Source organism: Idiomarina sp. A28L (assembly GCF_000218785.1).
Lineage (GTDB): Bacteria > Pseudomonadota > Gammaproteobacteria > Enterobacterales > Alteromonadaceae > Aliidiomarina.
On record NZ_AFPO01000011.1, the window covers coordinates 115,343 to 325,516 of the forward strand.

Genomic DNA, 210,174 nt, shown 5'->3' on the forward strand with positions numbered 1-210,174 from the left:
CGTTTTACCGTTACATGTACAGTTGAACCACTTGCTGAACCAGTAGTTGCTGCTGGTACCAGCCGACGAAAAGCAGAGCAAAACGCTGCTGCAAAAGTGATTGAGCTTTTGGCGGAACTGCCGGAAGGCAAGGAATTAAGATGAATTTAGATGATTTTTTCGCGGCTGAAGCTGGCGAAACAACTGCGGGCCCAACCTTTAATGGCTTTGTTGCCATAGTAGGGCGCCCGAATGTGGGTAAATCAACGCTTCTGAACCAATTACTTGGGCAGAAAGTGAGTATTACCTCGAAAAAAGCGCAAACCACACGTCATCGAATTTTAGGGATTGATACCGAAGGCCCGTGTCAAACTATTTATGTTGATACGCCTGGCTTACATAAAGATGAAAAGCGTGCGATTAACCGTTTAATGAACCGAGCCGCGAGCTCTTCAATTGGCGATGTTGATTTGGTGCTGTTTATTGTTGAAGGCACACACTGGACCGAAGATGATGAAATGGTTCTGGGTAAAATTATGCGCGCTAATCGCCCAGCTATGTTGATTATTAATAAAATTGATCAGGTAAAAGATAAAGGTTCGTTATTGCCACATATCCAGAAAATATCGGCGAATTTTGAATTTAAAGAAATTATTCCAATTTCTGCACTTTCACCAGAACACATGCCAAAAATTAAAGAACTCGTGCGCCCCTATTTACGTGAGGGCGTGCATTTCTATCCAGCTGACCATGTTACTGATCGTTCGGTACGTTTTATGGCGGCGGAAACGGTACGTGAAAAGCTAATGCGTTTCACCGGTGAAGAGCTACCTTATTCAACTACCGTAGAAATAGAGAAATATGAAACAGCCGATAATGGCATGGTGCATATTCACGCGCTTATTCTTGTGGAACGAGAAGGGCAAAAGCGAATGGTAATCGGCAATAAAGGTAGTAAACTGAAAACCATCGGTGCCGAAGCACGTAGAGATATCGAGCACATGCTGGATGCGCGTGTAAACCTGCAATTGTGGGTGAAAGTGAAATCAGGTTGGGCTGATGATGAACGGGCTCTGCGTAGCTTAGGTTACGGAGAAGAATAATGGCTCGGGCCGTGGTTTTACACCGTTGGCCCTGGCAAGAACATGGCCTGTTACTCGATTTATTTACTGAGGATTCAGGCCGAGTTCGGGCTATTTCAAAGTATGCGCGTAGCCGCCGTTCATCATTACGCGCAACCCTCGAACCTTTTACCCTCATTGATATTGATCTCAAAGGCCGTGGCGAGGTGAAAACCTTATCCCGAGCCGAGAGCATACAAAACTTCCCTTTGCGCCATGTTCATTTATACAGCGGCCTTTACTTGAACGAGCTTCTGCAGCGTTTGCTTCCTGAACTTACCGATTTACCAGGTTTGTTTTCAGATTATGTAAAAAGCCTTACACTTTTATCAGAAACTCAAGTTATTGAACCGGTATTACGCCAATTTGAATATCGATTACTCAGCCACCTTGATCTCGATTTCTCTTTTACGCATGATGCCGATAACGGCAGCGTTATTGAGCCCCATGGGCTTTATCGATTTGTTGCGGGGAATGGTTTTATTCCTGCTAATAGCGACAATGAATCGCTGCATGTTGCTGAGGACGTTGTTACAGCATCATCGCAGCAATGGCTTCTAAGTGGCGAAGAAATCACCGTTCTCGGGCAGTTTCAGCTGGAAAATCCACAAGTTTTAAAACAATTTAAGCAACTTATGCGTAATGCTTATGCCCCATTATTGGGCAGCAAACCATTGCGAAGCCGGGAGTTATTACTCGCCGCGGTGCAAAACAAATAATGTATTATTAGCTAAATCTAAAAAATGAATTTAGGAGAAACCATGGCAGCGGCCTTACTTGGGGTGAATATTGATCACATAGCAACACTGCGCAATGCGCGCGGTGTAGCGTATCCAGAGCCTGTACAAGCGGCAGCTATTGCAGAACAGGCGGGAGCCGATGGTATTACTGTGCATTTGCGCGAAGATCGTCGACATATTACTGACCGTGATGTTCGGCTGTTGGCGGAAACAATTCAAACGCGCATGAACTTAGAAATGGCGATGACCGATGAAATGGTGGCTATCGCAATCGCTACAAAGCCCGCCTACGTGTGTTTGGTTCCGGAAAAACGAGAAGAGCTCACCACCGAAGGTGGCTTAGATGTTGCCGGGCAAATTGAACGAAGCCGCGATGTAGTAGCTAAGTTAAATGATGCAGGAATTCTAGTATCGCTTTTTATTGATGCAGATGAACGGCAAATTGAGGCAGCTAGGGAAGTGAATGCACCTTACATTGAATTACACACGGGGCATTATGCGGAAACTCAAGGCCATGCTCAGAATCAAGCGTTGCAACAGTTGCAGCAGGCGGCAACCTTTGCTGATAAATTGGGTTTGGTGGTTAACGCCGGGCATGGCCTGCACTACCATAATACTCAAGCGATTGCCGCGATTCCGGAAATTTATGAGTTAAATATTGGCCATGCGATTATTGGTCGCGCCGTGTTTAGTGGGTTGCATAATGCAGTTGCAGAAATGAAACAAATCATTGAGCGAGCTCGTGGCTGATGGCTATTGTTGGTATTGGCACAGATATTGTTGAGATTGAGCGTATTCGTAGGGCTTTACAACGCCAGCCAGGCTTAGCAAAACGTTTATTAACCCCTACTGAGCACAAAGAATTTATCGCAGCGAGCGAGCCGGAACGCTATTTAGCAAAACGCTTTGCTGCCAAAGAGGCTGCCTTAAAAGCGCTCGGTACGGGGTTACAAAACGGTATGAGTTGGCAACATATTGAAATAGGGCACACCTCTCTAGGGCAACCTTTACTTGTATTTATGCAGGTAGCCGATACATTAGCTAAAGAGCTGTTAATAAGCCATCATCATCTTTCGCTTAGCGATGAGGCGCATTATGCGCAAGCAATGGTTGTTCTCGAGTGCCGCTAATAACTGAGGCGTAGAAATTGATATGGTGCCTGGATATGGCAGTGCCGCGGTAAACTGAGGAGTAAGTATGGTTAAGGTTCGGAATGTTCACGCAGAAGAACACCAAACTAGCAATGATAGCTGGCTGAACCACGTGCACCATAAAGCCGAGCAAAGCAGCCTGCAAGAACTCGCAATTGCGCTTGAGCACCAAGCTAACCAGCCGCCAGTAAGTAAAAATAAATCAGCTACTGAATCTCCCAACTCAATTTCAACCGGCAAAGATCTTGTGCTTAAAGGCCAAGAAATGGTTGAGATCTTATCGAGTTTGAAACTTGACCAACAAAGCTTGCAAGCCGCGCTTTGTGTGCCTTTTTACGAAGCTAACCTAATCAATCAAGAATGGATATCTGAGCGCTTAAATAAAAGTACAGCTGCGCTTGTTGAAACAGTGCAACAAATGAATAGCATCAGTGATTTGCAACATTTTCGCCACGGTAAACCGGGTGAAGCGCAAGTTGATGCGGTGCGGCGTATGTTACTCGCGATGGTAGAGGATGTGCGGGCGGTTTTAATAAAGCTTGCCGAACGCATCTGTTTCTTGCGTGAAGTTAAAAATGCCGATGAAGAAAGTAGAGTTTTGGCGGCTAAAGAGTGTAGTGAAATTTATGGGCCGTTAGCGAATCGTTTAGGTGTTGGGCAAATAAAGTGGGAATTGGAAGATCTTTCTTTTCGTTATTTAAACCCTGATATTTACATGTCGATTGCTCGCCAGCTACACGAAAAACGGCGCCAACGGGAAACCTACATTGAAGCGTTTGTGCAAGGCTTGCGCGATGATCTAGCTGAGCAGCATGTTGATGCTCAGGTAGATGGCAGGCCTAAGCATATTTTTAGTATCTGGAAAAAAATGCAGAAAAAAAATCTGCAGTTTGATGAGCTGTTCGATATTCGTGCCGTTCGAATTGTTACCAAAAACCTGAAAGATTGTTATGCAGCTTTAGGTATTGTGCACAGCCGTTGGCGCCATTTGGCTAGTGAATTTGATGATTATGTGGCTACCCCAAAAGCTAATGGCTATCAATCAATACATACTGTAGTAATTGGCCCTGAGCAAAAAAACGTAGAAATTCAGATTCGTTCGGAACAAATGCACGATGATGCTGAGCTTGGTGTTGCGGCGCACTGGGTATACAAAGAAGGCCCAAGTAGTGGGCGTTCGCAGGGTTACGAAGATAAAATATCGTGGCTGCGCAAGTTATTGGCTTGGCATGAAGACATGGCGGAAAACGATGAGTTGGTGCAAGAGATACGTAGCCAAGTTTTTGAAGATCGAGTTTATGTATTCACCCCGAAAGGCGATGTTATTGATTTGCCCTATGGTTCTACTCCGCTTGATTTCGCCTACTATATTCATTCTCAGATAGGCCACCGTTGTATCGGTGTCAAGGCCGATGGCCGTATTGTGCCGTTCACCTATGTATTACAAAACGGTGAACGGGTGGAAGTGCTCACGCAAAAAGAAGAAAACCCCAAACGCGATTGGTTGAACCCAGCTCTAGGTTATCTTAAATCTGCCCGCGCTCGCGGAAAGGTGCATGCCTATTTTAAAAAGTTAGATCGAGAAGAAAATTTAATAGCTGGCCGTGAGTTGCTGGAAACCGAGTTAGCGAAATATAAACTTACGCTAAACGATACTGGGCCGGCTATTGAGCGCTTTAATATGAATCATTTGGATGATCTATTAGCGGCGATCGGTGCAGGTGATGTTCGCCTAAATCAAATTGTGAACTTTATTCGCGGGCCCCAAGAAGATGAAGTGGCAGAGCTCGAGAAACTCACTAGCAAACGCCGTGGTGGCAAGAATGGCAAGCAGCATGAGGGTGTAAAAGTAGGCGGGATTGGTAATCTACTGATGAATTTTGCTCGCTGTTGCCAACCGTTACCAGGTGATCCGATTATGGGCTATGTTACTCAGGGCCGCGGGGTATCGGTGCACCACCAAGAATGTGAACAATTGCAACAGTTATTAGAAAAGCATCCGGAGCGAACTATTGATGTGGCTTGGGAGCGAGAACAGCAACAGCGCTATGCAACCCGTATTTTGATTACGGCCGAAGATCGTTCAGGTTTATTGCACGATATCACGAGTATTTTGAGCCATGAGAAAGTAAACGTGAATAACGTGGCTGCGCGCCATGATCATGACCGCCAGCAAGTTGTTATTGAACTAGAAATTATGGTGCAGCATAACAACGAAATTCAGCGTTTATTAAGCCGAATTCAGCAAGTAAGCCATGTGCGGCGAGCCACTCGAAAATAGCATTGAGCTTAAAATAAAAACAACGAAATTAAGGTTATAGTGAATGAATAATAACGGCACAGATTTGCCGCAGGTAAATCGGTTACTCGATATTATGGCCGCATTGCGGAACCCTGATGGCGGTTGCCCTTGGGATCTAAAACAAACAATGGAATCTTTGATTCCTTACACCATTGAAGAAGCGTATGAAGTGGCGGCGGCTATCACCGAAGGAAACAAGGATGATATCCGTGATGAGCTTGGCGATTTAATGTTCCAAGTAGTTTTCTACGCTCAATTAGCGAAAGAACAGGGTGATTTCGATTTTGATGGCATAGCTGAAGCGATTGCGGATAAGCTTGTGCGCCGCCATCCGCATGTATTTGCTGATGGCGCGGTAACCGATGCAGAAGATGTAAAGCGACAGTGGGAACAAATAAAGAAGCAAGAACGAGATAACAAAGCAGTTGATAGCAGTGTTTTCGCTGATATTCCCACTAATCTTCCAGCGATTCTACAAGCAATGAAAATTCAAAAACGCTGCTCGGCGGTTGGCTTTGATTGGGATGAGCCGGAGCAAGTATTGGCAAAAATAGCGGAAGAAACGCAAGAAGTGGCGGAAGAACTTGCAGCAACACCGCGAGAGCAAGAAAAGGTTCAGGAAGAGATCGGCGATTTATTGTTCGCAACGGTGAATTTGGCAAGGCACTGCAAAGTTAACCCGGAAACAGCGTTACGGCAGGCAAATGCAAAATTTATGCGCCGTTTCCGCGAGGTTGAAAAGCTTGCAAGCGAGCAAGAGTTAGCGCTTGATACGGCAGGTTTAGAACGCTTAGAAGCCTTGTGGCAAGAAGCTAAGAAAATTCTCCGAGCACCCGTAAAATAGCAACATTTTGATATGCTGTGATTAAATTAACAGATGAATTAGGTAAAATACGCTTAATTCGTTGTTGCCGAGGCAATGCTAGAGTATACTATTTTCCCGTCTTTACATCCTTTTCCTTGATCCATTTACCCTAATGCAGCAGGTTTTGCATGGCGACTAAATATATTTTTGTAACCGGCGGCGTAGTTTCTTCGCTGGGGAAAGGTATTGCGGCGGCTTCGTTAGCTTCTATACTGGAAGCACGCGGACTCAAAGTAACTATCATGAAGCTGGATCCATACATAAACGTGGATCCAGGAACGATGAGCCCCATCCAACATGGCGAAGTATTTGTTACTTGCGATGGCGCTGAAACTGACCTCGATCTTGGCCACTACGAACGCTTTATTCGTACTCGCATGACCAAGAAAAACAACTTTACCACTGGCCGCGTATACGAAGATGTTATTCGTAAAGAACGCCGTGGCGATTTCTTGGGTGCTACTATCCAAGTTATTCCGCATATTACCAATGAGATCAAGCGCCGTATTATTGAAGGTGCCGAGGGCTATGATATTGCCCTGATCGAGATTGGTGGCACCGTGGGTGATATTGAATCGCAACCATTCTTAGAAGCTATACGCCAACTTTCGGCAGAAATTGGCCGTCAGCGCACGTTATTCATCCACCTTACCTTAGTACCGTTTTTAGGTGCCGCAGGCGAGGTTAAAACTAAGCCAACACAGCATTCGGTTAAAGAACTGCGTTCATTGGGTATTCAGCCCGATATTTTAATCTGCCGTTCAGACCGTATTGTGCCGGCAAACGAGCGGGCAAAAATTGCGCTATTCACTAATGTGCCTGAGCGTGCGGTTATTTCTCTAAAAGATGTGCCTAGCATTTATAAAATCCCCGCTATTTTGAAATCTCAAGGCCTTGATGAGTTTGTGCTCGAGCGTTTTGCGATTGAAGCACCAGAGGCTGATTTAGCTGAGTGGGAAAAGGTTTTATATTTGGAATCTAACCCCGGTGGCGAAGTAACCATTGGCTTTGTGGGTAAGTATGTTGAGTTACCCGATGCTTACAAATCAGTAAACGAAGCGCTTGCGCATGCAGGTTTGCATAATCGCCTAACGGTGAATATTCGTTACATCGATTCGCAAGATGTGGAAACACGCGGTGTGGTGAAGCTTGAGGGTGTTGATGCGATATTAGTGCCGGGTGGTTTTGGCGGCCGTGGCATTGAGGGCAAGATTATCGCGGCCCAATACGCTCGCGAAAATAAGATTCCTTATTTAGGTATCTGTTTAGGTATGCAAGTTGCTCTGATTGAGTATGCGCGAAATGTTGCTGGTTTGGCGGGTGCGAATAGTACTGAGTTTGATGAGCATGGCCCGTATCCAGTGGTTGGTTTGATTACTGAGTGGATGGATGAAAGCGGCCAGCAAGAGATTCGTGATTCTGGCTCAGATTTGGGCGGTACGATGCGCCTCGGTGCGCAGCAGTGTCATTTGCTGGAAAATACCAAAGCACGAGAAATCTATGGCCACGAAACTATTGAAGAACGCCATCGCCATCGGTATGAAGTGAATAATAATTATCGCGATCAATTAGAAAAAGCAGGTTTGCGCTTTAGTGGCTTATCAGCCGATAAGCGCTTGGTAGAAGTAATTGAAATACCAGATCATCCTTGGTTTGTAGCGGCGCAATTCCATCCGGAATTCACTTCTACACCTCGTGATGGCCATCCTCTTTTTGAAAGCTTTGTAGCGGCAGCGCAGGAATACCAGCAAAGCCATCGCGATAAAAAAATTAAGGTTTAAGGATTAGTTATGAGCACGATTGTAAAAATTATTGGCCGCGAAATTATGGATTCTCGCGGCAATCCAACAATTGAAGCCGATGTTTATTTAGAAGATGGCAGCATGGGTAGAGCTGCGGCACCGAGTGGCGCTTCAACGGGCAGCCGTGAAGCATTAGAGCTGCGTGATGGTGATAACAGCCGTTACCTTGGCAAGGGTGTATTAACGGCGGTTGGCCATGTAAATGGCGAAATAGCCAAAACTTTGCAGGGCATGAATGCGCTTGATCAACAAGCAATAGATCAAGCCATGCTGAAACTAGATGGCACTGAGAATAAAGAAAAACTTGGTGCCAATTCAATTTTAGCAGTTTCATTGGCAGTAGCGAAAGCTGCGGCTATTAGCAAAGGCGTGGCCTTGTTTGAACATATTGCTGATTTGAATGGTACCAGTGGAAAATACAGCATGCCGCTACCGATGATGAATATCTTAAACGGCGGCGAACACGCAGATAATAACGTAGATATCCAAGAATTCATGGTTCAGCCGGTTGGTGCGAAGAGCTTTGCCGAAGGTTTGCGTGTAGGTGCTGAAATTTTTCATGCGTTGAAAGCGGTTCTGAAAGCTCGTGGTTTAAGCACTGCGGTGGGCGATGAAGGTGGGTTTGCTCCTAATTTGGCTTCAAATGAGGAAGCTTTGGCGGTTATTTCTGAGGCTGTAGCGAACGCAGGCTATACGTTGGGAACTGACGTTACTTTAGCACTTGATTGCGCCGCTTCGGAATTCTATAAGAACGGCAAATATCATTTGAGCGGTGAGGGCAAGAGCTTTACTTCATCAGAGTTTGCTGATTACTTGGCAGATTTGAGTGCGCGGTATCCGATTGTTTCTATCGAAGATGGTTTAGATGAGAGCGATTGGGAAGGCTGGAAAATATTAACCGATAAAATTGGTGATAAAGTGCAATTGGTGGGTGACGACCTATTCGTTACCAACACGCGAATCTTAAAGCGCGGAATCGATGAAGGTATCGGCAATTCAATTTTGATTAAATTTAATCAAATTGGCAGCTTAACCGAAACATTAGCGGCTATCCGTATGGCGCAAAATGCTGGTTTTACTGCGGTTATTTCGCATCGTTCGGGTGAAACAGAAGATGCTACTATTGCAGACTTAGCCGTAGGTACAGCTGCTGGTCAGATTAAAACCGGTAGCTTATGCCGCTCCGACCGTGTTGCGAAGTATAACCAGTTATTGCGGATTGAAGAGCAACTGGGTAATGCAGCATACAACGGCCGTGCGGAAATTAAAGCAGCACATTAGGCCTATATCGGTATGGTAAATAAAACGGGGCAATCGGAAATATTTAATCCGGTTGGATTTGATAGCCAGTTCGCTGAGTTATGCAACGCACTTTATGCGTCAGAGCTATTGCAGCTTAGTGAATTGGACCGAAATCACCCACAGGGTGGAGATATCCGTTTATTACGCCGCCGTTTAGGAAGCATGAGTTATTATGTGCAAAGGGCGGCACACGCGCTTTTAGTGAGTGCCGCTAATCCGAATCAGATTCTTCAGCTTGATGTTCACAGCGGCCACTGGTTAATAAAACAAAAACCGCAACCTCCAAAATTATCCCTTGCGCATACAACCACCGCAGACGCTAAAAATCAAAAGCTTGCTGATTGGTTAAAGGTAAATGCAAAGCTTGCGCTGCCGCTTCCTGTCTATGTAGAATCTTCTGATGTTGTTCGTATCTCTCTCGATTCTATTGATGAGGTGGATTTAGAGAACCGCAAATTGCACCTGAATCAGTGGGGTTGGTTTGATTTCGAAGGTGTAAGTAAAGAAGATTCGCAACTACGCTTGTTGATACCTGATAGGGCAACCATGAGTGCCGCTTGTTGTGGACACCAGTGGAACGCAAAAGGGCGTATTCAGCCTTATTCGCTTAGTTTGCGTACGAAATTGCTCAGCGCAACGGTTGTTTGGCCTAAGTTTACTTCGGTTGGCAAGTTGCCCTTTTAACCACTTCGTGTCGGTGGTAGATTAAAGTTATAGAATGTTTTGGTGTGTTGTAATCATACTTCTATTCAGGCGATTTAGTACCAGAAGTATAATTGCTCATTACCTGAGGGTGCCATGCGCTTACTAACAGTTATTATTATTGGGTTAGTGTTAGCTTTACAATACCGAATTTGGTTCGGTGATTACGGTATGAAAGATTACCGAGAGCTGCAACGAGATGTTGCGCGCCAAGAACTAACCAATGAAACCTTGAACCAACGAAATCAGCTTATCGCTGCCGATATTGATGATTTACGCAATGCCATGGAAGCAGTAGAAGAGCGTGCTCGTAATGAGCTTGGATTAGTTCGCCCAGAAGAAACCTTCTTTCGCTTAATCAGTGTTGAAGAACAGGAACCAGATGCATGATCGCAGTAATCCCGGCCGCGGGAATTGGCCAGCGGATGGGAGCCGCCCTTCCTAAGCAGTATCTTCAATGCTTAGGCTCCACATTACTCGACCACACGATTTGTGCACTGCTTGCAGAAGCGCGAATAAGCAAAATCTATATTGCCCTCCAAAGCGATGATTTATGGTTCGAAGATAGCCGTTATGCCCATGCTGAGAAAATAGAACGGGTTACGGGTGGCAGTACTCGCTCGGAATCAGTTTTAAGCGCGTTATCGGTGGCTTTAGAAACATTTCCCAAAACCTGCTTGGTTGCGGTTCATGATGCCGCTCGGCCATGCTTACCGCCAACTTTATTTAGCCAGCTATTAGATGTAGCGCAAGAGCACCCAGAACAGGGCGCTCTGCTGGCGTTGCCTGTGCGTGATACTGTTAAGTATGTGGAGCAACCTAATACGGATGATGTAAATAGCACTACTGCGCCACTATCGGTAATATCGAAAACGCTCGATCGAGAAAATATTTGGCTAGCGCAAACGCCGCAAGTATTTCGATTGGGCGATCTTCAGCGAGCGCTTACATTAGCAACGCAACAAGGCGTGAGTATTACAGATGAGGCTTCAGCTATGGAAGCTCAGGGCGTGCAACCCATTTTAGTGAGGGGAAGCCAAATGGTGATGAAAGTAACTGAGCCTGAAGATTTAGCATTAATTGAATTCTATCTAGCAAAAACTGTACAGAAGATTTAAAGGGGTAGCCACGGTGCGAATAGGGCAAGGTTTTGATGTACATAAATTTGGTGGTGAGGGCCCGGTTGTTCTTGCTGGGGTTCCTATTGCGTGTGATCAGGGCCTAATTGCGCATTCTGATGGTGATGTGGTGTTGCACGCCGTGTGTGATGCGTTACTCGGGGCGATAGGCCAGGGCGATATTGGGGTTTGGTTTCCTGATACCGACGAAGAATTTGCTGGTGCTGATAGTGCCCTGTTACTAAAAAAGATTTGGGCCGCAGTAGATAAAGAAGGTTACCAATTGGGTAATTTAGATATAACTGTTATTTGCCAGAAGCCAAAGATAAACCCACATCGAGAAGCAATGCGCACACGTGTTGCTGAAATTCTAGGTGTGCAACAAGCAAACGTAAATATTAAAGCCACAACTACTGAAGGGCTTGGTTTTACTGGCCGTAGTGAAGGAATAGCAAGTATGGCGGTGGTATTGTTAGTTCCTATTAATGAATTGAATAAGCAGTAAGGAAGTATTAAATGAGCCAATCGGCGCAAGCAACAAACTCAACTAATAATGCGCAAGAATGGCATGGTGAATGGCAACGTAAATATTCAGGTGCGGTACCGAAAGGGGTGTTCAAACACCAGCATAGTGATTTTATTGTTCATGAAACTTTAGGTTTCACACCTGAACCGGTAGAGAAAGGCCAACACCATTGGCTATTCCTTGAAAAAGAAGGCGTGAACACTGCGCAAGTAGCAAAAAATATAGCGCGCTATGTGGGTATCTCGGCGCGTGATGTTAGTTTTTCCGGTATGAAAGATCGCTTCGGTATTACTCGCCAATGGTTCTCTGTAGAGCTTCCAGCATTAGCGGAGCCAGATTGGCAAACCTGCATTACGGAAAGTTTTCCTTCTGGCTCAGTGCGGCTAATTGAGCATATTCGTAGCCATCGAAAGCTGCGAAGAGGTGTGCATAAAGCAAATGAGTTTCGTGTTGTTTTACGTGATATCGATGATATGGAATTGTTAGAGCAGCGCTTAGCTTTGATTGCTAACGGTGTGCCGAATTATTTTGGAGAGCAGCGATTTGGTATAGAGCGGCAGAATTTAACTCAAGTTTTAGCTATGTTTGCGGGTAAACGCATCAAAAATCGTGATTTGCGTGGTATCTTGCTATCTTCAGCACGCTCTTGGTTATTTAATCATTATTTGAGCGCACGCATGATTGAACATAGCGATACATTGCTTACCGGTGATGTATTCATGCTTAGTGGCAGCCATTCCTTTTTTACTGCGGCAGAAATTGATGCAGAAATTGAAGGTCGTGTAACAAGTGCAGATATCCAGATTACTGGGCCTTTGTATGGTGATGGTGAGATTTTAGCTACAGGTGTTTCAGCAGCATTCGAGCAAGCAGTAATGGTTAAGTGGCCAGAATTTACTGATGGGTTGCGCAAAGCACGTTTGAAGCAAGAACGCCGAGTTTTATTTTTGCAGCCTGAGAAATTCGTATGGGAGTTGCAAGAAGAGGGTGTTGTGGCGTTAAGCTTCACATTACCTACGGGTACTTTTGCCACCGCTTTATTAGCGGAACTCGGTGATTTTGTTAGCGGTGAACGTAAAGAATTTAATGAGGCGAAAGATGAGAATTCTACTCAGTAACGACGATGGTGTGCGCGCTCCAGGTTTGGCGGCGTTGTATCAAGCATTAAAAGATATTGCTGATGTTACCGTTATAGCACCTGATCGAAACTGTTCAGGTGCAAGTAATTCGCTAACCTTGCACAGCCCACTTCGTGTTGAACAGTTAGAAAATGGCTTTTTTTCGGTAAATGGAACGCCCACCGATTGCGTGCATATTGGTACTAATTCGCCTTTGGGTGAAGCGCCGGATTTAGTGGTTTCAGGCATCAATGACGCACCGAATATGGGTGATGATGTAATTTACTCTGGCACTGTGGCTGCGGCTACTGAGGGGCGCTTTGTTGGGTTGCCGGCAATTGCGGTTTCTATGGGTGAACACGGCCATGATTATTACGAAACTGCGGCACAGGTAGTAGCTGATCTAATCAAAAAACTACAAAAAGAGCCGTTACAATCGGATTTTGTGCTGAATGTGAATGTACCTTATGTGCCATTTAGCGAAATTAAAGGCACTCAGCTTACTCGCTTAGGGCGTCGTCATCGTGCTGAAAATATGGTGCGCGATAGCGACCCGTGGGGCCGCGAGATTTTTTGGTATGGTTTGGTGGGGCCACAGCGAGATGATGGGCCGGGTACCGATTTCGCCGCTGTACGTGAAGGCTATGTATCGATTACACCATTAACAGTTGATATGACAGCACGTGATGATGAAGAACGTGTGCAAAAGTGGTTAGATAAAACAAAATGAGAGTAAACAACCATCAGGGAATGGCTCGCAAGCTGGTAAAGAAGCTTAGAGATCTTGGTATTGATGATGAGCAGGTGCTGGCGGTAATGGAGCAGTTACCGAGGCATGAATTTATGCCCGAATCACTTGCGCATCAAGCTTACGATAACAATGCGTTACCGATTGGCAACGGCCAAACTATTTCTCAACCGTTTATGGTTGCGAAGATGACCAGCTTGATAATGAAAAATGCACCGAGAAAAGTGCTCGAGATTGGCACCGGTTCGGGTTATCAAACAGCGGTACTTGCTAAATTGGTTGCTCATGTGTATTCGGTTGAGCGAATAAGCACATTACAGTATCAGGCGAACCGACGGTTGCAGCGCATGGATCTACATAATATATCCATGCGCCACGGAGATGGTTGGCAGGGCTGGCCGAGCAAAGCACCTTTCGATGCCATTATTGTTACTGCGGCAGCCGCTCATGTGCCAGAAGATTTAATTACGCAGCTCAGTGAAGATGGCGGTAGGCTGGTAATTCCGGTAGGCGAGCATACACAAGAATTGTTATTAGTGGAGCGCAATGGTGATGAATTTCAACAAAAGAGCGAAGGTTCGGTTCGCTTTGTGCCCTTATTAAAAGGTGATTTAGCTTGAAGGCCGATGCATGGTATTTACACCATGCGTGATTCCGGTGGCTTTTCTAGTGGGGGCTGCTACGGTTATTTTGGTAGATTTCATTCAATAAAATGCTAATAATTAGTTAAAATTCAGGGAGCAAGGCCGCTATGCTAAGGATACTGCGAAGGCTACAACCCACAATGCATTTTTCATGTAGGATACCGGTATTTGTAGCTTTTGCTTTTCTACTCACCCTCGTTGGCTGTAGTTCACCGCACACACCCGCTCCGGTAGAATCAGTTTACCGAGGTTCAACCTTTCATGATTATCAACGTGCATCTCTTTCCAGCGATGTATATACAGTTCAACGCGGTGAAACTTTGTACGCGATTGCGTTTCGTGCAAATATGGATCTGCGTGATATAGCACGCTTAAACAACCTTAGCGAACCTTACACAATCTATGTTGGCCAAGAGCTCCGCTTGCGAGCGGAAACGAGCAGAACGGCTGTAGCTAGAAATAATCGGAATAACAATTCCGCTACATCCGATACAAATGTTATAACCACACCTGTTGCCACTAATTCTTCTAGAGAGTATGGTAGTACGATATCACCCACGGAAAATGATACAAAACAACCACCTGCTGTAGCAGCTAGCGTTCCCCGTCAGCGAACCGTTGCAACAGCTGATATCCGATGGCGCTGGCCCTCACAAGCAAGGGTTACAAGGCGTTTTTCCACCCATGAAACGGGTGGGCAAGGTATGGAGTTTAGTGGGCGGAGAGGCGATTCTGTAATTGCAGCAGCGCCTGGTAGGGTGGTTTATGTTGGTACTGCATTACGGGGTTATGGGCAGTTAATAATTTTGAAACATAATGATGATTATATCACTGCTTATGGGCACAACGATCAACTTATGGTAGCAGAACAACAGTGGGTTGAAGCTGGGCAGCAAATAGCAACCATGGGCAGTAGCGGAAGAGACGATGTTCGCTTGAGGTTTGAGCTTCGCTTCCGCGGTAATTCGGTAAACCCGGAGAATTATTTACCACGCCGGTGATGGTAAAAAGGAAGTGTTTAGGAGTAGAGAGCATGCGCGACAAGGAAAAAAGTGATCAAGATAATGATGAAACTGAAGTTGCTGATGATTTGGAATTTTCAGTTGATGAGAGTAGCTTAGTAGATAAAGATGGCGAAGAAATTGATGCTGAGCTTGAAGAAGCGTTAGCTTCAAAAGCCAAATATCAGCGTAAACTTGATGCCACTCAAATGTATTTGAGCGAAATTGGTTTTTCTCCGCTGCTTACCGCGGAAGAAGAGGTTTTCTTCTCGCGTAAAGCTTTAAAAGGTGATGCCAAAGCTCGTCAGCGAATGATTGAAAGTAACTTGCGCTTAGTAGTTAAGATTGCTCGCCGTTACCATAATAGAGGTTTAGCACTGCTTGATTTAATCGAAGAGGGCAACCTTGGATTGATTAGAGCAGTAGAAAAGTTTGATCCTGAGCGAGGCTTTCGCTTCTCAACCTACGCAACTTGGTGGATTCGGCAAACCATAGAACGCGCTATTATGAATCAAACACGCACTATTCGCCTGCCTATTCATGTTGTTAAAGAACTAAATATCTACCTACGAGCAGCTCGTGAATTAGCGCAAAAGCTCGAACACGAGCCTACTGCCGAAGATATAGCCTTCAGTTTGAACTTACCTGTGGAAGATGTGAACAAGATGCTACGCTTGAACGAGCGCATTGCATCTGTTGATACGCCATTAGCCGGTGATGGCGAAAAAGGTTTATTAGATATTATTGCCGATGAAGTTTCCGGTAGCCCAGAAGGTATTCTGCAAGATGATGATTTACGCGAACGCTTGATGGTGTGGCTAGAAGCGCTAAATACGAAACAAAAAGAAGTGCTCGCGCGCCGATTTGGGCTCTTAGGCTATGAACCTGCAACGCTTGAAGAAGTTGGCAAAGAAATAGGCCTTACCCGCGAACGGGTTAGGCAGATACAAGTTGAAGCATTGCGGCGCTTGAAAGAAGTGATGATACAGCAGGGGCTTTCAAACGATTCTGTTTTCTCTGATGATTAATTACTCGTAGGTTTCAGTTGTTTTAAATCATAGAGCAATTCAAGCGCTTGCTTGGGTGTTAGCTCATCGGGATTGTGGGTATCAAGCATCGCTATTCTGGGATCGGGCTCACTGCGGTGTTCAATTTCTGGCTCAAATGCGAGCTTACCCTGTTCTTCATTATTGCTAATGCGTTGGCGTGCATTTGTCGGCAGTTGTACCGCTTCCTCGGTTAGTACCGCCTTTTCATTAATTTGCGAAATAGTTTTATCAGGGCCATTTTCATCCGCTCTTTCTAGCGAAGCCAACCTTAATTTTGCCCTTTGTAACACAGGTTCAGGAACCCCTGCTAAACGCGCAACCTGCAAGCCGAAACTGCGGCTGGCTGGCCCTTGGCGCATATGATACTGGAAAGCTACAGTATCGCCATGCTCGGTGGCATCAACATGAATGTTAGCGGTAAAAGGTAATAGCTCTGCCAGTTGGGTAAGCTCGAAATAGTGTGTTGCAAATAGCGTCATTGCCTCTTTTTCAGCGAGAGCCTCCGCACTCGCCCAAGCTAATGCAAGGCCATCGTAAGTAGATGTTCCACGGCCAATTTCGTCCATTAATACTAATGAATTCGCACTTGCATTGTGCAGTATATTTGCGGTTTCTGTCATTTCCACCATAAATGTAGAACGGCCCGATGCTAGTTCGTCGGCGGCACCAATGCGGGTAAAAATTCTATCTATAGGCCCCATTGTTGCTGATTTTGCTGGTACAAATGACCCGGTATGAGCGAGCAACGCAATAATCGCTGTTTGCCGCATGTAGGTAGATTTTCCACCCATGTTTGGACCGGTAATTATCTTTAAGCGTTTTGTTTTATCAAAGTGTACATCGTTTGCAATAAAGGGAGTTTCTGAAAATGCTTCAACCACTGGGTGACGGCCAGCGTCGATATGGAGCTCATTTGCTGAGGTAAATTTTGGCTGAACATAATTTAAAGTAGTAGCCCGCTCACTGAAGCACGCGAATACATCAAGTTCGGCTAAGCGGTAAGACGTTGCTTGTAGCTCACCAAGAGGTTTTTGCAGCTCGTTGAGAATGCTTTGGTACAACTGCTTTTCAAGTGCTAACGAGCGGCTTTGGCTTTGTAACACCTGTTCTTCAAATTCTTTCAGCTCAGGAATAATATAACGCTCGGCATTTTTAAGAGTTTGCCTGCGTTGGTACTCTGGTGGAACCCGATCTGCGGCTAAGCGGCTCAATTCGATATAAAAACCGTGTACTTTGTTGTAGCCGATTTTTAAATTTTGAATACCGGTGCGCACTCGTTCTCGTTGTGCTAATTGTTCTAATTCTGCGTTTCCGCCAGCACTTAGCTCTCGATAATGATCGAGATCAGAATGATAGCCTTCGCGAATAACCCCGCCATCACGAATTAGCACTGGTGGATTATCATTAATTGATTGCGCCAAAAGATGGTGAATTGATTCAAAGATATTAAATTCAGGGCACACATTGGCAAGATTATATTCACGAATATGCTGGTTTATTGTTGGTAGCAAAGAAAGGGCATTACGTAAACGTGTTAAATCTCTAGGGCGAGCTGTTTGCAGCGCTACCCGCGCCAAAATCCGCTCAAGATCGCCGATATCACGCAAGCATAGCTGTAGCGCTTGCCATGCACCTGTTTCTTTTAAAGCGGCTACAACCTGCAAGCGTTGTTGCAAGCGATCAATATTACGTAAAGGACGGTGCAACCAACGTTGTAACAAACGGCTTCCCATGGGGGTTTTGGTTTGATCGATCACTGAAGCTAGGGTATGGGTACTCGTACCTTGCAGGTTTTTGGTGAGCTCTAAATTACGGCGGGTAACGCTATCAAGATGAATGGCATCACGCGCAAATTCTTGCTGAATTTTTTGCAAGTGTGGCAATGCAGAGCGCTGGGTATCTTTTATGTACTGTAAAACACATCCTGCTGCACCAATACCAGCATGATTAGCATCTAAGCCAAAGCCAGATAAATCGTGGGTGCCGAACTGTCGAAGTAGGGCTTGCTCGGCGCTATCAGCAGAAAACTCCCAATCAGGCCTACGCCGCAGGCCGTTCATAACTTTGATACTAGCGGGTAAACTTAAGCTTTCAGGATAAAGCAATTCTGCCGGCTGTAAGCGTTCGAGCTCACTAATTAGAGCATCTGTATTGGTGTGGCTTGATAGAAAAAAGCGGCCGCTGGTGATATCAACAGCTGATAGCCCCCAACTTTTGTTGCTTAGCTCAGCAATTGCTACTAATAGATTTTCTTGGAAGGGCTCTAATAAAGCTTCATCACTAACAGTACCTGGCGTTACGATGCGCATTACTTTTCGTTCTACAGGGCCTTTGCTAGTAGCAGGATCACCAACCTGCTCGCAAATTGCCACCGATTCGCCAAGCTTTATTAAACGCGCAAGATATCCTTCTACTGCATGGTAAGGAACGCCGGCCATAGGAATGGCATTGCCGCCTGATTGCCCGCGTTGGGTAAGCGTAATATCAAGTAGATCTGCAGCACGCTGGGCATCGTCAAAAAATAACTCATAAAAATCGCCCATTCGATAAAATAGCAAGATATCTGGATGCTCGGCTTTAATCGCGAGATACTGCTGCATCATCGGAGTATGTTTGGATGCTGAATCAGCCATAAATGCCTATAATTTTTTGTACAAATGTGTGAATGTTAATTCTATGCGCTTATCCGTTAATTTTCAGTAATAAATATGAATAGAATCAGAGATAAGCTTCACTCTAAGGTAGCCAATGATAACAAAATACCAAGCAAAATCATTTGATAACGAAATAATGAAAGCATTAAGCGAAAGCTTACAAAAACGTGGCTGGATGTTAGCTACAGCCGAATCCTGCACTGGCGGTGGTATTGCTGCAGCTTGTACTGATTTATCGGGTAGTTCCGGTTGGTTTGAGGGCGGTATAGTTAGTTACAGTAACGCAATGAAATCTAACCTTTTAGGCGTTTCAGATAACCTCCTAAGCAACTTTGGAGCGGTATCACCTGAGTGCGCCGCTGCAATGGCGAAAGGCGTTTGTAAGTTATTGGGCGTAGCCGTTGGCGTAAGCACTACGGGTATTGCCGGGCCATCGGGCGGGAGTGCTGAGAAACCGGTTGGTATGGTTTGTTTTGGTTTTTCGGTTGCTGAAAATACATGGACCGATATCCAGTACTTTAACGGCGATCGTGATCAGATTAGGCAACAAACAGTGGCTTATGCGCTAAAAACGATAACCGATTATATTGTTAATTAACAATATGATAGCTATAAAAAAAGAAATTTTTTGTAAGAAATAAGCGATCAAGCTTGATACTGTATGTATACACAGTATACTACTAGATATCTTATGCAGCGAACTTGGAGCTCAGCATGGCAACTAACGAAAATAAACAAAAAGCACTCACGGCAGCCTTAGGTCAAATCGAACGTCAATTCGGTAAGGGCGCAATTATGCGTCTTGGTGATAACCGCGCTATGGACGTTGAAGCTATTTCAACGGGATCGTTGAGTTTAGATATTGCATTAGGAATTGGTGGTTTGCCATGTGGCCGTGTTGTTGAAATTTTTGGTCCAGAATCAAGTGGTAAAACAACGCTTACATTACAAGTGATTGCTGAAGCACAAAAACAAGGTAAAACATGTGCATTCGTTGATGCTGAGCATGCGTTAGATCCAATTTATGCAGAGAATCTTGGCGTAAATATTAATGAGTTGTTGGTTTCGCAACCGGATACTGGCGAGCAGGCATTAGAAATCTGCGATATGTTAGTGCGCTCTGCCGCAGTTGATGTAGTAATTGTCGATTCAGTAGCAGCATTAACACCGAAAGCTGAAATTGAAGGCGAGATGGGTGATTCCCATATGGGCTTACAAGCGCGCTTAATGTCGCAAGCTCTTCGGAAGCTTACCGCAAATATTAAAAAATCAAACACCATGGTTATCTTCATCAACCAAATTCGAATGAAAATTGGCGTTATGTTTGGTAACCCTGAAACCACTACAGGTGGTAATGCACTGAAGTTTTACGCCTCTGTACGTTTAGATATTCGCCGTACCGGCGCGTTGAAAGAAGGTGATGAGATTGTTGGTAACGAAACTCGAGTGAAAGTGGTTAAAAACAAAGTAGCGCCACCATTTAAGCAAGCTGATTTCCAAATCATGTACGGTAAAGGAATCTCGAAAGAAGGCGAGCTGATAGATTTGGGTGTGAAGCATAAACTCGTTGAGAAAGCGGGTGCTTGGTATAGTTATAAAGGCGATAAGATTGGTCAAGGTAAAGCTAACTCAATGAAATTCTTATCTGATAACAGCAAAATAGCGGTTGAAATTGAACAGCAACTACGTGATATGTTATTGCTCAAGCCAACTGAATCGGCTGAAGATCCGGCTTTAATGGCAGTGGAAGAAGAATTGAAAGATTAAATTACGGATAAATAATTTAAAGTTAACAGGAAAAGGGTAGAGCATTGGCTTTATCCTTTTTTTTATTGTTGTTTTTAAGGGAACTGTATAGATGAAAAACACGCTTTGTGTCATTCTGATAGTTGAGAATAATAAACGTAAATACCAGTTTGGATAAGTATCATATGATCAGCAAATCTCGATTAATCATAATCGCAACTTGTTCTTCCGTGCTGTTGGCCTTAACAGCCTGTAGCCCAGAGCCTCAGAAGCCCACACAAACACAAGTAAATGATTCGGTGGCACAATTAAACGCGCTTTATGATGAGTATTTTGCAGCTGCGATAGAGCTAGAGCCTTTGCGTGCAACAGCTTTAGGTGAGTATCAATATAATAACTTATTACCTGATACATTGAGCTCTGAACATATTGAACGCAAGCGTATGTTGGAGGACGAATATTTAAATTCAGTAAAGCGTTTTAATATCGATCTGTTACCAGAGCAGGCTAAACTGAGTTACCAAATATTTGTACGAGATCGGGAGATGTCAATAGAAGCCCTTAAGCATCCCTCGCATTTAATGCCCCTAAACCAGTTTTATAATATCGCGAATCAGTTAGCGATGCTTGGCTCTGGTACATCATCGCAACCATTCAATACTCGCCATGATTATGAAATGTGGGCCGAGAGAATGCGCGCGATCCCAGGTGTATTGAATGGTGTGATAAGAAACATGCGCGAAGGCATGAATCAAGATATTACTCAGCCACGGATACTTATGGAGCGCGCGTTAGACCAAATTGATGCTCACTTGGTTGATGATGTTGCCAATAGTTTGTTTTTTCAACCGATTAATAACCTTCCGGAAAGTTTTTCTGAACAGGATTCGCTTGAATTAAGCCAGCTGTACAGCGATCTTATTACCGAGGAAGTGTTACCTGCTTATCAACAACTCCGTGATTTCGTCGAAAATGAATACTTACCGGAAGCGCGTACCGAAAGTTATGGCCTGAGCGGGGTTCCAGGTGGTAACGATTGGTATGCCTATAATGTTCGTTGGCGAACCACAACAGATTTAACTCCTGATGAAATACACAACATTGGGCTTGCCGAGGTAGCACGAATTCACGGGGAAATAAACGGTGTGATGAATGATGTTGGCTTCAACGGAAGCTTGCATGAATTCTTTGCTTTCACTCGTGATGATGCACAATTCCATTATGGCAGCCGCGAGGAGATGCTTGCTGATTACCAAGCATTTGCGGCGTCTGTTGAAGAGCGAAGTGAACGCCTATTTTTTGCTGATATGTTACCGAAAGCTGGATATGAAATTCGTAAAATAGAAGAGTTTCGCGAGCGCAGTGCCAGTTCAGGTAGTTACTCAGTTCCTTCTGAAGATGGTTCCCGGCCGGGTGTATTCTATTTGAATACATATAATCTGCCAGCACGGCCAACCTGGGCGAAGGCTGCTCTAACTTTGCACGAGGCTATTCCTGGGCATCATTATCAGCTTGCGCTGCAGCGAGAAATGGAAAACCTCCCAGATTTTCGACGCTTTGGCGGTGAAACAGCTTTTATCGAAGGATGGGGCTTGTATGCAGAATCGCTTGGCGATGAATTAGGAGTTTACACACCTTACGATCGTTACGGAGCGTATATAGCAGAGCTTTGGCGTGCTATTCGATTAGTAGTTGATACTGGTATTCACAGTAAAGGCTGGAGTCGTCAACAAGTTCTAGATTACATGTATGCTAATGCTCCGGTTGCCGAAGCGCGAGCAGTATCTGAGGCCGAACGTTTTATGGCGCTACCGGGCCAAGCGCTTGCTTATAAAATTGGTCAGTTAAAGATTCATGAGCTACGTACTTTCGTAGAAACTGAACTCGGTAGTGAGTTCGATGTACGGGAGTTTCATCGTCAGGTTTTACGCAACGGTGCGTTACCGTTATCAGTATTAGAGGTGCAAATTGAACAGTGGGTTGCTCAGCAACAATAGAGGAACAGCAGATATGAATGAGGTAGTAGTTGGCGTTGCGCTTGGTTCTGGCGCTGCACGTGGTTGGGCGCACATTGGTGTTTTACGTGCACTCGATGATATGGGCATAAACGTACAGGTGGTTACAGGAACATCTATAGGCTCATTGGTAGGTGGTGCATATGCTGCTGGAAAATTAACGGAAGTAGAGCAATGGGTTCGTGATATGGACCGCTGGGCTGTATTTAACTTGCTTGATTTTGGCTTTAATAGCGGTGGTATGGTTTCTGGGGAGCGGGTGTTTAATCATGCTCGAGAGCGTTTCGGTACTTTGAATATCGAGAATTTGAAATGCCGTTATGGTGCCGTAGCAACCGATCTCTACACAGGCAAAGAAATCTGGCTGCGAAAAGGTGATCTGTTTTCAGTGGCACGGGCAAGTTGTGCAATGCCGGGTTTGTTATCGCCGAAATCTTTCAACGGCCGATGGTTGGTTGATGGTGCCTTGGTAAATCCAGTTCCGGTGTCGCTGGCTCGTGCACTCGAGGCAGATTTTGTGATTGCTGTACATTTGAATTCCCAAGTACATGTAGATAATGAGGAACCTGCACATAATTTATCGCCTGATAGCTCAGGTGATCAAGCGGCAACAGATGCTAAAAATGAAGTTGATGACCCAGACGACCCAGGAATGTTTCAAGGTTTCTTAGCGAAAAGCCAACTTTACATGGACCAAATACGCACTAAGTTCAATCGGCAACCACGTTCACCTGGCATGCTTGGCGTTATGGCTGGTTCTATCGATATCATGCAAGAGCGTATTACCAAAGCTCGGATGGCTGGTGACCCACCGGATATCCTCGTGCAACCAAAATTAGGCGAGATAGGTTTACTTGAGTTTGATCATGGTGCTCATGCTATTGATTTAGGCTATGAAACAACAATGAAAATGAAACCGTTAATCATGGAAGAGTTACGGATTATGCAAAAGCGCCGCAACGAGGGGCCAAACCCTGCATAAACAGCCAATACTATCCGTAACGTAGTACCTAGTTCTAATAAACAAAGCCACGCTACATGCGTGGCTTTGTTGGTTTATGCTCCAGCTAAATTAAGTTAATCAGGGTTTTTCCCCATCTCAACTTTCATATCATCAAACTGGCTTTGAATTGCACTACTTGGATCTTGGGTTAATCGAGAAACGATTACTATAGCAAGGGTAGCAAGAATAACACCCGGAACCATTTCATACAGATGGCTGCTTAACGGAGCACCAGCAACAGGTACATAAATCCAGAATAAAACGGTTATTGCACCTACTACCATACCCGCAAGCGCACCCCAGCGGTTCATTTTCTTCCAGTACAGGCTGAGAATGATCAGCGGGCCGAATGCGGCACCAAAGCCAGCCCACGCGTTACCGACTAAGCCTAAGATAGTATCGCGAGGCACCCAAGATAACCCAATAGCTACAACAGCTACGGCAAATACCGATATCCGACCGACGGCAACCTGCATTTTATCGCTGGCATCTTTTTGCAAGAAACTCTTATAGAAATCCTGAGTTAGCGCGCTTGACGTTACCAATAACTGTGAAGAGATAGTACTCATAATCGCTGCTAAAATAGCCGCAAGTAGGAAGCCACCTACAAGTGGATGGAACAGTATTTGCGAAAGTACAATAAAGATAGTTTCAGGGTTAGATAGGCTACCATCGGCGTTCATGTATGGGTTTCCTACTAAACTACCGCCCTCTATTTGCACATAGGCGGCACCGGCAAGGCCGGTAAGCATTGCACCTATAATCGCAACGGTCATCCACGTCATACCGATTCGGCGTGCTACCTTGAAATCACGAACTGATCTAATCGCCATAAAACGCACAATAATATGGGGCTGGCCAAAGTAGCCTAAACCCCAAGCTAGTAGCGATATAATACCTAAGAATGTAGCACCATAGAATGGGTCAAGCATAGCGGGGCTCAACTTGGCCACTTCAGTTGTTACCGGCTCTGTTCCACCCAAAATCATAAAGGCAGCCACAGGAACCATAATCAAGGCAATGAACATTATGCAGCCTTGCACGAAATCGGTCATGCTTACGGCAAGGAACCCACCGATCAAGGTATAAGCAACCACAACACCAGCAGTTAAGATAAGGCCCCAGTGGTAATCCATACCAAAGGCGTTCTCAAATAAGGTACCGCCGGCTACTAGCCCAGAAGATGTGTATAACGTGAAGAAAACAATAATTACCACAGCCGATACTAAACGTAGCAGGCGTGAGGAATCGGCAAAGCGATTTTCAAAGAAATCTGGGATAGTAATGGAATCTTTTGCCATGTAGGTATACATGCGCAAGCGAGGTGCTACAACGCGATAATTAACGTAGGCACCAACAACTAAACCAATGGCCAACCATACTTCAGAAAAACCAGCTACATAGAATGCGCCAGGTAAACCCATTAACATCCAACCACTCATATCTGAGGCGCCTGCCGATAAGGCCGTTACACCTGGACCTAATCGCCGTCCACCAAGCATATAATCAGATAAATCGCTGGTTGATTTGAAATAACCATAAACACCAATGCCAAGCATAGCGGCTAGGTATATGGCTAAAGATATTAGCGTTCCCGTTTCCACAATAAGACTCCTATTTATATTCGCGTTCTAGTTATTATTGGTTTCATATCAGATGAAATGTCGCGTGAAAATGTCGTGTGAAAATACTGAATTATTAGTTTTACTTATCGTTATCAGAGCACCTAAAACTGCAAACAGTGCTCAGGTAGGGCTCGGAAAGCATCACACGCTAACAAATTCTTTACTCTTTCTCAAGGGAAGCGGTGTCCACGCCAGTTCCAGTTGGCGCATTGCTGAGCTCTGACCGTAACAGTTTTTGTGTATAATTTTGTTGAGGGTTATTGAATACATCCATAACGGTGCCGCGCTCAATAATTTCGCCTTCGTGCATCACTAGAACTTCATCGGCTAAATGTTTTACGATTTCGGGGCTTTGCGATATGAAGATGTAGGCAATTCCTAGTTTATCCTGTAAATCTAATAACAGATTTATTATCTGTGCGCGTACAGATGAATCAAGTGTAGCTAGAGCTTCATCAGCAACTAATACATCGGGTTTTAAGATGATTGCGCGGGCAATACTTGCTCTTTGTTTTTGCCCTGTAGACATCATCTGCGGATAAAACACCATATGTTCGCCAAGAAGCCCTACCTGCTGCAGGGTTTCGATAATGCGTTCGCGGCGTTGCCCGGCGGTTAAACCACTGTTAAATATCAGCGGCTCTTCCAATTGTTTGCCCAGTGTGAGGTGGGGATTTAATGAAGCTTCGGCATCTTGAAATACCATGCGTATGTGTTTTGAGCGTTGCTGGTAATCGCCGGGTATAAGGCGTTCCCCAGCGAAATAGACGTCTCCAGATGTGGGTGTTGCGGCACCACTAATGAGTGCCGCCAGTGTTGATTTTCCGGAACCATTTGAACCCATGATGGCGAGCGTTTTCCCCTTTTCCAAGGTGAAGTTAGTTGCTTTAACCGCATGAAAGCTCCGCGATTTAAAGATTCCAGTGCGTTCAATATAAGTTTTGGTTATATCTTTCACTTCGAGGAGTGTGCTCATTCTTTTTCCTCCTCCACATGTAAGGGGTAGTGGCATGCTATTTGCCGCTCCCGTTGTTTTTCCAATACAGGCGTTTTCACGCACATTGGGCGTGCATACTGGCAGCGTGGTCCTAGCCTGCAGCCTATGGGTAAATGCTGCAGTGTGGGTTCTGCACCTGCAAGTGTAGGCAAACGCGTACGTGGTTCCATTTCAGCATGGCGATACAATGAAGTATTCAATAATGCTTCGGTATATGGATGCGCTGGCTTAGCTAATAGTGCTTTCGCTTCACCTGTTTCCATAATTTGGCCGCTGTAAATCATACTTAAGCGTTGAGTTTGCTGCATTATTGCGCCGAGATCTTGGCTTATCATCAGAATCGACATCCCGTAACGGGCGTGTAATTGCGCTAATAGCCGATAAATTTGTTGGCGTGTCGACGGTTCCATTGTGCTGGTTGGCTCATCAGCAATTAATAGAAGGGGCCGATGAGCGATAGCGCTGGCGATCATTATTTTTTGTGCCGCGCCCTCAGATAGCTGATGGGCGTAGCTGTTCATCATTACATCATGTTCTTTAATGCCAACACGGTGCAGCAAAGATATCACTTTCTCTTTACGCTCTGCCTTGCGTTTAAAAAATGAGGTTGTTAGGTCTTGGTCGAGTATGGCTTCATTCAGTTGCGCACCAATAGTAAGATTTGGATCGAGATAGCTTTTTGCATCTTGGAAAATCATGGCAATATCAACACCGATAATTTCACGGCGTTGCTTGGCACTTAAATTCAGCAAATCGATATCTTGAAACCAAAGCCTATCGGCTTGTAATTCCCAGCGAGAGCTAAGAAACCCCATTATTGCGCGCGCAATTAAACTTTTACCGGAACCTGATTCTCCCACAAGGGTATGAATTTCACCTTCATTAACTTGCAGATTTACTTTTTCTAAAACGTTCACGCGGCCATTAGCAGTGTTGGTTGATATAGTGAGATTTCGAATATCCAATAGCATAATTAACGCTCCAACTGCTTTTGAATGGCTATTCGTAAAGTTTCACCCACCAAATTTACGCTTACTAAGGTGAGAAACAATGCAATACCGGGTAAAGCCATTACCCAAGGCGAGATATAAGCAACTTCTAAACTTTGTGCCAGCATAGAGCCCCATTCTGGGGTAGGTGATTGCGCACCAAGGCGAAGAAAGCCTAACGCTGCAATATCAAGAATCGCAATCGATAAACCGATAGTAAGTTGAATAACCAAAACTTTTACAATATTGGGAAAAAATACCATTGCCAATAGATATAAATCACTTACGCCATTCAAACGGCTAGCTGTTACGTAGGGCTTTTGCCGTTCATCGTGGATTGCGTTGCGCGTTACATGAAGAAATTGCGGAATGAGTACTAAACCTATTGCAAGAAGTGCATTACTCAAGCCGGGGCCTGTTATAGCAATAATAATAAGAGCAAGTAGTAAAGATGGAATCGACATTAAAACATCAAGCAAATGCTTTAACGTAGAGCTTTTCACTCCCACTGTCATTGCCGCAATGGCACCAAGAGAAATGCCAATAGCTGCCGATGCGATCACCACTAAAAATGGATAGCCAAAGGTATACCGCGCACCATAAATAATACGTGTAACCATATCGCGGCCAAGCTCATCAGTGCCGAGCAGAAAGCGAATATCGCCCGCCTCCGACCAAGCTGGGGGTAATGAAATCGCATCGAGTATTTGTTCGTTTGGGCCGTAAGGCGTTAGCAAAGGCCCGAAAACGCACAAGAACATTATCAAAATAATGATATATAGCGCGGAGCGCGCGAGCGGATTACGATTAAACTCATGCCATACCCGCTCTAAAGGGGAGGGCGTGCGCTCTTCATAGTAGAGGTTAGGACGAGGCATTAAGATCCTTCCTTACTTGCGGGTAACGCCAAGCGTGAAATAGGTTAAGTGCCACGTGAACGCATAATATAAGCGCAGCAATGAGCAATAAACCGCCTTGAATCACTGGGTAATCGCGTTCATAAATGCTGCGAATTAACCAGCTGCCAATGCCCGGCCAAGAGAATATCACCTCGATAATCATAGTATTTGTAATCAATAGGCTTAACAAGCTACCCAGCTCTCGGATAACGTTTTGCATAGCATTTGGAATTGCATGGCTCCAAATTACACTGCGTGTTGAAAGCCCTTTTGCATAAGCTGAGGTGATGTAATTTTTATCCAACACATCGAGCATACTACTTCGGGTTAGGCGAATGAGGAGCATCATGGGCATCACCGATAATACCAACACAGGAAGGGTTATATGCCGAACAGCGCTGCGCAGCGCTAAGCTCATGTTATCTGGCTGGCTAATGAAAATATCGAGTAAAATAGAGCCGGTAATAGGTTCAATGTTAAACAGCGGGTTGATTTGCCCCGCAATGGGAAGCATTTCCCAGCGCACAGCCACTAACAATATGGCTATTTGAGCAAACCAAAACACTGGGATTGAATAACCCGATAAGCTCATACTCAAAATAGTGTGATCGATGGGTTTACGAAAATTTAAAGCAGCCAGCACGCCAAGTGCGATTCCGGGCACTAGGGCGATAAGCATGGCTAATACCGCTATTTCTAAAGTAGCCCCAAACCGCAGCTGTAATTGCTCAAACACGGGATCTGCATCTAGCAGTGATATTCCCCAATCACCCCGGAATAAATGACCTAAATAATGCCAATATTGAACAAATATATTAGCGTCATAACCCCGAGCTGCGGCTGCTTCAGCGAAACGCACAGTATCATCGCTGAAAATACCACTACTGTTCGTTATAGGATTACCGGGGAACCAATAACTTAAACAAAAAGCAAAAATAGTTAGCAAAAATAAGGTAATAATGAGCAGCGCAAGTTGGCGTAAAAGGTAAATTCGCATTATTGCTCCTCATTCGCTGGTTTTTGCCGCGAAACCTTACGCAATTGAATACCACCGAATGGCTCAAGCTCCAAGCCAATGATGTTATCGCGTGCTGCTTGAAAACGCACTGAGTGGGCAATGGGAAGGAGCGGCACTTCAAGAGCTAGATGCTCTTGTGCTTGCCGATAATAAGCTTTTCTTACCTCTGGATCATTGCTCGATATGGCGGCACTTAACAGCTCATCAAACATAGGATCGCACCATTGCGCACGATTATTACCCGATTGTTTGGCTGCGCAACTTAGCAGTGGGCGAAAAAAGTTATCAGGATCTGCGTGATCGGCAGACCAACCGATTAGAACACTATCGTGCTCACCGTCAGCTAAACGCCGCCGGAATGTACTCCACTCGTAAGAGACTATACCCGCTTGTACACCGACAGCCGATAAATCGGCTTGAATACGTTCTGCCATTAATCGTGCATTTGGGTTATAAGCACGTTGAACCGGTAACGCCCATATCTGCATGCTGAAACCGTTGGGGTATCCTGCTTCGCGCAGTAATTCTCGTGCTTTTTCCGGATCGTAGCGATACGCACTTGGTGTGCCGTGGTGAGCCCAGGATGTATTTGGCAGTATTGAATCGGCTCTCACTGCGTGATCAAAATAAACGGTATTTAAAATAGCGTTACGGTTAACAGCATGAGCAAGGGCTTGGCGAACAAGAGGATCATCAAAAGGAGGCCGATCAGTATTAAAGGCCCAGAACGCGGTGTTGGGACTAATGGTATCTTGTAGGTTAATGTCGGGCTTATCACGTAGCCATTGAATATCTTTAGCTGGCGGATACGGCGAAATATCACAATCTTGAGTGAGCAACATTAACATTCTTTTGTGATCACTCTGGGCAATACGAAACACTAACTGCTCACTTGCAGCAATTTCCCGCCAATAATTGGGGTGCCGCAGGTAACGTACTAAAACATCTTTGCGGAACTGGCTAAATTGAAAGGGGCCGGTGCCGATAGGTTGCGTATCGATAAGCTCAGCTTGGTTATTCGTTAATAACTGCTGGCCATATTCAGCTGATAAAATAATGGCGAAATCGGAAGCTAAATTCGCCAAAAATGAACTATCTTGTTTGTAAATCCGGATTTCAACGAGATATTCATCAATTGCCCGCACGGATTGTATTAATTGCGTTAAACCGGAAGCACTAAAAAACGGATAACCTCGGCCCGATACATGGTGATACGGGTGCTCACTGTTGAGCCATCGCTCAAAAGAAAACACCACATCTGCTGCATTCATTACCCGAGAAGGCTGAAACCAATCGGTGCTGTGGAATTGTACGTCGTCGCGGAGTTGAAAACGGTAGCTTAAACCATCATTACTTATTTCCCAGGAGGTGGCCAAAGCAGCTGTAAATTGTTGGTTATCAGCATCAAACTCAATTAGCCTGTCATAGAGTTGCGCCGCGGTCATGTCTAAAGTAGTGCCGGAGGTAACCAGTTGAGGGTTAAATGACTCGGGGTTCCCCTCAGCACAATATAATAGCCCATTTAAACTTTGCTCAGTTTCGGGCGCTGGGCTGCATGCACTAACGGTTAAAAGCGCAATACTGGCGGATAGATACTTAATCAACTTATTCATCGCGACCAGCTCCATCGAGAAGTTGGTATTTTTTAAGGTAACCTCGTAATTGGTGATAGGTTAGGCCGAGTAAATCTGCGGTTTTCTTTTGATTAAAATGGCAGTTAGCAAGTGCATCGTTAAGTAATTTAATTTCAAAGTCTTGCGATATCTCTTTGAAATCAAATGCCTTAGTCATATCGGGGATACTAAACATCGAACTACCTTGAGGTGATGCTTCCTCGTTATTGAACCGCGATTCATCTGCGCTTTCTTGTATTTTGGTACTTTCCGGCAATTTTGTACCATTCAATTTGCGCATGCTTTGTTTCGGTTGCCAGGGGCTGGCAAACGGGTCAAAAATAATATCATGCAGGGGTAATGCTGCATTATTAAGGCGATATAAGCTTCTTTCTACTACGTTCTTTAATTCTCGTACATTCCCCGGCCATGGATAAGCCAGTAAACTTTCTGTGGCTTGCCGAGTGAAACCTTGAAAGCAATCGAGCTCTAATTCCCGCGCCATTTGAATAGCAAAATGTTCTGCCAATAATAATATATCGTCGCGGCGCTCTCGCAAAGGTGGCAGGGTGATAACATCAAACGCCAAGCGATCGAGCAAATCTGCGCGGAATTCATTGCGCGCAGCGAGTTCAGGTAAGTTTTCATTGGTAGCGGCAATCAATCGAACATCTACTTTTACCGGGCGAGTACCACCAACGCGCTCAAATTCGCCATACTCAATAACGCGTAGAAGCTTTTCTTGAACCAAAGGTGAGGTATTTGCCAGCTCATCCAGAAACAAAGTGCCTTTATCAGCTCGTTCAAATCGGCCTTCATGGCGCTTGCTAGCGCCAGTAAACGCACCAGTTTCGTGGCCAAAGAGTTCACTATCCAGTAAGTTTTCGTTGAGTGCTGCACAGTTTAATTTGAGATAAGCTTGTTCCCAGCGGGACGATAGATAGTGTAGGCGTGCGGCAATAAGCTCTTTACCAGTTCCGCGCTCACCTATGATGAGTACTGGTTTATCAAGAGGTGCTGCACGTGATACGTGTTCGAGCACTTCTAAGAAATTGTTTGATTGACCGATTAGATTGTCGTTGTCACGAAACCTAGACATGGAGAGGTTTCCTAGTTTTTGTTATTGATTGGCTAATTTCACTATTTATTAGTCTAATTATTTAACTTTAACAATGGTCATTTACATTAATTTTTTTATTACAGCACAAAAATCACATTTATTCATAGGTTTATCAATAAATAAAAAGTTGGCACGAGTTTTGTATGTTTAATAGTCGACGCTACTGTTTGCAATTTGCCTGCGGGGCTCAATTCGGTTCTTGAAGTGAATTAAACTTCTCGAGCCACTCAGGAAGAATACATTGCTTAAGAGGTAATTGTTATGGGTATTTTTTCACGCTTTACTGATATCGTAAATGCGAATCTAAACTCGCTTCTCGATAAGGCTGAAGATCCACAAAAAATGGTACGCCTGATTATTCAGGAAATGGAAGATACGTTAGTTGAAGTGCGCTCAGTTTCTGCGAAAACACTATCGGAAAAGAAAGAGCTAAACCGCCAACTTACGCGTTTAGAAAATGAAGTAGTGGAGTGGGAAAAGCGCGCTGAACTTGCATTAAGTAAAGATCGTGAAGATCTGGCTCGCCAAGCTTTGCTTGAAAAGAGCAAGTTGCAAGAAACAGTTGATTCCATTCACGCCGAAGTTGCTCGTGTTGATGAGCATATTGAGCGTTTATCGGGTGAAATTGGCCAACTACAAGAAAAGTTATCAGATGCGAAGGCGCGGCAAAAATCGATTTTAATGCGCGAACGCACGGTAAGTTCACGTTTAACCGTGAAGAAAACGTTAGATAGCTCTAAGATTGAAGATGCGATGTATAAATTCGATCGCTATGAAGCGAAAATTGATGGTTTAGAATCACAAGTTGAAGCTTACGATCTTGGCCAGAAAACATTGGCAGATGAATTTCGGGCGTTAGAAAACGAATCGCATGTAGATGCCGAACTTGCTGCATTGAAAGCACGCGTTAAAGGTGCCGACACAGCAAGTAAAAAGAAAGCGGAAAGTTCAGCCAAGAAAGGTGCGTAAGGCATAGCCGGAGTGGGAAAATGCCCATTCCGGTCGCTTTTAGTCAGATATAATAAAAATGGTTTTTTAAATGATTGATGGCAGTGATTTCTATTTTTCAGAGGTGGGACAATATATGGATGTTGCAGTGATTTCGATGTTGATTGCACCGCTAATTTTATTTGTGATTTTTGTAGCCCCAATTTGGGTTATTTTACACTATCGCAGCCGTAATAAGATTAGTGAGGGTATGAGCCAAGAGGATGCGGAGCGAGTTCGTGATTTAGCACAACAAGCCGAGCGTATGCGCGATCGCATTCGCACTTTGGAAAACTTGCTTGATGCAGAGCATAGTAACTGGCGCCAGAACGACCGCGGCTAGGGAGAATATTATGGCTGAGCGAAAAAAAGAACTACGCCGAGATGATAAGCGGGGCAAAGTAGGTGGCGTTTGTGCCGGTATCGCCAACTATTTCGGTTGGGAACTTTGGGTTATTCGAATTATTGCGGTAACGGCTCTAATTCTGGCTAGTAAAGTAACGCTAGTTGCCTATGTTATTGCGTGGGTTGTTTTAGATAAAGAATCGAAGAAAGCTAAAGGCAAAAATTCGAATGAATTTTCAGAGCAAACCGTTCGTGAAGAAACACGAGTAGAAAGAACTGCTGATGGCCGCACGATTGAGGTTAAAACGAAAGTGTGGGAAGCCGGTAAACTGCCGCACTATGCACTTGGTGACATTGAAAGTGAGTTTGCAGCAATGGAGAAATCGCTTCGTTCTATTGAGAGCTATGTTACTTCTTCTGAATTCCGCGTACGCCACGAAATTAATCGTCTCTAATGCTCGATGATGCCTCTGCCAATTTTGGCGGGGCATTACTCCCTCTTGAAAAACTCCTTTTTTAATCGAATATTGCAGAACGTCAGTGCATCTGGAAAGTTTACCTTACACCGCTAAGTGGTATAAGCAGTTGCTGATGATTGCCGTGGTATCGCTCTCTCCGTAAGCTATTAGCCATACATAATAATAACAATAATTAGAGATCTTATATGGCAGACACAAGTAGTATGCATCCGGAAACGATGGTGATTCACGGCGGTAATGCGCCAGCAGACGAACATGGGGCTCTTGTTGCACCACTTTATCAATCATCCACTTTTGTATTCCCTGATGCTGAAACCGGTGGGCGGAGATTTGCCGGCGAAGAAGCCGGATATATTTATTCACGGTTAGGGAACCCAACAGTGAATATGCTCGAACAACGCGTGGCCGCATTGGAAAATATGCCAGCAGGGGCGGCAACGGCTACTGGAATGGGTGCTGTATCGGCAGCTACTATGGCTTTTCTACGAGCGGGCGATCACATCATTGTTTCCGATTGTATTTATGGCTGTAGTTTTGCCTTATTTAGCCATTTGTTTGACCGATTCGGCGTGAGCGTTAGTTTCGTAGATATGACCCATTCAGAAAATCTAGAGGCGGCATTTCGCGATAATACTCGGTTAGTATTTTTAGAAACGCCAGCAAACCCACATTTGAAGCTTATTGACTTAGCGATGGTGGGCGCGGTGTGTAAGCGACATGAAAATGTGCGGATAATAGTTGATAACACGTTTATGACGCCCTTGTTGCAACGCCCAGTGGATTTTGGCGCTGATATCGTGGTTCACAGCGCAACCAAGTATTTGAATGGACACGGCGACGTGGTAGCGGGTGTTATAACTGGCAGCGAGGAAGATATCCAGCTGATAAAGATGACCAGCCTTAAAGATATGGGCGCGACTATTTCTCCTCATGATGCTTGGCTTATTACCCGTGGTCTAAAAACTTTGGCTATCCGTATGGAAAGACATTGTAAAAATGCAGAAATGGTGGCGGAATTTTTAGCGCGACACCCAAGCATTGCAGACATTTATTACCCAGGATTTAAACAACATCCGCAGCACAACCTTATTGGTTCGCAGATGAAGCATGCCGGAGCGGTGATTGCATTTGAACTTCACGCAGGCTATCAAGCAGCAGTTGATTTTTTGAATAGATTAACCATGATCAAAGTAGCGGTGAGCTTAGGCGACGCAGAAACACTGATTCAGCATCCGGCATCAATGACACATTCACCGTTGAGCCCAGAAGTTCGGGCACAGGCAGGAATTACCGATGGCCTTATTCGAATTTCGGTAGGGTTAGAGCACATTGATGACATTATTCGCGATTTATCGCAAAGCTTAGCGCAAAGTTAACAATAAACGAGGAGCTAACCATGGCAAAGAAAGCGAGCCAATACGTTTCCAAGCAATCAGATAAAGATGGTCATATTGCATGGACCGACGAAGAGAACAAGATTTGGCACGATTTAGTTGCCCGCCAGCTCGATATTATTCCGGGCAAGGCATGTGATGAGTATATCGAGGGCATGCGTTTATTGGATATGCCAACTGATCGTATTCCACAGTTATACGAGATTAATAAAGTGCTTGCTGCAACAACTGGTTGGCAAGTTGCTGAAGTACCTGCATTAATCCCCTTCGATGAGTTTTTCCGATTACTTGCTAATAAGCAATTCCCAGTGGCTACTTTCATTCGTACTCGGGAAGAATTTGATTATTTGCAAGAGCCTGATATTTTCCATGAAATCTTTGGCCATTGCCCACTGTTGACGAATCCTGCCTTCGCTCATTTTACCCATCAATATGGCAGGTTGGGATATGCAGCAACGCCGAAAGAGCGAGTTTACTTGGCTCGCCTATACTGGTTTACCGTTGAATTCGGTTTATTGAAAACCAAAGAAGGGCTGCGTATTTATGGCGGCGGTATTTTGTCATCACCGGGCGAAACTCGCTATGCGTTGGAAAGTGATGTTCCCGAGCGCGAGCCGCTAAAAGCGATTGATGCACTGCGCACACCATATAGAATTGATATTATGCAGCCGATTTATTACACCATTGAAGATGTGAATGAATTGTTTGAAATCGCCGATATGGATATTATGGCAATGGTGCATGAGGCTATGGAGTTGGGCTTGTTTGAGCCGAAATTTCCACCGAAAAATGCTGCATAAGAATTGAGTATTAAATTTTAGTAATCCGCGATTTACCATTACGCAATAGCAAAGTAACTACAGGAAATAGTGATGTCTGAATTAAAAGAAATGAAATGCGAAGCGTGCCACGCAGACGCACCAAAAGTATCGGATCAAGAACTTGCCGAATTGATACGAGAAATTCCGGATTGGGCACCTATTGTGCGTGATAACGTAATGCAGCTTGAACGCGTTTATAAATTCAAGAATTTTAAACTTGCATTGGCATTTACTAACAAACTCGCTGAGCTTGCGGAAGCTGAATTCCATCACCCAGGCATATTTTTGGAGTGGGGCAAGGTAACGGTTACTTGGTGGAGCCATGCTATTGGCGGCTTACATAAAAATGATTTCATTATGGCTGCGAAAACGGATCAGCTTCTCAACGATTAACGGCCAGTTATACGCGATGATTATCAGCACTCTCGAGCTTCGGGAGTGCTGATTTTTTTTGTAATATCTGTATAATTTGCTTTACATACTCTTTGAGGTGGCTTCGCCAAATTACATGCGCCTGGAAATTATTTGTAACGATCGCTTGGGCCTTTGCCAAGATGTACTTGGTATTCTGCGCGAAAATGAAATTGATTTGAAAGGGATAGAAGTAGACCCAGTAGGGAAAATATTCCTGAATTTCCCATCGTTGGAATTTGCCGAATTCCAACTTTTAATGTCGAAAATTCGCCGTATTCCGAATGTTCAAGATGTAAAAACCATATCTTACATGCCTACTGAGCGTGAGCATTACGAATTCAACTTACTCTTGAGTACGCTTCCAAATCCTGTTATTTCGGTTGATTCAAAAGGCCGCGTTGATGTTATTAATAGCGCGGCGGCGGCGTTACTTGATGCCGATAAAGCCGAGTTGAAGGGTTTGCAGATCAATGATTTGGTGGGCGGCCTGAACATACAACGTTGGCTTGACCGGCAGCCGGAAGAAACAAAAACTGATTATCTACAGCTCGGTTCAGCAAATTACCGCGCCAATATCTTACCGATTTGGGTAAACGATGCTGAGGGCGAACCAAGCTTCGCTGGCGCGGTTATTCACTGCCAATCAGAACCGGTACCTATTCAACCTGGCAACAGCGATGCTAATTCACCTTTTACTCAGCTGTTAACTCAGCACGCGGGCATTAAGCGGTTACTTAAAGATGCGGAGCGCATGGCACAGCTTGATGTGCCACTGTTAATCGAAGGTGAAACAGGTGTTGGCAAAGAATTATTTGCTCGAGCGTGTCATCAGGCCGGAAATCGCAGTCAGAACCTGTTTTTAGCGGTAAATTGTGGTGCTTTGCCCGATAACGTGGCAGAGAGTGAGCTGTTTGGCTACGGTTCAGATGTATTTAGCCATCATCCACAAGGTAAGAAAGGTATATTTGAACAAGCGAACGGTGGCACGGTATTGCTCGATTCGGTGGGTGATATGTCACAAGAGCTGCAAGCGAAGCTTCTGCGTTTTCTTGAAGATGGCCGTTTTCGCCGTATCGGCGAAGAACAAATGGTTAAAGTTGATGTGCGTTTGGTATGTTTAGCGCGCGGCGATTTGTTTGAGCGGGTGGAAGCGGGAAGCTTTCGTGAAGATTTGTATTATCGGTTAAATGTTCTTTCGTTGCAGTTACCGCCGTTGCGTGAGCGTAAAGGGGATGTTGCGCTGTTAGCGGATCACTTTGTTTATAAGTTTTGCCAACAGTTGCAGCGTGCGCCTGTGCGTATTGCGCCTGCTACTCGTGAATACTTAAATCAATATAGCTGGCCGGGTAACGTGCGGCAGTTGGAAAATACTTTGTTTCGTTCACTATCGATGCTGGAAAAATCAGTGTTAGAGCCGAGTGATATTCATTTACCTGAAATGCCGGCTATGCCTGATCAGTTAAATATCGATCTTGATGAGGGCTCGTTGGAAGATGCTGTGAAGCGCTTTGAGAGCACATTACTGCGCCGTTTATACCCGAGCTACCCAAGTACTCGGCTATTGGCGCGCAAACTTGGCTTGAGCCACACGGCTATCGCCAACAAACTCCGCGATTACGGCATTGGCAAGCAACGCCGCCGCTGAGTGTGCGCGAGATAGCTGAGTGCGTGTGAGATAGCTTAGTGCGCGGAAGATAGCTTAGTTTACGGGGGCTGATTTAGTGGCTCAGGGACGCCGTGAACCCATCCTTGGGGGCTTGGCTGCCGCATCCCTGCGGCAGACACCCTGAACCACTAAATCAGCCCCCACAAACGCTATCTCCCGCGCACAAAGCTCCCGATAAACGTTATCTCTATCTCCTCTCGAGAGTAGGTTGGAAAGTTTATGAGACAGTTAATTGGTTTTTTGTAAACTAAAGTGTACAGTTGCGGTGAGTATTCGGGGTTGTGGCGCGCATGTAAACTTAATCTTACAGGTGGGTGAAATGTGTACTGGGGGTGTTTCGCAAGCCCTTGCTAGCCTTTGTATAGGGAAACGGGTTACAACAAGGTTGGACTATTTTTTTCACCGCAGCGTATTTACGCGATGGGGTGGCCACTATTGGATTTAAACCGCGAATCACAGAGGCGGTAAATGCATTAGTGTTACAACGATAATGAGGAATGCGAAATATGAGTAATATTAATCCGTTAGGTACTGATGGTTTTGAATTTGTTGAATATACTGCTGCTGATAGCAAAGGTATTGAGGCTCTTAAAGAGTTATTCATTCAACTGGGTTTCACTGAAGTAGCAAAGCATCGTCGCAAAGATGTTTGGTTGTTTAAACAGAATGATATTAACTTTATCGTGAATGGCCAGCCTTCTTCGCAAGCTGAAGAATTTGCTCGTGAACACGGCCCGAGTGTTTGTGGTATGGCGTTCCGCGTGGCCGATGCAGATTTAGCGATGCAGCATGCGTTGGCAAATGGCGCGAAAGAATTTAAAGCTGATGTGGGTGCGATGGAATTAAATATTCCGGCTATCTATGGCATTGGTGAGAGCGCGTTATATTTTGTCGATCGCTACGGTAGCCAATCAATTTATGATGTTGATTTCCGCTTCTACGAGAACTGGGAAGCGAAAATGAAAGATTTTGCTGTGGGTATGGATTATGTAGATCACCTTACGCACAACGTATTCCGTGGCAACATGGATTTATGGGCTGGGTTTTACGAGCGCATTGGTAACTTCCGCGAAGTTCGCTACTTTGATATCGAAGGGAAACTTACGGGCTTGTTGAGCCGTGCAATGACATCGCCATGTGGAAAAATCCGGATTCCAATTAACGAATCGCATGATGATAAATCACAAATTGAAGAATACCTGAAAGATTATAACGGCGAAGGCATTCAGCATATTGCGATGAGCTCAGATAACATTTACCGCACTGTGCGCACACTTCGTGAGCGTGGTATGGAATTTATGACAACGCCAGATACATACTACGATAAAGTAAACGAGCGCGTTGAAGGCCATGATGAAAGCTTAGATGATTTGCGTGATCTGCGAATTCTGATTGATGGCGCACCGATGAAAGATGGAATCTTGCTGCAAATTTTCACTAAAACTGTAATTGGCCCAGTGTTTTTTGAAATTATTCAGCGTAAAGGTAACGAAGGTTTCGGTGAGGGGAACTTTAAAGCGTTATTTGAATCGATTGAAGAAGATCAAATTCGCCGGGGAGTATTAAGCGATGCGTAAACCGATTTCTTTCCCGAAGCAGGTAGGGAAGGCTTCACGCCAGGCTCATGCTGATTTTCCGGAAGAAGCGATTTATGAGCGCGAAGCTGGCCGCAGTGGCTTTTTTGGCCCTGCTACTCACTTTCACCACACGCACGCCCCAACGGGGTGGAGCGAGTGGGAAGGCCCGCTTCGCCCTAGGTGTTTCGATTTCAATAAGCTTACTGGCTTAGATACGGCTTCGCCGTGGTTGGCTGAAAATTTATTGTTTAACGCGAGCTGTAAATTCCGAATTTGGCATTTAGATTCGGCAATGAAAAAGCTAGCGCGAAACGCTGATGGCGATGATTTGTTGTTCGTGCACGAAGGTGGTGGCGAACTGTATTGTGATTATGGGCATTTAACGTTGCGTGATGGCGATTACGTGGTAATACCGCGTTCAACCAATTGGCGTATCGAACCTTCTTCGCCGATGCAGTTGTTGATGATTGAGGCCACCAACGGTTCATATCAACTTCCTGATAAGGGTTTAGTGGGCAACCACGCAATTTTTGACCCTGCATGTTTAGATGTTCCAGATATTGATGAAGCATTTAAAGCACAATACAGCGAAGAGAGTTGGCAAGTGGAAGTGAAGCGCCATGGCGAAGTTTCGGTGGTTACGTTTCCACATAACCCACTCGATGCGATAGGTTGGCATGGTGATTTATCGCCGGTGCGGGTTAATTGGCGCGATTTTCGGCCACTAATGAGCCATCGCTATCATTTACCGCCTTCAGCACATACTACCTTTGTAGCAGAGCGTTTTGTGGTCTGTACTTTTGTGCCACGGCCGATAGAAAGCGACCCAGGCGCATTGAAAGTACCGTTTTATCATAATAATGATGACTATGATGAAGTGTTGTTTTATCACGCGGGTGATTTCTTTAGCCGTGATAATATTGATCGCGGTATGGTAACCTTTCACCCAGCGGGCTTTACGCATGGGCCGCACCCGAAAGCATTTCAGGCCGGGCGTGAGCACAAAAAGAAATTCACTGATGAAGTAGCTGTTATGTTAGATACTCGGGATTCACTTGAGGTGGGCGAAGCATCTCACTCTGTTGAAAATCCTGATTACGTAATGAGCTGGCAGGAGAAGAAATAATGAAATTAGCGACGTATCGCGATGGTACCCGTGATGGCAAACTTGTTGTGGTAAGCCGAGATCTTGCCCGTGCCGTTGCGGTTCCAGAAATTGCTGGAACCATGCAATTTGCAATTGATAATTGGAAAGAAGTAGAAGCAAAGCTGAAAGAAGTTTATATCGCATTAAATAACGATAAGTTCAGTGATGATTTCGCCTTTGATGAAAAGCAGTGTGAAAGCCCTCTGCCTCGAGCATTTCAGTGGGCTGATGGTAGTGCGTATGTGAACCACGTAGAGCTTGTGCGTAAAGCTCGTGGCGCCGAAATGCCGCCGAGCTTCTGGGAAGATCCGCTCATGTATCAAGGTGGTTCCGATGCCTTTATCGGGCCCCGCCAAGATATTGAACTTGGTTCTGAGAGCTGGGGTATCGATTTCGAAGGTGAAGTAGCGATTATTACCGATGATGTACCGATGGGTATTGAAGCGAAAAATGCACGTGAGCATATTCGCTTGTTAATGTTGGTAAATGACGTTTCTTTACGCGGTTTGATTCCAAATGAATTGGGAAAAGGCTTTGGCTTTTTCAACTCGAAACCAAGCTCAGTGTTTTCACCGGTTGCGGTAACGCCTGATGAATTAGGTGATGCATGGCAAGGTGGTAAAGTTCACCTACCGTTGCGCTCTACCTATAACGGCGAGTTGTTTGGTTATCCGAATGCTGGTGAAGATATGACATTCAATTTTGATCGCTTAGTGCAACATGCAGCAATGACGCGGCCATTAAGTGCTGGCACGGTTATTGGTTCTGGCACGGTTTCAAACAAGCAGGGCACTGATCACGGTAGTGCGGTTTCAGAGGGCGGTGTAGGTTATAGCTGTATCGCTGAAGTTCGCATGATCGAAACGATTCGAGATGGTAAGCCAGCTACTGAGTTTATGAAGTTTGGCGATACCATTCGCATTGAAATGAATGATCATGAAGGTAACAGCATTTTTGGTGCTATCGATCAAAAAGTTGTTGAATACAAAGGCCCACAGTAATGAAATTACACGGTTACTGGCGCTCATCTGCTAGCTACCGAGTGCGTATCGCTTTGGCATTGAAGGGCTTGGAGTATGAATATAGCTCAATTCATTTGTTGAAATCGGGTGGCGAACAGAAAAGTGCAGAATATAGCCGATTGAACCCAGCAAAGCTTGTGCCTACGTTGGAAGTAACGGATCCAAACACAGGCGAGCATCTAACGCTCAATCAATCGTTAGCGATTATTGAATATTTAGATGCGAGTTTTCCTGGACCACGGCTGGTGCCTGAATCACCAGTTGATGCGGCAGTAGTAAGAACATTGGCGCTCGATATGGCGGCTGATTTGCAACCAATTGCGAACTTGAGGGTACTTCAATATCTTACCGGCGAGTTAGAGCAGCCAGATGAGCAAAAACAAGCGTGGATTGCTCATTGGGTTACCCAAGCGTTTCAAGCGTTTGAAACCCGCTTGCAGAAAACTGCCGGTAAATACTGTGTTGGTGATAATGTAACGCTTGCGGATGTTTGTTTAATTCCACAAGTTTACAACGCAAAACGGTTCAACGTTGATTTAACACCATACCCGCGGTTGCTTAGTGTGGTAGAGGCACTTGAGGTTCTGCCTGCGTTTGTTGCAGCTCGGCCCGAGAATCAAATTGATGCGAATACTTGAGGTTCAACGCAAGATTCGGTTCAGATAGCTTATATAAGCTCGGAATGACTTATCATTTCCGGGCTTTTTTGTTTTAATAGTTTATTGCTTTGGTGATTACATCGAGTTTAAAAAGATTGCACCCAGATGCAGGTGATTTTCACAATAAGGAAAACGGAATGAAGAGAAAACTTACGGTAGCCATTAGCGCAGCGCTGTTAAGCGTGGCGTGTTCAAGTTCAGGCACGGTTCAGCAAAACTCGGCCACGAGTGCAGTTGCAGAACAGCGAACTGAACAAACAACTGGGCAAACCCAGTATTCGCAGCCACGAAATTTTGAACAGCGTGAATCTGTATTCAGCATGACGCAAATTATGGCCGACCCGGATTGGATTGGTCGCTCTCCTGAAGGTGCTTACTGGTCGTGGGATAGCAGAAGTGTACTCTTTAGCCGTAAACGTGAAGGTAGCCCGCAGCGAGATCTGTTTCAACGGCCGTTATCAGCTGGTGGTAATGGTACGCAAGTAGCGTTAAATTCTTTGCATACACAGGCTTATCAAAACGCAGTTCCTAATGCTGATCGTTCACTAAAAGCCTATCTTTTTGAACGTAATATTTATGTGCTCAACACTAGCAACGGCGAAGTACGCCAACTTACCCGCGATACTCAAAACAAATCGGGTTTACAGTTTTTGCATGATGGCCGCTTGAGCTATCGCGTAGCCAATGATTTCTATGCAATAAACCTTAACAGCGGTTTTACGGAGCTGGTTCTCTCGTTGCAAACGCAAGAGGCTCCGAAAGCTTTAGAGGAGCCAGCTGATATTCTGGCTTCTGAAGAAATTGATTTAATCGAATATAACCGAGTCCAGCGGCGTCAGCGGCAAGAGCGGTTCGACGATCAACAAACGTTAGCAGCTAGTAACGCATCATTAGCACCGCAGCCAATTTATTTAGGAAATAATGTGCAAGTGGTGGAAGCCAGCCTAGCACCTTCAGCTGATCACGCCATTATTGCTGTTACCGAGCCACAAAGCTGGCGAGGCGATAGCGATTTAATGCCACGTTACGTAACAGAAACAGGCCGCGTTGAAAATCAAAACGTACGCCGGCGTGTTGCGGATGCTAAGCCTATTCACCACACATTGTATTTGGTGGATATCAGCAGTGGCGAGAAAACTGAGTTAAGTTATGAATCTTTGCCTGGTTTTGATGAAGATGTGCTTGCCGCAGTTCGTGAGGAAAATTACGCTGCCGAAGGCAAAACTTATGAAAGTAAGCGAACGCCTCGTGCAATTGGAGTTATGCCCGGTTGGTCGGCGCCAGAAGGCAATATTGTTTGGAATTCTAGCGGCGATGCGGTAGCTGTAATGTTACGTGCGTGGGATAACAAAGATCGTTGGATTACCACCGTTGATCTTGATGCAGCGCGGTTAGATAACCAACACCGTTTACACGATGAAGCATGGATCAACCGTGATTTTAATGCCTTCAACTGGATGCCTGAAAGCCATTCACTTTGGTATCTTTCAGAAGAAAGTAATTATTCGCATCTGTATATTAAGAATCTTAATAACGGCAATGTGCAGCAAATTACTAGTGGCCGTTATTTAGTGGATAACGTAACCTTAAATCGAGCCGGTGATACCTTCTATTTCCAAGCAAACGCTGGTCATCCTGGTATTTATGAGGTGTTCCGGGTGCCTGCGAGTGGTGGCGACATTGAACAACTCACTAGCTTAAATGGCATGACAAATTACAGCTTGAGCCCAGATGAAACGCGTTTACTGTTAACCCACTCAAGCCCTTTGCAGCCGAATGAACTTTACGTGCAAGAAGTGCGCAGTGGCAGCCAAGCTACACGATTAACGGAAACGGTTACAGCTGAATTCCAAAACATGCCGTGGGCACAACCTGAAATTGTGGAAGTACCTTCTTCACATGTGGAAGATCCAATCTACAGCCGCGTGTATTTGCCAAAAGATTATGATGCAAACCGCGCTGAAGGTTATCCGGCAGTAGTGTTTATTCATGGTGCTGGTTATCTACAAAACGCGCATGGCGGTTGGTCGGGCTATTTCCGTGAGTTTATGTATCACAGCAAACTTACCGATCTTGGTTATGTGGTTCTCGATTTGGATTTCCGCGGTTCAGCTGGGTATGGCCGCGATTGGCGTACAGCGGTTTATCGCCAAATGGGTACGCCCGAAGTTGAAGATTTAGTGGATGTGGTGAATTGGATGGGCGCGCATCGCAACGTTGATGTTGAGCGCGTAGGTACTTATGGTGGCTCTTATGGTGGCTTCTTAACCTTTATGGCGTTGTTTAACGAGCCTGGTTTGTTTAAAGCCGGTGCGGCGCTTCGCCCAGTAACGGATTGGGCACACTACAATACGGGTTACACCTCAAATATTTTGAATCTACCGCAAGACGATATGATCGCGTATCGCCGCAGCTCGCCAATCTACTTCGCTGAAGGGCTAGAAGATGCATTGCTGATTAACGCACCGATGGTTGATGATAATGTGTTTTTCCAAGATTCAGTGCGGTTAGTGCAGCGGTTGATTGAGTTGGAGAAAGAGAATTTTGAAACCGCTATATTCCCAGTTGAGCCGCACGGGTTTGTGCAGCCCTCGAGCTGGTTAGATGAATATCGCCGTATTCACAAATTGTTTGAAACCAATTTGCAATAACTTATTGAAATAGAATAACTAAAAAAGCGACCATAGAGGTCGCTTTTTTATTACCCGCTGACAAGAGCTGCTACTCTTTCGGTTTTACGATCTCGATGGGTTTGCGGCGCAAGCCCGGAACGGCGAGAGCACCACCCACAGCGCCACCGATATGGCAAAGATATGCAACTTGAGCACCGAGCCAGAGTGATTCATCAACGGCTAAAATTAAATCAACAGCCAGCTTTATAACCACAATCATTAAGATGGTAACACCCAACGCACGTTGCGTTCGTAATAGGGAAACACCAACGTACACGAAAACGCCATGGAGAACCCCAGAAAGGCCCACGAAGTTATAATCTTGGGCTAATAAAATAGGAATTAAAGAAGCACCGAGTGCGCTAATCATCATTACATTCATAAGTAAACGACCACGAATGTAACTTCTGAATAAAATTGAAATTAGAATAAGAGCGGCAACATTAACCCATAGGTGTTGATCGTTGAGGTGTACTAAATGAGTGGTGAAAATCCGCCATGGTTGGCTTAGCAGGTTTTCCTCTGAAAGCACTAACCAGCTTTGTACGTTGGTGTTCATGTGTATGGCAACTAAAACAATAGCCAATATAACGGGTGCCAATAGAAAACCGATGCGCGTTCTTAAGGAATTAACTGCTGGAATTTTGTTCGTTGAATTCGATAAACTCATAGTTCTAACTCGTCTCTACATTGCGATACTGGGTTTGGACGCTTATGATAGCCTTAATTGAACGATAACAGCAAAAAAGGGCGCTATTAATGCTATTCAAATCAAAGCCGAAGGAAATCTTTTCGAACTTAACAAACATTGCCGGGGTTAAAGTATTCGCTATTGGGTTGGTGTCATTAGCATTCTTATCGGCTTGTGCGCCGCAAAACAGCGAACGGGAAGCGTTCGAGCCTGAAGCCGCCACTGGGCTAGCTGATAATAAAGTGGTTTACGCCGATAGTTATATGATTTCTGCGGCTAATCCACATGCGGTTGATGCTGGGCTTGCTGTGTTACGAGAGGGCGGCACAGCAATGGATGCAGCTGTTGCTGTACAAGCAATGCTTACTTTAGTAGAACCGCAATCGTCGGGTATCGGTGGTGGTGCTTTTATGCTGTATTGGGACAATGAAGCGAAAGAGCTGCATAATCTAGATGCGCGCGAAACTGCGCCAATGGCTGCCACAGCTGATTTATTTCTAGATTCTGAAGGAAATGCTCCGCGTTGGATTGAAGCCGTTGTGGGAGGCCGATCAGTAGGCACTCCGGGCGTATTACGTGGCTTAGAAGCGGCTCACCAACGTTGGGGCAAGTTAGCCTGGCAGCGTTTGTTTGCAGAAAGTATCCAACTCTCGGAGCAAGGATTTGAGGTTTCGCCACGATTAGCACAACTATTGGAAATGGAAATTAATCCTGGGGTATCACAAACACCCATTACCAAAGAATACTTTTTTCCAAATGGCAGGCCGTTACAAGCGGGTACGCTAAAAACAAACCCCGAGCTTGCCAATACGTTCCGTGCTATTGCAGAACAAGGTGCAGATGCGCTTTATCACGGAGCGATTGCAGAAGATATTGTTAATGCCGTGCAAACTAACCCGATTGCACCGGGCTTATTAGCGTTAGAAGATCTTGCCGGTTACGAGCCAGTGTGGCGCAATCCAGTTTGCGGGCCATATCGTGTATTTGAGATTTGCAGTATGGGGCCGCCAAGCTCAGGTGGAATTACGATGCTGCAAACTATGGCATTGCTAGCACCATTTGAGCTTCATGAACTAGAGGTGAATGGCGAAGAAGCACTACACTTTTTCACTCAAGCTTCACGTTTAGCGTTTGCCGATCGCAATCGTTACATTGCAGATGCTGATTATGTTGATGTTCCGCTCGAAGCCCTGTTGCATCCTGAATATATTGAAGATCGCATTACCCTGATAGGTGGAACCGATATGGGTAAGGCGTTACCGGGAACGCTTGATGAACTACTGCGGGCTGATGATCAATCGCCTGAGTATCCAAATACCAGCCATATCAGTATTGTTGATCAATATGGAAACGCGGTATCGATGACAACCACAATTGAAATGGGCTTCGGCTCCAGTGTGATGACTCGCGGGTTTCTGTTAAATAATCAGCTCACTGATTTTTCTTTGGTTCCGGAAGTAAATGGCGTGCTTGTTGCCAATCGAGTTGAGCCAGGTAAGCGCCCGCGCAGCTCAATGTCTCCTGCCGTTGTATTCAATGAGGATGGTGAACTATTGCATATTGTTGGTTCGCCGGGCGGGCCACGGATCATCAATTATGTAACGCAAACCTTAATTGGGTTACTCGATTGGAACTTAAATATGCAAGAAGCGATCGATTTGCCGAAAATAACGAATATGAACGGGGTAACTTCACTCGAGGCTGAAACTATACTGATAGATCTACAAGGGGTTTTAGAGGCTCGTGGACATGAGGTGGAAATAAGAGCCTTAAATAGCGGTTTGCATGGTATTAGCGTGCGTTCTGACGGTTTAGAGGGTGGCGCTGACCCGCGTCGTGAAGGCGTGGCAAAAGGGCTGTAACCTTACTTTCAACAGATAGGTTCAAAAGGAAGGGAAGACGATGAGTGATACTATTTTTGATAAGATAATTAATCGCGAAATTCCAGCAGATATCGTTTATGAAGACGACGTTGCGTTGGCGTTTAAAGATATTAATCCGCAAGCACCGGTGCATTTACTCATTATACCAAAGCAACAAATTGCCACGGTGAATGATATTGATAAGAGCGATCGCGAGATTGTTGGGCATTTATTCTGGGTGGCTGGCGAAATTGCCCGTAAACAAGGATTTGCAGAAGAAGGTTTCCGTACCGTAATGAACTGCAATGAGTTTGGAGGCCAAACCGTTTACCATATTCACGTTCACCTTCTGGCTGGTAAGCCGTTTGGATGGCCTCCATATCAAGATCGGGTGAAGAAAAACCCGATGGAAGCCTGATGTATAGCGCTAATTGCGAGTAACTTATTAGCAGAAAAAAGCCGTAACTGATTCAGTTACGGCTTTCGCGTTTATTTTGCTCTAATAATTAATCTATTTTGCGGTTTTTGGGTTAATCCATGGCTCGCAAAATTAAGCCTTTCAGATACCAACCTTCAGGGTAGTGAATATGAACTGGATGATCAGCAGCTTGGCTAGTGCGAGCAATTATTTGCAGATCGCGGTTTGCATCTAAGCATGCATCCGCAACTACTTTTTGGAATAGCTCAGAGCTTAATAATCCAGAGCATGAGAAGGTAAATAGAATTCCGCCTGGGTTGAGTAATTTCGCGGCGATACGGTTGATATCTTTATAACCTCGGCAAGCGCGATTTAGGCTAGCTTTAGAATCAACAAACTTAGGTGGGTCAAGCACGATTACATCGAATGTTTCGCCACTTTCTGCGTAGGTGCGCAACTGCGTGAACACATCAGCTTTAATATGTTTTACTTTGCTAGCATCAAGGCCGTTCAAGGCTAAGTTCTGTATTGAAGCATCTAACGATGGCTGCGACATATCCACATTAACTACTTCTTTGGCTCCCGCAGCCGCTGCATACAAACCAAAACCTCCGGTGTAGGAAAAACAGTTCAATACTGTTTTATCTTTCACGTAAGGGCGAATGGCAGCACGGGCATCACGTTGATCGAGGTAATAACCGGTTTTGTGGCCAGCGATTACATCAACGTTGATTTTTAAACCATTTTCTTCAATTTCTATCGGCCCTGTTGGTGCATCGCCATGGCGGGCACCGGTTACCAGTTTTAAGCCTTCTTTTTGGCGGACATCCACATCAGAGCGCTCATAAATTTTGCAATCAGGATAAAGCTCATGGAGAACCGCCGTAATTGTTTCTTGGTGGTAGGAAGCGCCCGCGCTGAGCAGCTGCAAAACCAAAACATCTGCGTAGCGATCGATAGTTACCCCAGGAAGTCCATCAGATTCACCGGCGATTATGCGATAAGCATTGGTAATCGGTTCTACCAGTGTTTCACGAAGCGCTTGTGCTGCCAAAATGCGCTTGCGGAAAAATGCATGGTTAATTTCAGTGCCTTCGGTGAAGCTCCATATCCGCGCACGAATTTGCGAATGCGGTGAATATGCGGCTACGCCAAGAAACTCACCTTTATCAGTAACTACATTGATCGTAGCTCCAAGCTCGGGTTTGCCTTGTATCTTGTGAATAGCACCGCTAAACACCCAAGGATGACGACGGCGAAGCGATTTCTCGCGGCCACTTTTAATAATAATTTGTTCTGCCATTACATTACTCGCTGGCCTGGTTGTGCGCCATCATGTGGGTTAAGGATATATATCTCTTTGCCGCCGGGGCCTGCGGCTAAAACCATGCCCTCGCTCATGCCAAAGCGCATTTTTCGCGGCTTCAGATTGGCTACCATTACAGTGAGCTGGCCAATTAATTGCTCGGGGGTATAAGCTGATTTTATGCCAGCAAATACTTGCCGTTGCTCGCTACCAATATCAAGCGTTAGCTTCATTAGTTTATCGGCACCTTCAACGTGTTCTGCGTTCACAATTTTCGCTACACGCAAATCTACTTTGGCAAAATCATCAAACTCAATTTCTGCCGCTACCGGCTCAAATTCAGATTTATTGCTAACTGCTGGTTGCGCAGCCGAGGCTACTTTTGCCGGCGCAGTAGCGGCTGTGTTGTTATCTTTTGAGGCATCTAACATACTTTCAATTTTCTCGATTGGAACTCTTTGCATGAGTGCCTTAAATTTACTGATTTTATGACCAGTTAATGTAGTAGTTATGCTTTCCCAGCTAAAAGTATCATTCAAGAATGCTTGCGAATCTTCGGAAAGCTTTGGCACTACAGGTGTTAGGTAAATCATCAGCAAACGGAACAAATGAATACCCATAGAGCATACATCTTGCACTTCTTGTTCTTTGCCTTCTTGCTTTGCTAACTGCCAAGGCTCTTTCACGGCAATATATTCATTAGCACGATCGGCAAGCTTCATAATCTCCCGCATGGCCTTAGAAAACTCGCGCTCTTCATAAGCTTGCGCTATATCTTTGGCTGCGGCTTGGAAATCAGCAAGCATTGCTGGATCGTCGATTTGATCAGAAAGAATACCATCGTATTTTTTACTGATGAAGCCTGCACATCGGCTAGCAATGTTTACAACTTTGCCAACCAAATCAGAATTAACCCGTTGCGCAAAATCAGTTAAATTAAGATCAAGATCGTCGATTCGGCTACTTAATTTAGCAGCAAAATAATAACGCAAATATTCTGGATCTAGGTGATCTAGGTAAGTGCGCGCCATAATGAAGGTGCCTTTAGATTTCGACATCTTGGTACCATTAACGGTAATAAAACCGTGAGCCCAAACACTAGTGGGTTGGCGGAATTTCGCACCGCTAAGCATCGCTGGCCAGAACAAGCTGTGGAAATAGATAATATCTTTGCCGATAAAATGATAAACCTCAGCAGAACTATCTTTCTCCCAGAAATCGGCGAAACTTAAATCGCCACGTTTATCACAGTAGTTTTTAAAGCTGCTCATATAGCCGATTGGAGCATCGAGCCAAACGTAAAAATATTTACCAGGAGCATCTGGAATTTCAAAGCCAAAATAGGGCTTATCACGGCTAATATCCCACTGTTGCAAGCCTTGTTCAAACCATTCACTAAGTTTGTTAGCCATTTCTGATTGTAACGAACCCGAACGTGTCCAAGCTTTCAACATATCGCCAAACGCTGGTAAATCGAAAAAGTAATGTTCTGATTCGCGTAGTTCTGGAACAGCACCGGAAACTGCAGAGCGCGGGTTCTTTAAATCGGTTGGCGAGTAGGTGGCACCACATACATCACAGTTATCACCGTATTGATCTTCTGCGCCACAATCAGGGCACTCACCTTTTACGAAACGATCGGGCAAGAACATTTCTTTCTCTGGGTCGAACAGTTGCTCGATAGTGCGAGTGTGAATGTGGCCAGCTTCACGTAGGCGAGTATATATAAGGTTCGCTAATTCTTGGTTTTCTGGGCTATGCGTTGAATGATAGTTATCAAAGGATACTGAAAAATCGGAAAAATCACGTTGATGCGCCGTATTCATATCAGCAATCATATCTTCCGGAGCTACGCCGAGCTGCTGAGCCTTAAGCATAATGGGCGTACCGTGAGCATCATCGGCACAGACAAAATGGCATTCGTTGCCATACAAACGTTGAAAACGCACCCAAATATCAGCTTGAATGTAGCCGAGTAAATGGCCGATATGAATTGGCCCGTTCGCATAAGGAAGGGCGTTGGTCACTAAAATGCGGCGGTTATTCTCTTGGGTGCTTGCTGCCATATAAGTTCTCTATCAACCATGTTTATAAAAGAGCTTCATATTAGCTGAAAAGCGCGTTGTTTTCATCAACTGCTGTGGCTTCTGTAGGGATAAATCTCTATCATCGAAAATATAAACAACTTAATACATTTATAACACCGGTTATAAACACGGTTTTAAGGAGTAGGCAGCGATGGCTAACCATATTCAGGCACTTTGTGCTGAATTGAGAAGCAGTATATTTCCATTCGGGTTTGCGGCAGATTGGCTGCAAATCAAGGGCCAAAAAATCACGCTATCGTTGCCTTTTGCTGCTAAATCAGGTGCTAAGGAATTGATCGCATCTGCGCCTGAGCTCCACGAATATGATTGGGACATTAAACTGAGTATCAAGGCTTTGCCTGCAAAACCTGGTAAAGCGCCTCAGGGAGCGGTATTTCCCAATATTAAAAATATTATTGCGGTTGCTTCCGGCAAGGGTGGTGTGGGTAAATCGGCGGTAACGCTGAGTTTGGCAAAAGCATTACAAGCTGAGGGTGCAAGGGTAGGTATTCTAGACGGCGATATCTACGGGCCTTCGTTGCCTACGATGTTTGGCAACCAAGGCGAGCAATTAACCTTTACTCCGAATCGAAAAATGTTGCCGGTAAATGCTTGGGGCATAGAAGGCAATTCGTTGGGTTACCTTGTTGATGCCGCCGATGCTGCTATTTGGCGGGGCCCAATGGCGAGCCGAGCGGTAGAACAACTGTTCTTCGATACTCAGTGGGCAAATCTTGATTATTTGCTGGTTGATCTACCGCCAGGAACAGGCGATATTCAGCTAACGTTATCACAAAACTTTCCCCTAACTGCGGCAATTGTGGTAACTACCCCACAGAACATTGCATTAGCCGATGCGCAAAAAGGTATTGCCATGTTTCAGAAAGTTGATGTTCCGGTGATTGGGCTTATCGAAAACATGAGCTATTTTGAATGTTCTCAGTGTGGGCATCAGGAACCGATATTTGGTAGCCATGGTGGGTCTCAACTGGCGAATAAACATCAGGTTCCCTTGCTTGGGCAATGGCCACTTACTACCGCATTACGTGAAAGCTTAGATAAGGGTAAACCTTTACAAGTAAGCGACCCAGAAAATTCACTGAATAGAATTATGAGTGAAACGGCTCAGAAATTAGTGGCGAATGCTTGGGAACTGATTGTTGAGAACTGACTGTTGGCGAATAGTAAATAATAAACGGTAAATAAAATTGATGAAGTTTAATAACTTGAGGGTAGTTTAAATGCGCCTAACCGATGCACAAATTGAGCAGTATCTGGCCGACGGAATAATTGCAATCGAACCGGCACCTCTTTCAAAAGATATTAGCGGCGTTACGGTTGATATACATTTGGGTGAAAGTTTTCGTGTTTTGCAAGATCATGCTGCACCCTACATTGATATAAGTGGCCCGCGAGATGAAATTGATGCCGCGATAAAACGGGTAATGAGCGACGAAATTCGCCTCGCTGAAGGTGATGCGTTTTTTATTCATCCGGGTGAGTTCGCGCTTGCGGTAACGCACGAATCAGTAACACTGCCGCCACATGTTGTTGGCTGGCTTGATGGCCGTTCTTCATTGGCTCGTTTAGGTTTAATGGTGCACGTTACCGCACATCGAATAGACCCAGGTTGGTCGGGGCAGATTGTTCTCGAGTTTTTCAACAGTGGTAAATTACCCCTAGCGCTAAGGCCGTTAATGAAAATTGGCGCCTTGAGTTTTGAGCTACTCAGCGAACCTTGTGCTCGCCCCTATAGCCGCCGCGAAGACGCAAAGTATAGAAATCAGAAAGGTGCAGTTGCAAGCCGTATTGGTAATGATGATGAGCGTGTAAAAGTTGATCAAACCAAAAACTAAAAAGTAATATTGAAAACTAGACAACCCAACAACTGCTGTCTACCTTTACTTATGAAGGTTTGCTCAGAGGGATCTATCCTTACTGACGTCGCCGCAAGTAAATAGTGAGGGATCATGAGTAGTAAAGGGGTGGTTCAATATTACTTCGCCTATCGCAAACGAATCCAAACGTATGGTGGGTTTGCGATCATAATAGCAATCGCTTTAGTTACGTACTTGGTTTGGCAAACCGGTGGCATAAAGTTTGTGTACTCGCACTCGATGTATCTTCCCGTTTTAGCCGCAGGCCTTATTTTTGGTTTGCCTGGAGGAGTACTATTTGCGGCACTCGCGGGTGTTGCATTGGGCCCCTGGATGCCTATAGATACCAGTACCGGTGAATTGCAAGAACCTGTTAACTGGATGTATCGTACGGCCTACTTCGTTCTTATTGGTGGCCTAAGCGGCTTAGTAAACGATAGTTTCATACGATATATTGAGTACCTACGTTGGCTTGGTAGGCACGATTTAAAAACGAAACTACCGAATCGAAAATTATTATTTGAAGATATCGATGCTCTTAACAGTAATGGTTTTCGGCATCGCACAAGAGGTAATCGTTGTTTATTGATGGTAGTTAGTATCGATAACGTAAAACAACTACAGGGCGCATTTGGCTTTCGAGTTATTGATCAGATCATTAAGGTTTACAGTAAATTGTTGCAGCAGCACTTTGGAAAAACGGCAACGCTTTATCGAACGGATAGCAATCAAATAGCGGTTTTGAAAAACTCCTGCGCAGAAGATAGCTATACCGCTCAAAAAGACGTAATAGTGCTTTTAAAATCTACAGTTAGCTTTGGTTCGTACGCGGTGTACGTTTCTACTCATGCTGGTGCGATTACTATTTCTTCAGCACATGAAACACCAGAAACTTACTTGCAGCAGGCAGAAATTGCATTAGCTCATGCCTATGCAACGCAGCAAGACTGTGTGCGTTATTCATCCGCAATAGAGCTAACCGCACAGCGGAGTATTACCTTATTGGGCGATTTACAAGATGCATTGCGAGCAAAACACCTTACCATGCACTACCAACCAAAAATTGATTTGAAGTCAAATTCGGTGTGTGGGGTAGAAGCCTTAATTCGTTGGAAACACCCAATGTATGGCGATATTCCACCCTCGGATTTTATTCCACAAGCTGAACAAAGCACACTCATTTTGCAGGTTACAGAGTATGTAATTTCCCAAGTTACCCAGCAAATCATGGATTGGAAAGCGCAAGGTGTTGAGGTGCCAGTGGCAATTAATATTTCATCTCATGATCTCATGGCAAAAGGTTTTGGCGCTAAATTATTGGCGGAACTTGAGCGTTGTGAGATTGCAGGCAAAATGATTGAAATAGAGCTAACTGAAGGTTCGTTGATTAATGATTTTACTCATACTCAAATTGAGCTTTTACGTTTGAGTAAAGCAAAAATAATAATCTCTGTGGATGATTTTGGTACCGGTTATTCATCTTTACAATACCTACACCGTTTACCCATCTCTGTTATTAAAATTGATCGTAGTTTCATCCGGAATCTACCCAACGGAAATGGCGGCCGTTACATTGTTGATGCGGCCGTAACGCTAGCGAAGAATATGGGTATTGAAACGCTCGCCGAAGGCGTTGAAACGCCAGAGGCTAATGCGTATTTACGGAAAATAGGTTGTGATTCGGTGCAAGGTTTTTACTATTCTGAGGCGTTACCGGCAGATAAATTTGTGGAGTGGTATCGAAATTATGAGCCGGTTGCGGCGCACTAAGTTGTAAACGAAAACTTCATTAAAAGCTTTATGTAAAACTTAGTGCGCTAAATGCATAATATTCTATTCGTTGTAGCGATCAAACCAGTTAATAATTCGATTTAAACGTTCAACTAAATTAATTGGCTTACCAGCACGGCTCAAGCCGTGGCCCTCATTGGCGAAAACTACAAGCTCAACAGGCACATCGTTAGCTTTTAACGCGTAAAACCACTCTTCGCCTTGGCCAATTGGTGTTATGTGATCACCGTTACTGTGAATAATTAGAGTAGGGGTAACCACTTTATTTGCGTATTTAAGTGGCGAACGATCCCAATAATAATCATAGTTTTCCCAAATTGAGCCACCAAATTCGCGGATCATGGAAAGAGGAGGGAAGGCTTGAGTGCCAGCTTCTGATATCCAGTTGCTCACGCTACGCTGAGTTACCGCAGCGCGGAAACGGTCGGTTTGCGTAGTGGCCCAGTTGGTAAGAAAGCCACCGTGGCTACCACCAGTAATAAACAACCGTTCTTCGTTTAACCAACTGTAGCGGGCTAGTGTTGCATCGAGCGCAACGATATTATCGCGATAATCAGCACCACCGTAATCTAAGCGAACTTGATCGGCAAAATCTTGCCCATAGCCACTGCTGCCTCGGTAATTGGTAAATACCACGGCATAACCTCGGGCGCGCATAAGTTGCATTTCTTGAAACCATTGATGCCCCCACATACCGCCTGGGCCACCCTTAATATTGAGAATTAACGGATACGACTGGCCTTGCTGAACGCTGATTGGGCGTAAAAAGAATACATCGAGAATATCGCCGCGTTCATTTTCAGTTTGGAATACTTCAAATTCAGCTAAATCCAGTTGCGCTTGTAAGCCATCATTGAAGTTGCTTAAAACAACTGTGTTTTTGGCTTCCAAATCGTTAATTGATTGCGCTTTAACTAATCGGGGCAGGGTTGCTTCATTGTGCTCAACCCACGCCAACGAACCCGCCGGCGATATAGCAACATCAGATACTGAAACACCACGACCAGCAACATAGCGATAGCCACCTTGATTCAAATCTACTGTTTGCAGCGTTCTGCTGCCGCGATCATCAGTGGTAAACCAAAGTGCATTAGCCGCATATTGGAGGCCGCTAGGGCCATGATCCATCGATTGCGCTAACATTTGATAAGCATCGATAGTTAAATCGTAGTGTTGTAAATCCGGAGCCGCATCGGCATCAGCCCGATACACATACGCAATACTGTGATTGCCTGTCCATACTGGGCTCGAAGCATGGCCAACTGGAGTTGCTAGCTCGCGTTCATTCTCGCCACAGCGAACAAATATGGAGGAGCTAAAGTAACCGTCATTCGCTTGTGGGTGACGGTTACTCGCGTAGGTAATGCAATCACCATTTGGGGAAAAGCTTGCGCTGCCCTCATGCCATTCGGAATTTCCGGTAATTGAGGTTAGTGATTTGCTTTCTAGGTTATAGCGCCATAAACCACTTTGATCGGCACTTAAATACCCGCCTTGGCGCTTGTAAACAGCGTTGGTAATTACTGTTACATCAGGTGAAGCATTTGCTTCGTCCGCTTTTTCTAGTGGATTTTCTACACTTGGGTCGATTCGTAAGTTCAACAGTAATTCGGTACCGTTTGGGTGTATTGCAACGCTACTGATACTGCCTTGTTCAAGACGCAGTAATTCTTGTGCTTCACCACCGGAGGTAGATATTTGATACAGGGCAGTGCCGTTATCACGCCCGGAAAGAAACAGCATAGATTGGCCATCTGGGCTAAATACTGGGCTGAAATCACTCTTTTCGCGGGTGAATTGTATTGGGCTATTGCCATTTCGGCTCAGCCAAATATTACTATCACGGCTACGCTTATTTTCGCCTACTGTAGTTTTTACGAATGCGATTAAATCGCCACTATGGTTAATCTGAGTGCCGCTTAAAGATACCACATCATAATAATCTTCTGCTGTGATTGGCCGCGCTTCATCTTCAGCGTAAGCCGAAACGGAGGCACTGGCGCAAAGCACACTTAGTAATGTAAACGCAGATAACTGCTGTGAGCGATACGGCTTCAGTTTGCTCAATACTTTCATTAAATCAGATCCTTATTTTGCACGCACCGTTTATAACAGCACGTGTTTAAAGTTGTTTTATCGTTTAGCGCAAAGGCCGCGCATGCGCAGCACCGCGGAAAATGGCATTCATAAACAACACATTAATGCCATCAAGATAGGCACGAAAATTGGGCTCTTGAGTGAAACTAATCACCAACCCATTGCCTTCTGGTTGAACCATTAATAACGGTTTATAGGCAATTTGTTGCTGATTCTCAGCCCAGATATAACCACTGGCGAGCACTTCTTCAGGGCCCACATAGTTTACTACGTTGCGGCCGTGGTTGATTCTTAGCGGCGTGTAGATATCGTTACCGATGAACATAGCGTGCAGCTGTTCGTGCACGCCAGCAGTTAACCAGTGTTCTTGATCTACAGCAGTACGCGCGATAACGCCAGAAACCCAATCAGGTTGTGCATTTGGGTTACGAATATGGCGCTGATGTTCATCATCGCTATCAATTAAAATACCGTTGGCACGGCCTTGTTCAGCAATATCAGCAAGCCCATCTACCTGTGCTTTTTGCTCTAATGAACTGTTTAGTAATGGGCTATCGCCAGAAACTGCAAAACGCGTTGCGTTGCCTAAGGTAATCAAAACACCACCACGTTGTACCCACTGCCGTAAATTCTCACGGCCAGCATCACCAAGCGCTTGTTCATAATTACCACCAGCCGTAGCCGGTAGAATAAGAACTTGATAATTGGCTAAATCAGCACCGCGTAGTTGTGCTGGGCGAATGGCGGTAACCGGGTAATTAAATTCACGCTCAATAATAAAGCGTGTACTACCGGCACTTAATACACTTGCTGGCTGATCCCATAGCAATGCAATATTTGGCGCATGCATTTGTTTCATATTCGCCGAGCCTACGTTAGGCCCATCGCGCATCCAGCTCTTTGCAAGCCCAGTAACTTGCGCTCCACTTGCGTTTGCTAAATTTTGTACAACCGCAGTGAGATTCTCGGCGTTCCCCGATCGCGGTACAATTAAGCTACCAGCCGGATACTCGGTACCATTTGCATGCGTAAATGGTAAATCTGAACTACGAACCAGTAAGCCTTCGCGCAAAGCTGCGGTTAGGAACCGGCCACTATTCATATCGCCCCATGGTATTACATAACCAAAATCAGCGTCGGCATTGCTTACTTCGCCGGCTACCACACGATCGGTGCTTACTGGAGTAGTAGCTACTCGTGGCTGCTGTTGGCAAACTTCCATATCAAGGTTAAACATTAGAGGCAGCGACCAAGCGGTTACATCGTAAATCTGATCGGGTAGATTATTAGCGCGTAAACGTTCTTGTTCAGCTAAGAAATCCTCATCCATAGGCACGTTCGTATCTAGCAAGGTGCGAATGAGGTGGTAGGCAGGTTGTGAAGCCTGCACAACATAGGCACCTTGTTCGTAGCTTTCACCACAGGCTCGAAAGCTATCGTTAGCTTGGCCAACTTCAATACCCTGTTCCGAGAGTAACGCCATTAACTTGCGATTACCGGCGATATCGCGCGTATTGGGGAAAAGATAACTGCGCACCGATCCGCGGCTTCCCTGTTCTATACCTTGTTGGCGGTAATTAAAGAAACGTTGTAGTAAATCTTGCCGGCGCTCGGAAGCGGTTTCAATGGTTGCCATAAAAGCAACAAAATTACGCTGTACACCATCTGCATAGGTTAATATTTCACCATCACGCGTGCGGAACTCATGCCCACGAGCAGAACCCATTTCATAGGTCATGGCTAAGCTACCGTGATAGAGCGGCCAGCTTGCGCCGTATCCCGGATAAAAGGCATCGAATATTTCACGAGTGAAATAGTCAAATCCGAAGCTATCGAACCAAAGGGCGTTGTTTTCACCAACCCAGCTTAACCCCTCTCGTTGTTCTGTTGTGATAAAGGGGTTGTAAGGGTGCGCTTCAGGGGTAAAGTAATAACTGAGATCTCCGCCCATTTCATGAGAATCAATAAAGATTAGCGGGTAGGTTTGTAATAAGGCAGCTACTCGGCCCCGTGTTTCTGGTTGTGTAAGCGCCAGCCAATCTCGATTCATATCGAAAAGATAGTGGTTGGTTCGGCCGTTTGGCCATGGCTCATTGTGCTCTGCTGATAAGCGATCAGCCGAAGGCTCTAGGCCAACTGTTGCGTAATAGCGGCTTACAAAACGTGCTCGGCCATCGGGGTTTTGCAACGGATCAAAATACACAATCGTGTTTTCAAGCATGCTTTGCGTGCGTTCATCGTTGCTGCTGAGCAAGTGATAAGCAGTAACCATAGCCGCTTCAGCGGGTGAGATTTCGTTGCCGTGAACACTGTTCGCAATCCATACCGAGGCAGGTAATGATTCAATCAACTCGCGAGCTTGCCGGGCATTAACGGTTCGAGGATCGGCTAAGCTACGCATGCCAGCAGTGATATCTTGAAAACGATTCATGTTTTCTGCAGAACCAATAGCCGCATAAAATAGTGGCCGCCCTTGCCACGTTTGGCCGTAATCAAACAACGTTACCTGTTCAGGATGAGCTTGCGCTAACGCTTGAAAATATTGTTGAATTTGTTCTGGGCTAGAAATTCTTGAACCCGCGGGATATCCGAGTACATCCTCAATCGTAGGGGTGTTTTGGTAACGCGCTTGCGGCCATTCTGGTATCGCTTGCTCTGCTGATACTTGCCCAGAATAGGAAAAACTGCCGAGAGCTAATGCCACTGCAGATAATGCAAAGGATAATGATTTCATAACAAACACCTGTATTATTTCTTATTATTTAAATGAATGTAAATCCGTAACGGTTTCCGTAAACATATGCGGTAGCAAATGCTGTGCGGATTGTGCTAATGCGGTCAACAGTCCGTCCGTGTCGTGTCGATGGATCAATTCTTGATCGGAGGCTACACAAGAAACGATTGGGATGTTTGTGTGTAGTGGTGAAACGTTACTAATAGCTAAATCTATTGGTTGATAGCCAATTTGCTGCTCAAGCCATGCAAATTTTTGTAAAAGCGTGAGATTACCCGCCGGGCTCAATTCAGGCACAAGATTATCCACGAAAATAACTTTCGCGGGCGATTTTTTAATAGCTTGCGCAATATCTGTTACAAGTAAAGGCGGCATTACTGAAGTAAGGAAACTACCGGGGCCTAAAATGATTAAATCACTGCGTTTTAAATGCTGTAATGCTTCAGGCGTACTATTCACTTGCGGCGATAAACTCAAACGTTGAGGCATAGTGCCTAATTCATCGATGCGAATTTCGCCAAAACATTGCAGGTTATTATCCAATTCCGCGAGCAAATCTGTGGGCATTTCCGACATTGGTAAAATACGATTATTTACTTTTAACAACCGGCTAAGGAGCTGAATACCATCGATAGGCCGCGCAGAGAGAGCATCTAGGCTGTATAGCAGTAGATTACCCAAATTGTGGCCATCTAGGTTGGAATCACTATTAAAACGATAATTTAATACTTCCTTGGCTAGTGGTTGATTGGCTAATTGCGACATACAGTTACGGATATCACCCCAAGCGATGCATTGATGATGTTTGCGCAGCATACCAGTAGAACCACCGTTATCGGTGGTGGTTACAATACCTACCAATCGGCGATCTAGAAAAGACAAGGTAGACATAACTCTACCTAGGCCGTGGCCACCGCCTATAGCGGTGATCCGTAATGATGATAGCGCCTGTTTATCACTAGCGGTTTGCGAATGAATAACCATAGAACCTTTAATTTTTGCTTTTGGTTTTACCAACTATATAACTTGCGAGCCGAAGTGTGAATAAAAACGATGCGGAACATAGCCAAAGTAGCGTAAATTCTGGCAAGATAGCAGCGCTTTGATAGAGGATTAGTAATATGCCTAGCAATAAAAACACCGGTGCTCGCTATTTTGGCGTTCGTCTATACAGCGTGCTCTTGTATGTAATGATGCCACTTATACTGCTTTATTTATGGTGGCATGGCCGCAATAACCTCGCTTATCGGCATCGAATGAAAGAACGATTTTGTAGCCAGCAGATCGATAAAAAATGGCGCGGAGCCATTGTTTTTCATTGCGTTTCGGTAGGTGAATTTATAGCCGCTAGGCCTTTAATTGATATATTTGTAAATGATGAAAGTGGCCGGCCCGTGGCGATTACCTGCATGACACCCACTGCATCTGAGCTTATTCAGAAGGTGTACGGCGATCGGGTATATCATTGCTACATTCCGTTTGATACGCCGCGAGCAATTAAGCGGTTTTACGCACGATTACAGCCAAGTGCTTTGGTTATATTAGAAACAGAGTTATGGCCGAATCTTGTGTTATATGGTCGACAACAAAACATTCCAGTGGCAGTAGTAAACGGCCGAATGTCGGCGCAATCAGCGCGCGGTTATACCCGAATGGAATGGCTATTTAAACCCGTTTGGGGCGCTTTGAATTACTGTGGTGCACAATCCCAAACTGCCGCTGAGCGCTTTTTAGATATCGGCGTGACAGAACATGCTTTAGAAGTTTCTGGCAATCTTAAGTTCGATATTAGTATTTCCGATAATGTTCTGGCAGATATTGATAGTTACCGCGAGTTGTTTGGCGATCGGCCAATTATTACAGCAGGTAGCACGCACGATGGCGAAGAAACTGAGATATTGGCTGCATTTGAAAAAGTGTTACAAGTAAAGCCAAAAGCATTGTTAATTATGGTGCCTCGGCACCAAGAAAGGTTTGCAGCCGTTGCAGGGCTTATCAAGCAAAGAAACCTGAGGATGGTGCAGCGCAGCAGTGGCCGGCCAATAACCGCCGATACTCAAGTGTTACTCGCGGATACGATGGGGGAACTATTGCTTTGGTACGGGGTATGTAAAGTTGCTTTTGTGGGCGGTAGTTTAATTGAACGTGGAGGCCACAACCCATTAGAGGTAATCGCATTTGCGAAACCATTGATTAGCGGGCGGCATACCTTTAATTTTAGCGAAATTTACAATCAATTAGATAGCCGGCAGGCAGTACGCTGGGTTCATTCAGCCGATTCGTTAGCCGATACTCTTATCGGTTTACTTACCACTATTGAAACGGCCGAACGCATCAGCCGCGATGCGCAACGGGTTTTCGCCGAGCATAGTGGTGCAGGCCAACGCATATATGTGCGCATTCAGCAACTTCTGAGTGCCTCATAATTTGGGAGTGGGGTGATGAGCCGCGGATTGAATAAGGCTATTGAAAACAGAGAGCACCAAGGTAACTATACTCGTGTTGTTAACCCTCCACAGTTGGGAACAGCCGAAGAGTGGCTTGAGCCAAGCTTTTGGCAAAAACAAAATGCAGTTGTTGGCCAATCGAAAGGAAGAAATGTTGTTTGGTTTGTTACTGATGGTGCCCGAGAATTTGTTTTACGGCACTATTATCGAGGTGGTTTACCGGGAAAACTGATTACCGATCAATTTATCTATACTGGCGTGGAAAATACGCGCAGTATGGCTGAGTTCAATCTATTATTACATTTGGCTGATCAAGGCCTACCGGTGCCAAGGCCCGTTGCAGCGAGAGTAGAACGCAGGGGGTTGATATATAGAGCGAGTTTGTTAATTGAGCGCATTGCTGGTGCCCGTGATATTTTCCAATTAGTTTGTGCCGCACCATTGCCAATGAAAACGTGGGAGCACATCGGTTCTATGCTGGCGGCCTTCCATCATGCTGGTGTTTACCACAGTGATTTGAATTGCCATAACATTCTGTGGCAAGACCAGAATGATATTGCTAAACCTTGGTTGATTGATTTTGACCGCTGTGAGCTTCGCCGAAGCGGTGTCTGGAAGGCGGCAAATATTGCAAGATTAAGGCGCTCTTTTGAAAAGGAATTACGCTTACAACCAAGCTTCTATTGGCAAGAAGGAGATTGGCAAGCTTTACTCAAGGGATATGAGCAGGGGTAATTGCCAAGAGGTAAAAAAATATGACAACGTTAAAGATTCGAAATTTGATAGGTGTTGCTGGGCTCGTAATCGGTACTGTTGGTGTTAGCTATACAGCAAGCGCGGAAGATGCAAACTTATGCCTGAGCACTGATACCGGAACTCATAAAGTTGCTGCTGAATTTGCCATCACCGCAGAAACTCGGGCGCAAGGCCTGATGATGCGAGAATCACTGGCAGAAAATGCGGCAATGTTGTTTGTGTATGAACGAACCGGCCAGCGAAGTTTTTGGATGTACCGAACTTTGATACCGTTAGATATCGCTTATATTAGCAGCGAAGGCGAGATTCTAGATATTCAACAGATGCAACCATGCCGCAGCTATTGGAGCAATCGTTGCCCTAGTTACCCGGCTGGCGCCCCATTTAAATATGCACTTGAAGTGAATTTAGGTAAATTCAATGAATGGGGCGTTGCCGTAGGCGATCGCTTATTCAATAGCGATTGCGAAACAACTATAGAGGAAGTGCAACCATGGCGTTCTTAATTCGAATGATAGCGGTAGGTATGTTGGCATTTCTGCTTACAGCTTGTGCTAGTACAGATAGCGCTAGCTCAGCAAGTAAATCGCAACCGCCGCCCGGCGTACAAGATCTAAGTAGTGAAATTCTCAACCAATATTTAATCCAGGGGCGCACGCAAGTACACGATATTCAACGTTGGTGGGGCCGGCCGCAAGCACAAGGCGTAAGCGGGGATTTTCAGTGGTATAACTATACTTATGTAGGTGCTGCTGGCACGCTTCCGCAAAATGCTGGTGATACGAAGATGGTTACCCTTACCGTTTACTTTATGGTGGATACAGGCTTATTAGCCGATTATGATTTGCAAGTGCGTGTGTTTCCGGCACATACACTGAATCGTTGATATTTAGGCAACCTTTTCGGTTTTGTTGAGTTTCACCTTGCCAATCTAGCGCCGCAATGGAAGATATTATGGATTACGCAGTACACATTTTTGGTGCCTTGGCACTTATTATTAATTTTATCGGTTACCGCCAAGAAACCGTTAATGGCTATCGTTTAATATCAGCTTTTGCGTTGGCCTGTTTAAGTATTCATTTCTTTATGCTCGGCGCTTCAGCTGCGGGTATTGGCTTAGCCATTGGCGCGGTTCGAAATATCGTAGCTATTCGCTATCAAAGCATTTCCGTATTGCTCGTTTTTGTTTTACTTAATATCGTTTTCTGCCTTTGGGAATGGTTCGTTTTGCAAAACTCAGTGGTGCTTTTCATTGCGTACACTGCTTCGCTGATTTTTACCGTTGGCTCTATCATTTTGAAAAGTGCCCATGCCATTAGGCGTTGGTTTATTCTTGCTGAATCACTGATGCTGATTTATTCAATTTTGGTGCTTAGCCCATTTGGTGTGTTGTTTAATGTTTCAAATTTAATTAGCATTTTCCTCAAGTTACGCAGCGAGAAAAGATTAGCTGCGGCCGCCGAAGTGGGTGTTGCGAAGGGCATGCAGGAATAAAAGAATAACTATTAATTAAAACAGCGGTTCTACCGAGGTTTACATATTGCGAAAACTAACAAAACAATAGGAATAAAGGTATGCGGAAAGTTTCATCATTGGCATTCGGAATTGCCTTAGCGCTTGGTTTAGCAGCGTGTTCAGAAGCACCATCAGAGAATACTGAGGGCAATACAAGTAGCGTTAACCAAACGCAATTAAGCTCTGGTGTACAAACTGAAAACTTAGATACTTCAGTGCGTGCGCAAGATAATTTCTTTCGCTACGTAAATGGCCAATGGCTGGCGCGTACTGAAATACCAAGTGATCGTGCGCGCTGGGGAAGCTTCGATGAATTGCGTGAGCGTGCTGAGGAGCACGTACTGGAAATTGTTCGAGAAGCGGCAAATGGCAGCGGTGCTGCTGGCAGTAACCAACAAAAAATCGGTGATTTGTTTCGCTCATATATGGATGAAGAGCGCATTGAAGAACTTGGCCTAAGCCCGTTAGCTGAAGATTTTGCTACAATTGATGCGTTGGATTCTCATGCTGCTTTAGCCACTTATTGGGGAGAACAGCAGCGCTACCGTGCTGGTACACCTATCGCTCTGAGCGTTGGCCAAGATCAAATGAGTTCTGATCAGTACGTTACCTCGTTAAGCCAATCCGGTTTGGGGTTACCCGACCGTGATTATTATTTAAGCGATGATGAACGCAATCAAATATTGCGCAGGCAATATGCCGAATTCATCCAAGAGCTTTGGAATGAGGCAGGTTGGGCGAATGCCGAAACAGCAGCGGAAACCATACTTGCAATTGAAACTCAGATTGCAGCAGAGCATTGGAGCAGAATTCAAAATCGTGATCGTGTTGCCTCATATAACAAAATGAGTATCGAAGAACTTACCGAGGCAGCGCCAGATTTTGATTGGCAGGCCTTTATTGCTGCGGCTGATTTAGATATAGCGGAAATCGTTGTTCGGCAACCTGATTACATGGCTGCATTTGCTCGCATGCAAAATAATATTGCCGTAGCTGATTGGCAAACGTATCTAAAATTCCATGCTTTGCGTTCATCAGCTAGCATGTTAAGTAGTAATTTTGCCGCTGTTAGTTTTGATTTCTATGGCCGAATTCTACAAGGCCTTGAGGAAGATCGTTCACGTGAGCGCCGGGCGGTAAGTGCAGTGGAGAGCGTACTGGGCTTCATGGTTGGCGAAGAATACGTAGCGCGCCATTTTAAACCTGAAGCACAAGAGCGAATGGCCGAGATGGTTGATAATATTTTAATCGCGTTTGGTGAAGCGATCGACCAACTTGATTGGATGACAGCAGAAACAAAAACACAAGCACATGAAAAACTGGCTACTTTCACTACGAAAATCGGGTATCCAGAAAAATGGCGTAATTATGATTGCGTTACTATCGAAGCAGATGATTTGTTTGGAAACATGCGCCGCTCAGCTGATTGTGAATACGATCGCATGATAAGTCGTTTAGGTGAGCCTGTTGATGCTTATGATTGGGGTATGACACCGCAAACGGTTAATGCATATTATCGCTCTACTATGAATGAAATCGTTTTTCCTGCTGCCATTCTACAGCCACCATTTTTTGATGTTAACGCCGATGATGCAGTAAATTATGGTGCAATTGGTGCAGTAATCGGCCACGAAATAACCCATGGCTTTGATGACCAAGGCCGGCGTTCAGATGGTGATGGTAATTTACGTGATTGGTGGAGCCCGGTTGATGAAGAACAGTTCAGAACGCGCGCGCAACAGGTAGTTGATCAATTTAGCGCGTTTAATCCAATAGACGATTTATACCTACAAGGTGCATTGAGCTTGGGTGAAAATATCGCAGATTTAGGTGGCCTAAACGTAGCGCTTCGCGGTTATCGGAATTCACTGGCGGGTAATGAGGCACCAGTGATAGATGGTTTCACCGGCGAACAACGTTTCTTTGTTGGCTGGGGGCAAATTTGGCGCATTAAGTTCCGTGATGAAGCGTTGCGCCGGCAAGTAGTGGTGGGCCCACACTCACCTGGTAAGTATCGCGTTCTTGGGCCGTTATCTAACATGCCAGAGTTTTACCAAGCGTTTGATGTGGAGCCAGGCGATGAAATGTATCGCGGCGATGATATTCGCGTGAAAATTTGGTAGTTCAGGCACTCAGTTAGGAATCATTGAGTGGTACTAAACGCCGGTAATTACCGGCGTTTTTAATACGGTTTTTTGAAGCAATTCGAACCGGTTTGTTAAGGAATTATGTGAGTGATTATAGCCAATAAAACAATTGATTTACGCAGCGATACGGTTACTCAGCCAAGCGCTGCAATGCGTGAATATATGCTAGCTGCGCAAACAGGCGATGATGTGTACGGGGAAGATCCCACAATAAATTTGCTTGAACAGCGGGTTGCAAAACTTTTTGCTAAAGAATCAGCACTTTTGTGTACTAGTGGTACGCAAAGTAATTTAATTGCGCTTCTGAGCCATTGTCAGCGCGGCGAAGAATATATTGTAGGTGAGGAATATCACACTTATCGTTATGAAGCGGGCGGTGCTGCGGTGTTGGGCGGAATAGTGCCACAAACTGTGCCAGTACAAGCCGATGGTAGTCTGAGTGTTGATGTATTGGCGAGCAAAATCAAAGTTGATGATCCTCATTTTCCAATTACACGCCTTATTGCACTGGAAAACACCCACTGTGGCAAAATAGTGTCACCAGAATTTATTTCTGCAACAAGAATACTTTGCGATAAACATAATCTGCAACTACATCTAGACGGGGCACGATTATTTAACGCTCAGGTAGCAAGTAATACGCCATTGGTAGAGATGGTAGCGCCATTTGATAGTGTGTCGGTGTGCTTTTCAAAAGGGCTCGGAACACCGATCGGTTCTGTTTTAGTAGGTTCAGAAGCATTGATCAAGCGCGCTCGCCGCTGGCGAAAAATGCTCGGTGGCGGCATGCGGCAAGCAGGTATTATAGCTGCATCGCTTGATTATGCCCTTGATAACAATATAGAGCGCCTTGCTGCCGATCATGAAAATGCACACTTGTTGGCTTCTAAATTACAGGCTCTAAACAGCTCTACTTTTAGTGTTGAGCCGGTGCAAACTAATATGGTTTATTTACACTTTGAGAGCGCAGATATCGCTAAAAAGGTGAGCAATATATTACAGCAAGAGGGCATTAAAGCGCCAAGTAGCAAAAAAATGCGATTGGTTACGCATTTGGATATTCAAACTGAAGATGTTGAGCGAATCGTTCAAGGTTTTCGCCGAGCCCTTGTGTGAGGTTCGGTTAATCTGATTTATTAATTACTTCCGCATCAAAAACGCGGCCTTGTTGAGGCTGGTTTTGGTGCGCATTTTGCTGCTCAGCTTGTTGTTGAGCGGCTTTGTTTTGAAACCCTGCCATTCTTCGTTTTCCGCGCCAAATCATAATCGGGATAAGCAACCAACTTAAAAGCAGCATAAATACGAACACGGCAATACCTACCACAAGCAGCATCCCTAGCACTATCCAAGCAATTATCCTCGCGAAAACGCCACTATTATTGGCCTCTTTAAGTTTATTTTGCATGGCGGCAGTGTAGGCCTTAAATCGAGAACGATACATCATAGAGTTTGCCTTGTAGAAATAACCAGACATCATTATACCGAAATTTCCAGAAATATTCAGAGAGAGCATGCTAGAGCAGTGTATTCTTTAATCAGAATTTGCAGAAGAAGAGAATTGGTCGGCGTGAGAGGATTTGAACCTCCGACCCCTGACACCCCATGACAGTGCGCTACCAAGCTGCGCCACACGCCGACCGAGTTGGCTATAATACGGTTTCGTGCAGAAATGGCAAGCTTCATAGTGGATTGAATCCGTTAACTGCTGTTATTTTAAGCATCAGCAATGGGGTAAGGTAAGGAATAACATTTCTCACCGTATAACATTTTACACAGTGGTATTTTCAAGATTTCGTGGTAGTTTTGAAATATTACTAATCAGAATAATAAACATAGGTTTAGTTATGAAGAAAGCACTCCTGTTAGTTACTGCCATGCTTACAGTTGGTTTCAGTGTTCATGCGAATGATACCGCACCAATTAGCTTGCAAGATTATGCGCGTCATGCCCAATTCATCGATGTGAAGATATCGCCACAGGGTAAATATTTAGCAGCCACAAGCCGTAATGAAGAGGGAGGCATTCGCCTCACCGTGTTAGATATTAATTCTCGCGCTGTACTTTCAGCTACTGAGTTACGCGGCAATGAATCGGTTAATACTTTCAATTGGGTAAGCGATGATCGTTTACTCATGACCATGGCTCGCGAAGTAGGAGCGCTCGATGCGCCAATTCCTACCGGGGAATTGTTTGCTATGGATGCGAATGGCTCACGCCGCGTTATATTAACTGGCCCTCGTTCTCGAGATGGCGAGCGAGTCATTTCATCAGTGGTAGATTGGCTACCAGATAACCCGCGTGAAGTATTGATTTCAAGTTATTCTATGACCTCACAAGAACCCTGGTTAGATATCTATAAGATGCGCGTTGATTCCGGCCGCAAGCGCAGTGAAGGGCGTATTCCACTTCGGGCTCGCCGTGGCACATCGGTACAGGTTATTACAGATAGTGGCGGAGAGCCGCGCGTTGCTGTAGGTGTGGATCCCGAACGAAATAATCAAATTATTACTATGGTTCGGGAAGGGCGTTCGAATAATTGGTCGGAATTAATGCGCCATAATGAAAATGAAGGTGGTTTTAGCCCGTTGGCGTTTACCGCAAGCCAAAATTTGTTGATGGGTTTAAGCGATCGCGATTCCGATACTAGAGCAATTTCACTACTCAATATTGAAACCGGAGAAGAAGAGATATTAGCGGTTCATCCTGGTACTGATTTGATGCCGATTTTCAGTATTAACAAAGGTCGGCCGTATGAAGTAATTGGCGCTGCTTATGAATATGAAGGCATCGATGCGGTATTTTTTGATGGTTTACAAGATGAATCGTTTAGCCGTGTAGTACAAAGTTTGATGGCTACCTTTCCCGGGCGTTCGGTAGGCGTAAACTCTGCAACTCACGACAACAAACAAATGATTCTTACGGTGAGCGGTGCGAATCACCCTCGCCAGTTCTTTTTGTTTGATACAGAAAAAACGCAACTTACCGAACTCGCTGCAGCAACCCCTTGGCTGAATAATCCGAGCTTGCCAGAAACGCAAACGATAGTGTACAAGAGCCGCGATGGCCTTGATATTCATGCGTTGTTAACGTTACCAAAAGGGCAGACTGCCGAAAATTTACCATTGATTATGCTGCCGCATGGTGGCCCGCATGGTATTCGTGATTCCGTTACTTATATGGATCCAGATGCAAAAGTATTGGCACAAAACGGTTATGCGGTTTTGCAACCTAACTTCCGTGGTTCAGGAGGATTTGGACGTGAATTCTTGGAGGCTGGTTACCGTAACTGGGGTACTACAATGATCAATGATATGACCGATGGTGTTCTGCACTTAGCCGAGCAAGGCATTATTAATAAAAGCCGCGTGTGCGCCTATGGGGCTTCTTATGGCGGGTATGCTGCATTGATGAGCGCGGTTCGCGAACCCGATTTGTATAAATGTACCGTTGGATTCGTGGGTGTATATGATCTTGATTTAATGTTTACTGATGGAGATATTCCTCAAGGGCAGGCCGGTGTAAATTTCTTAAACACTGTGCTGCCACAAGATTCTGCTGGGCGTAGAGCACAATCACCACTTCATAATCTCGATAAGTTGAAAGCGCCTGTGTTTATTATTCATGGTGGCCGTGATGTTCGTGTTCCGGTTGTTCAAGCGGAACGTTTACGCGAAGCACTTGAAGAGCGGGAACACCCTTATGAGTGGATGCTTAAGGAAAATGAAGGCCACGGCTTTTACAAGCCTGAAAATAACGTTGAACGTTGGCAAAAGATGTTAGCGTTCTTCAATAAACATATTGGTGAAGCCAACTAAAGTTTAGCATCGAGTTGTACTAATGGCGCAAGTGTTGCGTTGAAACTAAAGCAACGCTTGCGCCGGATTCGAAAAATAACAAAAAGGGGGCTTCTATCTTAAGATAGCAGCCCCCTTTCTTATCAATAATCGGCCATTAACGTTGGTAATACAGTACTATCATGTAAACCTAACCTCCAAAGCGCTGGAGTTCTCGCAAGCTCTGAATGAATACGGGGGTAGGCGGCACAGCACCTGGTACAATTTCACCATCTGCATTAAATAGCTGCATATCACCGTTCTCATCTATTACCGTAGTTTGGCTATTTTCAAAAATATAAATATATGGCCGAACACTCATAACTCTTGGCAGATTACGGCTTTCTTGACGCATATCTTGGCCGTTAGTAAAGCTGCGGAAGCCATCAGCACACGACATAAAATTGCTCAGCGCAGTGGGTACTATATCTTCTAATGTCGATAATTGTCGGTTGTTTAGCTGCATGTTAAGCGTGTAGAGAGGAACCGCTAAACTTTGTGGATCAGCATTTACCATACTCCCGGTAAGTTGACGATTAGTAAGTGCCGTTATGATAATTTGTTGTGTACTCGGCTGCTGTGCTAAAAATTCAATAATGTTCGCGGTATCTAAATTAGCTGCGAGAACGATATCAAGAGTAAAGTTATAATTTACCTGGCCAGAAAAAAGCGTGAAGCTACTTTCTAAAGCGGCTGGGAGGGCATGCTCTGGAAATTCTTCAGTACTAAATAGCCGTACTGGCGTGGCGAAATCATTCATGATCTGCAAATAAGCTGGATCCACATTTTGTTGTTTAAGGCTTTCTGTATATAAATCGGGCATTCCGTACAACAAATTGTATACCGCTGTAGGCACTTGGCGTTGGCCTAAATGGCGGTGCTGATGAAGCTGCAGCGTAGGTATTGCTTGAGTTAATTCGGTTTGTTGAGCACTAGAAAGTGAATCAAACGCAATAATCGTAACCCCTTGATTACTTGAAAACTTGCTACAAAGCATAGGTGTATGAGGGTATCGTGCAACTAAACGCTGATTCCCAGTTAGCCTATCACTTTGTGATTGAAAGCCTTCTACCGTAATCCAACCGTGCCGCGCCATAAGCGATTTTGCTGTTGTTGGATAAGATAATGGAAACAAATCATCTTGTTGAGTAATGGGGGTATAGATATTCGCATCAGCCCAAATGTGCGTGCTATGGCTAATGAGGAAAGAACCAATAAATACAGCCGCCAGAACTTTTGCAAAACCTTGTCCTTGCAGAGAATCATGTCGCTTCCAGCTTAGGTTAGCTAAAATGAGCTGTAATCCGAGAATGAACAAGAATGAGAATATCACTACCAGCAGCATTAAGAAGCTGCCGCCAGGGAACCACTCCTCAGCGTCAGCCGCGAGTTGTGTAAGTGAGTAGGTGTTTAAGTGGAAGCCATATTGGCCAAAGAAAATAGCATCAAACAACAATGCAAATATGCCAATACTTGCGATTACAGCAGCGTAACCGCGAAGTATCCCGGAGTACGGTAAAATAAGGCAAAATGGAAACACTAAAACAATAAAAAATACGAATGGTAAAAATGCAAAATGCCCTAGCCAGCTGATGATTAGATAACCGGTAGCCAAGGCACTTGTGCTATCTAATGCACTTTGTACATAAAATAAGCCAATCACTAGGCAAATAAGAATGTTGGCGAGCGTGAACCAGTGCCCCCAACTTACTAATTTTGCGATACGATCGCGTTGCTTATATTTACCCATAGCACTCTTCTTTTTATTGCTCTTTTGCTACTGATTGTAGCAGTATCTGGCCAAATTGTTTGGCAATGGCTTGCCGCTTTTGTGCCGGTACGTGTTCTTGCAAAATGTGAGTTACAACATTGCCAAGGGTCATTAGTGCCAAATCATTCGGTGCTTTATCTTTGGCCAGAATATCTAGAATGCTATCTATTAACTGGTCTTGTCGTTCTTGATCGTATTTTGAAACAATCGGCATGATGATGGCCCCGGCTCCGTGTTAGAATAATACAAGTTTAACATAAATCAGATAGTTGCATAGCGAGAGAGCCATGACATTGAAGGTAACAGCCAGTATTGTTCACCAAGTTTATCAAGATCCTGCCGGCGAGTTTGGATTACGCTTTTCACCCGCAGCACTTAATAGTGAAGCCGAGGTTGCGAGTTTACTGGATGAAATGAATCAAGTTTACAATGCCAAACCAAGTAAAGGTTATGCTAGCTTTGTGAGCGCAGAAGACCCTTTATACGAGGGCGCGCGCGCAGCAGGAGAGGAAATACCGGAACCAGAGTTCCCGAAATTGCTGAACCAATGGTTAACAGAAGCGGATGATTTTGTTGAGTTTTCACAACAGGTTTCGCGATTACTACAGCAAGAGCTTTCTCGTTATTCATTTGCGGAATCAGGTTTTCTATTGCTTGCGGATTACCAAGAGGGTTCTGATAGATTTCTACTGGTTAGTTTCTTACCCGTTCGCGAAGGGGTTATGGTACAGCCTGATTTAAGTGTACATAAATCGGCTCAGCTTGATGTTACCAAGGTTCAACTCGCGGCACGTATTAACCTAACCGAGTTTCAGGCGAAAGCTGATGATTTCTACTATGTATCGTTCATTAAAGGTAAAACGGGACGAAAAACCGCAGAGTTTTTTCTTGATTTCTTAGGGTGTGCAGAACGCGTAAACTCTAAAAATAGTACAAAACAACTGGTAGATACTGTTCAAGCGTTTGTAAAAGCCTCAGATATTCCGGCTGACGGCGCCAATGATGTTCGTAAAAGTGTATTTGAATACTGTGGCGAGCAGTGGCAGCAGGGTGAGCAAGTGCGTATGGATGATTTAGATCAGCGCTTGCAAGACCAAGGTGCTCCATCGCTTAAGGAATTTAATGAGCGTAAAGGCACAGAAATTCCAGAAAGCTTCCCAGCTGATCGAAGCAGCTTACGGCAACTGGTAAAATTTCAGGGCCAAGGCGGTGGCTTAAGTATGGCTTTTGATCAAGGCATGCTCGGCCAAAGAGTTTCTTATGATGTAGATACCGATACCATAACGATTAAAGGAACTCCTCCAAATTTACGGGATCAGTTGCGAAGATTTTACGGTATGAATGATTAAATCACGCTGTGCATTGATAGTGAAAAAGTAGTAGTGTTCTAAAAGAAAAGGGCCGAAATTATTATCTTTCGGCCCTTCACACGCTAGCAATTACAATTAATTCTATAAATTTTAAATCATGGGTTTATGATTTGGTTTCGCCGCCCTGAGGAACGATTTGTATAGCATGAAGCCCTTTAGGGCCTTCTTCAAGCTCAAAATCAACTTCTTGGCCAGCTTTGAGTGTGCGATATCCTTCCATTTGAATGGTTGAATAGTGTGCAAAGATATCACCACTACGATCTTCAGATTCTATGAAACCAAATCCTTTAGAATTATTGAACCATTTGACTTTACCGGTAGCCATACTTCTACTTCCTTCTTGCGTATAGTGTGTTGTTGTATTTTCATGTAACGCACCTTTTTATTATTGGAATGGTGCGCGGTAAGGGCTGCTGTTTTTCGGGCGGTAATACGTGATTATTAGTTAAAAAATCTATATTAATCCAGTGAACTTGAAATCTGCAGCAAACAGTACCATGTGTTAATTTAGATAAGACTAAAAAATAGTCAAGTGATTGTGTGCAAATTTGTTACATTTTTTTAACGAAAAAGATCGAATTGTCGCTAACCATGTGCCAGAAATCTGGCTATATTAAAGGTATAAGCAAGTAACGTATGAGCAAGTATAGTGATTCCATTCCTGAGCATCACTTAGATGACGCGGTAAAAATTGATTTACAGCCACCTTCTATGTACCAAGTGATGTTGAATAATGACGATTACACACCCATGGATTTCGTGATTGAAGTGTTAGTTAAGTTCTTTCGATTAAATTCGGAAGCCGCAACTGAAGTTATGTTACAAGTCCATGAGCGCGGAAAAGCCGTATGTGGTGTGTACTCTGCAGAAATTGCAGAAACGAAGGTGGTACAGGTGAATCAATATTCCCGTGAACACCAGCATCCACTGCTCTGCACGATGGAGCAGGCATGATTTGTGAAGTAAGGAGAGCAGTATGCTGAACAAAGCACTCGAAATTTCGTTGAATGATGCGTTCCGTATCGCACGGGATCGTCAACACGAATTAATGACTGTTGAACACCTTCTGGTTGCGTTATTAGAAAACCCCGAAGCTTCCGAAGCGTTGCGGGCCTGCGCCATTAATTTTGCAGTATTAAAAGAAGAATTACTTACTTATATAGAGCGGAGCACTCCTAAATTTGCCGAGGAAGATGAAGGTGAGGGCGATACTCAACCAACGCTAGGGTTTCAGCGCGTGTTGCAACGTGCCGTGTTCCATGTGCAATCATCAGGCAATTCTGAAGTTACCGGCGCTAACGTGCTGGTGGCAATATTTAGCGAGCAAGAATCACAAGCCGTTTATTTATTAAACAAGCATGAAGTAACCCGCCTCGATGTGGTTAACTTTATTTCCCATGGTATTTCGCGAACTGAAGATGAAAGCTCCGCGCAACAAGAGCAAGCTACTGGCAATAGTGACGATCAAGAACAAGGGTTCTTAGCGCGTTTTTGCGTGAATTTGAATGCGCGAGCGCAAGCCGGCAAAATCGACCCTCTTATTGGCCGTGAAGAAGAGTTGGAACGTACAGTACAGATTCTGTGCCGGCGTCGGAAGAATAATCCGTTATTAGTGGGCGAAGCGGGAGTAGGTAAAACTGCAATTGCCGAAGGGCTAGCGTGGCGTATTGTAGAAAAAGATGTACCTGAAGTTATTGCCGATGCGGTGATATACAGCTTAGATATGGGTGGTTTATTAGCAGGAACTAAATATCGCGGTGATTTCGAGAAACGTTTTAAAGCGCTGCTAAAAGAGTTAAGCAAACAAAAGCATGCCATTCTGTTTATTGATGAAATTCATACCATTGTGGGTGCAGGGGCTGCTTCTGGCGGTGTTATGGATGCCTCCAACTTACTCAAACCTTTGCTTACTAATGGTGAGTTGAAGTGTATTGGCTCCACCACGTATCAAGAATACAAAAATATCTTTGAGAAAGACCGAGCTTTGGTTCGGCGTTTCCAAAAAATTGATGTGCGTGAACCTTCGGTTGAGGATACCACCCGAATTCTTATGGGCTTACGTGATAAATATGAAGCCCACCATGGTATTCGCTATACGCAGCCAGCTATACGCGCTGCCGCGGAACTATCAGCTAAATATATTAATGAGCGCTATTTACCTGATAAAGCTATAGATGTAATTGATGAAGCGGGCGCAAGCCAACGTTTGTTACCGCCTTCAAAGCGTAAAAAAACTGTAGGTGTGGGCGATATCGAAGCGATTATTGCGAAGATTGCACGGGTGCCGGCGCAATCAGTATCGCGAAATGATCAGAGTATGCTGAAACAACTGGATAGAAACCTCAAAATGGTGGTTTTTGGCCAAGATTCAGCAATCGATAGTTTAGTTGCCGCTATTCGTTTATCGCGCTCAGGTTTAGGTGGTGAACACAAACCCGTTGGCTCGTTCTTGTTTGCTGGTCCTACAGGAGTGGGTAAAACTGAAGTTACTCAACAACTAGCGAAAGCCATGGGTATAGAACTCCTGCGTTTTGATATGTCGGAGTATATGGAACGCCATGCGGTAAGCCGGTTAATCGGTGCTCCTCCCGGATATGTAGGTTATGAGCAGGGCGGTTTATTAACGGAAGCGGTTATTAAAAACCCCTATAGTGTAGTGCTATTCGATGAAATCGAAAAAGCGCATAGTGATATCTTCAATGTTTTGTTGCAGGTTATGGATAACGGCACTTTAACCGATAACAATGGCCGCAAAGCTGATTTCCGCAACGTTGTAGTAGTAATGACAACAAACGCGGGTGTACGCGAAACGGAGCGAACTTCCATCGGTTTCCAGCAACAAGATAATAAGTTTGATGCACTATCGGAAATCAACAAGGTTTTCACCCCAGAGTTTCGCAACCGGTTAGATGGCATTATTTGGTTCGAACATTTGAACACCGAAGTGATTTTGCAGGTGGTTGATAAGTTTATCTGTGAACTCCAAGCACAGCTTGATAAAAAAGGTGTTTCATTGGAAGTAGAAACGAGTGCTTTAGAATGGCTTGCCGAGAAAGGCTACGATAGAGCAATGGGTGCCCGGCCAATGACGCGGATCATTCAAGAACACTTGAAAAAACCGTTGGCAAACGAAATTTTGTTTGGCCAGCTGCATCAAGGCGGTAATGTGAAAGCGCGCTTGAATGAAAATGGCGATGAGATTGCGTTCGTTTATGATAACGCTAATGAAGCAGTACCTTCCTAACTTTTGGGGCTGGCGTTAGGTGCAAGTAAAGCATCAAGATCGCAGATACGAAAAAACCCAGCTATCAAGGCTGGGTTTTTCTTTACTCGTAGGCTGCTAGAACGTTAATAATTAACGAGCGCGGAAAACGATGCGGCCCTTGCTTAAATCGTAAGGAGTAAGCTGCACGGTAACTTTGTCACCGGTTAGGATACGAATGTAGTTTTTGCGCATTTTCCCTGAAATATGCGCAGTAACCACGTGCCCGTTTTCAAGTTCAACGCGGAACATGGTATTTGGCAGGGTGTCTAGAATCGTGCCCTGCATTTCAATGCTGTCTTCTTTCGCCATTAAATCCTCTGTATTCTTTATTGACCTAGCTTTAACTTAAAGTAGCTGGCCGTTTTTAAGCGCGAGGGATTTTACCGCTTTTTTAACCTAATTGCCAATATCTAACACACTCAATTCGGTTGTTTGCAAAAAAACGGGGGAAATTAGGTTTGAATTTGCCGCCAAATGCCGAATGAAATCAGCTCGATTTAAGGTTACCGCACCCATATTGCTTAAATGCGGGTTTTCAATTTGGCAATCAATAAGCGCCAAACCTGCAGGTGTAAGATGGTCGCGTAAAGCAATGAGTGCAACCTTAGAGGCGTTTGTTTGTGTGCTAAACATGCTCTCACCACAAAACGTTTGCCCCACGAGCACACCATATAGGCCGCCTACTAATCGTTGGTTATGCCATACTTCAACAGAGTGGGCATGCCCAGCGTAATGAAGGGCAATGTACGCAGCAATCATTTCAGCAGTAATCCAGGTGCCGTTGCCAGGGCTACGTGGAATAGTTGCACAAGCTTGAATTACGTTTTCAAATGCGGTGTTTAGTGTAACTTGGTAGGGGTGTTTTTTTAAAAACTTACGTAAGCTTCTATTTATATACAAATCGTTCGGGTGAATAACAGCGCGTTCACTTGGGCTCCACCACAATATCGGATCATTTTTACTGTACCATGGAAAAATACCATGCTGATAGGCGTTCAGTAAGCGTTGAATTGATAGGCAACCACCTGCAGCTAAGAGGCCGTCAGGGTCGGCCAGTGCCTTTTCTGCATCAGGGAAGGGGTAATCGCTCGGGGTATCATCTAAACCGGTGAGAAAGCTCATAGGGTTGGTTCTCTCCGCCATCTACTGAAGAGCAAAAACATTGAGAGCCAGCATAGGAGATAGCGGCTGGCTCTCAATGGTAACGATATCGAGCTTATTTATCGTTCTCAAGTGCATCAAGAAAACGTTCTGCATCAAGCGCAGCCATACAGCCGGTTCCGGCAGATGTAATAGCTTGGCGATAGATATGATCGCTCACATCGCCAGCGGCAAAAACACCCGGAATAGACGTTTGCGTGGCATTTCCGTGTAGGCCAGATTGAACTTTCAAGTAGCCATTTTCCATATCCAGCTGCTCAGTAAACATTTGTGTGTTTGGCTGGTGGCCGATAGCAATAAATACGCCTTGAACCTCGAGCTCAGAGGTACTGCCATCGCGGAAATCTTTCATACGAATGCCAGTAACACCCATTTGGTCGCCGAGTACTTCATCGAGTGTTTGATGTAAATGTAAAACAACGTTACCGCTTTCGGCTTTTGCCATAAGGCGATCGATTAATATCTTTTCTGCTCGGAAACTATCACGGCGATGAATCACATGTACTTCTTCGGCTATGTTGGATAGATAAAGTGCTTCTTCAACTGCAGTATTACCACCACCCACAACACATACTTTTTGACCACGATAGAAGAAGCCATCACAGGTAGCGCATGCGCTAACACCACGGCCTTTAAACGCATCTTCAGAAGGCAGGCCTAGATACTTAGCGGAAGCACCGGTGGCAATAATCACGGCATCAGCGGTGTATTCAGTTGAATCGCCTTTCAGCCGGAAAGGGCGTTGGTTGAATTCAACACTATTAATATGATCGAAGACGATTTCAGTATCAAAACGTTCGGCATGCTTTTGCATTCGTACCATGAGATCTGGGCCGGTTAGGCCTTCAGGATCGCCAGGCCAGTTTTCAACTTCGGTAGTTGTGGTTAACTGTCCACCTTGTTGAATGCCGGTAACTAAAACTGGATTGAGATTTGCGCGTGCTGCATAAACTGCAGCGGTGTAACCTGCTGGGCCTGAGCCCAAGATTAGAAGTTTGCAGTGCTTCACTTCAGCCATGAATACAACTCCACTGTTCTTATTCGAAAAAAATTTGAGGGTTATTGTAGGCAGATGTTGCACAAGCGTAAAGAGCCGGTTTAAAACCGGCTCTTTATTTTTGTACGCTTATCGTAACGGTTGCCCGTGATATTAGATTTGAATAGCGTGTAATGGGTCTAAATATTCAAGGCCTAATTGCTCACCTAAATCATCATGAATCGCTTTGTACGTGATGTAGCCCTTGTGCATATTCAAACCATTGCGCAAGTTAGTATCGTTGGCTAGCGCATCAAGGCCTTTATTCGCAAGAGCCAAACCATATGGCAAAGTCGCATTGTTTAAGGCAATAGTAGAAGTACGTGCAACGCCGCCTGGCATGTTAGCAACACAATAATGCACTACATCATCGATAACGTAAGTTGGATCTTGGTGTGTGGTTGCTTTCGAAGTTTCAAAACAACCGCCTTGATCGATTGCCACATCAACTAAAACCGAGCCGGGCTTCATATTTTTGATGTGATTACGAGTTAGTAATTTCGGTGCTGCAGCGCCAGGAATTAATACCGCACCTACTACTAAATCGGCTTCGCGCGAGTAGGCATCAATTGCATCAACTGTGGAATATACAGTTTTAATACGGCCACCAAAAATATCGTCGAGCTCACGCAAGCGCGGTAGTGAACGATCAAGAATGGTTACTTCAGCACCGAGGCCTACCGCCATTTTAGCGGCTTGCGTTCCTACTACACCACCACCAATAATCAATACTTTACCCGGCGCAACGCCAGGAACACCGCCTAATAGCGTACCGCTGCCGCCATGAGCTTTTTCTAGGTTGTGCGCACCCGCTTGGATTGCCATACGGCCAGCAACTTCACTCATCGGTGCTAATAACGGTAAACCACCGCGATTATCGGTAACGGTTTCATAAGCAATTGCGCTAACACCGGCCTCTGCTAATAGGCGAGTTTGTTCTGGATCTGGTGCAAGGTGAAGATAAGTGTAGAGAATTTGGCCTTCGCGAAGTTGTTTACATTCGCCTGGCTGCGGCTCTTTAACTTTTACAATCATATCAGCACTAGCGAAGATTTCTTCTGGCGTATCGATAATACGAGCGCCGGCATTTTCATAATCTTCATTAGTAAAACCAATCGATAAACCACCATCGCGTTGAATGATTACATCGTGGCCGTGTGCTACGTATTCGCGGACCGCTGCAGGAGTTAAGCCAATGCGATATTCGTGGTTTTTAATTTCTTTAGGTACACCAATCAACATAACGTTTAGAGCCTCAAGTTTCAGTGTGTTTCAATTCTATTCGCGAGGAATATTATCGAAGTAAAATTTGGGCAAAGTATAGCTCAGCTCAATCCGGCGTGACCTACTTTTTTCGGGTGTAAAATTGCTCATTTATGCTATATTTAGTGTTAATTGCAGTTAAATGTGCTGGTGAACATGAAAGAACACGATAAAATAACTATTGATAGGCTAGATCGGAAAATTTTACGCATCTTGCAAGAGCGAGGCAGAATATCTAACGTATTACTTGCCAAAGAGGTGGGGTTAAGCCCAACTCCTTGCTTAGAACGTGTGCGCAAGCTTGAACGTAACGGCGTAATTAAAGGATATCATGCACGTATCGACCCCGATAAACTGGGTACGCCCTTGCTCGTTTTCGTGGAGATCACGTTAAGTAAGACATCGTCGGATGTATTCGCCGAATTTAGCGATGCAGCGCGTAAAACAGATGAAATTTTGGAATGCCATTTAGTTTCTGGTGATTTTGATTTTTTACTGAAAGCTAGGGTGGCTGATATGGCTGCATACCGTAAATTGCTGGGTGAAACCTTGTTAAATATGCCAGGTGTAAACGAATCACGCACTTATGTAGTGATGGAAGCGGTAAAACAAGAGAATAAAGTAGTGATAAAAGGCTGAACTTGGTAATCTTTTCGGTAGAATGATAAATATCGAGTGAATTCGGCGCATCAGCAACAACTATTAGAATAGCGGAGCATTATGAACGGCGTACAGCGGCTACTGGAAACCGGCTTGATATTGTGTGGAGCGTTAGCAATATTTTTGCTTACCTCGTTACTCACATTCAATCCAGCAGATCCTGGCTGGTCTCAATCCAGCCATACCCAAGATATTCAAAACGCAACGGGGGCTATAGGCGCCTGGTTTGCGGATATTCTGCTGTTTGCATTTGGTGCATTGGCGTACAGCATTCCATTTGTTGTTGCGGGTTTTGGTTACGTGGTTTTCCATCGACCGCGGCGGTTAATCAGTTTAGATTACCTCACATTAGGCTTACGTTTAGTTGGCGTGTTGTTGTTTTTATTGGGCGCTACTGGGCTAGCAAGCTTAAATATTGAGCCAGTTTTTAATTTCTCGCCGGGTGGTTTGCTGGGCGATGTAATTACCGGAGCAATGCTTCCTTACTTCAATCTAGCTGGCACTTCGCTAGTTTTGCTTACTTTTATACTCACCGGCATAACCTTAATAAGCGGGCTTTCATGGATAGGTTTGGTAGATAAAATTGGCGAATCTTTTATTTTGGCAGGGCTATGGGTGTGGAATAGCGGTAAAGCATTATTTACCGGCGGTGGAGCAAGTGCGAAGGGCAGTAAATCAAAGCAAAGCGCAGATTCGTCTATTGATCGTGCTGAAAAGCCTGCGGCTGTTAGTAAGGCAAATGAAAAGCCCAAGAAACTAAGTTTAGGGCAACGTTTTAGCGCAGTATTTAAGCGCAAGAAGAAAGTGGTAACGAACTCTATCACTGCACAGGGTGATGATGATAACTGGGATAATATGCCTCTGGCGCATGGCCGTTTAGCCGATGAGCCTGAAGAGTTGCCTTCAATGAGTTCAAACCACGCTGATGAAATTAGCGAGGAAGCGCTGTGGTCGAATATTGATGATGAGCCACCTTTCGATATTGAAGAAGATGAGCCGGCTCCACAAGTGTTGCGCAAGCAACAGAACATTGTTCCCATAGCAAATAATAGCACTACGGTGGCTGGTAAAGCGCAGGCGAGCCCACAAAATGGCGCTGCGGCTGATGCGCCCAAATGGGTAAGTGAGCTGCCAGCGATTAGCTTGCTTGATAGAGCCAATCGTACCGAAAATCCAATCAGCCAAGAAGAATTAGATCAAGTAAGCAGAACGGTAGAAGCGGTACTTAAAGATTTCGGTGTTGATGTGCAAGTTGCTGGAGTGCAACCAGGCCCGGTGGTTACGCGTTTTGAGCTTGATTTAGCGCCGGGTGTGAAGGTGAGTAAAATCTCAAACTTAGCAAAAGATATTGCCCGCTCGCTCTCTGCAATTGCGGTTCGCGTTGTTGAAGTTATTCCCGGGAAATCTTACGTTGGTTTGGAGCTTCCAAATAAAAATCGTGAAATTGTGCGGTTGAGTGAAGTTATTGAAAGCGAGAGTTTTAATAAATCGAGCTCGCCCTTAAGTATGGTTTTGGGTAAAGATATTGCAGGCAAACCCGTTACCGTTGATTTAGCAAAAATGCCACATTTATTAGTAGCAGGTACTACCGGTTCGGGTAAATCGGTGGGTATTAACGTAATGATTCTGAGCATGCTGTATAAATCGCAGCCCGAAGATGTGCGAATGATTATGATCGACCCGAAGATGCTCGAATTATCGGTTTATGATGGCATCCCGCATTTATTAACTGAAGTTGTAACTGATATGAAAGATGCGGCTAATGCGCTGCGTTGGTGTGTGGGTGAAATGGAACGCCGTTATAAACTGATGTCGGCATTAGGCGTGCGTAATCTCAAAGGTTACAACCAAAAAGTTCTCGACGCGATTGAAGCGGGTGAACCGTTGCGCGATCCTATTTGGAAGCCGGGCGATTCGATGGATGAACGCGCTCCAGAACTAGGTAAATTGCCTTACGTTGTTGTGGTAGTTGATGAGCTTGCCGATATGATGATGATTGTTGGCAAGAAAGTAGAAGAGCTAATTGCACGAATAGCACAAAAAGCACGTGCAGCAGGTATTCATTTAATTCTCGCCACTCAGCGGCCATCGGTTGATGTAATCACCGGTTTAATTAAAGCGAATATCCCAACGCGGATTTCATTCCAAGTTTCTTCGAAAATTGATTCTCGCACTATCCTTGATCAAAGCGGGGCAGAGCACCTACTTGGTCAAGGCGATATGCTATACATGCCGCCGGGTTCTGGCGTTCCAGTACGGGTACATGGTGCATTCGTGGATGACCACGAAGTACATGCTGTAGTTGCAGATTGGAAAAAACGCGGTAGACCAAATTATCTTGAAGAGATTCTTAAAGGCGATCAGGGCGATGATAGTTTGTTGCCTGGTGAGGCAAGCGACGATGATGTGGAATCGGATGCACTTTATGATGAAGCAGTAGCTTTTGTAACAGAGAGCCGCCGCGTATCAGTATCTAGCGTTCAAAGAAAATTCCGCATTGGTTACAATCGGGCTGCTCGTATTGTAGAACAAATGGAAGTTTCTGGTGTCGTATCTTCAGCAGGGCACAATGGCGCCCGTGAAGTAATTGCCCCTAAACCACCGAGGGAATTTTGATGTATCGAAAAATAGCTTCTGTTGTCGGTATAAGTGTTTTGGCGTTGTCGTCAGTTTTGTTGATAACAACCAACCCAGCTCATGCTGAAAGTAATGAGTTGCAAGAACAACTTGAAAAACTGCATAGTTTGCAGGGCACATTTGTACAGGAAGTGTTTGATAATGAACAGCTATTGCAAGAGGCGGCTGGAAGCTTTTACTTGCAGCGGCCAGCGAAGTTACGCTGGGTAACCGATGAACCCGATGCTTCTGTTTTGGTAGCTGATGGCGAAACGATTTGGTTTTATAACCCCTTCATTGAACAGGTTACTCTATACACGCAAGCAGATGCGATGGAAGCCAACCCATTGCTGTTGCTGCTCGATTCTGCAGCAAATTGGAATAACTTTGAGATAACTGAAATTTCTTCAGTAGCGGTGAGCGATACGCAGGCATCGGTAATGCAGTTTTGGCGCGTTATCGACCCGCAATCCTATGGATCGAGCCTGACTTTGGGGTTCGAAGACGAACAACTACAGCAATTGGTAGTTGATGACGGGCAAGGGCAAAAGAGTATTTTTCATCTGCGGATAGAGGCACAAAACGAACCAATTAACGATGAACAATTTAACTTTAAGGTTGCTCCCGGAACTGATATTGACGACCAACGGGAGTAAAGGTTGAGCAACTTTATGCCGTTAGCGGCCCGAATGCGGCCGCGTACACTTAAAGAGTATGTTGGGCAACAACACATTCTCGCCTCTGGCAAGCCCCTGCGAAAATCACTTGAGCAGGGGCATTTGCATTCTATGATCCTGTGGGGCCCTCCAGGAACTGGCAAAACCACGTTAGCGGAATTAATGGCAGCGGTAGCCGATGCTCACGTGGCGAGAATTTCTGCAGTTACTTCTGGTGTGAAAGATATTCGTGAAGCTATTGATGCAGCTAAGAAGCGCCAAAGCGATGGTATGTTTCAGCAAAAAACACTGTTGTTCGTTGATGAGGTACACCGTTTTAATAAAAGCCAACAAGATGCGTTTTTACCGCACATTGAAGATGGCACTATTATTTTTGTGGGAGCTACCACCGAAAACCCCGGTTTTGCATTAAACAATGCGTTGCTCTCGCGAGCGCGCACCTATCGCCTGCAAGTGCTTTCAGATCAAGATTTAGGCACGGTTATTGATCAAGCGTTATCGGATAAAGAGCGCGGTTTGGGCGAACGCAACCTAAGTTTGAGTAGTGATGGCCGCGAATACTTGTTTCGAGTTGCTGCCGGTGATGCCCGGCGTTTATTGAACTCGATTGAGATTGCTGCTGATTTTGTTGAAGATGGCGAAACTATTAGTGCGGCTCTATTAGCCGATGCAGTGGGTGAGAAGGGCGTTTTATTCGATAACAAAGGCGATCTTTATTACGATTTGCTCTCTGCTTTTCATAAATCGGTTCGGGGTTCTTCTCCCGATGGGGCGTTGTATTGGTATTGCCGTATTCTAGCCGGTGGTGGTGATGCACTTATCGTTGCGCGCCGCCTGCTTGCCATTGCTTCAGAAGATATTGGCAATGCCGATCCTCGCGCTTTGCAATTGGCGTTAAATGCATGGGATACCTATCATCGAGTGGGGCCCGCAGAGGGGGAACGTGCCATTGCCCAAGCCACTATCTATTGTGCCAGCGCTGCGAAAAGCAATTCGGTGTATAACGCATTTAACGAAATGCTGGCGCTTGCCAAAGATGGTGAATCGTATCCAGTGCCAGAGCATTTGCGCAATGCACCAACCAAAATTCACAAACAAGAAGGTTTTGGTGCTGAATATCAGTATGCGCATAATCATCCCCAGGCTTATGTGGCTGGTGAATCGTATTTGCCACCTGAATTAGCTAATAAGCATTATTATCAGCCGAGCGATCGGGGCTTAGAAATGAAAATCAAGGAAAAGCTCGATCGGCTACAGCAACTCGATAGCCAAAGTGATTGGCAACGCTGGCAAGATTCAGATAAATGATGTGGCTATATATTACAGGGGGTGGGGCACTTGGTGCTGTTCTCCGATATTGGTTAACCAGCTTTTCGTTGTGGCGCTTTGGTATCAGCATGCCGGCAACCTTTAGTGTTAATGTTATCGGCGCTTTTGTTTTAGGTTTTGTATTGGCCCTCATTAATTTGCGCAGCCATCAGGGCTTAACGCCACAAGCGGCTGTGAATGCGTTTGTTTTCTTTGAGTTTGGTTTACTCGGCGGCTTTACAACGTTTTCTACTTACATTCTAGAATTTCAGAGCATGCTCAGAGAAAAGCCGGTAATGGCTTTTTTATATATGAACGCCAGTGTGCTTTTATCTGTTTTTGCAATCGCTATGGGTTACTTTATTGGTGCGGGTGGCTACTTTGGATAGCGTGAACGTTTATCGCACCAGAATTAAGCTAACTGAGCTGATGTCGCTTAGTTGCGCGGTGGCACTTGGTGGCGCTTTAGGTGCGTTACTTAGAGCCTGCTTCTATATGCTGATTCATGGTCAAAGCGGAGAGCTCATGCTCTATGCGAGTAGTGATTTCCCTTTCGCTACTGTGTTAGTGAATGCGATAGGTTGCTTTGGGTTGGGGCTGGTAACTGCACGGCGCTTATTCTTAACAAAACACCACGGGAAACAGATTTCCAATGCATGGTTTCTGTTTTACAGCAGCGGATTATTTGCTGCACTAACAACCTTTTCAGGGTTCAGTAAAGATTTACTACAGTTACTTACCGAGCCTGTAATTATTGCCGGTGTTGCCGTTTCAAATCAGGTTGCCGCGCTTGGATATTTACTAATATCAATTATATTTGGATTATTTATGCTGATGCTTGGTTTCTTGCTGGCTCGGAATCGGTATAATTCAAACAATAAATTTAAGTGATGCGGCGTTAGCGGTTTCTTGCAAATCAGCTCAATGCGGCAACGCCTCGATCAAAGAAGTGAGAATAGTGAATGTTAGATGCGAAACACTTTCGTGAAGGTATTGAAGAAACGGCAGCAGGCTTGAAACGCCGCGGTTTTACATTAGATGTGGCAACGCTCACCAATTTAGAAGCACGCCGGAAAGAAATTCAGGTTCGCACTGAAACCCTGCAAAGTGAGCGCAATAGCCGTTCAAAATCGATTGGCCAAGCTAAATCTCGCGGTGAGGATATTGAGCCGTTGCTTGCTGAAGTTGGCTCCTTAGGTGAGCAACTTGAAGCTGCAAAAGCTGAGCTTAATCAGGTGCAAGATGAGTTGCAGGCGGTAATTGCAAGTGTGCCGAACTTACCGGCAGCTGAGGTGCCAGAAGGCGCTGATGAAAATGAAAATGTTGAGATTAGCAAGTTTGGTACGCCACCAACGTTCGCTTTCGATGTGAAAGATCACGTTGATGTGGCTGAAGGCTTAAATAATGGCCTAGATTTCAGCCAAGGAGCGAAACTTACCGCTGCTCGTTTTGTGGTAATGAACGGTGGTGTAGCTCGTATGCACCGTGCACTCACGCAATTTATGCTCGATCTACACAGCGATCAACATGGTTACGCGGAAACCTATGTGCCTTATTTAGTGAACCACGCAAGTTTGTATGGCACTGGCCAACTACCGAAATTCGGTAAAGATCTATTTCATGTTGAAGGTGAAAGCCAAGATCAGGTTGCGTTATCGTTGATTCCAACTGCTGAAGTTCCGTTAACGAATTTAGCCCGCGATGAAATTTATGACGAAGCAGAGCTACCGATTAAGCTGACTGCCCACACGCCGTGTTTTCGCAGTGAAGCGGGCTCACACGGCCGCGATACGCGCGGGCTTATTCGTCAACATCAGTTCGATAAAGTGGAGCTGGTGCAATTAGTGAAGCCGGAAGATTCCATGCAAGCATTGGAAGAACTTACCGGGCATGCTGAAAAAGTGCTGCAATTGCTAAATTTACCTTACCGCAAAGTATTATTGTGTACTGGCGATATGGGCTTTGGTGCTTGTAAAACTTACGATTTAGAGGTTTGGCTACCGGGCCAAGATACCTATCGCGAAATTAGCTCGTGTTCAAATATGGGCGATTTTCAAGCGCGGAGAATGCAAGCACGTTTTCGCCGTAAAGGTGCCAAGAAGCCTGAGCTGCTGCACACATTAAATGGTTCTGGGCTAGCAGTAGGGCGCACACTAGTGGCTATTCTAGAGAATTATCAACAAGCCGATGGCTCTGTGCTGGTGCCTGAAGTATTACGCCCGTATATGAATGGTGTGGAAGCTATTCACCGCTAATTATGCAATACGCGTGGTAAGCAAAAAGAGTGACAAACAAAAAGACAACCCAAGTGGTTGTCTTTTTTGTAGGTGAACATTAAATGCATTTAGCTGGTTTGGGTAGCCCCGCAATGCGCGTAGCTTGTTTGGCCGGGCCCTTTGGAAAAAGCTTATAGAGATACCGGCTGTTACCCTTATCTTCACCCAAAGATTTCGCAACAGCTTTAACCAGAACCCGCATTGCTGGGCTAGTTTCGTATTCACCGTAAAATGCCCGCACAAAATTCACCACTTCCCAGTGAGCTGGGCTCATTTCAATATTTTCTAAGCTAGCGATATACTCAGCCAGTTCCGGTGACCAAGCCGAAAAATCAGCCAAGTATTCGTGTTTATCGGTTGCGTAGCTCACGCCATTAAATTCAATCATATATGCTCTAAAGTGATTTTTTAAAACTGGAGCTTGTGTTTAGCTTGTTGGTTAAGTTGCTCTATTTTTAAGCTATCAATAACCTTTACCGGTACTCGAAAGCTAGATGCTAATAAATGGTTCTCGGCTAATGATGCGCTATCAACATAGATTTCTGCAAAATCAAACACAGCATCGAGCAGGCCTAATTTCTTTAACGGATCGAAACTGCCCTTAGGCTCTAGTAACTGTAAAATTGCCTTACCACTGTATACGGCGCAACACGGCTGATCGAGGCTTAGAGCCATGAGTAGCATATCTAAACCTTGGCGCGCACTTGCGTGGCTTGCAGGCTTAGTAAAGTGAAACATTAGCATGAGCCGCTTCCTTGAAATTGCAGAAAATGCTCTGCTTTGGCAAGTGTTTCAATAAACTCAGCTAAGCCACCAGCAACAAAGCCTTCTGCTAGATTACCCGCGGGTGGGGGCAGGGCTTCTAAACCATATTGGCTTCCAACAGTGGCACACACCACAAGCGGGATATTGTTTTCAGTTGAGAATTTGCGCCATTGCTCTTGCAGGTTAGGGGCCCCACTAGGGCCTTGTAAAAACTGATTGGCATAGATCACCGCGGGGCCATAGAAGAAAACCTGCTTAAGCTGGTTGCCTTTAGTTACTAAATCTTGTGCGCACTGCAAGGCTTGCTGGCCCGCTAAGTAATCATCGGGAGCGGCTTGCAACATGATCACATACGAACTGTTTACCATTACCTTCGCCTTTCAATTTACTGAATTCTGCGAGTATAACGAAAAACGCCCCGGGAGGTAATCCACGAGGCGTTTGGAATGCGGAGCTAAGCGAATTAATTATTCGCGAGTTAACGCCATTAAGATGTTAATTAAGCTTAATAGAATGTTGTAGATAGATACAAACAGCGTAATGGTAGCGCGAATGTAATTCCGCTCGCCGCCATTCACAATAGCGCTGGTTTGCATCAAAATCGCACCCGATGAAAACAGGATGAAAATAGCGCTAATCGCCAAACCTAACGCAGGCATTTGCAAGAACAGGTTGGCAATGAATGCAATTACAATTACTACGAAGCCTGCTAACATCATGCCGCCTAAGAAAGACATATCTTTCTTAGTAGTTAAAACATAAGCCGAAAGGGCAAAGAAAATCGCCGCGGTACCGCCCATAGCTAGCATGATAACGTCAGCACCGCCATTTGCTACTACTGCGTTGAGAATTGGGCCTAAGGTATAACCCATGAAACCGGTAAGTGCGAAGGTGAACACTAAGCCCAAACCACTATCAGCAGTTTTGTGGACAGCAAAAAGTAATCCGTAAAATCCTACGAGGGTTACAAGGATTCCTGGGTAAGGCAAGTTCATCATACCGGCAACGCCAGCAACAATGGCGCTGAACGCTAGAGTTAAGGCGAGAAGTGAATACGTATTGCGTAGAACCTTATTCACCTCAACTGAGGTTTCTTGGCGCGCTGTATGCACAGTAGGGTTGTTCATAGATAGTTTCTCCAGGTACTTGTTGTTCATGGGCTTAAAAAACAAATATCTCATTGCATATCGAATGCGAAAGCTACGATAAAGAGCTTTCTTAAATATACGCTGTATTATTTAGTTTAGAGCACAGTGTTATTGAATAGTTCTACTATACCTTATCACCGGGGGAGGGTTTCAACTAAAATCGTGTATATCGCACCGGTATTTAACCTATCATTGCGATCGTGCGCTTATTTGCAGCCTTTGATGATGAAAAAAGCCTCGGTTCGGCTATTTTTACAGCAAACAAACAAAAATGTTCGTTTTTTACTTTACAAGCCGAGGCGAGGTATTTATCATTCGCTCCGTCTTCAGCAAGAACCTTTTAAACAGTTTTGTTGAAACGCACAATTTGGAGAGGTGGCAGAGCTCGGTTTAATGCACCTGACTTGAAATCAGGCGTAGGTTCATACCTACCGGGGGTTCGAATCCCTCCCTCTCCGCCAAATTTTGAAAAAAGCGCTGTTATCATAACAGCGCTTTTTTGTGCCTTGGCAATAATCGAGAGGTTTCGCAAACCGCCAGTTAGCAAGCCTTACGGTAACTGAAAATATATTTATGCCCGCTCTTGTATTTGTATAAGAGCGGGCATATGTTATCTGCAGTACCCACTCATTGGCGCAAAACACCATGTATCTGTTTCGCTATTTTATATTTGTTTGTTTGTTCAGTGCTGTCTCTGCGCAAGCGGTTGCATCTGAACAGCAATCACCTGTGGATGGTTATCAGAGTGCAATTGATGTCAGTGAGTTTTGGATTCCACCCACTGAAGCTGAAGGTGATCAACCTGATACGCTGATAGCCTCGAACACTACAAACGCAAAGCTCAGTAGTTATTGTTCAACGGCAAGCTTATGCAATGCTGTTAGTAGCGCTAATTACCGGCATTTCCAATCAAGAGCACCGCCTTCAAACCAGTAAATCACAAAATTAGGTTATTTATTATTTTTGATTTATTGGAGTTACCTCTATGTCTACCTATACTGCGTTAAGCTTTACGGCGTTGCCCATTATAAAAAGCTCTGGAAGCAAGCCTACGGTTAAATCATTTACTGAAAATAAATTGAGCTGGAATGAAAATTCGCTTCACGCCCTGATAGATTTCTCCTCGCAACGCCCATTGCAAATGAGTGAAGCGGTTGAGCTTGAACACGCGGAAGAGCTTATGGATGCCAGCAATGCGCGTTATGCATGTGTGTTAAATCGCGGTGGTGAACTGGTTGGTATTCTGCCAAAACAAGAGTTTCATGGCAGATTAGCAATTAATAAAGCGCGCGATCTGAGAATTCCCCATGGGCAATTAACGATTGATTACATCATGATTCCGATTGCGAAATTGCCGTTGGTATCTCGCCAGCAATTACAGCACGCGAAAATTGGCGATGTAGTTGCTACTTTACATCGTAGTGGTCAGGATTACTTATTAGTGCACGAAGAGGGCGAAATCATTGGGGTTGTACCAGCGCTGCGTATCGTAGAGCTAACGGGGGAATCAGTGCAAATTCGACATCACGCCAATAGCTTCGCCGAGATAATGAACGCTGTTCGTCACAGAGACGCTATCGAATAATTTAGGAGGGCCATCCCTCGAGTTGGCGGTTTACGGTCGGTTTAGATGAAAGCACCCTTATGTAGGGTGCTTTTTGCGTTATAGCCTACAAAGACGGCTCTGCTTGCTATTGATTTTGGCCTCTACATCTACAGTATCCATAACATAAGTTATTATGCTTTGGCGCCTAATATGAGCTTAATATGAGCTTATGTTGCATTTAAGTTGCGTTTTTGTGTTGATTTTATGAATGAACTTGGCTAAAAATAACGCACTTCTGGAGAAGTACATAAATTAACAATAACTTGCGACAAGGAAAATATGTTATGAGTGATGTAATTGTGGCCTTACCCAAAGGGATTCGGCACACGGGAGTTGTAAATGAATTGGGTGAACTGCGCTGGAAGGTGCATGTTGCTCAGAATCGACCTGGCTTAGAGGCTTTGGTTTCGAAGCGAGCCGCAAACGTATTAGTTCTAAGTGAAGAATTTGCAGGATCGGCTACTCGCGCGTTAGTGAAAAAACTGCATAAACTAAACCCAGCTTTGCGGGTGATGTTGTGGTGCGATAAGTTGAATCATGCGCTTGATTATAAATTCAACGAGCCTGCAATATCAGGATATCTGTTAAATGAAGCTTCGATTGATGAAGTGAATCATGGCTGCCGGGTAGTATCGTTGGGGCAGAGCTACACGCCAAACCTTCTGCGGCAAATGGCGAAACGTTATCAAGGGCCACTACTGAAACATCCGCTATTGAGTTCGTTGAGCCGCCGAGAACAACAAATTTTTCAGTTAATTAGCACAGGGCTTACCGTAAGCTCTATTTCTGAGCGGCTATATATATCGCGAAAAACAGTAAATACCTTTCGCTATCGGTTGTACCGTAAATTAGATGTTGAGAACGATGTGCAAATTACCCATCTGGCCTACAAATATGGCTTGATAAATCACGATATTAGCAATAAACCTCTTCATCAAGCGGTTATTCCAACTAATGTACCATTCGCTCAAACCTCAGCAAAAGCTCATGCTGCGGCAAACGATGAAGCAGCGCTGATTACTGCTTAACAGTAGTAATAACGCAGACATCGCCTAGGGGTTCTGGTAATCTAAAGCCTAATAATTTGATTAATATTAAGTGCACAGAGCTGCACTCTAATTTAGGTACTTGAACCCCTTTATCTATGGCGAAAGAAAATCTATTTAACGCGCAAGATTTCCTTAAAAATCTTACTCACCAGCCAGGCGTTTATCGAATGTTTGCCGCTGACGGTGAGGTAATTTATGTGGGCAAAGCAAAAGATCTACGCAAGCGTGTAGCGAGCTATTTCCGCAAGAACGTTGATTCGGTAAAAACGCAAGCGCTAGTAAAGCAAATTGCTCATATGGAAGTTACCGTTACCAACAGTGAAGCAGAAGCGTTAATTCTTGAAAATAGCTTCATAAAAACCTATATGCCGCGTTACAACGTTTTGTTGCGCGATGATAAATCATACCCTTATATCTTTATTTCAGCGCATGAACATCCTCGTATTGCTTATCATCGCGGTACTCGCCGGGAAAAAGGTGAATATTTTGGGCCTTTCCCAAACGGCAGTGCAGTGCGAGAGAGCTTACGTTTATTGCAAAAACTGTTTCCGGTGCGCCAATGCGATGATAGTTATTATCGCGCTCGGAGCCGGCCGTGTTTACAACATCAATTAAAGCGTTGTTTAGCGCCTTGTGTTGGGCTGCCAGAAAACGATCAATATGCTGAGCAAGTGCAGTTAGTTAAACTATTTTTACGCGGCAAGAATAATGAAGTAATCAATACTCTAGTTGCAGCTATGGAGCGCTCTAGTGAGCAGTTAGAATTTGAGCGTGCCGGCATGCTGCGGGATCAAATTGTAGCTTTGCGGCAAGTACAAGAACGCAACGCTGTGAGCGGCAGCCAGCACGAATTAGATGCAATCGGTTTGTATCGAAATTCTGGCTTTACATGTGTTCATTTGCTGTCTATTCGGCAAAACTCGGTGCAGGGTAGCCGCAGTTATTACCCGAAAGTTCCAGCACACACCAGCGATGCTGAGGTATTAGAATCATTTATAATTCAATACTATTTAAATCAGCAACATGGGCAACGCGTGCCTGCTGAAATTATTATTCCGGAACAGTTAGATAGCCGCAATGCTTTGAACGAGCAATTGTGTTTGGCCTTGGATATGCGGGTTAAGCTAGTGCAGCCCAAGCGGGGTGAACGCCAACAATACTTAGCGCTAGCAACGAAGAACGCAATGAATGCAGTTGAAAGTAAATTGGGTTTGCAATCTACTATGCAAACACGATTTAAAGCGCTACATAAATTTTTGCAAAGAGATGCTGCCATTGAGCGTATGGAGTGTTTCGATATCTCTCATACAATGGGGGAAGAAACGGTAGCTTCTTGTGTTGTGTTTGATCAAGATGGCCCGCGTAAATCAGATTACCGCCGCTTTAATATCAAAGGTATCACCGGTGGGGATGATTATGCGGCGATGGCGCAAGCACTGGAACGCCGTTATAAGCAAGCGGTAGAGCGGGAGAACGTTCCTGATTTGCTCTTGATTGATGGTGGCAAAGGGCAATTGACTCAGGCTGAGGAGTATTTTCAAGATTGGCCACAACCCCCTATTTTAATTGGTGTAGCCAAAGGCGAAAGCAGAAAAGCAGGGCTGGAAACGCTGATTTTTGGATTTAGCCGGAAAACCGTGCATTTACCCGCCGATGATCCCGCATTGCATTTAATCCAGCATATTCGCGATGAATCGCACCGTTTTGCAATTACCGGGCATCGCCAGCGCCGCGCAAAAGTTAGAAAAACATCTACTCTAGAAGAAATCCCAGCCGTAGGTAATAAACGGCGCCAAAATTTATTAAAATATCTAGGTGGATTGCAGCAGGTAAAAAGCGCTAGTATAGAGCAGTTGGCAAATGTTCCTGGGATAAGCAGGGCGCTTGCAGAAACTATTTATTATGCGTTGCGTGATGAATAAAGATGATGAATAAAGATAATTTTCCGCATAGGCCTTTGCATTGCGTTTAACAAGTGCCTGAATTCGATAAATTTCCATTTTTTAAAAGTGAGATCAAGCCCGTATGTGGAGCATCCCAAACATTATAACCTCTTTCCGGATTATATTAATTCCGGTTTTCCTTGCAGTGTTTTATTTACCTATAGAGCACGCACATTTCTATGCCGCTTTAATTTTTGTGTTAGCAGCAATAACCGACGGCATCGATGGCTATGTAGCTCGTAAACTTGAGCAACAAACCAAGTTCGGCGCTTTTTTAGATCCAGTTGCCGATAAAATAATGGTCGCAGCTGCACTTATCGTGGTAGTTGAGTATCACCAAACGCTTTGGATTACGATTCCAGCGTTGCTGATCATTAGCCGCGAGCTGATTATCTCTGCTTTGCGCGAGTGGATGGCTGAAATTGGTAAACGCGATAGCGTAGCAGTATCAACAATTGGTAAAGTAAAAACCACGGCACAAATGATTGCGCTTACCGGTTTGCTATGGAGTGCGAATACTTTTGTGTATGTAGTAGGCGTAATGGCTATCTATGTGGCGGCCATTCTTACGGTGTGGTCGATGTACATTTATCTAACGGTAGCATGGGCAGACCTAACAAAAGACAGTTAATAAGCTATATTTTAGCCATTTCATTCAAAAAATAGGCAAACAGCTTAAAAATCGAAATTTATTGTTGACTGAAATCAAGGGACAGGTAGAATGCACAGCCACTGGGGCAACGCCCTGGTGAGAAATAAAGTTAAGCGCGGGAATAGCTCAGTGGTAGAGCACAACCTTGCCAAGGTTGGGGTCGCGAGTTCGAATCTCGTTTCCCGCTCCAAACTTTATTTTAACCCAGGCGGGTTGGCAGAATGGCTATGCAGCGGATTGCAAATCCGTGGATCTCGGTTCGACTCCGGGACCCGCCTCCAGTTTTCTAGAGCTTCCCAAAGTTCTACACAGCATTACAAACACTAGAAATAGTGCCTACTGAAAGCCCGGGTGGTGAAATTGGTAGACACAAGGGATTTAAAATCCCTCGACTTAACGGTCGTGCCGGTTCGAGTCCGGCCCCGGGCACCATTTCTAAGTATCATTTCCAAGCATCTAAGTTTAAAATTTCGATTTACTTCTATCCTAAATATCATGGAATAACCATGTCTAATGTATTTACAGAAAAATGGATTTCGGGCTTTTGGCGTCGTGTTGGGGCCTTAATTGTTGATACAGTGGTTCTTGGCATGTTTGGCGCGCTTCTCGGCTGGCTATTTGCCGATGCGTTTATTGCCATGGGGCCTCACGCGTTTTGGATTGGCCTTGTTGTAGCGCTTCTTTATTTTGGCGTGTTAAATAGTTCTATTGGAAACGGGCAAACGATAGGTAAAAGATTGTTTGCTATTCGTGTTGTTGATGCTAGTAACGCACAAATATCTCTATTCCGCTCGCTCGGCCGCTATTCTATTCTGGTAATACCCTACTCATTATCTGATTTAACCCAGTTAGCTACTCCAAATCCTTCGATAATGCTGTATGTATCGTCTTTTATCGGTGTTGGTGGCTCTTTGGCTATTGTTTATTTGGTTTTATTCAACCGCGCTACTCGGCAATCGCTGCACGATATTGCCACGGGAACTTATGTGGTTTACGTTGATGCGCAACCACAACCCATTAAGCAAATTTGGCGTGGGCACTTTATTGTTGTGGCTATATTCTTTATTTTTGCAGCTTTTGCGCCTATTTTTACCAGCTCTCTTGCAGAAAAAGAACCGTTCAAAGAGCTATTCTCATTGCGCATGGCTGTAATTCAACTAGAAGAAGTTAGCGATGCTACCGTATCGATCAACTACACGGCTTTTGGTGAGGGCGATAGCCGTGTTTGGCAAAATGTTATTGTAATTGAAGCATTTGTTGAATCAGCTGAAGCGGCAAGTGATGGCCTTGCCTACCATATTGCTAGTATTACTCACGCTAACTACAGCGAAGCTGAAGGAATTCAAGAGTATCGTGTAACGTTAACACACGGTTACGATATTGGGATTTGGTCGTATTGGGATAGCCGTTCATTGGTTTACACGCAAGAAGAGCTGATCGAAGGCAAGTAAATCTCGAGCCTTTGCTCTAGCAGCTGCATATCCGCAGCCGAATATCAGCGGCTGCGGTTCTCGATGACATGTTGTAACCAATTGACTAAGGCAACAATTGCCATTTCTCGCTGGCTTTCTCTGCGCACAGAAATGTGCAGGCCATGGCGGCTAGTAAGGCGAAAACCCGGTACTTCTTGTAAACCCGCTTCCGAGGCGGCGCGGGCATAGAAATCAGGCACTAGCAGTAATCGATTGGTGAATTGACCAAGCTCTACCGCCATACTTGTATTATTTACTAATTGCACCTGTTCCGGCGATATCTTAGTATCGAACTCTTTGGTCCAACGATCCCAATCTTTGTTGGTATTCACGGCCACAAACTTACAATCTCGGAAAGATTCCTTGCAGGGCTCGAGAACGCCTTCTGAGCGCATTAGAATGAGTTGGCTATCGCTCAGCAACCAATTTGCAATAGCTTTTTGTGCGGGCGCTGAGAAAGTGAGTAGGGCGTCTAATTCGCCATGTAATAGTTCATGAGTTAATGGCGCTTCATTCTGCCGGCTCAAATACTCCGGAACTTGCACACACTGTAATTCAAGGTGAGGGTATAACTGGTTAAATTCCGCAAGCATTGGGCCAAGCCACCACCGCAGGAGTTCACTGCTAATACCCAAGGTAAGCGTACGCCGAGCATGTTCGCCGTTTTTCATCGTGCGCTTGACCAAACGTTCTACTTGCCGGAATACTCGCGATAGATCTGGCGATAAAGCATCACCGGCCGGTGTTAGCGCGTGAACACGGTTATCCCGTTGGATTAAACGAATGCCCAGTTGTTCTTCGAGTGTGGTAATTTGCCGGCTAATAGCCGATTGAGTAACGCTAAGTTCTGCCGCTGCAGCTTTAAAGCTGCCTAAACGAGAAACTGCTTCGAACACGCGTAATGCATTTAACGATGGGAAGTTATTATTTTTCATTGTTCACCATATTGAATCTGAAAACTTGGGCAGTAATGCGTTTTAACAGGCTTTAGATTGCTTCGCATTAATCAAAACGTGTTGATTTTAAATCATCATAGTAAACAACTATGATTTGCGCAAATATGTTTAATTATATGTGCTTAGGCTAGGAGAGTTATTTAGCGATGTTTGAAGAACTTATTGCTGGAAGGTATTTTGCTGAATTCCTTGCGATGGCTATAGCGCACGCGTTAGCTGTGATGAGCCCCGGGCCCGATTTTGCTGTGGTGAGTCGGTATAGCGTTCGGCACGGAGCAAGAACTGCTATTTGGGTGAGTGCGGGTATTGGCATCGGAATTTTAATTCATGTTACGTATTCTATTCTTGGTCTTGCGTTAATTATTAACCAAACGCCATGGCTTTATCAGCTGTTGTTACTGGTCGCGAGTGCATATTTCTTTTGGCTCGGTTGGAACGCTATTCGTTCCGCGCCAATACCGGTAAACACTGGCGATGTTAAAATAGAAATTTTACCGGTGGTTTCTCCAGCCCGTGCATTTACGGTTGGGTTTTTAACGAATGGCCTAAATATCAAAGCAACGATGTTCTTTTTGGCTCTATTTACATCGATTATCTCGGTGCAAACGCCTTTGGTTGTAAAAGCAGGATATGGTGCCTATTTGGCGCTGGCCACCTTCATATGGTTTGCTTCTCTATCGTTGATGATAGGAAAAACTCGAATACGTTCAATTTTGCTTAGCCATGGTTATTGGTTCGATAGAGTAATGGGCGTAGTTTTGTGGTTGTTGGCAATCCATTTACTTTGGCAGTGGTGGCAGCACCCCTGATTCCGGTATACTCTTGTATGTTGTGTTATTTTTTTCTTTTTGCTTTTAGAAGGCCGTTAAATGCAGTTATTTGTGAATGATCTCACCGTAATCGATTTTTCTTATCTATGCCCTGAGCGGGGTATTGTAGGCGAAAGTTGGATTGTGGATATTATTCTCGATGGGTCATTGAACGATCAATCAATGGTGCTTGATTTCGGCCGTGTAAAAAAGCAGGTAAAAGCCATTATCGATCAATCAGTTGATCATAAGCTTCTGATACCGGCAGAACATTCGTTTACGCAGGTAACCCGGGAAGAAGCGGGAACCCATTATTGGGTTGATTTTTTACGGCCAAATAAATCTATCCACTTGTATTGCCCAGCCGATGCTTATGCATTCATTGATTCCGATACTATTACCCAAGAAACCACCATTGCGTATTTACAGGCGGTTATTAAACGTGAGTTGCCGGCGAATGTGAAAGGCCTAGAGTTAACCCTACGAGCGGAAGAAATGAATGGTTTCTATTACCATTATACTCACGGCTTGAAAAAACATGATGGCAACTGCCAACGTATTGCCCATGGCCATCGCTCTGCCATTAAAATTTTTGTTGATGGTATGCGCAGCCCAGCATGGGAGCAGCGCTGGTCGCGCCGCTGGGAAGATATTTATGTTGGTACTGAGGAAGATATTAGTGAAATTAGCAGTATGCGGTTGAGTTCAGCGGCCTTAAAACATGTAGGCGATCACCACATAGGCTATTCCTATATGGCTGAACAGGGCTTATTTGAATTAATATTGCCTGCACAAGAGAACGAAGTGATGGTCACAGATACAACTGTTGAGTGTATTGCTGATTATGTAGCTCATGAAGTTGCTGAAACTATTGTCGCGGAATCAACTCCAAGGCACAGGCCTAAGGTAAAAGTTATTGCTTTTGAAGGTGTGGGTAAAGGAGCTATAGGGTATGCATAGTAGGGTAAATAGTGCGTTAATTAGCACGTTAAAACACAGAACAGCAAAAAGCATGGTTCAACTTCCGTTCGTTGTTATGCTTGTTCTTTCCTGTTTATGGGCACCCACAGTGCTTGCTGATTCCGGCGTAAGTGTGTTTGAGCCTGAAATTTCCGGTGATTTTGTGCAAGGGGCCATGATTGTTGGCCGTACTGCTCCGAATGCGGAAGTTAAACTAAATGGTAATACTTTGAAAGTGGGCCACAACGGCCATTTTGTCTTTGGTATTGGCCGCGATGATAAAGGCGATATCGAGCTTATGATTACTGGAGCCGCAGGAGAGCGCTGGCAGCAGCAGTTTTCAATACAAAGCCGAGAATTTAATATTCAGCGCGTCGATGGATTACCGCAGCGAACAGTAACGCCAGATCCGGAAGTGCAAGCGCTGATACGCGCAGATAACGCTAAAATTGGCGCGGCGCGGGATATTAATAGCAATCGTTTGAATTTCACCGAATCCTTTGTTTGGCCTGCGGAAGGCCGAATTAGTGGCGTGTATGGTAGCCAACGTATTTTGAATGGTAACCCAAGTGCGCCACATTGGGGGTTGGATATTGCCGCGCCAACGGGTACGCCAGTGTACGCGCCAGCGGGTGGGGAAGTTCGCTTAACTGCGCCGGATATGGTGCTTTCCGGTGGTACAATTATTATTGATCATGGCCACAATATCTTTTCTAGTTTTTTGCACCTGCATGCCATTCACGTGGAAGAAGGTCAAATTGTTGAGCCCGGCGATTTAATTGGTGAAATTGGTGCTACGGGCCGTGCCACAGGCCCGCATTTAGATTGGCGAATGAATTGGGGTTCGGTGCGGGTTGATCCGGCATTACTGTTACCCGAACGTGATTAAGCATCCTTTATGAAACTTAAAATCGTAACCATTGTTCACAAGCTGCTTTGTTTCTGATCGAAAGAGCAAAACAATCAGCTTGTGGCGCCTGCCAAGTTAGTTCCCGTTCTAGCAACTGATCATCACGATAAACATGTATTTTTACTGTTTCGCCGGGTTTGTATCGGTTGAAAGCTCTTTGTAGGTTATTCCGAGTTACCTCGAGAAAATCAATAGCAACGAGGCGATCATTTACCGCAACTTTTGCTAATGCCGCTGCGCTATCTTCATAAACTCTAGCGATAACTATCTGGTTACCTTTTTCTTGTAATACCGCCCCAAGAGAAACTTGATTTGCCAGCGTAGCGGACAACCCCGGTTGTAAGGTTAGCGCTTCGGCTGAATTCGGGCTCACTTCAATGCCAAATTGTTCAAGCCAGATATCAACTGGGAGAGTTGCCGTAGTTTCTAACCATTGTTGAACATGTTTGGCTATCTCTGGATTGCCAACGTTAGCAATTGCCGCAATTAAATCAATGTGGTTAGTGCCATGCTCGCGGTGCTCGATATAGAGCTTTATCATTACATCACGAATACTCAAAAGCTGATTGCTTGCTTGGCGCAGCATTAAATCGGTAAGCAGCGCAATGGCGGCACCTTTGCTGTAATAGCTACTAATGGCATTTTGCGCATTTTCATTTTGCTGATAGAAAGTTGTCCAAGCTAACGAGCTAGATTCCAGCACACTTTGCCGTTGTGGGCCTTTACCGCGAAGTGCTCTGCTAATACTTTGCCCCAAACGTTGAATGAATTGCCCAGCAGGCATTACTCCGCTTTTCTGTACAAAGTAATCATCGAGGTATGATGTTACGCCTTCATAAAACCAAAGCTGTTCGGTATATTGCTCTTGGCTTAAATCATAAGGGTGAAATGCTTTTGGCCTTAGCTGTTTCACGTTCCAACTATGGAAATATTCGTGGCTACAAAGGCTAAGGAATGTAAGGTATTCATCATTCACCACAGCGCTAGCGGAACCGGGCTCTAGTGTATGCCGGCTGCAAATTAAGGCGGTTGAATTGCGGTGCTCCAAACCACCAAAGCCTTCGCCAACAACCATGGTGAGAAACTGGTAATTATCGAAAGGTACATTTCCTTGCCAAAATTCAATTTGTGCCTCACAAATAGCTTTCAGATCTTTGCAAAGTTGCGTTTCGTTGGCAAAATGGCGGCCGGCTAACACCAAGCTGTGTGGAATATTTGCAACCGTAAATTCAATGTGGGTAAGGGCGCCGATTAAGAATGGATAATCAATTAGTTCGGCATAATCATTCGCAATGTAGGTGCCAAAGCCTCGTTTATCGGAATCAATACATGGCATTCCAGTTGCGAGTTGCCACTGGTTATCGGCTCCCGCATTTTTTTTCGGTGGCAGAACCTGCAGTTGATAACGAGTGTCATTAATTTTGTTATCGTTCGCTGCCGTGGGCGCATTCAAAACCTCTAGGCATACTGCGCTTGGATTAAAAAAACCAAATTCACTATCGAGCCAAGCGGTACGAACGGAAAGATCAAAGGCATACACTTTGTAAATTATTGTGATTGGCCCCGAGAATTGCTCGATATGCCAAGTGCTTTTATCGGGCCGGGTATAATTAAGCTTTTTACCCATCCCAACCGCGGAAAACTCAACAATATGTTTTGCGAAATCTCTAATCATATAACTGCCGGGTAACCAGGCAGGCAACCGGAGCTGCACTCCATTTGGATCTGGGTTTTCGATTAGCAAAGTAACGGTAAAATAATGATGCTGCAGATCGTGGGTATCTATTGTGTAAGAGAATGGTGCATTTTTTTGTTCAGCATTAAAGGGTGAAACAGAGATGTTGTTGTGCATATCAAGCCTATCTGAGCGTTTACCGAATGTGCCTAGTGTATCATGAGGTTATAGATGCGACTAAGCATGATACTTTCCAGTTGAATGGCATCGAATTTTCAAGTACTTCGAGTACAATTCAATACTAAGTATGTTTATCAAGATGAATAAGGATCAAGTTTGAACTGGCGTTCTTATCTAGAAGATAGAAATAAGATGTTTTGGCTGCTGCAAACTGCCGGTTGGCTAGGCTATGCATTAGTGCAATACATGGGCTCGCTCATGCACGAAATGCGTGAGATCTGGATTGTTATCGTTTTGCTAGGTGCCTATGGTGGATTCTTGCTCACGGTACCTATGCGCTATATCTATCGTTCTATCTGGAACGTGCATCCAATGGTGCAAGTTGTAGTGGTGCTGCTCTGCTCCTATTTTGCAGCGGCTACTTGGGCGGTAATTGATAATCTTACTAATTGGGAAATCTATAAATTTGGATTTCGGCCAACGAATTTGCTTTTTTACTTTCAGCACACGATCGCTAAATTTTATATCATGCTGACATGGAGTGGCTTGTATTTCGTTATTAAGTACTATCAATTACTACAAGATGCGCAACAGAAATCTCTGGCGGCAGCATCAATGGCGCATCAATCCCAACTTAAAATGTTGCGATATCAACTAAACCCACATTTTTTATTCAATACTCTGAACGCAATCTCAACGCTGATATTGGTGAACGATACCAAAGGCGCGAATCAGATGATGAGCAAACTGAGCCGGTTTTTACGTTTTTCTTTGGATAACGAACCGATCAAGCGTATTACCCTAGAGCAAGAAATATCGGCTGCAATGTTGTATCTCGATATTGAAAAAGTACGTTTTGGCGACCGCCTCGAAGTAAACGTGAATGTATCGGACGAAGCAAAACAAGCGTTGGTTCCGAGCTTGATTTTGCAGCCGTTAGTTGAAAATTCAGTGAAATACGCGATTGCGAAAACGGAAGGTTTAGGGCGTATCGATATCAATGCTACCGTTGCTGATGGCCAATTGATTATTACTGTGGCCGATAATGGCCCAGAACCGTTCGATCCAACAAAAATGAAGATTCGCGGCTCAGGTGTAGGATTAGTAAATACTAAACAACGGCTCAAGGCCTTGTATGGAAAACAGTTCTCATTTAATCTGTCGGCTAATACACCCACAGGTTGCGTTGCGTCATTAAAGTTACCATGGCAAACCGCAGAGCATTAATATGCACAATAACAATACGATTTGAACCTTATGAAACAAAGCATTCGCGCAGTAATTGTTGATGATGAGCCACTAGCACGCCAAGGCTTGCGCATTCGTTTGGATGCGTTCGCTGATGTTGAAGTTGTTGGCGAAGCCTCAAGCGGCCGAGAAGCCGTTGAAATGATTGTGCGTGAAGCTCCAGATTTAGTGTTTCTTGATATTCAGATGCCAGGTTTAAATGGCTTTGATGTTTTGCGCTTAATTCGAGAGCAAGCGGCGCAAATGCCAGCGGTTGTTTTTGTAACGGCTTATGATCATTATGCTATTCGTGCGTTTGAAGTGCGAGCGATCGATTATTTATTAAAGCCGGTTGATGAAGAGCGCCTAGCGGTTGCTATTGCTAGAATTGGTGAAGAATTACGCACTGAACAAACCAGCGGTTACCAGCAGCGGTTAGTTAAACTAGTTGCAGAGATCACCGGTGGTGATGTTGAGGAAATATTACAGCAACTTGCCGAGGGCAAGGCACCCTTAATCGAAAACTATCCTGATCACATCGCGATTAAAGATAGCGGTGAAATTACTCGGGTAGCAATCAACTCAATTGAATGGATTGACGCCGCGGGCGATTACATGTGTATTCATGCGGCTAACCAAACCCATATTCTCCGCCGCACAATGAAAGAGCTTGAACAGGAATTAAATCCGCGGTTGTTTCAGCGTATTCATCGCTCGGCAATTGTGAATCTGGGGCAAGTTGAGAAGCTCTGCAGCCGACAAAATGGCGAATACCACTTAATTTTACAAAATGGCCAAGAGTTAAAAGTTAGCCGTAGCTACAAAGATCGTATTAAGCAATTAGTGCTTGGCTTAGCCTAAAACCGTTTATTCCTTGTTAAAAAACCAGCATATCTGTGCATAGATGATCAATCATAACGGCGTCACCGTAGTTTAATGAATGTAATTACACCTAAGTAATTAGCAAACATACAAGGTTGGCTATCATGCGTTCTCTTTCTATTCTTCTTATTTGTTGCCTTACCATGCTCATGATTTCTAGCTGCAGTAGCCGCCAGTTAGGGTACCGCTATGCCGAAACACTTATTAGTTGGCAAGCAGGGAATTACGTTAGTTTAACTGATCAACAAGATGCAATTTTACGGGAAGAAACTGATAAATTTTTGCAATGGCATGCCGAAACGCAAATGCCGAACTATCATCAACTCTTGAACGATATTTATCGCCTGCTACAAACACCTGAGATTGAGCCGGAAGCTATCGCTGGTTACAGCGATGAAATGCTTGTTTATTGGCAGGAAATACGAGCGCAACTCATAGCGCCTTCAATACGCCTGTTGCAAAGCCTAGATGATGAACAGGTAAGCGAACTGCTTGCCAATATGCAAAATCGGTTAGATGAGCAGCATGAACGTTTGCAAAATGCAGAAGCGGAAATAGCAGAAGGGAATGATATGTATCCCCAGCAACGCAGAGCTTCTCGGTTTATTGATTCATTTCGAAACTATGGCGGCAGGCCAAATAATACACAAGAAGAAAAGATTAATGATTGGAGTATGCAGGCTCCGATCGTGAATCGGCAATGGTATGCATATCAACAAGATTGGCATAACGCCTTCGCTAGTGCTTTGGAACAGCGTAACAGCAACGATTTTGCAGAAATATTAGCTGATCTATTTATGAACCCTGAGCAGTTTCGTAGTGCTGAGATGAACGAAAAACTGGCTATTTCTAACGAGAAATCGCTACTGTTGATGGTGAAATTGCATGAAAGCTTAACTAATCGGCAGCGAACCCGGTTAACTCGCCAGGTAGATCGCCTACGCCGTGATTTTCGTGGAATGATGGAACAACGGAACGTAGAGCTTTAGCCTTTGAAGCCCACTGCAACATATTTCAATAGCGGGCAGGGGCTTCAAATATAACGCTAAACCTGAAGAATTTTACTGGTATTGGTTTTGCCGATAGTTTCCATAACATCGCCATGGGTTATGATAACCATGTCGCCTTTTTGTATATGCCCACGCTTTTCGATTAACTCGATTGCATCGCGCAGAACCCGCTGCGGGCTTGATGCGGTTGAATCGAAGTATTCAGGGTAAACACCGCGATATAAGTTGGCTCTATTGAGTGAGTGCTCATGCCGTGAGAGCGCAAAAATTGGCAAATCTGTATGAATGCGCGACATTAACTTAGCAGTGTGTCCTGATTCTGTAAGTGCAATAATGGCAGTTACACCCTCTAAGTGATTTGCAGTATACATAGCCGCTAGTGCAGTGGCTTGTGATACAGAGGGAACCGATTCTTCTAGGCGATCACGGGTTAATCGCAGTGCAGGATATTCCTCGGCACCGCTGCAAATTTCCGCCATGGCTAAAACGGTTTCAACAGGGTATTTGCCAGCTGCGGTTTCGCCGCTGAGCATTACTGCATCGGTACCGTCAAGAACCGCGTTGGCTACATCCATTACTTCGGCACGTGTAGGCATAGAGTTATCGATCATCGATTCCATCATCTGCGTTGCCGTGATAACTACTTTATTTAGTTCGCGAGCACGTTGAATGATGCGCTTTTGCTTACCTACTAGCTGTGCATCACCAATTTCTACACCCAGATCGCCGCGTGCAACCATCACTACATCGGATTCTAAAATAACATCGTCGAGAGCTTCATCAGTTGCAACCGTTTCTGCACGCTCAATTTTCGCGCAAATAGCGCCATCGCAGCCTGCTTTATTTAGAAGCGCTCGTGCTAATTGTAAATCTGCGCCACTGCGAGGAAAGGATACAGCTAAAATATCTACATCAATTTGCGCTGCAAGTTCAATATCTCGGTAATCTTTGTCAGTAAGCGCAGCCGCAGAAAGGCCGCCGCCCATACGGTTAATACCCTTATTATTGGAAAGGGTACCTGCTACGGTTACCACGGTATGCACTTCAGAACCGGCAACATCAGTAACTTCCAGGCGGATACGGCCATCATCGAGCAGAAGAATATCGCCACGTTCAACATCTTTCGGTAGTTCTTTATAATCTAGGCCAACGCGTTCGCTATTACCGGCGGTGCCATCAAAAGCAGCATCAAGAATAAAGTGAGCACCTTTCTCGAGCTCAACATAACCATCAACAAAACGCGCCACCCGAATTTTAGGGCCTTGAAGGTCACCCAAAATGGCAACGTGATAGCCAAGCCGGTTTGCTATTTCGCGTACTGATTCGGCTCGCTTGATATGATCTTCAGCGTTACCATGAGAGAAATTTAAGCGAACAACATCAGCGCCTGCTTTGATCAATGCTTCTAGTACACCTGATCTATCAGTTGCTGGGCCCAAGGTGGTTACAATTTTGGTGCGTCTTAACATGATTACATTAACCTTACTGTTGAACGTGTTCTTATGAACTATACAGAAATAGCTGCGTATACGAACATATATAGGCTATTGCTCTACTAACTTGCTGCGATAGTTCTAATATTAACATAATGAATGTGGCCAATGTATGAATGGATAACGCAAATAAACGAATAAACAAGGGAAATCTATGAGTAACCAAAAAACTGACGCTGAATGGCGCCAAGAACTCAGCCCAGAGGCTTATCGAGTTTTACGACAAAAGGGAACAGAGCGCCCGTTTACTGGGGCGTTATTGCAAGAAGAACGAGATGGTAGCTATAAATGTGCAGGCTGCGGTTCAATTTTATTCCGAGCACAAACTAAATTTGACGCCGGTTGCGGTTGGCCAAGCTTTTACGACGCTGAACCTAATACGGTTAAATATGTAACCGATAAAAGCCATGGTATGGAGCGTACCGAAATTCTATGTGCTAATTGCGATGGTCATCTTGGCCATGTGTTTCCTGATGGCCCAGAGCCAACAGGACAACGATACTGTGTTAATTCGTTGTCGCTCGATTTTGAAGCTAAAGCAAAGCGGTAAAGTAGCAGTTTGTTGCTAAATTAAGTACAATGGCGCTCGCATTTTAGGCTGGTTCGAATGCGCGGTTAAAAAGCCCCTTCGAGTTAGAATTTTTCGTTACATTCGTAAGAATCAATAAAGGTTTACTGATGAGTGACGCGCTGAACGATATTACGTTAAAAAGCTGGGAAGAACGCCAAGAGTTTGCTGAATTAATGCAGCCATTAATTGGTCGTTTATATCGTACCAAAGGAGTTGAGATTCTGGTTTATGGCCGGAGCCTCCTCAATGGTTCAACTATCGATATCATCAAAACGCACCGGTTAGTGCGTCAGCATGAAGGGCAAAAGTTACGCTTGCGTGAAAGTTATCCTTTTTTACAGGCAATTGCTGAAACTGAAATGGCTCCAGCGCGTGTTGATGTGGGTAAACTTGCGTTCGGCTATCACTTTGGCGGTAAGCGCCAAGGCGAGGAGAGTGTTGAAGAATATGTTAAGCGCGTGCTCGGTGATTTGGTGGGTAAAGCCGATGACGTAGAGCCTCGCGATGTTGTTCTTTATGGGTTTGGCCGCATTGGCCGTTTACTCGCGCGTTTACTGATTGAGCGCAATGGCCGTAACAATAAACTACGTTTAAAAGCTATTGTTGTACGTGGTGGTGGTGAAGGCGATTTAGAGAAGCGAGCTAGCTTGTTGCGTCGAGATTCAGTGCATGGCCCGTTTAATGGCTCGATTACTGTTGATCACGCGAATAGTGCAATTAAAGCAAACGGTACACAGATTCAAGTGATTTACGCTAACTCTCCAGATTCTATCGATTACACCCAATATGGCATTAACAACGCAATTATTGTTGATAACACTGGTGTATGGAAAGACGAAGATGGTTTGGGCTTGCACTTAAAATCAAAAGGCGCCGCGAAGGTATTATTAACAGCTCCTGCTAAAGGCAACATTAAGAATATCGTACATGGCGTGAACCATAGTGATATTCAAGCTGACGATTTAATCGTATCGGCTGCTAGCTGCACAACAAACGCGATTACCCCTGTATTAAAAGCAATCAATGATGAATTTGTGATTAAAAACGGCCACGTTGAAACTGTGCATGCTTACACTAACGACCAGAACCTTATTGATAACTATCACAAAGCCGAGCGCCGAGGCCGTTCAGCGCCATTGAATATGGTACTAACCGAAACAGGCGCGGCGAAAGCAGTAGCAAAAGCATTACCCGAGTTAGCAGGTAAGCTAACCGGTAACGCAATTCGTGTTCCTACGCCGAATGTATCGATGGCCATCATGAATTTAAATCTCGGCCAAGCAACCGATAAAGAAGGTTTGAATGAATATTTACGCCAGGTTGCTTTGAATTCAGATTTACAGAATCAGATCGATTTCACCTCATCTACTGAAATTGTAAGTTCAGATTTAGTAGGTAGCCGGTATGCAGGTATTATTGATTCACAAGCAACGATTGTTGATGGCGATCGGGCTGTGCTTTACGTGTGGTACGACAACGAGTTTGGCTATAGTTGCCAAGTGTTGCGCGTAGTGCAAGATATGGCTGGATTAATTGTACCCAACGTTCCAGCGTAAGTGATTTACCAATATTTAAGCGCCTTCGGGCGCTTATTTTTTTAGCAGTTTATTGTTTTGAAACCACCCGTATTCTTAACTTTGAACAGCATGTTTTAATATTGAGGATTTCCATGTTTATTTCTACTGCCTTTGATAGTGGCAATATCGATGTAATAAGTGCCGATAGCGCCGATAATATTCGCTTACGTATCCGCAAAGATAACCAATCTGATTTCTACCAGTGGTTTCACTTCAAACTATTCGGTGAAATCGATGTTGAGCACACCTTGGTGATTGAGAATGCTGGCGGTTCGGCGTATCCGAAAGGTTGGGAGAACTATCAGGCTATGGCAAGCTATGATCGCGAACATTGGTTTCGTGTGCCTACTGCGTTTGATGGCGAAAAACTAACCATCACCCATACACCAGAGCAAGAAACCGTGTTTTATGCCTACTTTGTTCCATATAGCTGGGAACGCCATCTGGATTTATTACAAGTAGCACAGCAATCAGCTTGGGTGCAGCAATGTGTTCTTGGCACCACTTTAGATGGCCGCGAAATGAACATGCTCATTGTGGGCGAGCCAGCGGCACACAAACGGAACATCTGGATCACTGCCCGTCAGCATCCGGGCGAAACAATGGCGGAATGGTTTGTAGAGGGCTTGCTTGAGCACTTACTCGATGAAGATGAGCCTGTTTCTCGCCAACTGCTGGATAAAACAGTGTTCTATATCGTTCCAAACATGAACCCTGATGGCAGCCTAAGAGGGCATCTACGCACCAATGCCGCGGGTGTAAACTTAAACCGAGAGTGGGCGGCACCTTCCTTAGAAAAGAGCCCAGAGGTTTATCACGTATTGGAAGAGATGGATGCTATCGGTGTTGATATGTATCTTGATGTTCACGGTGATGAAAACTTACCCTATAACTTTATTGCTGGCTCTGAGGGAATCCCTTCATACGATGAACGCCATGCAAACCTTGAAGATAGCTTCCGTAAAGCATATCGCGCGGCAACCGCTGAATTTCAAACTACGTATGGTTACGAAAAAGAAGCACCTGGCCAAGCGAATCTTACAGTTGCGAGTAGTGCAGTGGCCGAACGTTTTAAGTGTTTAGCTTTTACTATCGAAATGCCATTTAAAGATAATGATGATTTACCTGAGCCTTATCAGCAATGGTCGGATATTCGCTCGTGTAATTTTGGCCGCGATACACTGAAGGCCATTCTTGATGTGGTTGATGAATTACGTTGATTCTTAATTTAACGTTTTAAATCATCAATATAAAAAAGCCGAGTTTGAAGTAAACTCGGCTTTTTCGTATCGATAAATATGTAATGATTACTTATCTGGTGTTTCCGCTGGAGGCACAGTGCCTTCGGCGCGTTGTTTTGCGATACGCTTTTCCCAAAAATCAGCCTTTTTGATCCCGAGTTTTATTGGGTCAAAGATAATCGGGCCACCGGCTTTCTTCTGTTCTTCATAATCGCGTAAACACATGATAGCCGGTTTCGCTACAAAGAAGATTGCCAAGATACCGAGAATGTTGATCCAAGCCATTAAACCAACACCAATATCACCAAGATTCCAAATATATCCGGAACTATTCACCATGCCGTAAGCCACCATAAACATGATAACCATTTTCACGATAAACAATGAAAAGCGGTTTTTAATGTAGCGATTTAGGTAGGCCACATTAGTTTCAGCAATATAGTAATAAGCAAGGATAGTAGTGAATGCAAAGAAGAATATGGCTACACCAACAAAACCTTGCCCAAAGTTACCAAAAACACTTGCGAGTGCGAGCTGAGTAAAAGCGGGTGATGCAACTTCGGTTGCCGCATCAACGTTTTGAACTATCAAAGCGCCAGTTGTTTCGGCAACAATATTGTATTGCTGAGTAATCAGAATCATCAATGCGGTAGCAGTACATACAAACAAGGTATCAACGTACACCGAAAACGCTTGCACTAAACCTTGTTGTGAAGGGTGATCAACTTCAGCTGCAGAAGAGGCGTGAGGGCCTGTACCTTGGCCTGCTTCGTTAGAGTAAATACCCCGTTTAACGCCCCAGCCAATAGCGGCACCGAAACCGGCTTGAGCGGTAAAGGCATCGGTGAAGATCATAGCGAAAATACCAGGAACTTGATTTAGGTTTAGGAATACAATAACTAGCGCCATGATAATGTAAGCAAGTGCCATAAAAGGCACTACAACTTGCGTGAAGTTTGCAATACGGCGAATACCACCAAAGATAATAAAGCCCAGCACGATTAGAATAACGGCTAACGCAATTAACTTATTGCTGCCAACATCGCCGTAATCTGTGGTAACTAAATTACCATCACCAAATACGTGTGTTACAGCATTGCCAACAGCATTTGCTTGTATTCCCGGAAGAAAGATACCGCAGGCGATAATGGCGGAAATGGCGAAAATAATAGCTAGCCACTTTTGCCCAAGGGCTTTTTCGAAATAATAGGCTGGGCCACCACGATACTGGCCATTTTCTTCAACTTTGTATATCTGGCCTAATGTTGATTCGGCGTATGCGGTGCTCGCTCCGAGGAAGGCAACAACCCACATCCAAAATACGGCACCGGGGCCACCAAAACCGATAGCGGCTGCAACGCCCGCAATATTACCAACACCTACACGCCCCGAGAGGGTAACCGCAAGTGCTTGAAACGATGATATACCTTTACTTGATTCATTCGGGCTAAATAGCAGTTTCACCATTTCTTTGAAATGGCGAACTTGCGCAAAGCGGGTAAGTATTGAGTAAAACAAGCCTGCTGCTAAGCAGAGAAATACTAGGGCCGGGCTCCAAATGATACTATTTAGTGTACTGACCAGATTTTCCATCAGATCCTCTCGTTGTTGTTATTGTTCTGTTAGTGATACTTTGCCACAGTTAAACCGAAAGCTCTACGCTAAAACGAACACAAAACCCCATTGATTGTGCCACTGGTCGAAAACCGAGAGTAATATAACGCAATTAAGCGTACAGATTAGGAATCGAGTGATGACCCTGAGCTTACAGGCTGCTATGATAAGGTTTAGCTTGTGTATTCGCAGAGAGATAGTTGCAGAGAATCGTGCAGGGAACTGTCTTTTCATATTTAGCGTAGCAAGTACGAATTCTTACAATTTAGTTTAGGTGATTTAAATATGGCAATTATTAATTGCCCCGGTTGCGGAAAGAAAGTTTCAGATAAAGCGGCTGTTTGTGGTGAATGTGGTTTTATGCTCGGAGCTCACGACGTTGATAGTTTAGCGCGCAAGGCGCGGAACCAACGTTCGATTAAAGTGAGCAAGCTCGTAAGCCATCAAATGCTTGCCATCCTGTTGTTCGTTGCAGGTATCACCGGCACTTTTTACGACTGGACAAAGGTTGAAGGCTGGCAATTTATGCCGAGCGTATCACTTGCGGTTGCTGTACTGAGCTTTATTTGGTACCTCACAGCCCGCGCCCGCATTTATATTATTAAGCGACAACGATAATTATGCAGTATGAAGATGCCTTAAGGGCAATGACACCAGAAATTTATGAGCGGATGAAAAATGCCGTAGAAACTGGGCGTTGGCCGGATGGAAATAAACTTTCGGCAACGCAACTCGAAAATGCCATGGAATTAGTAATGGTGTATCAAGCAAAACGCTTGAATCAAGATGATCATTTTACTATAGCCCCTTCTGGCGAACTCCTGATGAAAACCAAAGGTGATTTCCGTGCCGAGCTGCGCTTGCGTGCGGGTTCCGATATAGCCCGGTTTAAAGTAAATGATACAGCTCCAGATAAAGATAGTGAGCAATCTAGCGATACGGAGAAATAAAACTGTGTTTGTTACCGAAACGCCTACAGAAAAAGGCAATGCTGAGCATTATCAAAGCTTGAACCAGCAACTCAGTGCATTAGTTACTGGTGAACCTAATCTAATTGCAAACTTGGCAAACATCAGCGCTGTGCTCTATGAGCAGCTTGATGATTTAAATTGGCTAGGTTTTTATCTTGCTGACGGCGAGGAGCTCGTTCTCGGCCCATTCCAAGGTAAAGTTGCGTGTGTTCGCATTCCGTTTGGAAAAGGCGTGTGTGGAACCGCAGCTAGTAGCCAAAAAATTCAACGAATTGCCGATGTACATGCTTTTCCAGGCCACATAGCTTGTGATTCAGCAAGTAATTCCGAGATTGTTTTACCTATCGTGGTGAACGGCAAAACTGTTGCGGTGCTTGATATCGATAGCCCGCAGGCTAATCGTTTTAGTGCAACTGATGAAGTAGGGCTTGCCGCTTTGTTACCTTTGTTAGCAAGTTTAAATTGGTAGGCTAATGGAAATATTTGATGTTCGCCCATATCTAGTTTCAATACATGATATGGAGTTTTTTGAAGAAGATGCGGAGCAAGCGGCCGATAATCTAAATGCGATGTTGTACACCATTATTCGTGAAGCAGAGACTAGCGATTATTGGGATGCAGAAAAAATTGAACAGCTTGTTATTGAAATATCTGAGATGTGGGTCCGAGAACTTGGGCTGATTGAATCAGAAGTTGATGAATTAGAAGATTACATAACTCACTTGGTACATCGAATCGAACAAGATGGCCAAAACGAACAGCTCGATGAAGGTTAATTAAATGGAAAACACGGCAAAACTCTCCACCAGTAAAGAAGTGATTGCATATTTGGCAACACAGTTTCCAACGTGCTTCACGCTTGAAGGAGAGGCGCGACCGCTAAAAATTGGTATTTTTGATGATTTGGCCATTCGCCTTGCTGACGATGAGCATGTAAGCAAAACACGTTTACGCTCAGCTTTGCGTCAGTATACCGGCTCGTGGCGCTATTTGCGCGGCGTTAAAGCGGGTGTAGAACGGGTTGATTTAGATGGCAACGATGCTGGGCTAGTAGAAGCTGATCATGAAGAGCACGCTCAATTGCAATTGGCTGAATCGCAAGAGCGGGCAAAAGCGAAACGTGCTGAGCGTGCGGCAGAAAGCAAGGCTGCTGCGACAAAAGCCCGTGCAGCCAAGAACAAAGACGCGCAAGATGGTGTCAGAAAGGATAAGGACGGTAAAAGTAAGGTTGGTACAAAACCGAAATCTCGCCGTACTAATCCATTAGGAAGTTCGGCTACTGAGAAAAAAGCAACGCCGAAAGCAAATGGTCCGCTTGAAGTTATAAAACCAGACCAAGTAAAAATCGGTCAGGCTGTGCAAATTAAAGTAGGTAGTTTTCCCGTTACCGGTACCATAACCGAGATTGATAAAAATGCGGCACAAGTTCAGTTGCCAACCGGAATGTCGGTTAGAGTTTTGATAGCTGATTTGTTTCGCGTTTGATAGGAGTATGAATGATTAAGCAGGTTGTACAACGAATAGCTTTTGTTACGGCGTTATTTGCAAGTGTTGCCTTAGGTATCACGCCTGCAATCGCGCAAGACGATGTGAGTTACAATGTGAGCGATATTCCGGTACTTCAGCCGGAATCTCAGCATGTAGCAGCAAGCCGCCGTATAGCCGCTTATTTCACGCGTTATCATTACAGCAACGTTGAGCTTGATGTTGCGATGTCGCAACAAATCTTTGATCGCTATTTCGAGCAACTCGATTACAACCGCATGTTTATGCTGGATAGCGATATTGAGCAGTTCAGTGAACACCGTGATAACTTTCATGAAGCCCTCGTTGATGGCAACCTTAGGGTTGCGTTTGCAATTCATCAACTAAATATGCAACGCCGATTTGAGCGTTTCCAATTTGCACTTGCGCAGCTTAAAGCTATCGAAGAAGAATTTGATTTCGATGAAGAGGGTGCCGAGTATCAATTTGATCGCACTGAAGCCGAGTGGGCAACATCCACCGAAGAACTTAACGATATTTGGCAACAACGTGTTCGCAGTGATGCTTTAAATTTGGCGCTTGCGGGACGTGAACCAGAAGAAATTATTGAAAACCTAGAGCGTCGGTATCGTTCAGCTCAGCAGCAAATAACCCAATACAACAGCGAAGATGCATTTCAATCGGTAATGAATGCGTTTGCTCGCAGTGTTGATGCGCATACTAGCTATTTATCGCCACGAAACGCAGAGCGTTTTCAGCAGAACATGAACCTTTCATTAGAAGGTATCGGTGCGGTTCTGCAAGCCGAATATGATTACACAGTTATTCGTTCATTGGTTCCAGGTGGCCCAGCAGAGCGTTCAGATAAGCTCGCTCCGAACGATAGAATAATTGCAGTTGCTCAAGGTGACCAAGAGTTTGTAGATGTTATCGGGTGGCGGCTCGATGATGTAGTAGAACTGATAAAAGGCCCTAAGGGCAGTGTAGTTAGGCTACAAGTTTTAAAAGAAAGTGATGGTTCAGGTGCAGCACCGCAGGCGGTTGAAATTGTGCGTGAGCAGGTTCGGTTAGAAGATCGTGAAGCAAAACTGAGCTATGAAACCAGTGATACTGGCGATAAATTTGCGGTTATTACGATCCCCGGTTTTTATAATAAACTTACCGATGATGTGAGAGCGCTATTAGTTGAAGTGAATGCAGAACCAGAACTCGCAGGTTTAATGGTTGATTTACGCGGCAATGGCGGTGGTGCGCTGAACGAATCAATTACCTTAACTGGTTTGTTTATTCCATCTGGCCCTGTTGTACAAGTGCGCGAGAGTAGTGGGCGAGTTGATGTAAGTGGCGATCCTGACCCGACTGTTGTTTACGATGGCCCCATGGTGGTAATGGTCGATCGCTTTAGCGCCTCGGCTTCTGAGATTTTTGCTGCGGCGTTGCAAGATTACCGCCGCGCAGTGATTGTGGGTGAAAACACCTTTGGTAAAGGCACAGTTCAACAGCACCGTGGTTTGCAACGCCGTTTTGATTTAGGTAGCAACCCGATGGGTAGCGTGCAATATACTATGGCTAAGTTCTATAGAATTAATGGCGGTTCAACTCAGCACAAAGGTGTTGTTCCTGATGTGGCGTTTCCAAGCTTAGTTGATCCTGAAGAGTTTGGTGAGAGCCGAGCTGATAACGCGCTTCCTTGGGATCAGATCGACCCGGTGGATTTCCGAGCGTTCAATTTTGTTAATAATGCTTTAATTGAAAAGTTAAATGCTGAACATGCAATAAGAATTGCCGAAGATCAGGAATTTTCGTTCATTTCAGAAGATGTTGAGCGCTATCGTGAAATGCGCAATCGTAAGTTTATTTCGTTAGTGCGCGCTGAACGGGAAGCGGAAACGGAAGCAGACCAGGCACGTAATCTTGAACGCATTAATAGGCGCCTTGAACTTGCAGGCTTAGAACCTGTTGATTCGCTAGAGGGCGTAGACGAAGCCTATCGCGCGCCAGATGTGTTTTTGCGCGAAGCAATTGAGGTTGCAGCTGATTATGTACACGCAATGAATGGTGGCACTCGAAGCGTTAAAAACGATTAAAAACTAATCCTCTAATTTATTATTGTGGTGCATTTTTGATATAAAAAACTTATAAAATCAGCATAAAATGAAATAAGGGCTTGCCGTTGCAGGCCCTTATTTGTAAGTTAGCACCCTGTAAAAAATAATATTGCCGAAAAACCATAACAATAACGGTACTCGCTTTATGACAATAGAACGTTCCACAAACAATCGCTGGTCGAGTAATTTTTCTTTTGTACTCGCCGCCACTGCAGCAGCAGTGGGCCTCGGAAATATTTGGAAATTCCCTTATATCATGGGTGAGAATGGCGGTGGTGCCTTTGTGCTCCTTTACCTGCTGTTTATATTTCTCATTGGTGTTCCGGTTTTAATGGCGGAAGTACTCATTGGTCGCCGCGGCAGAAACTCGCCTGGTTATGCAGCAGCAAAGCTCGCCCGTGAATCAGGTGTAAGTTCGGCTTGGCAAATCACAGGTTGGATGGGCCTAAGTGCCGGTTTCATCATTCTTACTTTTTATGCAGTAATTGCCGGTTGGGCACTTTCGTACGTAATAAAAAGCGTTAGCGGTACTTTTGTAGGCGCTACACCGGAAACCGTATCTGCAACATTCGGCGCTATGGTTAGTTCTGCACCAGAATTATTGCTGTTCACCACGCTACTTATTGTGTCTACAGTTGTGGTGGTTGGTAAAGGATTTAAAAACGGCTTAGAGCGAGCAGTTACCTATCTGATGCCGCTTTTACTGGGGCTTCTCGTTATCATTGCGCTTTATGCAGCGCACATTGGTGATTTCGCCACCGCATTTAAATTTATGTTCTATCCGAACTTTTCTGCATTAACTACTCAAGGTGCGCTCATTGCCTTGGGCCATGCATTCTTTACCTTGAGCTTAGCCTCTGGGGTAATGATTATTTATGGCGCATATTTGCCAAAGGGCGCGTCGATTGTACGCACATCAATTTGGATTGCGCTTGCCGATACGTTAGTAGCGTTAATTGCAGGCCTTGCAATCTTTCCAATAGTGTTTGGTTTTGGGTTAACTCCCGGTGAAGGGCCAGGGCTTATTTTCCAAACCTTACCATTAGCCTTTGCGAACATGCCGTTCACTAATTTAATCTCCACATTGTTTTTTGTCATGTTGGTGCTTGCTGCATTTACCTCTGCAATAGCAATGATAGAAGCTTCAGTAGCATTTGCGGAAGAGAAATTACGAATCAGCCGGTGGAAAGCCGCGATTACTTCAGGTGCAGTGCTATGGGTACTTAGTTTAGGAACGGTATTTTCACTAAGTGGTGCCGGATGGGCGCAATTAGATTGGAATTTCTTCGGTAAAGAGCTTGATAGTATTTTTGCCGCTATCGATCACTTAGCTTCAAATATTCTTCTGCCTTTAGGCGGCTTCATGGCCGCAGTGTTTACCGGTTGGGTGATGAAACGTCACTTCACAGAAGAAGAGCTAAATATGAGCAAGAAGGGGTATGCGGTATGGCGCTTCTGTGTTCGATATCTTGCGCCAATAGCCATTATTTGCATCTTCTTGCAGTTGCTTGGCATCATAAACTTTTAATCACTAGTTAATACGGAAACTATTTATGACGGTTACGACAAAACGTCCTTCTTATCTGCAAGCATTAATTCCTTTGCTTGCTTTGATTGTGATGCTGAGTAGTTCGGTGTTCTTGTTTGGTGAAGATTCATCATATGGCCCGAATCAGATTGCGTTGTTGATTGCCGCAGCGATAGCGACACTAATTGCGTTTCAAAATGGCCATCGTTGGGAAAGTATCGAGAGTGGAATTACTTCGGGAATTTCCGTTGCACTCGGAGCGATACTTATCATTTTAATGGTAGGTTCATTGATCGGTACTTGGCTGCTCGCAGGTATAGTCCCAACCATGATCTATTATGGTTTAGAGCTTTTAAGCCCTAGTTGGTTTTATGCTGCTTCCTGCATTATCTGCGCAATTGTAGCGCTCTCCATCGGTAGTTCATGGACAACTGCAGCAACTATAGGTGTTGCGTTGATTGGTGTGGCCACAGGTATGGAGCTTTCATTGCCAATAACCGCTGGTGCAGTAATATCAGGGGCCTATTTTGGCGATAAGATGTCGCCTTTGTCGGATACCACAAACCTTGCCCCCGCTGTAGCAGGCACAGAACTGTTTGGCCATATACGTTATATGACTTGGACCGCTTTACCGGCGTTAGCAATTTCTATTGTTTTATTTTTAATCTTAGGTTTTAGCGCTGGCGGTGAAGCAAATCTTGATTCATTACAGGTGATGCAAAACGAGCTTAACGAAATCTTTAATATAAGCCCCATTATGCTGGTGCCACTCGCTGTTTTATTTACATTAGCAGCAATGAGAAAGCCTGCCTTACCGTCTATTCTAATTGGTGCCTTGGTAGGTGGATTATGGGCATTGCTATTTCAAAGCGATGTAATTGCGAGCTTAGCGAATGAAGATCGTGCAGTGTTCATTGTTGGTGCTATTGAGGTTGTTTGGATAGCATTGGCCAATGGTGTATCAATAGAAGCGGCAAATCCACAGTTGAGTTCGTTGATCAGTGGCGGCGGTATGGCAAGCATGACCAATACCGTTTGGCTAATTATCAGTGCCATGACATTTGGTGCCGTAATGGAAACGAGTGGGGCACTACAGAAGCTAATTCGCGGTATATTAAAATTAGTAAAATCTACCGGTTCGTTAGTTACCGCTACGGTGTTTACGTGTTTTGGCGCGAACGTACTTACGGCCGATCAATATATGGCCATTGTATTGCCGGGAAGGATGTATCGTGAAGCGTATGCAGATGCAGGCTTAGATCCACGTGTTCTATCTCGTACGTTAGAATCAAGCGGAACGATAACTTCGGCGTTGATTCCATGGAATACTTGTGGCGCCTATATGTTCTCGGTACTTGGCGTTTACCCACTGCATTATGCACCGTTTGCATTCTTCTTGTTGCTGGTGCCGATGCTGACTATTATTTACGCATATACTGATTTTAAAATATTAAAACTAGAAAATAGCTCAACCCCCAGAGGTGTGAGTGCTTAAGTAAACCGAATTGATAAAACGCAGGCTTCGGCCTGCGTTTTTGTAAGGATAAAATCATGAGTAATACCCAATCTCCGGAAGCTAAATATAGGCTTAATTACCAAGCCCCAGCGTTTCAGATTCATACTACTGAACTAAACTTTTACCTCGAAGATAACCATACCCAAGTAGTAAACAGAATGGATATACAATGCCTTTCTGCGGTAACGGAGTTACAGCTAGATGGCGAAAACCTCCAGCTTGTTGGGGTAGCCATTGATGGTAGGCCGTTATCAAACGAGGAATTTTCGGTAACCGATAAGTATCTTACTATTCACGAAGTTCCGGAGCGGTTTGAGCTTTTTGTTGAAACCTTAATTGACCCAGCGGGAAACAGTTCTTTAGAAGGGTTGTATAAATCGTCAGGAACGTTTTGTACGCAATGCGAAGCCGAAGGTTTTCGCAAAATTACCTACTACTTAGATCGGCCCGATGTACTATCAATATTCACCACAACGGTAAATGCTTCGCGTACTGAACATCCTTACTTGTTAGCAAATGGTAATCCGATTGCCGAAGAGCAGAATGGCGAAAGGCATGCGGTTACGTGGCACGACCCGCACCCGAAACCAGCTTATCTGTTTGCTTTAGTAGCAGGCGATTTCGACCTGCTAGAAGATAGTTTTACCACCAAGGACAACCGCGAAGTACTCCTTCAAGTGTTTGTTGATAAAGGGAATTTACCGCGGGCAAAGCACGCAATGAATTCTTTAATTAATGCTATGAAGTGGGATGAAAGCCGATTTAATTTGGTTTACGATCTCGATATTTATATGATCGTGGCGGTCGATTTCTTCAACATGGGTGCTATGGAGAACAAAGGTTTAAATATCTTTAATTCCAAATATGTATTAGCAGATAGCCGAACTGCAACAGATCAAGATTTCCTTAATGTTGAATCGGTTATTGGACATGAATATTTCCACAATTGGACGGGTAACCGTATTACGTGTCGAGATTGGTTCCAACTGAGCCTAAAAGAAGGCTTAACGGTATTTCGTGATCAGGAATTTAGCGCTGATTTAGGTATGCGGGCGGTCAATCGCATCCAAGATGCTCGTATTATGCGAACTCATCAATTCGAAGAAGATTCTGGGCCAATGGCACATCCTATTCGGCCAGATCGCGTAGTGGAAATGAATAACTTTTACACCGTTACGGTATACAATAAAGGTGCTGAGGTTATTCGTATGCTGCATACCTTGTTGGGTGAAGAAAAATTTCAAAAGGGCATGGCTCTTTATGTTCAGCGCCATGACGGTGAGGCTGTAACTTGCGAAGATTTTGTAAAAGCGATGGAAGATGCGGGTGAAATAGATCTAATTCAATTTAGAAACTGGTATTCCCAGGCTGGCACCCCGAAAGTTTCCGTAACCGAAGATTATAACGCTGAAAAGAACATTTACACGTTGATGCTCAGCCAAAATACATCAGCTACCCCAGGCCAGCCGAATAAGCATCCATTCCATATCCCTATACGTGTGGAATTTGTGAACCTAGCGGGTAAATCACTCGATTTATGTTTATCTGATGAGCCATCTATCGTTACGTTATTGGAACTAAAAGAGCAACAACAAACCTTTACCTTCAACAATGTTAAGGAAAAACCGGTAGCAGGGTTGTTTGCTGATTTTTCTGCACCAGTTCGGCTTAGCTTCAAGCGGCCAGAATCAGAGCTTCTGGCTATTATAGCTGGTTGTAACGACCCATTTTTGCGTTGGGATGCGGTTCAGCAAATTTATTTAACGGCATTGCAGCTCTCCATTGATAACCAACAGCCGTTAGTTATGCCGGAGAAATTAATATCTGTGCTTCGTGAAGAGCTTATTAAGCCTCACGCAGACCCAGCAATGAGTGCTTTATTATTGCAAATTCCTGGTGAAGAAACGGTGAGCCAGGAATATGATGTTATTCCTATCGAAGAGGTATGTCGTGCAGTATCAGAATTACGTTACGCCATGGCGAATTCGCTTGAAGTTGAGCTTAAGAGAGCTTGGGAACAAGTAGATTTAGATGCAAACGAGCTTGAATCTGAATCGATTGCTGCGCGGATGCTAGGCAATACGGCACTAAGTTACTTAGCCTTACTCTCAAACCGTGATGACGTAACTTCAGCTCTGCGAAAGCAATTTCAAGTTGTGGGTAACATGACTCTGCAATTTGGTGCCTTACAAGCAGCCGTGCATGCTAACCATGAAATCGCACCGCATTTACTCAACGATTTTGCCGAGCAGTGGCAAGGCGAAACATTGGTTATGGATAAGTGGCTTGCTACTCAAGCAACGGCTCCTATTAGCGGAAGCGTAAGTACAGTTCAGGTGCTTACTGAACATTCTGCGTTTAATTGGGGTAATCCAAACCGGATTTATGCACTATTAGCTAGTTTTACGCACAATCTTGGCCAACTGCATCAAAGTAATGGTGAGGGCTACGCGTTTATTATTGCAGCAATTACTCGCTTGAATAGCTCAAATCCGCAAGTAGCATCGCGTTTGTTGTCACCATTATTGAAGTGGCGGCGCCTGCCAACCACACAGCGAAGCAAGCTTAAAGAGCAATTAATAGGCTTGAGTAAATTGGATAATTTGGCGCCAGATTTATACGAAAAAGTTAATCAAACGTTAACGGATAATTAACTCCTCGCACCAGCTGTGAATACGTTGCTTTTCCTTGTCTAAAGGTCGACAATATAGGGGTTTATGACCCACCGTGGTAAACGGTTGGCCTGCCACTTATTTTTCGCCTGCAGACAAGGATTAATCAACATGGCATCGGTTAACACGCAAATACCGGTAATCCTCGAAAAAGTTTCTGAAACGATCCATCAAAAGCTTTCCAAAGAAAGTGCCCCCCTCGTTGAGGAGTTCGTTCAACGCCTTTACCGAAATGTTTCTCGCGACGATTTGTCCGGTCGCGATTACAGTAATATTTATGGCGCAATTGTTGGCTTATGGCATAGCTTTAACGAATATGAATCGAATACTAAAGCTACGGTTAAGGTATATAACCCTGAAGTAAGTAAATATGGATGGGAATCACCGAATACGATTATTGAAATAATTCAAACAGACATGCCATTTATGGTGGACTCAGTGCGTATGGCATTGAATCGATTAGGAATTAGTTCGCAATTGTTACTGCATGCGCCGTTAGTTCATCGCCGCTGTGAAGAAGGGCGGGTATGTGAAATTCTGCCAGCGGGTGTTACCGATAAAGATGCGCAAACCGATACCGTTTTCTTAATAGAAGTTGATCGGCAAACCGATGAAGCAGCCAAAAAGCAATTGAAAGAAGAGTTATCTTCTGTAATGGGTGAAGTTGCGCTTGCGGTGAGTGATTGGCAGCCGATGCGCAAGAAGCTCGAAAGTATTGCTAATAATTTAGAAAAAAATAAATTCCCAGGTTCAAAGGAAAAGCTGGCACAAGCTAAGCGATTCCTTAGCTGGCTTGCGGATGATAATTTCACCTTGGTGGGATATCGAAGCTATTCCGTAAATGCCACCGAAGGTGATTATGAAATCGTTCAGGACAAGGGTTCAAGCCTTGGACTCTTAAAAAATAGTGAGCGTTCTGATGCTCGGCAGTTATCCAAGATGGGTAAACTGGCACGTAGCACTGCGCTTTCAAGTGATGAAATTTTGCTGTTAACAAAGGCAAACACCCGTTCACGTGTTCATCGACCAGCGCATTCTGATTACATTGGTATTAAGCGCTTTAATGATAACGGTGAAGTTATTGGTGAAGATCGCTTCATCGGCTTGTATGCAGCTAGTTTTTACAACGATAGCGTTATGGATATTCCGCTGGTTAAAGATAAAGTAGAAACGGTATTAGCTAATTCTCGTTACGCACGGGGAACGCACGCTAGCAAAGCGTTACTCAATATCATGCAAACTTACCCGCGTGATGAGATAGTACAAAGTAGCATCGAAGATTTATTGAAAACCGCCTTAGGTGTTTTTCAAATTCAAGAGCGTGATATCACTCGCATTTTCTTACGCCGTGATATTTTTGGTCGCTTCATTACCGCGATGGTGTATGTGCCTAAAGAGCGTTACAACACCGCATTGCGAATTAAAACCCAGAATATTTTGGCCCGTACTTTAGGTAGTTCTGAGGAAGTTGATTTCACCACTTACTTCTCGGAATCAGCGTTAGCAAGAACGCAATACATAGTGCGCGTAGAAGACAGCGGACAGGACATTAATGTGAAAGAATTAGAGCAAAACTTAACTGAGGCCTCTCGTAGTTGGGAAGATAATTTCGAGAGTTTATTGATATCTAGTAAGGGCGAGGCAAAGGCTCGCAACTTAATGCGAGTGTATGCTTCGGGCTTCCCACGGGCGTACAAAGAAGAAGTGTTACCTGCCGTTGCACTGGCAGATATAGATCAACTTGAAGCGCTCGATGATGATCATCGTCTGGGAATGCTTTTTTACCGTGCCCAAGAAGTTCAAGATGATTCGAATCGAGTGAAGTTGAAGCTATTCCATCGTGATGAGCCCATTCACTTATCGGATGTTCTTCCTATGCTGGAAAACTTCGGTTTACGCATAATAAATGAAAGCCCATATCAAATTAAAGATGCCAATGGGCATGTTTTCTGGGTACTCGATTTCTTCATGTTGCATACCGCTGGCAAGCTTGATTTAGATGGCAGCAGAGAAAACTTCCAAAATTCTTTTGCGAAAGTATGGTCTGGTGATTATGAAGATGATGGTTTTAACCGTCTAATCTTGGGTGCCGGCATGGAAGGGCGGCATATTATCATTCTACGCATGTTTGCTAAATACATGCGCCAAATCGGTATAACTTTCAGCCAAAGCTATATTGAAAGCACCTTTACCCGTTACCCTAAAATAGCCAAATTACTAGTTAAGTTGTTTTACACCCGCTTTGAGCCAGGTGTGAAGGGCGTAGCGAAAAAAGTAGAAAACTTAGTGGCAAAAATTCAGGGTGAATTAGAGAACGTAGCGAGCCTTGATGATGATCGCATTATTTGTCGTTACCTAGATTTAATTCAAGCGGCTTTGCGTACCAACTTCTTCCAGTTGGATGCAGAAGGTAAAGAAAAGCCATATGTCTCAGTGAAGTTCTTGCCTGAACTGATCGCTGAAATGCCGTTGCCGCTACCGAAGTATGAAATATTCGTTTACTCGCCGCGTGTTGAAGGTGTGCATTTGCGAGGTGGTAAAGTGGCTCGAGGCGGCTTGCGTTGGTCGGATAGACGCGAAGATTTCCGCACTGAAGTATTGGGCTTAGTAAAAGCGCAGCAAGTAAAGAATACGGTAATTGTTCCAGTAGGAGCGAAAGGAGGCTTTGTTTGTAAGCAGCTTCCGGAAGAACGCGATGCCATGTTTGAAGAAGGGAAAGCGTGCTATCGCACCTTTATCCGAGCTTTACTTGATATTACCGATAACATTGTTGATGGCGAAGTGGTTTATCCAGAAAATGTAGTGCGCCACGATGATGATGACCCATATTTAGTAGTAGCTGCTGATAAGGGAACGGCTACGTTTTCCGATATCGCTAATGGCATTTCTGCTGAATACAACCATTGGCTCGGAGACGCTTTCGCCTCGGGCGGTTCGGTAGGGTATGACCATAAGAAAATGGGTATTACCGCACGTGGTGCTTGGGAATCGGTTAAACGACATTTCCGTGAAATGGGCATTGATTGCCAAAAAACTGAATTTACCTGCGTTGGTATTGGCGATATGGCCGGCGATGTTTTCGGTAACGGCATGCTGTTATCGGAAAAAACTAAACTCGTAGCTGCATTTAACCACATGCATATCTTTATCGACCCAGAGCCAGATACAGCAAAATCGTTTAAAGAACGCCAACGAATGTTCAAGCTTCCGCGTTCAAGCTGGGAAGATTATGATAAATTACTGATCAGCGAAGGCGGTGGTGTATTCTCTCGCAGCGCTAAATCGATAGAGTTAACCACGCAAATGAAGCGTTTGCTTGGTACTCAGAAGCGCACAATGGCACCGAATGAGTTGATTAAAGCGCTACTAATGGCTGAGGTTGATTTAATTTGGAACGGCGGCATCGGTACTTATGTTAAAGGTAGTAAAGAAACCGATTCTGAAGTAGGTGATCGCGCCAACGATCCACTTCGCATTAACGGTAAAGATTTACGTTGTAAGATTATCGGTGAAGGCGGCAACTTGGGCTTTACCCAGTTGGGGCGAATTGAGTTTGCCATGCAAGGTGGGCGCATTAACACCGATTTTATTGATAACGTTGGTGGTGTTGATTGTTCAGATAACGAAGTAAACATCAAAATTTTATTAAATGGTTTGGTGACAGCGGGCAAGTTAACCAAAAAGCAGCGAGATCAATTGTTGTTTGATATGACTGATCAAGTTTCTGAAATTGTAGTGAACGATTGTAATCGTCAAACACAATCTATTTCGGTAACGCTGTTGCGTGGTGCTGACCAAATTAAAGAGATGCAGCGCTTTATTCATCATTTAGAAAAAGAAGGGTTGCTAGACCGGGCGCTTGAGTTTCTTCCTGATGACGATAATTTGGCTGAACGAACAGCTTCAGGGAAAGGCTTAACTCGCCCTGAGTTGGCAGTGTTGAATGCTTACGGCAAAATGGTCCTGAAAGAAGAGTTGGTTGTTGATGAAATAACCAACGATCCGTTCCATGCGAAGGAACTGGTATCGGCCTTTCCTAAAGAGTTGCAAGCGCAATTCCGCGAAGAAATGAACGACCACCCATTGAAAGGGCAAATTATCGCAACTAAATTAGCGAATAATATTGTGAATGATATGGGGCCAAACTTTATCTATCGGAAGCAAGAAGCAACAGGCGCAACCGTTCCAGAAATTGCAGCTGCGTATATCATTGCTCGTGAAGTGTTTGCCAGCCGTCAGATATGGGCTGAGATAGAGAAGCTTAACAACAAGATTCCTGCTGATGTTCAAAATCAAGTGTTGTTCCAAGTGCGCCGCATGGTTCGCCGTGCAACGCGTTGGTTCTTGCGCCATCGGAATCCAAAATTCACTTCGATTCAAGAGCACATCGATTTTTATCAGAAATCATTCGATGACTTGCAGAAAAACGCATTGAATTACATGTCAGATGCCGAGAAATCAGGTATTGATGCGAACATCGAAAAACTTAAAGAGCAGGGCGTGCCGGCGAAGTTGGCACAACAAGTGAGTATTTTAAGCACTGTATTCTCGGCAATGGATATTGCTGAAGTGGCCGATGAAACAGGGCAGAAAATATCGCTCGTTGCGCAAAGCTATTTCCGTTTAGGTGCGGAAATCCAAATTCATTGGTTCTTGGATCAAGTAAACAAACAACCAGTAGCGAACCATTGGCAAGCGCTTGCGCGGGCAGCGTTCCGAGAAGAACTTGATTGGCAACAACGTTTACTCACGGTCACCTTGCTGAAGTATTCAGAGAAAGGAATGGATACCGATGCAATGTTGGCGGCATGGCTTGAAGCTAACCGCAATTATGTTCTGCGTTGGAAACAAACGCTAGCTGATTTCAAAACAACGAAGAGCCATGAGTTTGCGAAGTTCTCGGTAGCATTAAGAGAGCTAACGTTGCTAGGACAAAAATGTGGTATCGGTAAATAATGCAGTTATATCCATTATTTCGGAAAGCTCTCTTCAGCCGAGATGCTGAATGGAGCCACGATTTCACGTTGCGCCAACTGCAACATTGCAATTCAGGCCCGTTGCATAAGTTAATTTATCAACGTTTACCGGTAAAGCCGGTAAACGTGCTTGGTTTAACTTTTCCAAACCCTGTTGGTTTAGCGGCAGGGTTGGATAAAAATGGCACCTGTATAAAAGCATTGGCTGCACTTGGCTTTGGCTTTATTGAAGTTGGTACTGTTACGCCAAAGCCACAGCAAGGTAATGATAAACCTCGCATGTTTCGATTACCGGAACATGAGGCGTTAATCAACCGTATGGGTTTTAATAATGATGGTGTTGATGCGTTAGTGGCGAGAGTGCAAGAAGCTGGTTTTAAAGGCATTCTCGGCATTAATATTGGTAAGAATAAAGATACTAGTGAAGCCGATGGTAATCTAGATTATCTCTATTGTTTAGAGAAGGTTTATCCCCATGCAAGTTATGTTACGGTAAATATTTCGTCGCCAAACACCCCGGGCTTAAGGGCATTTCAGCACGGCACTCATTTAACTAGCTTACTAGCTGCTCTCAAACAGAAACAGCAAACATTAACGCAAGAACACATGAAATATGTGCCTATTCTTGTGAAAATATCTCCGGATATGGATAAAGAACAAATTCTTGGCTTTGCTCAAGCAATTCAAGAACATGATATTGATGGAGTAATTGCCACCAATACTACGCTTGATCGAAGTAAAGTAGAATCTGCAGAACACGCAAACGAAGCGGGCGGATTGAGTGGACAACCACTCACTGATAGAAGTACACAAGTTATTAAATGGTTGCGAGAAGCGTTACCTGATTCCATACCCATTATTGGCGCTGGTGGTATAAGCTCACCAGATCAAGCGAAAGAAAAGCTAGCTGCCGGTGCGCAACTCATACAGATCTATACAGGGTTTATCTATCAGGGCCCAGCCCTTATAAAATCAATTGTTAACAGCTTGTAATTAGACGGCGAACGCCGTAATATTTGCAATAGAAACCAAATGGAGCTGTATTGGTGTTTCCAAGTGCTCTAAGAGCGCGAGATTCGTACTCGTATCGTAACAAAATGGATGAAAACGATGCATAATTGGCAATGGCGCTTACTTGATACACAGAATTTAGCAATTGATTTAGGAAAGAAAGTAACGCAAGAATTATCATTCAAGCGTTCTTTTTTGCGTGATAGGTTGCCGGATCACGTTTCTTTTTCAATGGATGACGCTGAAGCTTTTCAGAATTTTTCCGATTATCTTGATACCTATAGTGCACTTTCAACCAATGAGCAATTTGATATTGCTTTGCATGCAACCGCATTAGTGCGGTTCGGTAAATTGATGTTGCCACAAAGCTGGTATTTTAAGTTTGGTAGTTTTGGTGATAGCAAAGTATGGCCGAAAGATCATCTTTTCTGCTCGTTAAATTCGGGCACAGGGCAAGCTGATTTCTTGATTATTGAACAGGATGACCGCTGTTCACTTTGTATGTTAGTTGATGAATCGTTTGAGGTTGGCGGTTTTAAAACAATGCAACGTTTTGAAGTTACCCGTGTATTGAATGATCGCTTGCAAGAATCGCAGCGCCACCCGATACCTCGAGATAATTCATTTACATCAAAGCAATGGGCTTAAAAAGTACATAAAACGCTCTGCAACTCGTCTGTATCTAGGCCGTTCATGCCAAGCGTTAACATCTACTGGAATGCTTTGCTCTTTATAAGAACTAAGTAGCTCACAAATATCTTCGCAGCTTTCAGTGTCGTATATAGCTACTGAAAGCTCAAAGTTGAGTTGTAAACTCCGCATATCAATATTCATACTGCCCACCAGTGCCATCTCGCTATCAACCACAATCGCCTTTGCGTGCAAAAGGCCTTGGTGAAATAAGCGTAACTCAACACCTGCATTTAATAAACCGCTATAAAACGATTCGCTGGCAAAGCTCGCCATTTTGGAATCACTTATCTTTGGCAATAATATACAAACATAAACACCTCGTTGCGCGGCATGGCATAAGGCTTCGAATATAGCTTCTGAAGGAACGAAGTAGGGGGTGGCAATGGTGATACTCGAGTTCGCCCGATGGATAATCGAGAGCATAATTTGATGCATTACCGCCTCACCTTGGCCGGGGCCTGATGGGATAATTGATAGCCATCGATTACAATTCTCTAATTCGGTTTTTAACTGTGGGAAATTTCGTTCACCGGTTTCTAACTCCCAATCCCAAGAGAACACTTTTGATACCCCGAATGCCGCAGCACCCTCAAAACGAAGCATAATATCAATCCAGGGACCAAATTTTTTGTGCGCATTGAAATAGCGCGGATCGGCCATGTTCATTGAACCGGTGTAGCAAATTATATGGTCGATCACTAGCAGCTTTCTATGTAAGCGCAGGTCTACCCGGCGAAACAGGTTACGGAATATATTTACCGGAAGTGTTGGTAATAGTTTAATACCCGCTGCGCGCATGCGTTTTAAATCAGCGCTGAACATAAAGAACGGCCAACTGCCCGCATGATCAACAAGTATCTCGATACTAACGCCGCGCTCTGAAGCCGCGATTAACGCTTCAGTTACTTCATTTACTCGGCCATGAGGATGCCAGATGTAAAATTCCATACGAATATCACGTTCGGCGTTTTCAATATCGTGGAGCCATTGATCAAAAATACTATCTGGATCGGCAAGCACTGCAAAGTTCTTGTAGCTCAAACCACCTATACCATCGCGTTGATGCATGATTTGATAAATTGAGCGAGCGGCATGCCCTTTAGGTTCAGGGGTTTCATGCCCACTCAAAAATTTAGTTAAGTTCTCAAGGAAGGGAGTACGAAGAGCATTTGCTCTCTCAGCTCGACGTTTACCGAGTTGAATTTCACCGAAAAAGAGATAGATTAAAACACCCAAAAAAGGAAAAACGATAATGATAAGCACCCATGCTAGCGATGAGCTTACTGGCCGGCGTTTGAATATAATTCGAAGGAATACAGAGGCTGTTAAAAGCCAATAGAAAACAACAAAAAAATCAGCGATTTGCAAAGTGATGCCTTTATCCAAGTTGGGATAAATACACTATAGGGAGTAACAAGGAGAAATTCAAATGAAAGGTATCGGATTGGTTGCGGGGGCAGGATTTGAACCTACGACCTTCGGGTTATGAGCCCGACGAGCTACCAGACTGCTCCACCCCGCGTCCGATTGAGGGCGTATCTTACCAGTGGCAGCCCGCATTGCAACAAGATATTTCACATTTGTTGTCAACCGCCTAATTATTCAACGAAATGATTAATAAAGCGCCTTGTAATCAGTTCTGCCGCGCTAATTTCGAAATTCAAACAACACAGACATATGAATTGAACTGCGTTATAATTCGCAACCTTACGTTTTATGCGTCTAGCTTTGGAATTAATGTATTTAATGGATAGTTTACAATTCTTTTTACCTTGTGGCCGCGGCCTTGAAGAACTTTTAGCCGCAGAAATTGAGCAGCTTGGTGGTATCGATATACAGTTGACCAATTCAGGTGTTACGTGTTCGGGAGATTTACGCCTAGGATACACGCTGTGTATGTGGTCTCGGTTAGGTAGCCGGGTTCTTTTGAAACTATCTGAAACTGAAGTGCATGATCGCTTTGCGCTTGAAAAAGCAGCTGCCGATTATCCATGGGCGGATGTGTTCAATGAACGCAACACTTTTTCAGTTCGCTTCAATGGCACCAGCGAAACGCTTCGCAACACCCAATTTTCGGCGCAAGTAATTAAAGATGGTGTAGTTGATGCGTTTCGGCGTGTTGGCGCTAGCCGCCCTAGTGTGGAATCAAAGCAATCAGAAATTAATATTCAAGGCTATCTTCATAAAGGCGTAGCTACGCTTTACTTAGATTTAGCGGGTACTGGTTTGCATGAGCGTGGTTATCGGCAGGCTAAAGGCGCAGCACCTATTCGGGAAACCTTGGCGGCGGCACTTGTTGTTCGCGCAGGAATGAATAGGCCAGCGATTCAAGCTGAAGAACAGTGGCCTGCTTTGGTTGCCGACCCTACTTGTGGCTCAGGTACTTTGCTTATAGAAGCCGCTATGCTCGCAACCGATAGAGCACCTGGTTTACAGCGCACGCAATGGGGTTTCAATGCATGGCGCGGGCATAAAGCTGCGGTATGGAATGAAGTTAAAGCCGATGCAAAAGAGCGGTTCATAAAGGGCTTAGCGGCATGTAAAACTACTTTCCATGGAGTTGATAATGATCCTGGGATAGTGCAAGCGGCTAATCAAAATATTCGCCAGCTAGGCTTTGAAGATTTGATAAAGATTGAAGAGGGCGATGCTTCATCTCCTTGGTTATTGAAGCGTTATAAAAGCGCGGCTTCCGGCATGTTATTAAGTAACCCACCATATGGTGAGCGGCTTGGCAGCGAACTTGGTGCTTGGCTGTTTTATCGTGATTTTGGGCGTCAGCTTCGGCAAGGTATTAGTGGTTGGAAAGCTGCCATTATTGCGCCTGATGAATCGATGATTAAAGCCATGCGAATGCGCACTGAGAAAAAATATAAGCTAAACAACGGTGGCATTCCGGTTTTGCTTGCAATAATGGACCTTACCGATGCTCAAGAAGAATTTGCGCGCCCTGAAGTGGCAGCGCTTTCAAATCGTTTAGCAAAGAACTGGAAACAACGCAGCAAATGGGCGGAAAAGGAAGGGGTGAACTGTTTCCGCGTTTATGACGCAGATTTACCTGAGTTCAATGCAGCTATTGATTACTACGATGGATCATTGGTAGTGCAAGAATATGCGGCGCCGAAAGATATTCCTGAACATATTACCGTAAAGCGTTGGTGGCATATTCTTGAAGCGGTTATGGATAGTTTGCCGGTAAGCCCAGATCGTATATTTACTCGCCAGCGGAAGCGTCAGCAGGGCGAAAAGCAGTACACGCGCGTTTCCAACGATAGTGAAATTATCGAGGTGCAAGAATACAACGCTAAGTTTCAAGTAAATCTTACTGATTACTTAGATACAGGTTTGTTCTTAGATCATCGTTTAGTACGAAAAGATATTCAGCGATTAGCCAAAGATAAACGTGTATTGAATTTATTTGCCTACACGGGAACAGCATCGGTGCATGCAGGTTTAGGCGGCGCCAAAGAAATTACCACCGTAGATTTATCGAAAACCTATTTAAACTGGGCGAAAGATAACTTCCGGTTGAATTTTTTAACCATTAACCGGTATGAATTTGAGCAAGCAGATTGCCTGAAGTGGTTAACTGCACATGCCGATGATTCACCGCCACGGCAGTGGGATCTTATTTTCATTGATCCGCCAACCTTCTCAAATTCGAAACGGATGGAAGCTGTTTTTGATGTACAGCGGGATCACGTTGATATTTTAGCCAAGGCTAAGAAACTCTTGGCCCCTGGAGGTTTACTTATTTTCACCAATAACAAACGCGGCTTTAAATTAGATGAGCAAGCGGTGGCAGAAATAGGCTTTAAGGCGGAAGATCACACACGTGCGAGTATCCCGTTAGATTTTGAAAAACAACGAGCCGTTCATTTTTGTTGGTATCTTACCCATGCCTGAGTTTTATCTATTGATGAAAGAACATTGCCCGCTTTGCACTCAAGCTATTCAGCAAATATATGCTCAGCAGCTTGATGAACCAATTCAGCTCAATGTAGTTGATATCGCAAGCGATCCAGCTTTGATAGAAGAATACGCTACATTAGTTCCCGTTTTAGTACGTGCCATCGATGATGCTGAACTAAAGTGGCCATTTGCAGAAATTAAATTACAGGAATTCCTCAGTTTATGAGTGTTGTACTGAGATTAAGTAACGCCCGCCTAGCATTTGGCGCCGCGCCAGTTTTAGATAATGCCGAATTAATCGTAGAATCGAGCGAAAGGCTTTGTATTACAGGCCGTAACGGCGCTGGTAAATCGAGCCTGTTAAAAGTGTTAAATAAGAACATTTCGCTTGATGATGGCCAGCTCCACTTAGTTGGAGAAACGCGCGTAGCTATGCTTCCGCAAGATCCACCTGCGCGCACGCCAGGTAAAGTGTTTGATTATGTTGCCAGTGCATTTGCTGAAACTGGTAAATTACTATCCGATTACCAAGCCGTTAGTGAAGCTATGGCGCTTGATGCAACCGATGAGCGTTTGCTTGATCAAATGATGCGTATTCAAACTAAAATTGAAGCGAATGATGGTTGGCAGTTACAAAGCCGAATAGAGCAGGTGTTATCGCGATTAAACCTCGATGGTGATGCCGGTATGGATACCTTATCGGGTGGTTGGTTGCGCCGAGTAGCACTTGCTAAAGCACTAGCTACACAGCCTGATGTGCTCTTACTTGATGAGCCAACAAACCATTTGGATGTTGCCACGGTAGAGTGGCTGGAAAACATGTTGAGTGAATTTCCGGGTGCGTTAGTTTTTATCAGCCACGATCGTGCGTTTATTCGCAGATTAGCATCACGCATAGTTGATTTAGATCGCGGAACGCTTACCAGTTTCCCAGGTAATTACGATGCATTTTTAGAGGAGAAGCAGCGTTTACTTGAAGTTGAAGCTACGCAACAAGCGGAATTTGATAAAAAGCTTGCCCAAGAAGAAGTATGGGTAAGGCAGGGCGTGAAAGCTCGGCGTACACGGAATGAAGGGCGTGTTCGCGCATTACAGGCTCTGAGGCAAGAACGCTCGCAGCGGCGGAAAGTGCAAGGCTCGGTTAAAATTGAGCAAGCGAGTGGCGAGCGTTCAGGCAAGCTAGTTTTTGAAGCCACTGATATTAACTTAACGCTTGGTGATAAATGTTTAATAGAACATTTAAACTTACTTATTCAGCGAGGCGATAAACTGGCGTTAGTGGGGCCAAATGGTTGTGGGAAAAGCTCTTTAATTCAGCTTATTCTCGGCGATTTACCGCCTACTAGCGGCGAAGTACGCTTAGGTACAAACCTACAGGTAGCGTATTTTGATCAGCATCGGCAGTTATTGAATTTGAATGCTTCGATTGCGGATAACGTAGCTGAGGGTAAAAAAGAAGTAACTCATCGTGGCCGTACGCGGCACATTTTTAGCTATTTGCAAGATTTCTTGTTCTCTCCTCAGCAAGCACAAATGCCTGTAAGCGCGCTTTCGGGCGGCGAGAAGAATCGTGTGATGTTGGCTAAAATTCTATTGCCAGAAAGCAATTTGCTTATTCTCGATGAGCCAACCAACGATTTGGATATCGATACCCTAGAGTTACTCGAACAAGTGGTTGTTGATTATCCAGGAACCGTGTTGGTGGTAAGCCATGATCGAGAGTTTATTGATAACACCGCTACTTCAGTGCTTCTATTTGAAGGGCAGGGCAAAGTTACAGAAATATTTGGTGGTTTCCACGAAGTAGGGGTGTACCAACAAGCAAATGCTGCAACACGGGTGGCATCCCAATCAATTCAGAAAAAGCAGGGAACTTCTCAAGCTAAAGTGGACTCAGAGCAGCAGCCCCCTTTAGCTCAGAAGGCGAACAAGTTATCATACAAGCTGAAGCGTGAGCTTGAGTTACTGCCCAGCCAAATTGAGGCGCTAGAGCAAGAACTAAGTGAATTACAACAACAATTAAACGACCCGGAATTTTTTCGTCAACCAGTATCGGTTACATCGCCAGTTACAGAACGTTCAGAAACGGTTGAAACTGAGCTGATGCAAGCATTGGAACGCTGGGATTATTTGGAAAACTTACAACAAGGTAATTGAATGCGCAAAACAAAGATTTCTCTCGCAGTTGCCGCGCTTATCGGCTCTACACTAGCCGTAGGTGGCGCAGCAGCAGAATCAGGTGGCTATCGAGTCACTGACGCAGGTGCTGTAGAAGGCGCTATTCACACAACGCCACGTGCGATAAATAACAGCGGCCACGTTGTTGGTCAGCTGGCCGACCTTCGTGGCCAGAACTTGCGCTTAGATTTGCTCGACCCGGAAGCTTTTACATCAATTAGTGATTTAGATAATCCAACTGAGCGCGAGCGGCGGCAATTGCGTGATTATCTAGTAAATACGGTTGGTGTTGATCCAAAATTCCAGAATTTAGCAATTGAATTGGGCTTCTATTTTGATTCGAGTAATATTTTTGAGCTTGATGGCTTTGAAGCACTCGACGATGAAACTGGTTTGCGCACCGATAGCGTTAGTTTTCGGGTATTAGGTTTAAATAATCTAGGGGTTGCTGTTGGCCAATCTTCAACGCCGTATCAGTGGGTTGAAGATACAGATGGCGACGGAGAGCCAGCTCGCTTTCATTTGCGAAGCTCTTTCCCACAAGGTGCATGGACGGACGGTGAGAATTACACATTAGTGACCGGAGAGCCTGGTTTGCTGATGAATGGTACCGCCAGTTTATTTGCTATTAACGATAATAACGTTGCTGTTGGTTACGGTGCCGTTGCGCATGGTGCAAGTTTGCAATCCTATTATGATAACGCCTGTATTTCTGAGGATGAGGTTGATGAAAGTGGTGAAACTATCTTTCTCGAACCAGAAGAGGCGTGCTTGCACAGGTACTGGTATGCGCGAAGTGGCATCACCGGCGCTTCATCGCCTTTAATGGAAGAGGAAGCTTATCGCTGGGTGTTTGATGCTCAAGGTAATGTTTTAGAGCAAGGCTCTTTAGGTATTGCTTTTGATAAAGAAGCTGATGAGGCTGATGTTTTCGAAACTTTGCGTTATCGAAGTGTCGCTAACGATATTAACATCCACGGTATTGCTGTTGGTGTATCGCAACGGCAGGTTTCCGGGGGCTCGTTTACGCGACCTACGCTGTTTAATGAAAATGGCGCGATACGTATGTTAGAAGATACTAATACCAGTAATAACTCATTAGCGGTTGCTATTAACGACAATAATATTGCCGTTGGTTTTAGTAACATTGCTATCAATAACAACTTTCGCCAACGGTTATTTTATATGGACGTCTCCAACGGCGTAAGTGAAGCTGTCTATCCAAACGGCTTCTTTGATGATTCTAGTTGGCAACCGCGGGCAATTAATAATAGCGGTCAAGTAGTAGGGCAAGGGCAAATCGATTCAACTCAGAACTCCCAACGCCGTGCGACTGGTTTTCTGTATGAAATCGACACCAATACTATTATTGATTTGAATACTTACTTACCTTGTAATAGTGAGTATGTGATTCTGGATGCTATCGATATTAATGATGCAGGCGAGATTGCAGCATTAGCCGTTTTGGTAACTGATATTGATGAAGACGGTGATTTGATAAGTACTGCGCGCTTACGTTCACTTGTTTTAACGCCTGATGGTAGTGATGTTGCTTGTCCGGAAAGCGATGAAGTGCAACTTGAACGCAAAGGAGCTGCAAACCATCCATTATGGCTTGGAGTGTTAGCTTTACTCGCGGTTATTTCATTACGCCGCAGAAAGATAACTATCTAGCTTATTTTGTTCTAGATAAAAAATAACCCGATTGTCAGCGCTTTAATAACATTAAGCGGTTTCAATCGGGTTTTTTCATTGAACTTTCTTCTGTTTGTAACTATCCATATATAGCGGGCGGAAAAATGCTCGTGTACAAAAGATAGATTCCATGAACAAGTGAGGTAGTTATAATGAGAAGACAAAAACGTGACCGCATGGAACGTGCCCATTCTCAAGGGTTCAAAGCAGGTGTTTCTGGTCGTTCAAAAGAAAATTGCCCTTATCAAAATAACGACGTACGTTCAGAATGGTTAGGTGGCTGGCGTGATGCCATAGAGGCTCGTACTGATGGATTGTTCCGACTATAAAAATAGCGGTTACAAATAAAAAGAAAAGAATAAGCCCCCGTAGCAACGGGGGCTTTGTTGTATTTAGAGTCTAGAAACGCTTACTAGAATGCTGATGTATCAGTAAACAAACCAACCTTGAGATCGTTGGCTTCATAAATTTTACGGCCATCAACTTCTACAGTGCCATCACCAATACCTACAAACAACCTACGCTTAACGAGGCGTTTCATGTGAATCTTATAAGTAACTTTCTTATTCGTTGGTAGTATCTGGCCCGTGAACTTAACTTCACCAACCCCTAAAGCACGACCACGACCAGGGCCACCAGAACACGCTAAAAAGAAGCCTAAAGTTTGCCACAAAGCATCTAAGCCTAAACACCCTGGCATTACCGGATCGCCTGGGAAATGACATGCGAAGAACCAGAGATCAGGGTGAATATCGAGTTCGGCTTCAATATAGCCTAAACCATGATCGCCACCTTCAGGATCCATTATGGTAATTCGATCCATCATCAGCATGTTGGGTGCGGGTAGTTGGCTATTTCCCGGACCGAACATTTCACCGCGGCTACATGCAAGTAGCTCATCTCTTGTATAACTTGATTGCATATCCAGAACACCCTGAAATTGAAACCCTTAGGGAATTCACTAAGGGTAAAGTTTAAAGTGTGGGTAGCTTAGCGAACAGTTGTACGCTAAACAAGTCCGAACAGTGGAAGTTAACTAATCTGCTTGTTCGGAGCGCTTAAATATTCGTTGCCACCACGATTCTATTGGCTGATGTTGAGAGGCAGTAACGGCTAGCAAGCGCTGATGAATACGCCCGAACAAACCCTCTTTATCAGTTGCTGTAGCCTCGCCGCATGGTGTATTCATTAACAGTTCAAATGCTTCAGTAATGTGGCTTACCGCATATACTGAAAATAAACCATCGGACACGGCTTGCCGTATTTCTTCGCTAAGATGTATGTTCACTACATTAGATTTAGGAACAATAACAGCGTGATGGCCCGTTAATCCTCTGCGTTTACAGATCTCAAAGTAACCCTGAATTTTTTGATTAATGCCGCCGATTGCTTGAACATTGCCGAATTGGTCAATTGCTCCAGTTACAGCGATTGATTGATCGATAGGCGTTTCACTTAACGCAGAAATCAGGCAGCAAAGCTCCGCAAGGGAAGCGCTATCACCATCAACCTCATGGTAAGATTGCTCAAACACTAGTGTTGCCGATAGCGGCATAGGGTCTTGCTTAGCAAATAAGTTGGCTAAATAAGCCGTTAAGATCATGATTCCTTTCGTGTGAATGTTTCCGCTCAGTTCAGCTTTGCGCTCAATATCAATAATATCGCCATCACCATAATGCACGGTGGCGGTTATGCGTGAGGGCTCACCAAATTCAACCCCACCCATTCCAACAACAGTAAGGCCGTTAATTTGGCCGTTAACAAAGCCTTCGGTATCGATCTGAACTTGCTGTTCAAGAATCGATTGCCAGTTAAGTTCGGCCAATAAGCGATCTCTATTTTCCGCTTCAAGTTGGGCTTGCAAAATATGTGTTTCCGAAATTTTCGGTTGCCCATCTAGAGATGCGAGAACTTCAGCTTCTTCAAGTAGTTGAATAAGTGCTACCGCATCGAGGCTAAGCTCGTATTGATGTTCAGTTGAGCGCGCCGAAATTTCAAGTAACGCGGCAAGTGCAGATCTATCAAGTGGCCGACAGCGCGCACGGTCTTGAACATAAGCTAAAAAGTTGAAGTAGGGCGCTGCACTTTTATTTTGTGTTGGGTAGAACGAACTAAACTCGGCAAAATAAGGAAACAGATTTGAGAACTCTGGATCGTAATCTTGTAATTGGCTATATAGTTCTCTACCGCCAGCTAGAATTACTTTTACATCTACTGGGATTGGGCTTGGCTCATAGTGAATGGCTGTTTGAGTAGTAGCTGGTTGTTCCCATTCATAAAGGCCCGTGCGAAGAATATGCTTTAACTGTTGCCATAACTCAGGTTGGTTTAACAGTTGTAAGGCATGTACTACTAAAGTTCCACCATTGGCTTTCAATAATGCGCCTGGGCGGATTAAATGAAGTTCAGCACTAATCGTGCCCTCAATACTTTGCAATCGAATATCACCGAACAAACTGGCTTGCGATACTCGATCACAATAATACCAAGGTTGTGGTTCGGTATGGGAAACAACAACGCTGGCTAACTCAGTGCCGGGAATATCATCGAATAACTTATCGGCAACTAATTCTAAGTAATGCCGAAACTCAACAGATGCGTACGTTTGCACTAGGCGTTCAAATGTTTCTTTACGTTCATTTGGAAGCTTTTCTAAGTACTCCCATAAGCCTATTAAGGCAGCTTCAGCGGTACCTGCAGGTAAGCTGATACAAATTGGCGCACGTTCGTCTTCGGGGTTCGCTAGGTACACCCAATCGCGCATTGCAGAGCTTGTCCAGCCTTGTTCTGCACACATGCGTTGCACAACATCATCTACGATTACACCCGGTGGTAGTGCCATGTAGATGTGCGATAGGGTGGAGCGAATTTGCTGCCCCCGCGCTACTGCAGTTACCGCGCGATCTTGGCCAATGAGTGGATTAGCTTTAATAGTATCAGTATCAGGATACTCATTAAGCCATTTATCCGTAGCGGCAATTAGTTGGGTAACTGGAAGTTTTAAATGTTTTGCAAACTCGCGCGGAGCGCTTTCTTCTGTCATGGCTAAGTGGCACACTAAGTTAAAATAAATAATGGCTAATCATACGTGATCATGCGGCCTCGGTGAAGCGCTCTTGCGTATGTTATGTCAGTGTCCAATTATGAAGAGCTTGATACAGGGATTATCCGATATGAACTTAAGCAAAGGGAATAACTCGGCAGTAAGAACTAGTGCAGTATTACTGTTCTGCGCCTCTGCGTTGCTGATATCGCCAGCAAATGCTGATGAACCCGAATACGAGCAAGCAGGGGGGCCACCGTTAGGTTTTAGCGCTGGGCTGGGTATGATTACCTCTAATCCAAGCTATGTAGGCATGAATGCTGATGTTCTAGTTGTTCCTTTTGTGGGTTATGAAGGTGAAAAATACTATTTTCGAGGGCTAAGTTTTGGCAGGCATATTATCAGAAACAGGCAGCATCAATTTTCAGCTATTCTTGCCATCGAACCTTTTCGCTTTAAGCCGGAAGAATCTCGAAATGAGCAAATTCAACAATTAAATCGGCGCAAGTTTAGCTTAGGTGCAGGGTTAAATTATCGCTACAACAGCGTTTACGGAAGCATTACCAGTTCGTTTAACACAGATATATCGGGCCGTCATAATGGCCAACGATTGCGAGTACGCTATAGTTTACCGTTGAATCGACCCGGGCAAGTTTGGCAATTATCACCGGAGATAGGCTTTAATATCGTAAGTAAGGATTATGTTCGCTATTATTTCGGTGTAGATGCTGTTGAAGCTCAGCGCTCAGGATTACAAGAATACCGAGGGAATCATGCGATAAGTCCGGAAATCGGTATTGGTGGCTACTACATGTTTACGGAAAATCTGAGCGTTAACGGTAATCTCAGCTTTAGCCGCAGCGATAGTGCTATAGCCAATAGCCCAATGGTTAGTAGCCGCAGTGCTCGGAGCATTATTTTTGTGTTGAGTTACCGGTTTTAATGTTGGATTAATCTTCCAACTCAAACAAGTGTTACAAAAAAGGCCTGCACATTAAAAGTGCAGGCCTTTATCATTATTTTAACCTAATTCTGGTTGCTTGTTAGTGAACTAGAATTTGTACTGAACACCGATACGCAGTTCGTTATCCCAACCACGATTGTTCAAGCTGTAGCTACCAGCGAGGTTAAGTTGATTGCTTAGCGCGTAAGTTAAGCCACTGCGGAAGCGGAAAAAGCCATCAGCAGCAGTATCATGCATTAACTCAAACGTTGAATTAAGTCCTTGGTCGATTTCCAAGCTAACGCCTGCACCGAAGTAAACACCTGAATCAAAAGAATAGTCAGAGTAACCAGCAGTTATGAACATTGGTGCGCGGCCAAGTGCTAAATCGGTGAGGTATTTACCACCAACACGTAAAATAGTGTCGTAGGTATCGCCAATCTCAGCATTAAGCACTAAACGCTCCGCAACATGCGTTGAGCCTTCAAGATAGAAACCGCCGTCACCGAAATCATAGAAACCACCGCCAACGTAATTCCATTCAGATGCCGCTGCGTTTGCAGTAATAGCCATTGAACCGCTAGCTGCGGCAATCACTAACAAATGCTTAAGTGATTTCATTTTCATAATTGTATTCCTTGAGTGGTTGAAAATCGTAAAATAGAATAGTGAAAGCTTGCTGCCTTTACAATTAGAGAAGAGTAAAGAGCAAGTAAAGCCCCATGAATAAAGGATATAATGACTCAATGGTGCATCTAACACCGGTTTACTATCGCATAATATTACTTCGCATAATGTATATTATGTTAAATAGGAAAAATAAAGACGTTAAACTGATTTGTAAATACCATCTCGATTACCCCTATCCTCCACAGTTTGCTACATTAGTACCTGTTAAGCGCTTCTTATGATTCACTTTAATAGTTAATCAGTGCAAGCGCCCCCACTTATAAGAGGAAAACAAGATGAGTTTAACTGCTGCTATATTAATGATGGGTACTGTATCGATTCCCACCCATGATGCGTTCTTCGATAATATTCGCCAATACTGCGGTAAGGCATTTGTCGGTCAGGTTGTTGAAGATAACTTTAAAGGTGTTGAAAATTTTAAGGATAACCGACTGGTCATGCACGTTCGCGAATGCAGTGAAAATGAAATCCGTATTCCTTTTCATATAGGTGATAACCATAGCCGCACTTGGATACTTACAAAAACAGGCTCAGGTATTACTTTAAAGCATGATCATAGGCAGCCTGATGGTTCTGATGATGACGGCACCATGTATGGCGGCCAAACTGTTGATGCTGGCTGGGCTAACGCGCAATCATTTCCTGCCGACCAATACTCAAAAGAGGATTTCATTCGCCGGCAAATTCCACAATCTATATGGAATACGTGGCACATGTATATCTACCCAGATAACTTCTTTAGTTACCGTTTAACCCGAGAAGGCCGAGAGCTGCGGGTTGATTTTGATCTTACCAACCCGGTAGAGCTACCACCTACTCCATGGGGTTATGAATAATCGTATTGGTTCTTCACAGGTATTCAAAAAGCGAATCAAATAGCTATAAAAAAACGCGCCAAGCTTGAGCTTAGGCGCGTTTTTTATGGAAATATAACTTACTTAGTTTGTTTTAGTACTTCGGTTAAACCAGCAACTGCGCCACCAATATTACTTAACTCTGCAGGTAGAATTAAGGTATTGGTTTCCTTGGCAAGCTTACCGAACTCTTTTACGTATTGCTCAGCTACACGTAAGTTAACCGCATCACGGCCACCCGGCTCGTTAATCGCGATAGCAATCTTATGTAAACCCTCTGCAGTAGCGATGGCAATAAGCTCGATTTCCCGCGCCCGGCCTTCAGCTTCGTTGATTTGCTTGAGTTTTTCACCCTCAGATAAATTGATAACTTCTTGCTTCTGGCCTTCAGAAACATTGATCATCGCCTGGCGTTCACCTTCAGATTTGGCAATAGCGGCTCTTCGTTCACGCTCTGCACGCATTTGCTGTTCTAACGCATCTTTAATTGAAGCAGGAAGTTCGATATCGGAAATCTCGTAACGCAATACTTTGATTCCCCAAGGAGAAGCAGCTTCATCTAGAGCTTTTACAACTTCTTCGTTTATTGCAGCACGCTCTTCAAACGTTTTATCAAGATCTGTTTGGCCGATCACTGAGCGCATCGTGGTTTGTGCTAGCTGCGAAGAAGCATAACGGTAATCGTTGATACCATAGCTTGCTTTGTAAGCATCAATCACTTGAATATAAAGCACACCGTTGATACCTACTTGAATGTTGTCTTTTGTTACACAAGCTTGCCGCTCAACGTCAATTACTTCTTCCTTAAGTGTTTGGATATAAGCAACTTTATCGATAAACGGAATCAGTAAGTGAAAACCAGAATCAAGTGTCCGATTGTATTTACCCAAGCGTTCGATAACGTAGTTTGAACGCTGCGGAACGATACGTGCTGTTTTCAAAATTATGATAATTACGGCTACAGCAAAACCGATAGAGAGAATGCTCCCGATGTTAATTTCTTCCATTCTAATATTCCTCAGTGTTAATTACTTTCTGTAATATTTACAGGTTCATTTTTGGTAACTGTAAGGTGAATGCCTTCGTTTTTTATTACGTAAGCGACATCCCCCTTCTTTAAATCGTCTTCTGATTGCGCATCCCACTGCACACCGTTAAGAACAACGCGCCCGGTACCTTGCTTAAAATCTTTGTGCACTATTACTCTTTCACCTAGGTCTTTGGTGAACACGGTGCCATGCTGATCTTTGTTTGCAATGTAGCCATTGAACCACTGCTTTAATTTACCGCGTGCGGTAAAGAGCATAATTAAACTTACCACGCCGAACACCATATATTGTGCCGAAGTGCTCTCAATGATTCCGAAAGTTAAAAGCACTCCGGTTACAATCGCGCCAATCCCTAAGAACACCGCTAAAACGCTCGTAGCAAGCAGTTCGGTGATAATAAGAACAATACCTATAATAATCCAAATAACAGCAGTACTCATTATGGTTTCCTGTAAGCTTCTGTTTTATATGTTGATAGCGCTTATTAAAGAATACTTTAAATCACACCATCATTAATTAAAGTTAAATGACTCAGAGTTTGCATAGGCACCATCAAGGTAAACTTTTTTCCCAATTGCATCAGTAACCATTAATGTGCCCTGCTGTATGGTTTCTGTTTTAATTTCTGCATGTTGATAATGCAGCGCAGCATCGGCCGGCAATATCAGAGGCCGGCGAAAAGCAATATCCATAGCCACGATTGGCAACCCAAACTCGCTCTCTAAATCTGATTGGGCATGCGCAACTGAATACATCCCATGGATAATAGGCCGAGCAAATCCAAACCAGCGAGAAAGCCATGGATGCAAATGAATTGGGTTATAGTCGCCAGACAAATGTGCGTAAGTACGGCCCAAATCACTCCCTAATTGCCATAATCCGGGGCTTTTAAAAGCCTTCAGATCAGGTGCGGGGGCTTCTCTGCGGCGCCCAGCGGTGGGTGGTTCTCCCCCGCCGACCTGGTAAGTGCTCAGGCATTCCGCTACCAAAACACCATCTTGGAAGAAATCTACTTTATAGATTGGCCGAACCCGTTTTCTTGTAGCGGCTCGCTCGGGCATCTCTATGTTAACTTCGATAATAAAGCCTTGGTTCATATTTGGCGGATTATGGTACGCCATTGCGTTGGCAACATGAACCATGCCTAGAATTGGCCACGGGAACTCAGGGTCAAGCATGGCTGCAAGATGAGCGCGTTGCGCTAACAAGTAAAAATATGTCAGGGGAACTTCACTTTTCAGGCCTGGGAAGGCTTGTTTATATTTTTTTAGATGATCACCAGCAATTGAATCTACCTGAAACGTGAAATGAAGATTATTAGGGCTCACCGAGCCTCTTCTGCGAATCATCGTTGGCACAGCACGCACTAACATAAATGGTAATGCTGGTAATTCCCTTTCTTTTGACATCGAAACTTGCTTTAGCGATGACATATATAACAGCTCCAAAAGCGCCTAAATCAAATTCATAATAGCAAAAGTGCATAACTGCGGTGTAACTATTTCGTTAACAAAGATTTCAAGCCCTTAACAATTGTTCACTGAGATGGCTTAGTTATTGGTTCGCGCGGCTTCTAAGGTAGCGGTTAACGCTTTACCTAAATGGGTTTCCATAATATCGCGATAGGCTTGCGAGTTCCGGTAACCCCCTTCAGCCGCAAAAAAAGCTGTAAGCATGGTTGCCCAATCATTATTATGCGGCATGATAATACCGAACGTTTCACCGAAATCATCGGCAATAGCGTGGTGCATTAAAGAGATACCACTATCAACTGCACGCCAGTAGTTGTAAGCATCAATATAGCTGTAATAACCCTCACTAGCCACAGCATTGATGATTTCTGGATTGCTCGTAGCTTGGGCAATGGGAAGTGATGGTTGAAAGCGATCTCGCAGTTCGGTAACTCGAACTTCATGCAGCGTGCCAGAAAATGCCATAGGCTTTAAATCGGCAAAGTTGCGGGCAATATCATCCCAACCTTCCAATTCGGTAACCTCGTTATTGGTAATCAGTACAGCAACGTTGTTGAGATATGCTGGCGAAAATTGTAGCTCCTCTTTCCTTGCTTCAGTAATCGTAACGTTGCCTAAGCCAAACACACCACCATCTGCAGAAACAATACGCTGATAGAATGTTTGCCAATTTGTTTCCGCAACAAATTCTAGCTCAACGTTAACCGCATGATAGCGTTCAAACCAACGAACGAAATCGCGCATAATTTCCACCGTAACACCGGTAAGCTCATTATTTTCATCGTGGTAAGCAAAACCATCAGCCTCAACATAGAGAACACGAAGGCTGGCGGCTCCAGAGCTCTTAGCTTCTGTATAAGAGGTTCCCGAATCGTTGCCGCCGCTAGGTGAACAAGCGCTTAAGAATATGGCTGTGAACACAACCAATGCTGCGAATGGGCTTTTTCGTGAGCTGATACTATTCATCATTAACTACCATGTTGATTGAAAAGAAATATGCACTTTCTCTGTGCCTCTGGGTTCATTCTCATGAGCTATCGTTATTTCAAGCTGCCAGATCATTTTCGGGTCTGTACAGGCACCCAAAAGAATATCAGCCTGCCATAGATTCCTACCAATTGATTCCCAAATAACCGGAATTCTACCCATATACATACTTAAGCCTGTGATCTCACTGCCTACAATAAACGTTTCTGATGGTGTACGTAAATGCATTGATATGGGTTGTTCAACTGGCATTAACGGATCTGAGCTCCGCAGCTCAACATCGCCAAGTGAAGATGAAAAGCTACAATTGCTATCAACGATAGTTGAAGGCGTGTTGAAATCCTCATCAAATTGATGCAATGCGCACAGCTGAATGGCCGCATTAATATTTTTTTTATCATTACAGCCAGTAATAAGAAAAAGCAAAATTACAACAATCGCGGCGGTTTTGTAACCGTTTTGCGAGAAAACGCTACAATTTGGCAAGCTCTTTAATAACATTTGCTAAGGCTCCAAATTATTAACCAAAAAATATTGTTTATCTAACCGGAAATACTTTGATCTCGGTCATGTTCTGAAGGCTCGTTTACACTGTATTTCCATATGTAAAAGCCGTACAATTATCCAGGTTTCGGGATTACTTGAACCGCGAATTTTGTGGCGTAAGTATCTCAATCTCTGTTCTGTAAACTACAGCGGATTTTAAAATAATGAGTACAACTTCAAATCAACCTGTCGACTATAACCTAAAGGTGGTTAAGCAGTTTACTGTAATGACCATTATTTGGGGTATTATCGGGATGGCCGTTGGTGTTTTGATTGCAGCCCAGCTTGTGTGGCCAGCGCTCAACTTCGATACTCCATGGTTAACCTACTCTCGTCTCCGCCCATTGCACACCAATGCAGTGATATTCGCGTTTGGCACCAGCGCCCTTTTCGCTACTGGTTATTATGTAGTGCAAAAAACCTGTCAAGTTCGATTGTTTTCTGATCGGCTTGCTGCGTTTACGTTTTGGGGTTGGCAAGCAGTTATAGTCGGTGCGGTAATCACTTTGCCAATGGGTATTACCACCAGTAAAGAATATGCTGAATTAGAATGGCCACTTTCAATTTTGATTGCCATCGTTTGGATAGCATTCATTATTGTGTTTTTCGGTACGCTGGCCATCCGCAGAACTTCGCATATTTATGTTGCTAACTGGTTCTATGGTGCCTTTATAATCGCTGTTGCCATGCTGCACATCGGCAACAATCTAGCGATTCCAGTTTCCTTTACCAAATCATATTCGATATATGCAGGTGCTGTAGATGCCATGATGCAGTGGTGGTATGGCCATAATGCCGTAGGTTTCCTACTTACCGCTGGCTTCTTGGGTATGATGTATTACTTTGTACCCAAGCAGGCAGAGCGCCCGGTTTATTCATATCGTTTGTCGATTGTGCACTTTTGGACGTTGATCACCATTTATATTTGGGCTGGTCCGCACCACTTGCACTACACCGCCCTACCAGATTGGGCGCAATCAGTTGGTATGGTGATGTCGGTTATTCTGTTCGTTCCTTCATGGGGTGGCATGATTAACGGTATCATGACCTTATCAGGCGCTTGGCATAAGCTGCGTACTGACCCGATTTTACGATTCTTAATTGTTTCGCTTTCTTTCTACGGTATGTCTACGTTTGAAGGGCCGATGATGGCAATCAAATCAGTGAATGCACTTTCGCATTACACCGATTGGACGATTGGTCATGTGCACTCTGGTGCGCTCGGCTGGGTAGCCATGATTTCTATTGGTGCGATATATCACCTAATTCCCATTTTGTTCGATCGGGAACGCATGTACAGCGTGAAATTGATCAATACCCATTTCTGGTTACACACTATCGGCGTTGTTCTTTATATCGTAGCAATGTGGATCTCTGGTGTAACTCAGGGGCTTATGTGGCGCGCAGTAAACTCCGATGGCACGTTAACGTATAGTTTCGTTGAAAGCTTAGAAGCGTCATATCCGTTCTATTTTGTGCGCTTTGTAGGTGGCTTATTCGTAGTGGCTGGTATGTTAATCATGGGCTACAACGTTTTGAAAACTATTCGTACCAATAAACTTCGTAGTGGTGAGCCTTTGGCCGCTGCTGAACCGGCGTAAAGGAGGCTAATTCATGAGTAAGAATAAACATGAGAAAGTTGAGAAGCACGTCGGTTGGCTTGCAGTATTCGCAATTATTGCAATTTCAATTGGTGGCTTAGTAGAGATCACCCCACTACTGTTTCAAAAACAGGTGCAAGAGCCAGTTCGTGATCTTAAGCCTTACACTGCTCTGCAGTTGGAAGGTAGAGATATCTACATTCGCGAAGGTTGTGTTGGTTGCCATAGCCAAATGATTCGTCCGTTCCGGGCTGAAACAGAACGTTATGGCCACTATTCAGTAGCCGGTGAATCGGTATGGGAACATCCGTTCTTGTGGGGCTCAAAACGCACAGGCCCAGATTTGGCCCGTGTTGGAGAGCGCTACAGCGATGAGTGGCACTATGTTCATCTTATGAACCCGCGTGCAGTAGTACCAGAATCGAATATGCCAGGATATCCTTGGCTAGCTGAAAACACCCTAGATGGAAAACTTACCGCTCGTAAAATGCGCGCGTTCCAAACTTTAGGTGTGCCTTATAGTGATGAAGATATTGAGGGTGCACAAGCAGCCGTTCAAGGAAAAACAGAGATGGAAGCATTAATTGCCTATCTGCAATCCTTGGGCACGGCACTGAGGTAGTTATGGGTGCAGGATTTCAAGCGTTTCACACAGCCTTAGTGTTTGGCGTAATCATTGCGGTGATTGTGTGGGCATTTTGGCCGAAGAATAAAGAAAAATTTGACCGCCGTGCTGAATCTATCTTCGAAGAAGATAAAGATAAAGCTGAGCGCAAGAAACAGGAGTCAAACAAAGATGAGTAGCTTCTGGAGTTGGTGGATTATCGTTCTCACCCTAGGTACCCTAGTTGGCGTTGCCATAATACTTAGATGGAACATGAAAAACTTCACTGATGTTGAAGAAGGCGAAAGCATGGGCCATGAGTTCGATGGTATTATCGAGCTCAACAACCCTTTGCCAACATGGTGGACAGTGCTTTTCTGGCTTTGTTTAGCGTGGGGTCTTTTGTACCTCATCTTGTATCCAGGCTTAGGTAATTTTAAAGGCCTATTAGGATGGCAAAGCTCAAACCAGCACGTACTTTCTATTGAAGAATCTCGGCAAGCGGTTATCGATGCGCGTGAAGCTGGGCTAAACATCGAATACGATCGCGAGTTAGCCCGCGCAGATGAAGTGTATGGTCCTATTTTCCAACAATATGCATCAATGGAAATCGATGCGATTGCGGAAGATCGTGATGCTTTACGGATTGGTCAGCGTTTGTTCTTACAAAACTGTGCCCAATGCCATGGTTCCGATGCACGAGGCTCACTTGGCTTCCCGAATTTAACCGATGGTATATTTAGCTGGGGCGGAAGCTCAAGCCATGTGTATACCACGTTAATGGATGGCCGTAGAGCACAAATGCCAGCGTTCTTAGAGCAGCTTGGTGAGCAAGGAATTACCGAAGTTGCGGCCTATGTACTTAGCCTGAGTGGCCGTGCTGTAGACCGTGATTTAGCACGTGCAGGTGAACAGCAATTTGCGGTTTGCTCGGCTTGCCACGGTCAAGATGGTAAAGGTAACATCGCTTTAGGTTCGCCAGATTTAACCAATAACGTATGGCTATACGGCGGTTCACAGCGCGCTGTTGAAGAAACCCTTCGTTATGGCCGCAATGGCGTTATGCCAGCATGGGGTGAAATCTTAGGCGAAGATAAAGTAAAAATATTGTCTGGATATGTTCTTAGCCTTTCGGCTGAAGATTGATAGATATCATATACTAGGCAAGGAAGCCCCGTTCTACGGGGCTTTTTGTTAATTGGAGTAACACAATGCAGTTAAAAAACGGGCAAACTGTTCCTTGGTATAAGGTTAGTTGGGTTTGGTACATTATTTTCATGAAATTTGCCGTTATTACGGCATGTATCGTGACCGCCATTTTAATTGTAAAAAACCCAATTTCTATGGTGAACGACGATTATTACAGTGAAGGCCGTACGATAAACTTAGAACTAAAACGAGTTGCTGAAGCTGAATCACGCAATTTATCATTTTACATGGATATCAGTGGAACTGATCTTAACTTGCGCTTCCGCTCGGGTGAACCAGACGATCAAAGCTCCTTACTGGTAACTTTTTACCACCCTACTACTCACAATTATGATTTTAGTTTGCGTATGCCGCGTTCAGGTGATGATACATATCGTCAGCAATTACCAAGAGAAATCAAAGGCCACTGGCGCGTTGATATCGAGCCTTTTGATAAAGCTTGGCGAGTAAGCCAAAATATACATTTACCAGCCGCTCAAACTATCACTCTGCTACCTGAAAATTACGGTATATGAGGGCCTAAGAAGTGAGCCAAGCAAACTCAACATTAGATACAACTCTAAGAGACTCGGCAGAAAGAAATGAAAGCTATTGTTATCATTGCCAACAGCCTGTGCCTGCAGGCTTTTCTCTTCATGTTGAAGTTCTTGGCCACAGCCGCTCTATGTGTTGTTATGGATGCCACTCGGTTGCTAGCACTATTGTTGAACAGGGTTTAACTCACTTCTATAAGTATCGAGAAACTAAGCCTGGCGAGTTGCCACTGATTCCAGAAGAGCTCGCTAACCTTGAAGATGATCTTGTTCGTTATGACGATCCCGATATTCAGCGCGAATTTGTTTCCGCGAATGAGCAAATTCAAACAGCAACACTAGCGATTGAAGGCATGACATGCGCCGCTTGCGCATGGTTAATTGAACGACAATTACATCACCTCGATGGTGTTCATAAAGTAGTTGTAAACTCATCTACAGAACGTGTTCAGGTATCGTGGAGTGCAGAAAAGGCGCGTTTAAGCCAAGTGCTCAGGGCTATTCACCAAGTGGGTTATAAAGCCCTTCCCTTTCAACAAGCCGATTTAGAAGCAAGCTACGAAAAGAAACGCCGTGGTTATATTCGCCGTTTAGGTGTTGCCGGAATTGCCTCGATGCAAACTATGATGGTTGCTTTTGGGCTCTATTTTGATGATATAGATGATACAACTCGGCTTTATTTTTGGTGGGTTTCATTATTGTTTACCGCGCCAGTAATTGTGTATAGCTGCCAGCCCTTTTTTGCGAATGCCATCCGTGCATTGCGAGCGCGTACATTAAACATGGATGTACCGGTTGCGTTGGCAATGGCCGTTGCCTTTATTGCAAGTTTCTACGCCACAGTTACCGATACTGGCGATGTGTATTATGAGTGCGTAACCATGTTCGCATTCTTCTTATTAGCCGGCCGCTTTTTGGAAATGCAGGCTCGCCATAAAGCCGTGGCTAACGCCGCTAACCTCATGAAACTAATTCCTGCTATCGCAGAACGGCAAACTGCCAGTGGCTGGGAACAGGTAATGGTAAAGTATTTAGAAACTGGCGATACCATTCGAGTAAGGCCTGGTGATACGATTCCAGTGGATGGTGAGCTTTTAGATAATACGGCTTGGTGTGATGAATCATTATTAACCGGTGAAAGCCGGCCTGTCGCCAAAGCGCAATTTGAAACCTTGTATGCGGGCAGTATTAACCAAGATCATCCGATATCCCTGCGAATTGTAGCCACGCGCCAAGATACCCTGCTTGCCGGAATTATCGCTCTGCAAGATAGTGCACTGGAAGGTAAGCCGAAATTCGTGCGTTTCGCCGATATTGTTAGCCGCTATTTTGTGGCGGCTACATTAATTATTTCAACGTTAACCTTGGTTAGCTGGTATTTCATTGACCCAAGCAAAGCATTTTGGGTAACTTTAGCGGTATTAGTAGCGACCTGCCCCTGCGCCTTATCACTTGCGGCACCTACCGCAATGAGTGGCGCTATCAGCCGTTTGAACCGCTCGGGTATCTTAATGAAGCAATCTGCATTACTCGAGGCCTTACCTAAAATAGCCACGCTCTGTGTTGATAAAACAGGCACGCTTACCCAAGGTAAATTTAGTATTATTCAAAGCTATTACGATGCTGATCATTCCAAGCTAGAGCTAATGAAAGTAGCTAGTGGCTTAGAAAGTTATTCTGAGCATCCACTAGCGCGCCCTTTCCAACGCCTCGCCAAAGCGAATGATGTTAGCGATATTCGTAATACTTCGGGGGCCGGTATTGCTGGTATTTGTGATGGTGATGAATACCGAATTGGTAGCCTTGGCTTTGTTCAAGCCTGGCACCCTGAATATACTAGCAAATTGGTAGCCGCGAACGTATTTCTAGCGAATAAACAAGGTGTTTTAGCTGAGTGGCAAGTTGATGATGAAGTGCGCGATGACGCAAAAGAAACCCTAAATTGGTATCAAGCTCGAGGGGTTAATATCATTATGCTTACCGGTGATTCGCAGGTTCGTGCTCAAGCCCTTGCTGATAGTTTAGGCATCACCGATGTACGCGCTCAACTCAAACCCGAAGATAAGCTTGCGGCGGTAATCGAAATGCAGAAATTAGGCCCTGTGCTCATGGTTGGCGATGGCTTAAACGATGGCCCGGTTCTTGCTGCAGCTGATGGTTCGGTTACTTTTTCAAGCGGCTCAGATTTGGCAAAATCAAGTAGCGATGTGGTGATTCTAACTGGCAAACTAGCTGGTTTGCGGCGTTTGTATGAAACCGCCTTGTTGACCCGGAATGTTATTCGACAAAACTTTACGTGGGCGATTGGTTACAACCTTGTTATTCTCCCGCTCGCTGTTACCGGCCATGTTGGCCCTTTATGGGCTATGCTGGGTATGTCGATGAGTTCACTCATTGTGATGGCAAACTCACTGCGCCTAATGCGCAATGCACGCTGAATAGGAGTTTTAATGGAAATTCTTCATTTAATGGTTCCTATAGCAATTATTTTGGTAATTATTGCCATTGTGATCTTCTTTTGGGCTGTTCGAACCGGTCAGTTTGATGATCTTGAACGCCAAGGTTATAACATTCTCTTAGACGAAGACGACGAAAAGCCAGCTGCCAAGAAAGAAACTGATAAACCAGATGAACATTGATATTTTAGCTGCTCTACTTATGGGCCTAGCCGGCAGTGGCCACTGCTTGGCAATGTGCGGCGGCTTAGCCGCAGCTATGGGTTATCAACGCTCACCAATGCGTTTGTTTTGGTATAACTTAGGCCGTATTTTTAGCTATGCGATTGCCGGTTTTATTGTTGCAGCAGCGCTATTTTCAATCAGCAAGGTTCACGCTAACGGCCTAGTTTACCTGCGCATTTTGGCCGGCGTAATGATGATTCTGCTAGGTTTTTACCTTTTTCGATGGAATCGTGCCTTACTCTGGTTAGAAAAGGCTGGCGCTTATCTTTGGCGTTATATTCAGCCACTCACCCGTAAGTTACCCGCGGAAAAAACCTCAGGTTATGTGTTTATAGCTGGCATGTTGTGGGGTTGGCTTCCCTGTGGCCTCGTTTATAGTGCCCTTACATGGGCGGCACTTTCTGGCGATCCGTTAAGTGGTGCTGGTTTTATGCTTATATTTGGGCTTGGCACCTTCCCCGCAATGTTTCTTACTGGAGTGTTTAGCCAGAAATTAGCAGGCATATTACAATCTACTGGCTTCCGCTGGATTGCGGGTTTGCTATTAATCGGTTACGGTATAGCTACTTTACTGATTGCAGCAAAACAATTGTGATTGTTCTGTATTAGAAGGAACTAAATTCGCCATGGAGCACAAGTTTGAATAAGCATATTAATTGTCAGAACTGCAGCATTAGCCAGTTATGTTTACCTTTTACCCTCGATGAGAATTCATTATCTGAACTTGATTCCATGATTGAACGGAAGCGCCCCTATCAACGAGGCGATACCCTGTTTCGTGCTGGCCAACCATTACAATCGTTGTTTGCGGTGCGTTCTGGCAGCATCAAGGTTTACACTCTCGATAACAACGGTGATATGCAAATTACTGCGTTTCATTTACCCGGTGATTTAGTTGGGTTTGAAGCCATTGGCAGTGGCATACACCATGGCTACGCAGAAGCTATGGAAACCTCTATGGTATGTGAAATTCCGTTCTCTCATTTAGAAACGCTTAGCGGCCACGTTCCAGCATTACGCCGACAAATAATGCGCTTAATGAGTGATGAGATAACTACTGATAAACGTATGCTTACGTTGCTCAATACTCGAACTGCTGAACAACGCCTTGCAACTTTCCTTATCGACCTCTCAACTCGTTTCCAAACTCGCGGTTTATCCTCAAAAGAGTTTCGGTTAACTATGACCCGCGCAGAAATCGGTAATTACCTTGGTTTAACCGTTGAAACCGTTAGCCGGTTACTCGGCAAGTTTCAGAAATCTGGCTTTATCGCGGTTGATGGTCGTTTAATCACATTATTAGAACAAACCAATCTTTGTAATGTAGCGCTAATTTCAACTGAGTTAGGTAATGAATAAATCGAGTGCATTTTATTGCGCTTGAGCTACACTGAAATAGGCTAAATTGAAATTTAATTGAATGGAGAACGCCTATGTTCAAGCACCTTCTCGTAGTGCTAGATCCGGCACTTGATGAACAAAAAGCACTTACTCGGGCTTTGCATTTAGCTCGTTTACAGCCTGCACGCCTTACTTTATTTTTATCGATTTACGATTTTGCTTATGAAATGACAACTATGCTTTCAGGTGAAGAGCGTGAACAAATGCGGCAAAGCCTGATTGAAGATCGAAAAGTGTGGGTACAAGAACTACTAGAGGGTTTTGATGTTACCAAACACAATATTGAAATTTGTGTGCAATGGCATCATCGTCCATTCGAAGCCATTATTCGCAAAGCGATTGAAATTGATTGCGATTTAATTGTAAAAGGCACGCATAAGCACGATACGTTGCACAGCGTAATTTTCACCCCTACCGATTGGCATTTGCTACGTAAAGCACCAAGCCCTGTGCTTTTAGTGAAAGATCATGAATGGCCACAGCACGGGTCGGTGTTAGCTGCCGTGAACGCTGGTAGTGATAGTGAAGTTCATCAAATTTTGAATGAAAAGATTATTAAAGCCGCGGGATTCATAAGCATAAAACTCAACTCACATTTACATTTAGTTAACTGCTACCCCGGTGCACCAGCTGCTATAGCCGTTGAAATACCAGAGTTTGATGTTCACCAGTATCAAGCTAGCGTTCGTGAACACCATGAAGATGCACTGGCCGAAATCGCTCGCAAAGTTGAGGTTGATTTCACTGGTTTACATCTTCGCGAAGGCCTTCCAGACAATGAAATTCCGAAAGTAGCTCACGAGCTTGATGCAGCTTTGGTAGTGTTAGGAACGATTGGGCGCACAGGGATTACTGCTGCCCTGCTCGGCAACACAGCCGAACATGTTATTGAGCAATTAGATTGCGATCTCCTGGCCATAAAACCGGAAGGATTCCAATCTCCGTTAGCGAAGGATTAACCCAAAACAATTGTTGTAACTAACGCACAACGGTATACTGGCCGCCCGAAATTTCGAGCGGCTTTTTTATTTAAATATCTCTATAGCAGCGGCTTTTAGCGATTAAATTCGAAAATTTACGTTTAGGTAGTTTGTATGAGTATAAATTCTTCAAATACACAACCAAATCTTGCTGGTAATGAGGCGCTAGCCTTGCAGAAAAAGCAAAAATATAGCTTTAATAAACTAGAAAAGCGTATTCGGCGTGCGGCTGGGCAAGCGATCGAAGATTTTGGCATGATTGCCGATGGCGATCGCATTATGGTGTGCCTTTCTGGTGGCAAAGATAGTTATACCCTACTCTCAACCTTGCAGTATTTTCAAAAAGTAGCGCCTATTCGATTTGAATTGATCGCAGTGAATTTAGATCAAAAGCAGCCGGGCTTTCCAGAGCATGTGCTGCCTGAATATCTAGCATCACAAAATGTAGATTTCCGAATTATCGAAGAAGATACTTACTCTATAGTAAAAGATAAGATTCCAGAGGGGAAAACTACCTGCGCGCTGTGCTCCCGGTTGCGCAGAGGCATTCTCTACAATACTGCGAAATCTTTGGGTGCCACGAAGATAGCCTTAGGCCATCATCGCGATGATATCTTGGAAACCTTACTTCTAAACATGTTTCACGGTGGTTCGCTTAAATCAATGCCCCCAAAGTTGGTAAGTGATAATGGTGAACACGTTGTTATTCGGCCTTTGGCTTACGCACGTGAAAAAGATATCGAACAGTACTCAGGTTCAATGAATTATCCGATCATTCCCTGCAATCTCTGCGGTTCGCAAGAGAACCTACAGCGGAAAATGATAAAGGACATGTTGAAAGCGTGGGATAAGCAGTATCCTGGCCGCATTGAGAGCATGTTTAAAGCCTTAACTAACGTGGTGCCGAGCCATTTGGCAGATACAGCACTATTTGATTTCAAGAACTTAGAAGCAGATGGTGTGGCCAACATTGATGGTGATACGGCATTTGATCCGCCAACAATCGGCAATCCAAGCCAGTTCTCTTTTGCAGCTCAGTTTGCTAACGATGAGCTTGATCAAGATAAGCAAGTAACACTAACGCGGTCTGATATACATATACTGAGCCTATAAAAAAGCCCGCCGAGTTGTTTAACTGGGCGGGCTCTCATTTGTTAGTTGCTTTTTCTACTAGTTTGTAACCGAAGTTGCGGTTTGATTTGATTGTCCTCGCGCACCTAAAACATCTCCTCTAACCTCTTGAATAATTGGCAGGTTTACACGAATCATTTGGTTCAATTCAACAATGTAATCCTCTCCGCGTTCTGAGTAGGCCATTAACCCTTGAGTAAGCGGTTGAGCGGTTATCGGAGCATTTGCTCGCCGTAACTCAGCTCTAATCTGGCGGAGATCTTGATATGCATCATGAGTATTCAAGTTGCGTATGTAACTACGAACCGATTCAGTGGCGCTATTAAATTCACGAACTTCGTGATTTTGTCCTTCTCCCCGAGAGGCAGGAACCAAGCCACAACCTTCTGTCCAGCACCATTGTCCGAAAAAATTTCTGGCGTCGAGTGCGAAGCGCGATGTGCCCCAACCTGATTCGTTTGCTGCTTGAATTAAAACTAGCGTATCGGGAATAACATCAACACGGCGCAGTAGGATTTCAAACTTATCAGCTTCAGTGCGAGCTTCCACACGGTAATGGGTTGCAAGGTTATCAAGCCAACGTTGTTCACGAGCGTTGAGTGGCTCCCCTAACTCGTGTTTTTTCTGCAATCTAGTAACTTGTTCTCTTTTTTTCAGTATATGCGCGTTTTGCTCATTAATAGCAGGTAGTAAATAGCTAAAAAATTCTATTTTCCGAGTTTGTATATCTGAGATTGCCTTAAAATCTGGCACGTTGTGATTCTTTCTCGGGTTTGGCAGAACAACTGTAGGTAGGCTCGTTGAAACTTGTGTGCCAGTTGCCGTATCAAGGCTATCTTTATCTGTGCCTGACCAAAACAACAATATCAGCGCAACTATTACTACTAAGGCAATTGCGCCAATGGTTAATAGCTTCTTTCGATTTTGCATAACTCACCAATTGTAAGTAGATGATTTTGCTAACTAGTATAATAGAAACAAAACTCAAGGAGCGCTAGTTGCGCCCCATTCTGTATATTTTAATGAATTCAATGCCACGATTATAACACTTTACAGCTGCAAAGGCATTCTGGCTCGAATTTCTCGCCCTGCCTTAATTCAGCTATTAAGCATTAAAGCTCTGATTATCACCCTTATCGCTATCATTGCTGATATCGCGTTCTTCTCTTGAACTCACCGGCTTTACCGCAAAAATATCGCGGTAGAAAATAGCAATTGCATGGAAATAAGTGGGCGCAACCCAAGCTAAAACTAGATAGATAGCTGCAGCACCAGCGAACAAGGCAAGAACAAGGATAAGAGAATTCGTACTTGCCAAAACGCCAAGAATGATTACAGGAATAGCAATTAACATACTGACAATGAAAACCACGATGTTCAAAATTAAGAAGCTAACAAAACGTTTTAGCACCAAATTAAACGAAAGCATAACTGCATTTAATGGCGTTGCTTGCCCTGTTGCGGTAATAATAATGGCCAAGGAGAAAATAATTTGAAAAAAGAAAACCCAAATAAAGCCCAAGAAGTGTTCGAAGCCAACTAGAAAAGGCGCTTGCGAAATCACTGTTATAATTAAAGCAGTAGTAATAATTGCCCAAGGTTTAGTTAAAAAGGCAAAGGCTTGATTAATATTAGCTATATCGCCAATCACATTGCGCAGAGCCATTATTTGAATACCGGCCATAAGAGGCGACCAAATTAGGATATTAACCGCTAACGAAATAACCTCGAAAGCTTGGCCTTCTGTATCAATTGACAGAGCTTTGCTTAAAGCAAAAACTAAAAGCATTGCAACTATCAAAATGAACCCCGCCCACACAATGGCTCCAGCGATCGGCGTTCGCTTTTGTTTGGTTGTTTCGTAAGCTTCCTGTAATACTTTGTTGATGTCTATTTTTACTTTCGATTGAACGGCACTCTCGGTACTACCGCGAAACTCGTCGTTGTTATTATCCATGAAGCTTTTAATCCTATAATCATCTATTGAATTTTTTGATATTATCCGTTTTATGTACAAAAAAGCTAGTAAACGAGTGCAACCAAATGTTTCTCTTTACTATTTCTACTCTCTTCTCATTTGAGCACTTTCGATGGTCGCGAAACAAAAACCACAATTCAGCCGACAAACTTCTAGGCCCGCGCCCACGGTGCCTACTTTAGTGGCGTTTAACAAGCCCATGAATGTGCTTTGCCAATTCACTGGCGAAGCTAACGATACCACCCTATCGGCATTCATTGATATTCCAAATATATATCCTGCTGGGCGTTTAGATAAGGATAGTGAAGGGCTCTTATTGCTTACCGATGATGGCCAGCTACAAGCGCGCATTTCTTCACCAAAATTTAAACTAGCAAAAACTTATTACGTTCTGGTTGAAGGTATCCCAGATAAAAACGCTCTCGATGCGTTACGCAACGGTGTTGCGTTGAAAGATGGCAAAACCATGCCCGCTGAGGTTGAATTGGTAGGTGTACCAAATTGGTTGTGGCCACGAACGCCAGCCGTTCGCGTGCGCAAACACATTCAAGATTCCTGGATAAAGCTCACTATTTGTGAAGGCCGAAACCGCCAAGTTCGGCGAATGACAGCGCATGTTGGCCATCCTACTTTACGCCTTATTCGCTTTCAGATTGGCGATTATAACTTGAGCGATTTAGCACCTGGTAAGTATCGGAAAGTACCAGTTTAACTGGCTAAATATCGCAAAAAACGGTAGAATTCGCCGCCATAAATGAATTTATTACACAAAGGTAAATCCCTAATCCATGAGCACTCCTGTATCTGATCGCATCCTTGCGCAAATCACCGCTGAGCAAAAACAAGAAAATGCAAAAAATCGCGTTATTGTTGGCATGTCAGGTGGCGTTGATTCTTCAGTATCCGCTTACATCTTGCAGCAGCAAGGATATCAGGTTGAGGGGCTGTTCATGAAGAACTGGGAAGAAGATGATACCGATGAATATTGTTCTGCAGCTACTGATTTAGCCGATGCTGAACAAGTATGCGCCACTCTTGGTATGGAATTGCACACGGTAAACTTTGCTGCCGAGTATTGGGATAACGTATTTGAGCACTTTCTCGTAGAATATCGAGCTGGGCGCACACCTAATCCCGATATCATGTGCAATAAAGAAATTAAATTTAAAGCCTTTCTTGAATTTGCGGCAGAAGCGCTAGGTGCTGATTACATTGCTACTGGCCACTATTGCCGGCGTAGGTTTGACGGCATAAAATGGCAACTCATACGCGGGTTAGATGATAACAAAGACCAAAGTTACTTCTTATATACGCTTAGCTACGAGCACATTGCGCAAACACTTTTCCCCGTTGGCGATATTGAAAAACCAGATGTTCGAAAGATTGCCGAAGAGCAAGGGTTAGTAACGGCTGGAAAGAAAGATTCAACCGGAATCTGCTTTATCGGCGAGCGTAAATTCAAAGATTTCTTACAGCAGTATCTTCCTGCTCAGCCTGGCCCTATCGAGAGCGTAACAGGCTCAAAGCTTGGTACCCACGAAGGGTTGATGTACCACACTATAGGTCAACGTAAAGGTTTACACATAGGTGGCCTTGCAAATGCTGGCGATGAACCTTGGTATGTAGTGGATAAAGATGTAGCGAATAACACCTTAATTGTTGCCCAAGGCAAAGATCATCCCCGTATGTTTTCGAAAGGCTTGATTGCCGGCCAATTACATTGGCTTAACCGGGAAGAAATTTCGGCACCGTTTTCATGTGTGGTGAAAACTCGTTATCGGCAAGAAGATATTCCTTGCAGCGTTTCGCCTATTGGCGATGGCCAGCAAATCGAGGTGCTCTTTGATGCTGATGTTGCCGCTGTTACGCCGGGGCAATCAGCTGTATTCTACAGTAATGATATATGCCTTGGCGGCGGTATCATTGAACAACGAATTACTGATTTTGAGGTGGTTTTGTGAGCAACGTTATAGCGCTACGCACTGAATTAAACGAGTGGCATGAGCGTATGCTTGCGTTTGGCGGCTTATGTTTAGCAGCAGTGTGTGCACAGCAGCTAGCACGCCGCGGCGAAATTATTCCCAATGACCACACGGAAGTATTGATCGGTAGCTTACTCAACCTCGATCCTGCGAGTACTCTCGATGTTTACGGTGATCTTGAAAGCCTTAAACCCGCTCTCCGCCTTTTGCTTGGGCAGTTGAACGGCAAAGGTGCGAAAGATGTAGAGCAAACTCGTTATGTGGTGGGTATGTTAGCGCTGGAACGAAAATTGAATACGAATTCTGCTGCGCTGGCTAAGCTAGGTAGCAATTTAAAACAAATAAAACGCCAACGTGAAGATTTTGATTTTGAGAATAGTTTAATTGTTGAAAATCTGGGCAAACTATATATGGATGTTATTAGCCCACTCGGGCCGCGAATCCAAATTAGCGGCAAACCAGAGTTTTTGAAACAACCTGCTGTGCAATATCAAATCCGCACAATGTTGTTAGCCGGCATTCGTAGTGCGGTTTTATGGCGGCAACTGGGCGGTAAGCGCCGGCATATTATTCTTTCGCGCAGCAAGCTAGTGCGAGCAATTGAAGATCTATTACGCATGTAATTATCGCATAAACTCTTAAGATTAAGCTTAAGGGTTTATGCTCAAGTAAACAGTAGAACCAAATAACTCGCTAGTGAATTCAAACACAATTACGGAGCAACCGCATGGCCCTCTCACTCTCTGCACTAACCGCCATTAGCCCAGTTGATGGACGTTATGGTAGTAAAACCGCTGATCTTCGTCCGTTCGTAAGTGAATTCGGTTTAATTCATCAGCGTGTGCTAGTAGAAGTGCGTTGGTTGCAAAAGCTGGCAAGCATCGCTGAAATCTCCGAAGTTCCGGAATTTTCCGTGCAAGCCAATACTTTATTAGATTCTATTGTTAGCAATTTTTCTGAATCGGATGCTCAGCGTGTTAAAGACATTGAACGTACTACGAATCATGATGTAAAAGCAGTAGAGTACTTTTTAAAAGAGAAAGTTGCGGGTAATAGTGAGCTTCTAGCCGTTACCGAGTTCATTCATTTCGCCTGTACCTCGGAAGATATTAACAACCTATCGCACGCACTAATGCTAAATGCGGCAAACGATAACGTGGTGTGGCCCCTGCTCCAGCAGTTACTGCAAGAAGTGAGTAAACATGCTGCTGATTACAAGAGTATTCCAATGATGGCGCGCACCCACGGCCAACCGGCTACACCAACAACAATGGGTAAAGAGTTTGCTAACGTAGCAGTGCGTTTAGATCGGCAAATGTCGGCGTTAAAACAAGTGCAATTTCTGGGGAAGATCAATGGTGCAGTAGGAAACTACAATGCGCATTTATCGGCGTATCCTGATGTAAACTGGCATCAAGTAGCCGAAGAGTTTGTTACCTCGCTTGGCCTTACGTTTAACCCTTATACTACGCAAATTGAACCGCATGATTATATTGCTGAATGGTTCGATGCGCTTTGCCGCTTGAATACGATTCTAATTGATTTCGATCGTGATCTTTGGGGTTACATTGCATTCAACCATTTCAAACAAAAAACTATTGCGGGTGAAATTGGGTCTTCAACCATGCCGCACAAAGTAAACCCGATTGATTTTGAAAACTCAGAAGGTAATTTAGGTATTGGTAATGCCATTCTTAGTCACCTAGCGGCAAAATTACCAATATCTCGTTGGCAGCGTGATTTAACCGATTCAACAGTTTTACGTAATCTTGGTGTTGGTTTGGGCTATGCGGTAATTGCTTACCAAGCAACCCTGAAAGGCCTTTCTAAGTTGCAAGTAAACGAAGAGAACTTACGCAACGAACTCAATTCAAACTGGGAATTACTTGCTGAACCTGTGCAAACGGTGATGCGCCGTTATGCTATTGAAAAGCCCTACGAAAAATTGAAAGAACTTACCCGCGGCAAACGTGTTACCCAGCAGGATCTAGCTGCTTTCATTGATAAATTAGAATTGCCGGAGCAGGTTAAAACTGAATTAAAAGCGTTAACACCAGCAACCTATATTGGCCGTGCTGAAACCTTTGTAGATGAGCTGCCGGCTCAATTAAAAAACCTCAATTAGATATAGAGTAGCGAACACAATGACCACTAACCCTTTTCAGGATAGCCCAAGTGATTTCGTGTTAAATCACTACGCATTCGATGCTGTAGTGTTTTTGCGTGATTACTGGCAGAAAAAGCCATGCGTTATTCGTCAAGCGTTCATCGATTTTCAAGATCCGATCAGCGCTGATGAACTTGCTGGTTTATCTATGGAAGCCGGGGTAGATTCACGAGTGGTAAGCTGCAATTCAGGGAAATGGGATTTGGAACATGGGCCAATTAACGATTTCACCAAGTTAGGTGAGCGTAATTGGAGCCTGCTCGTTCAAGCCGTGAACGAACACTACCCGCCAGCACAAGAACTACTGCGTGCCTTCCGGTTTCTTCCCGATTGGCGTATTGATGATCTAATGGTCAGTTATTCTACTCCCGGCGGCGGTGTTGGGCCGCACCTTGATCAGTATGATGTGTTTATTGTTCAGGGTATGGGCTCGCGACGCTGGCAAGTGGGTGCTTCAGGCGATTTCCAAACTCATTGCCCGCACCCAGATTTAAAACAAGTAGCGGAATTTGCCCCCATCATTAATGAAGTGCTAGAGCCGGGCGATATGATTTACATTCCAGCCGGCTTTCCACATGCTGGTGATACTGTTCAAGAAGCACTTAATTATTCAGTTGGCTTACGAGCACCGAGCCAAGCAGAGCTGATATCTGCTTTAGCCGATCACGCATTAGAGCATGATGGCTTGCAACAACGTTTTCGTGATCGGGTAGAAGTATTGTTAGATAATTCACAAGCCGAGTTAGCTGATAGAGAACCTTGGCATTTGCCTCGAGAAATCGTTGCGGATTGCCGAAATTTAATGGTGGCGGCGCTAAACGATGAAGCCCTACTCCATAAAGTTTGTGCGGAATTATTTTCCAAAAACCCGCGTCCGCCATTACCTGAATGGCCCGAAAAACCCTATACTGAAGCGGCTCTTATTTACAGCTGCCAGCGCTTCGATATTCTTGTGAAAGCTGTGGGCGTAAGAATGATTACCACAACGTTAGCAGGGCAACTTTATGCGGTTGTGCAAGGGCATTGGTATGCGCTTGATACTGATGCGGAAGCTCTTTTTGGTGTGCTTTGCGATATGACCGATTTTGCGGAAACACAAACAATTGTTGATTATCTAAAATCTGATAATGCGCGTGCTTTGCTATGTGGCCTGTTGAATGAAGGTTTGTTCATTTTAGCCAATGACGAAGAGTAGCAGTTCAAGCAAACTCAAATACTCGGTGATGTTTAGACATAAAAAAGGCCCCAGTAATTGGATCTGCAACTACTGGGGCCGCTTCATACCTTCTTATAGGCATTTTTATTGCTGAACAGCATCATTTTTACTATTTATCTTGCCAAAAACTTTCTTGCTCTACCAACTCATAACATGCTTCAGCATGACTAATTAATAATTGCGCAAATTTTTGTTGGGTTTCATCACTTTTCGGATCGTTTAGAATAGTATCGGCTCGCAATTGCCAGCGTAAACAAAAGTGCTTTAGCGCATCTCGAGCATTTCCCGCAACAGCTGCATCAACATGATCGGTTGGGCAAACGCCACAAACAGCCCAAACCTTCTCGGTTGTGCCCCGCTCAGTAAATTTCCAAAGAGAAATGTGTGGAATTAGGTAACGGCTTTCCTTTACGAGTACTTGATCGGTAAGTATGCCCTTTTCAACCAGATAACCGTTTGCTTTCTGAAACTGTTCGCGCACCCATGCAGCCTGTTCGGGGCTACTTTCTATTTGTTTTTCACTCATGGTTATCTCACTACTCTTGCTACTAACAATGTTGGTATGGTGTTGCGGTTTACTGATTGAAGAACGGTAAAGCGCGTAATCACCAAATGCATAAAATCAACGATATATTAACAGGCCAAAGCAAAACTGAAAAGCACTAGAAACCGCCACTGGCCCAACCACGAGCAAGATTTACCCGCTGTAAAGACAAGTTGATACTTTACTCTTAATCCCGCAGTTTTTTTCAGTTTCAATTACTAGCAACAGTTTACGTAAAGTGGTAGTTTACGCACCAAATTTGTGTCTTTGACAACAACAATGAGGTTAGCGGAAATGGCGCTATTCGAACACACGGAATATGACGGTCACGAACAGGTTGTATTTTGTCATGATAAAGTAACTGGCTTAAAAGCAATCATTGCGGTACACGATACTACCATGGGCCCTGCCCTCGGTGGCACGCGCATGTGGAACTATGCAAGTTCAGAAGAAGCCTTAACCGACGTTTTGCGTTTATCACGCGGAATGACCTATAAAAGCGCACTTGCAGGCTTACCTTTGGGTGGCGGCAAAGCGGTAATCATCGGTGATGCGAAAAAAGATAAAAGCGAAGCATTCTTTAAAGCCTACGGCCGTTTCGTGAACTCTCTTGGCGGCAAGTACATTACCGCAGAAGATGTAAATATTCGCACTGCTGATATTGATATCGTTGCTACCGAAACATCTTTCGTTGCAGGAACGGCAAGTAAAGCAGGTGATCCATCACCGCATACTGCTGAAGGCACTTATCTTGGTTTGAAAGCAGCCGCAAAACACGCGTTTGGTAATGAAGATCTGAAAGGCGTACGGATTGCTATTCAAGGTTTAGGTGCTGTAGGTTACGATTTTGCCGAATATTGTGCCAAAGAAGGCGCCAAGCTTATCGTAGCTGATGTAAATGAAGAAGCTGTTGAGCGCGCGGTTAAAGAGCTTGGCGCTGAAGCGGTAAGTATTCACGACATTTACAGTGTTGATTGTGATGTGTATGCCCCTTGTGCATTGGGCGCAACGATTAACGATGACACATTGAAGCTAATTAAAGCAAAAGTAATCGCTGGTAGTGCAAACAACCAGCTAGCAACGCCTGCTCACGATAAAATTGTAAAAGATATGGGCATTTTGTACGCCCCAGATTACGTAATAAATGCCGGTGGTGTTATTCACGTATGTTCTGAGGCTGCAAATTTTTCTCTAGAAGATACCGCAAAACGTGTTAAAGCCATTTACGGTACGCTGGATAAAATCTTTACCCGAGCAAAAGATGAAAATCGCCCTACGGGTGAAATCGCTGATGAAATGGCTCGAGAAATATTAGCTAAGAAATTAGCTTCGAAAACTGCCTAGTTCAACAGTAGTTACATAGAAAAGCGGCGCAGTGTTAAGCACTACGCCGCTTTTTTGTTTTTCTATCTAATTCATTTTAGTAATTTAACCGACCCAAGCTAACAGCTGTTGTATCGGATGCCGCGGCTTTTCAGGTGTATAGCGCGCAGCTTGGCACCGACAAGAAAAACCAGTAGCGAGCACGGCTTTCTGGGAAGCTTCCGCTGTGTTTTCTTTATTCGAAAGTTCTTCACTAGAAAAGAATTTTTGCCAACTTAAATCAAATATGGTTCGGCTTATTTCTTGGTTTTCAAGCTCGTGGCCAAATGTACCGGCCATTCCACAACAGCCTACCGCAGGGCTTTCTGCTTTTACCCCAGCAGCAGCAAAAATATCATGCCAAGCCTTACCCGTATTTGGTAACGCCGTTTGCTCTGTGCAATGCGCTAAAACTTGAGCTGTTTTCATGTTCTCTGGAACTTGCTTTTCCGCAACTAATGTTGCCAACATTTTGCGATTCTTATGCAACCATTCGTGCGCTAGAAGAACAGTGAAATCTTCGCTGTTTGGAATTCCTTCTTTGCGGAATTCATCGCGAAAACAAAGCACTGTTGCCGCATCCAGGCCAACCATAGGAACTCCAAACTCTTGCTGCAGCGCTGCCAAACGCTCAGCAGTGCTGGTGGCTATGCGCTCAAAGCTATTTAAAAAGCCTTTTACATGTGCTGCCTTGGCATTTGCCATATAAGGCAGCAAAATCGGCTCTTTACCCATTAGCCGAACTAGCTGCATAAAATCATTTACAAGATGCGCATCAAAAGCGCTTGTGAACGCATCTTGCACCACGAATACATAATCATTAGCATCAAAAGCTAGCGATTCCGCCTTTACTCGTACATCGGCGATACTCATATAGTTATGCTTAGCCACTTGTTTGGCCAAACTTGGTACCGAAAATTTCGGTGTATCTACGTAACCAATCCAATGCTTCTGCAGCACTTTGCTTAGTGGGTTGCTTGCTAAGAAATTTCCCACCCTAGGAAAGCGTGCGAGCTTTAATAGGTTCAGCTCGGTGCTTAACACCAAATAATCTTTCAAAGGACGTTTAAATTTCTGGTGGTAATGTGCGTAAAATATTGCCCGTTGGCTGGGTATATCTACTTTTACCGGGCACTGGCTCGAGCACGCCTTACAGGAAAGGCAAGTATCGAGTGCTTGCTTTACTTCTTGGGTAAAATCATCACTATTCGCTGCTTTCGATAACCGAAAATTAGCGAAAACGCTTTTTTCTACTAGTGTCGATGTAACGGTGCTGTAATCAACTGCCGCTAAACGGCGCAGCCATTCACGCAACAAAGTAGCACGCCCTTTTGGCGAATATCGCCGATCGCCTGTTGCTCGATACGACGGGCACATTGGGCTGGTGACATCAAAGTTAAAGCATAGGCCGTTTCCGTTACAATCCATTACGCCTTGGAATTGCTCTTGGCTTGTTAACGGTATTTGCCGATCAAACCACCCACGTTTTTTTGCATCTACTGATACCAATGGCTCTTTGCTTTGCCATGGTGTGCAGATTTTGCCTGGGTTTAAACGGTTTAACGGATCAAACGCAGCTTTAATTTTACGTAGCTCGGTAAACAACGCTTCGCCAAAGAATTCTGGCCCATACTCTGAACGATAGCCTTTTCCATGTTCACCCCACATTAAGCCGCCATAGCGCGCCGTGAGGCGCATCACTTGATCACTTATGGTGCGAACCATCTTCGAGCTTTCTGGGTTCTGCATATCCAAAGCTGGCCGCACATGCAGAACACCTGCATCAACATGGCCAAACATACCGTACTTCAATTGGTGGGAATCAAGTAACGCTCTAAATTCCATTATGTATTCGGCTAAACGTTCAGGCGGAACAGCTGTATCTTCAACAAACGCTACCGGCTTGGCATTGCCTTTCGTTGCACCTAAGAGGCCCACAGCCTTCTTACGCATCGCGTAAATTTTTTGAATACTGCTTTCTTCCCGGCAAATTTGATAACCGATCACACCAGTAGTTTGCGGATCAAGGCCAGCAAGCTGATTGCATAGTGCTTTCAGTTTATTGCCTATCTCAGCTTGGTCAATGCCAGTAAATTCGAGAATATTAATGCCGCCCATTCGATAAGGCGGAACATCGGTGAGAAGATCTTTAACTTGATGCCAAATGATATCGTTCCGAGCTAAATCTAATACTGTGCTATCCACGGTTTCTACCGAGGTAGCGCGGGCTTTAACTAACTCCGGTGCATGCCTAAGAGCATCCTCAAAATCCTGATACTTTACGTTCACTAACACTTTGAAATTTGGCGTTGGCGTAATTTTTAATTTAGCTTCAGTAACAATACTTAATGTGCCTTCAGCACCAGCGATTAAGCGCCCAACATCAATGGTTTCATTCTCAGGATCGTAGGCATGAGCCAAATCATAACCAGTTAAAAATCGATTTAATGGTGGAAACTTATCTTCAATAGCACTGCGCATATCCTTACAGCTGCGCAGAACTTGTTGATAGATATGCCCTATCACATCATTAGTTTTAGCTATTCGCTCAGCCTCAGCCAAACTAACTGGTTCGGTGCGAAGCTCATCGCCGCTTACCAATACACTTCTTAATGCCAACACGTGATCGCTAGTTTTGCCGTAAATCAACGAACCCTGTCCTGAGGCATCGGTAGCAATCATGCCGCCAAGGGTGCAACGATTACTGGTTGAAGTATCTGGAGCAAAGAAAAAACCGTGAGGTGCAAGAACAGCATTGAGTTGGTCTTTAACAATACCAGATTCAACCCGAACCCAACCTTCTTCTACATTGAGTTCTAATACGCGAGTTAGGTGTCGGCTTAAATCAACGACTACGCCTGGGGTAAGTGCTTGACCATTAGTGCCGGTACCACCACCTCGTGGCGAAAATTTAATGCCTTGAAATTGAGCGCGCGCCGCTGTTCGAAAAATACAGCGCACATCATTTTGGCTTCTGGGGTAAAGCACAGCTTGCGGAAGCTGCTGGTAAATACTGTTATCGGTAGCAGCTACCATTCGCCCTGAATAACTGAAATCAACCTCACCGATATACCCGGCTTGTTCTAACGCACTAAGGTATGCCTGAGTTTCCTCAGGCACCTGTTCGTAATCATTTAAAACCGGTAATCGGTTGGTCACAGCACAAGACCTCCGCAAAAGGGCTAAGTTATGTTATTTGTTTAATTCTTTAGCCAAGAATAACCAAGTATCTAAAACCGTATCTGGATTTAGTGACACTGAATCAATTCCCTGTTCAACTAACCAATGCGCAAAATCAGGATGGTCTGATGGCCCCTGGCCACAAATACCCACATATTTCCCGCGCTTCTTAGCCGTTTGAATTGCCATCGAAAGTAAAGCTTTAACAGCTTCGTTGCGCTCATCGAACAAATGCGCAATTAATCCAGAATCACGATCCAAACCTAAGGTTAACTGGGTGAGATCGTTAGAGCCGATAGAGAAACCATCGAATATATCAAGAAACTTATCCGCGAGTACTGCATTTGATGGTAACTCACACATCATGATAACTCGTAAACCGTTCTCACCTTGGCGTAAGCCGTGCTTAGCCAGTAATTCAATCACTTTCCGGCCTTCGTCTAAAGTACGAACGAAGGGGATCATAATTTCTACGTTAGTGAGCCCCATATCGTTTCGAACCCGTTTAATTGCCTCACATTCAAGGGCAAAACATTCGGTGAAATCTGGCGCTAAGTAACGAGCGGCGCCACGGAAACCAAGCATTGGGTTTTCTTCTACGGGCTCGTATTGGCGGCCACCAATTAAATTAGCATATTCGTTCGATTTAAAATCCGACAAACGCACTATCACGCGCTCTGGCGCGAATGAAGCGCCAATTGTAGAAATACCCTCAACTAAGCGTTGAATGTAAAATTCGCGTGGGCTTTCATAACCAGAAATTAAATCTGTAATCAGAGCCTGCATTTCTGGCGCCTGATCTTCGTAGTGTAAAAGCGCTTTTGGATGAACGCCGATCATCCGATTGATAATAAACTCAAGCCGCGCTAAACCAACGCCCGCATGTGGAAGGCGTGCAAAATCAAACGCACGATCTGGATTACCCACGTTTTGCATTATTTTTAGCGGCAACGCGGGCATATTGCCCACTTCTGATTGGGTTACTTCAAAATCTAAGATGCCATTGTATACATTTCCGGTATCGCCTTCCGCGCATGATACGGTAACTTCTGCACCATCGCTGATAAGCTTGGTTGCATCACCACAGCCTACTACCGCAGGAATCCCTAACTCACGAGCGATAATCGCGGCATGACAGGTTCTACCACCTCGGTTGGTTACAATTGCCGCCGCCCGTTTCATGATTGGCTCCCAATCTGGGTCGGTCATATCGGTTACCAGAACATCACCTGGTTGCACTTGGTCCATATCGGCTATCGAATCCAACACACGTGCTTTACCGCTACCAATTTTCTGGCCTATTGCACGACCAGTAATGATGATATCCGATTCGCCCTTCAGAGCGAAACGCTCAATACTATTGCCTGATTCATTCGAACGCACTGTTTCTGGCCGTGCTTGTACGATATAGAGCTTGCCATCAATGCCATCTTTCGCCCATTCAATATCCATCGGCCGGCCATAATGCTTCTCGATAACTACAGCCTGTTTGGCCAATTCCAAAATTTCTGCTTCAGTTAATGAGAACTGTTTTTGACGTTCACTATCAACATCTTGAATACTTACTTGTTTACCATGCTCTTGGCTATCCGAGTAAACCATTTCAATTTTTTTACTTCCCATCGTGCGGCGAATTACCGCTGGTCGGCCTGCGGCCAACGTGGGTTTGTGCACGTGGAATTCATCAGGATTAACGGCACCCTGTACCACCATCTCACCCAAACCGTAAGAAGACGTAATAAATACTACTTGATCGAAACCTGATTCAGTATCGATTGAAAATAACACCCCTGATGCAGCAAGATCACTACGAACCATGCGCTGCACACCAGCAGAAAGCGCTACACCACGGTGATCGTAGCCTTGGTGTACCCGATATGAAATCGCTCTATCGTTGAATAGAGATGCGTATACGTGTTTGATCGCCTCCATCACTGCATCGATACCTTTTACATTCAAAAAGGTTTCTTGTTGCCCAGCAAATGAAGCATCTGGCATATCTTCGGCAGTAGCAGAGCTGCGAACAGCAAAACTAGCCTCTGCATATCCTTCACTTAAGGTAGCGTAGCTTTCACGAATAGCGGCATCGAGTTCAGGCGTGAATGGTGTTTCAATAATCCAGTTGCGAATTTGCTCCCCGGCTTTTGCGAGTGCTTTCACATCATCAATATCAAGAGTATCAAGGAGATCGTAAATGCGGGCATTAACGCCGCTTTGTTCGAGGAAAGTATTGAACGCATGTGATGTAGTAGCAAAACCTCCAGGAACCGTAACTCCGGCACCTGCTAAGTTACTAATCATCTCGCCAAGTGAGGCATTTTTGCCACCCACCCGGTTTACATCGTTCATTCCTAAATCTTGATACCAAAGCACGTATTCTTGCACGGGGTTATCCTTACAATTTCGGGGTTAATTGTTGGGTGTGTTAACTGAAGAGTATTTTACACACTAGGGCTTCACAAGTTAACATTTGAATCACTTTCATTTCAGGCTAATTCAATATGCGTACAGCTTTCTACATTTCCGATGGAACTGCCCTCACTTCAGAAACCTTTGGGCATGCGATTTTGTCGTTATTTCCAGTTAAATTTGAACATAAAACTTTACCGTTTGTAGATGATGATGAGAAAGCTTTAAAAGCGGTACAAGAAATCAACGCCGCGTTTGCTGAAAGCAATGAGAAGCCACTGATATTTCATACCTTTGTAAATCCATCATTGAAGAGAATTATTCTTAATAGTGATGGAGTTAGTTATGATTTCCTTGATCATTACGTGGAACCAGTGCAAGCCGAACTCGGAGTTGCGGCACAACCGAAAACGAACCGAACCCATGGGCTAAACCAAGATTATAACTTCCGCATAGATGCTATCAATTACACGCTTGAAAACGATGATGGCGTAAGCACCCGCAACTACGGTGAAGCTGATATTATTCTTGTTGGGGCTTCGCGAACCGGTAAAACCCCTACTTGTATTTATCTCGCGCTTCAATACGGTATAAAAGCGGCTAACTACCCACTCACTGAAGAAGATATGGGGCCTATTGAGCTGCCCTATGATTTAAAGATGCATCGTCACAAATTGTTCGGGCTAACCATAGACCCTGAGCGCTTACAAAATATACGCGAAGCTCGCCGTGCCAATAGCCGTTATTCCTCAATGGAACAATGTGTGCTGGAAATCAATGAAATTGAAAGTATATTTCGACAAGAAGCGATTCCCTATTTAAATTCAACCCATGCTTCTGTAGAAGAAATAGCAGCAAAAATCATGACCACAGCAAAACTAAAACGCCATCGCTATTAATAACCATCGCTAAAAACAAAAAAGCTCTGTGTTAACAGAGCTTTTGTCGGTGAGTTATTAGCTGTTTTTTATGTTTTCTTCAGGCTTTTTTTGCGTTCGTACTTTCAAATATCTTATCTGCCGATGCGGCAACAAACCCAGTATATAGCTTACCATCGGCAATCTCATAGCGTTTAGCAAACTCGTAGAAACAGCTTGGAATAACCGCTTCGCCGTCGCTAAACTGCACAGGTATATGATCGGCCATCGTTGATGATTGCTCGAGAAATACTTCTGGTGAACCTTTTATCTCTCCGCCTGAAGCATTCAAGGTAAAACCTGAATCTTTTAATTTCTGGTTCACACTTTCTAAGGTGCTATACCCTGGTAATTCGTTCACACTAACAGTGAAATGGTTGGCACAAAAGCCAAATGCACTCATCCATGCGGCATATTCACTCTCTTCTAAAAGCTGCTCGTATTGCTGGTGTGATACTTGCCAATGCGTTCCTGAATAAAGAAACTCAGGGTTAGTAACCTCTGCGGCATTAATACTCGCAACCATATCCTGAACGATTTTTTGTAGTGCTGGCGAAAACTCTTCCACGAGCAACTCACTAATAAAAATTTTTGGTAACGTTGGATCGCTATGTTCAAAATGCTTAGCGCGCAACTTTTTTTGTTCGAAGGCGTAATCGCCATTAGCAAAGTAACCCATGGCTTCAAAGTGGCCGGTTAATGCCGCGAGATTAACTGGCGCGATATTGAAAGTACGAAAGGCAACGTGGTCGTTGATGATTTCATGCCCTTCGCCAAGTACTTCATGTACTTTACTAGCCGATGGTGTGCGTTGGATATAATCAGCCCATAAGGCCTCAAAAAAACGATGTGCGGCGGAATTCGTTGATGCGCTCACTCGATAACTCCTTTATGAGAAGGGCCAGAACACTTGCGCGTTCCGACCCTTGTAAATATTTCAGATTAAATTTTGCGTTGCTCATATCTGAGCGTGGTTATGCAAATGATTATAACTAAAATAATGCCCTTGCTACAGCTCAAGTAACTATAAGTATCGCACTTGTTGATCAAGAATAACTGTTTAACAACATGATTTAGCCTTGGCGAGCTTTACTCAGTGATTCTGCCACTAAAAAGGCCAACTCAAGTACTTGATCGGCATTTAATCTCGGATCGCACTGTGTAAGATAGCGTTCTGCTAAATCATCTTGCGAAATTTTATAAGCACCACCAGTACACTCGGTTACGTTTTCACCGGTCATTTCCAGATGAATACCGCCTGCATAACTTCCCTCGGCCTGATGAATTGCAAAAAACTGACGAATTTCACGGATTATCGCAGCGAAATCCCGTGTTTTGTAGCCATTGTTCGCTTTCACTGTATTGCCATGCATCGGGTCGCTAGACCAAACCACCTTCCGCCCTTCTTGCTGTACCCGGCGAATCAGTTTTGGCAGATTACTCGCGAGATTATCAGCGCCCATGCGCGTAATTAACGTCAATCGGCCCGCTTCATTATTTGGATTCAATGTATCAATCAGCGCCATAAGCTCATCTTCTGTAGCCGTTGGCCCTACTTTCACACCGATTGGGTTGTTGATTCCCCGGAAAAACTCTATGTGCGCATGGTCAATTTGTCGAGTGCGCTCACCCATCCAAACCATGTGCGCGGAACAATTATATGGCATACCAGTAAGGCTATCAGTGCGCGTTAACGCTTCCTCATACGGAAGTAATAGCGCTTCGTGCGAAGTGAAAAGCTCGGTTTCATGAATAGTTGGGTGCGTTTCTGCAGTAATGCCCAAAACTTCCATAAAACGTAATGATTCTTGAATACGCTCAGAAATTGCTTGGTACTTCTCTTTCATCGGGTTGGCGTTGATAAAGCCCATGTTCCACTTATGCACTTTGTGCAAATCTGCATAGCCGCCTTGAGCGAATGCGCGCAATAGATTCAAGGTGGCTGCCGAATGGTGATAAGCGGTAAGCATACGCTGAGGGTCTGGCTCGCGAGCCGCAGCAGTGAAATCTAAACCATTAATGATATCACCACGATAACTGGGCAATGAAACACCATCGATGGTTTCCATATCGCCGGAACGCGGCTTAGCAAACTGGCCCGCCATTCGGCCTACTTTCACAACCGGCACTTCACCTGCAAATGTCATTACAATAGCCATTTGCAGCATTACTTTAAACGTATCGCGAATTTTTGGCGCCGTGAAATCGCGGAACGATTCTGCACAATCTCCGCCCTGCAATAAAAACCCATTACCTTCACACACATCACCTAGATGGCTTTGTAAGCGGCGAATCTCTTCAGCAAACACGAGCGGCGGATAACGTTTAAGTTGCGATTCAACCTCAGCGAGCGCTGCCGCATCGGCGTAAGTGGGCTGTTGTTTGATTGGAAACTGGCGCCAGCTATCTGGGGTCCATTGCATGATTATTCCTTACACTGCTTGATTCAGGATGTCTTTGAATGTATCCGCCGAGGCGATCTATTGCAACGGCAAATTGAGCATTTCTCGTATTTCGCTCTATTTTGGTCTCGGAATATTTAAAATACGCCCCAAAGTAGCATATTGATCAGCTCCTAATCGAGCAATTGGATTCACTTGCAACGCATCTACCAAAAGCCTTGAGCTCACCTTACCAGCAGAATTCAGTTTTTTCTCGTAGCTGGCTACTTCTTCATTAATGAAAATCTGAAGAATTTCACCAAACACCATGGTTTGCGGGGCTCCAGGAACATCTTGTAATGCATGCAATTTACAACCGAAGGCTATTGGGCACTCGGCCACTCGCTGCAGCGGAAAATCACCAAATTCCGCCATGGTTACCTGTAAATGGTCAAGTTCTGATTCGGTAGCAGGCAGGCTTTTTGATGATTCCGTTACTTCTTCAGCTAAACTCGCAGGAGCAATATGCACCACAAAATAAGGATTGTGAGCGATATTTACCTTCGTATCTTTGCCCTCTCCTGGTGCTTTATTACCTACAGAAAACATCAATAATGGTGGTTCGCTGGAAACCGCTGTGAAATAGGAAAAAGGCGCTAGGTTCAAATTCTCTTGCACATGTTCGGTAAGTACCCAAGCCACCGGCCTGGGAATAAGCGTTTGCGTCATTAAATGATAAATCGAACTGCTGCTTTCCTCAGCTAAATCAATAATCATTGAAAACTCCGGTTTCGTAACGCAGCAATGCGTTTTTCAATAGGTGGATGAGTCATCATGAGCTCGCCTTTTGCAAGCTTTCCCTTGATACCAAACGCAAGCATTTTGTCATCCAATTGCGATTCCTTGCCTTGTGAAAGCCGCTGTAACGCCGCAATCATCTTACTTGGCCCTACTAAGCTCGCAGCGCCTGCATCAGCGCGATACTCACGCTGGCGGGAGAAATAAAACACTATTAAACTTGCTAACGCGCCGAATAAAATTTCAAATAAGATAACCAAACCAAAATACGCAAAACCGCCACCACCATGATGGCTACCGCCTTGCTGATTTCCTCGTAACGCGCTGTTAATTAACCCGGCAATAACCCGTGCAAGAAAAATAACAAAGGTATTCACTACCCCTTGAATTAGGGTTAACGTTACCATATCGCCATTAGCAATATGGCTAACCTCGTGCGCAAGTACCGCCTCTACTTCATCCTTACTCATAGATCTTAAAAGGCCGGTGGAAACAGCTACCAAGGAATTATTTTTACTTGCACCAGTAGCGAAAGCGTTTGCTTCGGGCGAATCATAAATAGCTACCTCAGGCATACCGATACCAGCCTGCTGCGCCTGCTTGCGAACTGTTTCGAGTAACCAGCGCTCGGCATCATTGCGAGGTTGTTCAATAACTTTTGCACCGGTAGAGCGCTTGGCCATCCATTTTGATATGAAAAGCGAAATAAAAGCACCACCAAAACCAAAAATAGCAGCAAAGATTAATAATCCGGTATAGCTACCAAAATCAACGCCAAAAACCGCCATAAGAATATTCATCACGATACTCAAAACAATGAGTACGGCGATATTCGTTGCTAAAAATAGAATTATTCGCTTCATTTATGATTCCTTGTTAAATTCCTATAGCCCTTGATATGGTTGCAACTATCATTTTTTTCAAGGTATTTGTTTTGCATACATGAACTTTGTAATTTTTGTTTAGGGTGATTAAGCTAACGCTCGAAAACTCGGATCCCAAACACAAATCCAATCGCCGTTTAGCTTACGAATCTCAAAGTGTACGAATGAAATTAATATTTAGAGGACACCATGCGTAATTTGTTATTGATGAGTAGCTCGAAAGCTGGCAATAGTGAGTATCTAAATCACGGTAAACAGTGGCTGAGCGAGCACTTTCGGGGTAAAGAAGTGCTGTTCATTCCCTATGCGGGCGTTACCATGAGCCATACTGCGTATAGTAATAGAGTAGCCGAGGCACTGGCCGATACCGATGTAAAAGTTCGAGGAATAGAAACATTTACCTGCCCAAAAGCGGCGATCGAGAACGCTGAGGGCATTTTAGTTGGCGGCGGAAATACCTTTGTTCTACTAGATTTACTCTATCGTAAAGGGCTCATAGACTCAGTGAAGCGGCAAATAAAGGCGGGCGTACCTTATGCTGGTTGGAGCGCTGGTTCGAATATTGCCGGGCTTAGCATTCGCACCACCAATGATATGCCAATTGTGCAGCCGCCTTCATTTAACGCGCTAGCCGCAGTTAATTTTCAATTGAATCCGCATTATATTGATACCCACCCGCCCGGCTTTCATGGTGAAACACGCGCGCAACGGCTAGCCGAGTTTATGGTGTTGAACCCGGGAACCACTACTATTGGCATTCGAGAAGGAACGGCCCTTAAAGTTCAAGGTGCGAAAATGCAATTACTCGGCACTTTGAATGGTGTAGCATTTCGCGATGGGCGAGTATTGAACATAACAGCTGGAAAAGATTGCTCTACCTTTCTTTAGCCCATATCTGTGGTGCACAGTATTGTTAAAGCTCTAGTAACGATAACCAATTTTGTTGTTGCAGCCACTCTTGCTGTTCTATGGAGTTGCCAGAAAAATATGGCACTTCTGCCAATAGTGGTGCGCTAATGCGCGAGCGTAAGGTAGCCAAGTTCTCTTTATACATTGGCATGATCTGAGCAGTAGCTTGGTTAGCTACCCAACCAGCAACCTTAAGGCCCAGCGCGTTAATCGCAGCAATGGTAAGCAGCGCGTGATTTAAACAACCCAAGCGCATACCCACTACCACGATCACATCCATATTTGCTCTTTGCACAAAGCTTGGCATATCTTCGAGCGCATTTAGAGGCAATTGCCAACCGCCAGCGCCTTCAGTGAGCAAAACATCGGCCTCAAGCGCGGCTAAATGCTGCCAGTGCTTCAATAATTGAGATACTTTGAGCGGTGTTTCTGCTGGGTTCTTATTCGCCATTGCGGCTATATGCGGGGCGATAGCTGGTTCAAAAGCAAACGGGTTTACTTTATTGTAAGGTAATTGCAGCGTGGCAGCCGCTTGCAGCTTGAGCGCATCCTCGTTTGCCCAGTAGCCATTATTCTCAATACTCCCTACATCTATAAATTTCTGCTTTTCGTTGATTGTTCGCCACTCGCAACCAGCAGCAATTGGTTTCATCGCCGCAGTATCAAACCCTGCTTGTGCCATAGCCTTCAGCAATAATACAGCAACTTCTGTTTTGCCAACATCGGTATCAGTTCCGGTGATAAATAGTTTTCTCATTATTACATTAACTCACAATCAATATTAAATTATAAATTTTAAATCAACAGCTTGCATCGTTAACTTCAAGAGCAAAAAAACCTAACTGATAATTTAGTGGTAGCCCTTGAGAGGTTCTATAATGTTCATACCCTTTGCAAATGGCTGTGTATTCAGCTACGCCAAGCTTCGGAGCTTGCTTGTTTCCTTGATGATCCGCGCCTATCGCACTGATACTTCTTAATAATGAGGCTACGTTCTGAAACCACCCGGAAACTGTTCGCTCTTCGCTAATAACGCTTTGAAAACCAGCAAGCTTACACCAAGCTAACCAATCTCTTAACGTTGGTTGTTCGTTCACTGCCGTGCGATTTAAAAAGCCGCTTCGCAATCGAGCCAATGGCTGTAGGCTATCGTTCAATACCGTTGAAAAAGCAATAACGCCACCAGGTTTAGTTATTCTCTGTAATTCCTGTAGGAGTTGCAGTGGGTTATTGCTCCACTGCACGGCTAAATTCGAATACACCAAATCAAAGGAATTTGTAGTAAAGGGTAAGTTTTCCATATCCGCTTGAATATAGAGATTGCTATCTGCATTGGTGCGCACCGCTTTCGCTAACATACCAGAAGCGATATCAACACCCACGTATTGCGCAGCAAAGCTTCGTAAACGTGGGCCTTGGATTCCTGGCCCGCAACCTAGATCAAGTATGCAGTTTGCTATTTGTGTTTGCTTGCTCTGCTGTTCACCTTGTTTATAAAGTAAACGTTCACGCAGTAGAGCGCCGAGAATATTAGCACTTTCACTCTGTAGATCAGCATGTTGTTGGTAGCGTTCTGCACATCTACTAAAGCGATCAGCAACCGCACTTTTATTATATTCGGCAAGCATCGGCTAATTCCTGATCGGCTTCGAGAATATCTGCTATAGCAGAAAATAGTGCGCGAATCGCGCTAGGCGATTGGTGCAAACTTAACGTGAAGCGAATACGGGCTGTGCCTTGCGGCACGGTTGGCGGGCGTATGGCGATACATTGAAACCCTTGCTCTGCTAAAGCTTGGCTAAATCGCAATGCTAATGCGTTATCGCCCACAAGTAGCGGCTGTATTGCTGTACTCGAATCTGCAAACCGAAGCTTTAATTCGGCGGCGCATTGTTTAAATAATTGAATACGCTGATTTAGTGCTAATTGTAGCGTTTGATCGCGCTGTAACAGTTGTAAACCGGCGCGAATAGCTTCCGCCTGTGCAGGCGCAAAGGCGGTGCTGTAAATCAGATGACGAGCGCCTTGCACTAAGCTATCTGCAATTTGATGATCGGTTGCTACAAATGCACCCGCCACACCGAACGCTTTACCAAAAGTGCCGGTAACAATATCGATATCACGCGCTTTTGAATGGTCAAAAACACCCCTACTAGCTTTTCCGGTAACCCCAACGCCATGAGCATCATCAAGCATTAACAGGCCACTTCCTTTACTGCGAACAAGCTCAGCTATATCTGCTGTATCTCCATCCATGCTAAAAACACCTTCAGAAACTACAAGTGGACAAGCTGTTTTGGCGATTCTAGGAAGTTTATCGCGTAAATCGTTATAATTATTATGTTGGAAGCGCGCGATACGCTGGTTAAACCCGCCCCCACAGCTTACGCCATCGTAGATAGAGGCATGGCAGAGCTTATCGATGATCGGTACTACACCAGCCTTTACCAACACCTGAAGTACGCCTTGATTAGCACTAAAACCGCTGTTAAACAGGAGCACTCGATCAACACCGAACCACGCCGCAAGTTCTTCGGCTAATTCACTATGAGCTGCGGTGTAACCTGTAACCAGCGGGCTTGCACCAGCCCCCGCGCCCCAATTTAAAAGGCCTTTCTGATAGGCCGCTATTACTTCTGAATGCTGGCTTAAACCAAGATAATCATTGCTAGAAAAGTTATAATTTCGATTCTGTGTTTGCGTTTGTGGCGTCAATTTACGCCGCAATTGTTTTTCACTTTGGGCGCGCAACTGCGAAGCAAGTACACCACGAACTTGCTCGCTTGTTTTTGCTGCGCCAATTTTTTCATCAGCTTTCATAAAGCCCTTCACAGAAGAAATGAAACGAGGAACTTTGAAACGTTATGCAGTTTCTTTAATTTCGCTATCATCGGCTTTGATGCGAGCACCACAAGGGGCTACCACAGTGTTTTGGCCAGCCGCGGCATCGTGATATAGCGGCTTTTGTGCCTTCTTTTGCTCCGGTTTTAAACCAAGGCGAGCAAATAGCTTTTGATCAGCATCAGCAACTGGGTTTGCGGTTGTTAGGAGCTTCTCGCCGTAAAAAATAGAGTTTGCACCGGCGAAAAAACACATGGCTTGCAACTCATCATTCATGGTTTCACGGCCAGCAGAAAGGCGTACATGCGATTTAGGCATTAAAATACGTGCAACGGCAATACAACGCACAAATTCAAACGAATCCATATCATCAATTGATTCAAACGGCGTGCCGGCAACTTTTACCAGTTGATTAATCGGCACCGATTCTGGTGGCAGTGGCATATTCGCCAGCTGTTGCAACAAACCAATACGATCGCTTTGTTCCTCGCCCATACCAACGATGCCGCCAGAGCATACTTTCATGCCTGCTTTACGTACGTTCGAAATAGTATCCAAACGGTCCTGATAGCTGCGCGTCGTAATTACTTCACCGTAGTATTCAGGAGAAGTATCCAGATTATGGTTGTAGTAATCCAAGCCTGCTTCTGCCAGCGCTGAAGCTTGCTCATCAGAGAGCATACCCAGTGTCATGCAGGTTTCTAAGCCCAGTGCCCGTACCCCTTTTACCATAGCTTGAATCTTTGCCATATCCCGCGCTTTCGGATCGCGCCAAGCCGCCCCCATGCAAAAACGCGTAGCGCCAGTTTCTAAGGCTCGCTCGGCCTGTTGCAACACGCGCTCTACTTCCATTAATTGCTCTTTTTCAAGGCCGGTATCGTAACGAGCGCTTTGTGGGCAATATTTGCAATCTTCTGGGCAAGCGCCAGTTTTTATGGAAAGTAAGGTACTTACTTGTACTTCGTTTGGATTGAAATGCTGGCGGTGAATACTTTGAGCTTGAAACAGCAAATCATTCAGGGGTAAATCAAATAGTGCTTGAATTTCTGCACGTTGCCACTGTTTTGGGGCATTATTTGCATTTGAATCAGGCGCTTGAGAAGTTGTTTCGAAATTTGTTTGGCTCATAAGTAACTCTAATCGTTGTATCAAGATGGCTTTCGTTGCGAAGTTTCTTTTTAACTGAGTTAGGCAGAACCTAAGCGCAACGCGCGCGAATTGAGGCTAGAAAAACTCGACTAGAATAGCGCTCATCAGTACACTGTCAATATAATGAAATCCACCACCTTTACAACTGGCTATAAATTAAACTATGCATTCAAGTGACCTTGCTTTCGACCAGCGCCATATCTGGCATCCCTATACTTCTCTGACCAGCCCGCTACCAACCTACGCTGTGGCAAGTGCTGACGGTGTTTATCTAAACCTACACTCCGGTGAGAAGCTTATTGATGGCATGTCGTCTTGGTGGAGCACCATTCACGGCTACAATCACCCTGAGTTAAATGCTGCTGCACACCGACAGATTGATACCATGGCACATGTTATGTTCGGTGGCATCACCCATACTCCGGCCATAGAGTTATGCAAACGCCTAGTAAAGCTAACTCCTGAACCGTTAGATGCGGTTTTTTTGGCAGATTCAGGCTCTATTGCTGTAGAAGTGGCGATTAAAATGGCGCTGCAGTTTCAAGTGAGCCGCGGTAAAACCAACAAAAACAAGCTCGTAACCATTCGTCAGGGTTATCACGGCGATACGTTTGCTGCTATGTCGGTGTGTGATCCCGTTAATGGTATGCATGAACTATTCACCGGAGTGTTACCCCAGCATGTATTCGCCCCAGCTCCGCAAATTAAGCCCGATGAAGAATGGTTCGAAACCGATATTAGTGCGCTAGCTAAAATTATCAGCGAACAGCATGAAAATCTTGCCGCACTTATTCTCGAGCCCATTGTACAAGGAGCCGGTGGTATGCGTTTCTACCACCCAGAATACCTTCGACAAGCCCGCAAGCTATGTGATAAATACGATTTGCTATTAATAGCGGATGAAATTGCCACTGGATTTGGCCGCACCGGTAAGTTGTTTGCTTGCGAGCACGCCGATATCTGCCCGGATATTCTGTGCGTAGGGAAAGCTCTCACCGGCGGTTACATGACCCTTGCAGCAACATTAACTACTCGGCATGTGGCTGATACCATCGGCGGCGGGCCAGGTGGCGGGAATTTAATGCACGGCCCAACCTTTATGGGCAACCCTCTTGCTTGCGCAGTAGCCTGTGCAAGTTTGGATATTATTGCTAAAGGTGATTGGCATCAGCAGGTAGCTGAAATTTCAGCGCAACTCAAAGCGGAACTTGAACCATGCCGAACAAGTGTGCATGTAGCTGATGTGCGCGTGTTTGGTGCCATTGGTGTGATAGAAATGCAGAAACCTATTAATGTGGCCGCAGCGCAAAAACAATTTGTTGCCGCAGGTGTTTGGATTCGCCCGTTTGGCAAGCTTTTATACATTATGCCGCCTTATATCATTGAACCCCTGCAACTCGCGAAACTCACAAAAGCTATCTGTACTTATTGCCAAAACCCAGTTTGACAATATTGCGTGTTCGTACGCCATTCGTTGGGTATTCGTTGGATATTAATAAATAATGCTCAGCTGCACTGAATGCATTGCGCTAGCAGGCGCAAGAAAGTAACATTAACGGCTTATAAAAATTCATTCATTTGTGCGATCGTTTCGGAGAATTAGTTTCATGTCTATCGCTGTAATTAAAGATGTTCTAGGCGGCAAATTTGCTGTTGGCGAAACCGTATCGGTTCGAGGTTGGGTGCGTACCCGCCGCGATTCTAAAGCAGGCATTTCCTTCATCAATGTACACGATGGTTCGTGCTTTGATGCTGTGCAAGCCGTTGCGCCAAATGAACTAAATAATTATCAAAGCGAAGTAGTGAAGCTCACTACCGGATGTTCAGTAATTATTACTGGTACCGTGGCTGAATCAGCTGGCCAAGGCCAAGCATTTGAATTGCAAGCCACAGCAGTTGATGTTATCGGTTGGGTTGAAGATCCAGACACCTACCCTATGGCGCCAAAGCGCCACAGCATGGAGTATCTCCGTGAATTTGCCCATTTACGCCCACGCACTAACATTTCAGGTGCCGTAACTCGGGTTCGTCACTGCTTGGCGCAAGCCGTGCATCGGTTTTTCCATGAGCGCAGCTTCTATTGGATTAGCACGCCAATCATCACAACTAGTGACGCCGAAGGCGCCGGTGAGTTGTTCCGAGTATCCACTTTAGATATGGCTAACCTGCCGCTTACCGAACAAGGCAAGGTTGATTACAAAGAAGATTTCTTTGGTAAAGAAGCGTTTCTTACCGTATCAGGCCAACTCAACGTAGAAACTTATGCATGTGCGCTTTCGAACGTTTATACCTTTGGCCCTACTTTCCGTGCGGAAAACTCAAACACTAGCCGCCATTTAGCGGAATTTTGGATGATTGAGCCAGAAGTTGCTTTTGCTGATTTGGAAGACATCGCGAAACTTGCAGAAGATCTGCTCAAATATGTATTTAAAGCGGTTTTAGAAGAACGCGCAGATGATATGGCATTTTTCGCTGAACGTATCGATAAAGAGGCTATCAGCCGGTTAGAACACGTGATCGCTAACGATTTCGTACACATGGATTACACCGATGCGGTGGAGATCCTGCAAAACTGTGGTAAAGAATTCAACTACCCAGTGGCTTGGGGTACTGATTTACAATCAGAGCACGAGCGCTATTTAGCAGAAGAACACGTAGGTGCACCGGTTATTTTGAAAAACTATCCGCGTGATATCAAAGCCTTCTACATGCGCCAGAACGATGATGGCAAAACGGTAGCGGCTATGGATGTATTGGCCCCAGGCATTGGCGAAATTATTGGTGGTAGTGCCCGTGAAGAGCGTTTAGATATGTTTGATAAGCGTTTGGATGAAATGAGCTTACCGAAAGAAGAATATAGCTGGTATCGTGATTTACGCCGTTATGGCACGGTTCCACATGCAGGCTTTGGGTTAGGTTTTGAACGCTTAGTATCCTATGTTACTGGCGTACAAAACATTCGTGATGTTATTCCGTTCCCACGTAGCCCGAATAACGCAGAATTTTAATAGCAAAACTGAATAAAGAAATTAAAAACTCAAACGCCGCACTACCTTTGGTAATTGCGGCGTTTTTCATATGTCTTTGATTACTATTTAAAGGCGTATTTCCAAACCGGTTTCATCACAAGCATGCTTGCGCGGGCAAAACTCACAATCTTTCATAACTTTTTCTGGCCAACGGCTTTTGTCAGCAATTTCAAACCCTATTTTGGCAAAGAACGCTGGCGCGCGCGTTAACGCTATTACGCGCCCTATTCCTAAGTTTCGAGCTTGATCAAGCAAACATTGTACAATCTCAACGCCCAACCCTTTACCTTGTAAGCCTTCTTTTAAACCAAGGCTACGAATTTCAGCTAAACCGGTGCCATATACATAAAGTGCACCACAGCCCACGAATTCGCCATCAATTTCGGCTACGGCAAACTGGTGAATCGCTTGCATTATATCTTGTTCTTGGCGCGGTAAATGCTCGCCCTTACCAGCCCAATAGCGAATAAGTTCAGCTATTTTGGGAACATCGCTCAACTTAGCTTGGCGAATGTGCGTAAGCGACGCTAGTTGCGCTTGTAAGCGTTGCCGTGCGCGGCGAAGTGCACTATGTACTTGCTTTGGTGCTGTGCCGCCTAGCGCGCATCTGCGGTCCATTCCTGCGCGTAGCGCTAATGCAGCATAAACATCTTCCGCTATTTCCGCAGCTTCCGCTTGTAGCTCAGCTAGCTTTAATTGCTCTAGCGGCAGCTTTTTGCGTAATGCGGTTAATACTAATTTGCCGCAAATTTCATGCGCATCCCTAAACGCAATCCCCTTACCCACAAGGTAATCGGCCAAATCGGTAGCGTTGCTGTAGCCAAGCTCTGCTGATTGCTCCGCTAGCGCTTCATCTACAGTTAAGTGTGGTAACGCGTAAGCCATAATCGAAAGGCACTGTTGCCACTGCTGCATAGCATCAAAAAAGCCTTCTTTATCCTCTTGCATATCCTTGTTGTATGCCAGGGGCAAGCCTTTAACTGTCATCATCATTGCTTGCAGATGGCCATTAACACGGCCAGTTTTGCCCCGAATTAACTCAAATACATCAGGATTCTTCTTCTGCGGCATTAATGAAGAGCCGCTAGAGATAGCATCACCAAGCAGGAAAAAACCAGCCTCGCCAGAGCAATAAAATATAATATCTTCCGAAAGCCGAGATAAATGCACCATGCTTATGCTCGCGATTGCCATAAGCTCGATAACAAAATCACGATCTGATACAGCATCGAGGCTATTTCGGCAAAGATCATTAAAGCCTAATTCTTTCGCTAAAAATGATCTATCGATGGCAATTCCAGATCCCGCAAGCGCCCCGCACCCAAGTGGCGATACTGATAAACGATCCCGCGCTTGCTTCAAGCGATCCAAATCCCGTTCCAGCATCTCTACATAGGCCAACGCCCAGTGCGAAACCAGCACAGGCTGCGCCCGTTGCAAATGGGTATAACCGGGCATCACACTGTATTCATAACGTTCAGCGAAAACGATCAGTGCATCGATCGTTGCCGCGATCTGCTCACCCACAGAATGCGATTTAGCGATCGCCCACAAGCGCAAATCGGTAGCCACTAGATCGTTTCGCGATCTTCCAGTGTGCAATTTTCTAGCTACACTGCCTAAACGATCTTGCAGCGCCTGCTCTACCCAACTGTGAATATCTTCCGCTTCAGTGCTTAATGGTAACTTCGGGTTCGCTTCAATATCTAACGCCAGCTGATCTAAACCTTCTTGCAACTGTTGCTGCTCATCATGTGTGAGCAATTGTTGTTGCGTTAACGCATTCACCCACGCTTTACTCGCTTGAATATCAAATGGCGCAAGTACGTAATCGAATTTCAATGAATCATTAAACTCCCGAAATTCTTTTGCACTGCCCTCTTCGAAGCGGCCTCCCCACATACTCATGCTAAACCTCCTTGTTTCAGCGCCCGAATTCGGCTCGCTAAACTAAATAGGCGGATAAACCCTGCGGCATCTTTTTGCTGATACACTTCATCTTCTTCAAAGGTAGCAAAAGCTTCTGAATACAAGCTTAATGGTGATCTGCGGCCAATAACGGTTACATTGCCTTTATAAAGCGCAATGCGGACCGTTCCAGTTAGCTTTGTAGCTAAAGAATGCACAGCTGCGAGTAATGCTTCGCGAACTGGCGTGAACCATTGGCCATCATAAAGCACGTCGCTTAAACGCTGGCCAAGATCATGGCGCAAGCGCTGGCAAGCCCGATCGTGAACAAGCTCTTCGATACCACGCAAGCCCTGATACCAAATGATCCCCCCTGGCGTTTCGTAACACCCGCGTGATTTCATACCCACTAACCGGTTCTCAACAATATCGATACGCCCAACACCATGCTCGGCACCAATACTATTGAGTTTAACAAGTGCTTCCGTTTGGCTATGCGCTAGACCATTCACATGGGTTAATACACCTTCGGCAAACTCAAGCTCTACAATTTCTTGCTTATCGGGTGCTTGTTGCGGTGAGTTACTAAGTGTCCAAACCCCATCGGTAGGTTGTTCCCAAGGGTTCTCAAGCTCACCACCTTCATGAGATATATGCCATAGATTGGCATCACGGCTATAAATTTTAGTGGCTGATGCCGAGGTTTTAATATTCCTTTCGGCTAGATAGTTGAGCAATTCTTGCCGAGAACGCATTTCCCACTCACGCCAAGGGGCAATAACCGTAAGTTGCGGTGCCAGTGCTGCAAATGTGCTTTCAAACCGAACTTGATCGTTGCCTTTACCGGTACAACCATGGCATACCGCATCAGCACCCACTTCAAGTGCTAACTTTACTTGCGCTTCGGCAATTACTGGCCGCGCCAATGCCGTTCCGAGTAAGTATTGTTCCTCATAAATGCAGCCCGCCTGCATAGCAGGTGCAATTAATTCATTCACGAATTTATCTTTTAAATCCACCACATAACAGGCTGTTGCACCCGATTGAATAGCTTTTTTCTCAATGCCTACAAGCTCTTCATCGCCTTGGCCAACATCGGCTACGAAAGCGATAACCTCGCAGTTATAGTTTTCTAACAGCCAAGGGATAATGGCCGAGGTATCTAAACCACCAGAATAGGCAAGAACTACTTTATTGATGGCATTTGGGGTGGTTTGGCTCATTGGGATATCTCCTCAAATAAATGATGTAACGCTGCTTTTTGTACATATAAACGGTTTTCAGCTTGCTGCAACACCGCACTAATGGTGCTATCCATTACCTCGTCGGTAATTTCATCGTTGCGATGTGCCGGTAAACAGTGCATCACGGTTGTGGCTTGCATACGTTTAACCAAAGCTCTATTAACTTGGTAAGGCATAAAGATTTTGCAGGTTTCTGCGTAATCCCGCTTGTCGCCCATTGAAAGCCAGGTATCGGTATAAATAACATCGGCGTGATCAACTTTAGAAATATCATTTCCCAGCTGAATTCTGTGCTCTGGGTAACGCGCATTGAGCTCATCCAAAAAACCCTTTTGCGGCCCATACCCTTCTGGGCAAATTACTGTAAGTTTTAAATCTAGCGCCGCAGCACCCACCATCAAGCTTTGGCAAACATTATTACCCTCGCCAACATAAAGAATATCTACCACTTTCATATCTACTGGGTAACGTTCTTGTATGGTAAGTAAATCAGCCAAGGTTTGGCATGGATGATGAATATCGCAAAGTGCGTTTACTACCGGAATACCTGCAGCTTTGAGCTTATGTAAGGTTTCGTGTTTAAACACCCGCGCCACAATACCGTGAGTCCAGCAGGCAAGATTCCGAGCGATATCTTCAACACTCTCGCGCTGCCCGGGCTCAACCATTTGCGCATCTAAGTAAATAGGTTGCGCGCCAAGTTGCTGAATACCCACTTCAAAGCTTACTCGAGTGCGTAAGCTTGGTTTTTCAAACAACATGGCAATAGATTTATTCTTAAGCGAATGTTGGAAACTCACCGGATGGGCTTTCATATAACCAGCCAGCGTAAGAATGTGCCGTATTTGCACTGCGGTTACATCAAATAAGGATAGTAAATGCATAAAAAGCTCTCTTTATAATCTGAATATTTGGGATTTGTTGAGCTATCTCAGTGAAAACCCAAAATCTGGGATGAAACCAAGGTAGCTAATTAATCAAGAACAATGCGGGTGCCTTGAGGCAACCCTTGCAGATGAGCGATTACTGCTGCGCTATCAGCCCAGCCTGCAATCGCCGTGGTTCGTCGGGAAAATTCCGAGGTGAAAATGGCAGCTTCTAGCTTTACTTTCATACCGCCTTTCACAAAGTTTTCGGAGGCCAATTCTTTAGCAACGGTTAAGGTAATTTCACCAATTTCTTGCTGTTGTGCATCAAGTATTGCCGGCACATCACTGAGCAGCAATAAATCGGCATCGAGGGCCATTGCAATGGCCGCCGCGGCGTAATCAGCATTAACGTTGCAAAGTTGGCTATCAACGGTAAGGCCGATTGAACTAATAATAGGAGTAAACCCATTTTCTAGAAGCGTATTGAGCAACGCTTTTCCCGGAGCTGAGAAACCGCTTAATGCCGGTTGCCCTACCATTCCCAACTCGGCATTCTTGTTCATGGCCCATAGTGGGCCATCAGCCAAGCTAATGCCTACAGCTGAAAAACCGTTCTGATGCGCGGCTTGCACCAGCTTTTTGTTGGTAGTACCGGCCAAAGCACCAACAATAATATCCATATGTTCAGGCGCACTTACCCGTTGGCCATTTACTTTCTTTGAGGTTAAACCGGCTTTGTGTAGCATGGAATCAACTGCCGAACCGCCGCCATGAACTAATACAAAAGGCTGTTGGCTTCTTCTCAAAGCAATTAACAGCTTATTTAACGGGCTATCTAAATTTTGTTCTAGTAGATTTCCATTTTCTAACAACGCACCGCCCACTTTGATTACATGAGGTTTTGCTCTGCTAAAGAAACCCTGAAAGCCAGCCGTGATTGGCAAACCAAAAATATGATTAGCGGCATGCATGGCTTGCCCTGCCGCTCCCTTTAGTAAATTATCTAACGCACTGATTACCACTACTTTCTGGCCTTCCACTTTTACATAGATATCGCAAAATGGAGTATTAGCTACATGATCTACAGCGGGTGGTGAGCTAACCAAACGAACAAAAGGTTGATTTGCATAAGCATCACTAAACGCTTTGTGCACGCTATCTGCGGCCACATTGGGGCTTAATTGCGCTACGCAAGTAGCCACAATGCCGCGCTTGTAGTTACCCAGTTGTGGTGTGAACACTACATCTTGTTGCAGATTATTAATGATCTCAGGTGTATGACGGTGATTTAGCACGCCATAGGCTTGAAAACTTACCTCGCAAAACTGAGTATGGGCATTCAATCCCCGGCCAGCGCCCGAAACGCCGCTAACAGCAGTAATTACCGGCGTGTGTTCTGCTAAAAGTAAACCGTTAACAGTTAAGGGTTTTAAACCAAGCGTTGCGGCAGTTGGGTAGCATCCAGGAATACTAAAGAGTAATGGTGCGGCTGCGTGACCATCCTGTACAGGTAACCATTCCATTAGCATATATTGAGAACTTGCTAATAGCTCTGGGTGTGGGTGGGCAAATTTGTAAGTATCAGAAAATTCACTTGCACTGGCAAAACGATAGGCACCCGAGAGATCAAATACGGCAACTCCTTCAGAAACAAATTTCGCCGCCAGATACGCGCTTGCCTCATGAGGCAAAGCTAGGAACACCGCACTACAGCAAGAAGCTACTTCTTCAAAGTAGGAATCGTTCCAAGGGTGAATCATTAATTCCGAGGTTCCAGCTAGCTCCGGCGCTAAACTCGACCAAAGTTGGCTGGCGCTGCGTTCAGAGGAAAAGGCAAATCGAATATCGAAATATGCATTTTTATTCAAAAGAGCAAGCAACTCACAGCCACTATAACCACTGGCTCCAAAAACCGCCACCTGCAAGCCTTTTTCTCTGGCAGTGTTACAAGCACTATTGCCTTCTGCCGTTTCTAAAGGGCTTTTACTATCAGAACTGGAAGTATGAAAAGGTTCTATCACTGCTACAACACTCACTATTTAGATACGGTAGTGAGCAAATAGAGATAAAGCACTATTGGATAGCTCACCGAATAGCGCTCATCGTAATAAAAATAGAAGTTTAAATCAATATTATTATGCGATTAATATGATTAATTATTCATTTTAATTGTGTTTTTGCAGGCTGGAATAACGTTTTTTGCTTACTCGGCTTAATCGGTGTGGGTACGGCTGGTGTGCCAATATATAGAAAGCCAATAATGTCATCGTTAGGAGCAATGTTCAGAGCCGCTTTCATGTGCTCTGATTCAGCATAGATACCAGTTCGCCAAACAGCACCTAAACCTTGGGCAAAAGCCATTTGTTGCATAGCCATCGTTGCACAGGCAGCACTAGCATACTGTTCCTGCCGAGGAACCTTAGGTTCATCTCTATACTGAGTAGCAACAACGATAATACACGGAGCACGCAACGGCAGCTGGGGAGCCCTGCCTTGTTCGGCCTCCGTTAGGCCTTCTAATTTTGCCGTAGCGGCAAATATTTCACTCAGGCCCTGTAGTTCAGCATCTTGAAAAACAATACATGTGTAAGGCGTTAGATTCATGTGATCCGGCACCCGCAATGCAGCGGCTTCCAGTAGCGCTAGTTGTTGAGCTGAAGGCCCTGGAGCAACTACGCGTGGCATTGAAGAACGTGTTAATAATAAATCGAGGGCGTTCATAGAGGTATCCGTGAATGAATATAAAAATACATTAACATTGGTAGTGTTTTGTTACAAAGTTTGGCTACGCATTCAAAGCTGAGCACGGTAAACTAATGTTGATGGCGAAAAGCCACTTATATAATAATCATGTTTTATCGCCGTATATCTGAATTATACCGGATTGCCGCGAAAACAGCGCGCAACATCAAGGGTTTCTAAATGAAATTTTTATCTAATCTACTTCGTCCTATCTGGAACTTTATTAATGGTATCCGCCGAGTAATCGTTAATTTAGTATTTTTCATTCTACTCATTGGAGTTTTCCTCGTTCTTAATCAAGGCGAAGATATTCCTACCGTTCCTGAAGGCGGCTTACTAGTGCTCAACCCTAGTGGCGTTTTAGTAGAGGAAGCAACCTATCTTTCCGCAACTGATCGCTTTTTCAATGAAGCTACGGGTTCTGGTACAACTCCAGAAACTGATTTGCATGCATTCTTAGCGATCATTGATGATGCTGCAGAAGATGATCGTATCAGCGGCGTAGTGCTTGATTTGCGCAATTTTTGGGGCGGCGGCTTAAGCAAGTTGCAAATGGTTGCAGATCGCTTGGAAAAAGTAAGAGCAGCGGGAAAACCAATCATTGCCCATGGAAACTTTTACAGCCAATCTCAATATTTTATCGCAAGCCAAGCCGATACCGTATATTTGAACCCACAAGGTTCAGTAGCTGTGGATGGTTACCACATGTACCCTACCTACTTCAGCTCTCTATTGGAAAAATTAAAAGTCACAACTTACATCTTTCGTGTAGGTGAGTTTAAATCAGCAGTGGAACCTTACAGTCGCGATAGTATGTCGGCCGAAGCGAAAGAAGCGAACCAAGAATGGGTTGATGCTATGTGGGCGGAATACCTATCTGGTATCACTCGCCATCGCGAAGTAGCGCCTGAGATTTTAAGCGGCGATATGGACGATTTCTTAGCTTTGTTTACTCAAGCGGATAACAGCCAAGCAAACTTAGCATTAAATGCTGGTTTAGTTGATAACCTTGCGCACAGCGAAGAAATTCGCCAAGCACTGATTGATCTTGGTGGTTACGACGAAGATAAAAAATCATTCCGCGCAATTGGCTGGCGCGATTACCGCAAGGCTATTGCTTCTGAACGCAGCGACGCGGCGAATAAGAAAGACGATTCAGCTGAAGTTCGTGTTGTATTTGCCAGTGGTACCATTTTAGATGGTAACCAACCGGCAGGTACAGTTGGCGGTGTAACACTCTCAAATCGCCTGCGTGACATACGTTTAGACGACAACGTAAAAGCCGTTGTACTTCGTATTGATAGCCCTGGTGGAAGCGCGTTTGCTTCCGAGCAAATACGCCAAGAACTGCTACTTTTGCGCGAGGCTGGTAAACCGGTGGTTTCTTCGATGAGCTCAGTTGCAGCTTCAGGTGGTTACTGGATTGCCGCAGGTACCGATCAAATCGTAGCGCCAAGCTCAGTAATTACTGGCTCAATTGGTGTTTTCGGCATGTTCTTTTCAATCGATGAAAGCCTTGCTGAAATCGGAGTATACAGCGATGGTGTTTCATCTACCGAATTCCCATATATTGATATCACTCGCCCATTGAGTGATTCAGCACAGCGCGCTTTGCAAGGTGGTGTAGATCGCATTTATCAAGATTTCTTAGAGCTTGTAGCTGATGCTCGTGGGATGACAACCGAAGCGGTTCATGAAGTTGCTCAAGGCCGTGTATGGACAGGTTCGAAAGCCCTTGAGCTAGGCCTTATCGATCGCATCGGCGAATTAGATGATGCAACTGCAATCGCTGCAGAGCTCGCAGGGCTTGAAGAGTATCGTGTAACTTTCCCAACACCTGAACTTTCTGGATTTGATGCATTTCTAGCCCAATTATTTCACGGTGCAAGTGTACTCTTACCACAATCGCTTTATACTAAATCACCCACATTAACTGAAAAAGCTATTCAACGTGCAATCAACGAAGTTCAGGCCGTAAACGATTTTAACGACCCACAACACGTTTATATGCGTTGTTTAGAATGCCAAGTTAAGTAATTGATTTTAAAAGATAGTATTGAGAGAAACATGGTAGCAAAGAGAAAGCGTATTTATATTGCCTATACTGGTGGTACTATCGGCATGATGAAATCGGCGCATGGATATATTCCTGCGCCAGGCTTTTTAGAGAAGAGCTTGCAAGGAATGCCTGAGTTCTACCGGCCAGAAATGCCCGAATTCACACTATGCGAATATTCACCGTTAATGGATTCATCGGATATGACGCCTGCGGATTGGCAACGCATTGCTGATGATATTCAACGCAATTACGATGATTATGATGGATTTGTGATTTTACATGGCACCGATACGATGGCCTACACGGCATCGGCGCTATCGTTCATGTTTAAAAACTTGGGGAAGCCGGTAATTGTTACCGGCTCACAAATTCCGTTAGCAGCACTTCGCTCTGATGGCCAAACGAATTTATTGAATGCTTTATATGTAGCTGCACACTATCCCATTCATGAAGTAAGTTTGTTTTTTAATAATCGCTTGTTTCGCGGAAACCGCTCTACGAAGGCAGATGCCGATGGCTTCGATGCATTTGCCGCGCCGAACTTTCCGGCTTTACTCGAAGCGGGTATCGACATCGAAATTCTTGCTGGTGTTGTTGAGCCAGTTAAGCCTGAAGTTTTAGAAGTTGCTGAAGTAACGGCGCAGGAAATTGGTGTTGTTACTTTGTATCCGGGAATGAGCGCTAGTATTATTGATAATCTAGTAAAACACCCTGTTAAAGCGTTAATCTTACAGAGCTATGGTGTTGGCAATGCACCACAAGGCGGTTCACTTATTGATGCCTTACAACGAGCTATCGATGCCAACATTATTGTGCTTAATTGCACGCAATGTTTTAAAGGTACGGTGAATATGGCTGGCTATGCAACAGGTAATGCGTTAGCCGATATCGGTGTGATTAGCGGACAAGATATGACGATCGAAGCTGCGCTCACTAAACTTCACTACCTATTAAGCGTAGGCGATGATACTCAAGAGATAAAAAAACAACTTGCTCAGAATTTGCGAGGCGAACTTACGCCTAGCGATTAATATAATTAATCGCTAGGGCCTTTCAATTCATGGTTCAACAACAATCTGGTTACGCCCTGCATGTTTCGCCTTGTATGCGGCTTTATCAGCTCTACGCAAAATATCTTGTTCATCTTCATCATCTTCGCGTAACGAGGTAACGCCAACACTTGCTGTTACTTGTACGATATTCTTATCTTTGTGCATATTAGCGATATCAAAAGCAATATTTTGGGCAATTTTTTCAGCGCGTTCTATTGGGCAGTTGAGCAATAGAACCACAAATTCATCACCACCCAAACGGCAGCAATAATCAGTTTCACGAGTATGCTCAAGCATAATTTCAGCAACTTTTTGTAATACGCCGTCCCCAGCTTCATGGCCGGCGGTGTCATTTACAGCCTTAAACTCGTCCAAGTCTACAACCATCAATTGAAAACTCTCATTAAACAAACGTGCATCTGTAATAGTTCGCTGCACTGCCGCATCATAACCGCGCCTGTTCAACAGCCCCGTTAACGTATCTCGATTTGCCTGAATTCTGAGCTCTTCCAGTTGCTTTACTTCATTAGTTGCGTCACGTAACGAGCCCGCAAAACCGATAAAAATCGATTTACTATAAACGGGCTCAAGTTCCAAATGTAGCCAGCTTTCCGCTGCTGATTTAGTAATAAAGCGAAAATCAATCGCTGCGGCATAACGTTCAGAAATCGCATTTTGCCAGCTTACTAACGTACCTTCACGATCGCTTTCTGCAATGCGCTCACGTAATCCAGCTTCTTTAAGTTCTTGTAATGTGTAGCCAGTGAGTTCCCGCATTTTCGGGTTTATATACTCGATATTTCCCCGTTGATCGGTCATGAATAAACCTAATGGCGCAGTATTTAAAAGAATATCAAGATAAGCTTGCCGGTCTGATAATTCCCGTTGCTGCTTTCTGTTTCTTGCCAGTAATCGATTAAATTGCCTCACTAGCACCGCGCCCTCTGTTCTTCTTGGAACATCTAGGTGTTCTCGGTCGCCACTCAGAATTTCAAGTGTTTGCACTGATACATTACGAAGCGGTTTAAATTCCCATCGAACCACCCAATAAAGCACACCAAGCGCGATTGCGATAATAAGAATTGAAAACCAAATCATAAAACGCGGTTCCATAAAGGATACCGCGTATAGAAAGCAGATAATTACTAAAGAAAGTATAACGGTAAGCCATATCATTAGGCGCGTTGATATGTTTTTTATTAGCATGTCATATTTACGCTTCTATAAATGAAAATATCACTATAGGAGTTATAGCATGATGTTGAAACGTGCAGCAAAGTGCAAAAATGGACAAATAGTAAACAACGTCTAAACTAACTAAATGAACCTTTATTTTACTTTATCACAGCTTTTGTCACATAGGGGAATATTACGAATTCTATACTTTATTGAGCGCAGGGCCCTTCATCGGGCCTTTCCCAAGGCTCGGAACACTCCCCCCTTTAGTTCCGAGCCATCTTTTTTTCTGAATTAGTAATAAACTCTAATTGTTCTTGGTAATTTAACTTGCTATCGAGCGCTGAATATTAAATAGCGAGTAGAAATTATTTCGAGTAACTTCCGCTACTTCTTGCACAGAAACTTCTTTTAACTTAGCTACGCACTCAGCTACATGGGCAACGTATGCGGGTTGGTTTTCTTGCCCCCGATGAGGAACAGGAGCAAGCCATGGTGAATCAGTTTCAATTAACATTCGATCAAGGGGCACGTATTTAACAACATCACGTAGCTCTTGCGCACTAGCAAAGGTAACAATGCCCGAAATTGAAATATAAAAACCGAGATCTAGCGCTTTCTTTGCCATCTCTAAGCTTTCAGTAAAACAATGCATAACACCACGGCATTTATCTGCGCGCCCCTCTCTGAGCATCGCGATAGTATCTTCACGGGCATCACGGGTATGAATAATAAGTGGTTTATTTACTTCGTTCGCAATTTCAATATGCCGCGCAAAACTCTCCTGTTGGGTAGTAATATGTTCTTTATCATAAAAGTAATCGAGGCCAGTTTCGCCAACTGCCACCACATCATTGCGTGCACAAAGAGTAGCTAATTCACTTTCGGAGAAGCCATGTTTAGCCACATATAACGGGTGAACCCCGCAAGAGAAGCTAACATCGTCATGCTTCCCAACAATGCTTTGCATTTGCGCAAAATCATCTAACGCAACACCAATGCACAGCATGTGCTCAATCTGAGCTGCCCGCGCATTCGCTAATACTTGATCAATTCCAAGTTCAGTTGTGCTTTTCAATTTATCTAAATGACAATGGGAATCTACAAACATAATTATTCCTAATTGAGAGTTGAGGCACGCAGCGAACGGGTAAGATCAGTGCTCCAAGAGGCAACCAGAATCTGCGGATTTACCCCGGCATTCTGTAACGCCTTGCGCAAAACAATTCCACGCCGATAGCCTTTGGCAAGTGCACGTGCTAATGAATGAACAGGCGCGGGTTGTTTAATGTTCGTAGCGACCACCAGTGGCATCTCGCCCATCATTGCTTGTCGGTGCGCGAATTGTATTTCACTTAACAGAGTTGCCAGCATTTGATGAACTTTCTCTAAATCCTTTTCTACCACCAACTGCCCTTTGCATAGAAGCCCCAGATACGCGAGTTGTTCTTCATTGCTTTGTAGCTGCCTTAACACGCTTAATGGCTTAGTTGTGGCTAATTCAATTAAAACCGTATCGGTGATCGCTTGTTGGCTATGTTCTTGCAACCATTGTTTAATCTCTTGCTGGCTAGGTTTTGGGGTTGCATAGGCTAATAAACGGCTGCGAATCGTAGGTAGCAATTGCGAATAGCGGCTCGCAGCTAATTGAATAAATGTATTTTCTGGCGGCTCTTCAAGCGTTTTTAAGAGCGCGTTTGCTGCTTGCAATGTCATTCGATCGGCATGAATGATTTGAACCACCTTATTGCCGCCCTGGCTTGAGGTTTGCTGCACTTGTTGAGCTATTTGTCGAACCGCATCAACGCCAATTTGTTTTCCTATTTCAGGCTCCACCCGCAAATAATCAGGATGTGTACCAGCTTTCCATAGTTTACAGCTTTTACACTCACCACAAGCTCTGCTTCGTTGTTCCCGCTGTTGGCACAACAAAAACGCGGCTAGTTGCTCAAGCATGGTATCAACGCCTAAATCAGGCGAATATGAAAAGCCCATACCATGGGGCATACGGCCTGCATGAGCGGCGTTTATCAATTGTTGCCACAAAGGGCGTAACCACGGAAAGGTTAAGCTGGCCATCGGTTCTCCAGTGCCACTAGAATTGCCTGTTGAACATTAACTAAATCCTGTTCAGCATTAATAACGCTGATGTTTTCTTCTTCCGTGGCTATTTCTAAATAGCGATTTCGAGTTCGTTTAAAAAAATCGATTTTACTGCGCTCAAATCGATCTAACGCGCCACGGCTGGATGCTCGAGATAAGCCAACCTCAGGATTGATATCTAAATACAAAGTGAAATCTGGAGTGAAATTTTGCAATGTAAACTGTTTCAATTGCGCTAATATCTTAGCATCTACTTCGCGGCCACCCCCTTGGTATGCCCTCGATGATAAATCATGGCGATCACCAATAACCCAAGTACCCTTCAATAGCGCAGGCCGAATTACATTTTCTACTAACTGTACACGCGCTGCGTACATTAATAGAAGTTCCGCTTGTGGCGTTACCTGTTCTTCCCAATCGCCTTTAACTATATCTCTTAGGGCTTCTGCGAATGGTGTACCGCCGGGCTCGCGCACCTGAATAAAGGCAGCGTTTCGAGCCTCGAGCCATGCCGATACCGTGGCAACCGCCGTGCTTTTGCCTGCCCCTTCTAAACCTTCAATAACAATAAACTTTCCGCTCATCAGTTCCTCTGATAACGCTGTACAGCGCGATTATGCTCGGCCAAGGTTCGCGAAAAAACATGAGTACCATCATTCTTGCTCACAAAATAATAGTAATCGCTCTCAACCGGCTCTAATGTTGCAGCAATTGCAGCGCGCCCAGGCATCGCAATTGGTGTGGGTGGTAACCCATTAATTCGATAGGTATTGTACGGGGTTGTTTGTTGAATGTCAGATCGATAAATAACCCCGCGGTAAGCATCACCCAAACCATAAATAATGGTTGGATCGGATTGCAGCCGCATACCAGTGCGTAACCGATTTACAAACACTGATGCAACTAATGGCCGTTCCGCCACAGCACCCGTTTCCTTTTCAATGATCGAGGCTAATATTAACGCTTCATATGGTGTAGCCACTGGCACACTCCGGTCGCGCAGTTCCCATATTTCTGCAATTGTACTTTGCATACGCAGATAAGCTTGCCGATAAAGTTGTGTATCACTAGTGCCTGCATAAAACCGATATGTATCAGGAAATAACAGGCCCTCAATGTGAGTGTGCTCGCTAGTTGTGAGTTGCTCAGCAAGAAGCTCTGCTGTTAATTTGGGGTTTTCGACAGTAATGTAGTCATGCTCTGAAATTTGCTGTTGCCACTGTTTAAACTCACTACCCTCGACAAAAGTGATGGAAAACAAATGCTGCCTACCCGCACTGATTCGTTCCCAAATTTGAGCCGCGGTATCATCATTGTGAATAGCATAAACACCGGCTTGAACCCTTGCTCCCCGTTGAAAAAAGCGGAAAGTTAATTCATTCAATTTCGCATGCGGAACCAACCCCTGAGCCTCAAGCTCCTGTGCAATTCGGCGAGGGTTACTTCCACGAGGAACAGTAAATAAAACCTCTTCCTCAGCATATGCCGTTACAGCTACTGTGCTGCCTTTGTGGTACCACCAATGAGCCCCTGCGTAACTACCAATCACCGCTACTACAGCCAATAAAAACAATACCGCAAGAACAGAAATTATTGTTTTTTTCATAGTATTAATACTGTCCTTGAGAGAATAATCACCGTTTTACAAACGAGTTAGCCATGATTCCGGATAAACCCGAACAGGCAGTTCACTACCGTTTATGTTACTTACTGGAACTAAACCAAGCAAGGAGTTACAAACAAAGATTTCGTCGGCCTCTGCCAATTTTTCTGGTAAGTAGTGGCCGATTCGTATATTCGGGTTGTTGGCTAGTAATTCTGCACGAACAACACCTGCTATGCCCGCTTCGGTTAATTCAGGGGTATGCCATTGCTTGCCTTCGCGCCAGAATATATTTCCCATTGTAGCTTCACAAACGAATCCGTTTGCATCACACACGATAAGATCATCTGGAACGGGATTCATTACTTGCTGAAGCTTGCCTAGTTGTTGTTTTAAAAGCACTTGCTCCAAGCGATTTAAAGTTTTTAATCCTGCCAACTCTGGTTGCAGAGCCAAACGAAAACTTGCATTAGCAATGTGGATTCCGTCCGTGCGCCACATTGTATAGTGCTCTGGAATAGCGTTTATCGATAGAATACGCCGCGTTTCACACTCTTTCGGAGGTGCATACCCACGCCCTCCAGAACCGCGTGTTATTACTATTTTAATAGCCGCCGGTTCCTTGCCAAACTCAGTAATCAACGCTTCCGATTCGGCTAACAATAATGCTTCATCTGGCACTAATATCCCAAGCTTAGTGCAGGTATCATTAAGCCGCTGCCAATGGCGTTGCCAAAGCTGTAATTGCTCGTCGATAACCGCTATTGTTGTAAAGCAGCCATCACCGTAATTTAAACCACGATCTAATATATCTACTTGGTCGGTGGCTTCACCGTTCATTAACGTATGCATCAAATGCGGGCTCCTTCAACTTCTTTAGCTATCAAACGTCAGCATATCGCAGATACAAAAAAGGCGGAATTTTCATTCCGCCTTTTCTTTATTCATGCTAAAAACTTCGATTTATATTAAGCAGAGTGCTTATTGATATAATCGATAGCTGCCTGAACGGTACGAATCTTTTCAGCTTCTTCGTCAGGGATTTCAGTTTCAAACTCTTCTTCAAGAGCCATTACCAATTCAACTGTGTCTAATGAATCTGCACCAAGGTCGTTTTCAAAAGAAGCTTCTGGCTTTACTTCTTCTTCTTTAACACCTAGTTGCTCAATAACAATTTTCTTTACGCGTTCTTCGATAGTGCTCATGTGTAACCCTCAAATCAAGGTATCTTGAATAAATTTGCGTGTAGTGTAAGCAATACGCCTACATGATGAAAGTAAAAATTTGCCCAAATGGCGGAGGTCTTACCTCGTTGTTGCCGATAGGGCTTATTAAACCATACTCATGCCACCATTCACATGAATGGTTTCACCAGTAATATAAGCAGCGCCGGCAGAGGCTAAAAAGCCCACAGCAGCGGCAATCTCTTCAGGCTGCCCTAACCGACCAGCAGGGATAGTATCAAAAATACGTTCCCGTTGCTCGTCAGTTAACGCTTTTGTCATGTCTGTGTCAATAAAACCCGGAGCCACCGAGTTTACAGTAACGCCACGAGAAGCTATTTCTTTCGCTAATGCTTTACTAAAACCAATCAAACCAGCCTTCGCAGCGCAGTAGTTTGCCTGCCCTGGGTTACCGGTAGTACCCACCACGGAACCAATATTAATAATACGACCATGACGATTTTTCATCATTCCGCGCATAACTGCTTTCGAAATTTTAAATACAGCGGTTAAATTAGTTTCAATTACTTGATCCCATTCATCTTCTTTCATGCGCATTAGAAGATTATCGCGGGTGATACCAGCATTATTTACTAAGATATCGATTTTACCGAATTCTTTTTGAACTTCGGCCACTAAAGCATCGATAGCGCCTGCTTCTGTTACATTAAGTACTTTACCAGTACCGTGTTCGCCAAGGTATTCACTAATTGCTGCAGCACCGTTTTCACTGGTTGCTGTACCAACTACAGTAGCACCCGATGCTATTAAATTTTCTGCAATTGCTCTACCAATGCCACGCGTGGCGCCAGTAACTAATGCAATTTGCCCTGATAATGAGCTCGACATGCCGCTCTCCCTATTGATTATAATTTTAGATTGCGCAAACGTATCCACGCAAAAATATTAAGTTTATGTTTCGCCTAAAAGCTTGTTATATAGCCTTCACTACTAGCATTTACTGCTGGCTAACACAAAGCTCGGTTACATCAGCACTGCCACTGATAGCGGCTCCTTCAAGCTCACGATCAATTCGTTTGGTTAAACCCGTGAGCACTTTGCCCGGCCCAATTTCATACAGATGCGTAATCCCTTGTGCTTTCATGGCCAATACTGTTTCCGTCCAGCGTACAGGTGAGTACAGTTGGGCAACTAAAGCTTCGCGGAGTTCCTCAGGCGATTTCGCCTCGGCTACACTTATGTTATGCAGAACTGGAACACGGGGCAGTTGCACTTCAACACCGTCCAATGCCTCAGATAATTCTTTCGCTGCGGGAATCATAAGGGCGCAGTGGGAAGGAACACTTACCGGTAAAGGTAGAACTCGTTTAGCGCCCGCAGCCTTACATGCCTCTCCTGCTCTTTCAACAGCTGCTTTCTCACCAGCAATAACCACTTGCCCAGGTGAGTTATAATTCACCGCGGCAACAACATCACCCTCAGCGGCTTCTGCACACGCAGCTACTACCTTTTCATCTTCTAAGCCTATCACCGCAGCCATAGCGCCTGTTCCGGCAGGAACCGCTGCTTGCATGGCCTTTCCACGCAGTGCTACTAATGCTATTGCGTCAGCAAAATTGAGTGCACCTGCACAAACTAACGCTGAGTATTCGCCCAAACTATGCCCCGCCATAATTGCAGGTGTCGGCCCATTACTTAAACAGCGATAAACCGCAACACTGGCCGCAAGCAATGCAGGCTGTGTTACTTCCGTTTGGTTAAGTTTGCCATCTTTATCGTTTTGTACAACATTCCAAAGGTCGTATCCAAGTACTTCCGACGCCTCTGCAAAAGTTACTTCTACCTGTGGGTAGTGTTCAGCAAGCTCAGCCAACATTCCAACTGTTTGCGAGCCCTGCCCTGGAAATATATAAGCCACTTGTCGACTCATCACAATCCTCTTCTTTTTTTATGAAACACTAGTATTTAATTAACGCTGAGCCCCAGGCGAAACCGCCGCCAAAAGCTTCTAACAATAATGTTTGTCCGCGCTGTATTCGGCCATCACGAATGGCAACATCTAATGCGATAGGTACTGAAGCTGCCGAGGTATTTCCGGTTGTCGCAAGTGTCATTACAACCTGTTCCATGGGCATTTTCAATTTTCGCGCGGTTGCTTGAATAATTCGATAGTTGGCTTGGTGTGGTATTAACCAATCTAAATCTTTTGCGCCCATATTGTTGGCCGCTAATGTTTGCTCCACAAGTTCAGCTAATTTTTCTACCGCTACTTTAAATACCTCACGGCCTTTCATATAAAGCCATGCCTCTTGCTGTAAGGCTGTATCATCTCTACTTGGATGATCGGCGCCCAACAACGAAGCAAACTCACCAGCACTAAAGATATGCGTCGAGAATACGCCCGGTTCGTCGGCTAGCGATAATACCGCTGCACCAGCCCCATCGCCAAATAAAACAATAGTATTGCGATCATCCGGGCGACACATCCGGGATAGTGTATCGCTACCAATGACTAAAACGTGTTTGGCAGCGCCGCTAATAATATATTTCTCCGCAACCGATAGAGCAAAGATAAAACCTGAGCAAGCGGCAGCCACATCAAAAGCTGGAATATCCGTTACGCCAAGAGCATGTTGCACTTCGCAAGCTGCACTTGGAAAAGCACGATCGGCAGAGGTAGTGGCCATAACGATGAGGTCTATATCGCTAGCGTTTAGCCCTGCAGCTGCAATCGCATTTTTAGCAGCTTCCGCTCCCATGGTAACAACTGATTCATCCGCACTGGCAATTCGGCGTTCTTGAATGCCGGTGCGCTCGCGAATCCAAGCATCATTGGTATCTACTCGTTGTTCGAGTTCTTTGTTGGTAAGGCGTTGGGCGGGAAGAAAATGGCCTGTGCCAGCTAACTTTGCGTAGCGTTGTTGCTCGAACATATCACTCCTCATTGCAACTTCCGGTGCTAAGAGGACCGGAATGTTAGTGCTGTTCTGAAAGCACTTGTTCAACTTGGTTGTGAATTCGCGCAGGTAGGTTCAATTGCGTTTCCGTAATCGCATGTACGATCGCGCTGTAAAACGCATTCGCAGATGCATTACCATGGCTTTTCACAACCACACCGCGCAATCCTACCAGACTTGCACCGTTGTACTGGTCGGGGTTGAGCCATGCCCACGATTTTTTCTGCCGCTTATATAACAACCAAGCAAGGCTGCGGCTAAACCAATGGGTTTTTAGATTACGCTGAAAGTGCTCGTAAACCATTTTTGCCATGCCTTCACAGCTTTTGAGCGCAATATTACCGGTAAAACCATCGCAAACAATAACATCGGCCTCGCCAGTGAAAAGTTCAGACCCTTCCACAAAACCGGTGTAATTAACGAAGTTTGATTGTTTTAATAAAACGCCCGCCTGTTTTACAACATCGGGGCCTTTAATCTCTTCAGTACCCATGTTCAATAAGGCAACTTTTGGGTTTTCAATACCGTTGAGCTCTCGTGCTAATACTGAACCCATCACACCGAATTGAAATAAAGTTTCTGCATCACACACCGGATTCGCACCAATATCTAGGAGGAATCCCTGCTTGCCATGCTGATTAGGAACAGGAGTGATTAATGCTGGCCGAATAATACCTGGCAATGTTTTTAAATACATATACGCCATGGCCATTAAAGCACCCGTATTTCCAGCGCTTACGCAACCCTGAGCACTACCATCAGCAACAAGATCGATAGCAGCGCGCATCGATGAATCCGTTTTTTGGCGAATACATTGACCAGGCTTATCGTCCATGTGCACTATTTGGGAGGTATGTTGAATACGTACACGCGATATATCGGCTGCGGTACCTTTACTTTCTCGGGCGAGTAAAGCTTTTAAACGAGGTTCGTCTCCAGTAACTATAAAATCAGTTTCTGGAAACGATTGCAGCGCTCTAATGAGCGCTGCAATAGCGATAGAGGGACCGCGGTCACCACCCATCGCATCGATTACTAAAGTAATTTTTGCCATACGCCTTAAGCGATGACTTTCTTACCTTTGTAGTAACCATCAGCGGTTACATGGTGACGACGATGAGTTTCGCCGCTTGTCTGATCAACAGACAATTCAACACCAGTTAATGAATCGTGTGAACGACGCATGCCGCGTGCAGAACGAGTTTTACGGTTTTTTTGTACAGCCATTTGACTGATCTCCTGAATCGATTATTTCTTAAGCTTTTGCAATACAGCGAATGGGTTTGGCTTCTCTGCTTCCGCAGGTAACTCACCGTAGCTCATTGTATCGCTCTTGATCGCACAGTCCTGCTCAGTATGCTTTGCCACTATAGGCAATGCGAGTAGCAGCTCATCTTCAACTAAGGGATGGAGCAGTACTTCCCCTAGCTCATTAAGTTCAGCTGCTTCGTAATGCTCCGGCATATCTTCGGCAGTTTGCCGCTTAGTTACCGGTGCATACTGAAACTCTATTGCTAAATCGAAGGGCATGGTGCCACCACACCGCTGACAAGTTAGCTCAACGTTAGCTTTCGCCTGACCACGAAAATTATGTATCTTTTGCTCATCTGTTCCGAACCATAGCGTGACCTCTATGTCAGAACATGGTGATGCCAGTACTTCATTAAAACGAGGTAAATTTTTAGATGGAATGTACCCATCAAAAGATAACTGTTTTCCTGAATTTCGTACTGGGTCAACCGAAAGCGGTATTAGAACCTTTTGCATAGCGCGCGAATAATAATGGTTGATAAGTTGATAGTCAAAGAAATTTCACCCCTAAGCCCCTGTTTCTATGAAAAACAGAGCGAAAGTTACTTTCTTGTTGGAAAAGCATGGCAAAATAACCCAAAGAAGTATTCTATCACAGAGGTTGCTTATGCACACTAAAGAACACGTCGGTTTATTTGATTCTGTCCCAAAAACACCTAATGTTGATCATTTGTCGGTTGTACTCGCCTCCAGCTCGCCTTATCGTAAGGAACTTTTAGAGCGATTACGGATTCCCTTTACTACTGCAGCGCCAAATATAGATGAAACGCCTTTGGAAGATGAAACCCATATTCACTTAGTTCAACGTTTGGCGGAGAACAAAGCTAGGGCTTTAGCAAACAAATTCCCAAAACACCTTATTATAGGTTCCGATCAAATAGCGGTTTGTACCGGTGAAATCTTTGGTAAACCAAAAGATGTAGAAGCCGCGGTTGCACAGCTCAAACATTTTAGTAGGCGAACCGTTACTTTCTATACAGGTTTAAGCGTACTTAATTCAGAATCGGGTGAAATACACACAATTACTGAACCCTACTCTGTTTACTTTCGAACTCTCACCGAGAAAATGATACGGCACTATATTGAGCTTGAGCAGCCTTTGAACTGTGCTGGAAGCTTCAAAAGTGAAGGATTGGGTATCACTTTGTTTCTGAAAATGAAGGGCGATGACCCAAATAGTTTAATTGGCTTGCCTTTAATAAGGCTCACCGATCTACTCAGCCGACACGGCTTCGAACTTCCTGAGCAAGCTAGGTAAATCAGCAATATCAGTAAGTACATCGAGGGGTGATTCTAAACTTAAGGTAGCATTATCATGAACACCCCAAGATACACCCAACGAGGGCATTTTTGCCGCGCTGGCCATACGTAAATCATAGCGCGAATCACCAATCATTATTGCCTGCTCTGCCCCGTAACCAGTTTCTAATAATATTTCATTAAGCATTTGTGGGTGAGGCTTTGAATTAGCTTCATCGGCACAACGGGAAACTTGAAAGAATTTACCAGTATTCGTTTCCTTCCAAGCACGCTCCAAACCTTGACGCGCTTTACCCGTTGCAACACCGAGTTGTAATCCACTTTGAGTGAGCTCGGTAAGTACCTCTACAACATCAGGAAACAGCGGCGATGGGGTCGCGTCTTGATGAACATATAGCTCGCGATAAATTGCAATTAGTTTTTGCTGCTCAACCTCCTCATGACAATCAAACAAACGCTCTAATGCTACCCAAAGGCTTAAACCGATAATATCTCGAACGGCGGATTCCGCAGGTACTGGCAGGTTAGCGGCCTTCGCCATCTTTTGCATACAAGAAACAATACGCGGCACTGAATCCATCAACGTACCATCCCAATCAAAGATAATTAACGGAAACCGGTGAGCTATTTGTTGATTGTTCATAGTTAAGCAGTTCCTTTTCTTAATGCTATTAAGACATCATTAAGTTGCTTTTCTAATGGCGCGAAAAACTGAATGGGCTCGCCGCTATGTGGGTGCTTGATGGATAATCGCTCAGCGTGCAAAAATAAACGATTCAAGCCGATTTTTCGAAGTTGTTCATCAAAGCCCCGCATGCCATATTTTTGATCTTGCGCAATTGGATGCCCTGCACACTGAGCATGCACTCGAATTTGGTGAGTTCGTCCGGTTACCGGCATAGCTTCAACTAATGTGGTATTTATCTCACTCAATGGATAACGTTCGCGAACCTTAAAACGCGTCAGTGAAGCCTTACCAGCCTCGTCAACACGCACTACGCGCTCACCCGATTGTAATGTGTTCTTTAAAAGAGGTGCATCTACTTTTTTTATCTTACCTGGCCAACTTCCAAACACTAATGCGATATAGGTTTTATCCATATCTTTTTCACGAAGTTGCTCGTGCAGAGCTCGCAAAGCTGAACGTTTCTTTGCAACCATTAATAAGCCAGATGTATCGCGATCTAAACGATGTACCAATTCTAAAAACTTCGCGGTTGGCCGCAATGCACGTAATCCTTCGATTAATCCGTATTGCAATCCAGAACCACCATGCACTGCCATGCCTGCCGGCTTATTTACAACGACCATATAATCGTCTTCAAAAACAATACAGTTCTCTAATTGAGATATTTTATCAAGGTTAGGGTTGGGTAAATCTGGCTTCTCATTTACACGCACTGGCGGAATTCGAATTTCATCACCCTCTTGTAACTTGTAATCAGGCTTTATTCGCTTTTTATTAACCCGTACCTCGCCTTTGCGAACAATTCGATAAATCATGCTCTTAGGAACCCCTTTCAATTGGGCAAGCAAAAAATTATCGATGCGCTGGCCGCCTTCATCGGGCCCTATGGTATGGAAGCGAACTTGATGTTGAATCTCACTCATGCGTGAAGAAAAGCCTTTAATTGATTGAATCTCAGAATAAATATTTTATAAGTATATCATGGCCAAGTTACCCGGTAACAGCGCAAACCCACATTTCAAACACTATTTGTTACTTGTCAGCTCGATCGTATAATGCGACAATGCGGAGTCAGATTTTTAACAATCTGCCTTTTATGTTTTTCTCGATGAATTTTTCTCGGAAAACACAACACTGATACGCAGTGAACGCCTGTTTCGGCAATTTAGAAATTTATTGTTATGCGTAGTTGAGAATTCGCACTAAATAAACAAACTCAAAGAGTGTTATTTAGGGGTTGGTATTCGCAGAAGTAGCGCCACCAGACAAGCTTAATGCAATCTGAGCGCACGAGATGAAATCAACCAAAGCAGACCAACTACGGGTAGCCTCGCGAGCTTCCAATGAAATCGCGTTAAAGATAAAAGAACATTATTTACAATTCGCATTAGATTAGCTGTCCTTGCAGCGCGCACCATCAATAGATACGGTGCCGACAGCCAATTTTAGCAACGGAACGGGCCGTATTCGGCGAACCAGTGTTGTGATTTCGTACCCATAAACGTATGAGTCACACTATATGAAAAGAATGCTAATTAACGCAACGCAACTTGAAGAGCTTCGAGTAGCGCTTGTAGACGGACAACGTCTGTATGATCTAGACATCGAAAGTCCTGGTCACGAACAAAAAAAATCCAATATTTATAAGGGTAAAATCACCCGAGTTGAGCCCAGCCTAGAAGCTGCATTCGTTGATTACGGCGCCGATAGACATGGCTTCTTACCGTTAAAAGAAATTGCCCGCACTTACTTCCCCAAAGGTTACAAGTTTGATGGCCGCCCTAACATCCGTGATGTTGTTAAAGAAGGCCAAGAAGTAATCGTGCAAATCGATAAAGAAGAACGCGGCCAAAAAGGCGCCGCCTTAACTACCTTTATCTCATTGGCTGGCAGTTACTTGGTATTAATGCCAAACAACCCTCGTGCTGGCGGTATTTCTCGCCGAATTGAAGGTGATGAGCGCACTGAGCTAAAAGATGCATTATCGGCATTGGAAGTTCCTGACGGTATGGGCTTAATCGTCCGTACTGCGGGCGTTGGCAAATCATCAGAAGAACTTGCTTGGGATTTGAATGTATTGCTGCACCACTGGACAGCAATAGAGCAGGTTTCTTCAACCCGCCCTGCACCTTTCCTTGTTCATCAGGAATCAAACGTTATATTTCGCGCTATCCGCGATTATTTGCGCCGTGATATCGGTGAAATTCTCATTGATGATCAAACTATTTTCGATCAAGCTTGTGAACACATCAAAATAGTACGCCCCGATTTTTTACAGCGCGTTAAGCTTTATCAAGGTGAAGTGCCTTTATTTAGCCATTATCAAATAGAAAGCCAAATAGAAACAGCGTTCCAACGCGAAGTTCGTTTACCTTCTGGCGGTTCAATTTCAATTGATCCTACCGAAGCATTAACCTCTATCGATATTAACTCTGCGAAAGCAACTAAAGGCGGTGATATCGAAGAAACAGCATTTCAAACTAACCTTGAAGCGGCGGATGAAATTGCTCGCCAACTTCGCTTGCGTGATGTTGGTGGGTTAATTGTTATTGATTTTATTGATATGACACCACCGAAACATCAGCGTGAAGTTGAGAATCGCTTACGTGATGCGCTGAAACAAGATCGCGCGCGCGTGCAAACAGCCCGTATATCTCGCTTTGGTTTATTAGAAATGTCGCGTCAACGTTTGCGGCCTTCTCTTGGCGAATCTTCAAACCAAGTTTGCCCTCGCTGTGATGGCCAAGGCACTATTCGCGGTGATGAATCCCTTGCACTATCGGTGCTGCGTTTAATTGAAGAAGAATCGCTGAAAGATAATACTGGCCAGGTAAATGTTCAAGTTCCTGTTACGGTTGCTACTTATCTGCTTAACGAAAAACGAGCGGCGTTGCGAGTAATTGAAGATCGTACAAAGGTTAGCATTTTAGTTATTCCTAACCAGCACCTGGAAACACCACATTTCGATGTTCAGCGTTTACGCACAGATGAAATGTCAGAAGTTCAAAGCTTCCGATTACTGCAAGCTGCTGAGATTAAAGAAATTGAATTTTCTGCTCCGCGCGATAAAGCTGCAGATGAGCCTGCTCTGAAAACACTTGTAGCGCCTGCTACCCCGCCGCCAGCAGAAATCGCGCAGCAAAAGAGCACTGCAAAACCTGGTGTGTTAACTCGTTTGAGTAAGTGGTTTGGTGGCTTACTTGGTAGTTCTGAAGCTGATAAAGCAGAAGAAAAGAAGAAAGCTGAACAGAAAGCTAACGAAGCGAAACGCTCTGAGCAAGATAGCCGAAGAAATAGTAACAATCGTCGACGCCCGAACCAGAACCGTAATCGTGGTGGCAAACGCGATGATCGTTCAGCAAAAAGTACAACACAAATCGATAAGCCAGAAACGGATCAAGCGGTAGCACAAAGCTCTGGTGAAAAATCAGAGCAACGCCCACGTCGTAACCGCCGTCGGAAGCCAACCTCGCAAGCTAGCCAAAATCAACAAACTACTTCTCAAAATGATGAGAAACCAGCTGTTGATGCGAAAGTTGATGCAGCTCCAGCAAACACTCCAAATGAGCCGGTGCGCAACGCTGAAGAGCAAACAACGCAAATGCCGAAAGAGCGTCGTCAGCGCCGTAACCTTTCGAAAAGCGTACGAATGCAAAAAGCAGCCACTGCCGCTTCTGCTGGTACCGAGAATAACTCTGAAGCTGCGGTGTTAAACACTGAGAAACAAAAACAATCATCACCTGAAAATGATGCAGCTCCGATAGCCCCTGTTGCTGAGTCGATGCCTGAATCAGCAACAGAATCAGCACCAGAGCCAGTAAAGGCAGAAACAGCGAATGTTGATAGCAGTAATGCTGAAAATAACGAAGCTGAAAATAACAAAGCTAAAACTGAATCCGCGGTGGAAACGAACCCTGATGCGAAGGTAGACAGCGAACAGGCTGAAAAGCCAACGCGCAAGCGTACACGCCGGAAGCCTGCTAAAGCGAAAGAAGAAACTGGTTCAGCTGAAGCAACTTCTGCTCCGGCTGAAGAAGCGAAGGCCGAAGTTGCACCTGAGCCTGTAAAA

Annotated in this window: 188 protein-coding genes and 6 tRNA genes (1 of these 194 running past the window's edge); 120 read left to right on the forward strand and 74 right to left on the reverse strand. The window is 44.5% G+C overall.

The features are described 5' to 3' along the window. From rnc to rpoS, 18 genes are all read left to right on the forward strand, one after another. Positions 1–144: the 3' portion of a ribonuclease III gene (rnc, locus tag A28LD_RS03630; RefSeq protein WP_007419711.1), read on the forward strand. The gene continues 564 nt to the left of window position 1, outside the view; the window shows 144 of its 708 coding nt (coding positions 565–708); its start codon lies off the left edge, out of view; its stop codon occupies positions 142–144. After that, positions 141–1,082: a GTPase Era gene (era, locus tag A28LD_RS03635; protein WP_007419712.1), complete on the forward strand. Its 942-nt coding sequence runs from the start codon at positions 141–143 to the stop codon at positions 1,080–1,082. Before rnc ends, era begins: the two co-directional genes overlap by 4 nt. After that, positions 1,082–1,819 carry a DNA repair protein RecO gene (recO, locus tag A28LD_RS03640; protein ID WP_007419713.1) on the forward strand — a complete coding sequence of 246 codons (738 nt, stop codon included), beginning with the start codon at positions 1,082–1,084 and terminating at the stop codon, positions 1,817–1,819. Before era ends, recO begins: the two co-directional genes overlap by 1 nt. A gap of 42 nt (positions 1,820–1,861) precedes the next feature. Continuing rightward, positions 1,862–2,590 (forward strand): pyridoxine 5'-phosphate synthase, encoded by a 729-nt coding sequence (gene pdxJ / locus A28LD_RS03645; protein ID WP_007419714.1) that lies wholly within the window; start codon positions 1,862–1,864, stop codon positions 2,588–2,590. Further along, the gene (acpS, locus tag A28LD_RS03650) at positions 2,590–2,970 is read left to right on the forward strand and encodes a holo-ACP synthase (RefSeq protein WP_007419715.1); all 381 of its coding nucleotides are present in this window, start codon (positions 2,590–2,592) and stop codon (positions 2,968–2,970) included. Before pdxJ ends, acpS begins: the two co-directional genes overlap by 1 nt. 67 nt (positions 2,971–3,037) lie before the next feature. Beyond that, a complete protein-coding gene (gene relA / locus A28LD_RS03655; RefSeq protein ID WP_007419716.1) occupies positions 3,038–5,272 on the forward strand; it encodes a GTP diphosphokinase in 2,235 nt (744 codons plus the stop codon). Positions 5,273–5,315: 43 nt separating this feature from the next. Continuing rightward, positions 5,316–6,137 (forward strand): nucleoside triphosphate pyrophosphohydrolase, encoded by an 822-nt coding sequence (gene mazG / locus A28LD_RS03660; RefSeq protein WP_007419717.1) that lies wholly within the window; start codon positions 5,316–5,318, stop codon positions 6,135–6,137. Positions 6,138–6,286: 149 nt separating this feature from the next. Continuing rightward, complete coding sequence (locus tag A28LD_RS03665; protein ID WP_007419718.1) at positions 6,287–7,939, forward strand: CTP synthase; 1,653 nt, start codon at positions 6,287–6,289, stop codon at positions 7,937–7,939. A gap of 9 nt (positions 7,940–7,948) precedes the next feature. Then, positions 7,949–9,241, forward strand: a complete 1,293-nt coding sequence (gene eno, locus A28LD_RS03670; RefSeq protein WP_007419719.1) for a phosphopyruvate hydratase — start codon at positions 7,949–7,951, stop codon at positions 9,239–9,241. 12 nt (positions 9,242–9,253) lie between these two features. Beyond that, on the forward strand, positions 9,254–9,946 hold the full coding sequence (locus A28LD_RS03675) for a hypothetical protein (protein ID WP_007419720.1): 693 nt from the start codon (positions 9,254–9,256) through the stop codon (positions 9,944–9,946). 114 nt (positions 9,947–10,060) lie between these two features. Further along, positions 10,061–10,354, forward strand: a complete 294-nt coding sequence (gene ftsB / locus A28LD_RS03680; protein WP_007419721.1) for a cell division protein FtsB — start codon at positions 10,061–10,063, stop codon at positions 10,352–10,354. Continuing rightward, positions 10,351–11,082 (forward strand): 2-C-methyl-D-erythritol 4-phosphate cytidylyltransferase, encoded by a 732-nt coding sequence (gene ispD, locus A28LD_RS03685; RefSeq protein ID WP_007419722.1) that lies wholly within the window; start codon positions 10,351–10,353, stop codon positions 11,080–11,082. Before ftsB ends, ispD begins: the two co-directional genes overlap by 4 nt. A 13-nt stretch (positions 11,083–11,095) precedes the next feature. Next, on the forward strand, positions 11,096–11,587 hold the full coding sequence (ispF, locus tag A28LD_RS03690; protein WP_007419723.1) for a 2-C-methyl-D-erythritol 2,4-cyclodiphosphate synthase: 492 nt from the start codon (positions 11,096–11,098) through the stop codon (positions 11,585–11,587). Positions 11,588–11,598: 11 nt separating this feature from the next. After that, positions 11,599–12,726, forward strand: coding sequence for a tRNA pseudouridine(13) synthase TruD (truD, locus tag A28LD_RS03695; protein WP_007419724.1), 1,128 nt, complete (start codon positions 11,599–11,601; stop codon positions 12,724–12,726). Then, entirely contained in the window at positions 12,707–13,456 is a 750-nt protein-coding gene (gene surE / locus A28LD_RS03700; protein WP_007419725.1) for a 5'/3'-nucleotidase SurE, read from the forward strand. Before truD ends, surE begins: the two co-directional genes overlap by 20 nt. After that, entirely contained in the window at positions 13,453–14,094 is a 642-nt protein-coding gene (locus A28LD_RS03705; RefSeq protein ID WP_007419726.1) for a protein-L-isoaspartate(D-aspartate) O-methyltransferase, read from the forward strand. The genes surE and A28LD_RS03705 overlap by 4 nt, the downstream gene beginning before the upstream one ends. Positions 14,095–14,258: 164 nt before the next feature. Next, entirely contained in the window at positions 14,259–15,119 is an 861-nt protein-coding gene (locus tag A28LD_RS03710; protein WP_139043513.1) for a peptidoglycan DD-metalloendopeptidase family protein, read from the forward strand. Between the two features lie 32 nt (positions 15,120–15,151). After that, the gene (gene rpoS, locus A28LD_RS03715; protein ID WP_007419728.1) at positions 15,152–16,147 is read left to right on the forward strand and encodes an RNA polymerase sigma factor RpoS; all 996 of its coding nucleotides are present in this window, start codon (positions 15,152–15,154) and stop codon (positions 16,145–16,147) included. On the opposite strand, the gene mutS is transcribed toward rpoS, so the two are convergent. Continuing rightward, positions 16,144–18,801 (reverse strand): DNA mismatch repair protein MutS, encoded by a 2,658-nt coding sequence (mutS, locus tag A28LD_RS03720; protein ID WP_007419729.1) that lies wholly within the window; start codon positions 18,799–18,801, stop codon positions 16,144–16,146. The two genes, rpoS and mutS, sit on opposite strands and share 4 nt — an antisense overlap. A 115-nt stretch (positions 18,802–18,916) precedes the next feature. On the opposite strand from mutS, the gene A28LD_RS03725 reads away from it, so the two are divergent. The 4 genes from A28LD_RS03725 to rssA all read left to right on the forward strand — a co-directional run bounded on the left by A28LD_RS03725 (position 18,917) and on the right by rssA (position 23,565). Next, positions 18,917–19,420 carry a CinA family protein gene (locus A28LD_RS03725; protein WP_007419730.1) on the forward strand — a complete coding sequence of 168 codons (504 nt, stop codon included), beginning with the start codon at positions 18,917–18,919 and terminating at the stop codon, positions 19,418–19,420. 116 nt (positions 19,421–19,536) lie between these two features. Continuing rightward, on the forward strand, positions 19,537–20,589 hold the full coding sequence (gene recA / locus A28LD_RS03730; protein WP_007419731.1) for a recombinase RecA: 1,053 nt from the start codon (positions 19,537–19,539) through the stop codon (positions 20,587–20,589). Positions 20,590–20,753: 164 nt separating this feature from the next. Further along, positions 20,754–22,565, forward strand: coding sequence for a DUF885 domain-containing protein (locus tag A28LD_RS03735; RefSeq protein ID WP_007419732.1), 1,812 nt, complete (start codon positions 20,754–20,756; stop codon positions 22,563–22,565). Positions 22,566–22,578: 13 nt separating this feature from the next. Beyond that, positions 22,579–23,565, forward strand: coding sequence for a patatin-like phospholipase RssA (gene rssA, locus A28LD_RS03740; protein WP_007419733.1), 987 nt, complete (start codon positions 22,579–22,581; stop codon positions 23,563–23,565). A 95-nt stretch (positions 23,566–23,660) separates the two neighbouring features. On the opposite strand, the gene putP is transcribed toward rssA, so the two are convergent. From putP to pspF, 7 genes are all read right to left on the reverse strand, one after another. Further along, on the reverse strand, positions 23,661–25,190 hold the full coding sequence (putP, locus tag A28LD_RS03745) for a sodium/proline symporter PutP (RefSeq protein ID WP_007419734.1): 1,530 nt from the start codon (positions 25,188–25,190) through the stop codon (positions 23,661–23,663). A 181-nt stretch (positions 25,191–25,371) separates the two neighbouring features. Continuing rightward, a complete protein-coding gene (locus tag A28LD_RS03750; RefSeq protein WP_007419735.1) occupies positions 25,372–26,187 on the reverse strand; it encodes a peptide ABC transporter ATP-binding protein in 816 nt (271 codons plus the stop codon). Beyond that, a complete protein-coding gene (locus A28LD_RS03755; protein ID WP_007419736.1) occupies positions 26,184–27,179 on the reverse strand; it encodes an oligopeptide/dipeptide ABC transporter ATP-binding protein in 996 nt (331 codons plus the stop codon). Before A28LD_RS03755 ends, A28LD_RS03750 begins: the two co-directional genes overlap by 4 nt. A gap of 2 nt (positions 27,180–27,181) precedes the next feature. Beyond that, positions 27,182–28,075, reverse strand: coding sequence for an ABC transporter permease subunit (locus tag A28LD_RS03760; protein ID WP_007419737.1), 894 nt, complete (start codon positions 28,073–28,075; stop codon positions 27,182–27,184). Next, a complete protein-coding gene (locus A28LD_RS03765) occupies positions 28,062–29,093 on the reverse strand; it encodes an ABC transporter permease (protein ID WP_007419738.1) in 1,032 nt (343 codons plus the stop codon). The genes A28LD_RS03760 and A28LD_RS03765 overlap by 14 nt, the downstream gene beginning before the upstream one ends. After that, a complete protein-coding gene (locus tag A28LD_RS03770) occupies positions 29,093–30,727 on the reverse strand; it encodes an ABC transporter substrate-binding protein (RefSeq protein WP_007419739.1) in 1,635 nt (544 codons plus the stop codon). The genes A28LD_RS03765 and A28LD_RS03770 overlap by 1 nt, the downstream gene beginning before the upstream one ends. After that, positions 30,720–31,826: a phage shock protein operon transcriptional activator gene (gene pspF, locus A28LD_RS03775; protein ID WP_007419740.1), complete on the reverse strand. Its 1,107-nt coding sequence runs from the start codon at positions 31,824–31,826 to the stop codon at positions 30,720–30,722. Before pspF ends, A28LD_RS03770 begins: the two co-directional genes overlap by 8 nt. Positions 31,827–32,108: 282 nt before the next feature. On the opposite strand from pspF, the gene pspA reads away from it, so the two are divergent. The 12 genes from pspA (at position 32,109) to A28LD_RS03835 (ending at position 45,009) form a co-directional block, all read left to right on the forward strand. Then, positions 32,109–32,816 (forward strand): phage shock protein PspA, encoded by a 708-nt coding sequence (gene pspA / locus A28LD_RS03780; protein ID WP_007419741.1) that lies wholly within the window; start codon positions 32,109–32,111, stop codon positions 32,814–32,816. Positions 32,817–32,931: 115 nt separating this feature from the next. Continuing rightward, a complete protein-coding gene (gene pspB, locus A28LD_RS03785; protein ID WP_040487003.1) occupies positions 32,932–33,177 on the forward strand; it encodes an envelope stress response membrane protein PspB in 246 nt (81 codons plus the stop codon). A 10-nt stretch (positions 33,178–33,187) separates the two neighbouring features. Continuing rightward, positions 33,188–33,634, forward strand: a complete 447-nt coding sequence (gene pspC / locus A28LD_RS03790; protein WP_007419743.1) for an envelope stress response membrane protein PspC — start codon at positions 33,188–33,190, stop codon at positions 33,632–33,634. A 209-nt stretch (positions 33,635–33,843) separates the two neighbouring features. After that, a complete protein-coding gene (gene megL / locus A28LD_RS03795; RefSeq protein ID WP_007419744.1) occupies positions 33,844–35,034 on the forward strand; it encodes a methionine gamma-lyase in 1,191 nt (396 codons plus the stop codon). A 20-nt stretch (positions 35,035–35,054) separates the two neighbouring features. Further along, a complete protein-coding gene (gene phhA / locus A28LD_RS03800; protein WP_007419745.1) occupies positions 35,055–35,852 on the forward strand; it encodes a phenylalanine 4-monooxygenase in 798 nt (265 codons plus the stop codon). A 72-nt stretch (positions 35,853–35,924) separates the two neighbouring features. Beyond that, a complete protein-coding gene (locus tag A28LD_RS03805; RefSeq protein WP_007419746.1) occupies positions 35,925–36,266 on the forward strand; it encodes a 4a-hydroxytetrahydrobiopterin dehydratase in 342 nt (113 codons plus the stop codon). A gap of 115 nt (positions 36,267–36,381) precedes the next feature. Continuing rightward, positions 36,382–37,932 (forward strand): transcriptional regulator TyrR, encoded by a 1,551-nt coding sequence (gene tyrR, locus A28LD_RS03810; RefSeq protein WP_007419747.1) that lies wholly within the window; start codon positions 36,382–36,384, stop codon positions 37,930–37,932. A 527-nt stretch (positions 37,933–38,459) separates the two neighbouring features. Next, positions 38,460–39,530 (forward strand): 4-hydroxyphenylpyruvate dioxygenase, encoded by a 1,071-nt coding sequence (gene hppD, locus A28LD_RS03815; protein WP_007419748.1) that lies wholly within the window; start codon positions 38,460–38,462, stop codon positions 39,528–39,530. Continuing rightward, on the forward strand, positions 39,523–40,656 hold the full coding sequence (locus A28LD_RS03820) for a homogentisate 1,2-dioxygenase (protein WP_007419749.1): 1,134 nt from the start codon (positions 39,523–39,525) through the stop codon (positions 40,654–40,656). The genes hppD and A28LD_RS03820 overlap by 8 nt, the downstream gene beginning before the upstream one ends. Next, entirely contained in the window at positions 40,656–41,678 is a 1,023-nt protein-coding gene (locus tag A28LD_RS03825; RefSeq protein ID WP_007419750.1) for a fumarylacetoacetate hydrolase family protein, read from the forward strand. The genes A28LD_RS03820 and A28LD_RS03825 overlap by 1 nt, the downstream gene beginning before the upstream one ends. Further along, the gene (maiA, locus tag A28LD_RS03830) at positions 41,678–42,337 is read left to right on the forward strand and encodes a maleylacetoacetate isomerase (protein ID WP_007419751.1); all 660 of its coding nucleotides are present in this window, start codon (positions 41,678–41,680) and stop codon (positions 42,335–42,337) included. The genes A28LD_RS03825 and maiA overlap by 1 nt, the downstream gene beginning before the upstream one ends. A gap of 158 nt (positions 42,338–42,495) precedes the next feature. Beyond that, entirely contained in the window at positions 42,496–45,009 is a 2,514-nt protein-coding gene (locus A28LD_RS03835) for a S9 family peptidase (RefSeq protein ID WP_007419752.1), read from the forward strand. Between the two features lie 70 nt (positions 45,010–45,079). Here the strand turns inward: A28LD_RS03835 and rrtA are convergent, their stop codons facing one another. Further along, complete coding sequence (gene rrtA / locus A28LD_RS03840; RefSeq protein ID WP_007419753.1) at positions 45,080–45,700, reverse strand: rhombosortase; 621 nt, start codon at positions 45,698–45,700, stop codon at positions 45,080–45,082. Positions 45,701–45,789: 89 nt separating this feature from the next. Here rrtA and ggt point away from each other — a divergent pair, with 89 nt between their 5' ends. Both ggt and A28LD_RS03850 read left to right on the forward strand, forming a co-directional pair. Further along, entirely contained in the window at positions 45,790–47,583 is a 1,794-nt protein-coding gene (ggt, locus tag A28LD_RS03845; RefSeq protein ID WP_007419754.1) for a gamma-glutamyltransferase, read from the forward strand. Positions 47,584–47,623: 40 nt separating this feature from the next. Continuing rightward, entirely contained in the window at positions 47,624–48,001 is a 378-nt protein-coding gene (locus tag A28LD_RS03850; protein WP_007419755.1) for a histidine triad nucleotide-binding protein, read from the forward strand. Positions 48,002–48,113: 112 nt separating this feature from the next. Here A28LD_RS03850 and A28LD_RS03855 read toward each other — a convergent pair whose 3' ends face one another. After that, entirely contained in the window at positions 48,114–49,304 is a 1,191-nt protein-coding gene (locus tag A28LD_RS03855) for a class I SAM-dependent rRNA methyltransferase (protein ID WP_007419756.1), read from the reverse strand. Further along, positions 49,304–51,373 (reverse strand): methionine--tRNA ligase, encoded by a 2,070-nt coding sequence (metG, locus tag A28LD_RS03860; RefSeq protein ID WP_007419757.1) that lies wholly within the window; start codon positions 51,371–51,373, stop codon positions 49,304–49,306. Before metG ends, A28LD_RS03855 begins: the two co-directional genes overlap by 1 nt. A gap of 172 nt (positions 51,374–51,545) precedes the next feature. Here metG and apbC point away from each other — a divergent pair, with 172 nt between their 5' ends. From apbC to A28LD_RS03875, 3 genes are all read left to right on the forward strand, one after another. Further along, positions 51,546–52,565, forward strand: coding sequence for an iron-sulfur cluster carrier protein ApbC (gene apbC, locus A28LD_RS03865; protein ID WP_007419758.1), 1,020 nt, complete (start codon positions 51,546–51,548; stop codon positions 52,563–52,565). A 70-nt stretch (positions 52,566–52,635) separates the two neighbouring features. Continuing rightward, the gene (dcd, locus tag A28LD_RS03870) at positions 52,636–53,250 is read left to right on the forward strand and encodes a dCTP deaminase (protein ID WP_007419759.1); all 615 of its coding nucleotides are present in this window, start codon (positions 52,636–52,638) and stop codon (positions 53,248–53,250) included. A 114-nt stretch (positions 53,251–53,364) separates the two neighbouring features. Further along, complete coding sequence (locus A28LD_RS03875) at positions 53,365–55,041, forward strand: putative bifunctional diguanylate cyclase/phosphodiesterase (protein WP_007419760.1); 1,677 nt, start codon at positions 53,365–53,367, stop codon at positions 55,039–55,041. A 63-nt stretch (positions 55,042–55,104) separates the two neighbouring features. Here A28LD_RS03875 and A28LD_RS03880 read toward each other — a convergent pair whose 3' ends face one another. From A28LD_RS03880 to A28LD_RS03890, 3 genes are all read right to left on the reverse strand, one after another. Further along, positions 55,105–57,138 carry a S9 family peptidase gene (locus A28LD_RS03880; RefSeq protein ID WP_007419761.1) on the reverse strand — a complete coding sequence of 678 codons (2,034 nt, stop codon included), beginning with the start codon at positions 57,136–57,138 and terminating at the stop codon, positions 55,105–55,107. Between the two features lie 64 nt (positions 57,139–57,202). Beyond that, on the reverse strand, positions 57,203–59,893 hold the full coding sequence (locus A28LD_RS03885; RefSeq protein WP_007419762.1) for a M14 family metallopeptidase: 2,691 nt from the start codon (positions 59,891–59,893) through the stop codon (positions 57,203–57,205). A gap of 24 nt (positions 59,894–59,917) precedes the next feature. Then, positions 59,918–60,877, reverse strand: coding sequence for a gluconeogenesis factor YvcK family protein (locus tag A28LD_RS03890; RefSeq protein ID WP_007419763.1), 960 nt, complete (start codon positions 60,875–60,877; stop codon positions 59,918–59,920). A gap of 137 nt (positions 60,878–61,014) precedes the next feature. Between A28LD_RS03890 and waaA the strand changes: the two genes are divergently transcribed. The 7 genes from waaA to ltaE all read left to right on the forward strand — a co-directional run bounded on the left by waaA (position 61,015) and on the right by ltaE (position 67,874). Further along, on the forward strand, positions 61,015–62,319 hold the full coding sequence (waaA, locus tag A28LD_RS03895; protein ID WP_007419764.1) for a lipid IV(A) 3-deoxy-D-manno-octulosonic acid transferase: 1,305 nt from the start codon (positions 61,015–61,017) through the stop codon (positions 62,317–62,319). Between the two features lie 15 nt (positions 62,320–62,334). Next, positions 62,335–63,075: a 3-deoxy-D-manno-octulosonic acid kinase gene (locus tag A28LD_RS03900; protein WP_007419765.1), complete on the forward strand. Its 741-nt coding sequence runs from the start codon at positions 62,335–62,337 to the stop codon at positions 63,073–63,075. A gap of 20 nt (positions 63,076–63,095) precedes the next feature. Further along, on the forward strand, positions 63,096–63,602 hold the full coding sequence (locus A28LD_RS03905; protein WP_007419766.1) for a DUF192 domain-containing protein: 507 nt from the start codon (positions 63,096–63,098) through the stop codon (positions 63,600–63,602). After that, entirely contained in the window at positions 63,590–63,982 is a 393-nt protein-coding gene (locus A28LD_RS03910; protein ID WP_007419767.1) for a hypothetical protein, read from the forward strand. The genes A28LD_RS03905 and A28LD_RS03910 overlap by 13 nt, the downstream gene beginning before the upstream one ends. 68 nt (positions 63,983–64,050) lie before the next feature. Beyond that, positions 64,051–64,590 (forward strand): YgjV family protein, encoded by a 540-nt coding sequence (locus A28LD_RS03915; RefSeq protein ID WP_007419768.1) that lies wholly within the window; start codon positions 64,051–64,053, stop codon positions 64,588–64,590. An 80-nt stretch (positions 64,591–64,670) separates the two neighbouring features. Then, positions 64,671–66,734 (forward strand): M13 family metallopeptidase, encoded by a 2,064-nt coding sequence (locus A28LD_RS03920; protein WP_007419769.1) that lies wholly within the window; start codon positions 64,671–64,673, stop codon positions 66,732–66,734. A gap of 111 nt (positions 66,735–66,845) precedes the next feature. After that, positions 66,846–67,874 carry a low-specificity L-threonine aldolase gene (gene ltaE, locus A28LD_RS03925; RefSeq protein ID WP_007419770.1) on the forward strand — a complete coding sequence of 343 codons (1,029 nt, stop codon included), beginning with the start codon at positions 66,846–66,848 and terminating at the stop codon, positions 67,872–67,874. A gap of 7 nt (positions 67,875–67,881) precedes the next feature. Here ltaE and A28LD_RS03930 read toward each other — a convergent pair whose 3' ends face one another. Continuing rightward, entirely contained in the window at positions 67,882–68,202 is a 321-nt protein-coding gene (locus tag A28LD_RS03930; protein WP_050795132.1) for a hypothetical protein, read from the reverse strand. A gap of 115 nt (positions 68,203–68,317) precedes the next feature. Continuing rightward, positions 68,318–68,394, reverse strand: a tRNA-Pro gene (locus A28LD_RS03935). Positions 68,395–68,602: 208 nt separating this feature from the next. Between A28LD_RS03935 and A28LD_RS03940 the strand changes: the two genes are divergently transcribed. Next, entirely contained in the window at positions 68,603–70,573 is a 1,971-nt protein-coding gene (locus tag A28LD_RS03940) for an alpha/beta hydrolase family protein (protein ID WP_007419772.1), read from the forward strand. 169 nt (positions 70,574–70,742) lie between these two features. On the opposite strand, the gene A28LD_RS03945 is transcribed toward A28LD_RS03940, so the two are convergent. After that, a complete protein-coding gene (locus A28LD_RS03945) occupies positions 70,743–72,341 on the reverse strand; it encodes a DUF3413 domain-containing protein (protein ID WP_007419773.1) in 1,599 nt (532 codons plus the stop codon). 13 nt (positions 72,342–72,354) lie between these two features. Further along, positions 72,355–72,576 carry a DUF1414 domain-containing protein gene (locus tag A28LD_RS03950; RefSeq protein ID WP_007419774.1) on the reverse strand — a complete coding sequence of 74 codons (222 nt, stop codon included), beginning with the start codon at positions 72,574–72,576 and terminating at the stop codon, positions 72,355–72,357. A 73-nt stretch (positions 72,577–72,649) separates the two neighbouring features. Here A28LD_RS03950 and yejK point away from each other — a divergent pair, with 73 nt between their 5' ends. Next, positions 72,650–73,711, forward strand: coding sequence for a nucleoid-associated protein YejK (gene yejK, locus A28LD_RS03955; protein ID WP_007419775.1), 1,062 nt, complete (start codon positions 72,650–72,652; stop codon positions 73,709–73,711). A 124-nt stretch (positions 73,712–73,835) separates the two neighbouring features. Here the strand turns inward: yejK and cspD are convergent, their stop codons facing one another. After that, entirely contained in the window at positions 73,836–74,057 is a 222-nt protein-coding gene (gene cspD / locus A28LD_RS03960) for a cold shock domain-containing protein CspD (protein WP_007419776.1), read from the reverse strand. A gap of 311 nt (positions 74,058–74,368) precedes the next feature. Here cspD and clpS point away from each other — a divergent pair, with 311 nt between their 5' ends. Both clpS and clpA read left to right on the forward strand, forming a co-directional pair. Then, a complete protein-coding gene (gene clpS / locus A28LD_RS03965; protein WP_007419777.1) occupies positions 74,369–74,686 on the forward strand; it encodes an ATP-dependent Clp protease adapter ClpS in 318 nt (105 codons plus the stop codon). A 22-nt stretch (positions 74,687–74,708) separates the two neighbouring features. Beyond that, positions 74,709–76,976, forward strand: a complete 2,268-nt coding sequence (gene clpA, locus A28LD_RS03970; RefSeq protein WP_007419778.1) for an ATP-dependent Clp protease ATP-binding subunit ClpA — start codon at positions 74,709–74,711, stop codon at positions 76,974–76,976. 111 nt (positions 76,977–77,087) lie between these two features. On the opposite strand, the gene infA is transcribed toward clpA, so the two are convergent. The 4 genes from infA to ald form a co-directional block, all read right to left on the reverse strand. After that, the gene (gene infA / locus A28LD_RS03975; RefSeq protein WP_007419779.1) at positions 77,088–77,306 is read right to left on the reverse strand and encodes a translation initiation factor IF-1; all 219 of its coding nucleotides are present in this window, start codon (positions 77,304–77,306) and stop codon (positions 77,088–77,090) included. A gap of 87 nt (positions 77,307–77,393) precedes the next feature. Next, positions 77,394–78,119 carry a leucyl/phenylalanyl-tRNA--protein transferase gene (aat, locus tag A28LD_RS03980; RefSeq protein WP_007419780.1) on the reverse strand — a complete coding sequence of 242 codons (726 nt, stop codon included), beginning with the start codon at positions 78,117–78,119 and terminating at the stop codon, positions 77,394–77,396. A gap of 94 nt (positions 78,120–78,213) precedes the next feature. Next, the gene (trxB, locus tag A28LD_RS03985) at positions 78,214–79,176 is read right to left on the reverse strand and encodes a thioredoxin-disulfide reductase (RefSeq protein WP_007419781.1); all 963 of its coding nucleotides are present in this window, start codon (positions 79,174–79,176) and stop codon (positions 78,214–78,216) included. A 132-nt stretch (positions 79,177–79,308) separates the two neighbouring features. Then, on the reverse strand, positions 79,309–80,436 hold the full coding sequence (gene ald / locus A28LD_RS03990; protein WP_007419782.1) for an alanine dehydrogenase: 1,128 nt from the start codon (positions 80,434–80,436) through the stop codon (positions 79,309–79,311). Between the two features lie 177 nt (positions 80,437–80,613). On the opposite strand from ald, the gene lrp reads away from it, so the two are divergent. The 7 genes from lrp (at position 80,614) to serS (ending at position 87,973) form a co-directional block, all read left to right on the forward strand. Next, the gene (gene lrp / locus A28LD_RS03995) at positions 80,614–81,096 is read left to right on the forward strand and encodes a leucine-responsive transcriptional regulator Lrp (RefSeq protein ID WP_007419783.1); all 483 of its coding nucleotides are present in this window, start codon (positions 80,614–80,616) and stop codon (positions 81,094–81,096) included. Positions 81,097–81,177: 81 nt separating this feature from the next. Further along, the gene (locus tag A28LD_RS04000) at positions 81,178–83,733 is read left to right on the forward strand and encodes a DNA translocase FtsK (protein ID WP_007419784.1); all 2,556 of its coding nucleotides are present in this window, start codon (positions 81,178–81,180) and stop codon (positions 83,731–83,733) included. Next, entirely contained in the window at positions 83,733–84,389 is a 657-nt protein-coding gene (lolA, locus tag A28LD_RS04005; RefSeq protein ID WP_007419785.1) for an outer membrane lipoprotein chaperone LolA, read from the forward strand. The genes A28LD_RS04000 and lolA overlap by 1 nt, the downstream gene beginning before the upstream one ends. A gap of 15 nt (positions 84,390–84,404) precedes the next feature. Then, positions 84,405–85,718 carry a replication-associated recombination protein A gene (locus A28LD_RS04010; protein WP_007419786.1) on the forward strand — a complete coding sequence of 438 codons (1,314 nt, stop codon included), beginning with the start codon at positions 84,405–84,407 and terminating at the stop codon, positions 85,716–85,718. Beyond that, on the forward strand, positions 85,715–86,107 hold the full coding sequence (locus A28LD_RS04015; protein ID WP_007419787.1) for a fluoride efflux transporter FluC: 393 nt from the start codon (positions 85,715–85,717) through the stop codon (positions 86,105–86,107). Before A28LD_RS04010 ends, A28LD_RS04015 begins: the two co-directional genes overlap by 4 nt. Before the next feature lies 1 nt (position 86,108). Then, positions 86,109–86,609: a fluoride efflux transporter FluC gene (locus A28LD_RS11860; protein ID WP_050795133.1), complete on the forward strand. Its 501-nt coding sequence runs from the start codon at positions 86,109–86,111 to the stop codon at positions 86,607–86,609. A gap of 71 nt (positions 86,610–86,680) precedes the next feature. Next, the gene (gene serS, locus A28LD_RS04025) at positions 86,681–87,973 is read left to right on the forward strand and encodes a serine--tRNA ligase (RefSeq protein ID WP_007419789.1); all 1,293 of its coding nucleotides are present in this window, start codon (positions 86,681–86,683) and stop codon (positions 87,971–87,973) included. Positions 87,974–88,052: 79 nt separating this feature from the next. On the opposite strand, the gene A28LD_RS04030 is transcribed toward serS, so the two are convergent. From A28LD_RS04030 to A28LD_RS04045, 4 genes are all read right to left on the reverse strand, one after another. Continuing rightward, entirely contained in the window at positions 88,053–88,382 is a 330-nt protein-coding gene (locus tag A28LD_RS04030) for a TusE/DsrC/DsvC family sulfur relay protein (protein WP_007419790.1), read from the reverse strand. Between the two features lie 20 nt (positions 88,383–88,402). Continuing rightward, positions 88,403–88,738, reverse strand: a complete 336-nt coding sequence (locus A28LD_RS04035; RefSeq protein WP_007419791.1) for a DsrE family protein — start codon at positions 88,736–88,738, stop codon at positions 88,403–88,405. After that, entirely contained in the window at positions 88,732–89,127 is a 396-nt protein-coding gene (locus A28LD_RS04040) for a DsrE family protein (protein ID WP_007419792.1), read from the reverse strand. The genes A28LD_RS04035 and A28LD_RS04040 overlap by 7 nt, the downstream gene beginning before the upstream one ends. A gap of 99 nt (positions 89,128–89,226) precedes the next feature. Then, a complete protein-coding gene (locus A28LD_RS04045; RefSeq protein ID WP_007419793.1) occupies positions 89,227–89,886 on the reverse strand; it encodes a Bax inhibitor-1/YccA family protein in 660 nt (219 codons plus the stop codon). 390 nt (positions 89,887–90,276) lie between these two features. On the opposite strand from A28LD_RS04045, the gene A28LD_RS04050 reads away from it, so the two are divergent. From A28LD_RS04050 to A28LD_RS04095, 10 genes are all read left to right on the forward strand, one after another. Next, positions 90,277–90,368 (forward strand) — tRNA-Ser (locus A28LD_RS04050). A gap of 184 nt (positions 90,369–90,552) precedes the next feature. Then, positions 90,553–90,843, forward strand: coding sequence for a hypothetical protein (locus tag A28LD_RS04055; RefSeq protein ID WP_040486970.1), 291 nt, complete (start codon positions 90,553–90,555; stop codon positions 90,841–90,843). Positions 90,844–90,892: 49 nt separating this feature from the next. Beyond that, complete coding sequence (locus tag A28LD_RS04060; protein ID WP_007419794.1) at positions 90,893–91,492, forward strand: hypothetical protein; 600 nt, start codon at positions 90,893–90,895, stop codon at positions 91,490–91,492. Positions 91,493–91,797: 305 nt separating this feature from the next. Then, positions 91,798–92,541 (forward strand): LuxR C-terminal-related transcriptional regulator, encoded by a 744-nt coding sequence (locus A28LD_RS11865; protein ID WP_007419795.1) that lies wholly within the window; start codon positions 91,798–91,800, stop codon positions 92,539–92,541. Positions 92,542–92,657: 116 nt separating this feature from the next. Continuing rightward, entirely contained in the window at positions 92,658–94,484 is a 1,827-nt protein-coding gene (uvrC, locus tag A28LD_RS04070; protein WP_007419796.1) for an excinuclease ABC subunit UvrC, read from the forward strand. A gap of 103 nt (positions 94,485–94,587) precedes the next feature. Further along, complete coding sequence (gene pgsA / locus A28LD_RS04075; protein ID WP_007419797.1) at positions 94,588–95,136, forward strand: CDP-diacylglycerol--glycerol-3-phosphate 3-phosphatidyltransferase; 549 nt, start codon at positions 94,588–94,590, stop codon at positions 95,134–95,136. A 136-nt stretch (positions 95,137–95,272) separates the two neighbouring features. Beyond that, a tRNA-Gly gene (locus tag A28LD_RS04080) sits at positions 95,273–95,347 on the forward strand. A 17-nt stretch (positions 95,348–95,364) separates the two neighbouring features. After that, positions 95,365–95,438 (forward strand) — tRNA-Cys (locus tag A28LD_RS04085). A 64-nt stretch (positions 95,439–95,502) separates the two neighbouring features. Beyond that, positions 95,503–95,589, forward strand: a tRNA-Leu gene (locus A28LD_RS04090). Between the two features lie 74 nt (positions 95,590–95,663). After that, positions 95,664–96,608, forward strand: coding sequence for an RDD family protein (locus A28LD_RS04095; protein ID WP_007419798.1), 945 nt, complete (start codon positions 95,664–95,666; stop codon positions 96,606–96,608). Between the two features lie 44 nt (positions 96,609–96,652). Here A28LD_RS04095 and A28LD_RS11870 read toward each other — a convergent pair whose 3' ends face one another. Further along, complete coding sequence (locus A28LD_RS11870; protein WP_007419799.1) at positions 96,653–97,564, reverse strand: LysR family transcriptional regulator; 912 nt, start codon at positions 97,562–97,564, stop codon at positions 96,653–96,655. Positions 97,565–97,731: 167 nt separating this feature from the next. Between A28LD_RS11870 and A28LD_RS04105 the strand changes: the two genes are divergently transcribed. From A28LD_RS04105 to A28LD_RS04115, 3 genes are read left to right on the forward strand one after another with little or no spacing between them, the layout of a single operon-like run. After that, on the forward strand, positions 97,732–98,394 hold the full coding sequence (locus A28LD_RS04105; RefSeq protein ID WP_007419800.1) for a LysE family translocator: 663 nt from the start codon (positions 97,732–97,734) through the stop codon (positions 98,392–98,394). A gap of 60 nt (positions 98,395–98,454) precedes the next feature. Beyond that, entirely contained in the window at positions 98,455–99,354 is a 900-nt protein-coding gene (locus A28LD_RS04110) for a 6-carboxytetrahydropterin synthase (RefSeq protein WP_007419801.1), read from the forward strand. Next, positions 99,347–100,243, forward strand: a complete 897-nt coding sequence (locus A28LD_RS04115) for a M23 family metallopeptidase (protein ID WP_007419802.1) — start codon at positions 99,347–99,349, stop codon at positions 100,241–100,243. Before A28LD_RS04110 ends, A28LD_RS04115 begins: the two co-directional genes overlap by 8 nt. A gap of 16 nt (positions 100,244–100,259) precedes the next feature. On the opposite strand, the gene A28LD_RS04120 is transcribed toward A28LD_RS04115, so the two are convergent. Continuing rightward, positions 100,260–102,116 (reverse strand): M61 family metallopeptidase, encoded by a 1,857-nt coding sequence (locus tag A28LD_RS04120; protein ID WP_007419803.1) that lies wholly within the window; start codon positions 102,114–102,116, stop codon positions 100,260–100,262. A gap of 159 nt (positions 102,117–102,275) precedes the next feature. On the opposite strand from A28LD_RS04120, the gene A28LD_RS04125 reads away from it, so the two are divergent. The 3 genes from A28LD_RS04125 (at position 102,276) to A28LD_RS04135 (ending at position 105,217) form a co-directional block, all read left to right on the forward strand. Further along, entirely contained in the window at positions 102,276–103,346 is a 1,071-nt protein-coding gene (locus A28LD_RS04125) for a sensor histidine kinase (protein WP_007419804.1), read from the forward strand. 30 nt (positions 103,347–103,376) lie between these two features. Further along, positions 103,377–104,207 (forward strand): LytR/AlgR family response regulator transcription factor, encoded by an 831-nt coding sequence (locus tag A28LD_RS04130; RefSeq protein ID WP_007419805.1) that lies wholly within the window; start codon positions 103,377–103,379, stop codon positions 104,205–104,207. A 125-nt stretch (positions 104,208–104,332) separates the two neighbouring features. Continuing rightward, a complete protein-coding gene (locus A28LD_RS04135) occupies positions 104,333–105,217 on the forward strand; it encodes a DUF6279 family lipoprotein (RefSeq protein ID WP_007419806.1) in 885 nt (294 codons plus the stop codon). Between the two features lie 56 nt (positions 105,218–105,273). Here A28LD_RS04135 and pyk read toward each other — a convergent pair whose 3' ends face one another. Continuing rightward, positions 105,274–106,707 (reverse strand): pyruvate kinase, encoded by a 1,434-nt coding sequence (pyk, locus tag A28LD_RS04140; RefSeq protein ID WP_007419807.1) that lies wholly within the window; start codon positions 106,705–106,707, stop codon positions 105,274–105,276. Positions 106,708–106,885: 178 nt separating this feature from the next. Between pyk and msrB the strand changes: the two genes are divergently transcribed. The 3 genes from msrB (at position 106,886) to A28LD_RS04155 (ending at position 110,099) form a co-directional block, all read left to right on the forward strand. Continuing rightward, positions 106,886–107,281 carry a peptide-methionine (R)-S-oxide reductase MsrB gene (gene msrB / locus A28LD_RS04145; protein ID WP_007419808.1) on the forward strand — a complete coding sequence of 132 codons (396 nt, stop codon included), beginning with the start codon at positions 106,886–106,888 and terminating at the stop codon, positions 107,279–107,281. A 128-nt stretch (positions 107,282–107,409) separates the two neighbouring features. Continuing rightward, positions 107,410–108,858, forward strand: a complete 1,449-nt coding sequence (locus A28LD_RS04150; RefSeq protein WP_007419809.1) for a glyceraldehyde-3-phosphate dehydrogenase — start codon at positions 107,410–107,412, stop codon at positions 108,856–108,858. A 113-nt stretch (positions 108,859–108,971) separates the two neighbouring features. Beyond that, positions 108,972–110,099, forward strand: coding sequence for a M14 family metallopeptidase (locus A28LD_RS04155; RefSeq protein WP_007419810.1), 1,128 nt, complete (start codon positions 108,972–108,974; stop codon positions 110,097–110,099). An 87-nt stretch (positions 110,100–110,186) separates the two neighbouring features. Here the strand turns inward: A28LD_RS04155 and A28LD_RS04160 are convergent, their stop codons facing one another. Continuing rightward, positions 110,187–111,713, reverse strand: coding sequence for an alanine/glycine:cation symporter family protein (locus A28LD_RS04160; RefSeq protein WP_007419811.1), 1,527 nt, complete (start codon positions 111,711–111,713; stop codon positions 110,187–110,189). Positions 111,714–112,019: 306 nt separating this feature from the next. Here A28LD_RS04160 and A28LD_RS04165 point away from each other — a divergent pair, with 306 nt between their 5' ends. From A28LD_RS04165 to A28LD_RS04220, 12 genes are all read left to right on the forward strand, one after another. After that, positions 112,020–112,352, forward strand: coding sequence for a zinc ribbon domain-containing protein (locus A28LD_RS04165; RefSeq protein WP_007419813.1), 333 nt, complete (start codon positions 112,020–112,022; stop codon positions 112,350–112,352). Between the two features lie 2 nt (positions 112,353–112,354). Beyond that, positions 112,355–112,684, forward strand: coding sequence for a YeaC family protein (locus A28LD_RS04170; RefSeq protein ID WP_007419814.1), 330 nt, complete (start codon positions 112,355–112,357; stop codon positions 112,682–112,684). 4 nt (positions 112,685–112,688) lie between these two features. Next, complete coding sequence (locus A28LD_RS04175) at positions 112,689–113,174, forward strand: GAF domain-containing protein (protein ID WP_007419815.1); 486 nt, start codon at positions 112,689–112,691, stop codon at positions 113,172–113,174. A gap of 4 nt (positions 113,175–113,178) precedes the next feature. Next, positions 113,179–113,481 carry a hypothetical protein gene (locus tag A28LD_RS04180; RefSeq protein WP_007419816.1) on the forward strand — a complete coding sequence of 101 codons (303 nt, stop codon included), beginning with the start codon at positions 113,179–113,181 and terminating at the stop codon, positions 113,479–113,481. A 4-nt stretch (positions 113,482–113,485) separates the two neighbouring features. Further along, positions 113,486–114,190 (forward strand): RNA chaperone ProQ, encoded by a 705-nt coding sequence (proQ, locus tag A28LD_RS04185; protein WP_007419817.1) that lies wholly within the window; start codon positions 113,486–113,488, stop codon positions 114,188–114,190. A gap of 11 nt (positions 114,191–114,201) precedes the next feature. Beyond that, on the forward strand, positions 114,202–116,277 hold the full coding sequence (gene prc / locus A28LD_RS04190; RefSeq protein ID WP_007419818.1) for a carboxy terminal-processing peptidase: 2,076 nt from the start codon (positions 114,202–114,204) through the stop codon (positions 116,275–116,277). A gap of 166 nt (positions 116,278–116,443) precedes the next feature. Next, on the forward strand, positions 116,444–117,826 hold the full coding sequence (locus A28LD_RS04195; RefSeq protein ID WP_007419819.1) for a sodium-dependent transporter: 1,383 nt from the start codon (positions 116,444–116,446) through the stop codon (positions 117,824–117,826). Between the two features lie 25 nt (positions 117,827–117,851). Next, positions 117,852–119,321 carry a Na+/H+ antiporter NhaC gene (nhaC, locus tag A28LD_RS04200; protein WP_007419820.1) on the forward strand — a complete coding sequence of 490 codons (1,470 nt, stop codon included), beginning with the start codon at positions 117,852–117,854 and terminating at the stop codon, positions 119,319–119,321. A gap of 56 nt (positions 119,322–119,377) precedes the next feature. Further along, positions 119,378–121,996 (forward strand): aminopeptidase N, encoded by a 2,619-nt coding sequence (gene pepN / locus A28LD_RS04205; protein ID WP_007419821.1) that lies wholly within the window; start codon positions 119,378–119,380, stop codon positions 121,994–121,996. Positions 121,997–122,125: 129 nt separating this feature from the next. After that, a complete protein-coding gene (locus A28LD_RS04210) occupies positions 122,126–126,970 on the forward strand; it encodes an NAD-glutamate dehydrogenase (RefSeq protein ID WP_007419822.1) in 4,845 nt (1,614 codons plus the stop codon). After that, positions 126,970–127,983, forward strand: coding sequence for a quinone-dependent dihydroorotate dehydrogenase (locus tag A28LD_RS04215; protein WP_007419823.1), 1,014 nt, complete (start codon positions 126,970–126,972; stop codon positions 127,981–127,983). Before A28LD_RS04210 ends, A28LD_RS04215 begins: the two co-directional genes overlap by 1 nt. Positions 127,984–128,100: 117 nt before the next feature. Next, a complete protein-coding gene (locus A28LD_RS04220) occupies positions 128,101–128,649 on the forward strand; it encodes a cell division protein ZapC domain-containing protein (protein ID WP_007419824.1) in 549 nt (182 codons plus the stop codon). Here A28LD_RS04220 and cls read toward each other — a convergent pair. Together cls and A28LD_RS04230 are read right to left on the reverse strand one after the other, a co-directional pair. Next, the gene (gene cls / locus A28LD_RS04225) at positions 128,632–130,062 is read right to left on the reverse strand and encodes a cardiolipin synthase (RefSeq protein ID WP_007419825.1); all 1,431 of its coding nucleotides are present in this window, start codon (positions 130,060–130,062) and stop codon (positions 128,632–128,634) included. The two genes, A28LD_RS04220 and cls, sit on opposite strands and share 18 nt — an antisense overlap. 77 nt (positions 130,063–130,139) lie before the next feature. Next, a tRNA-Met gene (locus tag A28LD_RS04230) sits at positions 130,140–130,216 on the reverse strand. A 224-nt stretch (positions 130,217–130,440) separates the two neighbouring features. On the opposite strand from A28LD_RS04230, the gene rlmKL reads away from it, so the two are divergent. From rlmKL to rmf, 5 genes are all read left to right on the forward strand, one after another. After that, on the forward strand, positions 130,441–132,600 hold the full coding sequence (gene rlmKL, locus A28LD_RS04235) for a bifunctional 23S rRNA (guanine(2069)-N(7))-methyltransferase RlmK/23S rRNA (guanine(2445)-N(2))-methyltransferase RlmL (RefSeq protein ID WP_040487019.1): 2,160 nt from the start codon (positions 130,441–130,443) through the stop codon (positions 132,598–132,600). After that, on the forward strand, positions 132,593–132,832 hold the full coding sequence (locus A28LD_RS04240) for a glutaredoxin family protein (RefSeq protein ID WP_040486973.1): 240 nt from the start codon (positions 132,593–132,595) through the stop codon (positions 132,830–132,832). Before rlmKL ends, A28LD_RS04240 begins: the two co-directional genes overlap by 8 nt. Next, complete coding sequence (uup, locus tag A28LD_RS04245) at positions 132,829–134,763, forward strand: ATP-binding cassette ATPase Uup (protein WP_007419828.1); 1,935 nt, start codon at positions 132,829–132,831, stop codon at positions 134,761–134,763. Before A28LD_RS04240 ends, uup begins: the two co-directional genes overlap by 4 nt. Next, positions 134,764–136,458 (forward strand): DUF3466 family protein, encoded by a 1,695-nt coding sequence (locus tag A28LD_RS04250; protein ID WP_007419829.1) that lies wholly within the window; start codon positions 134,764–134,766, stop codon positions 136,456–136,458. Positions 136,459–136,631: 173 nt separating this feature from the next. Next, positions 136,632–136,808 carry a ribosome modulation factor gene (gene rmf, locus A28LD_RS04255; RefSeq protein WP_007419830.1) on the forward strand — a complete coding sequence of 59 codons (177 nt, stop codon included), beginning with the start codon at positions 136,632–136,634 and terminating at the stop codon, positions 136,806–136,808. Positions 136,809–136,891: 83 nt separating this feature from the next. Here rmf and fabA read toward each other — a convergent pair whose 3' ends face one another. Both fabA and A28LD_RS04265 read right to left on the reverse strand, forming a co-directional pair. Then, on the reverse strand, positions 136,892–137,401 hold the full coding sequence (fabA, locus tag A28LD_RS04260) for a 3-hydroxyacyl-[acyl-carrier-protein] dehydratase FabA (protein WP_007419831.1): 510 nt from the start codon (positions 137,399–137,401) through the stop codon (positions 136,892–136,894). A gap of 114 nt (positions 137,402–137,515) precedes the next feature. Continuing rightward, positions 137,516–139,522: an AAA family ATPase gene (locus tag A28LD_RS04265; protein WP_007419832.1), complete on the reverse strand. Its 2,007-nt coding sequence runs from the start codon at positions 139,520–139,522 to the stop codon at positions 137,516–137,518. Positions 139,523–139,652: 130 nt separating this feature from the next. Here A28LD_RS04265 and A28LD_RS04270 point away from each other — a divergent pair, with 130 nt between their 5' ends. Next, the gene (locus tag A28LD_RS04270; protein WP_007419833.1) at positions 139,653–140,465 is read left to right on the forward strand and encodes a MipA/OmpV family protein; all 813 of its coding nucleotides are present in this window, start codon (positions 139,653–139,655) and stop codon (positions 140,463–140,465) included. A gap of 108 nt (positions 140,466–140,573) precedes the next feature. Here A28LD_RS04270 and A28LD_RS11875 read toward each other — a convergent pair whose 3' ends face one another. Beyond that, positions 140,574–141,092 (reverse strand): hypothetical protein, encoded by a 519-nt coding sequence (locus tag A28LD_RS11875; protein ID WP_007419834.1) that lies wholly within the window; start codon positions 141,090–141,092, stop codon positions 140,574–140,576. 338 nt (positions 141,093–141,430) lie between these two features. Between A28LD_RS11875 and A28LD_RS04280 the strand changes: the two genes are divergently transcribed. Next, positions 141,431–141,991 carry a hypothetical protein gene (locus tag A28LD_RS04280; RefSeq protein ID WP_007419836.1) on the forward strand — a complete coding sequence of 187 codons (561 nt, stop codon included), beginning with the start codon at positions 141,431–141,433 and terminating at the stop codon, positions 141,989–141,991. Positions 141,992–142,089: 98 nt separating this feature from the next. Here the strand turns inward: A28LD_RS04280 and A28LD_RS04285 are convergent, their stop codons facing one another. From A28LD_RS04285 to A28LD_RS04305, 5 genes are all read right to left on the reverse strand, one after another. Next, entirely contained in the window at positions 142,090–143,016 is a 927-nt protein-coding gene (locus A28LD_RS04285; protein WP_007419837.1) for an SPFH domain-containing protein, read from the reverse strand. 17 nt (positions 143,017–143,033) lie between these two features. Continuing rightward, a complete protein-coding gene (locus tag A28LD_RS04290; protein WP_007419838.1) occupies positions 143,034–143,498 on the reverse strand; it encodes an NfeD family protein in 465 nt (154 codons plus the stop codon). A 72-nt stretch (positions 143,499–143,570) separates the two neighbouring features. Next, positions 143,571–144,467, reverse strand: coding sequence for a MaoC/PaaZ C-terminal domain-containing protein (locus tag A28LD_RS04295; protein WP_050795135.1), 897 nt, complete (start codon positions 144,465–144,467; stop codon positions 143,571–143,573). A 141-nt stretch (positions 144,468–144,608) separates the two neighbouring features. Continuing rightward, positions 144,609–145,499 carry a substrate-binding periplasmic protein gene (locus tag A28LD_RS04300; protein WP_007419840.1) on the reverse strand — a complete coding sequence of 297 codons (891 nt, stop codon included), beginning with the start codon at positions 145,497–145,499 and terminating at the stop codon, positions 144,609–144,611. Between the two features lie 3 nt (positions 145,500–145,502). Beyond that, positions 145,503–146,018: a hypothetical protein gene (locus A28LD_RS04305; RefSeq protein WP_007419841.1), complete on the reverse strand. Its 516-nt coding sequence runs from the start codon at positions 146,016–146,018 to the stop codon at positions 145,503–145,505. Positions 146,019–146,227: 209 nt separating this feature from the next. Between A28LD_RS04305 and ccoN the strand changes: the two genes are divergently transcribed. From ccoN to ttcA, 11 genes are all read left to right on the forward strand, one after another. After that, positions 146,228–147,664 (forward strand): cytochrome-c oxidase, cbb3-type subunit I, encoded by a 1,437-nt coding sequence (ccoN, locus tag A28LD_RS04310; protein WP_007419842.1) that lies wholly within the window; start codon positions 146,228–146,230, stop codon positions 147,662–147,664. Positions 147,665–147,677: 13 nt separating this feature from the next. Beyond that, on the forward strand, positions 147,678–148,286 hold the full coding sequence (ccoO, locus tag A28LD_RS04315; protein WP_007419843.1) for a cytochrome-c oxidase, cbb3-type subunit II: 609 nt from the start codon (positions 147,678–147,680) through the stop codon (positions 148,284–148,286). 2 nt (positions 148,287–148,288) lie between these two features. Beyond that, complete coding sequence (locus A28LD_RS04320) at positions 148,289–148,468, forward strand: cbb3-type cytochrome oxidase subunit 3 (RefSeq protein WP_007419844.1); 180 nt, start codon at positions 148,289–148,291, stop codon at positions 148,466–148,468. Beyond that, positions 148,461–149,414, forward strand: coding sequence for a cytochrome-c oxidase, cbb3-type subunit III (ccoP, locus tag A28LD_RS04325; protein ID WP_007419845.1), 954 nt, complete (start codon positions 148,461–148,463; stop codon positions 149,412–149,414). Before A28LD_RS04320 ends, ccoP begins: the two co-directional genes overlap by 8 nt. Before the next feature lie 65 nt (positions 149,415–149,479). Beyond that, entirely contained in the window at positions 149,480–149,992 is a 513-nt protein-coding gene (locus tag A28LD_RS04330; RefSeq protein ID WP_007419846.1) for a FixH family protein, read from the forward strand. Positions 149,993–150,003: 11 nt separating this feature from the next. Further along, the gene (locus A28LD_RS04335) at positions 150,004–152,448 is read left to right on the forward strand and encodes a heavy metal translocating P-type ATPase (RefSeq protein WP_007419847.1); all 2,445 of its coding nucleotides are present in this window, start codon (positions 150,004–150,006) and stop codon (positions 152,446–152,448) included. Between the two features lie 12 nt (positions 152,449–152,460). Continuing rightward, positions 152,461–152,649 (forward strand): cbb3-type cytochrome oxidase assembly protein CcoS, encoded by a 189-nt coding sequence (ccoS, locus tag A28LD_RS04340; protein WP_007419848.1) that lies wholly within the window; start codon positions 152,461–152,463, stop codon positions 152,647–152,649. After that, positions 152,639–153,286, forward strand: a complete 648-nt coding sequence (locus tag A28LD_RS04345) for a sulfite exporter TauE/SafE family protein (protein WP_007419849.1) — start codon at positions 152,639–152,641, stop codon at positions 153,284–153,286. Before ccoS ends, A28LD_RS04345 begins: the two co-directional genes overlap by 11 nt. A gap of 44 nt (positions 153,287–153,330) precedes the next feature. Next, the gene (gene fnr / locus A28LD_RS04350) at positions 153,331–154,050 is read left to right on the forward strand and encodes a fumarate/nitrate reduction transcriptional regulator Fnr (RefSeq protein ID WP_007419850.1); all 720 of its coding nucleotides are present in this window, start codon (positions 153,331–153,333) and stop codon (positions 154,048–154,050) included. Between the two features lie 74 nt (positions 154,051–154,124). Then, positions 154,125–155,051, forward strand: a complete 927-nt coding sequence (gene uspE, locus A28LD_RS04355; RefSeq protein WP_007419851.1) for a universal stress protein UspE — start codon at positions 154,125–154,127, stop codon at positions 155,049–155,051. Between the two features lie 135 nt (positions 155,052–155,186). Next, the gene (gene ttcA / locus A28LD_RS04360; RefSeq protein WP_007419852.1) at positions 155,187–156,185 is read left to right on the forward strand and encodes a tRNA 2-thiocytidine(32) synthetase TtcA; all 999 of its coding nucleotides are present in this window, start codon (positions 155,187–155,189) and stop codon (positions 156,183–156,185) included. A 57-nt stretch (positions 156,186–156,242) separates the two neighbouring features. Here the strand turns inward: ttcA and A28LD_RS04365 are convergent, their stop codons facing one another. Together A28LD_RS04365 and A28LD_RS04370 are read right to left on the reverse strand one after the other, a co-directional pair. After that, positions 156,243–157,133 (reverse strand): glucosaminidase domain-containing protein, encoded by an 891-nt coding sequence (locus A28LD_RS04365; protein WP_007419853.1) that lies wholly within the window; start codon positions 157,131–157,133, stop codon positions 156,243–156,245. Positions 157,134–157,308: 175 nt separating this feature from the next. Next, positions 157,309–158,160, reverse strand: coding sequence for a hypothetical protein (locus A28LD_RS04370; protein WP_007419854.1), 852 nt, complete (start codon positions 158,158–158,160; stop codon positions 157,309–157,311). A 133-nt stretch (positions 158,161–158,293) separates the two neighbouring features. On the opposite strand from A28LD_RS04370, the gene A28LD_RS04375 reads away from it, so the two are divergent. The 5 genes from A28LD_RS04375 to A28LD_RS11880 all read left to right on the forward strand — a co-directional run bounded on the left by A28LD_RS04375 (position 158,294) and on the right by A28LD_RS11880 (position 163,525). Continuing rightward, entirely contained in the window at positions 158,294–158,893 is a 600-nt protein-coding gene (locus A28LD_RS04375; RefSeq protein ID WP_007419855.1) for a pseudouridine synthase, read from the forward strand. Between the two features lie 76 nt (positions 158,894–158,969). Next, the gene (gene mnmA / locus A28LD_RS04380) at positions 158,970–160,142 is read left to right on the forward strand and encodes a tRNA 2-thiouridine(34) synthase MnmA (protein WP_007419856.1); all 1,173 of its coding nucleotides are present in this window, start codon (positions 158,970–158,972) and stop codon (positions 160,140–160,142) included. After that, entirely contained in the window at positions 160,139–160,786 is a 648-nt protein-coding gene (hflD, locus tag A28LD_RS04385) for a high frequency lysogenization protein HflD (protein WP_007419857.1), read from the forward strand. Before mnmA ends, hflD begins: the two co-directional genes overlap by 4 nt. A gap of 104 nt (positions 160,787–160,890) precedes the next feature. Continuing rightward, positions 160,891–162,288 carry an adenylosuccinate lyase gene (purB, locus tag A28LD_RS04390; protein ID WP_007419858.1) on the forward strand — a complete coding sequence of 466 codons (1,398 nt, stop codon included), beginning with the start codon at positions 160,891–160,893 and terminating at the stop codon, positions 162,286–162,288. 19 nt (positions 162,289–162,307) lie between these two features. Continuing rightward, the gene (locus A28LD_RS11880; protein WP_007419859.1) at positions 162,308–163,525 is read left to right on the forward strand and encodes a cupin domain-containing protein; all 1,218 of its coding nucleotides are present in this window, start codon (positions 162,308–162,310) and stop codon (positions 163,523–163,525) included. A gap of 130 nt (positions 163,526–163,655) precedes the next feature. Here the strand turns inward: A28LD_RS11880 and A28LD_RS04400 are convergent, their stop codons facing one another. Next, entirely contained in the window at positions 163,656–164,072 is a 417-nt protein-coding gene (locus A28LD_RS04400; RefSeq protein ID WP_007419860.1) for a DUF4826 family protein, read from the reverse strand. Between the two features lie 312 nt (positions 164,073–164,384). On the opposite strand from A28LD_RS04400, the gene A28LD_RS04405 reads away from it, so the two are divergent. Next, on the forward strand, positions 164,385–165,434 hold the full coding sequence (locus tag A28LD_RS04405) for a Glu/Leu/Phe/Val dehydrogenase dimerization domain-containing protein (RefSeq protein ID WP_007419861.1): 1,050 nt from the start codon (positions 164,385–164,387) through the stop codon (positions 165,432–165,434). Positions 165,435–165,518: 84 nt separating this feature from the next. Here A28LD_RS04405 and ydiJ read toward each other — a convergent pair whose 3' ends face one another. Both ydiJ and ppsA read right to left on the reverse strand, forming a co-directional pair. Next, positions 165,519–168,611, reverse strand: a complete 3,093-nt coding sequence (gene ydiJ, locus A28LD_RS04410; protein WP_007419862.1) for a D-2-hydroxyglutarate dehydrogenase YdiJ — start codon at positions 168,609–168,611, stop codon at positions 165,519–165,521. A gap of 33 nt (positions 168,612–168,644) precedes the next feature. Next, on the reverse strand, positions 168,645–171,017 hold the full coding sequence (gene ppsA, locus A28LD_RS04415; RefSeq protein WP_007419863.1) for a phosphoenolpyruvate synthase: 2,373 nt from the start codon (positions 171,015–171,017) through the stop codon (positions 168,645–168,647). A 116-nt stretch (positions 171,018–171,133) separates the two neighbouring features. Here ppsA and ppsR point away from each other — a divergent pair, with 116 nt between their 5' ends. After that, positions 171,134–171,940, forward strand: coding sequence for a posphoenolpyruvate synthetase regulatory kinase/phosphorylase PpsR (ppsR, locus tag A28LD_RS04420; protein ID WP_007419864.1), 807 nt, complete (start codon positions 171,134–171,136; stop codon positions 171,938–171,940). A gap of 79 nt (positions 171,941–172,019) precedes the next feature. Here the strand turns inward: ppsR and A28LD_RS04425 are convergent, their stop codons facing one another. The 4 genes from A28LD_RS04425 to htpX form a co-directional block, all read right to left on the reverse strand. Continuing rightward, positions 172,020–172,835, reverse strand: a complete 816-nt coding sequence (locus tag A28LD_RS04425; RefSeq protein WP_007419865.1) for a DUF1338 domain-containing protein — start codon at positions 172,833–172,835, stop codon at positions 172,020–172,022. Between the two features lie 196 nt (positions 172,836–173,031). Next, complete coding sequence (locus A28LD_RS04430) at positions 173,032–174,381, reverse strand: class II 3-deoxy-7-phosphoheptulonate synthase (RefSeq protein ID WP_007419866.1); 1,350 nt, start codon at positions 174,379–174,381, stop codon at positions 173,032–173,034. Positions 174,382–174,477: 96 nt separating this feature from the next. Continuing rightward, on the reverse strand, positions 174,478–175,116 hold the full coding sequence (locus A28LD_RS04435; protein ID WP_007419867.1) for a flavin reductase family protein: 639 nt from the start codon (positions 175,114–175,116) through the stop codon (positions 174,478–174,480). Further along, positions 175,113–176,000: a protease HtpX gene (gene htpX / locus A28LD_RS04440; RefSeq protein WP_007419868.1), complete on the reverse strand. Its 888-nt coding sequence runs from the start codon at positions 175,998–176,000 to the stop codon at positions 175,113–175,115. The genes A28LD_RS04435 and htpX overlap by 4 nt, the downstream gene beginning before the upstream one ends. A gap of 210 nt (positions 176,001–176,210) precedes the next feature. Between htpX and pepE the strand changes: the two genes are divergently transcribed. Continuing rightward, entirely contained in the window at positions 176,211–176,909 is a 699-nt protein-coding gene (gene pepE, locus A28LD_RS04445) for a dipeptidase PepE (protein ID WP_007419869.1), read from the forward strand. A 25-nt stretch (positions 176,910–176,934) separates the two neighbouring features. Here the strand turns inward: pepE and bioD are convergent, their stop codons facing one another. Genes bioD through bioB form a run of 4 tightly spaced genes read right to left on the reverse strand, consistent with a single transcriptional unit; the run spans position 176,935 to position 180,899 of the window. Next, positions 176,935–177,687, reverse strand: a complete 753-nt coding sequence (gene bioD / locus A28LD_RS04450; RefSeq protein WP_007419870.1) for a dethiobiotin synthase — start codon at positions 177,685–177,687, stop codon at positions 176,935–176,937. 43 nt (positions 177,688–177,730) lie between these two features. Beyond that, positions 177,731–178,558: a methyltransferase domain-containing protein gene (locus A28LD_RS04455; protein ID WP_007419871.1), complete on the reverse strand. Its 828-nt coding sequence runs from the start codon at positions 178,556–178,558 to the stop codon at positions 177,731–177,733. Then, positions 178,542–179,750, reverse strand: a complete 1,209-nt coding sequence (locus tag A28LD_RS04460; protein ID WP_007419872.1) for an aminotransferase class I/II-fold pyridoxal phosphate-dependent enzyme — start codon at positions 179,748–179,750, stop codon at positions 178,542–178,544. The genes A28LD_RS04455 and A28LD_RS04460 overlap by 17 nt, the downstream gene beginning before the upstream one ends. Positions 179,751–179,792: 42 nt before the next feature. Further along, on the reverse strand, positions 179,793–180,899 hold the full coding sequence (bioB, locus tag A28LD_RS04465) for a biotin synthase BioB (RefSeq protein WP_007419873.1): 1,107 nt from the start codon (positions 180,897–180,899) through the stop codon (positions 179,793–179,795). Positions 180,900–181,083: 184 nt separating this feature from the next. On the opposite strand from bioB, the gene bioA reads away from it, so the two are divergent. Both bioA and asnS read left to right on the forward strand, forming a co-directional pair. Then, positions 181,084–182,367: an adenosylmethionine--8-amino-7-oxononanoate transaminase gene (bioA, locus tag A28LD_RS04470; protein ID WP_007419874.1), complete on the forward strand. Its 1,284-nt coding sequence runs from the start codon at positions 181,084–181,086 to the stop codon at positions 182,365–182,367. Positions 182,368–182,527: 160 nt separating this feature from the next. Then, entirely contained in the window at positions 182,528–183,928 is a 1,401-nt protein-coding gene (asnS, locus tag A28LD_RS04475; RefSeq protein ID WP_007419875.1) for an asparagine--tRNA ligase, read from the forward strand. Between the two features lie 87 nt (positions 183,929–184,015). On the opposite strand, the gene argH is transcribed toward asnS, so the two are convergent. From argH to A28LD_RS04500, 5 genes are all read right to left on the reverse strand, one after another. Further along, complete coding sequence (gene argH, locus A28LD_RS04480; protein WP_007419876.1) at positions 184,016–185,857, reverse strand: argininosuccinate lyase; 1,842 nt, start codon at positions 185,855–185,857, stop codon at positions 184,016–184,018. Next, positions 185,854–187,080 carry an argininosuccinate synthase gene (locus A28LD_RS04485; protein ID WP_007419877.1) on the reverse strand — a complete coding sequence of 409 codons (1,227 nt, stop codon included), beginning with the start codon at positions 187,078–187,080 and terminating at the stop codon, positions 185,854–185,856. Before A28LD_RS04485 ends, argH begins: the two co-directional genes overlap by 4 nt. After that, on the reverse strand, positions 187,077–187,985 hold the full coding sequence (gene argF / locus A28LD_RS04490; protein ID WP_007419878.1) for an ornithine carbamoyltransferase: 909 nt from the start codon (positions 187,983–187,985) through the stop codon (positions 187,077–187,079). Before argF ends, A28LD_RS04485 begins: the two co-directional genes overlap by 4 nt. 89 nt (positions 187,986–188,074) lie before the next feature. Then, positions 188,075–189,889, reverse strand: a complete 1,815-nt coding sequence (gene argC / locus A28LD_RS11885; RefSeq protein ID WP_237704243.1) for an N-acetyl-gamma-glutamyl-phosphate reductase — start codon at positions 189,887–189,889, stop codon at positions 188,075–188,077. Between the two features lie 241 nt (positions 189,890–190,130). Beyond that, complete coding sequence (locus A28LD_RS04500; protein ID WP_007419880.1) at positions 190,131–190,691, reverse strand: nitroreductase family protein; 561 nt, start codon at positions 190,689–190,691, stop codon at positions 190,131–190,133. A 201-nt stretch (positions 190,692–190,892) separates the two neighbouring features. On the opposite strand from A28LD_RS04500, the gene sppA reads away from it, so the two are divergent. Both sppA and ansA read left to right on the forward strand, forming a co-directional pair. Continuing rightward, positions 190,893–192,749: a signal peptide peptidase SppA gene (gene sppA / locus A28LD_RS04505; protein ID WP_007419881.1), complete on the forward strand. Its 1,857-nt coding sequence runs from the start codon at positions 190,893–190,895 to the stop codon at positions 192,747–192,749. A gap of 30 nt (positions 192,750–192,779) precedes the next feature. Next, a complete protein-coding gene (gene ansA, locus A28LD_RS04510) occupies positions 192,780–193,802 on the forward strand; it encodes an asparaginase (RefSeq protein WP_007419882.1) in 1,023 nt (340 codons plus the stop codon). A gap of 27 nt (positions 193,803–193,829) precedes the next feature. Here the strand turns inward: ansA and A28LD_RS04515 are convergent, their stop codons facing one another. The 13 genes from A28LD_RS04515 to yceD all read right to left on the reverse strand — a co-directional run bounded on the left by A28LD_RS04515 (position 193,830) and on the right by yceD (position 204,613). Further along, the gene (locus A28LD_RS04515; protein ID WP_007419883.1) at positions 193,830–194,921 is read right to left on the reverse strand and encodes a sensor domain-containing diguanylate cyclase; all 1,092 of its coding nucleotides are present in this window, start codon (positions 194,919–194,921) and stop codon (positions 193,830–193,832) included. Positions 194,922–195,324: 403 nt separating this feature from the next. After that, positions 195,325–196,110 (reverse strand): TatD family hydrolase, encoded by a 786-nt coding sequence (locus tag A28LD_RS04520; protein ID WP_007419884.1) that lies wholly within the window; start codon positions 196,108–196,110, stop codon positions 195,325–195,327. An 8-nt stretch (positions 196,111–196,118) separates the two neighbouring features. Continuing rightward, complete coding sequence (locus A28LD_RS11890) at positions 196,119–197,078, reverse strand: DNA polymerase III subunit (RefSeq protein ID WP_007419885.1); 960 nt, start codon at positions 197,076–197,078, stop codon at positions 196,119–196,121. Beyond that, the gene (gene tmk, locus A28LD_RS04530) at positions 197,066–197,686 is read right to left on the reverse strand and encodes a dTMP kinase (protein WP_007419886.1); all 621 of its coding nucleotides are present in this window, start codon (positions 197,684–197,686) and stop codon (positions 197,066–197,068) included. The genes A28LD_RS11890 and tmk overlap by 13 nt, the downstream gene beginning before the upstream one ends. Beyond that, positions 197,686–198,708 carry an endolytic transglycosylase MltG gene (gene mltG / locus A28LD_RS04535; protein ID WP_007419887.1) on the reverse strand — a complete coding sequence of 341 codons (1,023 nt, stop codon included), beginning with the start codon at positions 198,706–198,708 and terminating at the stop codon, positions 197,686–197,688. The genes tmk and mltG overlap by 1 nt, the downstream gene beginning before the upstream one ends. A 36-nt stretch (positions 198,709–198,744) precedes the next feature. Next, positions 198,745–199,557: an aminodeoxychorismate lyase gene (gene pabC, locus A28LD_RS04540; RefSeq protein ID WP_007419888.1), complete on the reverse strand. Its 813-nt coding sequence runs from the start codon at positions 199,555–199,557 to the stop codon at positions 198,745–198,747. A 116-nt stretch (positions 199,558–199,673) separates the two neighbouring features. Further along, complete coding sequence (gene acpP, locus A28LD_RS04545) at positions 199,674–199,910, reverse strand: acyl carrier protein (RefSeq protein WP_007419889.1); 237 nt, start codon at positions 199,908–199,910, stop codon at positions 199,674–199,676. Positions 199,911–200,036: 126 nt separating this feature from the next. Next, positions 200,037–200,777 carry a 3-oxoacyl-ACP reductase FabG gene (gene fabG, locus A28LD_RS04550; protein WP_007419890.1) on the reverse strand — a complete coding sequence of 247 codons (741 nt, stop codon included), beginning with the start codon at positions 200,775–200,777 and terminating at the stop codon, positions 200,037–200,039. 109 nt (positions 200,778–200,886) lie between these two features. Further along, positions 200,887–201,819, reverse strand: coding sequence for an ACP S-malonyltransferase (gene fabD, locus A28LD_RS04555; RefSeq protein ID WP_007419891.1), 933 nt, complete (start codon positions 201,817–201,819; stop codon positions 200,887–200,889). A gap of 28 nt (positions 201,820–201,847) precedes the next feature. Next, complete coding sequence (locus A28LD_RS04560; RefSeq protein WP_007419892.1) at positions 201,848–202,822, reverse strand: beta-ketoacyl-ACP synthase III; 975 nt, start codon at positions 202,820–202,822, stop codon at positions 201,848–201,850. 43 nt (positions 202,823–202,865) lie between these two features. Beyond that, a complete protein-coding gene (plsX, locus tag A28LD_RS04565) occupies positions 202,866–203,900 on the reverse strand; it encodes a phosphate acyltransferase PlsX (protein WP_007419893.1) in 1,035 nt (344 codons plus the stop codon). Between the two features lie 5 nt (positions 203,901–203,905). Further along, positions 203,906–204,073: a 50S ribosomal protein L32 gene (gene rpmF, locus A28LD_RS04570; protein ID WP_007419894.1), complete on the reverse strand. Its 168-nt coding sequence runs from the start codon at positions 204,071–204,073 to the stop codon at positions 203,906–203,908. A 21-nt stretch (positions 204,074–204,094) separates the two neighbouring features. After that, entirely contained in the window at positions 204,095–204,613 is a 519-nt protein-coding gene (gene yceD, locus A28LD_RS04575) for a 23S rRNA accumulation protein YceD (protein ID WP_007419895.1), read from the reverse strand. Between the two features lie 151 nt (positions 204,614–204,764). On the opposite strand from yceD, the gene A28LD_RS04580 reads away from it, so the two are divergent. After that, positions 204,765–205,415 carry a Maf family protein gene (locus A28LD_RS04580; RefSeq protein WP_007419896.1) on the forward strand — a complete coding sequence of 217 codons (651 nt, stop codon included), beginning with the start codon at positions 204,765–204,767 and terminating at the stop codon, positions 205,413–205,415. On the opposite strand, the gene A28LD_RS04585 is transcribed toward A28LD_RS04580, so the two are convergent. Together A28LD_RS04585 and rluC are read right to left on the reverse strand one after the other, a co-directional pair. Then, positions 205,371–206,060: an HAD family hydrolase gene (locus tag A28LD_RS04585; RefSeq protein ID WP_007419897.1), complete on the reverse strand. Its 690-nt coding sequence runs from the start codon at positions 206,058–206,060 to the stop codon at positions 205,371–205,373. The genes A28LD_RS04580 and A28LD_RS04585 overlap by 45 nt on opposite strands. A gap of 2 nt (positions 206,061–206,062) precedes the next feature. After that, complete coding sequence (rluC, locus tag A28LD_RS04590) at positions 206,063–207,028, reverse strand: 23S rRNA pseudouridine(955/2504/2580) synthase RluC (RefSeq protein WP_007419898.1); 966 nt, start codon at positions 207,026–207,028, stop codon at positions 206,063–206,065. A gap of 596 nt (positions 207,029–207,624) precedes the next feature. On the opposite strand from rluC, the gene rne reads away from it, so the two are divergent. Then, positions 207,625–210,174, forward strand: a 2,550-nt coding sequence (rne, locus tag A28LD_RS04595) for a ribonuclease E (protein WP_007419899.1), incomplete at its 3' end; no start/stop codon positions are given.

Coding starts and splice junctions, on each gene's coding strand:
- yejK (WP_007419775.1), top strand. CDS start 72,650: ATGACATTGAAGGTAACAGCCAGTATTGTTCACCAAGTTTATCAAGAT.
- A28LD_RS03905 (WP_007419766.1), top strand. CDS start 63,096: ATGACAACGTTAAAGATTCGAAATTTGATAGGTGTTGCTGGGCTCGTA.
- A28LD_RS04455 (WP_007419871.1), bottom strand. CDS start 178,558: ATGCTTGCCGAATATAATAAAAGTGCGGTTGCTGATCGCTTTAGTAGA.
- A28LD_RS03675 (WP_007419720.1), top strand. CDS start 9,254: ATGGTAAATAAAACGGGGCAATCGGAAATATTTAATCCGGTTGGATTT.
- A28LD_RS04045 (WP_007419793.1), bottom strand. CDS start 89,886: ATGAACAACCCTACTGTGCATACAGCGCGCCAAGAAACCTCAGTTGAG.
- A28LD_RS04110 (WP_007419801.1), top strand. CDS start 98,455: ATGCAGTTATTTGTGAATGATCTCACCGTAATCGATTTTTCTTATCTA.
- A28LD_RS04105 (WP_007419800.1), top strand. CDS start 97,732: ATGTTTGAAGAACTTATTGCTGGAAGGTATTTTGCTGAATTCCTTGCG.
- prc (WP_007419818.1), top strand. CDS start 114,202: ATGATTAAGCAGGTTGTACAACGAATAGCTTTTGTTACGGCGTTATTT.
- A28LD_RS04320 (WP_007419844.1), top strand. CDS start 148,289: ATGGGTGCAGGATTTCAAGCGTTTCACACAGCCTTAGTGTTTGGCGTA.
- uup (WP_007419828.1), top strand. CDS start 132,829: ATGAGTGTTGTACTGAGATTAAGTAACGCCCGCCTAGCATTTGGCGCC.
- ccoN (WP_007419842.1), top strand. CDS start 146,228: ATGAGTACAACTTCAAATCAACCTGTCGACTATAACCTAAAGGTGGTT.
- bioB (WP_007419873.1), bottom strand. CDS start 180,899: ATGAGCCAAACAAATTTCGAAACAACTTCTCAAGCGCCTGATTCAAAT.
- serS (WP_007419789.1), top strand. CDS start 86,681: ATGTTAGATGCGAAACACTTTCGTGAAGGTATTGAAGAAACGGCAGCA.
- A28LD_RS11865 (WP_007419795.1), top strand. CDS start 91,798: ATGAGTGATGTAATTGTGGCCTTACCCAAAGGGATTCGGCACACGGGA.
- A28LD_RS04150 (WP_007419809.1), top strand. CDS start 107,410: ATGAGTGACGCGCTGAACGATATTACGTTAAAAAGCTGGGAAGAACGC.
- maiA (WP_007419751.1), top strand. CDS start 41,678: ATGAAATTACACGGTTACTGGCGCTCATCTGCTAGCTACCGAGTGCGT.
- recA (WP_007419731.1), top strand. CDS start 19,537: ATGGCAACTAACGAAAATAAACAAAAAGCACTCACGGCAGCCTTAGGT.
- htpX (WP_007419868.1), bottom strand. CDS start 176,000: ATGAAGCGAATAATTCTATTTTTAGCAACGAATATCGCCGTACTCATT.
- A28LD_RS04485 (WP_007419877.1), bottom strand. CDS start 187,080: ATGAGCCAAACCACCCCAAATGCCATCAATAAAGTAGTTCTTGCCTAT.
- A28LD_RS04220 (WP_007419824.1), top strand. CDS start 128,101: ATGCATAATTGGCAATGGCGCTTACTTGATACACAGAATTTAGCAATT.
- A28LD_RS04210 (WP_007419822.1), top strand. CDS start 122,126: ATGGCATCGGTTAACACGCAAATACCGGTAATCCTCGAAAAAGTTTCT.
- hppD (WP_007419748.1), top strand. CDS start 38,460: ATGAGTAATATTAATCCGTTAGGTACTGATGGTTTTGAATTTGTTGAA.
- fabA (WP_007419831.1), bottom strand. CDS start 137,401: ATGCAATCAAGTTATACAAGAGATGAGCTACTTGCATGTAGCCGCGGT.
- argF (WP_007419878.1), bottom strand. CDS start 187,985: ATGCATTTACTATCCTTATTTGATGTAACCGCAGTGCAAATACGGCAC.
- uspE (WP_007419851.1), top strand. CDS start 154,125: ATGTTCAAGCACCTTCTCGTAGTGCTAGATCCGGCACTTGATGAACAA.
- A28LD_RS03930 (WP_050795132.1), bottom strand. CDS start 68,202: ATGATGTATCGTTCTCGATTTAAGGCCTACACTGCCGCCATGCAAAAT.
- trxB (WP_007419781.1), bottom strand. CDS start 79,176: ATGGCTGAAGTGAAGCACTGCAAACTTCTAATCTTGGGCTCAGGCCCA.
- A28LD_RS04130 (WP_007419805.1), top strand. CDS start 103,377: ATGAAACAAAGCATTCGCGCAGTAATTGTTGATGATGAGCCACTAGCA.
- cspD (WP_007419776.1), bottom strand. CDS start 74,057: ATGGCTACCGGTAAAGTCAAATGGTTCAATAATTCTAAAGGATTTGGT.
- A28LD_RS11890 (WP_007419885.1), bottom strand. CDS start 197,078: ATGGCCAGCTTAACCTTTCCGTGGTTACGCCCTTTGTGGCAACAATTG.
- A28LD_RS03825 (WP_007419750.1), top strand. CDS start 40,656: ATGAAATTAGCGACGTATCGCGATGGTACCCGTGATGGCAAACTTGTT.
- clpA (WP_007419778.1), top strand. CDS start 74,709: ATGCTGAACAAAGCACTCGAAATTTCGTTGAATGATGCGTTCCGTATC.
- A28LD_RS11880 (WP_007419859.1), top strand. CDS start 162,308: ATGACCACTAACCCTTTTCAGGATAGCCCAAGTGATTTCGTGTTAAAT.
- A28LD_RS04585 (WP_007419897.1), bottom strand. CDS start 206,060: ATGAACAATCAACAAATAGCTCACCGGTTTCCGTTAATTATCTTTGAT.
- sppA (WP_007419881.1), top strand. CDS start 190,893: ATGAAATTTTTATCTAATCTACTTCGTCCTATCTGGAACTTTATTAAT.
- A28LD_RS03805 (WP_007419746.1), top strand. CDS start 35,925: ATGTCTGAATTAAAAGAAATGAAATGCGAAGCGTGCCACGCAGACGCA.
- ppsR (WP_007419864.1), top strand. CDS start 171,134: ATGCGTACAGCTTTCTACATTTCCGATGGAACTGCCCTCACTTCAGAA.
- A28LD_RS04160 (WP_007419811.1), bottom strand. CDS start 111,713: ATGGAAAATCTGGTCAGTACACTAAATAGTATCATTTGGAGCCCGGCC.
- A28LD_RS04515 (WP_007419883.1), bottom strand. CDS start 194,921: ATGATTTGGTTTTCAATTCTTATTATCGCAATCGCGCTTGGTGTGCTT.
- A28LD_RS04240 (WP_040486973.1), top strand. CDS start 132,593: ATGCCTGAGTTTTATCTATTGATGAAAGAACATTGCCCGCTTTGCACT.
- A28LD_RS03915 (WP_007419768.1), top strand. CDS start 64,051: ATGGATTACGCAGTACACATTTTTGGTGCCTTGGCACTTATTATTAAT.
- A28LD_RS04290 (WP_007419838.1), bottom strand. CDS start 143,498: ATGAGTACTGCTGTTATTTGGATTATTATAGGTATTGTTCTTATTATC.
- ccoO (WP_007419843.1), top strand. CDS start 147,678: ATGAGTAAGAATAAACATGAGAAAGTTGAGAAGCACGTCGGTTGGCTT.
- A28LD_RS03725 (WP_007419730.1), top strand. CDS start 18,917: ATGATAACAAAATACCAAGCAAAATCATTTGATAACGAAATAATGAAA.
- purB (WP_007419858.1), top strand. CDS start 160,891: ATGGCCCTCTCACTCTCTGCACTAACCGCCATTAGCCCAGTTGATGGA.
- A28LD_RS04265 (WP_007419832.1), bottom strand. CDS start 139,522: ATGACAGAAGAAAGCGCTCCGCGCGAGTTTGCAAAACATTTAAAACTT.
- A28LD_RS04040 (WP_007419792.1), bottom strand. CDS start 89,127: ATGGTAAACAGTTCGTATGTGATCATGTTGCAAGCCGCTCCCGATGAT.
- A28LD_RS04060 (WP_007419794.1), top strand. CDS start 90,893: ATGTCTACCTATACTGCGTTAAGCTTTACGGCGTTGCCCATTATAAAA.
- A28LD_RS04135 (WP_007419806.1), top strand. CDS start 104,333: ATGCGTTCTCTTTCTATTCTTCTTATTTGTTGCCTTACCATGCTCATG.
- lrp (WP_007419783.1), top strand. CDS start 80,614: ATGAAAGAACACGATAAAATAACTATTGATAGGCTAGATCGGAAAATT.
- truD (WP_007419724.1), top strand. CDS start 11,599: ATGAGCCAATCGGCGCAAGCAACAAACTCAACTAATAATGCGCAAGAA.
- A28LD_RS04270 (WP_007419833.1), top strand. CDS start 139,653: ATGAACTTAAGCAAAGGGAATAACTCGGCAGTAAGAACTAGTGCAGTA.
- era (WP_007419712.1), top strand. CDS start 141: ATGAATTTAGATGATTTTTTCGCGGCTGAAGCTGGCGAAACAACTGCG.
- A28LD_RS04155 (WP_007419810.1), top strand. CDS start 108,972: ATGTTTATTTCTACTGCCTTTGATAGTGGCAATATCGATGTAATAAGT.
- A28LD_RS03710 (WP_139043513.1), top strand. CDS start 14,259: ATGCATTTTTCATGTAGGATACCGGTATTTGTAGCTTTTGCTTTTCTA.
- A28LD_RS03770 (WP_007419739.1), bottom strand. CDS start 30,727: ATGAATAAGTTGATTAAGTATCTATCCGCCAGTATTGCGCTTTTAACC.
- phhA (WP_007419745.1), top strand. CDS start 35,055: ATGGCAAAGAAAGCGAGCCAATACGTTTCCAAGCAATCAGATAAAGAT.
- ttcA (WP_007419852.1), top strand. CDS start 155,187: ATGAGTATAAATTCTTCAAATACACAACCAAATCTTGCTGGTAATGAG.
- A28LD_RS04330 (WP_007419846.1), top strand. CDS start 149,480: ATGCAGTTAAAAAACGGGCAAACTGTTCCTTGGTATAAGGTTAGTTGG.
- A28LD_RS03950 (WP_007419774.1), bottom strand. CDS start 72,576: ATGCCGATTGTTTCAAAATACGATCAAGAACGACAAGACCAGTTAATA.
- proQ (WP_007419817.1), top strand. CDS start 113,486: ATGGAAAACACGGCAAAACTCTCCACCAGTAAAGAAGTGATTGCATAT.
- uvrC (WP_007419796.1), top strand. CDS start 92,658: ATGGCGAAAGAAAATCTATTTAACGCGCAAGATTTCCTTAAAAATCTT.
- A28LD_RS04560 (WP_007419892.1), bottom strand. CDS start 202,822: ATGTTCGAGCAACAACGCTACGCAAAGTTAGCTGGCACAGGCCATTTT.
- A28LD_RS11875 (WP_007419834.1), bottom strand. CDS start 141,092: ATGAAAATGAAATCACTTAAGCATTTGTTAGTGATTGCCGCAGCTAGC.
- A28LD_RS03885 (WP_007419762.1), bottom strand. CDS start 59,893: ATGAAATCATTATCCTTTGCATTATCTGCAGTGGCATTAGCTCTCGGC.
- mltG (WP_007419887.1), bottom strand. CDS start 198,708: ATGAAAAAAACAATAATTTCTGTTCTTGCGGTATTGTTTTTATTGGCT.
- mnmA (WP_007419856.1), top strand. CDS start 158,970: ATGAGCACTCCTGTATCTGATCGCATCCTTGCGCAAATCACCGCTGAG.
- rlmKL (WP_040487019.1), top strand. CDS start 130,441: ATGGATAGTTTACAATTCTTTTTACCTTGTGGCCGCGGCCTTGAAGAA.
- ispD (WP_007419722.1), top strand. CDS start 10,351: ATGATCGCAGTAATCCCGGCCGCGGGAATTGGCCAGCGGATGGGAGCC.
- A28LD_RS03735 (WP_007419732.1), top strand. CDS start 20,754: ATGATCAGCAAATCTCGATTAATCATAATCGCAACTTGTTCTTCCGTG.
- A28LD_RS04195 (WP_007419819.1), top strand. CDS start 116,444: ATGACAATAGAACGTTCCACAAACAATCGCTGGTCGAGTAATTTTTCT.
- A28LD_RS03910 (WP_007419767.1), top strand. CDS start 63,590: ATGGCGTTCTTAATTCGAATGATAGCGGTAGGTATGTTGGCATTTCTG.
- A28LD_RS04165 (WP_007419813.1), top strand. CDS start 112,020: ATGGCAATTATTAATTGCCCCGGTTGCGGAAAGAAAGTTTCAGATAAA.
- tmk (WP_007419886.1), bottom strand. CDS start 197,686: ATGAGCGGAAAGTTTATTGTTATTGAAGGTTTAGAAGGGGCAGGCAAA.
- mutS (WP_007419729.1), bottom strand. CDS start 18,801: ATGGCTGATTCAGCATCCAAACATACTCCGATGATGCAGCAGTATCTC.
- A28LD_RS04250 (WP_007419829.1), top strand. CDS start 134,764: ATGCGCAAAACAAAGATTTCTCTCGCAGTTGCCGCGCTTATCGGCTCT.
- A28LD_RS03750 (WP_007419735.1), bottom strand. CDS start 26,187: ATGAGCACACTCCTCGAAGTGAAAGATATAACCAAAACTTATATTGAA.
- A28LD_RS04500 (WP_007419880.1), bottom strand. CDS start 190,691: ATGAACGCCCTCGATTTATTATTAACACGTTCTTCAATGCCACGCGTA.
- A28LD_RS04375 (WP_007419855.1), top strand. CDS start 158,294: ATGGTCGCGAAACAAAAACCACAATTCAGCCGACAAACTTCTAGGCCC.
- A28LD_RS04345 (WP_007419849.1), top strand. CDS start 152,639: ATGAACATTGATATTTTAGCTGCTCTACTTATGGGCCTAGCCGGCAGT.
- A28LD_RS04030 (WP_007419790.1), bottom strand. CDS start 88,382: ATGATTGAATTTAATGGCGTGAGCTACGCAACCGATAAACACGAATAC.
- recO (WP_007419713.1), top strand. CDS start 1,082: ATGGCTCGGGCCGTGGTTTTACACCGTTGGCCCTGGCAAGAACATGGC.
- A28LD_RS03765 (WP_007419738.1), bottom strand. CDS start 29,093: ATGCGAATTTACCTTTTACGCCAACTTGCGCTGCTCATTATTACCTTA.
- A28LD_RS04405 (WP_007419861.1), top strand. CDS start 164,385: ATGGCGCTATTCGAACACACGGAATATGACGGTCACGAACAGGTTGTA.
- ccoS (WP_007419848.1), top strand. CDS start 152,461: ATGGAAATTCTTCATTTAATGGTTCCTATAGCAATTATTTTGGTAATT.
- A28LD_RS04305 (WP_007419841.1), bottom strand. CDS start 146,018: ATGTTATTAAAGAGCTTGCCAAATTGTAGCGTTTTCTCGCAAAACGGT.
- A28LD_RS04365 (WP_007419853.1), bottom strand. CDS start 157,133: ATGCAAAATCGAAAGAAGCTATTAACCATTGGCGCAATTGCCTTAGTA.
- A28LD_RS03705 (WP_007419726.1), top strand. CDS start 13,453: ATGAGAGTAAACAACCATCAGGGAATGGCTCGCAAGCTGGTAAAGAAG.
- A28LD_RS03900 (WP_007419765.1), top strand. CDS start 62,335: ATGAGCCGCGGATTGAATAAGGCTATTGAAAACAGAGAGCACCAAGGT.
- nhaC (WP_007419820.1), top strand. CDS start 117,852: ATGACGGTTACGACAAAACGTCCTTCTTATCTGCAAGCATTAATTCCT.
- pspA (WP_007419741.1), top strand. CDS start 32,109: ATGGGTATTTTTTCACGCTTTACTGATATCGTAAATGCGAATCTAAAC.
- A28LD_RS04280 (WP_007419836.1), top strand. CDS start 141,431: ATGAGTTTAACTGCTGCTATATTAATGATGGGTACTGTATCGATTCCC.
- A28LD_RS03920 (WP_007419769.1), top strand. CDS start 64,671: ATGCGGAAAGTTTCATCATTGGCATTCGGAATTGCCTTAGCGCTTGGT.
- pspF (WP_007419740.1), bottom strand. CDS start 31,826: ATGTCTAGGTTTCGTGACAACGACAATCTAATCGGTCAATCAAACAAT.
- A28LD_RS04010 (WP_007419786.1), top strand. CDS start 84,405: ATGCCGTTAGCGGCCCGAATGCGGCCGCGTACACTTAAAGAGTATGTT.
- clpS (WP_007419777.1), top strand. CDS start 74,369: ATGAGCAAGTATAGTGATTCCATTCCTGAGCATCACTTAGATGACGCG.
- A28LD_RS04370 (WP_007419854.1), bottom strand. CDS start 158,160: ATGGATAATAACAACGACGAGTTTCGCGGTAGTACCGAGAGTGCCGTT.
- A28LD_RS04430 (WP_007419866.1), bottom strand. CDS start 174,381: ATGCAATGGACCCCAGATAGCTGGCGCCAGTTTCCAATCAAACAACAG.
- A28LD_RS03850 (WP_007419755.1), top strand. CDS start 47,624: ATGAGTGATACTATTTTTGATAAGATAATTAATCGCGAAATTCCAGCA.
- A28LD_RS03890 (WP_007419763.1), bottom strand. CDS start 60,877: ATGGTTATTCATTCGCAAACCGCTAGTGATAAACAGGCGCTATCATCA.
- A28LD_RS04115 (WP_007419802.1), top strand. CDS start 99,347: ATGCATAGTAGGGTAAATAGTGCGTTAATTAGCACGTTAAAACACAGA.
- metG (WP_007419757.1), bottom strand. CDS start 51,373: ATGGCAGCAAGCACCCAAGAGAATAACCGCCGCATTTTAGTGACCAAC.
- pabC (WP_007419888.1), bottom strand. CDS start 199,557: ATGCATACGTTAATGAACGGTGAAGCCACCGACCAAGTAGATATATTA.
- rpmF (WP_007419894.1), bottom strand. CDS start 204,073: ATGGCTGTACAAAAAAACCGTAAAACTCGTTCTGCACGCGGCATGCGT.
- ccoP (WP_007419845.1), top strand. CDS start 148,461: ATGAGTAGCTTCTGGAGTTGGTGGATTATCGTTCTCACCCTAGGTACC.
- A28LD_RS04580 (WP_007419896.1), top strand. CDS start 204,765: ATGCACACTAAAGAACACGTCGGTTTATTTGATTCTGTCCCAAAAACA.
- apbC (WP_007419758.1), top strand. CDS start 51,546: ATGGCTAACCATATTCAGGCACTTTGTGCTGAATTGAGAAGCAGTATA.
- bioD (WP_007419870.1), bottom strand. CDS start 177,687: ATGAGAAAACTATTTATCACCGGAACTGATACCGATGTTGGCAAAACA.
- pspC (WP_007419743.1), top strand. CDS start 33,188: ATGGCTGAGCGAAAAAAAGAACTACGCCGAGATGATAAGCGGGGCAAA.
- rssA (WP_007419733.1), top strand. CDS start 22,579: ATGAATGAGGTAGTAGTTGGCGTTGCGCTTGGTTCTGGCGCTGCACGT.
- pspB (WP_040487003.1), top strand. CDS start 32,932: ATGGATGTTGCAGTGATTTCGATGTTGATTGCACCGCTAATTTTATTT.
- fabG (WP_007419890.1), bottom strand. CDS start 200,777: ATGTCGAGCTCATTATCAGGGCAAATTGCATTAGTTACTGGCGCCACG.
- ald (WP_007419782.1), bottom strand. CDS start 80,436: ATGTTGATTGGTGTACCTAAAGAAATTAAAAACCACGAATATCGCATT.
- A28LD_RS03945 (WP_007419773.1), bottom strand. CDS start 72,341: ATGGGTAAATATAAGCAACGCGATCGTATCGCAAAATTAGTAAGTTGG.
- waaA (WP_007419764.1), top strand. CDS start 61,015: ATGCCTAGCAATAAAAACACCGGTGCTCGCTATTTTGGCGTTCGTCTA.
- A28LD_RS04300 (WP_007419840.1), bottom strand. CDS start 145,499: ATGATGAATAGTATCAGCTCACGAAAAAGCCCATTCGCAGCATTGGTT.
- A28LD_RS03940 (WP_007419772.1), top strand. CDS start 68,603: ATGAAGAAAGCACTCCTGTTAGTTACTGCCATGCTTACAGTTGGTTTC.
- A28LD_RS04000 (WP_007419784.1), top strand. CDS start 81,178: ATGAACGGCGTACAGCGGCTACTGGAAACCGGCTTGATATTGTGTGGA.
- A28LD_RS04295 (WP_050795135.1), bottom strand. CDS start 144,467: ATGTCAAAAGAAAGGGAATTACCAGCATTACCATTTATGTTAGTGCGT.
- A28LD_RS04055 (WP_040486970.1), top strand. CDS start 90,553: ATGTATCTGTTTCGCTATTTTATATTTGTTTGTTTGTTCAGTGCTGTC.
- lolA (WP_007419785.1), top strand. CDS start 83,733: ATGTATCGAAAAATAGCTTCTGTTGTCGGTATAAGTGTTTTGGCGTTG.
- pdxJ (WP_007419714.1), top strand. CDS start 1,862: ATGGCAGCGGCCTTACTTGGGGTGAATATTGATCACATAGCAACACTG.
- bioA (WP_007419874.1), top strand. CDS start 181,084: ATGCATTCAAGTGACCTTGCTTTCGACCAGCGCCATATCTGGCATCCC.
- tyrR (WP_007419747.1), top strand. CDS start 36,382: ATGCGCCTGGAAATTATTTGTAACGATCGCTTGGGCCTTTGCCAAGAT.
- A28LD_RS11870 (WP_007419799.1), bottom strand. CDS start 97,564: ATGAAAAATAATAACTTCCCATCGTTAAATGCATTACGCGTGTTCGAA.
- ftsB (WP_007419721.1), top strand. CDS start 10,061: ATGCGCTTACTAACAGTTATTATTATTGGGTTAGTGTTAGCTTTACAA.
- A28LD_RS03755 (WP_007419736.1), bottom strand. CDS start 27,179: ATGCTATTGGATATTCGAAATCTCACTATATCAACCAACACTGCTAAT.
- A28LD_RS04435 (WP_007419867.1), bottom strand. CDS start 175,116: ATGATTATTGATTTAGCTGAGGAAAGCAGCAGTTCGATTTATCATTTA.
- pepE (WP_007419869.1), top strand. CDS start 176,211: ATGCGTAATTTGTTATTGATGAGTAGCTCGAAAGCTGGCAATAGTGAG.
- A28LD_RS03665 (WP_007419718.1), top strand. CDS start 6,287: ATGGCGACTAAATATATTTTTGTAACCGGCGGCGTAGTTTCTTCGCTG.
- A28LD_RS04180 (WP_007419816.1), top strand. CDS start 113,179: ATGGAAATATTTGATGTTCGCCCATATCTAGTTTCAATACATGATATG.
- A28LD_RS04095 (WP_007419798.1), top strand. CDS start 95,664: ATGTCTAATGTATTTACAGAAAAATGGATTTCGGGCTTTTGGCGTCGT.
- A28LD_RS04285 (WP_007419837.1), bottom strand. CDS start 143,016: ATGGAAGAAATTAACATCGGGAGCATTCTCTCTATCGGTTTTGCTGTA.
- A28LD_RS03820 (WP_007419749.1), top strand. CDS start 39,523: ATGCGTAAACCGATTTCTTTCCCGAAGCAGGTAGGGAAGGCTTCACGC.
- aat (WP_007419780.1), bottom strand. CDS start 78,119: ATGAGCTTTCTCACCGGTTTAGATGATACCCCGAGCGATTACCCCTTC.
- ggt (WP_007419754.1), top strand. CDS start 45,790: ATGCTATTCAAATCAAAGCCGAAGGAAATCTTTTCGAACTTAACAAAC.
- megL (WP_007419744.1), top strand. CDS start 33,844: ATGGCAGACACAAGTAGTATGCATCCGGAAACGATGGTGATTCACGGC.
- mazG (WP_007419717.1), top strand. CDS start 5,316: ATGAATAATAACGGCACAGATTTGCCGCAGGTAAATCGGTTACTCGAT.
- dcd (WP_007419759.1), top strand. CDS start 52,636: ATGCGCCTAACCGATGCACAAATTGAGCAGTATCTGGCCGACGGAATA.
- A28LD_RS04035 (WP_007419791.1), bottom strand. CDS start 88,738: ATGCTAATGTTTCACTTTACTAAGCCTGCAAGCCACGCAAGTGCGCGC.
- A28LD_RS03855 (WP_007419756.1), bottom strand. CDS start 49,304: ATGGCAGAACAAATTATTATTAAAAGTGGCCGCGAGAAATCGCTTCGC.
- A28LD_RS04400 (WP_007419860.1), bottom strand. CDS start 164,072: ATGAGTGAAAAACAAATAGAAAGTAGCCCCGAACAGGCTGCATGGGTG.
- A28LD_RS04520 (WP_007419884.1), bottom strand. CDS start 196,110: ATGTTTGTAGATTCCCATTGTCATTTAGATAAATTGAAAAGCACAACT.
- A28LD_RS04170 (WP_007419814.1), top strand. CDS start 112,355: ATGCAGTATGAAGATGCCTTAAGGGCAATGACACCAGAAATTTATGAG.
- yceD (WP_007419895.1), bottom strand. CDS start 204,613: ATGCAAAAGGTTCTAATACCGCTTTCGGTTGACCCAGTACGAAATTCA.
- eno (WP_007419719.1), top strand. CDS start 7,949: ATGAGCACGATTGTAAAAATTATTGGCCGCGAAATTATGGATTCTCGC.
- A28LD_RS03880 (WP_007419761.1), bottom strand. CDS start 57,138: ATGAAAGTATTGAGCAAACTGAAGCCGTATCGCTCACAGCAGTTATCT.
- rluC (WP_007419898.1), bottom strand. CDS start 207,028: ATGAGTGAGATTCAACATCAAGTTCGCTTCCATACCATAGGGCCCGAT.
- A28LD_RS03760 (WP_007419737.1), bottom strand. CDS start 28,075: ATGCCTCGTCCTAACCTCTACTATGAAGAGCGCACGCCCTCCCCTTTA.
- pepN (WP_007419821.1), top strand. CDS start 119,378: ATGAGTAATACCCAATCTCCGGAAGCTAAATATAGGCTTAATTACCAA.
- fabD (WP_007419891.1), bottom strand. CDS start 201,819: ATGAGTCGACAAGTGGCTTATATATTTCCAGGGCAGGGCTCGCAAACA.
- rmf (WP_007419830.1), top strand. CDS start 136,632: ATGAGAAGACAAAAACGTGACCGCATGGAACGTGCCCATTCTCAAGGG.
- A28LD_RS03875 (WP_007419760.1), top strand. CDS start 53,365: ATGAGTAGTAAAGGGGTGGTTCAATATTACTTCGCCTATCGCAAACGA.
- A28LD_RS04120 (WP_007419803.1), bottom strand. CDS start 102,116: ATGCACAACAACATCTCTGTTTCACCCTTTAATGCTGAACAAAAAAAT.
- pyk (WP_007419807.1), bottom strand. CDS start 106,707: ATGTTAAGACGCACCAAAATTGTAACCACCTTGGGCCCAGCAACTGAT.
- rpoS (WP_007419728.1), top strand. CDS start 15,152: ATGCGCGACAAGGAAAAAAGTGATCAAGATAATGATGAAACTGAAGTT.
- acpS (WP_007419715.1), top strand. CDS start 2,590: ATGGCTATTGTTGGTATTGGCACAGATATTGTTGAGATTGAGCGTATT.
- A28LD_RS04015 (WP_007419787.1), top strand. CDS start 85,715: ATGATGTGGCTATATATTACAGGGGGTGGGGCACTTGGTGCTGTTCTC.
- msrB (WP_007419808.1), top strand. CDS start 106,886: ATGAGTAACCAAAAAACTGACGCTGAATGGCGCCAAGAACTCAGCCCA.
- A28LD_RS03835 (WP_007419752.1), top strand. CDS start 42,496: ATGAAGAGAAAACTTACGGTAGCCATTAGCGCAGCGCTGTTAAGCGTG.
- A28LD_RS04460 (WP_007419872.1), bottom strand. CDS start 179,750: ATGAAAGCTGATGAAAAAATTGGCGCAGCAAAAACAAGCGAGCAAGTT.
- rrtA (WP_007419753.1), bottom strand. CDS start 45,700: ATGAGTTTATCGAATTCAACGAACAAAATTCCAGCAGTTAATTCCTTA.
- relA (WP_007419716.1), top strand. CDS start 3,038: ATGGTTAAGGTTCGGAATGTTCACGCAGAAGAACACCAAACTAGCAAT.
- argH (WP_007419876.1), bottom strand. CDS start 185,857: ATGAGTATGTGGGGAGGCCGCTTCGAAGAGGGCAGTGCAAAAGAATTT.
- plsX (WP_007419893.1), bottom strand. CDS start 203,900: ATGGCAAAAATTACTTTAGTAATCGATGCGATGGGTGGTGACCGCGGT.
- asnS (WP_007419875.1), top strand. CDS start 182,528: ATGTCTATCGCTGTAATTAAAGATGTTCTAGGCGGCAAATTTGCTGTT.
- pgsA (WP_007419797.1), top strand. CDS start 94,588: ATGTGGAGCATCCCAAACATTATAACCTCTTTCCGGATTATATTAATT.
- surE (WP_007419725.1), top strand. CDS start 12,707: ATGAGAATTCTACTCAGTAACGACGATGGTGTGCGCGCTCCAGGTTTG.
- A28LD_RS04215 (WP_007419823.1), top strand. CDS start 126,970: ATGCAGTTATATCCATTATTTCGGAAAGCTCTCTTCAGCCGAGATGCT.
- acpP (WP_007419889.1), bottom strand. CDS start 199,910: ATGAGCACTATCGAAGAACGCGTAAAGAAAATTGTTATTGAGCAACTA.
- ansA (WP_007419882.1), top strand. CDS start 192,780: ATGGTAGCAAAGAGAAAGCGTATTTATATTGCCTATACTGGTGGTACT.
- infA (WP_007419779.1), bottom strand. CDS start 77,306: ATGGCGAAAGAAGACAGCATTGAAATGCAGGGCACGATTCTAGACACC.